Origin of the sequence: Actinoplanes octamycinicus (assembly GCF_014205225.1) — a bacterium.
Lineage (GTDB): Bacteria > Actinomycetota > Actinomycetes > Mycobacteriales > Micromonosporaceae > Actinoplanes > Actinoplanes octamycinicus.
Map to the genome: position 1 here is coordinate 8,703,576 of NZ_JACHNB010000001.1, position 228,292 is coordinate 8,931,867.

Here is a 228,292-nt window from a genome sequence, read left to right on the forward strand (position 1 = left end):
AGCTCCAGGTCCTCGCGCAGCTGTTTCGGGGTGACACCCAGGTCGGCGGCCGCCTCGGCGATCAGGATGCCGGGGCGGGCCAGCAGGTAGGGCACCAGGTTGAGCAGCCGGCCCAGGCGGTCGGCGGACGGCGTGCGCGGCCCGGTCACGACGCCACCGCCGGGGCGGCCGGCTCGTACCGGGTGACCAGCTCCTTGAGGTGCTGGATGACCGCGTCGCGCAGCTCCGGGGGACCGTCCGCGCGGGCGTCCGGCCCGTACCCGGCGATCCGCGCGGCGAGCCACTCCGGGTCGCCGTACGAAATGGTCAATCTGTCGCCCTCCGGACCCGAGACGATCTCGCTGGCCAGCCGCCGCAGGCCGGCGGCCCGGCCGGGCCGGACGGTGACGGTGGCGCGGCCGGTGCGGGCGATCGGCCCGGAGCTGACCGCCACGTGCTTGATCAGGTCGGCGTCCTCGGGCGGGGTGAACGCGTCCGGGCGGCCGGTCGCCTTGACGTCGCCGACGATCCGGGACAGCCGGAAGCAGCGCGCCGCGTTGCGGTCCCGGTCGTGGCCGACCACATACCACCGGCCGCGCCAGCAGACCACGCCCCACGGCTCCAGGCGGCGCACGCTCGGCTCGTCGAGCTCGGGCACCCGGTAGCGGAAGGTCACCGCGCGGCGGTCCCGGGCGGCCGAGGTGAGCGGGCCGAAGGCCGGGTCGACGGTGACCACCGGCTCCACGCCGAGGGTGGCCTGCGGGTCCACCTCGACGCCGGCGGCGCGCAGTTTGGCCAGCCCGGAGGACGCCGCGGCGGCCAGGCCGGCGTGCTGCCAGAGCCGGGCGGCGATGCCGACCGCGGCGGCCTCGTCCGGTTCGAGCAGGATGTCGGGCAGTGCGTACTCCCGCTGCGCGATCCGGTACCCCGGCTCCTGGTCGAAAATGCTGGCCGTCCCGGTCTCCAGCGGCACGCCGAGCTCTCGCAGCTCCGCCTTGTCCCGCTCAAACTTGCGCTGGAAGGCTTCGTGGTCCCGGGGATCCGAGGGGTCGTGCTCGTAACCGGGCACGGTCAGGGCGATCTGCGCGGCGGTCAGGAACCGTCGCGTGGACAGCAGGCAGATCACCAGGTTCACCAGGCGCTCGGTACGAGTGCGCGACACGACACGAAACCTAGCAGCCCGCGTGTCCGGACCGTTAAACGCGAGGACCCCGGGGAACGTTGACCGGTGTGACCGTCGTACCCGAGCCCCAGACCACCCCGGCCGGACTGCCCGACACCGGGCCGCGCGCCGAGACCGAGAGCGTCGGCACGGTGCTCCTGGCGCTGCTGGCCAACCTGGTGATCGCGGTGGCCAAGCTGATCGCCGGCCTGCTGTCCGGATCGGCGGCGATGCTCTCCGAGGCCGCCCACTCGGTCGCCGACACGGTGACCGAGGTCTTCCTCTACGTGGCGTTGCGCCGGGGGCGAAAACCGGCGGACGAAGAACACCCGTTCGGGTACGGCAAGGAGAGTTATGTTTGGGCGTTCATCGCCGCCCTGTTCACCTTCGTCGGCGGCGCCGGGTTCTCGATCTACCACGGCGTGACCACCATCCTCAGCGGTGCGGGCGCCGGCGAGTACCTGGTGTCCTACCTCGTGCTGGCCGTCTCGTTCGCCGCCGAGGGCGCGTCCTTCCTGAAGGCCCGCCGCCAGGTCCGCGACCAGTCCCGCCGGTGGAACGTCACCCCGCAACGGTTCCTGCGGCTCACCCCGGACACCACGGTCAAGGCGGTCTTCTTCGAGGACTCGGCGGCGCTGATCGGCCTGCTGCTGGCCGCCGCCGGGCTCGGCCTGGCCCAGCTCACCGGCCAGGAGCTGTGGGACGGGCTGGCCTCGATCCTGATCGGCGGCCTGCTGCTGGTGGTCGCGTCGGTGCTGGCCCGCAGCAACGTGTCGCTGCTGGTCGGCCGGGCGGTGCCGCGCCGGATCCACAACCAGATCGCCGCCGACCTGCGGGCCATCCCGGTGGTCACCGCGGTGCCGACGCTGCTGACCATGCAGATCGGGCCCGGCGACATCCTGGTCGCCGCCAAGGTCGACTTCGACGACACGGTGCCGGGCAAGGAGATCGAGGCCGCCTCGGACGAGGCCGAGCGCCGGCTGCGGGACCGCTTCCCGGAGATCCGGTACGTCTTCCTGGACCCGACCCGTGGCGAGCCGGGACGCGACCACATCGACGGCGGACTGGACCGATAGGGTCCGGCACATGGTGCGCTGGCGTTCGGGGACGGTTCTTTCGGTACGACGAAGCTGGCGTGGCGCCGTCGAACTGGACGTCACCACCGAGCAGGGGCCGCTCCGCGCCCTCGCCTACCCGCACCTGGTCGGTTCCCCGGAGCCCGGCGACCGCGTCCTGCTGAACGTCGGCGCCCTGGTCATGGGCCTGGGCACCGGCGGCTACGCCCTGGTCGTGGCGCTCCCCGACCGGCTGCCCGCGGACCCCGCCGACGCCGGCACCACCCGCGACTCGGGCCACCTGGTCAAGGCCCGCTACACGCCGCTGCAGCCGATCCTGCTCGGCGTCGACGAGGAGGCGTCGCCGCACCGCGCGGTGATGGAGGCCGCCGAGTCGCTCGACGGGATGCCGGTGGTCACCGCCGACCTGCACTCGGCGCTGCCGGCGATCCTGGCCGGGGTCCACGCCGACCGGCCGGACGCCACGGTCGCCTACGTGATGACCGACGGCGGGGCGCTGCCCGCCTGGTTCTCCCGCACCCTGGACGGGCTGGCCGGGCACCTGGCCGGCACGGTCACCACCGGCCAGGCGTTCGGCGGTGACCTGGAGGCGAGCACCGTGCACACCGGGCTGCTCGCCGCCCGGCACGTCCTGCGGGCCGACGTGGCCATCGTCGCGCAGGGCCCGGGCAACCTGGGGACCGGCACGGCGTGGGGCTTCTCCGGGGTGGCCCTGGGCGAGGCGGTCAACGCGGCCGGGGTGCTCGACGGCCGGCCGGTCGGCTCGCTGCGGATCTCCCACGAGGACGGGCGCGCCCGGCACCGCGGCGTGTCGCATCACAGCCTCACGGCGTACGGAAAAGTCGCCCTGACCCGAGCCGACCTGCCCGTCCCGGCCGGCCTGGAGGCGGCCCTGGCCGCCGACCTCGACTTCCTCAGCGACCGTCACCGCGTCGTCACGGTCCCGGTCGACGGCCTCGACGAGGCGCTGCGCGCGTCTGCGGTGCCGCTGTCGACGATGGGCCGCAAACTCGACCAGGACTACCACTACTTCCTGGCCGCCGCCGCCGCCGGCCGGCACGCCGCCGCCCTGCTCGGCCCCGCCGGGGCCTAGCGCCCGTCCGGCCACCTCAGGTCTGCGCCTCCCAGGTGGCGGTGAAGCTGAGGCTGCTGTTCTGCGCGTTGTCGTCGCTGGTCAGCAGGTATTCGAACTTCCACGCCCGGGTGGCCGGGCCGGTGACCGGCCAGGCGCCGTCGCCGGTGCTCCAGCCGGTGTGCGCGGCGAGATAGGTGGCCAGCAGGGGGCCGCCGGCCGCCGGCGCGGCGGCGTTGTAGAGCGTGGTGGGCGAGCCGAAGTCGGAGCAGTCGGTCTGCGTGCCGGTGCCGCTCTGCACCCGGGCGACCAGGTAGTTGCCGAGCGTCCCGGTCACCGTCGGGAAGTACATCTTCACGGTGGCCGGTGCCGTCCCGGTGTAGGACGTGATCACACAGGCCGCGCCGTAGCTGCCGGGGATGGCGTTGGACACCGCGAACACCTTCCCGGCCGGCGCCGAGGCGGAGATCGCCACGGTCCCGGCCGTGAAGGTGCTGGTGCCGGTTGACGTCGTGCCGGTGTAGCCCGCTCCGGCGACCGGCAGCGCGGCCCCGGCGGCCAGGACCAGGGCGACCGCGAACCAGCGTCCCCGGCCCCGCGAGCGGCGCCGGGGACGGCTGGACCTCCGCCGGCCCGCGGACATCAGTAGGCCTGAGCCTCCCACTGGAACTTGAAGTCGGCGCTGGCGCCCGAGGTGCCCGCCGCCGCGGTGGACGGCAGCAGCCAGGTGATCCGGTACCACAGCTGGCCGGCGCCCGAGGCCGTCCACTCGCCGGTGGTGCTACCCACCCAGGTCGTCGGGAAACCGCTGACCTTCGCGGTGCTGTTGCTCGCCGACCCGTACACGAAGGTGTTGTTGCTGGTGAAACCGGTGCACGCGGCGTCGCTCGCGCCGGTGCCCTGGTCGACCACGATCTCCAGAGCCGAGGACAGCGGGTCGGCGGCGTCGTCGATCCGCATCCGGATCTTGGCGGGCGCCGCGGTCTGGTAGTCGACCATGACGCACCGCTGGCCGCCGGTCCGCGCGCTGCTGGGCGAGAAGCCGGCCAGGGTGATCGAGCTCGCCGTGGCGTCCGGCACGGCGGCCGGCACGGTGAACACCGCCGCGCCCACCTGACTGTTGGTCAGTGCCACGCTGACCGACGTCCAGGTGTTGTCTAACGTCGAGGTGGTGGCCGAGTACGCCGACTCCGACGACTGCCAGACCAGCAGGGAGCCGAGCAGAATGCTCAGCGGGACGGCAAGCCCGGAGATCCGGCGACGTCGGCGGCGGCGACGCCCGGCGGCCGTCTCTGACATGTCATCTCCCTACCAAGGTCGGACACCAACGGCTCTCCCGATCGGTACCGCCACCGGGCAACTGAGGAACGGCGACCGGACGATTACCCGAAGCCGGCCACTCCCGTGTGGGATTTCGTTAGTGTTTATCCCTATTTTGCCGAGCTTTTCCCTGTACCCGGCCGGAAGGACTGGGCTCGAGATGACCGCGCCGGAAGCCCGCGAATGGGCCTGGTTCACCGCGAGCGTGCTGGCCCGGATCCTCCTGGGCACGTGCGTCGTGGCGGTGCTCTGGTCGATCCTCCCGATCGCCTTCGGCTGGACCAGCGCGGTGGTGATCTCCGGATCGATGCTGCCCAGGATCCGTCCCGGCGACGTGGCGATCGCCGGCCCGGTCCGCGCCGGCGATCTCAAACCCGGGATGCCGGTGCTGGTGGACAATCCGGCCCGGCCCGGCCGCCTGCTCCTGCACCGGGTGGTCCGGCGCAACCCGGACGGCACCCTGGTCACCAAGGGGGACGCCAACGCTGCCGAGGACTCCACACCGGTGCCACCCGGTGCGGTCCGCGGGCTGCCACGCCTGCTCATCCGCTGGATCGGCCTGCCGGTCTACTGGCACGGCCGCGGGGAGCACCGGAAAGTGCTGGCCACCCTGGTGGTGACCTTGGTGCTGCTGGTCGTGGCGATGCGCCGGGAGGACGATGACGCCGGGCCCCGGCACGCCCGTCACCCCCGGCACCGCCGCGAGCGATTCAGGTGTCAGCCCAGCGTGCCGAACCGGAGAGGGTGAGGTGGTTGGCCGCCGCGGCCCTCCTGGCAACGGTCCTGGCCTACGGATGCTGGCAGGCCGCCGGCGCCGGATACACGGCGAACGTCGGCGTGCCCGGCACGGTGGCCGCCTCGCCGGCCTTCCCCGGCGTGCCGGCCCTGATCAGCGGCGCCGGCCCGGCGTTCTACCACCGGATGGACGAGCCGCAGGCGGCGACGGCCGGCTCGGCGGCGGCCGACGCGACCGGCACCAGCCCCGGCGTGTACGAGACCGCGACCACCAACGCCACCCCGTGGTGGCGCTTCGACGACCCGGTGGGCTCGACCGTGTTCCGGGACAGCTCCGGGGCCGGCAACACCGCCTTCATCAACGGCACCGGTGTGACCGCCGGCATTCCCGGCCCGACCGGCGGCGCGGTCCAGCCGAACAGCGGCAGCTCGCTGTCCGCGCTGCTGTCGCCGTTCCGCTCGGACCGCGCGTTCACCGTCAGCGTCTGGTTCAACCCGGGCGGCATGGCGCCCACCTCGGCCAGCACCCGGGTCGGGGTGCTGCACATGACCGGCAACTCCTCCGGTACGCCCAGTGGCACCGGCACCTACCCCCGCAGCGACCTGATGATCTTCGGTGACTACGCCGGGCACTGTCCGAACACCGCCGCCACCTGCTGGGGGGCGGCCATGGCCGGTGATCCGCAGACCTCCGCGGTCGCCTTCGACTACGCGCTGGGCAGCACCCCGGTCCAGGCCAACACCTGGGTGCAGCTGACCGCGGTGTTCGACACCACCACCCTGTACCTCTGGGTCAACGGGGTGCAGGAGGGCCAGGTGCCGCACACCATCTTTCACCCGTCCACCAATGCCGGCATCGGCCTGGGCCGGTACCGCGACGCCGCGTGGAAGGGCATGAGTGACGGCACCGCCCAGATCGGCGAGGTGCGCGCCTGGCGGCGGGTGCTCAGCGCCACCGAACTGGCCCAGCTGCAGGTGCGGCCCACCGCCCGCTGGCCGTTCACCGAGGCCACCGGCACGAACCCGACCTACACCAGCACGTCCGCCAGCACCGGCGCGCCGGGCACCCCGGCCCGCTCGGCCGGGGTCGCCCTGAATCCGGCCGCCGGCCTCGCGGCCGGTCGGGACGGCAACGCGCTGACCCTGTCCTCCGCCGGCTACGTGCAGGGACCGGCCGCCCAGCTGAACACCACCAGCAGTTTCGTCGTGTCCGCCTGGCTGAAGCTGTCCGACGGCAGCGTCACCCGGACCGCCGTGTCGGAGAACACCGCCGGCGCCAACGCCGTCAGCCTCGGCTACGACCAACCCGCCGGGCAGTGGGTGATGCGGGTGCTGACCAGCGGCGGCACCACCGTGCCGGTCTACGGCGACGTCACCGCTCCGGTGATCAACCAGTGGGTGCACCTGGTCGGCGTGCACGACGACTACAACAACACGCTCCGCCTGTACGTCGACGGCGTCGCGCAGAGCAGCGTCGCCTTCAGCTCCATCCCGGCCGTCGCCGTCACCGCGCTGCAGATCGGCCGCCGCCTGTCCGGCGGCTCGACCGTGGAGCCCTGGCTGGGCCAGATCGACGACGTCCGGGTGTACAACGGCTATCCGCTCGCCACCGCGGCGACCACCGGAACCACCGTCAGCACCTTCGTCGGCCTCATGTACCCGGCCATCTCCGCCGAGCAGGCGGGCGGCCTGCTCGGCACCAAGACCGGCCACGCCGGCTCCACCTCGGTCGCGTTCGGCGGCACCGTGAACGCCTCCAACGCCAAGTACGCCGGCGCCGCCGCCACCGCCGCGTTCACCGTCGAATGCATGATCCGCGTCGGCGTCGACGACGTCGGCGTGATCGCCGGCTTCGCCAGCACCGCGACCCGGCTCGGCAGCGGCTTCAGCGACCGGCTGCTCTACGTCGATCCGACCGGCCGGGTGCAGTTCGGCGTGCTGCAGGGCGGCGCGGCGGTCACCGTGGCCGGCGCCGCCGCGGTCGACGACGCCAACTGGCACCACGTGATGGGCAGCGTCGGCGCCGCCGGGCTCAAGCTGTACGTCGACGGGGTCCTGACCGTCACCACCAGTGTGCTGGCGGCCACCGCAGCGACCGGCTACTGGCGCGTCGGCGGCGCCCCGATGCGGCCGGCGGACACCTGGCCGTCGCCACCGGAGAACCCGTACCTCACCGGCACGGTCGACGAGTTCGCCGTCTATCCGCGGCAGCTGTCCGACCAGGAGAACCGGTGGCGGGTCTACGGCAACTACTGACCGCGGCCGCCGGTCAGGCGACCGGCGTCTCGATCCGGTTCCGGCCCCGCGCCTTGGCCGCGTAGAGCGCCTGGTCGGCACGCTGCAGCAGCTCCTCCGAGGTTTCCTCGCCGTCCCAGACCGCCAGCCCGGCGGAGAACGTCTGGCCCTGCGGGGTGGCCGCCAGCATCCGGCTGAGGGCCTCGTACGCGCTCGCCGCGTCCGCGCCCGGCAGCAGCACCACGAACTCCTCGCCGCCGTAGCGTGCCAGCAGGTCCACCGAGCGCAGCGTGCCGTGCCAGGCCGCGCTCGCCGCCTTCAGCAGGCGGTCCCCGGCCGGGTGGCCGAACGTGTCGTTGAACCGCTTGAAGTGGTCCAGGTCGACGATCGCGGCGGCGACCGGCAGGTGGTCGCGGCGGGCCCGTTCCAGGGCGCGGGGCACCTCGTCGTTCCAGGCGCGCCGGTTCGGCAGGCCGGTCAGCTCGTCCGAGCGGGCCAGATCGCGGACCTGCCGGGCCTGCCGCTCCACCTCCCGCAGCAGGCCGGCCATCCGGGCCACCACCAGCAGGAACAGCACGGTCGAGCCGATCGCGATGCTCCAGCCGTTGACCACCTGCCCCTCGTGCACCTGCAGGGCGAGCAGGCCCGGGGCGATCAGCGAGGCGCCGGTGAGCAGCGCCAGCAGGCCGGGGCCGAGCCGGGTGGCGTCCTCCTGGGTGGCCTTGGCCAGCGTGCCCGCGGCCGGGTCGAGCGCGGCGATGCCGAACAGCGAGAACGCGACCAGGAACACCGACTCCAGGATCCGGACGAACCACGGGGTCTCCTGCAGGGCCAGGCCGGGGGCGCCCAGGTTGTCGAGGATCACCCAGGAGCTGTCGCCGAGCAGCAGCGTGCCGAGCGCGCCGGCCATCCACCAGAGGGCCGGGCCGCGGCTGCCGGCGCTGCGCAGCAGCCGGGTCATCATGGCCAGCAGCAGCAGGTCGCCGATCGGGTAGGCGGCCTGCACCGCGTGCGCCAGCCGGTCCATCTGGCTGACCAGGTTGATCGGGTCGATGATGTAGACCCAGGCGAGCAGCCCGAAACCGGTGGTGATGGTGGCCGCGTCGAGCAGCGCGGTCCCGTTGGCCCACCGGTCGCGGCGCCGGATCAGCAGCGCGATCCCGGCCGCGCAGGCCGGGTAGAGGCCGAGGAAGAACGGGTCGGCCGGGGTGGGCAGGTCGCTCAGGTTCCAGAGCAGCGCGCAGGCCTTGGCGACGCCGATCCCGGTGGCGTTGCTGAACACGCCGGCGGCCAGCAGGTACCACGGCAGCCGGTCGCCGGGCGCCTGCCGGCGGGCGCCGAGCACGATCGCGGCCGTGGCGAGCCAGCCGATGGTGACCTGCCAGGTGGCCAGCCACCAGGCCTGGTCCGGCAGGAACTGGTAGGCCAGGATCGCGACGGCCGCCACCATGGCGTACGTCACCTGGGTCTGCCTTCGCCCGATCGTCACCGACTCAGGAGACGGCCTCCCGGTTGCAGCGGAGGGGCAAACCGGCTTTCGATCAGTCGCAGCTTTGCCCGGTCCCGCCGCCGTCTTCTCAGTCCCGCCGCCGTCGTCCCAGTGCCGCCGCCGTCTTTCTCAGTCACGCCGCCGGACCAGGGTCACCCCGTCGCGGACCGGCAGCATCACCGAGTCGACCCGCTCGTCGCCCACGATCCGGTCGTTGAGCTGGGCGATCGCCCGGTCGGCCGGGTCGGTGGCGTGCAGCACCCGGCCGCCGCGCAGCACGTTGTCCAGCGCCAGCAGGCCGCCGGGGCGCAGCCGCGGGAGCAATTCCTCGTAGTACGCCGGGTAGCTGATCTTGTCGGCGTCGATGAAGCCGAAGTCGATCACCGGGTCGGCGGGCAGCGCCCGCAGCGTCTCGATGGCCGGCGCCAGCCGCAGCTCGATCCGGTCCGCGACGCCGGCCTTCACCCAGTACTCCTGGGCCACCTTGGTCCACTCCGCGGAGACGTCGCAGCACAGCAGCCGGCCGCCGGGCCGCAGGCCGCGGGCGATGCAGATGGACGAGAAGCCGGTGAACGTGCCGACCTCGACCGCGTTGCTCACCCCGGTCAGCCGGACCAGCATGGTGAGCAGGGCGCCCTCGTCCGGGGCGATCTGCATCTCGACGTACTCCGGGGGCAGCGAGGCCTCGGTCTCGGCGGCCAGCTCGCGCAGCACCGCGTCGGCGGGTGTGGAGTGTGCGAGCAGGTACTCGTTGATGCCCGGTCCCAGGATCTCGGCCATAACGCCTAGCCTGCCGCAAACCCGGCGCGTCCGCACCCCTCTTGCCGCCCCGTTCCCCGCCCGCCCGCAGATCCCCTGTCCCGCGGCCTGCGCGCAGCCGTGCGCGCTGGGCTCCCCAGTGAGCTCACCGACCCCGCGACCCGCAGACCCGGACCCTTCCGGCCCGCTCGACGCCCCAGGTCCGCTCGGCCGACACCCTTTTTCGGTACGCCGCCGGCGCCGAGGATCCGCGGCACTGGGCCGGCCCGCTTGCCGGTGCCGGAGGACGTGGTTTCCGGAACCGTCCACGGGCAGTGAAGGGTGGGCTGATCGCTCTGGACGCGCCAGCGGCCAGATCAGGCCGCCCGGCCCGCGCGGGAGCAAGCGATCCGCACCACAGCGGACCGGCGCACAAGAAGGTCGTGATCTATTTGGTGATGATCAAGTAGAGCCAGCCGGCCAGGAAGAGGCCGAGGACCAGCGCCATCAACCAGGTGGGGATCAGCTTGCGCCCGGTGCGAGCCGCCTGGATGTCGCGGCGGATCCGCTCACGGCGGCGCTCGGCGCGGCCTCTGGTGCCCTCGCCCTCCGGCCTCGGGCCGTGCGGATCGGCCGGCTGGCCGGGATGTGACGATGTCATAGCCCGGCCAGCCTACTACCGCCCGTTTCTCGTGCTCGCCGCACCCGAGAGGGCGGCTCGCTCGCGTCACATGCTGGCGATCAGCCGCTCCACCCGCTCGTCGTAGGCGCGGAACGGGTCCTTGCAGAGGACCGTCCGCTGCGCCTGGTCGTTCAGCTTGAGGTGCACCCAGTCCACGGTGAAGTCGCGCCGCTTCTCCTGGGCGTGCTTGATGAACTCGCCGCGCAGGCGGGCCCGGGTGGTCTGCGGCGGCGTCTCCTTGGCCTCGAAGATCTGCAGGTCGTTGGCGATCCGGTCGACCTGCTTGCGCTTCTCCATCAGCGCGTAGAGGCCGCGGCCACGACGGACGTCGTGATAGGCCAGATCCAGCTGGGCGATCCGCGGATGCGACATCGGAATGTCGTGCTTGGCCTGGTAGCGCTCGATCAGCTTGTATTTCGACACCCAGTCGATCTCACGGGAGACCGGGTCCAGGTCGCCGCTCTCGATCGCGGACAGCACCCGCCCCCACAGCTCGACGACCCGCTTGGCGACCGGGTCGCCGCCGCGGCGCTCGACGAACTCGGTCGCCTTCGCCAGGTACTCCTGCTGGATCTCCAGGGCGGAGACCTCTTTGTTGTTCGCCAAGCGGATCTTGCGGCGACCGGTGACGTCGTGGCTGACCTCGCGGATCGCGCGGATCGGGTTCTCCAGCGACAGGTCGCGCATCACCACGCCGGCCTCGATCATCCGCAGCACGATGTCCGCGCTGCCGACCTTGAGCAGGGTGGTGACCTCGTTCATGTTCGAGTCGCCGACGATGACGTGCAGGCGCCGGTAACGCTCGGCGTCGGCGTGCGGCTCGTCGCGGGTGTTGATGATCGGACGGCTGCGGGTGGTCGCGCTGGAGACACCCTCCCAGATGTGCTCGGCGCGCTGCGAGAGGCAGAAAACCGCGCCGCGCGGTGTCTGCAGCACCTTGCCGGCCCCGCAGATCAACTGACGGGTGACCAGGAACGGAATGAGCACATCGGCCAGGCGGCCGAACTCACCGTGGCGGCTGACCAGATAATTCTCGTGGCAGCCGTACGAGTTGCCGGCGGAATCGGTGTTGTTCTTGAAGAGGTAGATCTCCCCCGCGATGCCTTCGTCGTGCAGACGTTTCTCCGCGTCGACGAGCAGGCCCTCCAGGATCCGCTCGCCGGCCCGGTCGTGGGCGACCAGGTCGGTGACGGAGTCACATTCGGGGGTGGCGTACTCCGGGTGGGAACCGACATCGAGGTAGAGGCGGGCGCCGTTACGGAGGAAGACGTTGCTGCTGCGTCCCCACGACACCACTCGGCGGAACAGGTAGCGGGCCACCTCGTCCGGCGACAGCCGCCGCTGTCCCCGATAGGTGCACGTGACTCCGTACTCGGTCTCGAGGCCGAAAATTCGCCGTTCCATGACAAGACACTAGCCGCACTTCCGGCCTTTCGAAACGGGCGCGGCGGCAAAGCCACGCCCGTTTCGGCGATCAGTTCCCGGTGTCCTTGCCGGTCCCCTTCTCGGTGTCCTCCGAGGCCGCCGACTCGGTCGGCTTGGCGTCGGCCGGCGCCGGCGGGGCCGCGTCGGTCTCGCCCAGATCGGCGTCCGGCACCGACTCGTGCCCGAGCAGCGTGGTCAGCGCCGCGTCGGCGATCCGCCGGAACGTCCGGCCGACCCGGCGACGGTCCAGCACCGCGACCTCGAGCTGCTTCGCGGTGAGGGTGCGGGTCTGCCCGTTCTCCCCGCCGACGCTGCCCAGGGCCTCGGCGGCCAGCGACAGCGCGGTGGACAGATCGGCGTTCACGTCGTGCCGCTCGCGCAGCACGGTGGCGATCGCCTCGGCCTGCCCGCCCATCGCCATGAAACCGGGCTCGTCCAGGGCCGAGCCGTCATACATGATCCGGTAGAGCTCGTCCTGCTCCGGGGTGGCGCCGACCTGCGCGATGCAGATCTCCACCTCGTACGGCTTCTGCGTCTCGGAGAAGATCGCACCGAGCGTCTGGGTGTACGCGTTCGCCAGCGCGCGCCCCGTGACGTCCCGCCGGTCGTAGGTCAGGCCGGTCATGTCGGCCATCCGCACGCCGGCCCGGCGCAGGCTCTCGAACTCGTTGTACCGCCCGACGGCGGCGAACGCGATCCTGTCGTAGATCTCGCTGATCTTGCGCAGGGTGGTGATGTTCTCGGCGACCAGCAGGATGCCGCCTTCGTACGACAAAACCACGGCCGACCGGCCGCGGGCGATGCCCTTGCGGGCGTACTCCGAGCGGTCCCGCTGGACCTGCTCGGGCGATGCGTAGAACTGCATGGCCACGGGTGGCTACTCCTTCATCTCGCGCGTGCGGATCAACCGCCCGGGTTCTCCATGCGTCCGGAGACGACCTGCTCGGCCACCGTGGTGATCTCAGCGTCGCTGAGCCGGGTGGTGCCGTTCGCCGTAGCGGTCATCACCACCGGGTAGATCTTGCGGGTGAGGTCCGGTCCACCGGTCGCGGTGTCGTCGTCCGCGGCGTCGTAGAGCGCCTCCACCGCCAGCCGGATCGCGTCCTCGGTGCTGACGCCCTCCCGGTACTTCTTCTTCAGCGCGGCCTTGGCGAACAGCGAGCCGGAGCCGATCGCCTCGTACCCGGTCTCCTCGTAGAGGCCGCCGGCCACGTCGAAGCTGAAGATCCGCCCGGCCCGGGCCGGGTCGGCCGGCGACAGGTCGAAGCCGGCGAAGAGCGGGACCACGGCCAGGCCCTGCATCGCCGCGCCCAGGTTGCCGCGGACCATCGCGGCCAGCCGGTTCGCCTTACCGTCGAGCGAGAGCATCGCGCCCTCGGTCTTCTCGTAGTGCTCCAGCTCGACCTGGAACAGCCGGATCAGCTCGATGCCGATCCCGGCGGTGCCGGCGATGCCGATCAGCGAATAGGAGTCGGCGGGGTGCACCTTCTTGATGTCCCGGCTGGCGATCAGGTTGCCCATGGTCGCCCGGCGGTCGCCGGCCATCACGACACCCTCGGCGGTCGCGATCGCGACGATCGTGGTGCCGTGCGGGGCGACGTCGCCACCGTTCAGACCGGGTGGCAGCGGCCGCCGGCCCGGCAGCAACTCGGGAGCCGCCGCGCTCAGGAACTGCGTGAAGGAGGACGTCCCCGTGTTGAGAAAGATATCCGGTAGACGCCCGGATGGATCAAAACCCGTCGCCACGTGGTTCCTTTCAGGTACGTGATCGCATTGGCGAGGAACACCGGGTCGTCCCGGAACTGCCCCAAGCCGCCGTTGCAGTTGAAGCACAATATCCCGCGCACACGGCCGGTGCGATGATCGTGATCTACGTGTTGCGGGTCGGGCGCGCCACAGATGGCGCAGACCCCACCCTGGTCCGCCAGCAGCGCGTCGAACTCGGCCTGACCGATGCCGTAGCGGCGGCGCAGGTGATACTCCCGCGATCCGCCATACAGCCGCTGCCTGGTCTCCTTGCCGCGCATGTTATGGCAGGGCTTGCAGTAACGGCCGTAGCCACCCGTGTCGTTACGACTGCGGGGAAACTCAGCCAACGGCTTCGCTTCCCCGCAGTCCGGGCAATGACGATATCCATCCGGCACAGCCCGACGTTGCTGGACCTCTCGACCCGTCTTCTCCTGAAGACGCTTCGCATAGCTGGCTTTCGAGCGGGCGTTGAAGCATTCCTTGCAGTAGCTTCCATGTCCGGTCGGCCGCTTACTGTTCGCACAGAACAGGTTGAGCGGCTTCCATTGCCCGCAATCCCGACAGCGTCGCTGTCCGTCTACATCGTCATTCGGGCGAGGCATGTCCGTTTTGGGGGCTTATGCCCTACTCGCCCCCTTTTTGCACGTATCCGCGGACAAATTCCTCTGCATTTTCTTCGAGAACGGAGTCGATTTCGTCGAGCAGATCGTCCACGTCCTCGGTGATCTCCGCGTGCCGCTCGGCTACCTCGGGATTGGCCTCAACGGTGACGTCCTCGATCTCCTGGTCGCTGGAGCTGCGCCCGCTCTGCGACTGACCACCTGTGTCTCGGGTTGCCATGGATGTCCCCCTTCTCAGCCACCCGAAGTCCTGCAACATCGGGTACGGAAAACCTACCTCGCGCCGGTGACGAAACGCCCTGCCGCAACGGGTGTTTTATTACCGACTCGTGATCACTTCAAGGAGGTCCTTGGCGCTCTCACAGGTGTCGAAGAGGGCGCCGACGTGCTTCTTGGTGCCGCGCTCCGGCTCCATCATCGGCACCCGCACGAGCGACTCCCGCCCGACATCGAAGATCACCGAGTCCCAGCTGGCGGCGACCACTTCGGAGGCGTACTGCGCGAGGCAGCGGCCGCGGAAGTAGGCCCGGGTGTCCTCCGGCGGCTCGTACATGGCGCGCTGGGTCTCGTCCGGGTCGAGCAGGGTCTTCATCGACCCGCGGGCGACCAGGCGGTGGTAGAGGCCCTTCTCCGGGCGGACGTCCGAGTACTGCAGGTCGACCAGCTGGAGTTTGGGCGAGGACCAGCCGAGGCTCTCCCGCTCCCGGTAGCCCTCCAGCAGCCGCAGCTTGGCCACCCAGTCCAGGGTGTCGGAGCAGAGCATCGGGTCGCGGCCGAGCTTGTCCAGCACGTCCTCCCAGCGGTCCAGCACGTCGGTGGTCTGGTCGTCGACATCGGTGCCGTACCGCTCGTCGACGAACGCCTTGGCCCGCTCGAAGTACGCCCACTGCAGATCGAGGGCGGTGAGCCGGCGGCCGTCGCGCAGCCGCATCAGGTGCTTGAGGGTGGGGTCGTGGCTGACCGCCTTCAGCTCGCTGACCGGGTCGGCGATGCCCAGCTCGCCGGTGAACACCTTCTCCTCGATCATGTTGAGGACCAGCGCGGTGGTGCCCATCTTCAGGTACGACGCGATCTCGGACAGGTTCGCGTCGCCGATGATCACGTGGAGCCGGCGGTACTTGTCGGCGTCCGCGTGCGGCTCGTCCCGGGTGTTGATGATCGGCCGTTTCAGCGTGGTCTCCAGGCCGACCTCGACCTCGAAGAAGTCGGCGCGCGAGGAGATCTGGAAGCCGGAGCCGCTGCCGTCCTGGCCGAGCCCGACCCGGCCGACGCCGGTGAAGATCTGCCGGGTGACGAAGAACGGGGTGAGGTGGGCGACGATGTCGGCGAAGGCGGTCTGCCGGCGCATCAGGTAGTTCTCGTGCGAGCCGTAGGACGCGCCCTTGTTGTCGGTGTTGTTCTTGTACAGCTGGATGCGGTGCGCGCCGGGGATGGTGGCGGCCCGCCGGGACGCCTCGGCCATCACCCGCTCGCCGGCCTTGTCCCACTTGACCACGTCCAGCGGGTTGGTGCACTCGGGAGTGCTGTACTCCGGGTGCGCGTGGTCCACGTAGAGCCGGGCGCCGTTGGTCAGTATCACGTTGGCCAGGCCCAGGTCCTCGTCGGCCAGGGCCTCGGCCGGGTCGTAGGCGGCGCCGGAGTAGGTGAACCCGCGCGCGTCGCGCAGCGGGGACTCCTCCTCGTAATCCCATCGGGCGCGCTGTCCCCGGTTGAGCTCGGGGCGGGCGCCGTAGGCGTTGACCACCTGGGAGGACGTCACCATCGGGTTGGCGCCGGGCTGACCGGGCACTGAGATGCCGTACTCGACCTCGGTTCCCATAATCCGTCGAACGCTCATGCGACCACCCTGTCCGCCACGAAGCTACGCCTGCTCATGCATCGAGCCTAGACGCTCTCACGTTGCATACCGAAGCTGCCCGTACTCGGTGTGCCACCTTCCGTGGTCGCGGGGATCACCGGCGTGTCGGGGCCGAATCGGTCGTCGAGGTAGTGCTGGACCCGCCGGCCGAGCCGCTGTCCGGGACGTTCCACGAGGTGGTAGGCCATCCAGGCGGCCGCGAGCGTGCCCGCGACGAAGGCCGCGCCGATCGCCACCGGCCGTCCGGGCAGTAGTCGTGTGACCACCACGAGCACCGGCATGTGCAAGAGGTACACCGAGAAGCTGACCACGCCGAGCCAGGTGAGGAAGCTCGGCACGGCCCGGTGACGCAGCAGGAAGGCAACCGCGAAGCTGCCGGCGACGGCGGTCGCGACGGCGCTGCCGCGGACCAGGTCGGTGCCGTTGAGCAGCCACGAGTTGATCCCGGTGGCGACCAGGACCAGGGTGAGCGCGGCCACGGCGGCCCACCGGCCGATCTGCCGGTGCTGGGCGCGGTAGACCACGGTGCCGGCGAACATCACCGCGAGCATCAGGACCGCCCCGCTGGAGCTGCCCGCGCTCGCCCATCGGGTCGGCTGCCCGTTCAGCAACGGCAGGAGAATCATCGCCAGGCCGAGGACTCCGGCGACCCGCGCCGGGCCGCGCAGATACAGGATCAGACTGCTTCCCAGTACGACGGTGAGCACCACCGCCGTGACCGTCGAACCCGGGAACAACCCGTCCGGCAGCCCGCGCCCGGCCAGCAGGACGACCAGCGCCAGCCCCCCGGCCCACCAGGCGCTGGCCCGGTGCCACCGCCAGGCGAACAACCCGGCGACGATCAGGTAGAAGGTCATCTCGTAGGAGAGCGTCCAGAACGGACGGACCACACCGCGCAGCCCGAGCAGGTCCTGCAGCATGGTGGCGTGCCCGAGCACCGAGGCGGTGGTGTCGGTGTGGAGGGTGCGGTGCAGCCGCTGCCAGCCGACCGCGGCGAGCAGCAGGCCGGCGCCGATGGCCAGCAGGTAGGCCGGGTAGATCCGGAACACCCGGCCGATCCAGAACCGGCGCAGCGAGCCGTGCCGTTCCAGCGACATCGGGATGACGTATCCGCTGACCAGGAAGAAGAGCAGGACGCCGTACCGGCCGAAGTCGAAGTGCCGGAAGATCGCCATGTGCCGGTCCAGGCCGATCACCTGCGGGCTGAGGTGGAACAGGGCGACCACCGCGGCGGCGTAGCCGCGGAGCGCGTCGAGCCAGGTCAGACGGGATCGGATCACACCGGGTGCAACGAGCGCGAGGGTGACGGGGAAACCCCGTCACCCTCGCCTGCGGTGCCTTACAGGTACTGACCGGTGTTGCTGGCGGTCTCGATCGACCGGCCGGCCTCGGCGCCCTTGCCGCCGGAGACGAGCGTGCGGATGTACACGATCCGCTCGCCCTTCTTGCCGGAGATCCGGGCCCAGTCGTCCGGGTTGGTGGTGTTCGGCAGGTCCTCGTTCTCCCGGAACTCGTCGACGCAGCTGTCCAGCAGGTGCTGGAGTCGCAGGCCCTTGGTCCCGGAGGTGAGGAACTCCTTGATCGCCATCTTCTTGCCGCGGTCGACGATGTTCTGGATCATCGCGCCGGAGTTGAAGTCCTTGAAGTACAGGACTTCCTTGTCACCGTTGGCGTAGGTGACCTCGAGGAAGCGGTTCTCCTCGGACTCCGTGTACATCCGGAGCACGACCGCCTCGATCATCGCGGCGACCGTGGCGTCCCGGTTCCCGTCGTGCTCGCCGAGGTCGTCCTCGGAGAGCGGCAGGTCGGAGAGGATGTACTTGGCGAAGATGTCCTTCGCCGCCTCGGCGTCCGGACGCTCGATCTTGATCTTCACGTCGAGACGGCCGGGGCGCAGGATCGCCGGGTCGATCATGTCTTCCCGGTTCGACGCGCCGATGACGATCACGTTCTCCAGGCCCTCGACGCCGTCGATCTCGCTGAGCAGCTGGGGAACGATGGTGTTCTCCACGTCGGAGGAGACACCGGAGCCACGGGTCCGGAAGATCGAGTCCATCTCGTCGAAGAACACGATCACCGGGGTGCCCTCGCCGGCCTTCTCCCGGGCCCGCTGGAAGACCAGGCGGATGTGCCGCTCGGTCTCACCCACGTACTTGTTCAGCAGCTCCGGGCCCTTGATGTTGAGGAAGTAGCTGGTGTGCTTCTCCTCGCCCCGGCGCTCGGCGATCTTCTTGGCCAGCGAGTTGGCCACCGCCTTGGCGATCAGGGTCTTGCCACAGCCGGGCGGGCCGTAGAGCAGGATGCCCTTCGGCGGGCGCAGCTGGTGCTCCCGGAACAGGTCGGCGTGCAGGAAGGGCAGCTCCACCGCGTCGCGGATCTGCTCGATCTGCGAGTGCAGGCCGCCGATGTCGGTGTAGTCGACGTCGGGGACCTCCTCCAGGACGAGCTCCTCGACCTCGCTCTTCGGGATCCGCTCGTACGCGTACGCCGAGCGGGGCTCGATCATGAGCGAGTCACCGGCGCGCAGCTTGGTGATCTCCAGCGAATCGGCCAGGAAGACGATCCGCTCCTCGTCGGCGTGCGAGACCACCAGAGCTCGGTCGGCGGGACCGCCGGCCGGGTTGTCGAGGACCTCCTTGAGCAGGACGACCTCGCCGGTGCGCTCGTAGCCGAACGCGTCCACCACGTTCAGCGCGTCGTTGAGCAGGACCTCCTGGCCCCGCTTGAGCTCGTCGACGGCCAGTGACGGCGAGACCGCCACCCGCAGCTTGCGGCCGCCGGTGAAGACATCCACCGTGCCGTCCTCGTGGGCCGACAGGAAAACGCCGTAGCCGCTGGGCGGCTGGGCGAGCCGGTCAATCTCTTCCTTGAGAGTGACGATCTGGGCTCGGGCTTCCTTCAGGGTCGCCACGAGCCGTTCGTTGTTCTCGGTCACTCGGGCCAGCTGCGCCTGCGTTGCCGCGAGCCGTTCCTCAAGCTGCCGGACGTGTCGGGGGCTCTCGGTCAACTTCCGCCGAACCAGAGCGAGTTCCTCTTGCAGGAACGCGACCTGGCTGGAGAGATCGTTGGCCTCTTTCTCCCATCGTGCGGCGCGGGAGTCCGCTTCGTCGCTACGTGCCACGTCCCACCTCCCCGGGGGGCTCGAACGTCTTGAACCAACACTAGCTGTTGCGGAGCAGTTTTCATCCCATGCAACACCCTCGTCACTGACTCTTGATCGATTGGTGCCGCCGCCGATGAGCCGGTCGGTCAGGGTTCGGGTACCGTCGGGCCCAACCAGTTGTGGGAGGTAGGAGTGTCAGCAGACACTGATGAGCTGCAGGTCTGGATCGATCAGGACTTGTGCACCGGTGACGGACTCTGCGTCCAATACGCTCCGGAAGTCTTCGAACTGGACATCGACGGACTCGCGTACGTGAAGAACGATTCGGGCGAGTTGCTCCAAAATCCGGGCATACGCACCTTCGTACCGAAAAATTTGGTCCTCGAAGTCATCGACTCGGCGAAGGAGTGCCCGGGCGACTGCATCCACGTCGTCCGCAGCGCGGACGACGTGGAGGTCGCGGGACCCGAAGCCGCCTAGGCTCAGAAACGCAGCGCCTCAGAGCGTCGGCCGGCCGACCAGCGACGCGACGACCCGGGAGAACTCCTCCAGGCGGGCGATCTGCCCGGGTCCGCCGTCGTCGAGGGTCTTGCCGAACCGCAGCGCGTCGTGGCGCAGCGGCGCCCGGCCCTCCTCCTCGGCCAGCCCGGGCGGCGGCACCGCGTCGTCCACCGAGCTGAGCAGCAGGTAGACGTCGATGCTGTCGACCCGGGCCTGCCCGCTGGAGGTCCGGGTGAGCCGCCGCCGGCAGCCCACCTCGGTGATCGTGGAGAGCGGCACCACCCGCAGCGACGAGGTCATCGAGCCGGCCGGGCCGTCGCCCGGGGCCACGTCCTCGCCGTGCCAGAGCACCAGGCGGCTGCCGTCGCAGACGACGACCTCCTGCCAGACGCCGTTCACCTCGTTGACGAAACGCTCCAGGGTGAAACAGAGCACCGAGGCGCCGCGGAGCACGCCGAACAGCGCCTCCAGGGCGACCTCGGGGTCCCGCAGGTAGGCGCGGGCCGCCGAGTCCAGGTCCGGATAGGGCGACCAGTCCGGGAACACCGCCGGCATCTCGTTGCTGCCGCCGAACGGCGGAGAACTCATCGCGCCCACTCCTTGTCCTCCTATCGACGCCCTACCGGAAACTACCGGACTCGACGGTCCCGGTCACTCCCCGGTGGTGGCGTCCTGCTCCTCCTGCGCCGCGTGCAGCGCCTCCCGGGCGGCCTTGCGCAGCGCGTACGCCTCGGCGCCCTTGCTCGGCTTGCGGCGGCGCGCCGGAGCGGTCACCCCGGGCGCCAGCTTGCGCGACGACACCAGGAACGCGGTGTGCGCGATCATCCGGTGGTCCGGGCGGACCGCCAGGCCGTCCGCGTGCCAGTCGCGGATCAGCGACTCCCAGGCCCGCGGCTCGGTCCAGCCGCCCCGCTCGCGCAGCGCCTCGACCAGCTCGGACAGCTGCGGGGTGGTGGCCACGTAGCCGATGAACACGCCGCCCGGGATGAGCGACCGCTCGACCATGTCGAGCGCCTCCCACGGAGTCAGCATGTCCAGCACGATCCGGTCGAAACCACCGATGTCGTTGCCGGCGACGTCACCCTCGTGCAGGTGCCAGGCCGGGTGCGGGCCGCCGAAGAACGCCTCCACGTTCTTCCGGGCGATCGCCGCGAAGTCCGGCCGCAGCTCGTAGCTGTGCACCTCGCCGGTCTCGCCGACGGCACGCAGCAGCGAGCAGGTCAGCGCGCCGGAGCCGGCGCCCGCCTCGAGCACCTTGGCGCCCGGGAAGACGTCGCCCATCGCGACGATCTGCGCCGCGTCCTTCGGGTAGATCACCTGCGCGCCGCGCGGCATGGACAGCACGTAGTCGCTGAGCAGCGGCCGCAGCGCCAGGTACTGCGTGCCGCTGGAGGCGGTGATCACGCAGCCGTCCGGCTGGCCGATCAGCTGGTCGTGCTCCAGCGCGCCGCGGTGGGTGTGGAACGCCTTGCCGGGCTCCAGCACGATCGTGTGCATCCGCCCCTTCGGGTCGGTGAGCTGGACGCGATCACCGGAACGGAACGGGCCGCGATGGGCCGGCACCTGCTCGTCGACGGCGGCGGCGGGGGTCGTGGTCACTAACTCTTCTCTCAGTTCAAGGTCGCTCAGGTCCGTTGCGCCCGCCGCGGTTCGAGGACGGCCGCGACGTCGGCGACCCGCAGGACGCCGATCACATCCTCGCCTGCCGTCACCAGGTACTGCGCACCCGGGTGGGCCTGCAACGCCCGGACCACCTGCTCCCCGGTGAGTCCCACCGGCAGGCTGGTCAGCGCGTCACGGGACCGGGAGACGCTCTCCACGCTCACCCAGGGCCGCCGGTCGACCGGCACCCGCTCGGCGGCGACCGGATCGACCAGAGCGGTGAGGCTACCCGCCGAGTCGGTGACACCGAGCACCACGTCCGGCCGCGGATCCTCGGACCGGCGCCGCTGCGCCTCGCCGAGCGGAGTGCCGGCCGGCACCGACAGCAGCGGCCGGGCCAGCAGGCCCAGGTCGATCAGCGGGAACCGGCCGGTCATCCGGCCCAGCCGGATCGACTGGCCGGCGCCGTGCCACAGGGTCATCGTGACGAGCAACACGAAGAGCATCCCGAAGACGGTGAGCAGGCCGAACTGGAACAGCACCAGCACCGTCACCGCGGTCCCGAAGGCCAGCGCCCGCCCGGCGTAACCGGCCACCACGGTCGCCCGGTTCCGGTCCTTGAGCAGCGCCCACATCGCCGCGCGCAGCGCCCGGCCACCGTCCAGCGGCAGGCCGGGCAGCACGTTGAAGACCGCCACGAGCACGTTGCTGACCGCCAGCTGGAAGGCGATCTGCCCGGGCACGGTGTCCTCCGGCAGGGCGAACGCGGCGCCGGTCGCCACCGCGCCGAGCACCAGCGAGACGGCCGGCCCGGCCAGCGAGACCAGCGCGTCGACCCGCGGGGTGGGCGCCTCCCGATCCATCTCGGTCCAGCCGCTGAGCAGCTCCAGCGTGATCCGGCGCACACCGATCCCGTTGCGCCGGGCGGTCAGCGCGTGCCCCAGCTCGTGCAGCAGCACCGAGCCGAGCAGGCAGGCCACGAAACCGAGCCCGACCAGATAGGCCCACGGCTGCTCCAGGCCCAGCTCGGCGCGCGCGTAGTTGGCGTAGACGACGGTGACCAGGATCGCCAGCAGCGCCATCGAGGCGTTCGCATGCACCGGGATGCCCAGCACCTGGGCCACCGGCCGGCCACCGGGCGGGACCGGCGGATTGCGGGTCGCGCGCTCCTCCATTCGCTTGATGCTACGGACCAACCGGATTCCTTGCGGATCTCGAGCAGCCGTCGTGATCCACAGCAAGCGATGTCCGCGCCGCACCCCACGCGGCCCGTCGTGATCCACTCGGCAGGCGGTGTCCCGCAGCACACCGCACCCCCACGCGGCCCGTCGTGATCCACACGGCAGGTGGTGTCCCGCGCCGCACCCCACCCCCACGCGGCGCGTCGTGATCCACACGGCAGGCGGTGTCGCGCGGAATTCGTCGTACCCCTGCCCTAGCCTGGCTGGCATGACGGCACAGACGGCGCTCCCTCCCCCACAGCCCCGCCCCGGCGGTCCGGCCTCGCCCGCGACGTCCGCCGGGCGTCCGGGCCTGGCCGACCGGCCGACCGGGCCGTCGCTGTCACCGTCGCGCGCGGCCGACTTCAAGACCTGCCCGCTGCTGTTCCGCTTCCGCACCATCGACAAGCTGCCCGAGCAGCCCTCCGCCGACCAGGTCCGCGGCACCCTGGTGCACGCGGTCCTGGAGCGCCTGTTCGACCTGCCCGCCGCCGAGCGCACCCCGGAGGCGGCCGCCGCCCTGGTCACCCCGGAGTGGGAGCGCCTGGTCAGCCACGAGCCCGAGCTGGCCACCCTGTTCGCCGCCGACTCCGGGCCGCGCTCCCCCGTCACTTCCGGTCCGCTCGCCCCCAGCTCCACCCTTTCCGGTACGCATTCAGCACCCACCTCGCTCCCCGGGGCAATTCCCGCTTCCGCCGCGGCGGCTTCCGTCCCGCTCCCGGCCGACGCGCCTTCCGCCGCCCCACCCAGCGACGCCACCCCTGCCGCAGCACCGTCCACCGCGGTCCCCGGCGCAACGCTGCCCAGCGCGACCTCTGCCGTGACGCCTTCCACCGCCACGCCACCCAGCGACGCCTCCAGCGCGACCCCTGCCGTGACGCCCTCCACCCCCACGCCACCCAGCGACGGCTCGGACGCGGCGGTGCCCGGTGCCGGGTCGCCGGGCGCCACGGGTGTGGGACACGCCACTGAGTTCGTCCGGGATCCGGCGGCGGTGGCCGCGGAGGCCGACGCGATGGGCCAGATCGCTCTGATCGACGCCCCGGCCGGCGCCGCCGAGGCGGCCCGGCTGGCCGCGTTCCTGGGCAGCGCCCGCGACCTACTCACCGGCTATTTCGCGGTGGAGGACCCGCAGCGCCTGGAGCCCGCCGAGCGGGAGACCCTGATCTCCACGATGATCGACGACGAGCTGCTGATCCGCGGTTACATCGACCGCCTCGACGTCTCCCCGGCCGGCGACCTGCGCGTCGTCGACTACAAGACCGGCGGCGCCCCGCGCGAGGCCTTCGAGGGCCGCGCCCTGTTTCAGCTCAAGTTCTACGCCCTGGTCCTCTGGCGCACCCGGGGCGTCGTCCCCCGGGTGCTGCGCCTGCTCTACCTGAAGGACGCCGAGGTCCTCGACTACAGCCCGGAGGCCGCCGAGCTGGAGCGTTTCGAGCGCACCCTGGTGGCCCTCTCCCAGGCCGTCGAGCGAGCCCGCCGCGACCGGGACTTCCGCCCAAAGCCGAGCCGCCTCTGCGGCTGGTGCAACCACCAGGCCCTCTGCCCGGAGTTCGGCGGCACCCCACCCCCGTTCCCGGAGTCCCCCACCGCCGGCCTCCCCACCGACTCCGAGCCCGACCGCCTCACCACCCACCCGGGCGACGCCGTTGCCTGACCTCCCGCCCCCGGCCGCCCACCCCCGGCCCGCCGCCCGCACCCCACCGGACGCCCACACCCGGCCCGCCACCCCCACCCCATCGGCCGCTCACCACTCCGGACCCGCCGCCACCGCACCGCGCGCCCACCACTCCCGGCCCGCCGCCACCCCACCGCCCGACCACCACTCCCGGCCCGCCGCCACCGCACCGCGCGCCCACCACTCCCGGCCCGCCGCCACCGCACCGCGCGCCCACCACTCCCGGCCCGCCGCCACCGCACCGCCCGACCACCACTCCCGGCCCGCCGCCACCGCACCGCCCGACCACCACTCCCGGCCCGCCGCCACCGCACCGCCCGACCACCACTCCCGGCCCGCCGCCACCGCACCGCCCGACCACCACTCCCGGCCCGCCGCCACCCCACCGCCCGACCACCACTCCCGGCCCGCCGGCGATACCGCACCGGCCGAGCGCCGCTCCTCCTCCGCGGGGCGCGTCTTGCCAGTAGCTTCTTTCCGGCTGCACGTGGTCGCGGCGCATGGTCACTTCCGAGGTTCCACGCGGGCACCGGCTACCTTCGCCGTTTCCGGTTCTCGGCCGTGTCCGCCGGATCCGACAAATCGGGCTTGGCCCGGGGCTGCGCTGCGAGGAGGAGGATGCGGGGCGTGGTGAGACCGATTCGGTTGCTGCTGGCGGACGCTTCGGCGTTGCAGCGTGCCGGGCTGCGGGCGGTGCTCGGTGAGGCCGGCGTCCACGGCAGGCCCGGCCGCACGGGGGCCTCAGGGGTCACCGGCTCGTCGATGGAGGCCGGCTCCCCGACGCAGGCCAGCTTCTCTACGCAGGCCGGCTCTTCGACGCGCGCCGGCTCCCCGACGCAGGCCGGATCCTCGACACAGGCCGGCTCCCCGACACAGGCCGGATCCTCGACACAGGCCGGCTCCCCGACGCACGCCGGCTCCCCGACACAGGCCGGATCCTCGACACAGGCCGGATCCTCGACGCACGCCGGCTCCCCGACACAGGCCGGATCCTCGACACAGGCCGGCTCTCCGACGCACGCCGGCTCCCCAACGCAGGCCGGCTCCTCGACGGAGGTGGAGACCGGTGGGTTCTCCGAGCTGGTGATCGCCGGCGAGACCGGGGACGGCGGGGAGGCTGTCGCCCTGGCGCGGCGCTTGCTGCCCGATGTGCTGGTCACGGATGCGGCGCTGCCCAGGATGGACGGCGCCGAGGTGGCCCGGGCGGTTGTCGCGGCGCGGTTGCCGGTGCGGGTGCTGGTCCTCACCGCGCACGACAGCGACCAGCAGCTGATCGAGATGATCGGCGCGGGTGCGACCGGCTACCTGTGCAAGGACGCCCCGCCGGAGGAACTCGTCGCCGCGATCCGGGCCGTAGCGGCCGGCGGCGCCGTGATCAGCCCGCAGGTGCTGGCCCGGGCACTCCCCAGGTTCGCCGCGGCGCTCTCCACCCCGGACGACACCGCCGTCACCGCCGACCTGCGCGCCCTGACCGGCCGCGAACGCGAAGTGCTCCTCCACGTAGCCCGCGGCCACACCAACGCCGAGATCGCCGAGGCCCTCCAGGTCAGCGAGACCACCGTCAAAACCCACGTGGGTCACATGCTGGCCAAGCTCCGCCTCCGAGACCGCACCCAGGCGGTGGTTCTGGCCTACGAGATCGGCCTGGTCAAACCCGGCACCTGACACCGGAGCAGCCAGCCGCACAAGCGGTCGAACGTCACCCACGACAACGCCGCCGACCAGCCCGAGCACGCCACCTCAAAAGGCGCCCCGCTCACGGACGAAGACAATGCCGCAGACCAGCCCGAGCACGCCACCTCAAAGGCGCCCGGCTCACGGACGGATCGGCAGACCGCGGAAGCCAGGCGGCGACCTTGAAGTACCGGGCCTCCGGTGGGCAGCGACCAACGAACCGGGCCATCCCGAGCAGCGGCCAGCGAACCGAACCGGATCCCGTGGCAGTGGCAACGAAGCGGGCGGCATGCGGCTGCCCCGAACGCACCAGGCGGCACGGACGGCACGGACGGCACTGGTGGAACTGAGCTGCCTACGAGCAGCGCCGGACATATCGGCCGACAAAGAGCGGCGCTGGAGGTACCGAGCGAAGCACAGGGATGCCGGACTCGCCAGGCAGCACGCGGGGCGTGCCGAGTACATCGGGCGGCGGCGAGTGTGGCTGGGGACGGCCAGACGAGGGGAAGACGCCGAACGGGCGGAACGGCAAAAGCGTGCCGGATACAGCGGCGGCAGGCGGGGCGGGGACGGGCGGACGCGAGGAAGGCGCGGAACGAGCGGGGAAAGGGACGGCCGAGGCGTGCCGGATACGGCGGCGGTGGGCGCGGCTGGGGACGACAGACGAGGGGAGGCGCCGAACGGCCGGGACAGGGACGGCAAAAGCGTGCCGGATACAGCGGCGGCAGGCGGGGCGGGGACGGGCGGACGCGGGGAAGGCGCGGAACGAGCGGGGACCGGGACGGCAAAGGCATGCCGGATACGGCGGCGGTGGGCGGGCCTGGGGACGGCCAGGCGCGGGGAAGGCGCCGAACGGGCGGGACAGGGACGGGAAGAGGTGGCGGGCGGCGGGGATCGGGGACATCAGGCGGCGATTCGGTCGGTGGCTCGGTGGATGCGGATGTTGCCGCTGGCGCTGCGGACCTTGAGGTCGAGGCCGGGGCCGCCGGCGGGTGGGGTGGGTGCGCCCGAGGAGGCCAGGTCGGTGGTGGTGTGGCCGCCCACGGTGTTCAGGTCCAGCCAGACGCCGGTGCCCGGGGCCACGCCGACCGTGATGTCGCCGGAGGCGGTGCGGATCCGGGCCTTGCCCTGGCTCAGCGAACCGACCGCGATGCTGCCACTGGCGGTGCCGGCGGTCAGCGAGCCGCCGGCCGAGGCCAGCTCGATGTCGCCGCTCGCCGTACTGGCGGTGACGTCACCGGTGACGTCACCGATGCTGATCCGGCCGGAGGCGGTCTTCAACGAGGCGGAGCCGCCGACCCGGCCGACGGACAGGTTGCCGCTCGCGCCGTTCATCCGCAGGTCGCCGGAGAGGTCGGCGATGTGGCCGTCGGCGGAGGCCAGCCGCAGCTGCACGTCGCGGTAACCGCCGGTGGCCCGCACGTCGGCGGCGGCGCTCTCCCCGGTCAGGGTGCTGCCGGCCGGGACCTGGACGGTGATCCGCAGGGCCGGGGTGCGGCGCCAGCGCCAGCGCTCCCCGTGCGGGGCGGTGACCAGCAGGGTGTCGCCGTCCAGGACGACCCGGGTGTTCTCGGCGGCCTGCTGGGCGGCCGGACTGTCGGCGAACGGGACCACCTCGACCCGGATCGTCTCGTTGTGCCCGGCGTCGATCTCCACGCTGCCCGCCATGGCCCGCAGCGCGACGGTGACCGGGTGGCCATGTTCGAACTCGTAAATCATGACTTTCCTCCAAAACAACGACAACGGAGCGACGACAAGCGCGCCGGATCGGAAATGTCCGGAACCGGCCACGCCGCTGGAGGCAGAAACACCAGCAGAAACGGACGCCACGGAAACGCGCACGCGGAACGGAAACCAGCAGGCCGGTGAAGTGGGACGCGCGGAATCGGAGGCGGCGCGAGACGGAACCGGCAGGTAAATCGGGTGAAAGCCGAACCATCGACGGCGTGAAGCGGGAACCGGCAGGTGGATGGAGTAGCGGCAGGGCTCGCAGCGGCGCGGAAGGGGAAGTGCGGGAACCGGAAGCAAACGGAAGCGGCAACGGGGGCCGCGCGGCAGCCGATCAGGCCTGGAAATAGCCCGTGACGCGCTTCGCGGACACGGCGCCGCCGAATGACGGCGGTGGACCGACCGGGCGCGGAGTGATCGCCGTCGCGACGGCGCGCACCAGCCAGGCGTTCACCGAGATGCCCTCCACCGCGGCGGTCTGCTCGACCTGCGCCTTCAACCCTTCCGGCATCCGCAACGTCAGCCGGGCCAGGTCTCCCCCGTCCACCGCGGCGACCGGCGCCGGCGCCTCCACCGGCGGCTCCGCGGCGGCGAACTGGTTGACCACCAGCTCAGCGTCCCGCCCCCGCAACCGCACCTCGACGGTGGCGTCATGGAGCCGGGTGGTGATCTCCGCGGCGGCGTCGGACAACGCTTCGAGCAGCGCCAGCCGCGCGGACGGTTCCAGTGAGGTGCTCAGCAGCTCCGCGGCGCGGGCGGTCTCCGGACCGCCCGGCGCGGCCAGGGCCGCGAGATCGGAGCGCAACCCTTCGAGGTACGGCGTCAGGTCCATGCCTCCACTATGACGTCAAGAATGACGTCACGCAACCCCAGAGTGATGTCATGTCGCCGTCACCCGAAGAACCCGAAGGGGAAGAGTCCCGTTCCCGCAGCGCATCGGAGCAAGAGCACACCGGCCAACCAGGCCCCGGAGCAGAAGAAGGTGGCCCAGAGAAGGTAGGCCATGGCACGGCAGCGCCAGCGTCGTGACACGACAGGCTGCGGATTTACGAGGGAACGCGCCGCAGGCCCGAGGCGGGACGACGCCGTCAGGCCGACGCCGGAAGGGAGCGGCTCACGCCGTACCGAAAACTCCCAAAGCGGCCAGAAAGCCCAGATCAACCCCAGCCAGAGAAGACCGCAGGTGGATGCCGTCAGTTGACGGCAGAGTGACGTCAGACGGCACCGCGAGCACCACCGCCCCCGCCGCCACCGCGCTCGCCACCCCACTGGGCGAGTCCTCGATCGCCACGCACCCGCCGATCGGCACGCCGAGCAGCCCGGCCGCGGTCAGATAGGGCTCCGGGTCGGGTTTCGGCCGAGCCACCTCGTCGCCGCAGACGAGGACGTCGAAATTCTCCGCGCCGAGCGTTTTCAGCGCGACCTCGGCGAGCCGCCGCTCGGTGGAGGTGACCAGCGCGGTCGGCACGCCGGCCGCGCGCACCTCGTGCAGCAGCTCACGGGCGCCGGGACGCCAGGTCAGGCCGTCGGCGAACAGCTCGGCGACCCGGTCGGTGAGCCAGTCGACGTCGGCCTGGTAGGGCCGGTCGGGCTGGTCCAGGTCCGCCCGGAAGATCGCCATGCTGACCGGCATGCTGGTGCCGACCATGGCCAGCCGGGCCCGGGTGGACAGCTGCCCGCCGGCCAGGACGGCGAGGTCCTCCAGCGCGACGCCCCAGAGTTTCTCGCTGTCGACCAGCGTGCCGTCCATGTCGAAGAGCACCGCGGCGGGTGGTGTCGCGCTCAGCTGGATCTCCCCGGGTCAACGTCGGCCGAACGCCCATTCTGCGTCGCCGCCCCGGCCCGCGCCGACCCGATGTCTCACAGGTCACAGGACTTCAGCGAGTCCCGGTACCCGTTGGCGAACGCGTTGATCCGCATCTGCGGCGAGCCGTGCGACCCCTCGGCGAACCACGGCTGGCCGGGCGCGTCACCGACCGACTCCAGGCCCTGGGCCAGCTCGTCGGTGTCGCCCTTGTCCAGCCGCAGCTGCCGGTTGCGGGCCTGGTCGCCGATGAAGGCGCCGGCCATGCAGTCGGCCTGCAGCTCCTGCTGGATGGTGAACTCCTTCTGGATGCCGAGCCGCGCCTGGATGCCGTGCGCGTACTCGTGCCCGAGCAGGTAGTACAGGAACGCGTCGCCGATCTGCCGGAAGACCCCGAAGGCCCAGTTCACGTCGTACGCGATGAAGTCGCCGCGGGAGCAGTAGGCGGCGTTGTTCAGCGGCAGCGGGTCACCGCCGCAGGCCACCTCGCCCTCCTGCTCGTACGGGATCAGCTGGCGCACCGGCGAGAACTGGTTGCCGGCCCGGTCGAACACCTGCGCCCAGTACTCCTCGGCGACCTGCTGGGCCGACGTGATGTCCCGGGCGAACTCCTCCGGCGTGTCGGTGCCGTCCAGCTCCTCGGAGGTGGTGGCGCGCGGGGTGGCCCTCGTGGTGACCGGGTCGTCGTCGGCGGGAGGCAGCGCGCCGCAGCCGACGAGCAGCAGCAACACCAGGACTGCGGCGATCCGAGCGGACATGCGTCCTCCTGCGAGCCGGGTACTCCACCGTAGACGCGGTTCCCCTCCACGGCCGTCGGCAAAACGTCACGAAGTCCGTCGATCGGGTGCCGGTGGCCGTACCGAAAAGGGATCGAAAAAGGTCCTAGCACTCAGGGGCAACCCTGAGTCCGCCTAAGTGGCCTCCCCCAGCGAAATCTCAGCGTCGGGCTACTCCACGCGATGGACGCCCGGCGCCCGATCCGCCGGGAGACTGAGCGGGCCGGTCGGGGCAACCACGCCCCGGCCGGACCATGACTCAGGGGGAGAACGACGGTGACTGCGACGAATGCCGGCGGGCCGGTGGCGGCGCGCGCGGACGAGATCTGGAAGGTCTACGGCAGCGGCGAGGCGCGGGTGACCGCGTTGCGCGGGGTGACCGCCGAGTTCGGCCGGGCGCGGTTCACGGCGATCATGGGGCCGTCCGGCAGCGGCAAGTCGACGCTCATGCACTGCCTCGCCGGGCTGGACACGGTGGACAAGGGCACCGTGCACGTCGGCGGCACCGAGATCAGCAAGCTCGGCGACAAGGCGCTGACCCGGCTGCGCCGGGACCGGATCGGCTTCATCTTCCAGCAGTTCAACCTGCTGCCGACGCTGAGCGCCGCGGAGAACATCAAGCTGCCGCTGGACATCGCCGGCCGCAAGGCCGACCCGCAGTGGTGGGACACCGTGATCGACACGGTGGGCCTGCGGGACCGGCTCGGGCACCGGCCCAGCCAGCTCTCCGGCGGCCAGCAGCAGCGGGTGGCCTGCGCCCGGGCCCTGGTCGGCCGCCCGGACGTGATCTTCGCGGACGAGCCGACCGGCAACCTGGACTCCCGGTCCGGCGCCGAGGTGCTGGGCTTCCTGCGTTCCTCGGTCCGCGAGCACGGCCAGACCATCGTGATGGTGACCCACGACCCGGTCGCCGCCAGCTACGCCGACCGGGTGGTCTTCCTGGCCGACGGCAGCATCGTCGACGAGCTGCTCGAGCCGACCGCGGAGACCGTGCTGGACACCATGAAGCGCCTGGACAAGCACGGCGACCCGGTGATGCTCTGATGCTGCGCGCCACACTGAAGAGCCTGCTCGCCCGCAAGCTGCGGCTGATCCTCTCCGGACTGGCCGTGGTGCTGGGCGTGATGTTCGTGTCCGGTTCCTTCGTGGTCACCGACACGCTCAACCGCACCTTCGACTCGATCTTCGCGGACGCGTTCTCCGGGACCGACGTGTCGGTCAGCGCGAAACCCAAGGTCGCGGTCAGCGAGATGGACGGCGAGGAGGTCGCGACGCCGTTCCCGGCGGCGACCGTCGACAAGATCAAAAATCTTCCCGGGGTACGGTCGGCAACCGGCCGTGTCGACGCCGACGGCGCCCGGGTGATCGGCAGCGACGGCAAGGTGCTCACCTCGCAAGGCCCGCCGCGTCTCGGTGGCAACTGGACCGGCGCCGACGACCCGATGGAGCTGCGCGAGGGCCGCGGCCCGACCGCGGACAACGAGATCGCGGTCAACGCGAACACCGCGAAGCTCGCCGGGTACCGGATCGGCGACCAGGTGCCGGTGCTCACCCTGGCGCCGAAGAAGACGTTCACCCTGGTCGGCATCTGGGGCTACGACGGCGGCCGGGACAGCATCGGCGGCGTCCAGGAGGTGGCCTTCACCACCCCGGTGGCGCAGAAGCTGATGCTGAACTCGCCGGGCTCGTTCTCCTCGGTCGTGGTGCAGGCCGCCGACGGGATCAGCCCGGAGGCGCTGCGCGACCGGGTGGCCGCCGCGCTCGGCGCGGACTACCAGGTCAAGACCGGCAAGCAGCTGGCCGACGAGAGCTCGTCGAGCATCAAGGAGGGGCTGAGCTTCTTCAACCAGATCCTGCTCGGCTTCGCCGGGGTGGCGCTGTTCGTCGGGATCTTCCTGATCCTCAACACCTTCTCGATCATCGTGGCGCAGCGGACCAAGGAGCTGGCCCTGCTGCGCGCGATGGGCGCCAGCCGCCGCCAGGTGATCGGCTCGGTGCTGGTCGAGGCGGTGGCGATCGGCCTGGTCGCGGCGGTGCTCGGCCTGGCCGCCGGGGTCGGCGCGGGCGGCGGGCTGGCCGCCCTGTTCGGCTCGTTCGCCGACGTCGACCTGGCCCCGATCGGGGTGCCACCGGCCGCGATCATCAGCGCGTTCGTGGTCGGCCTGGTGGTCACTGTGGTGGCCGCGGTGCTGCCCGCGCTGCGCGCCTCGCGGATCGCCCCGATCGCCGCGATGCAGGAGGTGAGCATCCCGGACCGGCCGCTCACCAAGCTCAGCGTCTCCGGCGGCCTGGTCCTGTCGGCCGGCGCGGCCGCGCTCGGGGTGGGCCTGTTCGCCGACGCCGGCGACGCCACGCTGTGGCTGATCCTCGGCGGCGTGCTGGTCTCGTTCATCGGCGTCGCGCTGCTCACCCCGCTGATCAGCAAGCCGGTGATCGGCCTGCTCGGGCGGCTGTTCTCCTGGTCGCTGCCGGGCCGGCTGGGCCGGCTCAACTCGGGCCGCAACCCGCGCCGGACGGCGATCACCGCGGCCGCTCTGATGATCGGCATCGCCCTGGTCACCGGCGTCACGGTGATCATGGACTCGGCGAAGAGCAGCCTCAAGGCGGAGGCCAGCTCGATCCTCAAGGCCGAGATCATGATCAGCGGGGACCAGAACGGGCCGCGGCCGCCGACCTACGACCCGGCGGTGATCGAGAGGACCAAGGCGATCCCCGGGGTACGCGCGGCGGCCGGGTTCTACCAGGACCTGGTCATGGCCGACGGCAAGCGGGAGTACGCCAGCGCCACCGACGACTTCCAGGGGTTGACCGAGGCGTACCGGACCACCGGCTCGGCCGCGGCGCTGACCGGGCTCGGCCCGGACCAGATCGCCATCGGGCAGGCCAACGCCGACGAGCACGGCTGGACGACCGGTTCCCGGGTGACCATCCAGGCGTCACGCGGGGAGCCGCACACGTACACGATCGTGGCGGTCTACCCGGATGACGCGCTGCCCGGCAACCTGTTCCTGCCGTCGCAGGCGATCAAGGACTTCGGCATCTCGCAGCCGATCTTCGGCTTCGTCCGGCTCGACGACGGGGTCGCCGTCTCGGCCGTGCTGCCGCAGGTCAAGGCGCTGCTGGCGGACAGTCCCGAGGTGGCCGCGACCGACTCGGCGACCTTCGTGAACGACCAGGCCGCACAGTTCGACCAGATCATCACGATGATCCAGATCCTGCTCGGGCTGGCCATCCTGATCGCGGTCCTCGGCGTGGTCAACACCCTGGCCCTGTCGGTCCTGGAACGCACCCGCGAGCTGGGCCTGCTGCGCGCGGTCGGCCTGGGCCGGGCGCAGACCATGCGGATGATCACCGTGGAGGCGGTGGTGATCTCGGTGTTCGGCGCGCTGCTCGGCGTCGCGGTCGGCGCCGGGATGGGCGCCGCGGTGACCCGGGCGCTCAAGGACGACGGGATCACCCAGATCGTGCTGCCCTGGGACCGGATGGCCACCTACCTGGTGCTGGCCGCGATCGTCGGTGTGGTGGCGGCGGTGGTCCCGGCGATCCGGGCCGCGCGGCTCAACGTGCTGGGCGCGATCGCGCACGACTGAGAACAGCGGGGGCGGGCCGGCAGCATCGCCGGCCCGCCCCCGCGCGGTCAGGCCAGGATCTTGTCGAGCTTGGTGAAGCTGCTGCCCCAGCCCTCCCGGGCGCCGGTCTCCATCGCGGCCGGGAACGGGCTCTGGGTCAGCACCAGCCTGGTGCGCCCGCCGTCCTCGTCGTGGAACTCGATCCGCATCACCAGCTTGTCGGCGCCGAAGTCCGGGATGTGGCTGACGTCCTCCTCGCCGACCAGCAGCTCGTTCTCCACCACCTCGACGAACGTCGCGTTCACCGGCGAGCTCATCGACGGGTCGGCGTCGTTGACCATGGTGAGCTTCTGGCTGCCGCCCGGGCGCGGGTCGATGTCGATCGAGTCGCGGGGCACCGACCAGCCCACCGGGCCGAACCAGGCGGCCAGCTGATCCGGGTCGACGAAGGCGCGGTAGACCAGGTCACGGGGGGCGTCGAAGATCCGGGTGATGACGAGCTCGGTCATGACTTCTCCTCCTGCAGGCGCTTGAGATGGGCGTCCAGGCGCGAAAAATTGTCGTCCCAGAACCGGCGGTACCGCTCCATCCACGCGGTCGCCTCGCGCAGCGGCCCGGCCTCCAGCCGGCTGGAGCGCCACTGGGCGGAGCGGCTGCGCGAGATCAGGCCGGCGTTCTCCAGCACCTTCAGGTGCCGGGAGATCGCCGGGAGGCTGATGTCGAACGGCTCGGCGAGCTCGGTCACGGTCGCCTCGCCCTCGGCGAGCCGGGCCAGGATGGCGCGACGCGTCGGATCGGCCAGGGCCGCGAAGATCACGCTGAGCCGGTCGGTCATTTAACCCTCCCGTTAATTAACGGAGCGGTTAAGACCATAGCCGCACCCGGGGCGGGCGTCAAACCTTGGACGGGATGCGGCGGTGCAGCTCCGCGAGCAGGACTTCCGGACCCGGCGACATCAGGCCGACATCCACGACGTACGATGTCTCGCCGCCCCGCCGGCGCATCCGCGGCGCCAGCCCCGGCCCGTCCAGCACCCGCGCGTAGTCCTCGCCGACCGGCGTCACCACCAGCTCGGTGAACGGCCCCCACCCGTGCAGCGCCACCGAGGCGATCCCGGACCACGGCAGATGCACCGCCTTGCGTCCGGTCGCGGCGAAGTCGATGCCGTGCACCGAGGTGTGCAGCCAGCCCAGCCGCCGGTACAGCACCAGCAGCACCAGGGCCGCCACGATCACCGGCACGATCAGCGCCACCTCGGCGTAGACCACGATGTCGGCGGCGCCCGGCCGGGCCCCGAAGACCACCGCGAGCAGCAGATAGGCGCCGAGCAGCACGGTCCAGACCGCGGCCACCACCCAGAGCACGGTCACGTAGAACATGGCGCGCGGCTGCATGAAGCTGACGGTGTCATCGGCCGGCCCGAGCACCTGATCCACGTGACTGGTCATAGCCGGAATTATCCGAGCGACCGGTGGCGCGGTCCGGGAATCGGCGGATATGCCTGAGGTATCTATCCGGAATATGTGAATCTGACAGAAACGAGACGTTCGGCCGAGGCGGTTCCCCGCTCGGCGAATCTCCGGCGCGGCCCCCGAGTGGGTTCCGCAGGCCGCACGTAGGCTGTGTCTCATGACTGAGTTCGACGGCCTTCCGCTGCTCCGCTCCCCCGTGGCCATCGCCGCCTTCGAGGGCTGGAACGATGCTGCGGACGCTTCCACCGCGGCCGTGGAACACCTCGAGCAGGTCTGGGAAGCTCGCGAGGTCACCAGCATCGACCCCGAGGACTTCTACGACTTCCAGGTGAGCCGGCCCACCATCACGATGGCCGAGGGCGAGACCCGCAAGATCGAGTGGCCGACCACCCGGTTCACCGTGGCCAGCCCGCCCGGCAGCGACCGGGACGTGGTGCTGATCCGCGGCATCGAGCCGAGCATGCGCTGGCGCACCTTCTGCGAGTCGGTCCTGGAGATCTGCCACAGCCTCGAGGTCAACCGGATCGTGCTGCTCGGCGCGCTGCTGGCCGACGTGCCGTACACCCGGCCCCTGCCGATCAGCGGCAGCGCCTCGGACCGCGACATCGCCGAGAAGTACAACGTCGTCCCGACCCGCTACGACGGCCCCACCGGCATCGTCGGCGTGCTCCAGGAGGCCGCCACCCGGGCCGAGCTGGACGCCCTGTCGTTCTGGGTGCACGTCCCGCACTACGCCAACAACCCGCCCTGCCCGAAAGCGACGCTCGCCCTGCTCAGCCGGATCGAGGACGTGCTCGACCTGCCGGTGCCGATGGCCGACCTGGCCGAGCAGGCCGACGAGTGGGAGAAGCGGGTCCGGGTCGCCGCCGAGCAGGACTCCGAGCTCGGTGACTACGTGCGGGAGCTGGAGGAGCGGGTCGGCGACGCCGGCATCCAGCCGCTGACCGGCGACGAGATCGCCAGCGAGTTCGAGAAGTACCTGCGGCGCCGGGGCGGCTCGGCCGGCCCGACCGCCGGATCCTGGTAATCGACCGGGGCGCGGCGCCCTCCGCCGGCGCCGCGCGCTCCGCTCACCTGCTGTATGGCACGTAGCCGCCCCGAGGCCACCGACCGGCCGGTCTGACGTCGCCTTGACCTGCGGTCTTATCCTTTCCGCGGCACCCGGACGCGTTGCCGTCAGAAGTCGTCAGATTCCTTCGCGCAGATCGGCACGCCCGCGACGGCGTCAAAGTCCGGCAAAATCCGGGGTGTTCGACGATTCCGCGTCCGATAAGCGCGGAAAAGTAGCCATTTCCCAAGCCGGTCCTGAGTGCCGTTCCCCCGTCCACCCACCAGCCATCACCCCTTGCCGGACGTGGCATAAGTGCTGGTCGGCGCGCCCTCCACGACGATTTCGTAGCGACCGGCGTGAATGAATGGGCGCCTATCAGCTATAAGGCTGTCGGGGGTCTAGCGGTCAGATGACACCCGCCCCCATACTGAACGCAGGTTAGGCAGGGGGCCACACATACGAAAAGGCGACACCCAGTTACCGCTGGGTGCCGCCCAAGGCCTCTTGTCCTCGCGCGGAGGGAGGGACCGTTCAATGCCATCTTTCTGCACCTCCCCTCGGCGTGCAAGCCCCGGGAAGGGAGGGAGTGCGTTGCCGGTCTTCTATCGGGGGCCGCGGGCGGTGATCACCCACAGCGTCGTCGAGGTGCCACGCCCAGCCCTGCGCCGTTTCAACGTGTCCGAGCTGGTGGATGTCCACATCGTCCGGCACGACCCCGGCCCGGCCGAGGTCGGGCAGCGGGTGATCGGAGTGTCCGCGCTGGTGGCGGCCATGGTCGCGGTGCCGGTGATCGGTCCGGTGTCGGTGGTTCTGACCGCCGTGGTGCTCAGCGGGCTGGCCCTCTACGCCGTGGTCTGCCTGCGCGGGCAGGCCGGCCGGCGGTGGTGGCAGGTCCGGGCCGGCTACCGCGGCGAGGTGGTGGAGATCTTCGCATCCCGGAATCAGGGTGAGTTCGAGGGCTTTTGCCGCGGTCTGGTCCGCTCGCTGGAGTACCGCGGGCAGTGAGGTCCGAACGGAGCCGCATGCGAGGACATGCGGCTCCGTGTGACGTCTGACGAGAGTCCGCTGCGACCAGGGATTTCGCCCGGCCGGACCCGCTCGGTGTCCGAAATGTCCTAGCGAGTATTCTGTGGGGCGCTAGAAGCGACAGCGCTTTCTGCTGCATGGCAGGTGGATCCGATTTGCCCGGAGAGCAAGATTCGTTCCAGGCCGGGGCTTCCGACGGGATGGGAGCGGGCGCGGGCGAGATGGAGTCGGTGCGCGAGGAGTTGCCGGCCGTCGCCAGGCGGCGAGTCCGGCTTGCCCTGCGAGCCGCCCGGGACCACGCCGGGCTGAGCCAGGCCGAGGTGGCCCAGCGGCTCGGCTGGTCGCTCTCCAAGCTGCAGCGCATCGAGCTCGGCGAGGTCACCGTCACGCCGACCGACCTGCGCGCGGCCCTCACGCTCTACGGCGTCACCGACGAGCGACGCCTGGCGGCGCTGATCGACGACACCCGGGCCGCCCGCCGCGAGCGCTACTGGACCGCCCAGGAGCACCGGGAGCACCTCCCGCCCGGTTTGCTGCAGATGATGCAGTTCGAGCTGCGGGCCACCGTGATCCGGGAGTACCAGATCGCCCTGATGCCGGGCGTCCTGCAGACCCCGGCGCTGGCCGAGGCGCACCTCGGCTGGTTCGACGAGAGCCTCACCGACGATCAGCGGCGGGTCCGGCACGAGGTCCGGCTGCGGCGCCGGCACGCGGTGATCGAGCAGGAGAACTCCCCGGAGTACCGCGTGCTGCTCGACGAGTCCATCCTGTGGCGCGCGGTCGGCGGCCGGCTCACCGCGGCCGAGCAGTTCGACGACCTGGCGCACACCGCGCAACGCCCCAACGTGCAGGTGCGCATCCTGCCGATGGACGTCGGCACGATGATGAGCGCCTCCGGCGCGTTCGTGGTCCTGGACCTCAGCGACGACCCGCAGGACGCGGTGCTCTACCAGGAGGGCTACATCTGGGACCAGCTGGTGCAGGACCTCGACCAGGTCACCTACCGCCGGGCCATCTTCGAGCGCTTCTGGGGCAAGGCGCTCGACGAGGAGGCCAGCCAGGCCCTGATTCTGGCCCGCGCCTATGACCTGCGCGCGAGGATCGCAAGAGCAGCCTCCGCGCTTGATGAGGACAGTTGAACCTAGGAGAGGGAGAAATGGCCGAGACCACCATCAAGTGGGAGCGCAGCACGTTCTGCGCGGCCGGGTCGTGTGTGGAAGTGGCGGCGATCGGTTCCGACATCGCGGTGCGGGACAGCAAGAATCTCGATCAGCCGCATCTGACGTTCTCCCGCACGGATTGGAACACCTTCCTGGACCGGGTCGCCGCGGGTGCGGCGCTGCCCGCCTGATTCTTCGAGCATCACCGACAAGCCGGTCACCCTCGGTGGGTGACCGGCTTGTCGTGTCCGATTCGTCCCGCGTGTCGCGCGTGCGACGACACCACGTCTCCGCCATCCTAGGAACCTAGTAGTCAGCATGTCACCGCTGCCGCCCGCCGGCGCGGTGAGCCACACCGGCCACACCGGACGGGCCGCCGCCGCGAACGGCGCCCGTGCCGGAAACCGTCGCACCGCGAGCGACCGGCCGGCAGGGAACCGCCGCGCCGCGAGCGACGGTTCTTCGGAGGTGACCGCCGCACCGCGAGCGGCGGTCACCGGGCCGCCGCGCCGTGCCGCGGTGGCTGCTGAAGGGGGTCTGTGATGTCGATCAATCCGGGTGCTGCCGAGTTCCCGCACCGGCAGATCGCGGCTCAACTGCGCGACCGCGTCCGCCGCGGCGACTGGCAGCCGGGCGAGCGCCTGCCGTCCATCCCGGCCATCGCCGAGACGTTCGGGGTGGCCAAGCAGACGGTGCAACGCGCCGTCGACCAGCTGCGGGTGGAGGGCGTGCTGATCACCAAGCCCGGCTCCGGCACGTACGTCCGCGGCACCCGCCGCCGCCTCAACCGCCTGTCCCGCGGCCGCTACGGCGCCCACCGCGGCTACCACGCCGACCTGGCGGCCCGCTATCGCCAGCAGCTGGTGGGCGTCAGCCGGGAGGCCGCGCCGCCCGAGGTGGCCGACGCCTTCGGGGTCCGCGACGGCACCGAGTTGCTGGTCCGGCGGCATCTGGTGCGTACCGACGACGCCACCGTGGAGGTCGGCGCGTCCTGGTTCCGGGTCACCGACGCCAGCGGCACCACCCTGGAGCGCCCGGAGGCGTTCGGCCGGCCGCTCTACCAGGAGGCGGAGGAGGTGCTCGGCCGCCGCTACACCTCGGCGACCGACACGATCACCGCCCGCCAGCCGAGCCGCGAGGAGGCGGAGATCCTGCAGATCCGCCCGGACACCCCGGTGCTGCACCTGCTGCACGTCGCCTTCGACGAGACCCGCAAGCCGATCGAGGTCGCCCAGGCCACCTGGCCCGGCCCGATGACCACGCTGACCGAGGAGTACCGGATCCCGGCGCCCTCGCCCGACCCCGACCCGGATCCCGGCCTGGCGCTCGCCTGACCGATCGGCCGAACCCCTACTTTGGAGGGGTGCGGCGGCATCCCGGCCGCACCTAGGCTCGCGGCATGTTCTTCCTGCTGCTGGTGCCCGATCCCGGGAGCGCCCGGGCCGCCGCCCGGGACCGGCTCGCCGACGTCCTGATGATCACCGGGGCGCTGTTCTACGGATTGACCATGATGATGCTCGGCGACGCGCGCCGGCCGGGCGCGGCGATCCCCTGGCAGCTGGACGCGGCGATCGGCGTGGCCGGCGCCGGGGCGCTGCTGGTGCGGCGGCGCTGGCCGTTCGCGCTGGTGGTGACCCTGCTGCCGCTCGGGGCGATCTCGGTGACGGCGACCGGGGCGATCCTGATGGCGCTGTTCAGCGCGGCGATCCGGCTGCGCCCACCGGTGCTGCTGGCGCTCGGCGCGGTCAACGTGCTCACCGGCGGCGTCTACTACCTGCTCCATCAGCAGCCGGCCTTCGCGGTCTGGGTGGACTTCCTGGTCCGGTTCCTGGTCACCGCGGCGGCGCTGGGCTGGGGGCAGTTCGTGCAGGCCTACCGGCGGCTCACCACCTCGCTGCGGGAGCACGCCGCCCGGCTGGAGGCCGAGCAGCATCTGCGGGAGGAGCAGGCGAAGCTGTCCGAGCGGGCCCGGATCGCCCGGGAGATGCACGACGTGCTGGCCCACCGGATGTCGCTGATCAGCCTGCACGCGGGCGCGCTCGAGGTCCGGGCCACGCTGCGGCCGGAGGAGCTGAGCACGGCAGCCGGCGCGATCCGGACCAGCGCGCACGAGGCCCTGGAGGAGTTGCGCGCGGTGGTCGGGGTGCCGCGGGGGCGCCCCGAGCCGCCGCAGCCCGGCCTCGCCGACGTGGACGACCTGGTGGCGAGCGTGCGGGCGGCCGGGATGGTGGTCGGGTTCGACAGCGTGGTGCCGAGCGACGGCCCGCCGGTGGTGCTCGGCCGGACCGCCTACCGGATCGTCCAGGAGGGGCTCACCAACGCCCGCCGGCACGGTTCGGAGCCGAGGGCCGCGGTGCGCATGGAGGGCGGCGCCGGCCAGGGCCTGCGCATCACGATCAGCAACCCCATCTCCGGTACGACCGGAGCCCCCTCCCCCAGCGGCGGCCTCGGCCTGGTCGGCATCGGCGAGCGGGTGGCCCTGGCCGGCGGCGCCTTCCGGTACGGTCCCCGCAACGGCACGTTCGAACTGGAGGCGGAGCTGCCATGGCCGGCATGACCCCGGACCGGGACGACCCGGTCGCGCCGTCGCCGGCGGCCACGGACCCCGGTGAGGCGGACGGGGTGGAGTCGGGTGGGGTGGGCGTCGAACGGCCGATCCGGCTGGCGATCGTGGACGACGACGCGCTGGTGCGGGCCGGGTTGCGGATCCTGGTCGGCGGGTCGCCGGAGATCGAGGTGGTGGCCGAGGCGGGCGACGGGGACGAGGCGATCCGGGTGGCCGACGCGCACTGGCCGGACGTGATGCTGATGGACGTCCGGATGCCCCGGGTGGACGGGCTGGTCGCCACCCGGCGGATCCGGGAGCGGGCGAACGCGCCGCAGGTGATCGTGCTGACCACGTTCGACGCGGACGAGTACGTGCTGGAGGCGCTGCGCGGCGGGGCCAGCGGGTTCCTGCTCAAGGACACGCCGCCGCTGGAGATCCTGGCGGCGGTGCGGACGGTCGCCGCCGGCAAGGCGATCCTGTCCCCCTCCGCGGTCCGGCGGCTGATCGACCACGTCGCCGACCCGGCCGCCGGCACCCGCCGGGCCCGGGCCCGCACCCGGCTGGCCGCGTTGACCGAGCGGGAGACCGAGGTGGCGGTGCTGGTCGGGCGCGGCTGTTCGAACGCGGAGATCGCCACCGAGCTGCGCATGGGCGTCGCGACGGTGAAGGGCCACGTCTCCCGGCTGCTCACCAAGCTCGACCTGAACAACCGGGTCCAGATCGCCCTGCTGGTCCACGACGCGGAGTTGCTGGGGAGCGAGGTCGCCTGACCCGCCGGCCCCGCCGGAGTCGTGCGGTGCAGGCGTGGACTACGGGTGCAGGTACTGGTGGACGGCGGCGGTGGTGCGGGGCTCGTCACCGGTGGCCAGCAGGTCGATCAGGGCGCCTCGGAGGATGGCGAGCAGGGCGGTGCGGCGGGCCAGGGCCTCCGGGGTGTCCCGCTCCGCGGCCGGCTGCGCGGCGGCCAGCACGTCGAGCCAATCGGCGACGGTGTCGGCGGCGAAGCGGGACCATGGACCCTCGGGGTCGACCAGCGAGTGGGCGTAGGCCTCCAGCCACATGATCAGCAGCGGCCGGTGGGCCGGGTCGCTCAGCCAGGCCCAGACCCGGTCGCCGGCGGCGGTGAGGCCGCCGGCCGGCGGGGACTGCTCGCGGAGCTGGCGCAGGAGTGCGAGCTCGTCCTGGCGGGCGCGGGCCAGCAGGGCACGGACCAGGCCGTCCTTGCTGCCGAACAGGAACAGCAGCACCCGCGGACTGGACCCGATCTCGGCGGCGAGCGGGCGCAGCGACAGGTCGGTGAGGCCGTGGCGGCGGACGTAGCCGTAGGCGAGTTCGAGGAGTTCGGTCCGGCGTGCCGAGGGCGCTGTCGTGGTGTCGGCCATCGGGCTAGTATCCGACTGAAACGAGTGTTTCAGTGGTGGAGGTGGCGAGATGGATGTGACGATCAGGCGATTGGACCGGCCCGGCGACCTCGGCTGGGTGATCCAGGCGCACGGCGAGCTGTACGCGGCGGAGTACGGGTGGGACACCAGCTTCGAGGGGCTGGTCGCGCGGATCATGGCGGACTTCGCGGCCGGGCACGATCCGGAGCGGGAGGCCGGGTGGATCGCGGAGAGGGACGGGCGGCGGGTCGGCTGCGTGCTCTGCGTCGCGGGGGACGAGCCGGGGACGGCGGTGCTGCGGGTGCTGCTGGTGCACCCGGACGCCCGGGGGCTGCGGCTGGGCGGGCGACTGGTCGACACCTGCCTGGAGTTCGCGATGGCCTCCGGGTATGAGCGGATGCGCCTCTGGACGACGGATCCGCTGGTCGCGGCCCGGCACCTCTACCTGCGGCGCGGCTTCCGGCTGATCAAGGAGGAGCCGCTGCACACCTTCGGCGCGGACCTGGTCGGCCAGACCTACCTGCGCGAGCTCGCCCCGGCCGGCCTCGCCCCGGTCGCCTGCCTCTGACCCGCCTCCGGGGTCACGCGACCTCGACGGCCACCGCGGTCAGGCCCGGGGCGGAGCGGGTGGTGTGGGACTCGCCGGCTGCCCAGCGAACCGCGTCGCCGGCGATGACGTCGTGCCAGGGGCCGTCGCCGGAGCGGACCTGACCGGCCCCCTCGGTGATCAGCAGCGTCTGGTCACGCAGCGCGGGATGGTCGCCGATCTCGCCGCCCGGCGCCACGCGCAGCACGGTCATCGCGACGCTCCCGGTCCGGAGCAGCGCCTGGGCCGTGAGCCCGACACTGCCATGGTGGCTGATCTGCCGGAGCGTCTCCGGCTCGGGACGGACGATCTCCATGACCGGCATTCTCCACGACCCTGGAATCCGGGCCCGGCGAAGGCCCGGGGCGGGAGCCAAGGGCCCGGGAACGGCTCAGACCCGAGGAGCCGGGTAGGCGCCTCGGGTCTGGGGCGTTGCTGGATCAACGCGGGAAGCGTGATCCTGGGAGGGCTAACTCACCAGCCGAGGCCGCCGCCGGTGAACGGACCGACGTTCACGTTGAACAGGCCGAGCTGGCTGACCCGCGAGTTGGAGACGGTGTTGCCGATGCCGTCCCAGCCGTCGTCGTAGCCGCGGTCACGGACCACGATGACGTCGGGCTCGTCGTCATCGTAGGCGTAGGCGTGGCCGTGGCTGTAGGTGTGCACGGCCGCGGCCGAGCCGTGGTTCTTCTTGCAGTGGGTGCCGGCCGCCGAGGCGGGGGCGGCCAGCGCGAGGCTCGCGCCGGTAGCCAGGAACAGACCGGCGAGGTACAGAGCCGGACGACGCATGATGGTTCCTTTCGGACGTTGGTTTGACCTCCGAAAGCATGTCGCGGTGGGACCCGTAATGCACGTATTTCAGGCAAATAACAGCGCAACGTGCATTATTTCGGCAAATGGTCACGAAGGTCGGCTAACCGGGACTAGGGTCAGCGCGGGGTCGTGTTTTCCCGCGCGCAAAGAGTCCGACCGAAATCGCCCGCACCGACCCGAATAATTGCTGGTCAAAGCCCCGAAGCGGGAATTGCGCCGGAGAAAGCCGGGCGGTGCGGACCCGGCACGGCCAACGACTCGCCGAACATCCGGAACAGCGAACGGCCCGCCCGGGAAGCCGGGCGGGCCGTTCACCGGAAACGGCCGGACGAAAGCGCCTAGAGACGCACCCCGAGCAACGCGTCCACCGTCCGCGCCATCAGTTCCGGCGCCGCGGCGTCGTCACCGGCCCCGGACAGCGCCGCATCCGCCCACGCGTCCACCACCGCCAGGGCCGCCGGGGCGTCGAGGTCGGTGGTGAGCGCCTCGCGTACCGCGGCCAGCAACCCCGCGCCGGACGGACCGGACGGCGCGGCCGCCGCCTCCCGCCAGCGGGCCAGGCGCTGCTCCCCCGCCTTGCGCACCTCGTCGGTCCACTCCCGGTCGGCCCGGTAGTGCCCGGCGAGCAGACCGAGCCGGATCGCCATCGGGTCCACCCCGTCGGCGCGCAGCCGGGAGACGAAGACCAGGTTGCCCTTCGACTTCGACATCTTCTCGCCGTCCAGCCCGATCATGCCGGCGTGCACGTAGTGCGAGGCGAACGGCGCCGCGCCGGTGAGCACCTCGGCGTGCGCCGCGGAGCACTCGTGGTGCGGGTAGAGCAGGTCGTTGCCGCCGCCCTGCACGTCGATCGTGTCGCCGAGCAGGCCCAGCGCGATCGTCGCGCACTCGATGTGCCAGCCGGGCCGGCCGGGTCCGAGGTCGCCGCCGTCCCACGCCGGCTCGCCCTCCCGGGCGCCGCGCCAGAGCAGCGGGTCGAGCGGGTCCCGCTTGCCCGCCCGGTCCGGGTCGCCGCCGCGCTCGGCGGAGAGGACGGTCATCTCCTCGCGGCTCAGGTTCGACTCGTAGCCCCAGTCGGGAGCGGCGGTGATGTCGAAGTACACATCGCCGGTGCCGTCCTCCAGCCGGTACGCCGCGCCCTTGGCGACCAGGTCGCGGACGTGCCCGGCGATCGCCGGGATGGACTCCACCGCGCCGACGTAGTGCGCCGGCGGGATGATCCGCAGCGCCTCCATGTCCTCGCGGAACAGCGCGGTCTCGCGCATCGCCAGGACCACCCAGTCCTCGCCGTCGCGCTCGGCGCGCTCCAGCAGCGGGTCGTCGATGTCGGTCACGTTCTGCACATAGGCCACCGGGTGGCCGGCGTCCCGCCACAGCCGGTTGACCAGGTCGAAGGCGATCATCGTGGCGGCATGGCCGAGGTGGGTGGCGTCGTACGGCGTGATGCCGCACACGTACATCGACGCGGTCTCGCCGGGAGTGACCGGATGCGCCGACCGGCGCGCCGAGTCGAACAGCTTCAGCGTGGGGGCGTCCCCCGGCAGAGTCGGCACGTCATGCCCGGTCCAAGCGTCCATGAGCGGAGCCTATCCAGCCCCCGGTCAGCGACGCCGCAGGGCGTGACCTAAACCTCTAGATCGGCGGCCAGGGAATAGCCGGCCAGTCGGTCGGCGGTTTCGGGAACCGGCCGGCACGCAGCAACCGTTTCACCCGGAGGCCGAGGTGCTGCACCTCGGAGACGGTCAGATGCTCCTCCAGCGCCGCACCGAGCGACCCGGACAGCTCGGCGCCGAGCCGGGTGAGGACCGCGGTCGCCTCGTCGAAGAGCGGTTGCCCGGTCCAGCCCCAGAGGACCGTGCGCAATTTGTTCTCCACGTGGAAGCTGACGCCGTGGTCGACGCCGTGGACCGCGCCGGAGGACGGGTAGAGCACGTGGCCGCCCTTGCGGTCGGCATTGTTGATCACCGCGTCGAAGACCGCGAGCCGGGCCAGGCGCGGGTCGTCGGCGTGCGCCAGGGCGTAGGCGTCACCGTCGTCGTCGCGGGCCGCGGCCACCGGGAACCAGCCCTGCGGCACGTCGTAGGCCGGGACGAAGCCGATCAGCCCCTCGGCCGCCTCCGGCTCGTCGATCCACAGCTGCAGCGCGCCCGGCCCGAGCGGCCCGTCCCGCAGGATGGTCGGCGGGACCAGGCCCCAGCCGGTCGCCCGGGACACCAGGTAGGCGGAGACCTCGCGGCCGGCCAGCGTGCCGTCCGGGAAGTCCCAGAGCGGGCGCTCGCCGCGCACCGGCTTGTAGACACAGCGGCGGGTCACCCCGGCCAGGCTGATCTCGGCGCGCAGCGTGGTGTTCGAGGCGTCGACCAGGCGACCCTCGATCTCGATCCGGCCGCGCCCCAGCAGCTCGAGGGCGTCGGCCTCGGCGAGCACCTCGGTCGGCTCGGCTGTCACCGGTGATAACCGTTGTGCCGGGGACAGAGGTGGCCGGACGGGTCGAGCGGCTGGCCGCAGAGCGGGCACGGCGGCCGGCCGGCGGCCACCACCCGGCGGGCCCGGTCGATGAACGCGCGGGTCGCCTCCGGGGTCAGCCGGACCCGGAGCCGGTCCAGGTCGTCGTCCGGCTCCTCGTCGTCGTCCTCGTCGTCGGCGGGGTCGTCCTCGTCGTCGTCGGCGAGCGGGTCGCCGGTCAGCTCGACCTCGGGCTCACCGGCCTCGATCGCCTCGATCACCACGGTGGCGGTGTCCACGTCGAAGGCCAGGCCCAGCGTGCCGACCCGGAACTCCTCGTCGACCGGGGAGTCCAGCGGCTCGTTGTCGTGCACGGCCAGCAGCGGGGTCTCCGGCAGCGTGACCCCGAACCGCTTGTTCGCCTCCAGCAGCAGCTCTTCCAGCTTCTCGGCGAGCAGCGACACCTGGACCTTCTCCAGAGCGACGCTGATCACCCGGCCGCCACCGCGTGCCTGGAGGTAGAACGTCCGGTCCCCGGGCTCGCCCACCGTCCCGGCGACGAACCGCTCCGGCGGCTCGAAGGCATGCACTTGGTGGGTCATACCGCAACCCTATCCATCCCGCGCCGCAACCGCGCGGCCCGCGGACCCGGGTTCGCCGAGGGCGCAATAGGGCACACGCTGCGACTATGGCCCGATCACGGAGGGTCGTCAGACGCCGCCTCCGGCGCCTCCGCCGACGGCCGCGTCGCTCTGCTCGGCCGACCTTTCCCCATCGGATTTCTTCGGTACGAGCGACGCCAGCTCACCGGTGTCGTTGACCCGGACCAGGAACGGGCGGGTCGGCGTGTACCGGATCACGGTGATCGATGCCGGATCGGCCACGATCCGCTGGAACTGGTCGAGGTGCAGTCCCATCGCGTCGGCCACGATGGCCTTGATCACATCACCGTGGCTGCACGCCAGCCAGACCGCCTCCGGGCCGTGCTCGCTGGTCACCCGGTCGTCCCAGGCCCGGATGCTGGCGATGGCCCGCGCCGACATCCCGGCCATCGACTCGCCGGCAGGGAAGGTGACCGCGCTCGGGTGCTGCTGCACCACCGGCCAGAGCGGCTCCTTGGCCAGCTCCTTGAGCGGGCGGCCCTCCCAGTCGCCGTAGCCGCACTCGGTCAGGCCCTCGTCGACCACCGGCGTGACGCCGGGCAGGGCCAGCTCGACGGTCTGCCGGCAGCGGATCAGCGGGCTGGACACCACCGCGGCCAGGGGCAGGCCGAGCAGCCGCCCGGCGACCCGGGCGGCCTGGGCGCGCCCGGTCTCGTCGAGCTCCACCGGGCGCCGCCCGGCCAGCTCGCCGGTGGCGTTCGCGGTGGTCCGGCCGTGCCGCAGGAGCAGGACGGTGGCCACTAGCGGGCCACGCCGGCGTCTTCGTACGCCTCGGCCACCACGCGCAGCGTGTCGATGCCGGACTGCAGGTCGCCGACGTACGGGCTGATCGACAGGGTGCCGACGCCGGCCGCCGCGTACTCCCGGATCCGTTTGGTGATCTGCTTCTTGGTGCCGATGATCGAGGTGCGCTCGATGAACTCCTGCGGCACCGCCTCGGCCGCCTCGGCCACCTGCTTGTTCAGGTAGAGGTCCTGCACCTTGGCGGCTGCCTCGGCGTACCCCATCCGGACCGCGAGCTGGTTGTAGAAGTTCTGCTCGCGGCTGCCCATCCCGCCGATGTAGAGCGCCGCGTACCACCGGACCACGTCGGCGCAGGCGGCGACGTCGTCGCCGACCACCACCGGGACACTGGGCGCGATGTCGAACCCGGCCAGCCCCTGGCCGTGCTTGGCCCGGCCGGCCGCGATGTGCCGCAGCTGGTCGTCGGCGGCGTCCGGGGCGAAGAAGATGGCCAGCCAGCCGTCCGCGATCTCGCCGGCCAGCTCCAGGTTCTTCGGCCCGACCGCGGCCAGGTAGATCGGGATCTCGGTGCGCGGCGGGTGGAAGCCCAGCTTGATCGCCTTGCCGGCGCCGCCGGGCAGCGGCAGCTGGTAGTGCTCGCCGTCGTACTGCACCCGGTCGCGGCGCAGCGCCATCGTGACGATGTCGACGTACTCCCTGGTCCGGGCGAGCGGCTTGGCGAATTTCACGCCGTGCCAGCCCTCCGACACCTGCGGGCCGGAGACGCCCAGGCCGAGCCGGAACCGGCTGCCGGAGAGGGTGTCCAGGGTGGCCGCGGTCATCGCGGTCATCGCCGGGGTACGGGCCGGGATCTGCAGCACCGCCGAGCCGATGTCGATCCGCTCCGTCTGGCCGGCGATCCAGGCCAGCATGCTGACCGTGTCCGAGCCGTACGCCTCGGCGGCCCAGACCACCGAGTATCCGAGCCGGTCGGCCTCCTGTGCCATGGCGAGATGATCGGCGGGTGTGCTCCACGCCGTCTGGTACCCGAGGCTGAGTCCGAGCCGCATGCCTGCCCTTTCGACGACGGGATCATGGAGGTCCGCCCGCAAGCCTACTGACTGCAAGCCGTCAAGTTTCCGTCCGGTAACCGACGCACCGTGACGTGCTGGAGGATTTCTTTGCCGACGGATGCTGAATAAGGTTCACTCATGCATCAGCGACCGCTCGGCCGAAGCGGGCTAGCGGTCTCGCGGCTCGCGCTCGGCACCATGACCTGGGGACGGGACACCGACCCCGACGACGCGGCCGAGCAGATGAAGCTCTTCCTGGAGGCCGGCGGCACCCTGCTGGACACCGCCGACGTCTACGGCAACGGCGACGCCGAGGCGGTGATCGGCTCGCTGCTCGACCATCTGGTCCCGCGCGACGAGGTGGTGATCGCCACCAAGGCCGGGCTGACCCCGCACGGCTGGCGTCCCCGGGACGGGTCCCGGGGCAACCTGCTGCGCTCGCTGGACGCGTCGCTGCGCCGGCTCGGCACCGACTACGTCGACCTGTGGCAGGTGCACGGCTACGACGGGCACACCCCGTTCGAGGAGACGCTGTCCGCCCTGGACCACGCGGTGAGCAGCGGCCGGGTCCGCTACGTCGGGGTGTCGAACTTCGCCGCCTGGCAGACCACCCGGGCCGCCACCTGGCAGTCGGCCTACCCCACCCGGGCCCCGATCGTCGCCGCCCAGATGGAGTACTCGCTGGTCGAGCGCGGGATCGAGCGGGAGCTGCTGCCGGCCGCGGCGGCGCTCGGCTTCGGCGTGCTGGCCTGGTCGCCGCTCGGCCGCGGGGTGCTCACCGGCAAGTACCGCAACGGCCGCCCGCTCGACTCGCGGGCCGCCTCCGAGCACTACGCGCCGTTCGTCCAGACCTATCTGGAGCCGCGCAGCTCCAGCATCGTCGAGGCGGTGGTCACCGCGGCCGGCGGGCTCGGCGTGTCGCCGCTGGAGGTGGCGCTGGCCTGGATCCGGGACCGGCCCGGGGTGGCCGCCCCGATCCTCGGCGCCCGCACCGCCGGCCAGTTGCAGGGCGCCCTGCGCAGCGAGGACCTGACGCTGCCGGCCGAGATCGCCCGCGCGCTGGACGACGTCTCGGCGATCGACGTCGGCTATCCGGAGCGCGAGGGCACCGGCGACCCGCACGGGTTCAGCTAGCCGATGCTGCGCCCGCTGATCAGTGCCGCCACCTATCGGCGCGCGGTGTTCCTGCTGCTCGGCGCGGTGCTGGCGCTGCCCTACACGCTGGGCACCGGGCTGATCGTCCGGGCCGTCCTGGACGCCCCCGGGTCGCGGTTCGGCAACGTGCTGGTGGCGCTGGCCGCCGCGGTGATCGCGCTGATCCCGCCGTTCCTGGGCGGCACCCGGGAGCTGGAGATCGCGGCCGCCCGCTCGCTGCTCGACGTCGACCTGCCCGGCCACGACCGGGGCCACCGGATGGAGCGGGACACCCGGCTGCGGGCCGCGCTCTGGTTCGGGCTGCACCTGCTCACCGGGGTGGCGATCGGCGCGGTGCTGCTGGTCGTCGTGCCGGTCGGGGTTCTCGCCCTGGTCGGCGGCGAGTCGCTGACCCCGGGCAACGGCGGCTGGTGGTGGCTGCTCGCCGCGCCGCTGATCCTGGCCGGCGCGATCTACGCGATCGCCGGGCTGGGGTCGCTGGCCGCCACGATGGCCCCGGTGCTGCTCGGGCCGTCGCAGCGGGAACGGGAGCGGCTGCTGGCCGAGCGCAACCGGCTGGCCCGGGAGCTGCACGACTCGGTCGGGCACGCGCTGACCGCGATGACCCTGCAGGCCGGCGCGGCGCGGGCGGTGTTCGACAGCGACCCGGCGTTCGCGCTGCGGGCGCTGGCCGCGATCGAGGAGACCGGCCGGTCCGCGGCCGGCGAGCTGGACGCGGTGCTCGGCATCCTGCGCGACGAGGCCGCCGACCACCACGCCACGCCGACCCTGGCCGACCTGGACCGGCTGCTCACCGACCAGGTCGAGGCGGACCTGGCCGAGGTGGACGTGTCGCCGCGGGTGTCCCGGGAGGCGTACCGGATCGTGCAGGAGTCGCTCACCAACGCCGCCCGGCACGGAGCCGGGCCGGTCACCCTGCGGATCCGTCAGGAGGAGGACTTGTTGATCGAGGTGAGCAACCGGCGGGTCGCCGCGCCCCGGCGCCGCGCCGGCGGCGGGCACGGGATCGAGGGCATGCGGGAGCGCGTGCAGCTGCTCGGCGGGTCGCTGCGGGCCGGCCCGGACGGCGACGACTGGCGGCTCGTGGCAAGGCTCCCCCGATGATCAGCGTGCTGATCGTCGACGACGACGAACTGGTCCGGGCCGGGCTGCGCGCGATCCTCGGCGCCCAGCCCGACCTCACCGTCGCCGGCGAGGTCGGGGACGGCAGCGAGGTGGTCCAGGCCGCGCTCCGCCTGCGGCCCGACGTCATTCTCATGGACGTACGCATGCCGCGCCTCGACGGGATTCAGGCCACCCGGCTGGTGCTGGCGAAGTTCCCGGCGGACGCCCCGAAGGTGCTGGTGGTGACCACCTTCGCCAACGACGAGTACGTCTACGAGGCGCTCCAGGCCGGGGCCAGCGGCTTCCTGCTCAAACGGGCCCGCCCGGAGCAGATCGTGGAGGCCGTCCGGGTGGTCGCCCGGGGTGACTCGCTGCTGTTCCCGGCCGCGATCAAGAACCTGGCCGCCGCCTACGCCAAGCCGGACGGGCACCTGGACGGCGCCGGGCTGACCGCGCGGGAGGCCGAGGTGCTGGCCCTGATGGCGGACGGGCTGTCGAACGCGGAGATCGCCGAACGGCTCGTGCTCGGCGTCGAGACGATCAAGACGCATGTCGGGAACGTGCTGGGCAAACTCGGGGTGCGGGATCGTACGCAAGCGGTGGTCGTGGCCTACAAGTCCGGCTTCATCTCCCCCTGACGAGGGAGCCGGACCCCTCGCCGCGGGGATCCTTGCGCGGGTCGCGGCAGCGACCGTGGAGACATGACGAACACGGCACTGAAGGTGGCGGCCGGCTGGGCCGCCGGATCCGGCACGCTGGCGCTGAGCTGGGCGGTCAGCGGGCACGGGTTCCCGTTCGGGCCGGGCGACCCGCGCAACTCGTCCAGCCCGCTGCGCGCCCTGGACGCCGACGTGGGCGCGCCGCTGTTCGCCGGGGTGCTGATCCTCGCGGCTGTCGCCCTGCTCGCGATGGCCGGAACCGATCGGCCGAGCCGGTTCGCCCGGACCGCGCTGGCCGGCTACCTGTGGCTGGTCGTGGCGGCGCTGCTGTTCGTCGTGGTGGACGTGCGGGCGCTGACCTTCGCCGGGTACCTGCCGATGATGATCGGCGGGTTCCCGTTCGGGTGGCCACCGGTCGACTACAGCGTGATCTTCACGTGGGCGCTGGCCAACGAGGTGAACGCGATCGTCGGCGGGGTGCTCGTCACCCGGGCGGTGGTGCGCTGGCTGCGGCGTACCCGCAACGCTTGTGAATCCTGTGGCCGGACCGCCGTGAGCGGCGGCTGGACCGAGCCGGAAGCGGCCCGGCGGTGGGGCAGGGTGGCGGCCTATGTCGCGGCGGTCATCCCGGCCCTGTACGCCGCCGTCCGGATCGCCTGGGGCCTGGGCATCCCACTCGGCATCGACCCCGGCTTCCTCGCCGACATGCACCGCACCGGACTGGTCTGGGCGGGCGTCGGACTGGCGTCGTTCGCCCTGGTCGGCTCGGTGCTGACGATCGGCCTGACCCGGCCGTGGGGCGAGCGCCTCTTCGGCCGCCGGGTGCCGATCCGCCTCGCCACCATCCCGGCGAGCCTGGTCGCGATGGTCGTGATGTCCGCGTCGGTGTCACTGTTCACAGGGGACGGCTCGGAGAAGCTGTTCACCGGCGAGGACCGGGCCGCGGTGCTGCCGATGCTGCTCTGGCCGCTGTGGTCGGTCGCGCTCGGCCTCGCCGCCTACGGCTACCACCTGCGGCGGCGCCCGCCCTGCGAGGTTTGTGACCAGGGAGTCGATTCGGCCGCGGGGCTGGTGCCGGGCTCGCGGGCGGGAGCATATTAGATCGCATGGACTACGAATACGCGCCGCTGCGGTTGCCTTCGAATGTCGATCGTCTGACCGCGGCGGCGCAGCTCGCCATCCAGGCCGAGTTCTCCGGCTGGGAGCTGGCCAGGGTCCAGCTCTTCGCGGACGGCACCCGCAAGGTGATGCTCCGCCGCCGGCTCCAGCCCACCCCGCAGCCCGGCCTGAGTTACTGAGAAAGCCCGCCCGACCACAATCGGGCGGGCTTTCGGTGCCCTCGACAACGACTCACCGGGGCGCGATGCCGCCGAGCGGAGCGAGGCCATCAAGCATGGTTGTGCCCGGCGTGGTCTTCCTCGTCGTCGGGGAGGAACGGGTGCTCGTCGAGCCTGCCCACCAGCTGGTCGCTCTCCACCGGGGCGAACGGGCCGGACCCGTCCGCGTCGTCGAAGGCCTCCAGGTCCAGCGGCTCCTCCACCTCGGTGACCGTGAGCAGGCCGTCGAGCGGCTCCAGCTCCGGCACGTCGAGCGACGCGAGCGAGCCGTCGCCGGCCTGGAGCAGCTCCAGCACCGCCTCGCCGACCGACTCGACCGGGCCGACCTCCTCGTCGTCCGGCACCGAGCTGCGGCGCGCGGTCTCGGCGACCCGCAGCAGGGCGGAGACGCTCGGCACCCGGTAGTCACGACGCTGCCGGACCGAGATCACCTGCGGGTACGCGTCGCCCGCCGCCCCGCTGTCGCCCGCCTCACCGGCGAGGAAGCGCTGGTCCGCCTCGTCCGGGTCGATCGACTCGACGTCCCACGGGGTGACCTCGCCGTACGCGTCGAGAAGTTTCTCGTCGTAGGCGAACGACGCGTTGTTCAGGTCGACGTAGGCCTGCCAGACGTCGTCGTCGTCGATGCGCCCGGCCGCCGCCTTGACGGCCGCCAGGTGCGCCCGCGCCGCCTCCACGACCCGCTCCAGTGCGGCGTCGAGTTCAGCGTTCTGGTCGCTCATCTTGTTTGGGGGTCCTTCCGGAATCAGCTGTTTCGGAGCAATCGGTCGAGCACACGCACGCCGAACTTTAGCCCTTCCACCGGCACTCGCTCGTCGATGCCGTGGAACAGGGCGGCGAAGTTCAGGTCGGGCGGAAGTTGCAACGGGGCGAACCCGAAGCATCGGATGCCCAGGGTGCTGAACGCCTTGGCGTCCGTTCCCCCGGACATCAAGTAGGGCACGGTACGCGCACCCGGGTCCTCGGCACGCAGCGCCGCCCCCATCGCCTCCACCAGCGGCCCGCCGAACTCGGTCTCCACGGCCGGCTGCCGGTGCACGTGCTCGATCTCCACGTCCGGGCCGATCAGGTCGCGCAGCTCGGCCAGGAACGACTCGGCCTGCCCGGGCAGGGTCCGGCAGTCGATCGTGGCGGACGCCTTCCCCGGGATCACATTGTCCTTGTACCCGGCCTCGAGGCGGGTCGGGTTCGCGGTGTTCCGGATGGTCGCGCCGATCAGGTTGGCGATCGGGCCCAGCTTGGCGATGGCCAGCTCCGGGTCGTCCGGGTTCAGGTCGATCCCGAGCGCCTCGCTGACCTGCTCCAGGAACGCCCGCACGGTCGGCGTGACGACCACCGGGAAGCGGTGCCGGCCGACCGCCGAGACCGCCTCGGCCAGCGCGGTCACCGCGTTGTCGTCGTGGATGAACGAGCCGTGCCCGGGCCGCCCGTGCGCGTGCAGCCGCAGCCAGTCGAGCCCCTTCTCGGCGGTCTGCACCAGGTAGAGCCGCAGGTCGTCGTTGACCGTGTAGGAGTAGCCGCCGACCTCGCCGATCGCCTCGGTGCAGCCTTCGAACAGGTCCGCGTGGTTCTGCACCAGCCACTGCGAGCCGTACTCCATCCCGGCTTCCTCGTCGGCGGTGTACGCCAGCACGATGTCCCGGGGCGGGGTGTAGCCGGTCCGCTGCCACTCGCGCACCACGGCCAGCACCATGGCGTCGAAATCCTTCATGTCGACCGCGCCGCGGCCCCACAGGTAGCCGTCCTTGACCTCGCCGGAGAACGGGCCGACCGACCACTCGCTCGCGTCCGCGGGAACCACGTCGAGGTGGCCGTGGACCAGCAGGGCGCCGCGCGACCGGTCGGCGCCGGGGATCCGGGCGACCAGGTTGGCGCGCTTCGGGGCCGACTCCAGGAGGCGGGACTCGATGCCGGCGTCGGCGAGTTTCTCCGCGACGTACTCGGCGGCGGCCCGCTCGCCCACGGTGGTCCGCGGGTCCCCGGTGTTGGTGGTGTCGATGCGCAGCAGATCCTGGCAGAGGCCGGTGACCTCGTCCACGGCGGTGGTGTTCATCCGCCCTTCTTACCAGCAAGGTTTGCTGGGCGGGCCGCGGCGGGTAACCGCGGGCCCATGGCTGACGTGAATCTTCCCCCTCTACCGCCGGTGGGTGGCACCATCTCCGGGCGGAGCGTCGTCGATGTCCTGAACCAGCAGCACCGGGTGATCCTCGACCTGGCCTCCGGTGACATCTCGGATAAGTCGCATTCTGTGCTGATCGCCACCCTCTCCCGGCATCTCTCCGCTGAGGAGCAGTACCTCTACCCGGCGATCCGCGAAGCGGTCCCGGACGGCGACCGGATCGCCGACCGCGAGCTGGCCGAGGACCGCGCGCTGCTGGAGCTGATGCGGGACGACACCGCTCGGGACGAGCTGACCCGGGCCATCCACCGCCACGTCGAGGCCGACGAGACCGAGCTGTTCCCCCTGCTGGAGCAGATGGTCCCGGCCGATGACATGATCCGGCTGGGCAACCGGGTGGAGACCGCCGAGGAGGCCGCCCCGACCCGCCCGCACCCGCACACCCCGGCCACCCCGCCGTGGAACAAGGTGGTCGACCCGCTGCTCGGCGCGATCGACAAGCTGCGCGACGTGGCCACCGGCCGGACCACATATACGCGCGATCTGTAAACTGGCGTTTACTTAGTTACCGTTTGGTAGAAAACGTCCCGCTACTTAACCTTCTTGTCACAAACTGACGATCTTTCCACGGCCCACAGGTCTAGCCTTCGATCCCTTTCTAGTCCTAACGTCACGCTATGAACCTGGAGCTGCGGCATCTGAAGGTGGTCTGCGCCATCGCGGAGACCGGCAGCGTCACCAAGGCCGCGTCACAACTCGGCCTGGCCCAACCCGCGCTCACCGCCCAACTGCAGCGGATCGAGCGGACGCTGGGCGGACCGCTGTTCGACCGGGACCGGCGCGGCGCCCGCCCCACCGCGCTCGGCGAGCTGGTGCTGTCCCGGGCCCGGGTGCTGCTGCCGGCGATGAAGGGTCTGCAGGACGAGGCGGCCCGGCTCGCGGCCGGCGGCAGCCAGCAGCTCAGCCGCTACCGGATGGGCGCGATCGGCGGCCCGGTCTTCGCCCACCTGCTGCACCGGCTCTCCGCCGACCAGCCCGAGGCGCAGATCTCCACCTACGCGTCCTACTACGTCGACGAGCTGGCCACCATGGTGCTCAACGGCAAGCTGGACTTCGCCCAGGTCGGGGTCTGCGGCGACGCGCTGCCCTCGGCCGACTACGGCCTGGTCTGGGACACCATCGCGGTGGACGCGGTCTGCGTGCTGATGCGCGAGGACCATCCGCAGGCCAAGGGCACCGAGGTCGACCTGGCCGAGATGGCCTCCGAGCAGTGGTCCGCGGCGGCCGGCGACGGCTGCTTCGAGACCTGCTTCGCGGCCGCCTGCGCCCGGTCCGGCTTCACCCCGCGCCGCGTCCTCGAGACCGACGCCCGGGCCTGCATCGACATGGTCGAGCTGGGCGTGGCGATCGGGCTGTGCCAGCCGACCTTCCGCCCACCGGCGGGCCTCACCACCCGCCCGCTCAAGGGGGCGCCGCTGCGCTGGCGGCTGCTGCTCGGCTGGCACCCGGAGTCACCGGCCGCCCGGTTCGCGCCGAAGGTGCTGGAGCTGGCCCGCGAGGCGTACCAGGACGTCATCGCCCGCAACGAGGGCTATGTCGAATGGACCCGCGAGCAAGCAGCGGCGTGACCGTCGCACCCTCCGGAAAATCAAGATCAAGTTCATCATTGACGCAGGTCCGCTCGGGTGCGGATCGCATGCTCCCGCGCGGGACGGGCGGGCTGATCTGGCCGCTGCGCGTCCAGGGCGATCAGCCCGCCCTTCATTGCCCGTGGGTGGTCACGGAAAAGCAGAAGGGCACCGGACCGCGTCCGGTGCCCTTCTCGAACTCGCTCAGCCCGTGACTTGGTCAGCGCATGCTCGTCCAGCGCACGCTCGTCCAGCCCTCGGCTCGCGCCATGCTCAGCGGTTGCTCAGGGTCGGGGACTCCACGTCGAAGGTCAGCGCGCCGTCGCGGGCGTCCACCCGGACCGTCTGGCCGGGAGCCAGGTCGGCGGCGAGCAGCATCGTCGACAGCCGGTTGTCCAGCTCGCGCTGGATGGTCCGGCGCAGCGGCCGGGCCCCGAACTCGGGCTGGTAACCCTTGTCGGCCAGCCAGTCCACCGCGGCCGTGGTGATCTCCAGCCGCACGTCCTGGGCGTGCAGCCGGCGCCGGGTCGACTCCAGCAGCATCTCGGTGATCTTGCGCAGCTGATCGGTCTCCAGCTGCCGGAAGATGATGATCTCGTCGATCCGGTTGATGAACTCCGGCCGCAACTGCTCCTTGAGCCGCCGGTCCAGCCGGTCCCGCAGCTCGTCCTCGGGCGACCGGCCGTTCTCCGCCGCGCCGAACCCGACGCTGCGGGTGGTCCCGCTGATCAGGTCCGACCCCAGGTTGCTCGTCATGATCAGCACGACGTTCTTGAAGCTGACCGTGCGGCCCTGGCTGTCGGTCAGCCGGCCGTCGTCGAGCACCTGGAGCAGGATGTTGAACACGTCCGGGTGCGCCTTCTCGATCTCGTCGAGCAGCACCACGCTGTACGGCCGGCGCCGCACCGCCTCGGTCAGCTGCCCGGCCTCGTCGTACCCGACGTATCCGGGCGGCGCCCCGACCAGCCGGGACACCGTGTGCCGCTCCTGGAACTCGCTCATGTCCAGCCGGATCATCCGGTCCTGGTCGCCGAAGAGCGCCTCGGCCAGCGAGCGGGCCAGCTCGGTCTTGCCGACGCCGGTCGGGCCGAGGAACAGGAAGCTGCCCACCGGCCGGTCCGGGTCACCCAGCCCGGCGCGTGAGCGGCGGACCGCCTCGGCGACCGCGACCACCGCGTCCTCCTGCCCGATCACGTGCTCGTGCAGGTGCTGCTCCAGCCGGAGCAGACGGTCCCGCTCCGCCTCGGTGAGCTGCGCGACCGGGACCCCGGTCGCCCGGGAGACCACCTCGGCGATGTCCGCGTCGGTCACCCGCGGCACCCCGTCGGCGCCCGCGCCGGACCCGGCGATCAGTGCCTTCAGCTCGTTGATCTGGTCCCGCAGCTGCGACGCCACCTCGTAGTTCTCGGCGTGCACCGCCTGGTCCCGGTCCCGGGACAGCTGCTCCAGCTGCCGCTCCCGCTCGCGCAGGTCGGCGTCCGGCATCTTGGTGCGCAGCCGGACCCGGGCGCCGGCCTGGTCGATCAGGTCGATCGCCTTGTCCGGCAGGAACCGGTCGGTGATGTACCGGTCGGAGAGCACCGCCGCGGCGTCCAGCGCCTCGTCGGTGATCCGTACCTGGTGGTGCGCCTCGTAGTTGTCCCGCAGCCCGCGCAGGATCGCCACGGACTCCTCCACCGAGGGCTCGCCGACCAGCACCGGCTGGAACCGCCGGGCCAGCGCCGCGTCCTTCTCGATGTTCTTCCGGTACTCGTCCAGCGTGGTCGCGCCGATCACCCGCAGCTGGCCGCGGGCCAGGGCCGGCTTGAGCATGTTGCCGGCGTCCATCCCGCCGCCCTCACCACCGCCGCCGCCGGCGCCGACCAGGGTGTGGATCTCGTCCATGAAGACGATCAGCTCGTCCCCGGAGGACTGGATCTCGTCGATCACCTTGCGCAGCCGCTCCTCGAAGTCGCCGCGGTAGCGCGTGCCGGCCACCAGACCGGCCAGGTCCAGCTGGATCACCCGCTTGTCCTGCAGGGTGAGCGGCACCTCGCCGTCCACGATCCGCTGGGCCAGGCCCTCGACGATCGCGGTCTTGCCGACGCCGGCCTCACCGATCAGGACCGGGTTGTTCTTGGTGCGCCGGGACAGGATCTCCACGGCCTGCTCGATCTCCTCGGCCCGGCCGATCACCGGGTCGATCTCGCCGCGCCGGGCCACCTCGGTCAGGTCCACGCCGAACTGCTCCAGCGTCGGGGTCTGCCCGCCGCCGCGCGACCCGCCACGGGAGCCGCCCTGGCCGCCGCCGACCGGACCGGCCGGGGCCTCCTGGTTCGGGATGGCGCGGGGGTCGAGCCGGCCGGCCAGCAGCCGCCCGGCGACCGAGTCGGTGTTCAGGCCGAGCGCCATCAGGATGTGCTCCGGCCCGATGTAGGAGGCGCCCACCGCCCGGGAGATCTGCAGGCTGTCCAGCAGCGCCCGCTTGGCCGCCGGGGTCAGCGCGACCTGCTCCGGCCCATTGTCCCGGCCGGCCGCGCCCATCTCGGCGCGCCGGTTGGCCGCGGCGGTGCGGCTGGCGTCGTCACCCAGCTTGGCCTCCAGCTCCGTGAGCAGGGCCTGCGGGTCGGCGCCGGCCCGGCGCACGGTCTGCTTCATCGGCTCCTGCTGCAGAACGGCCCAGAGCAGGTGGTCGGTGTCCAGGTCGGCCAGGCCACCGTCGTGCGCGCCGAGGTCGGCGGCCCGCCGGGCGGCATCCGCCAGCACCTGCCGGGCGTCGTTGCTCATGTAGCGCGCGATGTCGATCCGCTGCGCCGCCCGGCGCGGCTCCGCCGCACCGAAGAAGCGCGCGAACAGGTCGTCCCACTGACCGGGTCCACCCGGCCCCAACGGTCCGATGCTCATCAGTCTCTCTTCTCCTGGTACTTCCACCAGCGGCGACATCCGGCCTACCCGGGGTCGGGAGCCGCAAACGCCCGCCGCCGCTTGTTAGAAGCGCGTGAGGCGGTGCGGCGATTCCCGATTTCCGCGAAAAGTTGATACGGGTAGGCTCAACTTATGTCCGCACCCCAGGAACCCGCCTCCGGCTCCCTGGCGCCGGTCTTCCGGGAACCCGCCTTCCCCGAACCCCCGCCCGTGTCTCCGGAGTCCCCGTTTCAGGGAGCCACATCACCCCTGCCCGTGTCCGGCGAACCGGAGTCTCCCCCGACATCCGCACCCTCCCCGGATCCGGAATCCGCCACTCCCGGCCCAGCAGCCGCCCCCGCTTCCCGACCCGCCTCTTCCCGCGCCTCCTCCTCGCAAGCGGCTTCCTCGCGCGCGGGCTCTTCCCCCACGCCCGCCCGCGCCGCTTCCTCGGGTGCGGACCCCTCCCCCACGCCTTCCCGCGCCGCTTCTTCCTGCGCAGACTCTCCCGCCACGTCCTCTCGCGCCGCTTCTTCCGGCGCAGACTCTCCCGCCACCTCTTCCCGCGCCGCTTCCTCTCCGGCAGACACTTCCCCCACGCCCTCCCGGGCAGGGTCCCCCGCCGCACGCCCCTCCTCGGCCGGCGGCTTTGACGCCCGCTCCTCCCGCGCCGGCTCGGAGGCTGCGTCCGAGCCGGAGGCGGCGCCCGCTCCGGAGCCGGTGTCCGGGGGCTCCCCGATCCCGCTGGTGATCGTCGACGGCGCGAACGTGGTCGGTTCCGTCCCGGACGGCTGGTGGCGCGACCGCGCCGGCGCCGCCATCCGGCTCCGGGACAGCCTCGCGCCGCTCCCCACCACCGGCCTGCCGGGGCTCCCCGCGCCGATCGAGGTGGTCCTGGTGGTCGAGGGCAAAGCCCGGGACATCCCGCAGGCGCCGTCCGGCATCCGGATCGAACGTGCCTCCGGCTCGGGCGACGACAAAATCATCGACCTGGTCCGCGCCGAAGCGGCCAGCCGCCCCATCGTGGTGGTGACCGCCGACCGTGGCCTGCGCTCCCGGGCGATCGACCTCGGCGCCGAGATCCGCGGCCCGTCCTCGGTCCCCCGCTAGCCACACGACGCCGCAACCAGCGCCGACCGCCACTGCCGAGCCCACGCCACCTCGCGCCGACGCCAGCGTCCCTTCCGCGCCCAGCCCCGCTCGGTCCACACCCCTCGTCCAGCGCCGCACGGCCAACAACCCTCGCGCCCATACGCCGCACCCAGCACCGCTCGCTGCGCCACGCGTCCAGCGCCGCTCGCTCAGCGCCCCTCGCTCAACATCCCTCGCCCATGCCGCTCGTCCAACACCCCCCGGCGCCGCACCACTCTGTCCGGTCCGGCGGCCAGGCAGCGCCCTGGGGCATTGGGGCCCCTGGGCAGCGCCGTGGCTCGGCGTCGGCGTCGCGCAAGGGTTGGCTACGGCGCGGGACGGGCCGGGACAGCACCCGTGCCCGAAGCCAGCGCCGCGGCCCGGCGTGGGTCGTCGGACCGGGGCGTGGCAGGCGCCGCGGCCCGAGGCAGCACCGTGACCGCCGGAAGCACCGTGGCCCGGCGTGGCTTGTCGCGCCAGGAAGCGGCAGGCGCCGTGGGCCGAGGCAGCGTGGCCAACGCAGCACCACGGCCGGCGTGGGGTTGGCGCGCGGGGACGGGACGGGCAGCCCCGGGCCGGCGTAGGCCAGCGCAGTGCCGCGGTAGAAGCAGTGCAGCGCCGCGGCCCAGGGCAGCGCCGCGGCCCAGGGCAGCGGCGTGGCCCGAAGGCAGCGGCGTGACCCGAGGGCAGCGGCGTGGCCAGAGGGGAGATTGTCGAGCGAGGCTGGGCGGCGTGAGGGGTGCGGCGCGGGGCTGCGGGGCAGGGTGGTCAGGCGTTCGGGTGGGGGTGGCGGCTGCCGGGAAGTCGGCATGATCCACAATGGACGGGGTAAGAAACAGGGTGTCACCAGGGCGATCATTGGTGTCGATCGTCGGACTGGTGGTGCGTCTTTTGTGTCAGTGATGGGCAAAAGGGCGCGGCCCGGGCGGGCGGGTCCCGAGCTGGGCGTTAGGCTGTGTCGCAAGTGGGTTGAGTTACAGGAGGCCGAACGGGTGGCCAGTGTCGCCGAGGTCAGAGCGGCTGTGGACGCCGCGCTCCAGCAGGTGAACGAGGGGCAGGCGGCGATACAGGCGGCTCGTGAGAAGCTCGGCGAGGCCCAGCAGAGCCTGGCCGCGGCGCTCGACGGCAGCGCGCACGACGCCGTGGACACGGCCAAGGCGTCGCTGTCGCAGGCCGATCAGCAGCTCGAGGAATGCCTGACCGCCACGCTGGTCGCGGTCGAGGCCGCCCAGACCTACACGGCGACGCTCTGACGCGATGTCGCTGCTGCAGGAACTCGGCGCCCGGCTCCGGGCCGCCTCCGACGAGCTACCCGACGGTCTGGTCGTCGCCGCGCTGGAGAAACTGCGCAGCGCCACCGAGATCCTGAACTGGGTGCGCGAGGCGTCGGAGCACAAGATGGGCGTGCCCGAGCTCGGCAATGCCACCGAGCACGCGGAGCGCGCCGCCGCCGCGCTGCGTCTCGCGGAGGACGCGATCGAGAGCTATCTGGCCGCGCTCGGGCTGGGCGGCGACCCGGGGCGCCCGCAGGGTCAGGACTGGCGCGCCGCGCTGCGACCGGACCCGGAGCCGGAGCGTCCCGCCGAGCCCGGCGGCCAGCCGCCGGTGGAGCGGCTCGGCCCGTGGTGGCAGGAGCGGGTCGCCCAGCTGACCGGCGAGCCCGTGCCCAAAGATCAGAAGGAGTCCGGGCCGGACCGGGCGACCACCGCCGAGCTGCTGCGCCGGGTCGCCGCCGGGGTGCGGGCCGGGGACCGCGCCCGGCTCGGCCGGGAGCTGCACGCGGTGACCGCGTCGACCGGGCTCGGCCTGTCCGCGGTCACCCCGCCGGTGCTGCACCGGCTAGCCGGCGACCTGCTCGGGCACGAGCCCCGGCCGGAGGACGTGCCCCGGTTGCGGACCGCCGCCGAGAGCCGGGTCCGGGCGCTGCTGCCGGGCACCTCACCGGCCGTGCTGGAGACGCTGATCGACCGGATCTGCCGGGTTCCGGCGCCGCAGCAGGGTCACCGGCCGGCCGGGCATCCGGCGGACAACGCGGTGACCGCGAGCGTGCTGACCGGGGTGTTGCTGGCCCGGCTGGGCCGGGACGCGGAGGCGCTCGACCCGGACGCGCCGGAGCCGGTCCGCCCGCCCCGCGCCGAGGCCGGTGAGCAGCGCCGATGATGCCACGGGGTTGGACAACTGCGACGATGCCGGCGGGTCATGGCTGATTCCACCAAACAGCAGGTCATGGAGATCCGGGCCGGGCTGTCACACGCGCTCGGGGCCGCGGAGACCGCTCTCGCCCGCGCCCAGCGGGAGGCGGACGCGGCGCTCGCGCGCCTCGACCGGATCACCGCGGCGGCCGGCAGCCGGCGGCGCAAGCTGGCCGAGGCGCGGGACAAGCGGCTGCGGTCGATCACCGAGTGGCACGACACCGAGCTGAGCGCGTTGTCCGGGGCGGCGGCCGGGGCCGCTGACCGGGCGGCGCCGGGCGCGGCCGGCGAGCCGTGGCACTCGTTCGAGGCGACGCCGTTGCCGCGGGCCGCGGAGCTGCGGGTCGGGCGGTTGCTGCTGCCCACCGCGCCGGGTCCGGCCGATCAGCCGGCCGAGCCGGGGCGGCCCTGGCAGTGGGACGCCTCGTCGGCCCCGCCGGAGTCGCCGGAGGTGCCGGCGCTGGTGGAGCTGCTCGACCACGGGCACGTCGTGGTGCACGGCGACCGGAGACTCGGCGACGACGTGGTGGCCGGGCTGCTGCTGCGCGCGCTGGGCACCAGCGCGCCGGGCACCGTGCAGGTGATCGGCTACGACCCGGAGCACCTGGGGGGCGGGCTGGCCGGGTTCGCCGCGCTGGCCCCGGTCCGGGTGCTCACCTTCGTCCCGCCGAACGGGCTGGGCAGTCTCCTCGACGAGCTGGTCGAGCACGTCCGGCGGATCAACGAGACGGTCCTGGCCGGGGAGTTCTCGTCGCTGCGGGAGCTGCACGCGGCCACCAAGCGGCGGCCCGAGCCGTGGCGGGTGGCGGTGCTGCTCGGCGCCGGCGAGCTGAACCGGCACGAGCGCGTCCAGCTGGACCGGCTGCTGCGTACCGGCGCGGCCTGCGGCGTGCACCTGATCGTGCACGGGCTGGCCGTGGAGCCGGGTCCGGGGATCGAGTTCGTCACCGCGGCGCCCGGGGAGGAGGCGCGGATCGGCAGTGCCGGGGACCTTCCGGTCCGGCTGGATCCGGGCCCGCCGCCGGCGATCCTGACCGCCACCTGCCGGCAGATCGCCGAGGCGGTGGCCGCCGGCCCGGCCCCGGTGGCGCTGGACAGCCTGCTGCCGGATCCGGCGCAGGAGTGGCGGGAGAGTTCGGCGACCGGGTTGACCGCGCCGCTCGGCGACAGCCCGCAGGGCACCCGGGTGCAGGTGACGCTCAGCGACTACCCGCCGCACGCGCTGATCGCCGGCCCGTCCGGCACCGGCAAGACCAACCTGATCTATGCCTGGATGGGCGCCCTGGCCGCCCGCTACTCCCCCGCCGAGCTGGCGTTCTACCTGCTCGACTTCAAGGAGGGGGTGTCCTTCGCCCGGTTCGCGCCGGGCCGCCGGGACCAGAGCTGGTTGCCGCACGTCCGGCTGGTCGGGGTGAACGTGAACACCGACCGGGAGTTCGGCCTGGCCCTGCTCCGGTTCCTCGGGGCCGAGCTGCGCCGCCGGGCGGACGCGGCGAAGCAGCACGAGGTGACCAACCTGGCCGAGCTGCGCGCCGAGGACCCGACCGGGGTGTGGCCGCGGATCGTCGCGGTGGTCGACGAGTTCCAGGTGCTGCTGGCCGGCCGGGACGCGGTCACCACCGAGGCCGTCGACCTGCTCGAGGACCTGGCCCGGCGGGGCCGGTCGCAGGGCATCCATCTGATCCTGGCCAGCCAGGACATCTCCGGCATCGAGGCGCTGTGGGGCCGGCCGGCGCTGGTCGCCCAGTTCACCCTGCGGATCGCGCTGCCCCGGGCCCGCCGGGTGCTGGCCGAGCAGAACTCGGCGGCCGACTCGCTGCAGCGCTACCACGCGGTGGTCAACTCGGATTCCGGCGCGGCCGAGGCCAACCAGATCGTCCGGGTGCCGGCTGCCGGTGACCGGGAGCAGTGGAGCGCGTTGCAGCATCGGCTGTGGCGCAAGTTGCCGCCCGGCGAGCTGCCGCCCCGGCTGTTCGACGGTGACGTGCAGCCCAAGCTGGAGAACAGCCCGGACTTCCGGGCGCTGGTGGCGGAGGACTCGCCGGCCCCGGTGGCGCTGCTCGGCGAGACGATCGACGTGATGTCCCGGTCGGCGCGGACCGTGCTGCGCCGCGCGCCGGGGCGCAACCTGGCGGTGCTCGGCACCCGGGTGGAGGAGGCGTGCGCGGTGCTGGCCACCGCCGGCCGGTCGCTCGCGGCGCAGTTCCAGCGGGACGGGGCGCGGTTCTCGATCGCCTGCTTCGATCAGGACGCCCAGTCGTACGCCGAAGCTCTGCACGCCCGGATCCCGGACTGCGGCTGGTACGACGCGTCGAACGTCGACTGGCTGCTGGAGGACGCCGCCGCCGAGTCGACCGCGGCCTGGCCCGCCGACCGCCCGCATTTCCTCCTGCTCTACGCGGCGGACGCGCTGCCCGGCGGCAAGGCGGCGCTGGACCAGCTGCGGACGGTGCTGCGCCAGGGCCCGGAGCGGCGGCTGCACGTGCTGGGCTGGTGGCGCGGGGCCGGGCTGCTGCGGGACACGCTCGGCGGGCAGGGTTCCCGGACCGACCCGATCGGCGCCTGGGTGGCGCTCGACGTGCACGGCAGCGAGCTGGCGCCGTACTATCCCGGGGCCGGCGCGCCGAACTGGTACCCGCGGCCGTGGCGGGCGCTGCATTTCGACCGCTCGGTGCACCGCGGCGCCGAGGTGATGATCCCCTACGGTGCCTCATGAGCGAACTGCAACCGGCCGACTTCGAGCGGGCCGACTACCGGACCGTCCTGCGCCGGCTGACCACGCTCGACCAGCGGGCCGCCGACCTGCGAGCCGAGGCGGTCGAGTGGCACGCCGAGCAGCGGGCGGCCGCCGACGAGCAGGTGGCGGCCGCCGAGGAGCAGGCCCGCGCGGCCCAGCGGGCGGTCCGCGCGGCGCAGCGTGACCTGGAGGAGGTCGACGCGCGGGCGGCCGGCCTGTGGGCGGAGTACGTGCACCGGGTCGGCCCGGTCGCCGAGCGGTTCGGCAAGCTGCCGCCGGCCAGCATCCCCCGGCAGCGGTCCGAGCTGGAGGCCGAGGACTACCTGGCCGAGGTGGAGAAAAAGGTGAAGTGGACGCCGCCGGCCCGGCCGATCACCTTCGGCGTCAAGGTGCTCTTCTGGATCTTCGGGCTGGCCGGGGGCATCGTCGGCGCCCTGCTGAACCAGGTGCTGCGGGACACCGGGGCGGTCTCCACCGGCGACTGGCACCAGGCGGCGCCGGTGGTGGCGCTGCTGGTGCTGCTGGCCTGCCCGGTGCTCGCCGTGGTCGGCGCGAAACTGGTGGCCGACCGGCGCAAGGTCGGCCTGGACACCGCGACCGTGGTCACCATCCTGGTGACCGGTCTGGTCACGGCGATGCTGCTGTTCACCGCCACGCAGTACGCGTCGGGCGGCCGCTAGCGGGGTTTGGCCAGGCTGCGGCGGCGCTCGGCCTCCTCGACCAGGCCGGGCGGCACGTCCAGGTGGTCACCGGCGCCGTGCGCCTCGTCGTACTCCAGGTCGCCGCCGGATTCCCACTCGGGGCCGGCCTGCTCGCCCGGCGGGGCCAGGCGGGTGTCCGGCTCGTCGTTCGCGTCGGTCATGTCTTCGTTCTACCCCTGCCCCGGGCACAAAACCAGCGTTCCTGGGTATCCGGACAGAGTGCTGTGGATAGGAACGTCCGGATGGCAGTACAAGGACTGGCGTGGTGGCCTCTACCCGGAGAAGCTGCCGCAGCGGCTCTGGCTGGAGCACTACGCGGGCCGGTACGCCACCGTCGAGGTGAACAACGCGTTCTACCGGTTGCCCGAACGCACGACCTTCGAGCAGTGGCGGCAGCGTACCCCGGAGGGTTTCGTCGTGGCGGTGAAGATGAGCCGCTACCTGACCCACATCAAGCGGCTGCGCGAGCCGGCCGAGCCGGTGGCCCGGTTCCTGGACCGGGCGGCCGGGCTGGGCGACAAGCTCGGCCCGGTGCTGCTGCAGCTGCCGCCGAACCTTCGGGCTGACCTGGGCGCGCTGGACGAGACGCTGAGCCTGTTCCCCGGCGAGGTGCGGGTGGCGGTGGAGCCGCGGCATCCCAGCTGGTTCACGGCGGACTGCGAGAAGCTGCTGCGCCGCCACGGTGCGGCGCTGTGCTGGGCGGACCGGAAGGGCCGGCCGGTCACCCCGCTGTGGCGGACCGCCGATTTCGGCTATCTGCGGTTCCACGAGGGCGCTGCCCAGCCGTGGCCGCGTTACGGGCGGTCGGCGCTGCGGTCCTGGCTGGACCGGCTGGGCCCGGACGGTTACGTCTACTTCAACAACGACCCGGGCGGGGCCGCGGTGATCGACGCGGACGCCTTCATCCGGCTGGCCGAACGCCGCGGGACGGCGGTCAGTCATCCCCCAGCAGTTCCATGAAGGTTGAAGCATTCCGCTGCGCATAATCGGAGTAGCAATTGTTCATCAACACATGTGTGGTCTTGGCCTCATCGGCGAGCGTGCGCAGTTTCGGCACCCACTCTGCAAGTTCCTCGGTGGAATAGCGATAGAGGAACTTCTCGTGGATGTCGTGACTCGTCCACTTGTCGCTATGCCCGTGGAAACGCACCACTGCCAGATCGGCGGTCGCGGTCACCACCGGCGGCACCGACGACTTGTGCCCCTGCGGCATGTCGACCGCGACGAACGGCAGCCGGTGGTTGCGCAGGAAGTCGAGCGTCTCGTCCTGGTTGCCACCGTCGAACCAGGAGGCGTTGCGGAACTCGAAGACCGGCCGCAGCGGCTTGCACCGGGCGGCCACCTCCAGCAGGTACTCCTTGTTGGACTTGCGGATGCCGAACCAGGGCGGGAACTGGAAGAGCAGCGCCCCGAGCTTACCGGCCTCGGCGAGCGGGTCCAGCGCGGTCAGGAACCGGCTCCAGACCTCCTCGTACGTCTGCGGCGGCAGATCCTGCGGGTAGACGTTCTTCTTCGTGGTCTCCGGCCGCAGGTCCTTGTAGAGCGCGGACACCTTGGTCGGATGCCCGGTCAACAGGCTGAACGCCTTGATGTTGAAGGTGAAGTCGTCCGGCGTGCGCTGCGCCCACAACCTCGTGGTCTGCTCGTTGGGCGGGCCGTAGTAGGTGGCGTCCACCTCGACCAGCGGGAACTGCCGGGCGTAGTACGCCAGGCGTTTCTCCGGGTTGTCCGCGGTCGACGGGTACCACCCCGACGCGATCAGCGTCTTGTCGGTCCAGCCACAGGTCCCGATCCGGATGTTCGCCATGGGTTACCGGTGCCCGCCACCGCCCGCACGGAAACGGGCACCGGAAACGGCTCAGCTCGCCCGGCGCTCCCGGACCTGCTTGCAGTTCACACACGTGGTGGCCGATGGGAACACCTCGAGCCGCTCCACCGGGATCGGGTTGGAGCACCCCTCACAGTTCCCGTACGTCCCGTCCTCGAGGCGCTGCATCGCGTACTCCGCCTGGGTGCGACGGTCGAGGAGGGTGCGCAGCAGCGACCCGGCGGCGTCCCGCTCCGCCGTCTTGGACCCGCTGTCGGCCTGGTCGTCGCCGGCCGAGTCGCCGATCTCGACCAGCCGCAGCCGGTGGCTCTGGGCGACCGCCTCTTCATACTCCGCGTCGAGCTCCTCGAACCTGGTCCGCAGGAGCACCCGGATCTGCTCGAGCTCCTCGGTCGAGCGTCCCTTCGCCGCGCTGGCGCCCTTACCGGCTACAACAGCACCGTTGACGAGCATGTAGTCCCCCTGCCCTTCCCTAAGCCCCAGCCGGTGGGCGACTGGCTCAGCCTGTGGAGCCGCCTGATACCCACCGCCGGGGGTCCCAAACCGGGGCCCCCGCGAAAAAGTAACCGGAGCATAACTGTCAGTGGTCAGTTCCGCCACGGACTCAGCGAGCGGTTCTTGTGCCGACGATCACCCGATCGCTGTGACCAGGGCCGGATGCCGGGGATCATCGACCCGGACGACCACGTCGGCGAAGGTTTGCGGGGCCACCTCGTCCGCATACCGGGCGAAGGCGGGCAGCGTCCAGCGGTCCGCCGGCGCGGTCCGCCGGTCCAGCGCGGCGGCCGAGACCGCAAGGTGGACGGTGAAGTCGAAGGGCAGCCCGGAGCCCAGCAGCAGCGGGCCGCTGACCAGCACGATCGCGGTGTCCGGCAGGTCGCGGTAGGGCTCCCGGGCGGCCCGGTCCACGGTCGCGTCCCAGAGACGGGTGACGATCCGGCCGGAGCCGCCCGGGCCGGCCGGGTCGAGCACCTCGCGGATCAGGCCGGCCTCGTCGAACCAGCCGGCGTAGAACGAGTCCGGATTGGTCCGCCCGAACTCCAGGCGCAGCGAGGCGGGCCGCAGGAAGTCCCTGGTGTCGATGCGGACCGCCGGGCGGCCGCGGACCCGCAGCGGGTCGATCAGGGCGTCCGCGAGCCGGGCCGGATCGGCCGCGTCGGCGCCGTCCACGGCCACCCGGACCCTACTGTCGGATTCCCGACCGACCAGCCGATCGGCGAGATCCTCGACGAGCACGGGGAACGAGACGGGGGTGGCGCGCATGCCTCAATCGTGCGGCATGACCGTGATCCGGGCCTCGTCGGCCAGCCGATAGCCCACTCCGTAGACGGTGGTCACCGCGGGCACGCTGGCGCCCAGCTTGAGCCGCAGCCGCCGGACGTGCACGTCGACCGTGCGCTCCCCAGCCCGCTCGTAACCCCACACCCCGGCCAGCAGCTGGGCCCGGCTGAACACCCGGCGCGGCCGCTCGGCCAGGTAGAGCAGCAGGTCGAACTCGAGCCGGGTGAGCGGCACCGGCTCGCCGTCCAGCAGCACCTGGCGGGAGCCGGTGAGCAGCCGCACCTCGGGACCACTGGGGATCGGCTCGGGATCCGGCTCGACCGGCGCCGCGGCCGACTCGACGGTCACCGTGCCGCGGCTGAGCTCGACCAGCTCACGGACGGCGGCCAGCAGCCGGTGCGCCTGTGGGGACACCGCGTCCCCGGTGAGCGGGATGGCGAGCGTCACGGTCAGCGCCGGCTCGGGACGCCGGCTGGTCGAGCCACGGCCCGGACCCGCTGAACGACGATCGGCACGCGGCGACAATGCGCTGACCGGCATTGATTGATCCCCCAAGAATTTGCAGCGGCAAGCGAATATGCTCGATCGCTGAGGAACTTCACGACCCCCCATGATCCCCATCGCCGTGAATACCTCACCGTAGGCAAAGCGGGCCTGATATTTCCGGTCGTCCGCTTTGCGGGTCAAGCCGCGATCCACAGTGTGAGAAAGATGTTCCATATTGTTCCCGGTAACACGAATGCATTCCGGGAACGTTTTCTGTCAGCCGCATTAAGCATTGCCGAACGCCATGCGGCTGACCTGGGCCGGAGCACAGCGAAGGGGCGCCGCGAAATCCGCGGCGCCCCTTAGTCGTACAAACTCAGGTGAAATCAGCCACCCGCGGTGAGCCGGCGGCCCACCGCGGCGATCAACCGGTCCAGCTCGGAGCCGAACGGGTTGTCGTGCACCAGATAGGTCCAGGTCGCACTCGGCCGGACGATCTCCGCCCGGTCCGGCTGCCAGCCGTCGCTGAGGTCGACCTCCTCGAACGTCTCGATGGTCCGCTCCTCGACCTTGGTCAGCAGGTCCTGGAAGGCCGGCACCGCGGACCGGTGGAACTCGTCCAGCGGGTCCAGCTTGCCCAGCGCCCGCAGGTGCACGCCCTCCCGCACCTCGGACAGGTACGCCAGGTGGTCGGCCCAGAGCCGGTCCAGGTGGTAGAGCGCGATCGCCCGGGCCGAGTCGGAGAGCACGTCCTCGTCGGTCTCCTTGGCCTTCTCCGACGACTTCTCCAGCAGCATGATCGCGGCCACCTCGGAGGTGAGCAGCCGCTCCCGGCGCTCGGCCAGCAGCAGCCGCTGCTGCTCGATCACCACGCTGTACCGCCAGGTGTTGCGGTGGATCTCGTGGTTGACGCCCTCGGCGACCCGCTGGGCGTGCTCGACCGCGTAGTCCACCTGCGGGTCGTGCACCACGCCGTCCATGTCCATCCGCGGCGAGGCCGGCAGGATGTCGCCGGCGTGCCGGGTGACCAGCTCGTCCTCCAGGCTGACGAAGAACACCGAGGCGCCCGGGTCGCCCTGCCGGCCGGCCCGGCCACGCAGCTGGTCGTCGACCCGGCGGCTGTCGTGCCGGCCGGCGCCGATCACGTAGAGCCCGCCCAGCTCGACCACCCGGTCCCGGTCGGCCTCGTCGCTGCCGCCCAGCCGGATGTCGACACCGCGGCCGGCCATCTGGGTGGAGACGGTGACCGCGCCGATCGCGCCGGCCTCCGCGATGATCGCCGCCTCCTCGGCGTCGTTCTTCGCGTTCAGCACGTTGCACGGCACGCCGGCCTTGGCCAGCTGCGCGGCGAGCGTCTCGGAGGCCTGCACGTCCAGGGTCCCGATCAGCACCGGGCGACCCTTGTCGTGCGCGATCTTGATCTCCTCGACCAGCGCCTCGTCGCGGGTCTCGTGCGCCGAGTAGATCCGGTCCGGGTCGTCCTCGCGGATGTTCGGCGTGTTCGAGGGCACCACCGCGACCTCGAGCTTGAAGTACTCCCGGAGCTGCTCGCCGACGTGCACCGCGGTCGCGGTCATCCCGCAGACGGTGGCGTAGAGCGCGATGTACGCCTGCACCGTGATGGTGTTCAGCACCTCGCCCTCGGCGGTCGCGGACAGCCCCTCCTTGGCCTCCACGGCCGCCTGCAGGCCGTCCGGCCAGCGACGGCGCTGGGCCACCCGGCCGCGCATCTCGTCGATCAGCTCGACGCCGCCGTTGCGGACGATGTAGTCCACGTCGCGGCGCAGCAGGGCGTGCGCGTGCAGCGCCACGTTCACCGCGGACAGGTGCTCGACCTGGTCGTCCGCGTACAGGTCGACGCCGCCGAGCTGCTCCTCGACGTTCTTCAGGCCGGCCTCGGTGAAGGCCACGCTGCGGCCGTCCTCGGCCACCTCGTAGTCCTTGCCCTTGCGCAGCGTCTTGACCAGCGCGGCGGCCTCGTGCACCGGGTCGCTCTCGGTCGACGTCGAACCGGCCAGCACCATCGGCACCCGGGCCTCGTCGATCAGGATCGAGTCGGCCTCGTCGACGATCGCGGTGGCCAGGTCGCGCTGCACCCGGTCGGCCACGTCGGTGACCAGCTGGTCGCGCAGGTAGTCGAAACCGGCCTCGGAGACCGACACGTAGGTGACGTCGGCGGCGTACGCCTCGCGCCGCTCCTCCGGGGTCATCGACTCGGTCACCGAGCCGACGGTCAGGCCGAGCAGCGTGTAGATCGGCTCCATCCACTCGGCGTCGCGCTTGGCCAGGTAGTCGTTGACGGTCAGCACGTGCACCGGGCCGTTGCCCAGGCGGGTGTGGCCGTACGCGGCGATCGTGGCGGTGAGCGTCTTGCCCTCACCGGTGGCCATCTCGGCGACCCGGCCGTCGAGCAGGGCCATCGCGCCGAGCAGCTGGACGTCGTACGGCCGCTGGCCGATCGCGCGGAACGCCGCCTCCCGGCCGATCGCGCAGATCTCGGTATAGTCGGAGGCCTCGCGGGCGGCGTCGGTCAGCGCCGCGTCGTCCAGCTCCTTCAGCGCCTCCTCGCGGGCCTCGATCGGCTCCAGGCGCTTCGACAGCGGGCCGAGGTCCACAGTCGTGCCCGGGCGCTGCAAAAACTTGCGGAATCGGTTCTTGAATCGCTGCGACACACCCATGGCGCGCAACGGTACTTTATTTCGCTGACGGCCATCGGCCGGACTCCCACGTGCCGCCCCCACGAGATTCCGCCCGGCCCGGTGGTTTGCCCCCCGGTGACGCCGGGCACCTGCTGTGACGACAGCCCACCGTCAGGGGAGGGGGACCGATGCCCAGCCAGCTGGTCTGCCGGCCGGAACGGGACCTCCCGGTGGCGGTGCTGACCGTCAGCGGCACCCTGGACCGGCTCACCGGCGACGCACTCGGCGTCGCGGTCCGCCGTAGCCTGGCCGGACAACCGGTGAAACTGCTGCTCGACGTGACCCGATTAAGGGTGGCCGACCCGATCGCCTTCGGCACGTTCGGCTCAGTGGTCTGCCAGACCGCCGAGTTCCCGAACGTGCCGATCGTCGTCTGCGGCGCCGACCCGGGCACGTCCGCCGCGCTCGCCGCCACCCCGGACTGCGCCGGCGTCGAGATGGCGGTGGACTGCGAGGCCGCCCTGGCCGAGGCGACCACCGAGCCGGCGCCGGACACCATCCGGGTCCGCCTGCGCCCGGTCCCGGAAGCCTGCCGCCAGGTCCGCAACCTGGTCGACCAGGCCTGCGCCCGCTGGCAGCGCACCGAGTTCGCCGCGACCGCCACGCTGATCGCCACCGAGCTGGTCGCCAACGTGGTCCGGCACGCCCACACCACCATGGAGTTCACCCTGGCCGTCCGCGACGGCCGCCTCACCATGGCGGTCCGCGACGGCAGCCGCACCATGCCCCGCCAGCTCGACCCGGGCCTCACCGACTCCGGCGGCCGCGGCCTCCGCCTGGTCCGCGAACTCTCCGCCGCCTGGGGCGTCCTCCCGATCACCGACGGCAAAATCGTCTGGACCCACCTGATCCCCGCCCTGACCTGACCCCCGGCCTGACCTGCCCCCCGGCCTGACCTGGCCGCCTGCCTGACCTGATCCCCGCGAAACTCAACCGCCGCCACCGGGGATCCGCCTGCACCCGCCGTTTCCCGCACGGCCGCCCCTCGCTGCCGCTTCGCTCAAAACCGCCAGCGCTGCCGCAACGTTCCTGGTCCACTCACGGCCGCCCCTCGCTGCCGCAACGATCCCTGGTCCGCTCACGGCCGCCCCTCGCTGCCGCAACGATCCCTTGTTCGCTCACGGCCGCCCCTCGCTGCCGCGATGTTGCCGGTTTGCTCACGGATGCCTTTTTTGTACGGCCTCGGGCCCGGACAGGCGCAGCTGCCCCTCCCGTGGCTGCCCGCGACCGCCGCCGGACACCGGACCGCCCGGCGACCGCCGGGCGGAGCAGGTGCGCACGGTCCCGAGTGACCCTCCACCGGCAGACTCCACCTCAGGTGACCACCGGCGCCATCACCCCCGATTACGCCGGGACCGGAACGCCCGAGGCACTACTGGCGACGCGGCAGGCCGCTCGGGGCGCTGGCCGGGTCTTCCGGACCGTCCTCGGACGGCAGGGACGCCGGGCGGGCGGCCAGCGAAGGCGCTCCCCGGCCCGGGAGGCCGGAGGGTGCGTTCGATTCGTCCATCGGCGCACCGGACGACTCCGCGACCGGAGCGGCCGGGCTGTGCTGGCCCATGTCCGGCGGCTGCAGCCCGGAACGCACGATGCCCGGCCCGGGCGTGGGCGGGTTGTGCTGCCCCATGTCCGGCGCTTGCAGCCCGGAACGAGGCGCAGCTGCCCCCGACGACGGCGGGTTGTGCTGCCCCATGTCGGGCGGCTGCAGCCCGGAACGCACGATGCCCGGCCCGGGCGTGGGCGGGTTGTGCTGCCCCATGTCCGGCGCCTGCAGCCCGGAACGAGGCGCCCCCGGACTCTGCTGCCCCATGTCCGGAGCCTGCAGTCCTGGCCGCGCCTGCCCCATGTCCGGAGCCTGCAGTCCCGACCCGGCCAGCCCGCTGCCCGGAGCCTGAAGTCCCGGCCCCGCCAGCCCGCTGCCCGGAGCCTGAAGTCCCGGCCCCGCCAGCCCGCTGCCCGCAGCCTGAAGTCCCGGCCCCGCCAGCCCGCTGCCCGCAGCCTGAAGTCCGGGCCGCGCCTGCCCCATGTCCGGAGCTTGCAGCCCCGGGCGCGCCTGGCCCATGTCCGGCGGCTGCAGGCCGGGATGGGCCGCCCCCGCCGGGACGGGAGCCAACGGCGGGTTCTGCTGCCCCGCAGCCGGCATCTGCCCGGTCATCACCGCCGCGGACGGCAGGAAGTCCCCACCGGCTCCACCCGGCCCCGCCGCAGCGCCTGGCGAGCCCGGATGGCCCATCGAGCCCGTTCCCTGGCCGCCGGCGACACCCGGCCCACCGGCCTGCCCGATCGGCATCGCCGGAGCACCCGGCTGCCCGGCCGGAGCGCCCTGTCCGCCCAGCTGCCCGGCCGACATCCCGGCGCCGGGCTGCCCCATCGGAGAACCTTGCCCGCTCGGCGTTCCTGAAGCACCAGGCTGCCCCAACGGCGCCACCTGACCACCGGCCGAACCCATCGGCGCGCCCGAAACGCCCGCCTGCCCCAACGGCGCGCCCGGGAGGCCCGCCTGCCCCAACGGCGCACCAGGGATACCCGGCTGGCCCATCGGCGCATTCGGAACGCCCGGCTGGCCCGTGGGGGTGCCTTGCGCACCCGGCTGGCCCATCGCAGCCATGTCCTGGGCGCCGGGCTGCGGCATCGGCGGCTGTCCCGCTCCCGGCGTCATCGGCTGACCGGGCGGCATCATCGGCGCTGGTCCACCGGCCATCGGCATACCGGCCGGACGTGCCGAGCGGGTGAACCGTGGCGCGTCCAGCGGACTGTTCTGCTGGCTGTAGCCGGACGCCGCGGCCGGCGCCCCGCCCCCGACAGGCTGCCCCATCGGAGCCGCCCACGGCGCCGGCGCCCCGTCACCCGGAGCCCCCTCAGCGGGAGCGCCCGCCATCAGCCCATCCGGCCCCCCGGGCATCAGCCCACCCGGAGCGCCCGCCGCCGATCCACCCGGAGAGCCTGACATCGATCCGCCCGGAACGCCCGGCATCGGTCCGCCCGGAGCACCGGCCATTGACCCACCCGGAGTCCCCGCCAACGCCCCACCCGGAACGCCGGGCATCGAGCCACCCGGAGCGTCGGACATCGGTGCCGGTCCCGGCGAGGGAACCGCGTCGGCTCCCGGAGCCGGCCAAGCGGGGTTCGCCGGAGATTCGGTCGGTGCAGAGGTAGCCCACGGCGGCACACCCGAGACCGGACCGACCGCCTGCGCCGGACTCGCCAGCTCAGCCGGCGGCCACGGAAGCGCCCCAGTCCCCGCACCGCCGGCAGGCCCGCCCTGCTCCTGCACCCCCGCGAGCCCACCGAGTCCGCCCAACCCGCCAGGACCGCCAGGCCCACCGGTCCCGATGGAACCGGTAGACCCAGTGGGACCGCCGAGCCCGGCGGCACCGGCCAGCCCGGAAGGACCGCCCAGCCCACCGGGACCGGCATCCTCCGACGCCGCGGCAAGCCCGCCCAGCATGCCCATCCCCAACCGGCCGAGCGACCCGGCATCACTGGAAGCGTCATCAGACCCGGCCGAGCCGCCGCCCAGCCGGGCGCCACCCAACCCCATCGGCGCCTCAGCGCCGCCGGACACGGCTGCTCCCGGACCTTCCTCCGCCGGAGGCCAGGGCCGCAGCCCACCGGAGGCCGTCTCGGTCCGCTCAGCCGGCGGCCACGATCGAACGGGAGCCGCACCGGCCTCCTCGGAAGCCGGCGGCCACGGCCGCAATCCCGCACCAGAACTGTCCCCGCCAGCCGCCCCGGAAGCCGAACCCACACCGCCCTGCGGCGCCGATCCGGACGGCCCAGCCTCGGCACCACCCTCAGCGGGCGGCCAAGCCTTCAGCCCACCCCCGGACCCCAGCCCGGAAAGCCCCGATCCCAGCCCTGCGGACAGCCCCGAACCGGACCCGGCCGACGGCCCGGAGCCCGGCCCGGCCGACGGCCCGGAGCCCGGCCCAGCCGACGGCCCCGAACTCAGCCCGGCCGACGGCCAGTCCCGCCCTTCGTCCGGCCGCCCGGAAGCATCGGGCGAGGCCGGCGCCGCATGCGCCCCCTCGCTCCGTTTCCCACTGCCCAGCCCGCCACCGGTGGCCACCGGCTCGTCCCCTGGCGGCCAGGCGCGCAGCTCACCGGCTTCCGTCCCCGACTCGCCGGAACTCCCGTGCCGCCCGGCCCGCGCCGTCAGCCCACCGGCTCCGGGCGCCCCGTTGACCCCGCCGCCGACCGGCGGAAAGCCCGGCCCAGCATTGTTCCCGGCGGCTGGGGCCGGCGCGGCGTTCGCCCGCGGCAACCCGCCCAGCCGGGACTCCGTCCACGACTCCCCCGCCACCCAGGGCCGCGTCCCGGTCGGCTCGGTGGCCCAGCTCGGCAACTCCGAGGAGAGCGGCCCCTTCTCCGGCTCGCTCTCTCGCGCCGCCCCACCGCCGCGAGCCTGCGAAGATCCGGGCGCGACGTGCGACAACCCCGGCCCCGGCCCGAGCGGATGATGTTCCGCCGCCGACCGCGCCGCCGCCCCCGGCAACGGACTGGTCAACGGGTCGCCGGCCCACGGCGGCGCGCCCCCGGTCGTACCCTCAATCGGTGATCCCGCGGGCGGACTGCCCGGACCTTCCCCCGGGCCCGGTGGCCAGGCGGATCCGATGCCGGGCGGCGCGAAAGCCGGTCGGGTCGCGGCGATCAGCCCGGAGGCTTCGGCGAGGCCGGCGGCGGCGAGCACCTCGGCGGCCGCCTGACCGGAGCGGCAGGGCAGTTCCTCGCCGCAGACCGGGCAGTGGCTGAGGCCTTCGCGCGGGCCCTCGCCCCCGGCGTGCGCCTCGAGCATCTCCCGTGCGGTGCGCGCCAGCACGCTTTCCGGTTTGACGTAGTTCGTCGGTGCCACTGGTCTCCGCCCCCTGTCCGCGCGAGATTTCGCACGACCCGTCGTCCAGTTCACCCCGCCGGGTACCCCTAAAGGGCGGGTTTCCGCAGATCGGTGGGTTGCCGGCGGGAATTGCCCGGTATCGGGCGCGGGCTGCGTCACCGGTTGGTAAGGAGAAGAAGATCAGGATTTCACGATTCACTCACGGTGCATGGCCGAGTTCTCTCCGTAACATTGAAGAACATCCAGGAGGTGATCCCCCATGGACGACACCGAGCTGCACCGCGAGCGGATCCTCCGGCACGTCAGTCCGATCATCACCGGCCGGTTCGTCGGCTACCAGGCGTCCTACACGCGGGAGGTGAGCGTCGGGAGACCCCTGGCGATCTTCGTCTTCCTCACCGCCGGGATCGCCCAGCTGGTCGCCTCGCTGCTCCGGATGAGACCGGCCCGGCGCAGCCTCAAGGATCTGCGCAAGGGCCCGGAGTTCCTGGTCACCCCGGTCCGGCTGCGCGACGATCTGGGGCAGACCTACGAGATCGAGATGCACGGCCAGCTGCCGCAGTCGGCGCTGCACCGCGGCGACCTGGTGCAGGTGCGCACCGAGCCGCAGCGGGACCGGACCCTGCCGGTCAGGCTGACCCAGGTGGTGAACCTGACCACCATGCAGCCGCTCACCCCGCGGATCCCGACCCGCTGGTCGCATCTGGGCCCGGCGATGCTGCTCCAGGCCGCGGCGGGCCTGGTGGTGGCCGGGGTGGTGCTGGCCGCACTGCTGCGCTGAGCCGGCGCGTAAAGATCGGGAGGAACGGGTACCGGGGCGTCCATGTTCGACGCACCGTTCGCCATCACCCGCCAATGCTGCCCCGTCGAGTCGAGAACAGGCATAGACAGCGGTAATCATGGGTCCGGGGGGACCGCTGCGACGATGCCCGTTCCCCCTCCGCGCTGACAGCTGGCGAAGGTGGTGCCTGGTGGGCGAGAAGGTCGAACAGACACAGTTTTCCCGGGAGGACCGGAGCCGGTACCGGCAGAAGGTCCGCCGCAGTCTCGACGTGTTCGCGACGATGTTGCGCGAGTCGCGCTTCGAGTTCGAGCGGCCGATGACCGGCATGGAGATCGAGCTCAACCTGATCGACGGCAATGCCGACCCGGCGATGTGCAACGCCGAGGTGCTCGGCGCGATCGCCGATCCGGACTTCCAGACCGAGCTCGGCCAGTTCAACATCGAGATCAACCTGCCGCCCCGGCGGCTGGCCGGTGACGACTACGCCGACCTGGAGAAAGGCCTGCGGGCCAGCCTGAACCACGCCGAGCACAAGGCCCGGACGGTCGGCGTGCACATGGTCACCGTGGGCATCCTGCCGACCCTGCGCCGCGAGCACCTGACCGGCGCGGCGCTCTCCGCGAACCCCCGGTACGCGCTGCTCAACGAGCAGATCTTCGCGGCCCGCGGTGAGGACCTCGACATCCGCATCGACGGCGTGGACCGGCTCGCGGTCACCACCGACAGCATCGCGCCCGAGGCGGCCTGCACCAGCACCCAGTTCCACCTGCAGGTCAGCCCGGCGCAGTTCGCGGCGTACTGGAACGCCTCCCAGGTGATCTCCGGGATCCAGGTGGCGCTGGGCGCGAACTCGCCGCTGCTGTTCGGCCGGGAGCTGTGGCGGGAGACCCGGATCCCGCTGTTCGAGCAGGCCACCGACACCCGCTCGGAGGAGATCCGGGCGCAGGGCGTGCGGCCCCGGGTGTGGTTCGGCGAGCGCTGGATCACCAGCGTCTTCGACCTGTTCGAGGAGAACGTCCGCTACTTCCCGGCGCTGCTGCCGATCTGCGAGGACGACGACCCGGCGGACATGCTGGAGCGCGGCGACATCCCGCCGCTCAGCGAGCTGCGCCTGCACAACGGGACGATCTACCGGTGGAACCGGCCGATCTACGCGGTGGTCAGCGGCCGCCCGCACCTGCGCGTGGAGAACCGCGTGATGCCGGCCGGCCCGACGGTCGCCGACACCATCGCGAACGCGGCGTTCTACTACGGCCTGGTCCGCAGCCTGGCCGAGGCGGACCGCCCGATCTGGACCCAGCTGAGCTTCCGCGCCGCCGAGGAGAACTTCCACACCTGCGCCCGGCACGGCATCGACGCCAGCGTCTTCTGGCCCGGCGTCGGCACGGTGCCGGTCACCGAGCTGGTGCTGCGCCGCCTGCTGCCCCAGGCGGCCGACGGCCTCGACCAGTGGGGCGTCTCACCGGCCCAGCGGGACCGCCTGCTCGGCATCATCGAGCAGCGCTGCCTGCGCCAGCAGAACGGCGCCTCCTGGCAGGTCGACACCCTGCACGAGCTGGAGAAGAAGGGGATGGACCGGCAGCGCGCGCTGCACGAGATGATGCGCCGCTACCTCCCGCTGATGCACGAGAACGTCCCGGTCCACGAATGGGAAGTTTCTTAAAAGACCCACATTTTGTACGCCTGGGCGGCCTCCCGTGGCTCCACGCGGGCGATGCGCGGCTCGAGACCGCCCGGCGACCGCCGGGCGGGCTCCGCTGCTCACCGTCACCCCCACCCCGGAGCAGGACCAAGGCCGTCCCGTGCTTCCCGGGGGCGGCCGGGCCCCTCGTTCCGAGGCGGCCCCGCTCACCCCCGCGCGATCGCCACCGTCACGCCGCCGTACACCCGCTTGGGCAGCACCAGCTCCCCGCCCGCACCCGCCGCGAGCAGCGCCGCCGCCTCCGCCACACTCGGCGTCCCGACCGCCGCGGCCACCACGTCGCTGGGCGCTCCGGGGACCGGCTGTGCCGCGAGTTCCGCCGCCGTGAAGGCGACCAGCCGCCACCCCCGCTCCCGCGCGAGCTCCTGCACCCCCGGCTCGGCCGCCCGCCGGTCCAGGGTCGCCAGCACGGTCCCGTCCAGCACCTCGACCCCGGCCTCGGCCAGCGCCCCCTGCACCGCCGTCGCCAGGTCACCCGCCGAGGTCCCGGCGCGGGCCCCGACCCCGACCGCAAGCACCCCGGCCACCATCACGCCGCCGCCGCGCGCACCAGCCGCTCCGCCATCCCCCGCCGCCCCGCCCAGTGCAGATGCAGGTAGGACGCGTGCACCCCGGGACCCGCGAACCCCTCCGGATCCGCGCCCCGCCACGCCCACGCCGCTCCCCCGGCCGGCGACAGCAGCAGCCCGGACCGGGGATGCACGGTGGTCCGGTGGAACTCGTGCCCGGTCACCCGGGTGCCGGCCGCCGCGAGCGGGCTGTCGGTCAGCGCGACCGCGTCCCGGTAGCCCAGGGTCAGCGACGGGGTCATCGCCGCCTCCGCGTCCAGCACCCCGCACATCGGGGCGCCGTCCAGGGTGCGGCACAGCCAGAGCAGGCCGGCGCACTCGGCGGCGATCGGGCGGCCGGCCACGGCCAGCTCCCGGACCGCCTCGCGCAGCGGCTCGTTGGCGGACAGCTCGGCGGCGTACACCTCGGGGAAGCCGCCACCCACCACCAGCGCACGGGCGCCGGCCGGCAGGGTGGTGTCGCGCAGCGGGTCCACCACGGCCACCTCGGCGCCGGCGCCGGTCAGCAGCTCGGCGGTTTCCGCGTACGCGAAGGAGAATGCCGGACCACCGGCGAGCGCGACGACCGGGCGGCCCGCAACCGGGGTCTCCGCCTCCGGGGTCCACGGCGTCGCCGCCAGCGGCGGCGCCGATCGGGCCACCGCCGCCACCGCGTCCAGGTCGACCGCGCCGGCGATCAGCGTGGCCAGCGCGTCCACCGAGGCGAGCGCCTCGGCCCGGCGTTCCGCGGCGGGCACCAGCCCGAGGTGCCGGGACGGCGCGGACACCGCGTCGGCCCGGCGCAGCGCGCCCAGCACCGGGGTGCCGACCTCCTCGCAGGCGTCCCGCAGGATCTGCTCGTGCCGGTCGGAGCCGACCCGGTTCAGGATCACCCCGGCCAGCCGCACCGTCCCGAAGCTGCGGAACCCGTGCACCACCGCGGCGATCGACCGGCCCTGCGCGGCGGCGTCGACGACCAGGATCACCGGTGCCTGCAGCAGCTCGGCGACCTGCGCGGTGGAGCCGGTCTCGCCGGCCCCGGTCCGCCCGTCGTAAAGGCCCATCACGCCCTCGACGATCGCCAGTTCGGCGCCTTGTGAGCCGTGTGCGAAGAGCGGCCCGATCAGCTGCTCGCCGACCAGCACCGGGTCCAGGTTGCGGCCCGGCCGGCCGGCGGCCAGCGCGTGATAGCCCGGGTCGATGTAGTCCGGGCCGACCTTGAACGGCGCCACCGGCAGCCCGCGCCGGGCGAACGCGGCCAGCAGCCCGGTGGCCACGGTGGTCTTGCCGTGCCCGGACGCCGGCGCGGCGATCACCACCCGGGGAATCGTCACCATTCGATGCCCTGCTGCCCCTTGCGCCCGGCGTCCATCGGGTGCTTGACCTTGGTCATCTCGGTGACCAGGTCGGCCGCCGCGATCAGGTCCGGGTGCGCGTCCCGCCCGGTGATCACCACGTGCTGGGTGCCCGGTCGCTCGGCGAGCGTCCCGATCACGTCCGCGACGTCCACCCAGCCCCACTTCATCGGGTAGGTGAACTCGTCCAGCACGTAGAACTTGTAGGTCTCGGCGGCCAGGTCCCGCTTGATCTGCGCCCACCCCTCGGCCGCCTCGGCGGCGTGGTCCCGCTCGGTCCCGGCGCGCTGGATCCAGGACCAGCCCTCACCCATCTTGTGCCAGGTGACCGGCGTCCCGTTGACCCCGTCCAGGGCTTTCAGCGCGGTCTCCTCGCCGACCTTCCACTTCTGCGACTTGACGAACTGGAACACCCCGATCGGCCACCCCGCGCTCCACGCCCGCAACGCCATCCCGAACGCGGCCGTCGACTTCCCCTTCCCCGGCCCGGTGTGCACGGCGAACACCGCCTGCCGCCGCCGCTGCCGCGTCGTCAGCCCGTCGTCGGGCACGGTGGTCACTTTCCCTTGCGGCATCTGGTCGCTCTCCCCTGCACATCAAAGATCCATTTTCGGTACGCGGTCCGCACCCGGCCGGCCGCGTCTCTCCGCGAGCACCGCCGTGCCCTCCCCGAGCCCTTGCCGTACCAAGCCCGGCCGCCCGTCCCCCTCCGCGAGCACCGCCGTGCCCGAGGCCCAGCCGCGGTCCCGCCCCCGGCTGGTTGTCATGGGTGTCTCCGGGGCCCGGAGACACCCATGACAACCAGCCGGACAACCGCGACGCGCGTCCCGGACCGTCCGGTCAGGCGGCTCGGCGGTAGGCGCGGTCGGCAGAGGCCGGGGCGGGCGCCGGACGCGCGTGGCCGGTGGCGGCTTCCAGCTGGTCCAGCGGCATCACGTCGGCCCGGAGGGCGGCGGCGAGCTTGCCGGCCAGGCCCAGGCGGATCGGGCCGGACTCGCAGTCGACGACGACCGTGGCCACGCCGGACAGGGCCGGGGCCAGCAGCAGCGGGTCCGGGCCGCTGGTGGCGCGGCCGTCGGTGACCACGATCAGCAGTGGGCGGCGCCGGGGGTCGCGGCGGCGTTCGGTGGCGATGGTGCGGGCGGCGGCGCGCAGGCCGGCGGCGAGCGGGGTCCGGCCACCGGTGCGCAGGGCGGCCAGCCGCATCACGCCGACCTCGTGGCTGGACGTCGGCGGCAGCACCACCTCGGCGTCCGCGCCCCGGAAGGTGATCATCCCGATCCGGTCGCGGCGCTGGTAGGCGTCCCGCAGCAGGGACAACACCGCGGTCTTGACCAGCGTCATCCGCTTGCGGGCGGCCATCGAGCCGGACGCGTCGACGACGAAGAGCACCAGGTTCGCCTCGCGGCCGACGTGGATCGCCTCGCGCAGGTCCCGCGGCTCGACCCGGAACGCTCCTCGCGCCGACACGAGCTCACGGCCCCGCGCCACCTCCCCGGTCCCCGGGACAGCACGGTCGCCACGGACAGTAGCTCGGCCGGCGTCCAGGGCGCCGCGGTGCAGGGCGGCTCGGAGGGTGGCGGGCAGGTGCGGGGCGCCGGCGAGTTTGCCGAGCGGCTTGCGGGCGCCGACGACCCGGCCGCGGCGGGCGTAGGCCGGGGAACGTTTGCCGGTGTGGCCGCCGTCGCCGCGCGCGGTGATCCGGAGCGTGCGCGGGCGGAAGGCGGCGCCGGCCTGGGCGGGCGCGGCGGCCTGGCCACCGCCGCGCGGCGCGTCACCCGCCGGCGGCGGGTCGGCGGGCGTGGACGGCGAGGTGTCGGCGGGCGTCGCGTCGGCCTGCGGACTGCCGCCCGGGCCACCGGGCGGAGGACCACCGGCCGGGCCACCGGGGCCGCCGTCGGGACCACCGTCCGGCCCGCGATCCGGGCCGCCGGGACCGCCGTCCGGGTCGTCGTCCGGGTGCCGGTCGTCCGGCCCCTCGCCCGCGGCGTCGTCCCGGGACTGACCGGCGAGGTCCTCCCGGGCCTGGCGCTCGGCCTCCTCGAGGGCCTGGTCCAGCTTCTCCTCGTCGGTGCCGGGCGGGTCGAGCGGATCGGTGCGGCGCCGGTGCGGCAGGGCCAGCCGGGCCGCGTCGCGGACGTCGTCGGCGGTGACCCGGTCGCGGCCGTGCCAGGCGGCCAGCGCGACCGCGCAGCGGGCCACCACGATGTCGGCGCGCATGCCGTCGACCCCGTAGGCCAGGCAGACCCGGGCGATCCGGTCCAGCTCGGCGTCCGGCAGCACGACCGTGGGCAGGATGGCGCGGGCGGCCGCGATCCGGGCGGCGTACTCGCGCTCGTCGGCGACGAACCGGGCGGCGAAAGCGGCCGGATCCAGCTCGTAGGCGAGCCGGCGGCGGACCACCTCGGCGCGCTGGGTGGCGTCGCGCGGGGCGGCCACCGTGACCACCAGGCCGAACCGGTCGACCAGCTGCGGGCGGGGCTCGCCCTCCTCCGGGTTCATCGTGCCGACCAGCAGGAACCGGGCCGCGTGCTTGACCGAGACACCGTCGCGCTCGACGTGGGCGCGGCCCATCGCGGCGGCGTCCAGGAGCAGGTCGACCAGGTGGTCCGGGAGCAGGTTGACCTCGTCGACGTAGAGCACGCCGCGGTGCGCGGCGGCGAGCAGGCCGGGCTCGTAGGCCTTGACGCCGTCGGCCAGGGCCCGCTGGATGTCGAGGGTCCCGACCACCCGGTCCTCGGTGGCGCCGACCGGCAGCTCGACCAGGGTGGCCGGGCGGTGCGCGGCGGGGGTGTCGGCGGCGTGCGGGCCGTCCGGGCAGTCCGGGTCCGGGGCGGCCGGGTCGCAGGCGAAGCGGCACCCGCGGACCACCGTGACCGGCGGGAGCAGGGCGGCCAGGGCGCGGACCACGGTGCTCTTGGCGGTGCCCTTCTCGCCGCGGACCAGCACCCCGCCCACGGCCGGCGAGACCGAGGTCAGCAGGAGCGCGAGGCGCAGGTCGTCCAGGCCGACCACGGCCGAGAACGGGTACGGAGTTGTCACAGGGTGTTCCCTCCCGGCGGGTGTCCACGCCCGCGCGTCGGTCGTCACGAGCGGCCGGAGTCTCCTGACTCCCGGATCGCCGTTCCCCGCTCGCCTTCCGGCCTGCCGGCCGTGGCGTGCTGTCTCGTCAGCGGGTCGCTCCCCGGTCACAGTGGCGGGACCGTCCCGGATTCACACCGGGTTCCTCCGCAACCGCTCGGGCCCCATCCTTCCGACCGACAAGCCGCCCCGTCAAACAACCCCCACGAGATCACACCCCGCGGCCGAGCAACGCCACGAGATCACACCCCGCGGTCAGATCGAGACCAGGCAGAACACGTGCCCGTCCGGATCGGTGAGCACCGCCTGCCGCTCGCCCCACGGCTGGTCCTCCGGCGCGTCGATCACGGCGGCTCCCGCCTTTTCGGCCGCCGCGGTCACCGCGTCGACGTCGTCCACCCGGAAACTGATCGCCACCCCGGCCAGCCCCGCGGTCGGCGGCCGCTGGTGCAACATGATCTCGGTGGTGGTGCCGGGAACGGTCAGCGTCGAGAAATCCCCGAACGCGGACTTCTCGGTGAGACCGAGCACATCCCGGTACAACGCCCGGCTCCGGTCCAGGTCCGCTACCGACACGATAAGGCGCTGAAGTCCGATTACGGTCATGCTCGCGACCCTACTACCGGGTTTTCGGTGACCACCCGCGGGCATTGAAGGGGGTCGGTGATCGCTCGGGACGCGCCAGCGTCCTGATCACCGACCTCCGCCCCGCGCGGGAGCATGCGATCCGCACCCCAGCGGACGCGCGAATACAAAGATCTTGATCTTCAGATTTTGTCCGTAGACGATGCGAAGACAGCCGCATAGTGGTCGCGCAAGTCTTTCCAGCCGTGGTCCATGGCGGCCTTGCCGCGGATCGCCGTCACCGGCTCGCCGGCCAGCAGCCGCCCGAGCACGTCGGCGCACAGGTGCCACCCGGCCGCGACCATCGCGTCCATGTCACGATCGGCCAGCGTGTGCCGCAGCGTCAGCCGCGTGCCGTCCCCGGCCGGCTCCAGCTCCCAGCGCAGCAGATCCTCGCCCCAGGTGTATTCGAGCAGCTGGGTCGCCTCCACCCGATGAACGAAGGCGGGCAGCGCGGTCCGCTCGTCGCCGTCCACCATGGTGAGGGTGGCCGGACCGGTTTCGGTCAGCGGCCGGGAGGCGGTGAAGGGCGCCCAGCGGTCCAGCCGCTCCGGGTCGACCAGGGCGGCCCAGACCCGCTCGGGCGGCTGGGGCAGCTCGCGGATGAAGATCAGGGTCCAGCGGTCGCCGTCGGCGACCACCGCGGCCTCGGTGTGCGGTCCGGTCACGGTTCCTCCTCCGATGAGGTCGACGCGAGATGTCTTCCCAGGGCGTCCAGGTGGCCGTCCCACAAGGTCCGGTACGGCCGGAGCCATGCGTCGAGGGCCCGGAACGGCCCCGCCTCGAGCCGGTAGATCCGCTGCTGGGCCTGGGCCCGCACGCTGACCACACCGGCCTCGCGCAGCACCCGCAGGTGCTTGGAGACCGCGGGCTGGCTCATCCCGAGCGCCTGGACCAGGTCACCCACGCTCGCCTCGCGGGTCAGCAGCGCGTCGACGATGCGCCGGCGGGCCGGTTCGGCGAGCACTTCCAGGACGTCCACCCCACCAACATGCCCCAGCAGGAATATAACTGTCAAGGCATACTGGGTGCCGAGAAACGCCCCACCGGAATTCCGGTGGGGCGCCGTTCGACGATCCGGTTCGGGCTCCGCCTCCGAGTCCGAGACGGATTTCTCAGCGCTGCGACATCGGGACGAAGTCGCGCACCGGGGAACCGGTGTAGATCTGCCGCGGGCGACCGATCTTGTTGGCCGGGTCGTTCATCATCTCGCGCCACTGGGCGATCCAGCCGGGCAGACGACCGATAGCGAACAGCACCGTGAACATCTTCGTCGGGAAACCCATGGCCTTGTAGATCAGGCCGGTGTAGAAGTCGACGTTCGGGTACAGCTTGCGGGAGACGAAGTAGTCGTCGTTGAGCGCGATCTCCTCGAGCTGGAAGGCGATGTCCAGCAGCGGGTCCGGCGTGTCCAGGGTGGAGAGCATCTCCTGGGCGGCCTTCTTGACGATGGCGGCGCGCGGGTCGTAATTCTTGTAGACCCGGTGGCCGAAGCCCATCAGCTTGACGCCCTTTTCCTTGTTCTTCACCCGGGTGACGAACGAGTTGACGTCTCCGCCGTCCTTGCGGATCTGCTCGAGCATCTCGAGCACCGCCGCGTTGGCGCCGCCGTGCAGCGGGCCGGACAGCGCGTTGATGCCGGCCGAGACCGAGGCGAACAGGTTCGCCTGGGCCGAGCCGACCAGCCGCACCGACGACGTGGAGCAGTTCTGCTCGTGGTCGGCGTGCAGGATGAAGAGCATGTCCAGGATCTTGGCGACCTTGGGGTCCACGTCGTAGTTGACGGTCGGCAGGCCGAACGTCAGACGCAGGAAGTTCTCCACGTAGTCGAGCGAGTTGTCCGGGTACGGCAGCGGGTGGCCGATCGACTTCTTGTACGCATACGCCGCGATGGTCGGAAGTTTCGCCATCAGCCGGATTGCGGAGATATCCACCTGCTCGTCGTCCAGCGGGTCGAGCGCGTCCTGGTAGAAGGTGGACAGCGCGGTCACCGCCGAGGAGAGCACCGCCATCGGGTGCGCGTCGCGGGGGAAGCCGGAGAAGAAGGTCCGCATCTCCTCCTGCAGCAGCGTGTGCACCCGGATCTTGTCGCCGAAGTCGCGCAGCTGCTGGGCGGTCGGCAGCTCGCCGTTCATCAGCAGGTACGAGACCTCGAGGAACGTCGACTTCTCGGCCAGCTGCTCGATCGGGTACCCGCGGTACCGCAGGATGCCGGCGTCACCGTCGATGTAAGTGATCGCCGACGTGGTCGACGCGGTGTTCACGAAACCCTGGTCCAGGGTGACGTAGCCGGTCTCCTTCAGCAGCGCACTGACGTCGATGCCGCCCGGCCCGTCGACGGCCTCGCGAACACCCATCGACAATTGGCCACCGGGGTGGTCGAGCTTGACATCCGTCATGTATTTCCCTCACTTCACCGGCAGATGTCCCAAAGATTTTGCCGTTCACCGTAAACCCTCAACCTGAATGGGTCATCAGGTGGCCACCCGGTGAGGCATTGGTCACCAGTCCGTATAGACCGTTGCGCCATAGATAATGATCGGTATATTGCGAGAACGTAACGGGAAGCGGAGGTCGGACCGATGCAGATCCCGAGTCGGCCCCCCGTCGTGGTCGGGGTGAACGGGACCGCGGCCGGCCTGGCCGCCGTGCGCCTGGCCGCCCGGGAGGCGGTCTCCCGCGGCACACTCCTGACGGTGCTGCACGCTTTCAGCTGGGACGAGGCGGAATCCCGCCGCACCGCCTCACGCGTCGTCGAGGAGGCGGTCACCACCGCCCAGCGTTCCACACCCGGCCTCGACGTGCGGGGTCAACTCGTGGATGGACCCGCCGCCCGGGTGCTGCGCAAGGCCAGCCGGACCGCCGGGCTGCTGGTCCTGGGCGCCGACGACCTGGCCGCGACCGGCCGGCTGCCGGCCACGTCGCCGCTGCTCGAGGCGGTCACCCAGGCCTGGTGCCCGGTGCTGGTGGCCCGCGGGCCACGCCCGCCGTCCGGCCGGGTGGTGGCCGCCGTGGACGGCTCCGCCCCGTCCGTCCTGGCCCTGCGCCACGCCGCCGAGGACGCCCGCCGCCGCCGGCTGCGGCTGGACGTGGCGCACGCCGGCGACGAGGAGACCGGGCAGCGGGTGCTGGACCGGGTGCTCGCCCTGGTGCCGGACCTGCCACCGCTGCGCCGCCGGCTGCTGACCGGCCCGCCGGCCGCCGCCCTGGTGCGGCTCTCCCGCGGCGCCGGGCTGATCGTGCTGGGCCCGCGCGGCTCCGGGGGCGCCGGCCGATTCGGATCGGTGGCCGACGAGTTGTTGCGGCACGGCGGCTGCCCGACCGTTTTCGTCCACGGCCGCCGGGAACCCGCCGGAAAGTCGAAACCGGGCCACTCAACTGACCAATTCCGGCCGGTGACGACGCGTCCGTTGCTACGGTGAGGAAACATTAGTCTTAGGGCAAAACGGGAGGAATGCCCGGTGCGCTCCGTGCTCCCGCCCGCCATCGCCCGCCGCCAATGGCAGTTCATGGCCGTCATCGGGGTCCTCGCGACCGCGTTGTACGCGGCCTACTCGTCCTCGAACCTCGCCGCGGTGAGCCTGGTGGTGCTCTGCGTGCTCACCGTGGCGGCCTGCTTCGTCGGGCCGCGCCGGTGGGGTGCCGAGCCGCCGGTGGCCTGGCTACTGATGGCGCTCGCGGCGCTGCTCTTCCTGGTCGGGCTGCTGATCCGGCCGACGGTCACCAACCAGCCGATGCCGCTGCCGCTGCTCGCCGACGTGGCCACCTTCAGCGGTTACCTGCTGCTCGGCACGTTCCTGTTCATGCTGCTGCGCCGCCGGCAGAGCCTGGAGCGGCACGCCGTGCTGGACGGCCTGATCGTCTGCCTGGCCGCCGGGCTGACCAGCACGCTGCTGCTGGCCGCGCCGGCCGCCGCGATCCCCGGCCGGCCCGCGCTGCTCTCCATCATCCAGGGCACCTACCCGCTCTTCGACATCGTGCTGGCGCTCCTGGTGATCAACCTGGCGTTCACCACCAAGACCTGGCCGGTCAGCATGATCGCGCTGCTGGTGATGATGGTCGGGCTGTTCGTCGGCGACACCGCGTACGCGATCGTCGGGGTGAACGGCCAGATCTACGCCTCGCCGCTGCTCAACGTCCCGTACGTGCCGGCCTTCGCGGCGCTCGGGGTGGCCGCCCTGCACCCGTCGGTGACCGAGATGAGCCGCGCCGACCGGCTGCCCGTACAGGCCTGGTCCTGGCAGCGGCTGGCGGTGCTGCTGCCCGCGCTGTTCCTGCCGTTCGCGCTGCTGCTGACCACCGGCACCAGCGCCGCCTCGCACCGGATGCTGATCGCGGTGGCCGGCGCCCTGATGATCCTGCTGCTGCTGGCCCGGGCGATCTCCGCGGTGCAGGCCCAGGTCGCCGCCCAGCTGCACTCCGAGCACCAGGCCACGCACGACCCGCTCACCTCGCTGCCCAACCGGCAGTCCATCTCCGGCGAGATCGAGCGGCTGGTCACCGCGGTCGACTCGCACGGCCCGCAGCGGGTCTGGGTCTACATGCTCGACCTGGACGGCTTCAAGTGGGTGAACGACTCGTGGGGTCACGACACCGGCGACCAGCTGGTGATCGAGGTCGGCCGCCGGTTGCGGGCCCAGGTCCCGGAGACGGTGCCGGTGGCCCGGGTCGGCGGCGACGAGTTCCTGCTCGCCTTCGTCGGCGACAAGGCCGGCGCGCTCCGGCTGGTGGACGACATCCGGGGCTGCTTCGCCCGCCCGTTCACGGTCCGCGACACCGAGGTGGTGATCAGCGCGTCGATCGGCATCGCGCACTCCAGCGGCGACGCGATGCGCTCCGCGGTCACCGCCGAGGCGCTGATGCGCGACGCGGACACCGCGATGTACCGGGCCAAGGCCGAGGGGCCGGGCCGGTCCACCATCTTCGACACCTCGATGCACGACCAGGCCCGGGAGCGCATCGAGCTGGAGGTGGCGCTCCGCCAGGCGCTCAGCGACGACCAGCTCTACGTGGTCTACCAGCCGATCGTGCGGCTGGAGACCGGGATGCCGGTGGGCGCCGAGGCGCTGGTCCGCTGGGAGCACCCGACCCGCGGCCAGATCCCGCCGATGCTGTTCATCCCGATCGCCGAGGACTCCGGCCTGATCTCGCAGATCGGCACGTTCGTCCGCAACGAGGCGCTGCGCCAGCTCGGCGTGTGGCGCTCGCAGGGCGTCGTCTCGGAGAGCTTCTACCTGTCGATCAACGTGTCGCCGCGCCAGCTCAGCGAGCCGGACCTGCCGCTGGTCTTCTCCGGCGAGCTGTTCAAGTACGGCGTCCCGGCGCAGTGCGTGGCACTGGAGATGACCGAGTCGGTGATGGTGGACGGCTCCAGCGTGACCGGCCGGGTCCTCCACGAGCTGCGCCAGCTCGGCGCGAAACTGCTGGTCGACGACTTCGGCACGGGCTTCTCCGCGCTCGGCTACCTGCGCCGGTTCCCGGTCACCGGGGTCAAGATCGACCGGTCCTTCGTGATCGGGCTGGGCAAGAACGTCGAGGACGACGAGATCGTCCGCGCGGTGGTCGCGATGAGCCACGCGCTGGGCCTGAGCGTGATCGCCGAGGGCGTCGAGACGGTGCTGCAGCGCGAGGCGCTCTACCACGTCGGCGTGGTGAACGGGCAGGGCTGGCTGTGGGGCAAGGCGGTGTCGGCGGTGGAGTTCGCCGAGCGCTGGCACCTGTCGGCGGCGCTGCCGGAGATCCCGCTGCCGGTCGCCGCGGTGACCAGCTCCGGGCGGCACCGCCGCCCGGAGGAGTAGGACTCGGGTCAGGGCTTCTCGTTGTTGGGGAACTCGTAGAGCCAGAACGACTGGGCGTCCATCCGGGTCGGCACCGCCTTGCCGGAGATCCGGGTGAGGATCACCCCGATCATCCGGGGCAGCCGCAGCTGCTCCTCGTTGTAGGTGCAGATGTCCACGAACACCTTGCCGTTGGCCGCGCCGATCGGCCGGTACAGCGCGGTGAGCAGTTCGACGAAGACACCGCTCCCGCTGCCGCCCTTCTTGGCGCCGACGAAGAGCACGTAGAAGATCCGCTTCTCGGCGTACAGCTCCGGCCAGTGGTGCCGGAAGTAGTCCGGCGAGATCAGCGAGACGGCCTCCAGGTTCGTGGTCATCGCGGCCATCCCGACCACCGTGCCGTCGTCGTCCAGGACGAGGTACTTCTCCGCCCGGTCGTCCTCCATCAGCTCGTCGAACTCGTGCCGGTAGAGCAGATGCCGGTTCACCGCGAGCACGGCCAGGTCGCCGAACGACTCCGTGTAGAAGTCCCAGGCCGGGTCGAGCAGTTCGGCCGGTACCACCGGCATGACTTCCACACGCATGTTCGCCCCCGTGAAGTTGCCTCGCTTCCTGACAAACCTCTCAGCCCCACTGGTGCGGCGCGGGCAATTCCGGCATCATTCGCTCACAGATTTGCCGACGTGAGCTGCCTCACGTCGGCCCGGGAGGGCGCGGAGGCGACATGGCGAACCACATCGGCACCGAGGTGTTGGTCGCTGTCCTGGTGATGCTGGCCGCCGGGCTGGGCCTGGCGCTGCTCGCCGCGACACGGGGCGGGTTGCCGCCCCGCCGCTGACGCCATGCGGCAGGCTGGACGGATGCGCTTCGCCACCTGGAACGTCAATTCGGTCAAGGCCCGCCTGCCCCGCCTGCTCGACTGGCTGGAGCACACCGCCCCGGACGTGGTCTGCCTGCAGGAGACCAAGGTCGGCGAGGACGCCTTCCCGGCCGCCGAGGTGGCCGAGCTGGGCTATGCGACGGCCGCCCACGGCCAGGGCCGGTGGAACGGGGTGGCGCTGCTGTCCCGGGTCGGCGTCGAGGAGGTCCGCCGCGGGTTCCCGGGCGAGCCCGGCTACCCCGATCCGGAGGCCCGGGCGATCAGCGCGGTCTGCGACGGCATCCGGTTCATGTCGGTCTACGTGCCGAACGGCCGCACCCCGGACGACCCGCACTACCTCTACAAGCTGGAGTGGCTGCGGGTGCTGCGCGACGTGCTCGCCGCCGACCTGGCCACCGGCCCGCTGGTGGTGGCCGGCGACTTCAACGTGGCGCCGACCGACGCGGACGTCTGGGACCCGGCCCTGTTCGCCGGCTCCACCCACGTCACGCCGCCGGAGCGGGCGGCGATCGCCGCGCTGCGCGATCTCGGGCTCACCGACGTGCCGGCCCGCGCCATGAAGGGCGACCACCCGTTCACCTATTGGGATTACCGCGCCGGGATGTTCCACCAGAACAAGGGGATGCGGATCGACCACGTCTACGCCAGCGCCGACGTGGCCGCCGCGGTCACGGACGCGGTGGTGGATCGCGAAGCGCGCAAGGGCAAAGGTCCGTCCGATCACGCCCCGGTGGTGGTCGACATCCGGCGCTGACCGTGCCGGTCCGGGACCGCGCGATGCCCGATTCCCGGCCAACCCCGTAGGCTGAGGTTGGTTCTGCACGACTCGGCGGGGAGACGGGAGGAACGATGGCTTCGCGAACGCCGGCCGCTCGCGGCGAGGCGGCGACGCCACCGGTCCAGGTGGCCACGCCGCAGTTACTCCGGGCGGCGCTCGACGCCGCCACCGAGGCGATGCTGCTGTGCGCCGCCGCGGACGACACCATCCTGCTGGCCAACGCGGCTGCCCAGGCCCTGGTGCCCGGCCTGCGGCCCGGCGAGACCCTGACCGCGGCGCCGCTCCCGGAGCTGGCCGCGGCCGCGGCGGACGGCGCCGACAGCTTCCGGTCCGAGCACCAGGACCATTTTCTGTACGGGTTGCGCCGCCGCCTCGACGACGACCACTACGCGTGGTACCTGCGGGACCGCACCGACGAGCACGAGCGCACCGCGGCGCTGGAGGCCGAGCGGGCCCGGGCCGCGTTCCTGGCCGACGCCGGCCGGCACCTGTCCGCCTCGCTGCACCTGCGCCGGGTCCGGCGCACCGTCGCCGAGCTGGCCGCCGCCCACCTGGCCGACGCCGCGGTGGTGATCCTGCCCCCGATCAAGCGGCAGAGCTCCTGGACCAGGCTGCTGCCCGGCCACCCGGTGGAGGAGGGCACCCTGCCCGAGCGCAGCCTCACCGAGGTGCCCGGCCTGCGCGAGGTGATCGACGGCTTCCCGCCGATCCCGAGCCGCTGGCTCGACCCGGGCCAGGCGCCCGGCTGGCTCTTCCCGGCCGCGCTCGGTCCGATCGGCGCGCTGCTGGTCACCCCGCTGCCCGGCAACGCCGAGCCGGCCGGCGCGCTGATCCTGGCCCGCACCGGCGCACGCGCCGCGTTCAGCGAGCAGGACGAGGCCCTGGTCCGGGTGTTCGCGATCCGGGCCGGCGCCGCCCTGGCCGCGGCCGGCCTCTACCGCGCCCAGGTGGACACCACCGCGGTGCTGCAGGCCGACCTGCTGCCCCCGGAGCTGCCCCCGACCGAGGGATTCGAGCTGGCCGGCTCCTACCAGGCGGCGTTCGAGGCGCTGCAGGTCGGCGGCGACTTCTACGAGGTGTTCGGCCCGTCCGCGGCCGGCTCGGACACGTTGGTCGCGCTCGGCGACGTGTGCGGCACCGGCCCGGAGGCGGCGGTGCTGACCGGCAAGGTGCGCCAGACGCTGCGCGCGCTGCGCCTGGTGCGGGCCGGGCCGGAGACCATGCTGCGGGTGCTCAACCAGGCCATGCTGGAGTCCAGCCGCAAGCAGCGCTTCGTCACCCTGGTGGTCGGCTCGATCACCCGGGCCGAGCACGGCCGGGTGCGGATCGAGCTGGTCAGCGGCGGCCACCCGCCGCCGATGGTGCTGCGCGCCGACGGCACGGTCGAGGAGGTGCCGGTCAGCGGGACGCTGATCGGCGTGATGCCGGAGACGGTCGTGCATCCGGCCACCGTCGAGCTGGCCCCCGGCGAGCTGTGCCTGCTCTACAGCGACGGCCTGACCGAGGCGCGCGGCGGGCCGACCGGCCACGACCAGTTCGGCGAGGCCCGGCTCCGGCAGTCGCTGTCCTCGTGTGCCGGGCTGCCCGGCGCGGTCACCCTGGAGAGGCTGCGTCAGCTGGTCTCCGACTGGGTACATGGAGGCACCACAGACGACATCGCGATGCTGACGGTCCGGGCGCCGGCGCGACCACCGCTCAGCTTGCGCGGCGGCGGGGCGCCGAACCAGTCTCCTTACCTGGCCGCCACCCGCCGCGCCGACCGGAGGGCCCGCCCGCGCGTATGATCACCAGCCACTCGTCCCGCGCCCTCGACGACCCCGGCCTCTACCAGGAATACCTCGACCTGGTCGGGGACGGCGACGAGTTCGGCGCCACCGAGATCGCCCGGTCACTGCTCGACGACGGCGTCCCGGCCCAGCGGATCATGGTCGATCTGATCGGCGGCACCCAGGCCCGGGTCGGCGAGCTGTGGGCGGCGAACGAGTGGTCGGTGGCCCGCGAGCACGCCGCGACGGCGGTCAACGAGCGGGTGCTGGCCGCGCTCACCGTCGGCCGGAACACCCCGCCCCGGCGCGGCCGGATCACCCTGGCCTGCGTGGACGGCGAGTGGCACGGGCTGCCCGCACGGATCCTGGCCGAGCTGCTGCGGATGGACGGCTGGCGGGTCGACTTCCTCGGCGCCAGCGTCCCCGGCCCGCACCTGATCACCCACCTGCACCAGACCGGCCCGGACGCGGTCGCGCTGAGCTGCATGATCCCGACCCGGCTGCCGCGCGCCCACGCCGCGATCACCGCCTGCCGGGCGGCCGGCGTCCCGGTCATCGCCGGTGGCCGGGGCATGGGTCCCGGCGGCCGCTACGCCGAGCGGCTCGGCGCCGACGCCTGGGCCGGCACCGCCGAGGAGGCGGTGATCCGGCTGGCCACCGACTGGCCGCCGCCGCTGCCCCCGGAGTTCCCCACCGAGTTCCTGGGCGACGAGGAGTACACCCACCTGGTCCGCTCCCGGCCCCAGCTGATCGAGACCGCGATGCAGCGGCTGGCCGCGGCCTACCCGGCGGTGCACCACTACAACGAGCAGCAGCGCGAGGCCACCCTGGAGGACTTCGGCCACATCGCCGACTTCCTGGCCGCCTCGCTCTACATCAACGAGCCCCAGGTCTTCCGCGACTTCACCACGTGGACCGCGGGCGTCCTGACCGCCCGCAAGGTCCCGGTCGCCGCCCTCCGCACCGGCCTGCGCCTGGTCCGCGACCAGCTGATCGACTTCCCCACCGCCATCGCCACCCTGGACCTGGCGATCGCCGACCTCCCCCAGTCCTGACCCGGTCACGTCCAGCGCCAGCCGCGACGCCCGTCACTGCCCACCGTCCCACCCGCGGCCCCCGTCCCCGGCTGGCCCTCCCGGGTGTCTCAACCTCCCTGAAACACCCATGAGAAGCAGCCGGCCCACGGTCCCGGCTGGCCCTCACGGGTGTCTCAACCTCCCTGAAACACCCGCGAGAGGCAGCCGGCCCACGGTCCCGGCTGGCCCTCACGGGTGTCTCAACCTCCCTGAAACACCCATGAGAAGCAGCCGGCCCCCGGTCCCGGCTGGCCCTCACGGGTGTCTCAACCTCCCTGAAACACCCATGAGAAGCAGCCGGCCCCCGGTCCCGGCTGGCCCTCACGGGTGTCTCAACCTCCCTGAAACACCCGTGAGAGGCAGCCGGGACCGTGGGCGGCGGCCGCGGCCGGGACCAGCCGCGGCGTGGGCTGGTTCGCCACCGTGGATCATCGCCATTCGGATGATCCAGGATGTGTCCCGCGGCCCCCTGTGCTGGGCGCGCTTGCCGGCGTACCGTGCTGAGGCCACGCGGCCACCGGGCGGGCCCCCGGTGGCCGCGTGTTCACCAGACGCACCTCACGGAATCCGCCGTGGACCCGCACGGTGCGGATCGCCGCGACGCGAGGCGGGCGGCGCGGGACCACCCGGCTCGCGGCCGCTTGTGCCGCGGCCGGGGCCGCGGCGGGGTCGGTCAGCTGCGGCGGAAGACGTAGCTGCGTCCGCCGGAGGCGCCGGCGGCGCGGCTGGCTCGGGCGCGGTCGGACCGCTCCCGGGCTGCCTGCCGGGTGTCACGGGCGCCGTGGTGGGCCACCTCGGCGCTGCCGCCCTGATCGTCGCTGGTGCCGGTCTTCGGCACGCGGCCGAGAGCCGCGGCGAGGTCCCGGCGGGCGAGGTCGTCCTGGTCGAGATGCACCGAGAAAGATTGCGCAGGCATATCGCTACCTCCTGGAAGGTCGAGTCCGGTGCCCGGTTCGGGGGCGGGCGGGAAGGCCGGCGATCGATGCCGCGGGGAGGTTGCCGGGATCGGAGACGCCACCGGAGCCATACCGGAGGAAGTCGCATCCGAGCGCGGAACCCGATCGGCGATCGAAGGTCAGCGCGGAAGGCGACCTGCGCGGGCTCGACCGAGCGCATTCACCATCGGACACGGAGACCGGGGATGCTAGGGAGCCGGTGGCGCGGGCGCCTGGGATGCGATCACAGCATGCGGCCAACCTATGCGGCATGCTCGGGTGACGCCACCGATTATTCGGCGACTCCGGTATGAGGTGGTCGCGGCGGTTCTGGGCGTACCGAAAATGGGAAACCGCGCCATAAAGCGGACCGCGACCGCGACAGCGGACCGACCGCGACAGCGGACCGTGACCGCAACAGCGAACCGACCGAAACAGCGGACCGCGACCGGGACGGAGCAGCGAACAGGGCCACGGGGACGGCGAAGCGGGCCGGCTGCACCGCCGGCCCGCTTCCAGGGACGAGAGACCTCAGCCGAGCTGGATGTAAACGTCGTCGAGCTGGCCGTGGTACATGTCGCTGGAGGCGCCGAAGTTCGGGCCGCCGATGCGCAGCGGCATGGCGTTGTCGACCGACAGGGTGGCCGGGATCGTGGCGCGGGTGCCGGGGACGCCGTCGACCGAGATCGACAGGTTGGTGCCGTTGCGCTCACAGACGATCTTGTGCCAGTTGCCGTCGGCGATCGGGCGGGCCGAGGTCGCGGCGAAGGACTCGGTGCTGCCCTTGCCGGTCATCGCGCACTGGGCGCGGCCGATCTTGCCGGTCAGCTGCAGCTTCCAGACGCTGTCCGCGCCGGCCAGGCCCTTCTGCATGATGTTGGCCTTGCCGCGCAGCTGGGCCGCGGTCACCCGGACGCTGGCCGCCCACCGGAAGGTGCGGGTTCCGGGGTTCAGGTCGACGTCGTTCGGGGCTTCCAGCAGGGCGCGCCCGCAGGTGCCGGTGGTCGGGCACACGGCCGGGAAGGCGGCGTAGCGGCCGGCGCCCTCCGTGTTGATCGCGACGGTGCCGTTGTCGGCGCCGCGGACGGTGAGGCTGGAGCCTCGGCCGGACAGGTCGGAGATCTTGCCGGCGGTCGCGCCGCCGTCGAAGTTGTAGCGTGCCACCAGGGTCGGCGGCGGGTCCACCACGGGCGCGGCGGCCGCGGGGGCGGCCATGGCCGGGACCGTCAGGAGAACCAGGGTGGAGAGCTTGAACATCTTCATGCCCCAGAAGATGCCCGATAATGCCGGTTTGGGGGGTAATAAACCCGACTATGTAGATCGTACGGGGTCAGAGAAGTCCCGCGGACTCCGCGATCAGGCAGACCCCGACCAGGCGCAGCAGCGGCCAGCCGGCGGTGGCCCAGCCCGCGACCGTGGTCGGCGCGAAGCCCGGCTCGGGCAGCGGGCGGCCGGTCCGGACCGCGGCGGCGGCGATGCTGCGCGCGTACGCCGCCAGCCCCTCCGCGTCGATCGCCCGGCCGGCGCCGAGCAGCGCCTCCCGGACGGCGGCGGCGTGCTGGTCGACGCGGGCCAGCAGACCCGGCTCGGCGAACGCGGCGGCCAGGCCGTCGACCCCCACGCGGGCCATCATCTCGTCGAGGTAGGAGTCGGCGGTAACGGCGGCGAAGGCGATGCTCTCGTTCGTCATGCAGGAGAATCTGCCAGGTGCCGCCCGGTCCCGACAGGGGCGTGACCGAACGGCACCAGAGCCGCACCAAGCTGCAACCGGGCTACAGCGGCAGCGCGTCCATCGCCTTGAATATCCGCTTGTCAGAGACCGGGTAGGCGGTGCCCAGGGTCTGCGCGAAGAAGTTGATCCGCAGCTCCTCGATCATCCAGCGGATCTCCCGCAGCCCGTCCGCGGCCGGGCTGTCCGGAGGCGCCTCCGCTGTCAGCTCGCGGTACTCCGCCTCGATCTCCTGAATCTGGGTGATCAGCTGGCGGTCCCGCCCGGCCGAGCCGCCCAGCCGGTCCAGCCGGTAGCTGATCCCGCGCAGGTAACGCGGCATGTGGTGCAGCTGCTTCCACCCGGTCTCGGTCACGAAACCCGGGTAGATCAGGCCCTTGAGCTGCTGCCGGATGTCGGTGAGCGCGGGCAGCAGCATCGGGTCCTTGAACTGGCGCACCCGCTGGTCCACGTCGTACGCCGTGGCCAGCACCGCCTGCACCTGGGTGACCACGTTGGCCACCGCGTCGACCAGGTCCTCGCGGACCGTGTCGCGCAGCGAGGCGAACTCCACCGACGACCAGACCGGCCCGCCCGCGTCGGCGACCAGCTTGTCCACCGCCGCGCCCGCGCAGTCGTCGAGCAGCTCGGCGACCGACCGGTACGGGTTGGCCCGGGACAGCTCCAGCTTCGCCCGGTTGTCCAGCCGCCCCTGCAGGAACCGGGCGGCCGGCGGCAGCGTGAGCAGCAGCAGCCGCCGGGTCCCGGCCCGCATCGCGATCCGCTGCTCGGCCTCGGTCTCGAACACCTTCACGCCGACGCTGGCGCCCTCGTCGACCAGGGCCGGCCAGACGTTGACCTGGTAGCCGCCGCGGACCTGGGCGACCCGGTGCGGGATCGCCCCGAAGTCGTTCGTGGTGATCCCGGTGCGCTCCAGGTCGCCGGCCGCCCGGGAGATGGTGGCCTGCACCTTGGGCTGCAACTCGCGGCGCAGCACCTCCAGGTCACGCCCCTCGGCGACCACCTCGCCGGCCTCGTTGACGATCCGGAAGTTCATCCGCAGGTGGTCCGGCACCTGGTCGGGCCGCCAGGCGTCGCGCGGCACGATGGTGCCGGTGAGCCGGCGCAGCTCGTTGCCGATCGCGTCGGGCAGCGGGCCGCGGCGGGCCGGGACCCGGTCGAGGACCGCCTCGGCCCAGTCCGGGACCGGGACGAAGCTGGTGCGCATCGCCTTGGGCAGGGCGCGGATCAGGGCGATCACCACGTCCTTGCGGAAGCCGGGCACCGACCAGCCGAAGTCCTCCGCGTCCACCTTGTTGATCAGGTCGAGCGGGAGCTGGACGGTGACGCCGTCGGCGTGCTTGCCGGGCTCGAATTCGTACCGCAGCGGAAGCTTCACCCCGGCCGCCAGCCAGGCGTCGGGGAAGGCGTTCGGATCGACGGAGTCCCGGCCGGCGTTGACCAGCTCATCCCGGGTAAACGTCAATAAATCCGGATTCGTCCGGCGCTCGTGCTTCCACCAGCCGTCGAAATGCCGCGACGAGACGACCTCCGCCGGAATCTTCGCGTCATAGAGCGAGAAGACCGTCTCGTCGTCAACCGCGATGTCCCGCCGTCGTGCCCGGTTCTCCAGATCGGTGATCTGGCGCAACAGCCGCCGGTTCGCCTCGAAGAACTTGTGGTGCGTCTCCCAGTCCCCCTCCACCAGGGCGTGCCTGATGAACAGCTCCCGGGACACCTCCGGATCGACCTTGCTGTAGCCCACCCGGCGCCGCGGCACGATCGGCAACCCGTAGAGGGTGACTTTCTCGAAGGCCATCACGGCGCCCAGCTTGCGATCCCAGTGCGGCTCGCTGTAGGAGCGTTTCACCAGGTGCGGAGCGAGTTTCTCGGCCCACTCGGGCTCGATCCGGGCGTTCACCCGGGCCCACAGCCGGCTCGTCTCGACCAGCTCGGCGGACATCACCCAGCGCGGCTGCCGCTTGAACAGCGCCGAGCCCGGGAAGATCGCGAACTTGGCGCCGCGCGCCCCCAGATATTCGCGCTTGTCGGTGTCCTTGAGCCCGATGTGGCTGAGCAGACCGGCCAGGAGGGCGGTGTGCACCGGTTGCGGCGCGACGCCGGCTTCCCAGTCCTCCTTCAAAGTCAGCTTGAGGGTACGGACGACCTGCTTCAGCTGCGTGTAGATGTCCTGCCACTCCCGCACCCGCAGGTAGTTCAGGAACTCCGAGCGGCACAGCCGACGGAACTGGTTGCCGGACAGCTCGTGCTGTTTCTCCCGCAGGTAGCGCCACAGGTTGAGGTAGGTGAAGAAGTCCGATTCCTTGTCGACGAACCGGGCGTGTTTCTCGTCGGCCTGCTGCTGCTTGTCGGCCGGCCGCTCGCGCGGGTCCTGGATCGACAGCGCGGCGGCGATCACCATCACCTCGGCGAGGCAGTCCTGCTTGTCCGCCTCGATCACCATCCGGGCCAGCCGCGGGTCGACCGGCAGCTGGGCGAGCTGGCGGCCGAGCGGGGTGAGCTTGCCCTGGTCCAGCGCGCCGAGCTCCTCGAGGAGCTTGATGCCGTCGGTGATGTTGCGCCGGTCCGGCGGGTCGATGAACGGGAACTTGGGCAGGTCGCCGAGCCCCAGGTTGGTCATCTGCAGGATGACCGAGGCGAGGTTGGTCCGCAGGATCTCCGGCTCGGTGAACTCCGGCCGGCCGTCGAAGTCCTCCTCCGAGTAGAGCCGGATGCAGATGCCGTCCGAGGTGCGGCCGCAGCGGCCCTTGCGCTGGTTCGCGCTGGCCTGGGAGACCGGCTCGATGGGCAGCCGCTGCACCTTGAGCCGATGCGAGTACCGGCTGATCCGGGCGGTGCCCGGGTCGATCACGTAGCGGATGCCGGGCACGGTCAGCGAGGTCTCGGCGACGTTGGTGGCCAGCACGATCCGCCGGCCGGCGTGCCGCTCGAAGACCTTGTGCTGCTCGGCGGCGCTCAGCCGGCCGTAGAGCGGGACCACCTCGGTGTTCCGCAGATCCTTCTTGACCAGCGCGTCGGCGGTGTCCCGGATCTCCCGCTCGCCGGACATGAAGACCAGGATGTCGCCGTCGGCCGGCAGCTCGTCGACCGCCGCCGCGATGCCCTCGATCTGGTCGATCGGCTCCTCGCGGACCGTGTCGTCGTCCTCCTCGTCGTCGAGGAGCGTGGTGGTCACCAGCGGGCGGTAGCGGACCTCGACCGGATAGGTCCGGCCGGACACCTCGATCACCGGGGCCGGCTTGCCGGCGGCGTCCGCGAAGTGCTCGGCGAACCGCTGCGTCTCGATCGTCGCGGAGGTGATCACCAGCTTCAGGTCGGGGCGTTTCGGCAGCAGGTCGCGCAGGTAGCCGAGGATGAAGTCGATGTTGAGGCTGCGCTCGTGCGCCTCGTCGATGATCAGCGTGTCGTACCGCCGGAGCATCCGGTCGGTCTGGATCTCGGCCAGCAGGATGCCGTCGGTCATCACCTTGACCAGGGTGTCCTCGCCGACGTGGTCGGTGAACCGGACCTTGTACCCGACCGTCGAGCCGAGCGGCCGGTCCAGCTCCTCGGCGATCCGCTCGGCGACGGTGCGGGCCGCGATCCGCCGCGGCTGGGTGTGCCCGATCTGCCCGCGCACGCCGCGGCCCAGCTCCAGGCAGATCTTCGGGATCTGGGTGGTCTTGCCGGAACCGGTCTCGCCGGCCACCACGACGACCTGGTGGTCGCGGATCGCCGCGGCGATGTCGTCCTTGCGGGCGCTGACCGGCAGCGCCTCCGGATAGGTGATCGGCGGGACCGCGGCGAGCCGGGTCTCCAGACGCAGGCGCGCCCGGTCGACCTCCTCGGCGATCTCGTCGAGGGCGGTGGACCGGGCGGCGTCGTCACGGATGCGCCGGGTGCCGTCGAGGCGGCGCCGCAGCCGGTGCTCGTCGCGGGGCAGGAGCTCGGAGATCCGGCTGCGTAGTTCAGATACAGACATGGCGGGCCAAGAATAGGCGCAAGCGCTCGAGAACGCCTGGTGATTAACGCCGCCCTGTCACTCCCCCTCCTCGTCCTCGTCCTCCACCGTGCCGTCCGGGTGCTCGGCCAGCCACTGGTCGATGGTGTCGTTCCGCACCGCGGCGAACATCTCGGCGGCGGCCTTCGTGTCGAGCTGGACCGCGCTGCCGGCCGGGGTCCTCAGGTCGGCCCGGGTGTACGGCACGGTGGCGAACGTGATCGCCGACGGCCGGATGTCGCGCACCGCGAAGACCAGGTCCCGCAGGTCGAGCTTCTGGTCCACGGTCAGCGAGTCGGCCGCGATGCCGAGCAGCTCGTCCATCTGCAGCGGCTTGAACAGCAGCTTGTCCTTGGCCACCTTGGCGATCACCGCCTTGACCACCAGCTGCTGGTTGCGGATCCGGCCGAAGTCGCCGCCGGGCACGTTGTAGCGCTGGCGCATGAACTCCTCGGCGACCGCGCCGTCCATGTCGTGGCAGCCCTGCTTCCACTCCCGGTCGGAGAAGGTGCTCTTCACGTCGTACGGGACGCAGACGTTCACCCCGTTCACCGCGTCGACCAGGTCGTGGATGCTGGTGAAGTTGGCGATCATGGCGCCGTCCAGCGGCACCCCGGTCAGCTGGCGCACGGTGGACGCGGTCAGCGCCGCCCCGCCGAACGCGAACGCCGCGTTGATCTTGTTCTTGCCGCCCTTCCAGCTGCCGCCGGCCGGCACCTCGACGTAGCTGTCCCGCGGGATCGAGATGATCGTGGCGCGGTTCCGCTCCTTGGCGATGTGCACCAGCATGATGGTGTCCGAGCGCTCGCCGATCGGGCTGGTCCCGCCCGGCTCGGCGGCCCGCGAGTCGGAGCCGAGCAGCAGCAGGTTGAGCGCCCCGGACTCCCAGTTCTCCCGGCTCTGCGCGGCCTCCTCGGCGGGCGCCGAGGGCAGCAACGACGCCCGGTCCACCTTGTCCTCGTAGCGGTTGACCAGCACGTAACCACCGGCGGTCACCCCGCCGATCAGGAACACCAGCAGCACCGAGAGCACGATCAGGGCCTTCTGCCAGCCCGCTCGCCGCCGGAACCACCCGCGTCGCTGCGGCGGCGCGGTGTCGGTCGCCGGCTCGGCCCCGGCATCCTGAAGATCTGCATTCACGCGCCTCACTGTGCGGACGGCACGCCCACCGGTCAAGGTGGAGAGATCGTCCGTTCAGCCTCTTTTCCCTGCCGGCCACTCCGATCAGCCGCTGATCGGCACCCCGGGGAGCAACGGGATCACCGCGGCCACCGGAACAGCGGCGGTGGCGGGGCCGGGCCGGGGTTGGCCCGCCGTGGGGGACGGCGGACCCGCATGAGACGCGCGGCGGTCGGGTGGTGAAGCGGGCCTCGCGTGCCGACTGCCACGGGAGTCGGCGTCGTACCGGAAAAGAGCAACCGCGACCGTGCGGGCGGCATCGCGGCAGCGGGGATGGTCCTGGAACGCCGGGCGGGATCCCGTGTCCCCGGACGGCCCTGGCTCGATATCCCGGATGACGGGATCGGACAATCGAATCGAGGCCGAGGGTGATCGTTGTCGCTGAGGACCACGAGGACATCCGCTACGTGCTGAAACGCTCGCTGGAGCGGGCCGGCCACCGGGTCGTGGTGGCCGAGGACGGGGCGGCCGCGCTGGCCGCGGTCCGCGAGCACCGGCCGGACCTGGTGGTGACCGACGTCGACATGCCGCGGATGACCGGGCTGGACCTGTGCCGGGCGATCCGCGCGGACGACGACCTGCGGCACATCCCGGTGGTGGTGGCCAGCGGGTCGCTGATGCCCGGGGACGCGCAGGCCAGCGATGCCGGGGCGTCCGCGACGCTGCTCAAGCCGTTCGTCCCGGCGCAGCTGCTGGCCCTGGTCGCGGCCCTGCTCCCGCAGACCACCCCGGACAACGCCTGACTCTCCTTTTCGGTACGGCCGGAGCGCCCGGTCAGTCCTGGTGCTGGTGGTCCGGCACCGGCGCGCGCAACCGGGCGGCCGCCGGGTCGTGCGCCGACGGGTCGGCCGCGGGCAGCGCCGACAGCCCGGGCAACCGGCTGTCCAGCATCGCCGCCCGCTCGGCCAGCGCCCGGTCCAGGGCGGCGCGCACCTGGGCGTCGTCCTCCTCGGCGGGCTCCTTCGGGATGTGCCTCATCGCTACCTCCTCGATACCGGCCAGCGGCAGGGTGAAGAAGAACCGCGTCCCCCCGCCGGCGTTGTCCTCGACCCCGATCACGCCGCCGTGCCGCTCCACGATCCGCCGGCAGATCGCCAGCCCGAGCCCGGTGCCGGCGTACCCGGTGGCCCCCTCGGCCCGGTGGAACGACTCGAAGACGCGGGGCTTCTCCTGCTCCGGGATGCCGATCCCGGCGTCGGTGACGACGATCCGGGTCCAGCCCGCGCCGGCCGGCTCGGCGGTCACCTCGGCGCGTGGCACGGCGCCCGGCCGGATGTACTTGAAGGCGTTGCCGACCAGGTTGTCCAGCACGTGCCGGAGCAGCGCCGGGTCGGCCCGGACCGCGGGCAGCTCGCCCACCGACCACTCCGGCGCCGGCCCGCCGGCCGACCGCAGGCTCCCGGCCCGCTCCTGCAGCACCTCCCGGACCAGCGGCGCCAGCTCCATGTCGGTGATCCGCAGCGGCGCGTCCCGCGCGGTGCTGTACGCCAGCAGCGTCTCGATCAGCGCGTCCATCCGGTCCACGGCCAGCATGATCCGCTGGAGGGAGCCGCGCACCGCGTCCTCGTCGCCGAGGTCGTCGACGGCCAGCTCGCAGTGCCCGCGGGCGATCGCGAGCGGCGCCTTCAGGTCGTGCGCCACCACACCCGCGAAGATCGCCAGGTCGGTCTCGTGCCGCCGCAGGTCGGTGATGTCCCGGAAGACCGCGACCGCGCCGCGCTGCCCGGCGCTCGGGTCCAGCGGCCGGGCGTCGATCCCGAGCAGCACCCCGTCCGGCCGGCCGGCGTTGCGGATGATCACCTCGGAGCCGTCGATCGGCTCCCCGCGCAGCGCCCGGATCAGCGGCATCTCGTCCAGCGGCAGCGGGGTGACCCCGTCCGGCCGGAACGCGCCGTAGTGCTCCTGCCAGTCCGCCGGGTTGTCGCTGGGCTCGGTGACGCCCATCAGCTGCTGGGCCGCCGGGTTCTCCAGCAGCACCCGGCCACGGTCGTCGACGACGCTGACCCCGTCCCCGATGGTCGTCATGATCGCGCCGAGCAGCCCGGCCTGCTTGCGGCTCTCCGCCTCGGCGGTGCGCAGGTCCGCGATCGCCTCCTCGACCCGGTCCCGGGCCCGGCTCCGGCCGGTGGCCAGCACGTGGACCAGCCAGGCGAGCAGCGCGGTGAGGCCCAGGCCGCAGGCCAGCACGGTGGCCGGCAGGTGGCCGCCGGCGCCGGGCAGCCGGGTCGAGTCGGCCCGCAGGCCGAGCACCCAGGTGTGGTCGCCGACCGGGACCGGCCGTTCCCGGTGCAGGTCCGGCTCGCCGCCCACCGCCAGCTCGGCGACCGGGACCCGGCTGCCGTCGCTGTTCACCGCGACCAGGCTGCCGTTGAGCTGGCCCTGGCTGACCGTGCTGAGCACGCCCTGCAGGAAGTCGCCGCCGCGCAGGCCGAGCACCACCCAGCCACGGAAGACCGGATCGTTGGCCCGGGTCCAGACCGGCGCGGCGAAGACGAACGACTGCTGCCGCTGCCCGGCCGGCAGGCCCCGGTCGCGCAGCAGCACGTAGGTGTCCGAGACGGTGCCGTGCATGGTCTGCCGGGCGGTGTCCAGGGCGGCGGCCGGCTGGGCCACCGCGCCCAGGTCGGCACCCTGGACCCGGGAGCCGGCCTCGTCCCCGGCCAGCGCCCGGGTGAAGATCGGGAAGTAGTGCTCGTCCCGGCCGGTGGCCGGGTGCAGGGTCAGCCCGCTCGCGCCGTGCGCCCGCCAGTACGCCTGGGCGGCCGGGACCTCGGCGGTGCGCACCGGCACGACGTAGGCGACCGCGGCCACCCCGAGCAGCCCGGCGGCGTCCAGCGGCGCGCTGGCCTGGTCGAAGTCCTCCCAGGTCAGGTTCTCGTCGGTGGCCAGGCCGGCGGCGACGGTCTCGAGCAGGGTGCGGTAGCGGTCGGTCTCGGCGCGGACCGCGGCGACCGCCATCTGGGCGCGCTGGTCCATCACCCGGCGGGTGTTCTCCCGCTGGGCGGCGCGCAGCCCGGCCACCGTCAGCAGCGTGACCAGGAGTCCGGCGAGCACGACCGCGGCGGCCAGCGCCGGGCCGGTATAGCGGCTCCGTCCCTCCACCATTCCGAGCGTAAGCCGCAAAACGCCCCCGTCGGCCGGAGTTCGGCCAACGGGGGCGCTGTCGGAGCGAATTACTTCCAGGTGTCGTACTGGTAGAGCCGGTAGGCCGCCATGATCCCGGTGACCTTGGTGTAGTAGTTCGGGTCGGTGGCGTAACCGGCCTTCCACACCTGCCAGATGAAGTTGTTGGCGTCCCTGGTGTAGGCGAACGCCGGCGTGTACCGCTGGTTGACCTTCAGGAAGTACCCGTGGTCCCGGAACGAGTGCGCCATCGTGGCGTAGGTCCGGAAGGCGTCCGAGGTGGCGAAGCACTTGCCGGCCTTGTCGCACTCGGTGGTCTGGTAGACGTGGCAGCCGCTGGCGATGGTGCCGAACTTGCCGCTCTGGCACTTGATCCCGAAGTAGTTCCTGTCCACCGCGGCCAGCCCGCTCTTGCCCCAGCCGGACTCCAGGATCGCCTGGGCGATGGTCACCGACGGCGGCACGCCGTACTGCCGCCAGCCCTGCTGGGCGCCGGACACCGCGGCCGCGATGAACTGGGCCTGGGTCATCGACGGGGTGGCCGGCGTGGCCGGTGACGACGGCGCGCAGGCGGCCAGCGTGGCGGCGACCACGTAGGCGTGCGACAGGTACCGCCCGTCGGTGGTCCGGTCCCACTGGGTGGTGGTGCGCACGGTGCCCCGGACGTTCGACCCGGGCACCGCGCAGACCAGCTGCACGGTGGCGCCGTTGGCCACCTTGCGTACCGAGGCGCCCTGGGTGGACGGCGCGGTCCGGACGTTCACCGCCCCGTCCGCGGTCCGCACCTTGGCGGTCACGTACGCCGTCTTCCCGCTCTGCGCCGGCTTCGCCTTCACCTTGTCGGCGGCCGGCGTCCCCCCGCACGCCGGCACCTTCGCGGTCGCCTTGACGTACGAGTGCGACACGTAGTACCCGCTGGTCAGCCGGTCCCACACGGCGGTGGTCCGGAGCTTGCCGCGCACGCTCTGCCCGGTCACCTGGCAGGCCACGGCGATCCGCTGCCCGTCGTGCAGGGTCCCCTTGATCGCGGCCGCCAGCGACGGCTGGGCGCGGACCTTGAGCTGGCTGTTCACGTCGACGACGGCGGTCACGCCGGCCGCGCTGGCGGCGGTCGGCGCCATCCCCAGCCCGGCCCCGGCGGCAAGCACCAGCGCGGCGCCGGTGAGCAGTCGTCGGGAGCTGTGCCTCATGAAAACGTCCCCTTCGTTCCGGTCGGCTCCGTACGAAGGTCCGTTGCGCCCGTTGCGCCCGGAGTGCGCATCCGGGTGCGGCCGGGTTGCTTGGAAATCAGTGAGACGGGGAAAGGCGTGACCACACTTCGGCGTCGACTTACCAGGAGAGGCGATGACGGCGGTCGCACAACCGGCACGCAGCGAGACCACCCCGGCCCCCAGTCGATGGCACGCCATATCGCCGCTGCTGGTCGCGGTGCTGGCGGCGGCCGGCGCCGTCCTGGTCTACGCGGTCTTCATCCGCACCGGGCTCGGCCAGACCGTGGACACCGCGTCGATGCGCGGCGGCGACGTGCGGCACGAGCAGGTCACCCAGGTGCTCAGCCGGACCCTGCAGGCCACCCAGCTGGCCGCGCTGGCGATCGTCTGCCTGGTCGCGGTCGGGGTCGGCATCCTGCGCCGGCGGCTCGACCTGTCGATCGGCGCGGCGCTGCTGGTGCTCGCCGCGAACGTCGCGGTCCAGCAGCTCAAGGCCCACCTGGACCGGCCCGACCTGGACGGCACCGGGATGCCGAACTCGTTCCCCAGCGGGCACACCGCGGCCGCCGCGTCGGTCGCCTTCGTGCTGATCCTGGTCTTCCCGCGGGCGCTGCGCGGCGCGATGGGCCTGCTCGGCGCGGCCTACGTCACGGTGGTCGCGGTGGCCACCGTGTGGGCCGAGTGGCACCGGCCCAGCGACACGGTCGCCGCCCTGCTGATCGTGCTGACCTGCGGCGCGCTGATCGCCTGGGTGATCCGGCTGCGCCGGGCCGGCGGCGAGCGCCCGTCGATCACCCCGGCCCGGGTGGCCACCCTGCCGCTCGGCCTGGTCGGCGCGATCTCCACCGCCGCGTGCCTGTTCGGCCTGGCCACCGTGGCCGTGTCCGAGCGGGTGCTGCCGGACCTGGTGTCCGGCCGGTTCGCGTTCCTCACCGGGGTCGCGGGCATCCTGTCCGCCGTCGCCGGGACGTTCTATTTCTGGGTCCGGCTCACCGCCGGTGATCCGCTGGCACCCGCTCAGGGAGGCACCAAATGACCACGCCCGACGACCACCACGCCAACCTCACCCCCGCCCCGGCGACGTCCCCGGTCACCGGCACTCCCCCAGCCGTCCCCACCGACCCCGCCCCGCCCGCGCCCACCGGTCCCGCGGCACCCGCTGCGAGCGACTCGGCGGCGGGCGGATCGGTGCCCGCCGACGATCCCGCTGCTGCCGCGCCGCAGGCCACCGGGCACATCCCACCCGGTCCGGCCGGCGTCCCGCAGCTGCCCGCGCAGAACCTCGGGCAGACCGCGGCCACCGGCCCGGCCGTGGTGGTCGGCAGCTATCCGGAATACGCCCAGGCGCAGAAGGCCGTCGACTACCTGTCCGACAACAAGTTCCCGGTCGAGCGCACCTCGATCGTCGGCACCGACCTGCGCCTCGTCGAGACCGTGCTGGGCCGCCTCACCACGGCCCGCGCGGCAGCCGCCGGAGCCGCCAGCGGCGCCTGGTTCGGTCTCTTCATCGGCGTGCTGTTCGGCCTGTTCAGCGACTCGAACTGGTTCTCGGTCATCCTCACCACGGTGATCATCGGCGCGATCTGGGGCGCGATCTTCGGCGCCATCGCCCACGCGGCCACCGGCGGCCGCCGCGACTTCACGTCCCGCAGCTCACTGCAGGCCGCCCAGTATGCCGTTCTCGCCGACGCCGAGGTCGCCGACGAAGCCCGCACCCTCCTGGTCCGCCTCAACTGGCAGGCGAGCGGCGCCCAATGACCCTCCGGAGATCCGCTCGCCCTCCGGCGATCAACTTCACGATCAAGAGCTTGCTGACTCGGGTCCGCGCTGATCACCGATCGTCGCTCCCGCCAGGGACCCTTCCGGTCTGAGCTGGCCGCTGGCGCGTCCAGAACGCTCAGCCCGCAAGGGCGACGTCCGCGGGTGGTCGCGACGCCACAAGAAAAGACCGAGCGGCACGGGACGGGTCCCGTGCCGCTCGGTCCTTGATCTCGATCGGGGTCCAGCGGATCGCGACCACCCGGCGGTGACGGCGATCAGTTGTCAGCGCGGACCCACGACATCTGCTCGACGAATTCGGCCTTGATCTCCTGTCGGCTACAGGTCGTTGGCGAGCTGGGTGCGAAGCTTGCCGAGGGCCTTGGTGAGCAGGCGGGAGACGTGCATCTGGCTGATCCCGATCTGGTCGGCGATCTGCGACTGGGTCAGGTTGCCGTAGAAGCGCAGCGTCAGGATCCGCTGCTCGCGCTCGTCCAGGGTGGCGAGCGCCGGCCCGAGGGCGACCCGGGTCTCGGCCAGCTCGTATTCATGATCCTCGCCGCCCAGGGTGTCGCCGAGCTCGGTGGTGCCGTCGGCGCTGATCGGGGTGGAGAGCGAGGTGGCGTTGTAGGCGCGGGCGCCCTCCAGGCCCTCCAGCACGTCCTCCTCGCTGATGCCGAGGTGGGCGGCGATGTCCGGGACCGTGGGCGAGCGGCCGAGGGAGTGGGTGAGCGTGCTGTTCGCCTCGGTGATCGCCAGGCGCAGCTCCTGCAGGCGGCGCGGGACGCGGACCGACCAGGTGCGGTCGCGGAAGTGCCGCTTGATCTCGCCGATGATGGTGGGGATCGCGTAGCCGGCGAAGTCGACGCCGCGCTCCGGATCGAACTTGTCGACCGCCTTGATCAGACCGACCGTCGCGGTCTGCACCAGGTCGTCGGTGGGCTCGCCACGCCCGGAATAGCGGTGGGCGAGGTGCCGGGCCAGCGGCAGCCAGGCCTCGATCGCCCGGTCCCGCAACCGGGAACGATCCCGCCCGGCCGGCGCGCCGGCCATCGCGTCCAGCAGCTCGGTGGCGGTCGCCTCGGGTGCGGCGTGTGCCCGGTCGCTGTGAACCTCTGTTGCCTGAACCTCGATCGTTGCCATGGGTGGTCCTCCATCAGACGGGCAGAGAGCCGTGCCCGCTCGCGGCGACCGTTCTGAGAAGCAACGCTAGCCGAGAAGACTAGCGGTGCCTAGCTGAAAGTATGAGTGACGTTACGTGAATGCGGGAACTACCCAACGGGTTCATCCTATGGAGTCCGGCGCGGTCCCGCAGGGGCGCGCGGGATTTGCTGTCGGACCCTCGTGATAGACAGCACGGCAGAGTGAGCAGCAGGAAGAAGACGGGAAGGCATCGGATGACCATCCTCGGCATCGACATCGGCGGCTCGGGCGTCAAGGGAGCGCCGGTCGACACCGCGCGCGGCGAGCTGCTCGACGAGCGGTTCCGCGTGCCCACCCCGCAGCCCGCCGACGTGGACAGCGTGGTGGACGCGGTCGCCGAGGTGGCGGCCAAGTTCGACGGGTTCGACAGCGTCGGCGTCACCTTCCCGGGCGTGGTCGTCGACGGCGTCACCCGCACCGCGGCGAATGTGCACAAGTCCTGGATCGACGCCCCGGCCGCCCGGCTGTTCAGCGAGCGGCTCGGCAAGCCGGTCACCGTGCTCAACGACGCGGACGCGGCCGGCGCGGCCGAGGTGGCCTTCGGCGCCGGGCACGACCAGTCCGGCCTGATCATGATGGTGACCCTGGGCACCGGCATCGGCACCGCGCTGTTCCTCGACGGCGTCCTCCTGCCGAACACGGAGCTGGGCCACCTGGAGATCGACGGCAAGGACGCCGAGCTGATCGCCTCCGACCGGGTCCGCGAGGCGAAGGACCTGAGCTGGGAGGAGTTCGCCAGCCGGGTCAGCAAGTACCTGCGGCACGTCGAGATGCTGCTCTCCCCGCGGCTGTTCATCATCGGCGGCGGCGTCAGCAAGAAATCCGACAAGTACTTCCCGCTGCTCGAGGTGAACACCCCGGTCGTCGCCGCCACCCTGCTGAACAACGCCGGCATCATCGGCGCCGCGGTCTCCGCGCAGCAGGCCACCACCGGGCACGGCCAGCACCCGGGCTCGATCCCGGTGGACGCCACCGCGCCCGGTTCGCCGGTCGCCGCCGCGGCGCACACCGTGAACTCCGGGGAGGCCCGCTGATGGCCCGCACCATCGCCACCACCACCAAGGTCAGCCGTGCCGAGCTGGTCGAGTTCCTCCGGCCGCGGCACCACGCGATCCTGATGACGGTGCGCAAGGACGGCCGCCCCCAGTCCTCACCGAACACGTGCGGCGTCGACACCGAGGGCCGGATCGTCATCTCCAGCTACCCGGAGCGGGCCAAGGTGGCCAACATCCGGCGCAACCCGCAGGTCACCCTCTGCGTGCTCTCCGACGAGTGGAACGGCCCGTGGGTCCAGGTCGACGGTACCGCCGAGGTGATCGACCTGCCCGACGCCGTCGAGCCCCTGGCGGAGTATTTCCGCTGCATCTCCGGCGAGCACCCGAACTGGGACGAGTACCGGCAGGCCATGCGCGACCAGGGCAAGTGCCTGATCCGGGTGACCATCGAGTCGTGGGGGCCGCTGGCCACCGGCGGCTTCCCGCCCCGCCTCGCCGACAGCTGACCCGACCCGCCGCGGTCTGAGCTTCCGACTCCCAGCCCGTAAGCCGAGCGGTCTTGCCGCCGTGCCCGCAAGCCGAGCGGTCTTCCGGCCGTGCCCGCAAGCCGAGCGGTCTTCCGGCCGTGCCCGCAAGCCGAGCGGTCTTGCGGCTCGGCCCATAAGCCGAGCGGTCTTGCGGCTCGGCCCATAAGCCGCGTCTTGCGGCTCGGCCCCTCAGGAACGGAAAGGCCGCACGGCCGGCACCCCCAGGAGGACAAATGGGGTGCCGGCCGTGCGGTTTCCGCCCTCTCCGCGAGGGGTCAGGCGTGCTGTCCGGCGGGCGCGAGGAACGCCCCAGCACGCCGAGCGGAGAGGGTTGGGTGAGAAGTCTTCGTTCCGCCGGCGCAAGGCGCGCAGCAGCCCAGGCCACGTCGCGCGTCACGGCCCGGCGGGCTGGGCCTCAAAGGTGCCTCAAGAGTGGTGAGACACCCCTGAGCGCCAGCCGGACCGGCGCAAGGCGCGCAGCGGTCCGGGCCACGTCGCGCGTCGCGGGTTGGCGGGCTGGGCCCCAAGGGTGCCTCAAGGGCGGTGAAACACCCTTGAGAGCCAGCCGGACCGGCGCGAGGCGCGCAGCGGTCCGGGCCACGACGCGCGTCGCGGGTTGGCGGGCTGGGCCCCAAAGGTGCCTCAACGGTGGTGAGACACCCCTGAGCGCCAGCCGGACCGGCGCAAGGCGCGCAGCGGTCCGGGCCACGACGCGCGTCGCGGGTTGACGGCTGGGTGCTACGCGTGGGCTGACGGTGAGATGCTCCTATGGATGTCAAGCGGCGAGTTCAAGATCGTTCATTCTGATGAGTTGGTAGAGCTCGCGGGCGACATATCGCTTAAGGCATCGAATGATTTCTTTCTTCGACATGCCTTCCTTGGTGCGTCGTTGCATGTAGTCGCGGGTGCGGGGATCCCAGCGCAGGCGGCAGAGCACGACGCGGTAGAGGGCGGCGTTGGCCTGTCGGTCGCCGCCACGGTTGAGCCGGTGCCGGGTCGTCTTGCCGGACGAGGCCGGGATCGGCGCAACGCCGCAGAGCATGGCGAACGCCGCCTCGGAGGCGAGCCGGTCGTGGTTCTCCCCGGCACTGACCAGCAACTGCCCGGCGATCTCGGCGCCGACACCGTTAGCGGCCAGCAAGCCAGGGTTGATCGCGGCGACGACCGGCTCGAGCAGCTCGTCGAGGTCGGTGATCTCGGCGGACAGCTGCTGATGGCGGCGGGCCAGACTGCGCAGGGCGAGCTTGACGGCGGTGAGCGGGGTCGCGGCGTCAGCCCGCTCGGGGCGCAGGTTCGCGCAGGTGACGACCAGCTGTTTGACGCTCAGGCCGCGTAGCCGGGCACGCAGCTCGTCGGGAGCGGTGACGATCAGGGTCTTCATCTGGCGCTGGGTGTCGGCGCGCTGTTCGACCGCGCTGCGCCGGGCCACGCGCAGGTTACGTAACGCTTCGACGCGCCCGTCGCGCTGTTTGGGGGTGCCGGTGCGTTCACCAGCCAGCGCGGCCCGGGCGGCTTGGATCGCGTCGATCGGGTCGGATTTTCCCTGGAAGCGGCGGGTCTTACGGTCTGGCCGGTCGACCTCGATCACGTCGGCGTGCTCGTCGCGGAGCAGGCGAGCCAGGCCCGCGCCGTAGGCGCCGGTGCCCTCGACCCCGACCCGGCTCAGCCGGCCGTGCCCGCGTATCCAGGCCAGCAGATCGGCGTAGCCGGCCGCGGTGGCGGGGAACTCATGCGTGCCGAGAACCCGGCCGACCTGGTCGATCACGGCGGCGGTGTGGGTGTCCTGGTGAGTGTCGACGCCACCGAAGACCTCGATCACAGTGTCATCAGGTGTAATGGAAGGCATCGTCGTCCTGTCGTTCGTGACTGGGTGCAGGGCGGCACGCACCAGCCGGGCAACGCGGACAAGACAGAGATGGGGCCTCTAGCCAGGCTCCTATGAAGTCACAACGCCACGCCTGATGAGTGCATGAGCACCTCCCGGCCAGGGTCGACAAATCCCGTTAAGGACCCGAAGTCAGTCAGGCGGAGGGTCAGACCCCGGCGGGAGGTGCTCACCAACATCATCTCTGTCAGGCGGCGAGGGGCTCGCGGGACTGCTCGGCGTCGAGCAAGTAGAGCAGGGTGTCGCGGTGCATGGCGGCGATCGGCTCGAGCAGGTCCGGGTGGCGGAGCAGGGTGGCGGCCTCGCGGTCGCGGGCGTCCGGCTGCAGCAGGCGGCGGAACTCGCTGGGCAGACCACTGGTGCGGCGGGTGTGCGGGCGCGGGCGGGGCTCCGGGATCGGCACGGCGGCGATCACCGCGTCGACGCCGCGGCGGGCCAGCATCGGGTCGGCGAGCAGGCAGGCGGCCCAGCTGACGACGACCTCGTCGACCCAGGTGCGCCAGCCTTCGCCCTCGGCGAACTCGTCCTCCGGCTCGCTGCCGGCCTTCCAGTCCAGGACCGCGGAGCCGCCCGGGCCGGCGATGGCGACCAGCGCTGCGTCGATCTCGGTCGGGTAGCGCAGCCAGGCGGCGACCGTGACGGCCTGCCGGGCCTGCAGCTCGGAGAGGGTGTGCGCGACCGTGTTCGACTCACCGCCGGGGTAGGCCCGGGCCAGCCAGTGGGTGCTGGCGGCGATCACCGGGGACAGTGCGGTCGACGGTCCGGCCACGACGTGCTCCTTACCTCAGGCGCTGCCGGGTTCGGCGGCGTCACGGGTATTGCTCGGTCGCGGCACCCCCGGTCTTGAGTAAGGTTCCTCGATGGCAACGCACGGCAACCGACGCACTCCCGAGCGCTCCGGGAAGGGGCGCCCGGGGCGAGGCAGCGGCGGGACCGCTCGCGACGAGGAAGCCGCCGGCAAGGGGCGAGACGCCACCGAGCGGCGAGCGGCGCCGACAAAAGACGGCGAGCGGCGTGCGGCGCCGACAAAAGACCGCGAGCGGCGAGCGGCGCCGACAAAAGACCGCGAGCAGCGAGCGGCGCCGACAAAAGACCGCGAGCAGCGAGCGGCGCCGACTAAAGACCGCGAGCAGCGAGCGGCGCCGGCAAAAGACCGCGAGCAGCGAGCGGCGCCGGTAAGAGGCGGCGAGCGGCGAGCGGTCGTGGCCGGGCGGGTGGAGCTGGTGCCGGACCCGGGGCGGGCGGACGGGTGGACGCTGCTGGCGGACGGGGTGCCGCAGTCGTATGTCGACCTGGCCGACCCGGAGCATCTGGAGTTCGGCTACGTCCGGCAGATCGCCCGGGTGCTGCGTTCGCACGCGCGCGGCGGCGTACCGGAAAGCGTCCTGCATCTCGGTGGGGGCGGGCTGACCGTGCCGCGCCTGGTGGCCCGGTGGTGGCCGGGCGCCGCGCAGGTCGTGGTGGAGCTGGACGCGGACCTGGTGGCGATGGTGCTGCGGGAGATCCCGCCGGAGCGGCCGGTGGAGATCGTGGTCGGCGACGCGCGGGAGGCGGTGGAGCGGGCCGCGACCGGCGGGTACGACGTGGTCGTGGCCGACGTGTTCGCCGGCGCGGCGACGCCGGCGCATCTGGGGACGGTGGAGTTCGCCCGCGAGGTGCGCCGCGTGCTGCGCCCGGACGGGTTACTGATCATGAACGTGACGGACGTCCCACCGATGGCGTTCACCCGGATCCGGGTGGCCACCGTGGCGGCCGCGTTCGCCGAGGTCGGTCTGCTCGGTGACCAGGCGGTGGTCCGCGGGCGGCGGGCCGGCAACGTGATCGTGCTGGCCGGCCGGGTTCCGCCGCTGCGGATGAGCCGGGATGAGCGCCTGTTGCGAGAAGGTGAACTTGTCGTGTTTTCCGGCGGCGCGCGGCCGTGGATGGATGCGAAACGGTAGGGGGACTCCGGTAGGTTTGGCGGCATCGGCGATCGGCCGTTTCGCGGAACCCTCCTGTTGTTTCAAAGTCTCCACTCCGGGGAGTCATAGGACGGCCGCGGTGGTTTTTCCGGTCGCCGGGTCCTGCTGAGCCCCTCTGACTACGGTGGAGATCATGACCGGTCGCTTCCCCATCGAAGACGTGACGCCGGCCGTTGCCGGTGGCCGCTACCCCGCGAAGGCGGTGGTCGGTGAACTGGTGCCGGTTTCCGCGGTGTCCTATCGCGAAGGACACCACGCGCTCGGAGTGAATGTGGTATGGCGTGGCCCGGACGGGCAGACCAAGCCGTTCACCCGGATGACCCCCGGCACGCCGGGGCTGGACCAGTGGCACGCGACGATCCGGCCGGACGAGGTCGGCCGGTGGACGTTCACGGTGGAGGCGTTCGACGATCCGTACCGGACGTGGCGGGACGCCGTGGTGAAGAAGATCGGCGCCGGGCAGGGCGCCGAGGATCTCGCCAACGACCTCGCCGAGGGCTCCGACATCCTGGACCTGGCCACCAAGGTCGTGCCGGCCGAGCACGAGGAGAAGGTGCGCGCCGCGGCCGCCGCGCTGCGTGACCACCAGCGGTCGCTGTTCGCCCGGGTCACCCCGGCGCTCGACCTGGAGGAGCTGCTCTGGCACAACCCGGTGCGGCACCTGGTCACCACGACCCGGTCGTTCGCCATCTGGGTGGACCGCAAGCGGGCGCTGTACTCGGCGTGGTACGAGTTCTTCCCGCGGTCCGAGGGCGCCGAGATCGGGCCGGAGGCGACGCCGATCAAGCACGGCACGTTCCGCACGGCCGCGGAGCGACTGCCGGCCATCGCGGAGATGGGCTTCAACGTCGTCTACCTGCCGCCGATCCACCCGATCGGCAAGATCAACCGCAAGGGGCGGAACAACACGCTGGTCGCCCGCCCGGAGGACGTCGGCTCGCCGTGGGCGATCGGCTCCGACGAGGGCGGGCACGACGCGATCCACCCGCAGCTCGGCACGATGGAGGACTTCATCGCGTTCCGGGAGCGGACCGAGGAGCTCGGCATGGAGGTGGCGCTCGACCTCGCGCTGCAAGCCGCGCCGGACCACCCGTGGGTCAAGGAGCACCCGGAGTTCTTCACCACCAAGCCGGACGGCACCATCGCGTACGCCGAGAACCCGCCCAAGAAGTACCAGGACATCTACCCGATCAACTGGGACAACGACTACCGCACGCTGCGCGACGAGGTCTACCGCGTGGTGATGCACTGGGTGAACGCCGGGGTGCGGATCTTCCGGGTCGACAACCCGCACACCAAGGCGGTCAACTTCTGGCAGTGGCTGATCCCCAAGGTCAAGGAGACCCACCCGGACGTGCTGTTCCTGGCCGAGGCGTTCACCCGCCCGGCGATGATGAACGGGCTCGGCAAGATCGGCTTCACCCAGTCGTACACGTACTTCACCTGGCGCACCAGCGCGCCGGAGATGCGCGAGTACATGGAGCAGCTGCTCACCTCGATCGACTGGATGCGGCCGAACTTCTGGCCCAACACCCCGGACATCCTGCACGAGTCGCTGCAGCACGGCGGCCCGCCGATGTTCAAGATCCGCGCGGTGCTGGCGTCGATGCTCACCCCGTCCTGGGGCATGTACTCCGGGTACGAGCTGTTCGAGCACGTGGCCCGGCCCGGCTCGGAGGAGTACATCGACAACGAGAAGTTCGAGCTGAAGCCGCGCGACTACGCCGCCGCCGAGCGGGCCGGCCGGTCGCTGGCGCCGTACCTGACCAAGCTGAACCGGATCCGGGAGCAGAACCCCGCCCTGCACTGGCTCCGCAACCTGCGCTTCCACGACATCGACAACGGCGCGCTGCTGTGCTTCTCCAAGCGCGACGCCGACACCGGCAACACGGTGCTGGTGATCGTCTCGTTCGACGCTGCCAACGTGCAGTGGGGCAACACCACTCTGGACATGCCCGCCCTGGGGCTGGACTGGCACGACACGTTCAAGGTCGTCGACCAGATCAGCGGCGCGGCGTACGAGTGGGGGCAGTACAACGCGGTCCGGATCGATCCGTACGTCGAACCGGCGCACATCTTCGTGGTGCAGGCGGGGTAGGGGGACACCTGATGGACTTGACGAGTGAGCGGGATCCGGCAGAGGGAAGTCACACCGAGGACGGGGTGGTCGAGCACCCGGACTCGGCGGACTTCGGCCATGCCCGGGTGCTCCCGGCGGACCGGACCTGGTTCCAGCGCGCGGTCTTCTACGAGGTGCTGGTCCGGGCGTTCTACGACTCCGGTTCGGACGGTGGCGGCGACCTGCGCGGCCTGATCGAGCGGCTCGACTATCTGCAGTGGCTCGGCGTGGACTGCCTGTGGCTGCCGCCGTTCTACGACTCGCCGCTGCGCGACGGCGGCTACGACATCCGCGACTTCTACAAGGTGCTGCCCGAGTTCGGCACGGTCGAGGACTTCGTGGCGCTGCTCGACGCGGCCCACAAGCGCGGCATCCGGGTGATCACCGACCTGGTCATGAACCACACGTCCGACTCGCACCCGTGGTTCCAGGCGTCCCGGCACGACCCGGACGGGCCGTACGGCGACTTCTACGTCTGGAACGACACCAGCGAGAAGTACCAGGACGCGCGGATCATCTTCGTCGACACCGAGGAGTCGAACTGGACGTTCGACCCGGTGCGGCGGCAGTTCTACTGGCACCGGTTCTTCTCCCACCAGCCGGATCTCAACTACGAGAACCCGAAGGTGCAGGAGGCCATGCTGGACGTGCTCCGGTTCTGGCTGGACCTGGGCATCGACGGGTTCCGGCTGGACGCGGTGCCGTACCTCTTCGAGGAGGAGGGCACCAACTGCGAGAACCTGCCGGCCACCCACGCGTTCCTGAAGCACTGCCGGAAGGTGATCGACGACGAGTTCCCCGGCCGGGTGCTGCTGGCCGAGGCGAACCAGTGGCCGGCCGACGTGGTGGAGTACTTCGGCGACCCGAAGTCCGGCGGCGACGAGTGCCACATGGCGTTCCACTTCCCGCTGATGCCGCGCATCTTCATGGCGGTCCGGCGCGAGTCGCGCTTCCCGATCTCGGAGATCCTGGCCCAGACGCCGGCCATCCCGGAGAACTGTCAGTGGGGCATCTTCCTGCGCAACCACGACGAGCTGACGCTCGAGATGGTCACCGACGAAGAGCGCGACTACATGTACACCGAGTACGCCAAGGATCCGCGGATGAAGGCGAACGTCGGCATCCGCCGCCGGCTCGCCCCGCTGCTGGAGAACGACCGGAACCAGATCGAGCTGTTCACCGCCCTGCTGCTGTCGCTGCCCGGCTCGCCGGTGCTCTACTACGGCGACGAGATCGGGATGGGCGACAACATCTGGCTCGGTGACCGGGACGGCGTGCGGACCCCGATGCAGTGGACACCGGACCGGAACGCCGGCTTCTCCACCGCCACCCCCGGGCGGCTCTACCTGCCGGTCAACCAGGATCCGGTGTACGGCTATCAAGCGGTCAACGTGGAAGCCCAGCGGGACAGTGCGACGTCCCTGCTGAACTGGACCCGGACGATGCTGGCGGTGCGCCGCCGGCACGAGGCGTTCGCCGTCGGGACGTTCCGCGAGCTGGGCGGCTCCAACCCCTCGGTGCTGGCGTACCTGCGGGAGTACGGCGACGACGTGGTGCTCTGCGTGAACAACCTGTCACGCTTCCCGCAGCCGATCGAACTCAACCTGCAGCACTGGAACGGGTACACCCCGGTGGAATTGACCGGCCACGTGAACTTCCCGCGGATCGGTCAGCTGCCGTACCTTCTGACCCTTCCGGGACACGGCTTCTACTGGTTCCAGTTGTGCGGGTCTGAGGAGAAGCAATGACGCTGCCTTATGCCGAGTGGTTACCGAAACAACGCTGGTACGCGGGGCGCAGCCGGGTGCTCGCCTCGATCAAGGAGGCCTCGGCCACGCCGCTGGGCGAGGACCTCGAGCTGGTCCTGATCGACGTCGAGTACACCGACGGCAGCTCCGAGCGCTACCAGGTGATCGTCGCCCGGGGCTCCGAGCTGCTGCCGGAGTACGCCGCGGTGGCCACCATCGGGGTCGACGAGCAGGGGCGGACGGCGTACGACGCCCTCTACTCCACCGAGGCGGCGCGCCACCTGCTCCGCCTCGTCGACCGCTCGGAGCCGGTGGGCGACCTCACCTTCGAGAAGGAACCCGGGGTCGAGCTGCCCCTGGAGTCCTGGCCGCGGGTGTTCGACGCGGAGCAGAGCAACACCAGCGTGATCTTCGAGCAGGACGCGATCCTCAAGGTGTTCCGCCGGGTCACCTGCGGGATCAACCCGGACATCGAGCTGAACCGGGTGCTCGGCCGGGCGGAGAACCCGCACGTGGCGCGGCTGCTCGGCTCGTTCGAGACGGCCGACGACGCGGGACAGTGCTCGCTCGGGATGGTCACCGCGTACGCGGCGAACTCGGCCGAGGGCTGGGCGATGGCGACCGCGTCGGCCCGGGACCTGTTCGCCGACGCGGAGTTCCACGCCGACGAGGCCGGCGGGGACTTCCAGGGCGAGTCGTACCGGCTCGGCGAGGCGGTCGCGTCGGTGCACCTGACCCTCGCGGAGGAGCTGGGCGCCGGCCCGTCGCCGTTCCCGGTCGACGCGGTGCTGGCCCGGTTGCGCACCAACGCCAACGCGGTCCCCGAGCTGCAGCAGTACGTGCCGGCGATCACCGAGCGGTTCGAGTCGCTGACCGGCGAGCAGGTGACCGTCCAGCGGGTGCACGGCGACCTGCACCTCGGGCAGGTGCTGCGGACCCCGGAGGCCTGGCTGCTGATCGACTTCGAGGGCGAGCCGGGCCAGCCGCTGGACGAGCGGCGGCTGCCCGACTCGCCGCTGCGCGACGTCGCCGGGGTGCTGCGCTCCTACGAGTACGCCGCCTACCAGCTGCTGGTGGACCAGGACGACGACGAGCACCTGGCGGCCCGCGCCCGGGAGTGGGTGGACCGCAACCGGGCCGCGTTCTGCGACGGGTACGCGCACGCCGCCGGGACCGACCCGCGGGCCCAGCAGGCGCTGCTGGCCGCGTACGAACTCGACAAGGCGGTCTACGAGGCCGCCTACGAAGCCCGACACCGTCCCGGATGGCTGCGGATCCCCCTGCGGTCCATCGCGCGGCTGGTCGGCTGACCCCTTTTCTCTCCAGAGGAAGCGAAGATGATCGGGCACACCACCTCCAGGCTCGCCGCCGACCAGCGGGCCATGCACGCCGTGATCTCCGGCGACACCCACGACCCGCACGCCGTCCTGGGGGCCCACCCCAGCGGCGGGCACACCGTGATCCGGACCCTGCGCAAGGGCGCTTCCGCGGTGGCCGTCCTGCACGAGGGCGAACGCTACGAGATGACGCAGGTCCACCCGGACGGGATCTTCGCGGCCGAGCTGCCCGGGACGGTGCTCGACTACCGGCTGGACGTGGACGGCACGCCGTGCGACGACCCGTACCGTCATCTGCCCACCCTGGGCGAGCTGGACCTGCACCTGATCGGCGAGGGCCGGCACGAGAAGCTCTGGAAGGTGCTCGGCGCGCAGCCGCGCGGCGCGGGCGTGGCCTTCGCGGTGTGGGCGCCCAGCGCCCGCGGTGTCCAGGTGATCGGCGACTTCGCCGGCTGGGGACCGTACGACGGGTGGCCGATGCGGTCGCTCGGCTCCAGCGGCGTCTGGGAGCTGTACGTGCCGGCCGCGCACGTCGGCACCAAGTACAAGTTCAAGATCCTCGGGCGGGACGGGGTCTGGCGGGAGCACGCCGACCCGCTCGCCCAGCACACCGAGGTGCCGCCGGCCACCGCGTCGGTGGTCTACCAGTCCTCCTACCAGTGGCACGACGAGCAGTGGATGCGCTCGCGGGCCGGCAAGGCCTGGCACCAGGAGCCGGTCAGCTGCTACGAGGTGCACCTGGGCTCGTGGCGGCCGGGGCTGAACTATCTCGAACTGGCGGAGCAACTCGTCGACTACGTCGTCGAGACGGGCTTCACCCACGTCGAGCTGATGCCGGTGATGGAGCACCCGTTCGGCGGCTCCTGGGGTTACCAGGTCACCGGGTACTTCGCGCCGACGTCTCGCTTCGGAAACCCGGACGAGTTCCGGCATCTGGTGGACAAACTGCACCAGGCCGGGATCGGCGTGATCCTGGACTGGGTGCCGGCCCACTTCCCCAAGGACGAGTGGGCGCTGGCCCGATTCGACGGCACCCCGCTCTACGAGCACGGCGACTGGCGGCGCGGCGAGCACCCGGACTGGGGCACCTACGTCTTCGACTTCGGGCGCAAGGAGGTCCGCAACTTCCTGGTCGCCAACGCGCTCTACTGGTGCGAGGAGTTCCACGCCGACGGGCTCCGGGTCGACGCCGTCGCGTCGATGCTCTACCTGGACTACTCCCGCAAGGACGGCGAGTGGACGCCGAACCAGTACGGCGGCCGGGAGAACCTGGACGCGATCAGCTTCCTGCAGGAGATGAACGCGACCGTCTACAAGAACCACCCCGGCGTGGTCACCATCGCCGAGGAGTCCACCGCGTGGCCCGGCGTCACCCGGCCCACCCATCTCGGCGGGCTCGGCTTCGGCTTCAAATGGAACATGGGCTGGATGAACGACACCCTGGCCTACATGGTCAAGGAGCCGATCCACCGGCAGTGGCACCACCACCAGATGACCTTCGCGACCGTCTACGCGTGGAGCGAGAACTACGTCCTGCCGATCAGCCACGACGAGGTGGTGCACGGCAAGGGCTCGCTGACCGGCAAGATGCCCGGCGACCTGTGGCAGAAACTCGCCAACACCCGGGCGCTGCTCGGCTTCATGTGGGCCTTCACCGGCAAGCAGCTGCTCTTCATGGGCGCCGAGATGGGCGACCTGCGGGAGTGGAGCGAGGAACGCGGGCTGGACTGGGCGCTGCTCGACGACCCGCAGTTCGGCGGGATCAAGAGCCTGGTCACCGACCTGAACCGGGTCTACAAGGAGACCCCGGCGATCTGGACGCAGGACACCAACGCGTCCGGCTTCCGCTGGATCACCAGTGACGACTCGCAGCACAACACGTTCTCGTTCGTCCGCTTCGCGCCGAACGGCGACACCCTCGCGTGCATCGTCAACTTCGCCGCGGTCCCGCACGAGAACTACCGGATCGGCCTGCCCAAACCGGGCCGCTGGTTGGAGGTCGTCAACACCGACAGCGAACTCTACGGCGGGTCCGGCGTCGGCAACATGGGCGCTGTCCAGGCCGAGGACCTGCCCTGGCACGGCTTCGACCACTCGGCCGCGCTCCGGGTGCCGCCGCTCGGCGCCCTCTGGCTCAAACTGGAGAGCTGAGCCCTCGCGGGGGACGGGCTGCCGCCCGTCCCCCATCATTGATCGGGTGCGATTGTCCCCGGTCCAGCGCCGCTTGCTGTCCTTCGGCGTACGCGAATGGGCCGCCACGCCCACTCACCCCGGCGCCCACCTCGTCGCCGCCCCGGCGCCGTCTCCCGGAGCCCCGACGCCCCCGGCGCTGTCTCCCGGGTCCGCGCCGGGCCCGGCACTGTCCCTCGGATCCACGGCGGGCCCGGCACCATCCCTCGGACCCGCGGCGGTCCCGCCACTGTCCCTCGACGAGCTCCCGGCCTGGTGCCGGCGGGTCGCCGACGCGCTCGACGCCGACGCCGCCCTGAGCCGGGCAGACCTGGAGCGCGCCCTGCTCGCCACGGAGCTGGCCTTCGCGAGCAGCACCCTCGGCCACGCCGCCCGGTGGCCACACACCACCGGATTCCCGGACCGCGACGCCATCACCGTCCTCCGCGCGATCCAGGAGCAGTTCCGGCACGACACTCCCCCGGCCGTCTACGAACCGGCCTGGACCCCGATGCTCGACGCTGAGGACCGAGCGATCTGGGACCGGCTCGACACCCGGTTCGGGGTGCGCCTCAGCACGAGCCCTCGCCGATGGCCCGGCAGCACCGAGCCGGACCCCTCGGTCACCTTCGACCTGTCCTCGATCATCGCCGCGCCGGCCTGGTCGCAGCAGCCGGGGCCGCCCCCGGCCGCCGTCCCGACCCCTGTCCCGCCCCCAGCCGCCACCACCGCCCGAACCGCCGCCACGGTGCCGGCCGCTGTCCCGCCCCCAGCCGCCGCCACGGCCCCGACCGCGGCCTCGCCCCCGACCGCTCTCCCGGCCCCGACCGCTGTCGCGGCCGCTGTCCCGGTCCCGGCCGCTGCGGCGCTGAGTGCGCGGATCGACGCGCTCAACGCGATGGCCCTGCTCGCCTTCGCCGAGGCGGTCCCGGACGGCGGCCGGCTGGCCGTCCTCGACTGGCAGCACCAGAGCTACTGGTTCCGGCCCGACCTGCAGGTGCGCCGAGGCGACCCGTGGCCGCTGAGCGTCTTCCCGGACGGCGACTACTACATCTTCCTCACCGAGGACCTCACCGCCGGCACCTTCGGCCACCCGTGGGAACAGACCCTCTGCGTTTTCGGCGAGCCGCTGATGACCACCCTGGTCCCGCTCCTGACCGGCTGGCTCCCGATCATCCGGGACCACCGCTGACCCGCCCGAACAACCCGGCCAGCCGTGGGTAGCTGCGTGGCCGGCTCCAGTCCGGCGTCCGCGGGTCGCACCGGATCCAGAAGCCCCGTCTCTCGAGCGCCTCGTCGAACACCTCGTCGTCGCCCGGATAGGCCGCCCGCGCGACGTAGGCGAGCGCCTCCCACCACGGCCACTCCTCGTCGGCCCAGTCGCGCCTCGGCCTGGTCAGGCGGTGCACCGAGGGCAGCGTGGCCAGCGCGTCCGGATCGGCGGCCACCCGCTCGAACGCCTCGCGGCCCTGACCGATCAGCCAACACTGGAAATACCAGAAGCCGTCGGTCGAGCAGCCGTCCAGGAGCACGTCGGCGGCGCCCCACACCGCGGCGTTGTCGATCCGGTCGCGGCACTCCTGCAGGCGCATCTCGAAGTCCTCGATGTGCGTGCGGTCGAGCCTGCTCAGCACGCTGACCAGCCAGTCCTCCCGCCCGGCGAGGGTGTCCCGGGCACGGCCGCTGCGCTCGACCAGCCGCCAGAATCCGTCGATGTCCACGCCGCAGATCCCACCACCGGGGTACGACACTTTCCCGCCCCCGCCGCCCGACCGCGGAAACTCGCGGGAGAATCGCCGGTCAGCCCGGGTCGCGGGCCAGCCACTCCGGGGCGAGGATGCCGAAGAGGAGGTCGTCGGTCCACTCGCCCTTGATGAAGGTCTGCTGCCGCAGCAGGCCCTCCCGGGTGAAGCCGAGCCGCTCCATCAGCGCCGCCGACGGGGCGTTGCGCGCGTCGCACTCGCCCATCACGCGGTGCAGCCCCTGCAGGCGGAACAAGCGGTCCAGCACGGCGCTCACGGCCTCGGTCGCCAGACCCATCTTCTGGTACGCCGGAGCGAGCGTGAACCCGATCTCGGCCTGCCGCAGATTGTCGTGCAGCCGCACCGCCACGTCTCCGATCAGGACGCGGTCGGCGGTGTGCTCGATCGCGTACTGGAACCAGCCCGGCTGGTCGGGTGAGCTGGCCGCGAAGTTGCGCACCGCGGTCTCCGCCTTGTCCAGCGGGAACGGCGCGTCCCACGACTGATAGCGCGCGACCTCCGGATCCGACCGGTACTCCGCCAGCGTCGCCGCGTCCGTCGCCCGGAACCTCCGCAGGATCAACCGCTCCGTCGCCATCAGCATCCGACGAGAATATGTCAGACGCCCGGAGCACAATCCCGGATATGAGCGAGCGGGTGCGCGAGGTCTGTCTGGCCCTGCCGGAGGTCGAGGAGCGGCTCAGTCATGGGGCGCCGGGCTTCTTCGTGCGGGGCCGGAGACAGTTCGTCATGCTGTGGCCGGAGGGTCACCACGACAACCAGTTCCCCCATCTCTGGTGCGCCGCGCCACCGGGCGCGCAGGAGGAGCTGGTCGCCGAGGACCCGGCCCGGTTCTTCCGACCACCCTATGTGGGCCACCGCGGCTGGCTCGGCGTCCGCCTCGACCGGGATCCGGACTGGTCGGAGGTCGCCGAGCTGTGCACCGACGCCTACCGCGTGATCGCGCCGAAGACGCTGGTCGCCCGCCTCGACTCCGGCGACGGGGAGGCGCCCGGCTGATCCGATGACTCCGGTGGGCCGAGCGTCAGGCGGCGCGGGCCGACGGTGCGCTGAGCCGCCCGCCGCTGGGCAGCGCGGGCCGTGCGATGGGCAGCGCGGGCCGTGCGATGGGCAGCGCGAGAGGGGGTGTTGGCCGCCGGCGGACCCGCACGACACGCGCAGCGGTCGTGAGCGGGCCGGGACATCGCGTGCCGGCTGCCACGGGGCTGCCAGTCGTACCGGAAAAGATCCGGAAGGCGCGGGAGGCATCGCGGCAGCGAGGATGGTTGTCGCCCGCCGGGCGGAAAGGCAACGGCGGGCGGTGATCGGTGAGGTTGAGGCGGACCGTCGCGGTCCGGCGCGAGGTGAGGCCGGGGCCGACAGCGCTTCCCGGTACGACGAGCCTCGCGACCCGTCGTGCCGAAAAGGCTCGTCGTGCCGAGAAGACTCGTCGTGCCGAGAAGACTCGTCGTGCCGAGAAGACTCGTCGTGCCGAGAAGACTCGTCGTGCCGAGAAGACTCGTCGTGCCGAGAAGACTCGTCGTGCCGAGAAGACTCGTCGTGCCGAGAAAGGGGCTAGATCTCGATCACGTCGGCGATGATGACCGTGACGTTGTCCGGGGCGCCGTTCTCCAGCGTCCGATTGACCAGCTCGGCGGCACACGTCCGGCGATCCGGGTTGTCGCGCAGGGTCTGGGCGATCACCGCGTCCTCCACGTAATCGGACAGGCCGTCGCTGCAGAGCAGGTAACGGTCGCCGACGCGGGCCGGGATCATCCGGCCGGCCGGGCGGAACGGGCCGCCCTGCACCGCCTGGGTGACCAGCGCCCGCTGCGGGTGCCGGCGGGCGTCGTCCGGGGTCAGCACACCCTGGTCGACCAGCGCCTGGACGTAGGTGTCATCCCGGGTGAGCTGCTGGAACTCGCCGTCGCGGAGCAGGTAGCAGCGGGAGTCGCCGACGTTGAGCGCGGCCAGCCGGTCGCCGGAGAGCAGCAGCGCGGTCACCGTGGTGCCCATGCCGTCGCGGGCGTCGTCGTCGGCGACGGCCTTCTCGATCTGCTTGTTCGCCAGCTGCAGCGCCTCGATCAGATCCTGCAGCGGCTCCCCCGTGTCGGGTTTGTGGTCCACCTCGCCGAGCGTCTGCACCAGAATGTCGCTCGCGAGCTCTCCGGCGGGCAACCCGCCCATGCCATCCGCGACCACGAAGAGGCGATTGCCGACGAAAACCGCGTCCTCGTTGTTGGACCGGACCAGGCCCTGATCAGTGGCGGCGACCGCCCGGACAGCAAGCGTCATGTAGCAAGAGTGCCAAAGGCCAGTTGGGTTGTCTCTAGTACCCCCATACCTACCTTTCGTGGCGCCCGACCGGTCCGACCTTTTCGCAGCTCAGCACGGCTGTCGCGGGCGTACCGCAGGCGGTGGCCGGGCGAGGCGGTTACTGGCCGGATTCGGCCAGCCAGGTGACACCTGGCGGTGGTACCGCTGGTGATCATGACGGCGTATCCCTGCGGGGCGACGCGACAAGCGCCGGTGGCCTCGGTAACAATCGTCGGCGTGACGACAGCGATCCATCAACGCATTGCCTCCGAGTTGGGGGTACGGGAAGGCCAGGTGTCGGCGGCCGTCGAGCTGCTCGACGGCGGCGCGACCGTGCCGTTCATCGCCCGCTACCGCAAGGAGGTGACCGGCACCCTCGACGACGCGCAGCTGCGCACCCTGGAGGAGCGCCTGGGCTACCTGCGGGAGCTGGAGGACCGGCGCACGGCGGTGCTGGAGTCGATCCGCTCCCAGGGCAAGCTGGACGAGGCGCTGGAGCAGCAGATCCTCGAGGCCGACACGAAGGCCCGGCTGGAGGACATCTACCTCCCGTTCAAGCCGAAGCGGCGGACGAAGGCGCAGATCGCCCGGGAGGCCGGCCTGGAGCCGCTGGCCGACGGCCTGCTCAACGATCCGTCCGTCGACCCGAAGGCAGCGGCCGCGGCCTTCGTCGACGCCGAGAAGGGCGTCGCCGACCCGCAGGCCGCGCTGGACGGCGCCCGGGCCATCCTGATCGAGCGGTTCGCCGAGGACGCCGACCTGATCGGTGACCTGCGCGAGCAGATGTGGACCCGGGGCCGGCTGGTCGCCAAGGTGCGGGACGGCAAGCAGACCGACGGGGCGAAGTTCTCCGACTACTTCGACTTCGCCGAGCCGTACTCGAAACTGCCCTCGCACCGGATCCTGGCCATGCTCCGCGGCGAGAAGGAGGAGGTCCTCGACCTCACCATGGAGCCGCACCCGGAGGAGGACGAGGGCTACTTCGAGGGCCGGATCGCCGGGCGCAACGGGATCGCCGACCACGGCCGGCCGGGCGACAAGTGGCTGATCGACACGGTGCGCTGGGCGTGGCGGACCCGGATCCTCATCCACCTCGGGGCCGATCTGCGGGTCCGGCTGCGCGAGGCGGCCGAGGACGAGGCCGTCCGGGTCTTCGCGGCGAACCTGCGGGACCTGCTGCTGGCCGCCCCGGCCGGCACCCGCGCCACGATGGGCCTGGACCCGGGTTTCCGGACCGGCGTCAAGGTGGCCGTGGTCGACGCGACCGGCAAGGTGGTCGCCACCGACACGATCTACCCGCACGTGCCGCAGAACAAGTGGGACGAGTCGATCCACCGGCTCGCCGCGCTGGCCAGCAAGCACAACGTCGAGCTGATCGCGATCGGCAACGGCACCGCGTCCCGGGAGACCGACAAGCTCGCCACCGAGCTGATCAAGAAGCACCCGGAGGCGAAGCTGACCAAGGTGGTGGTCTCCGAGGCGGGCGCGTCGGTCTACTCCGCCTCGGCGTACGCCTCGCAGGAGCTGCCCGGCCTGGACGTCTCGCTGCGCGGCGCGGTCTCCATCGCCCGCCGCCTGCAGGACCCGCTCGCCGAGCTCGTCAAGATCGACCCGAAGTCGATCGGCGTCGGCCAGTACCAGCACGACCTGTCCGAGGTGAAGCTGGCCCGTTCGCTGGACGCGGTGGTCGAGGACTGCGTGAACGGCGTCGGCGTGGACGTCAACACCGCCTCGGCGCCGCTGCTCACCCGGGTCTCCGGGATCACCGCCGGGCTGGCCGAGAACATCGTGCTGCACCGCGACCAGAACGGCCCGTTCAAGAACCGCAACGAGATCAAGAAGGTGGCCCGGCTCGGCCCGAAGGCGTTCGAGCAGTGCGCCGGCTTCCTGCGGATCCGCGACGGTGAGGACCCGCTGGACTTCTCCAGCGTGCACCCGGAGTCGTACCCGGTGGTCCGGACCATCGCGGCCGACGCGGGCGCCGACGTCAAGACGCTGATCGGCAACAGCCCGATCCTGAAGGCGATCCGGCCGGAGAAGTTCGTGACCGACACGGTCGGCCTGCCGACCATCACCGACATCCTCAAGGAGCTGGAGAAACCCGGCCGCGACCCGCGCCCGGCGTTCACCACCGCGACCTTCGCCGAGGGCGTCGAGAAGATCTCCGACCTGAAGCCGGGCATGGTGCTGGAGGGGCAGGTCACCAACGTGGCCGCGTTCGGCGCGTTCGTCGACATCGGCGTGCACCAGGACGGGCTGGTGCACGTGTCGGCGCTGTCCGAGAAGTTCGTCCAGGACCCGCGCGAGGTGGTCAAGTCCGGCGACGTGGTCAAGGTCCGCGTCCTGGAGGTCGACCCGGTCCGCAAGCGGATCTCGCTGACCATGCGGCTCTCCGACGAGCCGAACAAGGGCCGGCAGCCGCGCGAGGACCGCGGCGGTCAGGGTGGCCCGCGTGGTGGCCAGGGTGGTCAGGGCGGCCAGCGTGGTGGCCAGGGCGGCCAGCGTGGCGGCCAGGGTGGTCAGCGGGGCGGTCAGAGCGGTCAGCGGGGCGGTCAGCCGCGGCAGGGCGGCGGCCAGCGCGGCGGCGGCGGCAACAGCTTCGGCAACAGCGCGATGGCCGACGCGCTGCGCCGCGCCGGGCTGACCAAGGACTGACGGGTCAGAGCGATTTCCGGTACGGGGTGCGGCGCATCCCGTACCGGAAAGGGCTCGCCGCGGGCGTCAGGCCCAGATCCGGACGTCGCTGTAGGAGACCTGGAACGGGCCGGTCTTCGGCGCCGTCCGCTCGTTGAAGACACCGAGGAACATCCGGCCGGCGCCGTACCCCGCCTCGGTCAGCCTGGCCGAGCCGAGGTCGGTGCCGTCCCGGCTCACGGTGACCGTGTCGGCGGTGACACCCAGCCGGAACCGGTACGCCGTGCCCCGGTCGAGCGGCTCCTTCAGGACGAAGGTCCGGATCGTGCTGACGTCGCCTTTCCCGTCCCGGTTGTGCACCCCGATGTAGACGTTCCGCTCGCAGATCCGGGCCTGATAGCCGTGGCTGTCGTCGAACCGGAACCAGATCGCGGCGCAGCTGTCCGGCGTGTCCAGCCGCAGCGTGGTCTCGATGGTCAGGTTGGCCGGCAGCTCGTCGGCCGGGCCACGGCACTTGTAGAGGCCGTTGGTCTCCCGGCGGGCCACCAGCATCGCGTCGGCGAAGTCGCACCGCCCCTCACCGGGCTGGTCGCTGGCCGACCAGAAGCCCGGGCCGGTCAGCGCGTCGGAGATCCGCGGCTCGCCGAGCACCGGATCGGCGACCGTCCCCCCGGGGTCCCCGGACGGCTGCCCGGACCGGTCGGCGCGGTCGCGGACCATCACCGCGACGATCGCCGCGCCGGCCACCAGCACCGCGGTCAGCAGGACCAGCACCAGCGGCAGCAGCCACCGGCGGCGCGGCGCGGGCGGCGGGTCGCCGGTGATCACGGTGTCCGCCGGCGGGGACGAGATCGGGACCGTGACGATCGAGTTCTCGTCGTAGCCGACCAGGCCGGGCGGGATGTTCAGGGTGGGGGCCGTGGTGGTGGCGCCGGCCATCGCCTTGGCCGGGATCGCGAACCCGGTCACCGCCTGCGCCTCGGCCGCGGCGGCGCGCAGGTCCGGCTGGTCGGCCAGGGCGGCCGCGGTGGCCGCCGGCCGATCCCCGGAGATCAGCAGGTCGAGCAGCTCGCGGGCGCTGGGCCGGTTGGCCGGGTCCTTCTCCAGGGCGTGCGCGACCAGGCCGCGCAGCGGGCGGGCCAGCTCGTGCAGGCGGGGCGGCTGGGTCAGGATGCGGGCCGCGGTGGCGGCCGGCGAGTCGGCGTAGAACGGGGTCTTGCCGGTGCCGGCGTAGGTCACCACGCTGCCCCAGGCGAACACGTCGGCGGCCGGGGTGATCGGGGTGCCGGCGTCGGTGTCGAACCGCTCCGGCGCCATGTAGGCCACCGTGCCGACCATCTGGTCCGGCCGGGTGTTGCCGCTGGTCGCGGTCATCGCCCGGGCGATCCCGAAGTCGATCACCTTGGGGCTGCCCGGGGCGAGCAGCACGTTGCGCGGCTTGAGGTCGCGGTGGATCACGCCGGCGCCGTGGATCGCGGTCAGCGCGGTGGCCACGCCGATCGCCACACTGTGCAGGTTCGCCGAGGTCAGCGGGCCGCGCTGCTCGACCACCTCGGCCAGGGTGGGCCCGTCGACGAACTCCACCACCAGGTAGGGCTGGTCGTGCTCGGGGTCGGCGTCGAGCACCTCGGCGGTGCAGAACGGCGGCACCTGCCGGGCCCGCTCCACCTCGCTGCGGAACCGGCGGCGGAACTCGTCGTCGTCGGCCAGATCGAGCCGGACCACTTTGACGGCGACCAGCGCCGTGCCGTTTCTCGGCCGGGCCAGATAGACCGTGCCCATGCCGCCCTCGCCGAGCCGCCCGAGCAACTCGTAGTCGCCGAGCATGCGCGGATCGTGCGGACGCAACTGTTGCGTCCGATCGCCCGGCACCGTGCTGTCGACCATGTTTCTCGCGCCCCCCAGTGTTCGCTCGCACTGTATCGGGCGTGTCGGCGACCGGAGTAGACCCGGTGGCCCGGTTGCCGCCGAACCGACACACCGGGGGTCAACCCTGAGGACGGGTCTCCGGGACCGATCCGGGCATCGCCGGATGGAAAGTGTCGTACCCGGGTAGCACTCTTGAAGCATCACTTCCCCACCCGGGGAGGCCAACCAAGGAAAGAGAGCGATCCGCCATGAACGCCGTGCACGACACGATGGCCCGCCAGGGTCTGGTCCGCCCGCGTGACGGCCGCATGCTCGGTGGCGTCTGTGCCGGCCTGGGCCGCCGCTTCGGGATCGACCCGTGGATCGCCCGCCTGCTGTTCGTCCTGATCCTCTTCCTGATCCCAGGCAGCCAGATCCTGATCTACCCGGTGCTCTGGATCGTGATGCCGTCCGAGCAGACCTCCTACGAGCCGACCGTCCCGCCGGCCACCTGGTGATCGCATGACCATCGTCGGCACGCTCATCGTCGAGGGACCGCCCCGGTCCCTGCTGGCCTTCGCCCGGGCCGTCCCGATCCTGGTGGACGGGGTGGCCAAGGGCGAGGTCAAGGCCGGCAAGCGGCTCACCCTGGCGCTCGCCCCCGGGTCGCACTCGGTGCAGGCCCAGCGGCACGGGACGCCGCTGCCGGTCCGGCTCGGCCCCGGCCTGGTCACCCGGGTGCGGGTGGAGCGGGACGGCGCGGGCAAGGCGCACCTGGTCGAGGTTGACCACGCGTGACCGCACGGCCACGATGGGCAGTGGTGCTCACGACGGCGTGCGGAGGCGACGATGGCCAAGATCCTGCTCCTGACCGGTGACGCGGCCGAGGACCTGGAGGTGATGTATCCCTACCAGCGGCTGCTGGAGGAGGGCTACCAGGTCGACATCGCCGCCCCGACCGCCAAGAAGCTGCAGTTCGTGGTGCACGACTTCGTGGACGGCTTCGACACCTACACCGAGAAGCCGGGCCACACCTGGCCGGCCGATCTGAGCTTCGCCGAGGTGGACCCGTCGGGCTACGCCGCGCTGGTGCTGCCCGGCGGACGCGCCCCCGAGTACATCCGCAACGACCTGGACTGCCTGCGGATCGTCCGGCACTTCTTCGAGGCGGACAAGCCGGTCGCCGCGCTCTGCCACGGCCCGCTGGTGCTGGCCGCGGCCGGGGTGCTGGACGGGCGTACCAGCAGTGCGTACCCGGCCTGCGCGCCGGACGTCCGGGCCGGCGGCGGCACCTGGATCGACAGCGCCGCCCACGTCGACGGCGTGGTGGTCACCGGCCGTGCCTGGCCGGACCACCCGTCCTGGATGCGGGAGTTCCTGACCGTCCTGCGCGCCAAGGCGCCGGTCAGCTGACCGGGACCGGCCGGGCCGGCCCGGCGGTGGCCGGTCGCGCGGGTGCCGCCGCGCAACCGGCCGCCGCCAGGATCACCGGTAAGGTCCGCGGACGGCGCCGGGCCGGCGTCAGTGTGCCGACGTGGCCGGGTCGATCAGCCGCAGCGCCAGCGCCGGGCAGACGTTGACCGCCTTGCGGGCCCCGTCCTCCAGCCACGGCGGCAGCGGCGTCTGCGGGAAGGCCGGGAAGCCGTTGTGGTCCAGCCGGATGATCTCCGGGGCGACCGCCGAGCAGAGCCCGTGCCCGTCGCACCGCGACCAGTCCAGCGCCAGCTTCCGGGCACCCTTCTCGGCGGTGTACGGCAGCGGCAGGATGCCCCGCACCTGCTTCCCGCAGCCCTCCCCGTTGGCGTGCGCCTCGACGTCCTTGGCGAACACCTCCAGCGCGGAGAGCGCGAACCGCGACGTGCCGTCCGGGTGGCTGCACGCGCCCCGCCCCTTGACCAGACCGGCCGCCTGCCGCACCTGCTCCAGCGCGGAGCCGCCGAGCGACACCAGGGTGACCGCCCGGGCCAGGTCGGGCAGGCCCAGGCGGCACGGGCCGCACTGACCCGCCGACTCGCCGGCCAGGTACTGCACGACCTGGGCGACCTCGCCGAGCGCGCAGGTCTTCGAGCCGATCGGGATCAGCATGCCGGCGCCGAGCGTGCCGCCGACCTTGGCGAATCCCTTGCGCGAGATGGTCACCGTCTCGGCCTGCTCGGCGCTGATCCACTTGCCGTGGTAGCCGCCGACCAGCAGGCCCGGGCCGATGTCCGCGCCGCACATGGCGAGCACGTCCATCAGCGGGGTGCCGCTGGGCGCCTCGACGACGGCCGGGTTGGTGGCCGAGCCGCCGACGGTGAGCATCACCGTGCCCGGCTCCTCCGGGATGCCGACCGAGTTGTACTCCCACGGCCCGAGCCGGGCCGCGATCGCCAGCTGCGAGTACGTCTCGGCGTTGGAGAGCAGGGTGGGCAGCCCCATCACGCCGTTGTCGCTGGACCGGACCTTGCGGCCGGGCGGGATGTGCGCCTCGCCGTTGATCCCGCGGACCAGCGCGCCACCCTCGCCGGAGATGAACCGGTGCGGGACCGTGACGATCCGGGTCGGGCAGGGCATCTTGCGCTCGGCCAGCGCGGCGGTCAGCGAGTTCTGCCCGATGCCGTCGTCGGCGATGCCGATGACGATCTCCTCGGCGTCCAGGGCGGCGGCCGCCAGCGCGGCGCCGTCCAGGATCAGGTGCGGGCCACGGGTCAGGATCGCCTTGTCCTTCCAGGACGGGGGCTCACCCTCGGTGGCGTTCACCACGATCACCGGGGGCAGATCCTGACGCTTGCAGGAGTCGATCACGGCGCGCACCTTGCGGGCGAACGGGAAGCCGGCGCCACCACGTCCGCGCAGCTCGATGCGGTCGGCGAGACCGATCAGCTCACCCGACGAGAGGGCCGCGAACCCGCCGTGCACCTCCTGGTGCGCCTGCAGGTCGAGACGGCCGTACTCGTCGTAGCCCGCGGTGATCCGCGGGATGCCGATCGAGGTGACCGGGGGAACCTGTGCGGTGCTCAATTCACGTCACCGCGCAGCTGCGAGAAGTACGCCTCGTCGTCGTCACGGCCGCCGCGGGTGCGGCGGGCCGGGACGCCACCGCCGCGGACCACGTCGGCGGACGGGCGGCGGGACCGGCGGGACGTGGTGTCGACCAGGGTGTCGTCGTCGGCGAACCGGTCGTCGGCCAGGTCGACGAACTCGCTGCGGCTGTGCCGGCCGTCGTCGGCGCGGCGGCGGCCGCCACGGGACTCGTCCTCCTCCTCGTAGCGCGGGGCGCGCTGGCGGGGCACCTCCTCGTACCGGTCGTCGTCGGCGCGACGCCGGCCGCCGCGCGGGCGCTCCTCGTAGTAGTAGTCGTCGTCGGCGTAGCGGGGCAGCCGGGTGCCGGTGTCGGTCATCTCGTCCCGGCGCAGACGGGTGCCGGTGTCGTCCATGCGGAGCCGGGTGCCGGTGTCGTCCATCCGGAGTCGGGTCCCGGTGTCCTCCATCCGCAGGCGGGTGCCGGTGTCGTCCATCCGCAGGCGGGTGCCGGTGTCCTCGGCCGAGCGGCGGCCGCGGGGCTCGTCGTCCTCGTAACGGCGGCTGCGCGGGCGGGGGCCGTCGTCGTAGTAGTCGTCGTCGCGGCGGCGCGGGCGCGGGGCCGGCTCGTCGTACCGCTCCTCCTCGAAGTCACGGCGCGACATCGCCCGGGTCGGCTCGTCGTACCGCTCGTCGTCGACCGCGCGGCGCTGGCGCGGGGCCGGCTCCAGCTCGCGGCGGTCGGCGATCGGCGCCGGGCTGATCGGGGCCACGGCCGGGCTGACCGGGGCGACCGGGGGCGCCATCGGCGGGGCCGAGGGGGCGGCCGGCACCCAGCTGTTCACGCTCGGGGCGGCCTGGACCAGGTCGCCGGTCGGCTCGCGGTCCCGGGGGCCACTGCCCCAGCGGTTGCGCGGCGCGCTGGAGGTGGGCACCACGCCGCCGCCGGACGTCGGCCGGGCGGCGCCGACCCCGGCCGCGGACGAGAAGTCCTTGCGCCGGTTGAGGCTGACCGAGAGGCGGACGGCGAGCCCGATCAGCACCAGCAGGACGCAGATGACATAGCTGACGATCACCCAGGTCGCCGCGGCACGGCCGGCGCCGAGACCGTGCATCAGGGCGATCGGCCACATCAGGTAGGAGATCGAGTGGATCGCCCGCCACATCCACGGCTTGCCCCGGCCGATGAACTTGGCCCGGATCAGGCCGCTCCAGGTGACCAGCACCATGACGTACCCGGAGATCTGCCCCAGCCCGATCCAGAGCGTGTTGGTCGGGGTGAGGAACGGGACGAAGATGTCGATCACGCGGATGTGCGACTCGACGGTCTTGGTCCACAGGTGGAAGACCAGCGAGGAGATCGCCATCACGCCGGTGGTCCGGTGGGCGGACTGGAGGAGGACACGCTGCCTGATGGAGAGGACCAGGCGGTCGGTGGAGACCAGGCCGACCATGATGGTGATCGAGAGTGACACAAGGGTGAGGACACCCATGTAGTACTCCGCGTACGTGAAGAAGTAGACATATCCCACGCGGCCGGGCTTGGTCATCATCGCGACCGACCAGACCGCCGCCAGGACACACACCACCAGCAGGATGACCGCGCCCATGGGCACGGAGCGAGTACCGGTGGAGCCGATGTCGACCGCGACCCTACTCGCGGTGCCTTCTTTGTTCTTCGACCGGGCCATTGACTCCTCGTTTTCCGCAACGGTCACGTCCCGTGGGCGGTGGGACGCCGGCGTTCGTGGGGAACGCCCCGTGCTCAAGTTGTTCCGGACCCGTCCGTGGCGGTGCTTTCCCCTGCGAAGCCCCGGCCGTGTCCTCCCCGGATTACGTGCCGGGCGGGGCTTCGGATGAACGCGTGCGAAATTTCTGGGCGACTCTTTTCCGTGATCAGCCGGCTACGTCCCGCACATGGCCGCTGAGCTGCTTTAACGACCGTTTTACGGATCCGCTAAGGAGAATTTAAGGTGCGCCATGGAGTGACTCGGACCACCGGATGAACCAAACGGCCCCGCGCGGCGAACTTACTGATAACGCCAGACGTCAACGAAGGGGGATCGACGTGCGGCATTCCACCGCGCTGCTCTGGGCCGTCCTGGCCGGGTCCGCTCTGGGCGCGGCCGGCACCACGGCGCCGGCCGCCGCTGACGTGCCGGGCTTCGGCGTACGCCTGACCGCGCCCGCCACGTTCAAGTCCGGTGGCAACACCAAGACCCTCACCGCGGTGGTCACCTCCGACCAGCGCGCCTGCCGCAAGGTGCGGTTCTCGCTGGTCGTGCGCGCCGGATCGGTCCCGCTCGACCGGATCCGGGTGACCCGGTTCGAGGACTCCGGCGAGTTCCCCACCCAGCTCCGGGTGGACGGCGACACCGCCACCCTGGTCGACGAGCGGCTCGACCCGGGCACGCTGTGCCGCAACCGGACGGTCACCGGGCGCTGGCAGGTCGGGTTCAGCGGGCGGGACGGCGGCGAGGTGCGCTTCGAGGTGCAGGCCTTCGACGAGCGGGACACGCTGCTCTCGGCCGGCGGGGCGGGCACCGAGGTGACCGGGCAGGTGGCCACCTCCTCGCCGACCCCGTCGAAGACCAGCGCGTCGCCGGAGCCGACCGAGACCGGGGAGGAGACCGAGGCGCCGGCCGACAGCGAACCGACCGGTGACCCCACGCCGACCAGGACGGCGGGCGCGCTCGCGCCGGCCTCCGAGGACAGCAACCTGCTCGGGCCGGGGCTGATCGTCGGTGGGGTGTTCTTCTTCCTCGGGCTGTTGCTGCTGCTGCGGTTGCGGGCGCGGACCCGGGCGGCGCGGCAGCGGGCGGAGACTCTGCCGACCGGGTTCTACACCATGCCGTAATCAGTCCGGTTATTCCGGCTTGTACCGCGCGCTTCCACCCCTTCAATGGACATTTCGGTCTACGGTGCCACTACCGTGATCCACAGCGTCACCGTCCATCGGGGAGGACTCCGTGACCCGTACCGTCAAGATCGCGGGCGCCGTCGGCGCCCTCGCCCTGGCCTCCATCGCCGTGCCCGCCGGCGTGTCCTACGCCGGCACACCGTTCGCCGCGCCCGTCGCGCGCTCAGCCACCGGGGCGAACATTGGAGCGGACACCGGCTCGGCCGCTCGATCCGCCGGATTCGCCGGATCGGTCACCGGGCCGGCTTCGCGGTCGGCCGCCGGCTCAGCTCCCGGCGCGACCAGCGGCCTCGCCTCCGGACCGGGCGCCGAGTCAGCGTCCGGCGCCACCAGCGGCCTCGCCACCGGGCCGGGCGCCGAGTCAGCCTCCGGCGCAGCCAGCGGCCTCGCCACCGGACCGGGCGCCGGTTCAGCGAACGGCCCGGCTACCGGGCTGGCCGCGGGCTCAGCAAACGGCCTCGCCACCGGACTGGCCGCGGGCTCAGCCACCGGATCGGCCACCGGTTCCACAACCGGGTCGGCCGGCGGCTCGGCGACGACCCAGGAGGAGAGTTTCCTGGGCGGCGAGCCGCTGGTCCCGGACGCCGTCGAGCCGCCCGCCGGCAACGTCGTGCACGCCGTGCTCAAGGCCCGCGGCGTACAGATCTACGAGTGCAAACGCAGCATGTGGCAGCCGCTCGAACCGGCCGCCTCCCTGACCGGCGTGACCATGAGCCCGGTCAAGAAGGTGACCGCGGTCCACTTCCGCGGCCCCGCCTGGGTGTCCGACCAGGACGGCTCGATGGTCCAGGGCGCCGCCCCGGTCACCGCCCAGCCCGCGGAGCCCGGCAGCCTCCCGCCGATGCTGCTCAAGGCCACCGGCAACCGCGGCGGCGGCATCTTCGGCCCGGTCACCTACATCCAGCGCCTCGACGCTCACGGCGGCGCCGCCCCGTCCACCTCCTGCGGCGGCGACCAGCCGGTAGCCGTCCCCTACCGCGCCGTCTACCGCTTCTTCACCACAAAATAGGATCTGCCCGCTCCCAGCAGCCGCCGAACACCACCCCACCCTTGACGATCACAATCTTCATATACGCAGGTCCGCCGTGGTACGGACCGCATGCTCCCGGCACCCCTCTGTCAAGGGGTTGGTGTGGGGGATGTTTTAGGGTGGTGGTTGGCGGGTCCGGGTTGTGACTTTTCCGAAGTGTCGATCTTGGGGTTTGGGTCGGCCGCGCTGGAGTTTCGAGTCGCCCCCGTGTGTCCTCCCGGATCCGTCGCCGGGGTTGTTGCGGCTGCCGCGTCTTTGATCATTTGTCGGTAGACGGTGTCGGACAGGCGTCGTTTCAACGCTCGCATGGCTTCCATCGCGGTTTTGCCTTCGGCGCGTTTGTGCTGGTAATAGGCGCGTGCGGGGGTGTCGTAGCGGAGCTGGGTGATGACCATGATGTGCAGGACCCGGTTGATGCGCCGGTTCCCGGCCCGGTTGAGCCGGTGATGGTGATGGTCGCCGGAGGACACGTCGATGGGGGCGGTGCCGTTCCAGGTGGCGAAGTGTCCGCGGGTCGGGAAGCGGTGGATGTCGCCGATGTCGCCGAGCAGGCGGGCGGCGCCGGAGGGGCCGATGCCGTTGAGGCTGGTCAGCTGGGTGCCGGTGGCGGCCAGCACGGTCGTCAGCTGCCGGTTGGCTGCTTTGATCTTGGTGTCCAGGGTGGTGAGCTCGTCGACCAGGTCGCCGGCCAGCTGATAGCGGGTGGCGGTGACGATGTCGCCGGCCGGGACGCTGACGCGTTCGAGCAGGGTGCGGGCCTGGTCGGTGGTCAGGTTCTTCTTCGCGCCGCCGGGGATCAGTTCGAGCAGTAGCTGGTGCAGCCGGTTGATGGTCTCGGTGCGGGTGGCGCCGAGCTGGTCGCGGCGGTCGGCCAGCAGCCGCAGCGCGACGGTGGCGCCGTCGGCACGAACCTGGTGCAGGCCCGGGGTGCGTAGCGCTGTCACGGCGATGTGGTGGGCGTCGTGACCGTCGGTTTTGCGGCCGTGGCCGGTGTCGAAGTTGCGGGCTTTCGCGGCGAGTTTCGCCGGGACGTCCAGCACGGTTTCGCCGTCGGCGACCAGCCGCTGGGCCAGGTGCCGGCCGATGCCGTTACAGCCCTCGACCGCCCACACCCGGCCGGCGTGACGGCGGCCGGCAGCGAGCAGCTGCTGGTAGCCGCCGGTGTCGGTGCCGTACCTACCGCGGGCCAGTACCTGTTCACGCTCGTTGATGATCTCGATCGTCGCGGACCGCTTGTGCGGATCGACCCCAATGATCAGCTGACCCATCGTCGGTAACCTTCCCGTCGTCGCAGCACACAACGCCGGCGGGAGGGCATCGCTACTTACAGCTGGGCAAACCCCTCTCAAGCCACTCCGCGCCACGGTGACCGGCAGGGTTCAAGCCGGGAGAAAGCCACACCCCGCCATCTGAGTGGGCAGCGCGGGCCTGAGAATCCCTACCGATCACCTCGACCAAGCCTGGCCGGGCCGCGGTCGTACATCAATTCTCTTTAAGTAGCGCGGGCCGGGCCCGGCGATCTGGCCGCTGCGCGTCCATAACAATCGCCGCCCCCTTCAAGGCCCGTGGGTGGTCCCACAAACCCCCAACCCGCGACGCCCGCCCGTACCACGGCCCGAATCGCGCCCAACGGCCTCGGCTGGCTTCCAGGGGTGCCTCAAGACACTTGAGGCACCCCTGGAAGCCAGCCGACAACCGCACGACACGCCACCCCCGACCGCCTTGCGAGTCCAGCTGGTCGACACGGGTGTCTCAAGACGCTTGAAGCACCCCTGGAAGCCAGCCGACAACCGCGCGACGCGCCACCGCCACCACCCCCGACCGCCCTGCGAGTCCGGCTGGTCGACACGGGTGTCTCAAGACGCCTGAAGCACCCCTGGAAACCAGCCGACAATCGCACGACGCGCCACCGCCACCACCCCCGACCGCCTTGCGGGTTGAGCTGGTCGGCAGGGGTGTGTGCGAGGCCTCAAGGCACGTGGCACCGGGCCGGAACACGGTCTCCGTGGAGCAGGCCGCCCCTTGCTGACCAGCCGCGACCTGGTAGCGCGCTGCGGAGCGCGGGAGCGGCGTCATCGCGGGTGGGACGGTGAGCCCGGGTCAGCGCGGGAGCGGCGTCATCGCGGGTAGGACGGTGAGCCCGGGTCAGCGCGGGAGCGGCGCCATCGCGGGTGGGACGGTGAGCCCGGGTCAGCGCGGGAGCGACGTCATTACGGGTGGGACCGTGAGCCCGAGGTAGCGCGGTAGCGGGTCAGTCCGGGGCGAGCAGGACGGCGGGTCAGGTGACGGTCAGGGCGACGGCGGTGGCGTTGTCGTGGCCGCCGGCCTGGAGGGTGGCGTCCAGCAGGGACTGGACGACGGTGCGGGGTGGGACGGCGGCCATGACATGGGCGAGCTGCTGGTAGGAGAGCTGGCCGGAGACGCCGTCGGTGCAGAGCAGCAGGCGGTCGCCGGGGTGCAGGGGGACGTCGAGGATGTCCGGGTCCGGCTGGTCGGGGTGGCCCGTGTAGCGGGTCAGGCGGTACCCGTCGGCTTCGGCTCGGGGGTCGGTGGCGGCGTACCAGCCGTGGGTGAGGCCGAGCCAGGCGATCGTGTGGTCGACGGTGAGCAGTTCGAGCAGGCCGGCGCGGAGGCGGTAGGCGCGGGAGTCGCCGAGCTGCACGATCCGGGCGGCGGCGTCGTCGCCCGGGACGCCGGCCAGCGCGGTCAGCGTGCAACCGGTGAGGTCGCGGAGGGTGCGGGCCTTCTGCCGTACGCGGGAATGGGCCTCCTGGACAGCGGCCCGCAGCGCGGCCGGGTCCGGACCGGCGAACCGGGTCGCGAAGGTCTCCACCGCGATGCGGCCGGCGGCCGCGCTCCCCTCCCCCGCGCCCATCCCGTCGGCGACGATCGCCAGCGGCCGGTCGGCGTCCAGGTGCAGCACGTCGTAGTTGCGGTCGTAGCGATGCCCGGTCACGCTGCCGGCCGCCGCGGTCACGACCCGGCCGCCGAACCGCCACACCGCCTCGCCGATCACCTCAGCACCGCCGTGCCGACCAGGGACGCACCGGCGACAGACGGCGGGGCGGTAACGCCGGCCCGGACAGACTGCCCACCGGAAATGCCCGGAATGCCGCGCCGGGCAGACTGCGCAAGGGAAAGGGCCGGAACGCCGACCTCGGCAAACTGCGCAAGAGAAAGGGCTGGAACGCCGACCCCGGCAGACTGCGCAAGGGAAAGGGCCGGAACGCCGACCCCGGCAGACTGCGCGAGAGAAAGGGCGGGAAGGCTGGGCCGGGCAGGCTGCGCGAGGGTAGCGGCGGGAACGTAAGGCCGGGCAGGCGGCGGCGGGGTCACGGGACTGCGGGGCTGGGGAGGTGGGGGGCGGGCGGCGGCGACCAGGGCCTCCGGCTCGTCGGCGTGGAAGCGGATCTGGCTGACCGACTCGCCGCGGGTCTTGCGGACCGGGACGGTGAGCGGCTCGGTGAGGCGGATGTCGACGCTGGTCTGGCTGGCCATGCCGAGGGACAGCACCCCGTCCTCCAGCTGGGTCTGGCCGCCCGGCGGCATCGAGCGGCGGCGCACGTCGATCGCCGCGATCTGATCCCAGCGCAGCGGCAGGTCGAGGGTGAGGCTGTTGCGGATCCGCAGGCCGGACGGGCCGACCAGGTGCTGGTGCACGTGCATGGTGGCGAGCAGGCCGACCATCCAGACCAGGCCGTAGACGCCGATGGCGAGCGCGGCGAGCCGGACCGGCTCCCAGGGCACGATCAGGTGCAGGATCGGCACCTCGATGGCGGAGACAACGAGCAGGACGCCGAGGATCAGGTTGACCGCGCGATGGTAGGTGAAGCGCTGCGCGCCGGGCTCGATCGGGACCGGGCGCCGGAAGACCCAGCGGTAGAGCGCGGCCCACAGCCGCAGCTCGTAGACGACCACGAAGCGGATCAGCTTGATCATGAGGTCACCCCCGGTTGATGGGTCAGGCCGAGGCCGTGCAGCGTGTGCAGGACGTCGTCGAGGCCGGCGACCAGCCCGTCGAAGCGCTCGGCCGGCATGTGCGCGAACAGCTGCCTGCCGAACTCGCGCTGCTGGGCGGCCGTCTCGTCGAGCAGCGCGGCGCCCCGGTCGGTGCAGGTCACTAGTGCGGCGCGGCGGTCGGTGGGGTGCGGCTCGCGGGTGACCAGGCCGCCGGCGACCAGCCCGTCGACCAGCCCGGTGACCGCCCGCGGGGTCACCCGGAGCGCCTCGGCGAGGACGTGCTGCGGGCTGGGGCCGAGCGAGCGCAGCGTCCAGAGCAGCGTCATCCGGGAGACCGAGAGGCCCTGCGCGGCGAGGCTTTTCGTCATGTCCTCGTGGAGCAGCACGACCAGCTCCAGGATCCGGTCGAGCGCCCCGGCGTACCGCTGGTCCTGGTCCATGCCCTTACCCTACTTCATCGTGTAGGGCCTTCACAATCTAAGGAAAAAGGAACCCCCACCCCGGGCATGATCGGGGTGGGGGTCCGGTCTAGCTCAGCGGCGTCACAGCGCCGGGTAGGCGTTCGCCATCAGCTGCTGGAACTGGGCGGAGAACCAGGCGCCGGAGATCGGCGCGTTCGGCAGGGCACCGCTCATGCTGTTGCCGTTGCGGGCGTTACCGGTGTAGGTCGGGTCGCACATCCGGTCGAAGCCCTTGCCCTCGTCGTTCGGGATCAGCGAGGACGAGCCGTCCGACTCACCCGGGGGCTTCACCCAGACGTAGGCGTCGATACCGGAGGCCGGGGCGGCCTTCGGACGCTCACCGAGACCGGCACCGGCCTGGTTGCACCAGTTGCCGGCGTGGAGCCGGCGGTCGATGCGCGACTCGTTGACGTAGGTGTTGACGTCGGTCGAGCTGCTCGCCTTGGTGGGCCGGGCCGAGCCGCCCCAGCCGTTGCGCGAGGTGTCGATCAGCATGCCGATGTTGCTGTTGAAGCCGATCGAGACCAGCTTCTGCCGGAACGCCTGGGCGAACGTCAGCTCATCGGAGTACTGGTTCCAGTCGAGCCACTTGGACTGCCGGATGTTCTGGCCACCGACCGTGACGGTCGGCTGGATGTACGGCTCCTGCAGCGCCGAGTAGTTCGCCGTGTTGGTGATGAACCCGGTGACGTTGTTGACGCTGCCGGAGGCCTTGGCGGCCTGCAGCATGATGTCCGCGACCGGGCCGAAGTTCGAGTCCCAGCCGATCCAGCCGTGGTGAGCGGCGTCCACGTAGTTGTAGACGTTGCCGATCGCGCCCAGCTTGTTCAGGGCGTAACCGACACCCTGCACGTACCCGCCGTTGGCCTTCATCGTGTCGCACATCGCCGTGCCGCCGGCGTTGCCGGAGGTGTTGGTGACGATGTTCGGCAGCGAGTCGATCTCGACGACGTTGATGATGCGCAGGTTCTTGTACTTCGCGTCGCCCTCGATCGCCGCGATCGGGTCGATGTACTCCGACTTGTAACGCGGCAGGTCGTCCGGACCGAGCTCACCGTTGGAGGCGAGCGCGGAACAGTCCCGGCCGGGCAGGTTGTAGATCACGAACTGGATGTAGCCGGCACCCTGGGCGAGGGCCGCGTCCAGGTGGTCACGGACGCCCATCGAGCCGTTCGAGCTGCTGTTGTCGGTGCCCTCGATGGCGGCGATCCGGTCCAGCCAGACCGCGGTCGGGTTGCTCGACACCCGGCTGCCACCGGGCTCGGCGTCGGCCTTCGCCTTCCACTCCGGGTTGACGTAGCCCTTGACCCCCGCGTACGGGTTGTCCACCTTGACGCCCGGGTCGGTGGGGGTCGACACGCTGGCAGACGGGCTGGGCGGCGTCGACACCGAGGGCGAGCCGGGGTTCGACGGCGACGGCGAGTTCGGGACCGAGCCGGTGCAGGCGACGCCGTTGAGCTTGAACGTCGACGGCGCCGTGTTGGTGCCCGAGTAGTTCGCGTTGAAGCCGAAGTTCGCCGTGGCGTTGGTGCCGAGCGAGGCGGACCACGACGGGTTCACCGCGGTGACGTTCTGCCCGGACTGGGTGATCGTGGCGCTCCAGCCCTGGGTGATCGTCTGGTTCCCGGGGAAGGCCCAGGTGAGGTTCCAGCCGCCGGAGATCGGGTCACCGAGGTTGGTGACCGTCACGTTGCCGGTGAAACCAGTGCTCCACTGGTTCACCGAGTAGTCGACGCGACAACCGGCGGCGGCACTGGCGTCGGTCGCGACCGCGACCGCACCGGCGCCGGCCACGACACTCACGGCGGCGGCTGCCGTGAGGGCGCGGGCCCGGGGGGAAATGGGTCTCATCAGGACTCCTCGAGACGTACGGCGGACGCCAATGATCAGCGCCGATGGGAGCGACGGCCGACATATCGGTGGGGATCGTTGGCCGACGCGGACAGCATTACATGGGAGCGCTCCCAGCGCAATGATCCGGAAACACTTGGGCAACTGCCTGTTCACCGCGCCCGGACGTGGTGCAACAGCCGCCGTCCCGGCGGCCACAACCGGATGTGACGATGCGGAGCATGACCAGCGGACCGGGCGGCGACGAGGACGTCGGGGACCTCTTCGACCGGCACGCGCGGGCCGTCTACAACCACGCCTTCCGGCTCACCGGCTCCTGGTCGCTGGCCGAGGAGATCACCCAGCGGACCTTCCTCACCGCCTGGCAGCGGCGCGCCGACATCCGCCTGGTCGACGGCTCGCCGCTGCCCTGGCTGCTGGTCACCGCCGGCCACCACGCCCGCACCGAGCAGCGCACGCTGACCCGCTGGCGCAACCGGCTGCTGCGCTCCCCCACCGCCGGCACCGAGGCCGACCCGGCCGACGACGTGGCCGGGCGGCTCGACGACGAACGCCGGATGCGCGCCGTGCTGGCCGCGGTCGGCAGGCTGCCGCGGGCCGAGCGGGAGGCGGTCGCGCTCTGCCTCTGGTCCGGCGTCGGCTATCCGGAGGCGGCCGCGGTCCTCGGCGTCACCGAGACCGCCGTCCGCAGCCGGGTCAGCCGCGCCCGCGCCCGCCTCACCCGCCTGCTCACCGAGTCCCCCGAGCCCACCACCGGCCCTCCCGTCGCCGGCCCTTCCACCACCGGCCCCACCGAGCCCTCACCCGGCTCCGCCACCGCCGGTCCCGCCCGACCGCCGACCAGCCCTGCCGTCGCCGGCTCCGTCCCGCCCGCCGACGCCCGCACGGGCCCGCTGGCCCCTGGCCGGTCCCGAGCCGCCGGAACCGCCGGCCGGCCCCGACCCGCCCGGACCACGCTCACCGAGACCCCGGAGGCAAGCCGATGATCACCGACCTGGAACCGCCGGCCGAGCGTGACCTGCCGCCGGCCCGGGCCGCCCAGCTGCGCGCGTCGCTGCTACGTCGGACCCAGACCCGGACTCCGATCCGGCACCGGCGCGGGCTCCGGCTCGCGGTCGCCGCGACCCTCACGGTCGCTGCCGCCTTCGGCGTTCTTTGGGTACGCCCACAGCCCCTCCCCACCACCCTGGCGATGGGCCCCGGCGAGCTGAGCGGCTCCCTGCGCACCGTGGTCGACGGCTGCCTGGCCAGCCGGGCGACGTTCGGCCGGACCGCGGACGAGTACCGGGCGAGCGCCGGACTGCCGCCGGAACCGGACTTCCCGGTCGCCGCGCGGGACGTGGCGGTCGCCGCCGAGGCCGACGGTCGCGCGCTGGCCCTGTTCCTCACCGGCCGGGGCTACCTCGCGTGCGGTTCGGAACAGCACCGCAACCCGATCACCGGCCTGCGCAGCGAACCCAGCGGCGGCCTCGCCGGCGACGAGTGGGGCGCGTCGCGGGACTGGCTGCCCGGCCCGGTGCAGGTGCTCTTCCTCAGCTCCTCGGACGAGGAAGCCGGCCAGGTCACCGCGGCCGGCCGGGTGAGCCCGCGGGTGGCGCGGCTGATCGTCGACGACGGTTCCGGCCGCACCTTCCGGGCCCGGCTCGCCGACGGCGCCTTCGGCCTGCTGATCACCGAGCCGCTCGACCCCGGCGCCCGCCTGATCGGCTACGACGCGGCCGGCGAGGTCGTCTTCGAGGGCCCGCTCTTCGAAGGCGCCTTCGCCCGCGTCAAGACCTGCTACACCGACGACACCGGCCGGATCGTCTACCGCCCCGACGACCCCGGCGAGCCCACCGGCAAGTGCCTCCCCGCCGAACCCTGGCGGCACTGAGCGAGCCGGCACCCGCGTCGCCTCCGCGAGCGGCGACCTGTCGGCCCGGCCACGACGATGACCTCGGGGACGGTCACGGTGCCGCGGGACCGGGGTTCGATCTCCGGAACCACCCGCGGACAGTGCAGGGAGTGGCGATCGCTCTGGACGCGCCAGCGGCCAGATCGCCACTCCCGGCTCGCGCGGGAGCATGCGGTCCGCACCACGGCGGACGCGCGCCTATGAAATTTTGAGGGTGTTCTCAGCGATCCTGAAGTTGATCTTCGGAGCGATCCGGCGATCGGCTCGGGATGCGCTCGATCCGGGACAGGACCTCGCTCAGGATCGTCGTGGCGGCGCTGGGGAGCAGCACGTCCGCGTGCGCGTAGCGCCCCTCCGGCGTGAACGGGTTGGGGATCGCGACGCACCGCAGCCCGGCGGCCTGCGCGGCGTCCACCCCGTGCGGGCTGTCCTCGAACGCCACCGCCCGGTCCGCGGACAACCCCAGCCGGTCCAGCGCCAACCGGTAGACCGCCGGGTCCGGCTTGTGCCCGGGGACCTCGTCGCCGCAGGCCAGCACCTCGAAGCGGGCCAGGTCGCCGGTGCGCTGCAGGTGGCTGCGCACCCAGGAGCCGGGCGAGCTGCTCGCCACCGCCAGCCGCAACCCGCGCCGCTCGGCCTCGCCGAGCCAGGACGCGATCCCGGAGGACAGGCCGAGGGTGGCATGCACTTCTTCCCGGTACGCCATCCGGCGCGCGTGGCTGGCCGCGCGGTCGTAGCCGGCCCCGACCGCGCGGGCCAGCTCCGCGTAGCGCAGCTCGCTCACGTCCCCGCCGTGCTCGGCGAAGAACCCGGACTCGTCCAGCTCCAGGCCGTGCTGCCGCCACTCCCAGCGCCAGCTGTCCAGCAGCGTCCTCTCGGTGTCCATCAGCAGGCCGTCGAAGTCGAAGATGAGCGCCTCGATCGTCACCGCCGGATTATCCGTCACCGGGGCGGGGCGAGCCGGAGCGGGACGCAGTGCCCGGCGCGGGCGGCGGCGCACCAGGCGGTCACCGCGGCCCGGTCGGCGAAGTCACCGACCGCGAGCGTGAGCCAGGCGTCACCCGGGGCGCCGGCGCGGGCCAGGTCGGCGCCCCGGAGCAGGACCACCGGGTGCTCGTCGCCGGCCAGTTCGCGGCGGATCCGCTGGTGCTCGGCGAGGACCTCGGCCGGGCCGGGCCCGCCACGCGACGCACCCGAGGCGGTGGTCGCGGCGAGCTCGGCGGCGAACTGGCCGCGCAGGTCCAGGCCGGCCAGGTCGTCACGGCGGGTGAACTCCAGCTCGGCCAGCGGGCCGGCGTCGGAGGGGGGCCACGACTCCGGGCTCGGACCGAAACCGATCTGCGGCCGGGCCGCCACCGGCGCCAGCCGGACCGGCTCGGGACGGCCGGACCGGGCGAGCACGGCGGCGGCCACGGCGGCCGAGGCGACCGCCACCACCGCGGCGGCCAGGACGGCTTTCCGGAACGTCTGCACGGCACCTCCGGCTCGGCGGGGTTGCCCCGACGCTAACCGCCCACCGGGGCGAGTACCAGGGCATACCCGCCGTTCAGCCGTCCGGGTGGGCAACGAACCGCAACTGAACTGCGACCTGGCGGCGCGCCCGTGCCGCTCATCCCCGCCCGGCCGGTGCCGACCACTAAGACCATGAGCGTGGGCAGCGGATTGCAAACAGCCGGTCCTCTCCTGGAGACTCCCGGCGCCACGGCCGCACCGCCGGATCGGCAGGCGCTGTTGTTGGCGGAACTGATCAGCTTCATGACCAAGGACACCCCGTCCGTCCAGCACGTGCTGGACCTGATGACTCCGCACCTCACGGAGATCGCCGGGTTGACTGCGGCAACCGTCTTCGAGCTGGACTCGGAGTCCGGCATGATGGCCGGCACCGCGCAGTTCGGCGAGCCGGGCCGGCGGGACCAGATGGTCGCCGGCAAGGTCTTCCGGGCCGCGGCCGGCGGTCCGCCGGTGGTCAGCGGCCAGCAGATGGCGATCCGGCTGCGGATCGGCGGGCAGACCGTCGGCGTGCTGCTGCTCACCGGCGACCGGCTGGCCGAGCTGCGCCCGGAGACCATCTCGACGGTCGCGCTGCACTTCGCCACCACCCTGCAGGGCCTCTTCGCGGAGAAGGCCCGGCAGTTCGTGGCGCACACCAGCGCCACCATCCAGGAGCTGTTCGAGAAGGGGATGACGGCCGGCAGCGTGGAGGAGGCGGCCGAGCTGCTCACCCACTCGTGCGCCACCGCGTTCCGCACCGAGCACGCCGGGCTGCACCTGATCGACAACGACGGGCGGATCCGGTACGTCTACAGCGTCGGCTGCCCGGACGAGATCCGGCAGCAGCTGGAGGGCCACCTGGTCGGCAAGTCGGCGATCGAGTCGCCGGTCTGGCGCAGCACGGTCGAGTCCGGCGAGCCGGTGCTGGTCAACAACGCGGCCACCACCAAGACCCGGCCCGGTGGGATGGCGCAGACGCTCGGCCTGGGCTCGTTCATCGCGATGCCGCTGATGTCCGGGTTCGGCCCGGTCGGCATGGTGCTCTGCGGCGACTCGTCGGGCACCCGGGACTGGAGCGCCCGGGACCGGATCCTGGCCCAGCAGCTCGCCGCCGAAGGCGCGCTGATCATGGACAGCGCCCGGATGCGGCAGGCCAACCAGATGCACGTCGAGGAACTCACCCGGCAGGCCTTCCACGACTCGCTGACCGGCCTGCCCAACCGCAAGCACCTGCTGGACCGCGGCGAGCAGGCGGTCGAGGTCGCGATGGCCACCGGCACCCGGCTGGCCCTGCTGCTCCTCGACCTGAACGGCTTCAAGCAGGTCAACGACACCATCGGCCACCACGCCGGGGACATCCTGCTGCAGCTGGTCGGCAAGCGCCTGGACGGCCTGATCCGCAAACCGGACCTGGTCGCCCGGCTCGGCGGCGACGAGTTCTCGGTGCTGGTCACCGGCGACCCGAGCGACGAGGCCGCGGTCGAGGTCGGCGAGCGGATCTGCGCCCGCCTGCGCGAGCCGTTCGAGATCGACGGCCGCCCGGTCCAGATCGGCGCCAGCGTCGGCGTCGCCCTGTTCCCCCGCCACGCCACCGAGTTCGCCGCCCTGATGAAGGACGCCGACGCCTCGATGTACGAGGCCAAACGCAGCGGCGGCGGCGTCCACCTGACTCCCTGAGACCTCGTCCGCGCCGCCGGACGTGTCCGGGGACTCGCCGGATGTGCGTGTTTACCGTCTGTGGAAGGGCGGGTCCTAGACTTCGGCGCATGCTCACCATGCAGGAAGCTCTGGCCCGCCTGACGGCGTACTGGACGGAGCAGGGATGCCTGATCGTCCAGCCGATGAACACCGAGGTCGGAGCCGGCACCTTGAACCCGGCCACGTTCCTGCGGGTGCTCGGTCCCGAGCCGTGGCGGGTGGTCTACGTCGAGCCGTCGGTGCGGCCGGACGACTCACGGTACGGCGAGAACCCGAACCGGCTGCAGACGCACACCCAGCTGCAGGTGATCCTGAAGCCGGACCCGGGCAACCCGCAGGAGCTCTACCTGGGCAGCCTGGCCGCGCTCGGGATCGACGTGGCGGCGCACGACGTGCGGTTCGTCGAGGACAACTGGGCCTCCCCCGCGCTCGGCGCCTGGGGGCTGGGCTGGGAGGTCTGGCTGGACGGGCTGGAGATCACCCAGTTCACCTACTTCCAGCAGGCCGGCGGGCTGAACCTGGACCCGGTGTCGGTGGAGATCACCTACGGCATCGAGCGGATCATCATGGCGCTGCAGGACAAGCAGCACTTCAAGGAGATCGAGTACGCGCCGGGCGTCAGCTACGGCGAGGTCTTCGGCCAGGCCGAGTACGAGATGTCCCGCTACTACCTGGACGACGCCGACATCGAGGCGAACCGGCGGCTGCTGGAGCTGTACGCCGGCGAGGCGCAGCGGATGATCGACGCCGGGCTGCCGGTGCCCGCGCACAGCTACGTGCTCAAGTGCTCGCAGGCGTTCAACGTGCTGGACTCGCGCGGCGCGGTCTCCACCGCCGAGCGGGCCGCCGAGTTCGCCCGGATGCGCCGGCTCGCCGGTGAGGTCGCCAAGCTCTGGGTGGCCCGGCGCGGCGAGCTGGAGCACCCGCTCGGCCTGGTCAGCGCGCTGGAGCCGGCCCGTACCCCGGCCACCGCGCAGACCGGCGACCGGCCGCGCACGCTGGTCTTCGAGATCGGCGCCGAGGAGCTGCCGCCGGCCGAGCTGCGCAATGCCCGGGAGCAGCTGCTGCGCCTGGTCACCGAGGGGCTGGCCGGCACCCGGCTGGAGCACGGCGAGATCCGGGTGTTCGGCACGCCGCGGCGGCTGATCGCGGTGGTGCAGGCGGTGGCCGCCCGCGAAGAGGATCACGTGCGGACCGTGCGGGGCCCGAAGACGCAGGCGCCGGAGAAGGCGGTCGAGGGCTTCGCCCGCGGGCACGGGGTCACCCGGGACGAGCTGCAGGTCGAGGAGTTCAACGGCGTACCCCACCTGGTCCTGCGGCGCAACGAACCGGGACGCGCGGCACCGCAGGTCCTCGCCGACGTCCTGGCGAAGGTGGTCAGCGGCCTGCGGGCCGCCAAGAACATGCGGTGGAACGACCCGAAGCTGGCCTTCAGCCGTCCGCTGCGCTGGCTGACCGCGCTCTGGGGCGACGACGTGGTGCCGGTGGCGGTCTCCACCCTGGCGGCCGGCCGGGAGACCCGGCTGCTGCGCACCGCGGTCCCGCCGGTCGCCGGGATCGCCTCGGCCGAGACGTTCCTGGAGACGCTCGGGGTCAACGGCATCGTCGCCGACCACGAGGACCGGCGCGAGCTGATCGTGGTCGGCGCGCAGGACCTGGTCTACCCGGACGGCCGGATCGACGTGCGGGGCGAGGCCGCGCTGATCGACCAGATCACCGACCTGGTGGAGCAGCCGCTGCCGCTGCTCGGCACGTTCGACGAGGGTTACCTGACGCTGCCGGACGCGGTGCTCACCACGGTGATGCGCAAGCACCAGCGCTACCTGCCGGTCCGCGACGAGGACGGCAAGCTGCTGCCGATGTTCGTCACGGTGGCGAACGGGCCGGTCGACGTGGACCTGGTCCGCACCGGCAACGAGGCGGTGCTGCGCGCCCGCTACGAGGACGCCCGGTTCTTCTACCGCGCCGACCTGGACACCCCGCTCGCCGACATGAAGGCGAAGCTGGGCCGGCTCACCTTCACCGACAAGCTGGGCTCGATGGCCGACCGGGCGGGCCGGATCGGCGCGCTGGCCCGGCAGCTGGGCGACCGGCTCGGCCTCGGGTCGGCGGCCCTGGACCGGGCCGCCGAGCTGGTCAAGTTCGACCTGGGCTCGCAGCTGGTCACCGAGATGACCAGCCTGGCCGGGGTGATGGCGAAGGACTACGCGCTGCACGCCGGCGAGTCCCGGGCGGTCGCCGAGGCGGTCTTCGAGGCGGAGCTGCCGCGCAACACCGGCGACGCGCTGCCCCGGACCATCCCGGGCGCGCTGCTGTCCCTCGCCGACCGGCTCGACCTGGTGGCCGGGCTGGCCGCGACGGTGGGTCTGCCGACCGGCTCCAGCGACCCGTTCGCGGTGCGCCGCGCGGTGCTCGGCCTGCTCGCCGTGCACCGGTCCACCCCGGAGTTCGCCGCGCTGTCGCTGACCGAGGCGCTGGAGCTGGCCGCGGCCGCGCAGCCGGTGCCGGTCGCATCGGAGGTGCGCGCGGCGGTGGCCGACTTCCTGGCGAAGCGGCTGGAGCAGGCACTGACCGAGGAAGGGCAGCCGATCGACCGGGTGCGGGCGGTGCTGCCGCACTTCGCCCGGCCGTCGGTCGCCGACTCGCTGCTGGCGCAGCTCGCCGCCGCGGCCGGGGACGCGACGTTCGCCTCGGTCGCGGCCGCGATCCTGCGGGCGCGGCGGATCGTTCCGGAGGGCACCCCTTCGGCGTACGACGTCAGCGTCCTCAAGGAGCCCGCCGAGCTCGCCCTGCACGAGGCGGTCAGCGCCGTCTCCCTCCCGCCCGCCCCGGACCTGCCGCGCTTCGTGGCCGCCACCACCGGGCTGGTCGGCCCGGTCAGCACGTTCTTCGACGACGTGCTGGTGATGGCCGAGGACCCGGACATCCGGGCCGCCCGGCTGGGCCTGCTGGCCAGGGTCCGCGACCTCGGCGACGGCCTGCTGGACTGGCCGCAGCTGCGCCTCTGACCCGCTTTTCCCCGACCGGCCGCCGCTCTCGTCCGATGAGCGGCGGCCGGCTTTCTCCACCCTTTTTCCGGACCGGCGCATTGTCAAGGACGGCGTTCGCGAGGTGAATTTCAGGTTAACTGCGACTTTACAGAAGATGATGTGATGGTGAACGTAAGGGTTGTTCTGCCAGGTCAGAGCACTCTTCCCGGTTTGCCGAAAAGGGTCTAGCCTGACCGGACCGCATTCCCGGGAGGACCCTTCAATGAGCACAACAATCATCAGGGCAATTCTTGGATCGACCACCGCTACGGCATTGGTGGCCGCCGTTCTCGCCGCGCCGGCCACGGCAGCCGCACCGGACACCGCGGGCGCGACCGTGTTCTTCCCCAACCCCGTGCAGCAGCTCGGCGACCAGTCCCTGACCGACCGGAAGGACGCCGACTACCCGGCGCTGGCCCCGGCGTACCGGCGGGTGACCCTCGCTCACCTGGACGGTTCCGGCACGCTGACCGGAACCTACGTCGCCGTGAAGAGCAAGACCGGCAAGCCGGCCCGCGCGGTGAACGGCGCCTTCCCGGACTGGCACCGGGACGTGGACCAGTTCGAGCAGGTGATGGGCTACTACTGGGTGGACACCGCCCAGGCGTACCTGCAGTCGCTGGGCTTCGGCAGCACGCTGCGGCCGGTCAACCAGCGGCAGATCGAGCTGCGCATCGATCAGTACGGCGGGGACAACTCGTTCTTCCGCGACGACAAGGCGAACATCACCCTCGGCAAGGGCGGCGTGGACGACGCCGAGGACGCCGAGGTGATCGTCCACGAGTACGGTCACTCGGTCCAGGACGGCCAGGTGCCCGGCTTCGGCACCACCCTGGAGTCCGGCTCGATCGGCGAGGGCTTCTCCGACTACCTGGCCGTCGCCGTGACGAGTTGGGCCACCGGCCGACCCACCCGGACACCGGAGGCGTGCGTCGCCGACTGGGACGCGGTCGCCTACACCGGCACGGCGCCGCACTGCCTGCGCCGGCTGGACGGCGCCAAGGTCTACCCCGCCGACGTCGCCGGTGAGGTGCACGCGGACGGCGAGATCTGGTCGGCCGCGCTGTGGGACATCCGCACCGCTCTGGGCGACCGGACGGCCACCACGCTGATCGTCGACGCCCAGTTCGGCTTCGCCCCGGACACCTCGTTCCACGACGCCGCGCTGGCCACCGTGGCCGCGGCCGACCGGCTCCACGGCCCGGCCGTGGCGGCGACGACCCGCGCCGCCTTCACCCGCCGCGGCATCCTCTGACGGCCACCGAAGCTGCCGACCGGCCGCTGGTCAGGCCGGGCGGAGGGCGCGCGGGCGCGGGCGGCCCCGGATGATCCACTCGGCGACGGCGATGTTGATCGCCCAGCCGGCGACCATGGCGATCGCGCGGCCGGTCATGCCGGGGGTCACGCCGGCGAGGGCGAACGGCAGGTGGGTGAGGACCTGCGTGCCGGCGCCCAGGGCGAGGGCGTAGGCGCGGATCATCCAGGCCCGGTGCGCCGCGATGTCCCGGCGGCGGACGGTGACCACGGCCAGGACCAGGGCGGTCAGCATCGCGGCGCCGACGATCAGCCGGGCCGCCTCGACGACCAGGCCGTCGACCGGCGGGACGTCGTAGCCCACCGCCATCCACATGCCGCTGACCGCGACGACCAGGCCGGCCGCGGCCAGGACCCGGCCGGCCCAGCGGTGCCAGCGAAGGTGCCGCCGCCGGAACGCCGGCGCGAACTGGAACGCGCCGGCCAGGCTGTAGAGGACGGCGGCGACGATGTGCGCCACCACCGGCACCGGCATGTCGAAGAAGCGCGCGTTCTCCGCGGTGACCGGCGCGCCGGTGGCCAGCTGGCCGAGCCGGGCGGCGCCGGCGATCGAGGGCACCAGGCCGAGCGCGATCAGCGCCGCCGGGATCCGCCACCCACCCCGTCGTCGCCTCCGCGCGATGTCGCGTGCCGGGCCGCGTGCCACGTTCGTCGTCATGCCTCGATCGTCGCGGCCGGGACCCTCCCGGATCGCCCGTCCCGAGGCCGCCGGTAGCCGTTCTCCGGACCGATCCGGAAACCGTACTTTCGGCCGTTACCGGCGCCCGGTCTCGTATGCCCACATCGCGATCTCCACCCGGTTCCGCGCCCCCAGCTTGGTCATCAGGCTGGCCACGTGGGTCTTCACCGTGCTCAGGCTGATGTGGAGCGCGGCGGCGATCTCACCGTTCGTCCGGCCGGCGGCGACCGCGGCCAGCACCTCCTCCTCGCGCTCGGTGAGCGGGTCCGCCGGCTGCCGCAGCTCGCCGCCGGCGCCGCCCCGGGCGAAGGCGTGCAGCAGCCGCGCGGTGACCGCGGGCGCGATCAGCGCGTCCCCGGCGGCGGCCGCCCGGACCGCCTGGGCCAGCATCTCCGCCCCGGCCTCCTTGAGCAGGAAGCCGCGGGCGCCGGCCCGCAACGCCCCGTAGACGTGCTCGTCCAGGTCGAACGTGGTGATCACGACGACCGGCAGTGGATCGGCGACGCCGGGACCGGCCAGCTCCCGGGTGGCCGCGATGCCGTCCACCCCCGGCATCCGGATGTCGAGCAGGCAGACGTCCGGGCGCAGCCGCCGGGCCAGCTCCACCGCCTGGTGACCGTTGGCCGCCTCGGCGATCACCTGGATGCCCGGCTGGGCGTTCAGGATCATGGTCAGTCCGGTCCGGACGATCTCCTGGTCGTCGGCGACCAGCACCCGCACGGTCACGCCGGCAGCACCGCCTCGACGTGCCAGCCGCGCTCCGGCCCGGGACCCGCCGTGCAGGTGCCGCCGAGCAGCTCGGCGCGCTCCCGCATGCCGCTCACGCCGTACCCCAGAAAGGTCTGGAGCGGACCGTGCGCCGCGCCGTCATCCTCGACCCGCAACCGCACCTGCGCCCCGTCCGCCGCGACCCGGACCGTGATCCGGGTCGCGCCCCGCGCGTGCCGCCGGGCGTTGGTGATCGCCTCCTGGGCGATCCGGTAGAGCGCCGCGCCGACCGCCGGCGCGACCGCCCCGAGCCCAGCGCCGACCTCGATCTCCACCCGCGGCCCGGCGCCCTCGGCCAGAGCGGACAGATCGGCCAGCCGCGGTACGTCCGGCTCGTCCGCCCGCAGCGCGTGGACCACGGTCCGCAGCTCGGCCAGCGCCTCCTTGGCCTCGCTCTCGATCAGCCGCAGCGCGTCGGTGGCCGCCTCCGGCCGGGTGCCGGCGGTGGCCAGCCCGGCCTGGGCGCGGATCGCCATCGCGGAGACGTGGTGCGCCACCGTGTCGTGCAGGTCCCGGGCCAGCCGCTCCCGCTCGCGCAGCCGCACCTGGTCCAGCTCCCGGGCCCGCGCCCCGGCTCGGTACCGCGCGGCGGCGCCCAGCGCGAGCACCGCCACGGCCAGCGCCGTCCCGCCCAGCGTGTCACCGGCGTCGACCTGCCCGAACCCGAACGACACCAGCTGCTTGACGACGATCACCGCGAGTCCCAGCGCGGCCTCCCGCCCGGACCCCCAGCGGAACAGCGCGTAGAGCACCAGCAGCAGGTAGACCAGCGCGTACTGCTCCGGTGGGTCGCCGCCGGTGAGGATCGGCGCGACCAGTGTGACGCCGAACACGACGGTCACCGCGAGCAGCGGCCGGCTGCGCCGGATCAGCAGCACCGGGGTGAGCCCGACCGCGAGCAGCACCGCGACCAGCCGGTGCGGCATATCAGGGCGAAAGACGCTTTCCAGTACGGCCGCGGCCGCACAGACGACGACCAGCACGCCGTCCCGCCGGCCCAGCGGAGGGCAGCCGGGCGGACGCGGTTCGGCCAGCAGCGAGCGAAGAAGGCCGGGCACGCCCCGATCGTACGGTCGGCGCCGCTTTCTGTCGGACCCTCGGTCTACGTTGGCCCCCATGGCAAAGCTGACGTGGGCGGTCGTCGACCGGCTGGCGCACGCGCGGGACACCGGCACGCTGGCCGGTGTGGTGCTGCGCGCGTCCGAGGCGGAGCGGCTGGCGTTCGGCCCCGAGCTGGAGTCGCGGGTCCGGGCGATGCGCGAGGACGACTGGTGGCGGGACAAGCATCCGGCCGGCGGGCTGGCCCTGGTCGCGATCGGCTGCCTGCCCACCGCGGCCCGGGTCGCCGCCCTGCTCGGGCGCGGCGAGATGCGCCAGTGGGAGGACATCCCGGCAGCCCGGTTCCTGGCAATCGCCCGGGCCCGCGGCCTGACCTGGCTCGGCGACCTCGGGGTCCGGCTGGCCGGGCGGCTCCCGCGGCGCGATCCCTGGGCGGAGCACTGGGCGTTCGTGGACGCGCTGCTGGCCGAGAGCGGCGCGGTCCCACCGGTCACCGAGGGTTTCGTGCGCGGCTGGCTGCGGACCGTGCACGACGGCCGGTGGGCCGGGCGGCCGACGCCGCTCGCCGACTGCTTCCGGCGGAGCCGTTGGCTCGACCTGCTGCTGCCCGCGGTCTTCGCCCTCGACGCGGTGGCCGACGAGCTGTCCCCGCCGTGGTTCGACGGCACCCGGTGGATCAGCACCCCGGCGTTCCCCGGAGCCGTCGCGCTGCTGATCGCCGAGGGCCGGCTGGACCGGCAGCCGATCCTGGCCGCCACGGTCGACCGGCTGGTCCGTGGGGGCCGGGCGGCTCAGCTGCGCCCGTTCGCGATGCTGCACGACGAGCTGGCGCCGACGGCCGGCGAGATGGCCGGCCGGGCGGCGGACTACGCACGGCTGGCCGCCGAGGCGCCGGCCGCGGTGGCCGCGCTGGGCCAGCGGGCGCTGCGGATCCTCGCCGACGCCCGGCGGCTGGAGCCGGACATCCCGCTCGAGTGGAGTCCGGCGGTGCTGGCCCGGCCGGAGAGAGCGCTGGTCCGCGCCGAGCTGGCGGCCCTGACCCGGGTGGCGGAGCGCCTGCCGCCGGGGTCCGGCACACGCGGTGAGGTGCTGCTGGTGATGGCCGAGGCGTTCCGCCATCACCGGCTCGACCTGCAGGAGCTGGCGGTGACCTCGATCGGCCGGCTCTGCCCGGAGGTGGCCCCGGCGGACCGGGCGCGGCTCGCCACCGCCGCCGAGGTCCTCGTCGGCGAGCCGGGCAGGCGGGCGAAAGCGCTCTTCGCCGCCGGCGGCGAGCCGGGCACGCGGGCGCGGGCGCTCTCCGCCGCCGCGGTGCCCGCTGGCGAGCCGGACACTCAACCGCGGTTGCTCGCGGCCACCGAGGTCCCCGCCTGCGAGCCGGACACTCAACCGCTGTTGCTCTCGGCCACCGGGGACCCCGCCGGCGAGCCGGACACTCAACCACGGTTGCTCTCGGCCACCCAGGACCCCGCCGGCGAGCCGGACACTCAACCACGGTTGCTCTCGGCCACCCAGGACCCCGCCGGCGAGCCGCCTACCGGGGCGGGGGCGCTCTTCACCGCCCCGAGTTCCGCTGATCAGGTGCTTGACGAGCCGGGCGCCAGACGAGCGAGCGTCGCGGGGCCGGGCGCGTCTGCGGATGGCGCGGCGCCAGGCGCGTTTGCGGGTGGCGCGGGGCCGGGCGCGTTTGCGGGTGGCGCGGTCCAGCGGGCAGCGCCGATGCCGCCGCTGATCGGCAGCGCCGCCGAGCTGGCCGAGGAGGCCGCGGCGCTGTTCCACGCCGAGACGTCGATCGGCTGGGAGCGGGTGCTCGCCGGGCTCGTCGCACTGCACGCCTCGGGAGCCGCTCTCGGCGAGGCGCTGCCGCCGGTCCTGCGCCGGCACGCCGGTGAGCTGGCCGGTCGCCGGTGGGGGCGCCCGGCTCTGCTCGGCGCGGCGATCCGGGCGGCCGTCGGCGACGCTGCGGACCCGGCCGTGCAGCGGGCCATCCACGACGGCATGGATCCGGCTCGGGTCGCCTTTCCCGGTGAGGTGCTGACCCTGCGGGTCGCCGAGGTCGCGGCCCGGCTGGCGGCCGGTCCGATGCCGCTGCTGCTGGCCACCCCGACCCGGGTCGACGGCAGCATCGACCCGGGCACCCTGATCGACCGGATGATCCGGGCCGAGGCCGAGGGCTGGCAGCCCTGGCCGCTCGACTTCGAGCAGGCCCTGCTCCGCGTCGACGCCCGCGACCGGACCGTGGTGGTTCCGGAGTTCCGCACACCGCGCGGGCGGCAACTCGGGGCCTGGCTGCGGGCCGGCGGTCTGCCCGACCCGGTGAGCACCCGCTTCGAGCAGTGCAGCCGCGACCGCGACGGCCGGCCGGTCAGCCGGCACGTGGTCGCCACCCTCGACCCGGCTCGCGCCGACGACGCCGGCCTGGTCGTGGAGGGCGCGCTGGTCACCCTCACCCGGCGGTCCCTTCCCCGTTTCGAAATTCAGCACGATTACCGCCCGGACCTGCTCACCGCCGTGCTCCCGCAGCACCGCGAGGTGGTCGCCGCCTGGGCGCTGCCCGGCCTCACCGGCTCGATCCTGCCGCTGCTCGCCGAGTGCTCCGGACCGCTCGGCCCGGCCATGACCCTCGCCGTCGCCTACGGTCTGGCCGCCGGCGACCACGCGACCCGGGTCGCGGCGGTCGACGCGTTCCTGATGCTGGCCGACGCGACACCAGCCAGCCCGGCGACACCGACGGCGACACCAGCCAGCCCGGCGACACCGACGGCGACACCAGCCAGCCCGGCGACACCGACGGCGACACCAGCCGGCCCGGCGACACCGACGGCGCCGCCAGCTAGCTTGGCGACCGCCGACACCACGCCGGACAACGGCGGGCTGGCAGAAGAGCCGGCAAGCGGACCGGCAGAGGAGCCGGCAAGCGGACCGGCAGAAGGGCCGACAAGCGGACCGGCAGAGGAGCCGGCAAGAGAACCGGCAGGCAAGCCGGCAAGCGGACCGGCAGAAGGGCCGACAAGCGGACCGGCAGAGGAGCCGGCAAGAGAACCGGCAGGCAAGCCGGCAAGCGGACCGACGGGCCGACCGCCGCAGCCGGGCTCCTTCGCCCATGCGGTGGGCCTTGAGCTGGGTGATCTGGGCGCCGACGGCACGATCAAAATCGGGCGGGTCGCGGACGCGCTGGCCGACGTCCATCGGGCCGGCGCCTCGCGCGCCGCCTGGACGGTGCTGGCCGCTGCCCTGCCGCCGCTGCTGTCCGCCACCCCGTCGCCGCGCCACCTCCCGGATCTGCTGGAGCTGGCCACGCACGTCGCCGATGCGCTGGCCGTCCGCGCTGAGGTGCCGCAGCTGGCCGGCGTCGCCGCGCGGAGGAGCGGGCCCCGCCTGGTCCGGGAGGCTCGCCGCCTCCTGGAGGTGGTGGGCGGGGACGGGAAGACAGCATCGGCCGGGCGTTAGCGGGGACGGGAAGACAGCATCGGCCGGGCGTTAGCGGGGACGGGAAGACAGCATTGGCCGGGCGTTAGCGGACACGCCACGAGATCGTCGCCTGGGGGACGAATCCGTCACCTGGACTGCCTGTCGGTGCGTCCGGCCAGCGCGGCCGGACTCCGGATCCCGTGGAGGACAACGTGGCAGATCGCCGTCAGGTGCTGCGCTTCGGCGCGGTGGCCGCCGCCGCCCCGGCGCTGGGCGGGGCCGTCGCAACCCCGGCGTTCGCCGGCCGGGCCCAGGCCCAGGACGCCGCGAGCCAGGCCCACACCCAGACCCAGGCTCAGGACGCAGCGCGCCACCCCGGCGCCGGCAAGCCGAAGACCACGCTCGTCGTCGGGCACCGGGGCGCCTCCGGTTACCGGCCGGAGCACACCCTGGCCTCCTACGAGCTGGCCGCCCGGATGGGCGCCGACTACATGGAGCCGGACCTGGTCAGCACCAAGGACGGCGTGCTGGTCTGCCGCCACGAGCCGGAGATCGGCGGCACCACCGACGTCGCCTCGCGCCCGGAGTTCGCCGGCCGCAAGCGGACCGTCGTGCTGGACGGGGTCAGCGTCACCGGCTGGTGGACCCAGGACTTCACGCTGGCCGAGCTGAAGACGCTGCGCGCCGTGGAGCGGATCCCGGGCACCCGTCAGCACAACACGCTGTTCGACGGCCGGTTCGAGGTGCCGACCTTCCAGGAGCTGCTCGACCTGCGCAAGCGCCTGAATCGGGAGCTGGGCCGGGACATCGGCGTCTTCCCGGAGACCAAGCACCCGACCTTCTTCCGGAGCATCGGCCTGGAGCTGGAGACTCCGCTGGTCCGGATCCTGCGCCGCAACGGCCTGGACCGCCGCGGTGCGAAGGTGTTCATCCAGTCGTTCGAGGCGGCGAACCTGCGCACGCTGGCCGACCGGCACCGGGTGGAGGTGCCGCTGGTCTTCCTGAGCAGCGCGTCCGGGACCCCGTTCGGTGACCCGCGCAGCTACGCCGACTACCTGTCGCCGACCGGCCTCAAGGAGCTGTCCGAGTTCGTCGACGGGCTCGGCCCGGACAAGAGCCAGATCATCCCGCGCAACGCCGACGGCACCCTGGGCACGCCGACCGCGCTGGTGACCGACGCGCACCGGGCCGGCCTCAAGGTGATCCCGTACACGTTCCGCGCGGAGAACAGCTTCCTGCCCACCGAGCTCAAGGTGGGCACCGACCCGGCCGGGTACGGCAAGGCGATCGACGAGCAGATCACCTTCTTGCGTACCGGGATCGACGGTCTCTTCACCGACCAGGCGGACATCGGCGTGCTGGCCCGCAGCCTGGCCTGACCGGCGACCGGACCGCGCAGCGGATCCGGCGCACCGGACCGGCGCAGCGAACCCGGCGCAGCGAACCCGGCGCAGCGAACCCGGCGCAGCGAACCCGGCGCAGCGAACGGCCCGGCGGTGAACCGCCGGGCCGCTCGGTCACGTCGAACGCGGAGCCCTACTTCGGGACGATCGTCGGGTAGATGTGCTCGAAGCTGAGCTTGTTCCCGAAGCCGGTGGCCACGATGAAGGTCAGCCCGAGCAGCACGCCGGCCACCACCACGGCGAACAGCAGGTATCCGAGGGCGGTGCCGACCGGCCGACGGCGGCCCGGGGTGACCCCGGTGGCGTCGACCGAGGCCTCCCCCGCACCCCAGGCGAGGGAGCGGATGCCGAGCGCGAAGAGCACCGGGAGCCCGGCGCCGAGCAGCAGGCCGGCGACCAGCACCTGCCACGCGCCGGTGAGCGCGAATCCGAGGTTGTTCGTCATGTCCGCTCCGCTCAGTTCGCCGCGACCATGGGCACGGCCGGGGTGGCCGCCGGGTCCGCCGCCGGGGCGGCCTCCCAGTCGTCGTTGACGTTCTCGTGGTCGACGTGCTGGCTGCGGGACCGCAGCCACATCGCGACCGAGGCGGCGACCAGCAGCAGCGCGACCACGATCGCGCCGGCCATGCCGCCGATGGTGTGCCCGATCCACCACATCGCGGCGCCGATCAGGCCGGCCGCCGGCAGGGTGATCAGCCAGGCCGCGACCATCCGGCCGGCGACCGCCCAGCGGACCGTGGCGCCGGGCCGGCCGATGCCGGAGCCGAGCACCGAGCCGGTGGCGACGTGCGTGGTGGAGAGCGCGAAGCCGAGCTGGCTGGAGGCCAGGATGACGGCGGCCGCGCCGGACTGCGCGGCGGTGCCCTGCGCCGGGCTGATGTCGGTGAGGCCCTTGCCGAGGGTGCGGATGATCCGCCAGCCGCCCAGGTAGGTGCCGAGGGCGATGGCGACCGCGCAGGCCACCTTGACCCAGAGCGGGATGTTCTTGGTGTCGCTCCAGTCGCCGCTGGCGATCAGGGCGAGCGTGATCACACCCATGGTCTTCTGCGCGTCGTTGGTGCCGTGTGCGAGCGAGACCAGCGAGGCGGAGCCGATCTGGCCCCACTTGAAGCCCTTGTCGGTGAACCGGGCCGCGATCCCGTTGGTGATCTTGAAGATCACCCAGCTGCCGGCGATCGCGATCAGCGCGGCGATGACCGGGGAGAGCACCGCGGGCATCAGCACCTTGCCGACCACGCCGTCGAGCTTCGACCCGTCGCCGTTCCAGTTGACGCCGGCCCAGCCGAGGCCGGCCACGGTGGCGCCGATCAGGCCGCCGAAGAGCGCGTGGGAGGAGCTGGACGGGAGCCCGACCAGCCAGGTCAGCAGATTCCAGACGATGCCGCCGACCAGACCGGCCAGGATGATCAGCAGAAGACCGTTGCCGCCGTCGGCGAGCAACTCGGCCTTCGGCGCCCCGCTCTTGTCCTGGATCTTCACGACCGCGTTCGTGACCGTCAGCGCGACCTCGACGGAGAGGAACGCGCCGATCAGATTCAGCACACCGGAGAGGGCTACGGCGGTTTTGGGCCGCAGGGCCTTGGTCGCGATGGAGGTGGCCATCGCGTTCGCCGTGTCGTGGAACCCGTTGGTGAAGTCGAAGGCGAGTGCCGTCACGACCACCAGCGCGAGGATCACGGATGTTTCAGTCACGCCGTGATCGTGAATGGTCAACAGGGGTTGCTGCCAGGGGGCGAACACAACATGTACAAGATTCCGCTCTCGTTAACCTGTTGTTTCCCTAAATCTCACTCTTGGTGTTGATCATATTACTCTGGGTGTCTGTCAACAAAGGAATGGTGAACATTTGCCTACTAATGGACCCGCCTCGATCTACACATAACGGACTCTGTTGCGCGCGGGTAAACCGCCGCCACCCGCCCGGAACAGGGCGTTATGCCGGTTTCGGGCGGCTAGTCGCGGCGCAGGCGCCGGGCCACCGCGGCCACCGCCGTGGTGGCGAACAGCAGCCCCGCCATGATCAGGAAGTAGGCGAACCAGGCGGTCCAGCCGACCGGCAGGTAAGCCGACTGCTGACCGAGATCGATCACCGGCAGGAGCAGATCGGCGGCGAACGCCGGAGCGTGGAACTCCGGCGCCTTGGGCGCCTCCGCGGCCCGCGGCGGGACCGCGTCGAAGACCAGCGTGCCGACCGCCAGCAGACCGGCCAGCCAGGCTGCCGCCCGGCCCGGCCGATAACCGTAGCCGACCGTCACGTCCTGCAGCCAGCCCCAGATCACCCCGGCCCGGGGCAGTCCGGACCGGCGGCGCCGCTCCCCGGCCAGCAGCACCGTCCGGGCCTCGTCGTCCCGGTCGGCGGCCCGGTAGAGCGCGGCGAGCCGGCGGTAGGTGAGCGGGCGGAACCCGCCGACGTCCCGGCCCAGCCAGTCGAGGCGCTCGGCGACCGGCAGCGGGCCGTCGATCGCCTCGTAGGCGAAACCGTTGAGGTCCAGCTCGGCCGGCCAGGTCTCCGGGTCGTCGCGGAGCAGCCCGATCCGGGCATAGCCCAGGTCCACCCGGCCGGGCAGCGGCGCCGCGGGGCGCAGGATCAGCTCGCCGGCCTCCAGCCGGCGCAGGTCCAGGGCCCGCGGGCCGGCGTCGGTCATGGTCGCCCGGCTCAGCGACACCACGGTGCCGACCACCGCGTTGCGCAGCCGGATCGACCCGGCGATCCGGGCGCCGCCGCTGAGGTCGAGGACGGCGCCCACCCGCAGGCCGGAGCCGTAGATCGCCCATCGGCCCGGGTTCTGCAGGGTCGCGCCGTTGAGCCGGAGCGAGCCGTTGATCTCGGCCCCGTCCAGCCGCAGCTCGCCGCCGGCCTGGAAACCGGCCCGGGCCAGCACGTTGCCGGCCACCCGCAGCTCGGTGCCGTTCAGCGCGACCGGCGCGCCGGTCAGCCGGGCGCCGTCCATCACCAGCGCGCCACCGATCTGGGCACCGGCCAGGGACAGCTCACCGGTCAGCACCGCCCCGTTCAGGCGCACGCCGCCGTCGATCTGGGCCATCCCGAGCACCAGGCCGGGCATCTCGCTGCCGGCCAGGGTGAGCCGCCGCACCCGGAGGCCGTACAGGTCGGGGCGCTCCTGGAGCACGCTGTCCCGGAGGCTGATCGACGCCGGGACCTCCGCGTAGGAGAGCGACAGCGGGCCGGTGACCACCGCGCCGACCAGCCGGAGCGCCGCCTGCTCACCGGCCACCGGCGGCCGGGCGCCGAGCAGCAGGGCGCGGAGCACCGTGGCCCGGACCTCCCGGTCGGGCAGCCCGCGCAGGTCGACCCGCTCACCGAGCGGGAACGCGTCCCACACCAGGCGTTCGGTCTTGGTCAGATCAGCGTCGTCCACACCGGACAAGATATCGACCGGTGGCATCCGCCGGCCGGGCCTCGGCGGCCCGGCCGGCGGGTGTCCCGGCGCCGGCCGGATCAGGTGGCCGGGGTCAGCACCACGGTCGCGGTGCCGGTCTGCGGCGGGGTGCCGGTGTCGGTGTACGACGCCACGAACACCGCCGTCAGGTTGTCCGCCCCGGCATGCCCGGCATCGACGAACGTGGTGATCGACCCGGTGCATCCGGACGACGTGGAGAGCGGGTGCCCGTGCTGGTCATGACCGAGGATGTAGGTCACCGTGACCCGGGCGCAGTCCACCGGCGCGTCGTCCGTGACGGTCACCTGGTAGGTCACCGTCTGGCCGAACTCGAACGGCTGCCCGGTCACCGGAGCCACGAAGGTGACCTGCGGCGCGAGCGTCCCGACCGGCAGGATCACCTCGGCCGAGGCGGATCGGCCGGTGCTGTCGGTGACCTTGAGAACCGGGCGGTAGTTCCCGTTCGCCGTGTACGTGTGGGTAGCGTTCGCCGCGGTCGAGTCCACCGTCCCGTCCGCGTCGAAGTCCCAGGCGTAGGTCAGCGCGTCCCCGTCCGGATCGGCGGTCCCCGCGCTGGAGAACGACACGGTCAGCGGCGCCTGCCCGTTGCCCGGATTGGCCGAGACGCGCGGGATCGGCGTGCGGTTGCCCCGCACATAGTCGATCCGGGCCAGCTGCGCCTCCGGGTTCTCGCTGAAGTACCCGTCGCCGTACTCGAGCACGTAGAGCGCCCCGTCCGGGCCGAACTCCAGGTCCATCGGATTGTCGAAGACGATCTCCGGCAGCACCGGGTCGATCCGCGTGACCTGGTGGCGCCGGTCGAGGTGGAACGCCTTCACGTAGTCCCGCGTCCACTCGGCGAACAGCGGCAGCCCGTCGAACTCCCGCGGCCACTTGACCTGGGATCGCGACCGGCCGTCGAAGGAGTACGCCGGCCCGCCCATCGGTCCGATGCCGCCCGTGCCCAGCTCGGGCCAGGCGGCGCTGGCGCCGTACGAATAAATGATCTCGGCCTTCTCCACCGGCGGCAGCTTGCGGAGGCCGGTGTTGTGCGGCGACTCGTTCACCGGAGCGGCGCAGTCGAACGGCGCACCGGACACCCCGGTGGCGAAGTCGTAGTCGACGTAGGGCAGGTCCGGCGCCACGCAGTACGGCCAGCCGTAGTTGGCCGGCTTGTCGATCGCCATCCAGCGCCCCTGCCCGGCCGGCCCGCGCGCCGGGTCGGCGGCCTGCGCGTCCGGCGAGTAATCGGCCAGGAAGACGGTGTCCGACTCCGGGTCGAGAGTGAACCGGAACGGGTTGCGCAGCCCCATCGCGTAGATCTCCGGGCGGGTCTTCGGCGTGCCCGGCCGGAACAGGTTGCCGCGCGGGATGGTGTACCCGCCGCCCGGCCCCACCTTGATCCGCAGCAGCTTGCCGCGCAGGTCGTTGGTGTTCGCCGCGGTCCGCTGGGCGTCGAAGGCCGGGTTCCGGTTCGCCCGCTCGTCGAGCGGCGCGAAGCCGCTGGAGAAGAACGGGTTGGTGTCGTCACCGGTGGACAGGTACAGGTTGCCGTGCCGGTCGAAATCGATCTTGCCGCCGACGTGGCAGCACATCCCGCGGTCGGTGGCCACCTGGAGGATCTTCTGCTCGGTGTCCAGCCGCAGCGTGTTCCCGGCGAGCTTGAACCGGGACAGCTGCATGTGGCCCTGGAACCGGGCGAAGTCGGCGGCGGTGCCCTCCGACGGCGCGTCGCCCTCGTTGACGGTCGGCGTCGACGGGTCGTCGACCGGCGTGTTCAGCACCGGCGAGTAGTAGACGTAGACCCATTTGTTGCGGCTGAAGTCCGGGTCGATCGCGACCCCCTGCACGCCCTCCTCGTCGTGCAGGTAGACCGGGATCTTGGCGGCCAGCACGTTGCGGCCGGTGGCCGGCTCGTGGATGCGCACCTCGCCGGAGCGGGCGGTGTGCAGCACCCGCCGGTCGGGCAGCACGGCGAGCGCGATCGGCTCGCCCGGGAAGTCGTCGAGGGTGACCTTCTGGAAGTCCGAGGACGGCGGCAACTCGTGGTCCGGATGGGCCACGGCCACGGCCGGCGCGGCCAGCACGGCCACCCCGACAGCGCTGACCAATGCCAGTCGTTTCCTCATCAGAAGCGCAGATTCTTGAGGTACGTGTATCCGCGCTGCGCCGTGACCAGGGCGTCCGCCGGGGTCCGCGGTGGCGTCCCGGCGTCGTCCCGCTCCACGATGTACTCGACCAGACCGGCCTCGCGGGCGTGCCGGAAGATCCGTCCGAAGTCGATCAGCCCATCGCCCGGATCGGCGAAGCTGCCCGCCACGTTCAAGTCCTTCACGTGCACCTGGCGGATCCGGCCGCGGTGCTCGGCGATCAGGTCGACCGGGTCGTGCGCCCCGCGGAACGCCCAGAACAGGTCCACCTCGAGGTGCACCAGCCGCGGGTCGGTCTCCCGGGTGAGGATGTCAAAACCGGTCAGGTCGGTCCCGTCCTGGCGGAGGAACTCGGCCTGGTGGTTGTGGTAGCCGAAGCTGAGCCCGGCCCGGCGGGCCAGCTCACCGGCTTTGTTCAGGTCGCGGGCGAAGGCCCGGTAGACGGCGGCGTCCCGGATCGGGCCGGCCGGGCCCTGCCCGAAGAACGGGTGGACGATGAACTTGTTGCCGACCACGGCGGCGTCGTCCAGCGCGCGCTGCCAGGTGGCGGCGTCGAACGGCTGCGGGATGCCGACATGCCCGGAGGTGGCGCGGATGCCGGCGGCGTCCAGCGCGGCGCGGAACTGCGCGGCGGTGCGCCCGACGAACCCGGCGTGCTCCACCCGGGTGTAGCCGATCTCGGCGAGCTCGGCGAGGCTCGCCTCCAGATCGATGGCGAGCTGGTCGCGCAGCGTGTAGAGCTGCACGCTGATCTGGTCGGTGGGCACCCGGTGGCGGGATCCACCCCCGTGCGCGGCGGCGGCGCCCGGAACGGCGACGGCGCCGGCGGCGCCCACCGCGGCGGCGGCACCGAGGACTTGGCGGCGGCTGAGTGACGGCGACATGGCGGCCCCCTCTATCGATAAATCGACATGCCTAGGGGACGTTACCGAGAGGTTTCGTCTGCGGTGAAGCCAAGTTTCTTCAGAACAAGCGAAAGTTCGCGAGCCGGAGACAAAACGAAAGCGCCCGGCAGTGCGCCGGGCGCCAGGTGGCGGCTGGTCCTCATGGGTGTCTCACGCGACGTGAGACACCCATGAGGACCAGCCGGAACCGTGCGGGTCAGACCACCCGGGACTCCGCGTCGGCCGCGGCGATCGCGTCGGTCAGGATCGCCAGTCCCTCCCGGGCCTCCTCCTCGGTCAGCGTCAGCGGCGGCCCGATCCGCAGCACGTTGCCGTAGAGCCCGCCCTTGCCGACCAGCAGGCCGCGCTCCCGGCACAGGTCGAAGACTCGCAGCGTGGCCGCCGGATCCGGCTCGGTGGTGCCGGGCCGGACGAACTCCACGCCGATCATCAGGCCGCGGCCGCGGACCTCGCCGACGATCTCCGACGCCCCCTCGCGCAAGCCGCCGAGCAGGATCGCGCCCACCCGCCGCGCGTTGCCCTGCAGGTCGTGGGAGAGCACGTAGTCGAGCACCGCGTTGCCGGCCGCGGCGCTGACCGGGTTGCCGCCGAAGGTGGAGAAGCTGATCGCCGGCACCGCGTTCATGATCTCGGCCCGGCCGACCACCCCGCCGAGCGCGAAGCCGTTCCCGATGCCCTTGGCGAAGGTGATCAGATCCGGCGTTACCCCGTGCGCCTGGTAGCCCCAGAAGTGCTCGCCGGTGCGCCCCCAGCCGGTCTGCACCTCGTCCGCGATCAGCAGGATCCCGTGCTCGGCCAGCACCTTCCGGTACGCCCCGAGCAGCCCGTCCGGCCCGGCCACGAACCCGCCCACGCCCTGCACCGGCTCGGCGATCAGCCCGGCCACGTCGCCGGCGCTGACCGTGGCGAGCACCTCGCGCAGGTCGTCGACGGCCGCGTCGATCAGATCACTGTCGGACATCCCGGCCATCCGCCCACGGAGCCGGTCGGCCGAGGCGAGCCAGTGCACGGTGAGCGGGCTGAGCGAGCTGGACGACCAGCTGCGGTGCCCGGTGATCGCCATGGTGGCGAAGGTCCGGCCGTGGTAGCTGTTCTTGATCGCCAGGATCTGGTTCGACTTCCGCGCGTTGGTGGCGAACAGCAGCGCCGACTCGTTGGCCTCGGTGCCGGAGTTGGTGAAGAACACCCGGGCGTCCGGAATCCCGGACAACCGGGCGATCTTCTCGGCCAGCTCGACCTGCTGCCGGATCAGGTAGAGCGTCGAGGTGTGCGCCACCCCGGTGGCCAGCTGGGCGCGCACCGCGTCGCTGATCTCGGCGATGTCGTAGCCGACCATGGTGGTCAGCACCCCGCCGAAGAAGTCCAGATAGGACCGCCCGGCGGCGTCGGTGACCCGGCGACCGGAGCCGGCGACGATCTCCAACGCGTCGTCGCCGTAATAGAGCGGCATCCACCCGGGCATGACCGCCCGGTGCCGGTCGAGAAGCGTCATGTGAAATTACCTTCCCGAAACAATCGGTTACCCGTCAGCAATTGATCATCGGAATGGCCGTGATTAGTGTCCTACGGCATCTGAGGGCGCCAGGCAAGGTCTAGCGCTGCGGCTACTACCCGGAGTAGACAGACGATCACAGGCGCATGTCTTCCGAAAAGATCAATGACGGAGGGGCCGCAATGACCAACGGAGTCGTTCGTGCCGCCCTGGTCCAGACGAATTGGACGGGCGACAAGGAATCGATGATCAAAGCGCACGAGGATTACGCCCGGGACGCCGCCGCGCAGGGCGCGAAAGTGATCTGCTTCCAGGAGTTGTTCTACGGGCCGTACTTCTGCCAGGTCCAGGACGCCCAGTTCTACGAGTACGCCGAGTCGGTCCCGGGCCCGACCACCGAGCGCTTCCAGGCCCTCGCCGCCGAGCTGGGCATGGTGATGATCCTGCCGATGTACGAGCAGGAGCAGGAGGGCGTCCTCTACAACACCGCCGCCGTGGTGGACGCCGACGGCAGCTACCTCGGCAAGTACCGGAAGAACCACATCCCGCAGGTCAAGGGCTTCTGGGAGAAGTTCTACTTCCGGCCCGGCAACCTCGGCTACCCGGTCTTCGACACCGCGGTCGGCCGGATCGGCGTCTACATCTGCTACGACCGGCACTTCCCGGAGGGCTGGCGGGCGCTCGGCCTGAACGGCGCGCAGATCGTCTTCAACCCGTCGGCGACCAGCCGCGGCCTGTCCAGCTATCTCTGGCAGCTGGAGCAGCCGGCCAGCGCGGTGGCCAACGAGTACTTCATCGGCGCGATCAACCGGGTCGGCGTCGAGGAGCTGGGCGACAACGACTTCTACGGGCAGACCTACTTCGTCGACCCGGAGGGGAAGTTCGTCGGCGAGGTGGGCGACACCCACCACCCCGAGCTGATCGTCCGCGACCTGGACCTCAGCCTGCTCAAGACGGTCCGGGACCGCTGGCAGTTCTTCCGCGACCGCCGGCCGGACAGCTACGACGAGCTGGTGCGGCCATGAGCATCCTGATCAAGGGCGGGACCGTGGTCGGGCCGACCGGGGCCAACCCGGCCGACGTGCTGATCGACGGGGAGGCCATCGTGGCGCTCTTCGCCCCGGGCAGCGCGCCCGAGGGCCCCGAGGTCATCGACGCCACCGGCAAGTACGTGATCCCGGGCGCGGTCGACGCGCACACGCACATGGAGCTGCCGTTCGGCGGGACGCACGCGAGCGACACCTTCGACACCGGCACCCGGGCCGCGGCGATCGGCGGCACCACCACGATCGTCGACTTCGCGGTGCAGCGCACCGGCGAGGTGGTGCAGGACGGGCTGGCCGCCTGGCACGGCAAGGCGGACGGCAACTGCCACATCGACTACGCGTTCCACATGATCCTCGGCGGCGTCGACGACGAGTCGCTCAAGGCGATGGACCACCTGGTCACCGCCGAGGGGATCAGCAGCTTCAAGCTGTTCATGGCGTACCCCGGCGTGTTCTATTCGGACGACGGGCAGATCCTGCGGGCGATGCAGAAGGCGCGCGACAACGGCGCCCTGATCATGATGCACGCGGAGAACGGACCGGCCATCGACGTGCTGGTCAAGCAGGCGCTGGAGCGCGGCGAGACGGATCCGATCCACCACGGCCTGACCCGGCCGCAGGAGCTGGAGGCGGAGGCCACCAGCCGGGCGATCTGGCTGGCGAGCGTGGCCGCCGACTGCCCGCTCTACATCGTGCACCTGAGCGCGTCGAAGGCCCTGGAGCAGGTTCGCAACGCCCGCGACCTGGGTCGCAACGTGTTCGCCGAGACCTGCCCGCAATACCTCTACCTGACCCTGGAGGACCAGCTCGGCGCGCCCGGCTTCGAGGGCGCCAAGTGGGTCTGCTCGACACCTTTGCGCAGCAAGCACGAGAGCCACCGCGCCGACCTATGGCAGGGCCTGCGGACCAACGACCTGTCGGTGGTCTCCACCGACCACTGCCCGTTCTGCTTCAAGGACCAGAAGGAGCTCGGGCTCGGCGACTTCTCCAAGATCCCGAACGGGATCGGCAGCGTGGAGCACCGGGTCGACCTGCTCTACCAGGGCGTGGTGGACGGCAAGCTGTCGCTGAGCCGCTGGGTGGAGACGATCGCCACCACGCCGGCCCGGATGTTCGGCCTCTACCCGCGCAAGGGCGTGATCCAGCCCGGCTCGGACGCGGACATCGTGCTCTACGACCCGGCCGGCCGGACCCGGATCAGCGTCGAGACGCACCACATGAACATGGACCACTCCGCCTGGGAGGGCTGGGAGATCGCCGGCAAGGTCGACACCGTCCTCTCCCGCGGCGAGGTCATCTCGTCCGGCGGCGAGTACACCGGGCGGGCCGGCCGCGGCCGGTACGTCAAGCGCGGCCTCAGCGACTACCTGCTCTAAAGGGGGCCGGCCATGGACATCGGAGTGGTACTCCAGAACGACCCACCCGCCCTGCGCGTGGTGGAGCTCGCCAAGCGGGCGGAGGCGGCCGGGTTCAGCCACGTCTGGACGTTCGACTCGCACGTGCTCTGGCAGGAGCCGTTCGTCATCTACTCGAAGATCCTCGACGAGACCGAGCGGGTGATCGTCGGCCCGATGGTGACCAACCCGGGCACCCGGGACTGGACGGTCACCGCGTCGCTGTTCGCCACCCTCAACGAGATGTACGGCAACCGGACGATCTGCGGGATCGGCCGCGGCGACTCGGCGCTGCGGGTGCTCGGCGCTCCCCCGCAGAGCCTGGCCCAGCTGCGCGAGTGCGTCCAGGTGATCCAGGCGCTCGGCAACGGCCGGTCCGCCACGCTGCGCGGCCAGCAGATCCGGTTCGCCTGGGCGCCGGACAGCCGCCTCGACGTCTGGGTCGCCGCCTACGGGCCGAAGGCGTTGCAACTGACCGGCGAGGTCGGCGACGGCTACATCCTGCAGCTCGCCGACCCGGACATCGCCGAGTGGATGATCACCGCGGTGCGGCGGGCGGCGGAGCGAGCCGGCCGCGACCCGACCCAGCTCAAATTCTGCGTGGCGGCGCCCGCCTACGTCGGTGACGACCTGGCCCACCAGCGGGACCAGACCCGCTGGTTCGGCGGCATGGTGGGCAACCACGTGGCGGACATCGTGGCCCGGTACGGCGGGGGCGGCGCGGTGCCGCAGGCGCTGACCGACTACATCAAGGCGCGGCAGGGCTACGACTACGCGGAGCACGGGCGGGCCGGCAACACGCACACCGCCTTCGTCCCGGACGAGGTGATCGACCGGTTCTGCGTGCTCGGCCCGGTCGCCGACCACGTCAAACGGCTGCAGCAGCTGCGCGAGCTGGGCGTCGACCAGTTCGCCGTCTACCTGCAGCACGACAACAAGGAGCAGACCCTCGCCGCGTACGGCGAGCACATCATCCCGGCGTTCGGATGAGACGGGTGCTCGCGGTGCCGGCCGGGCTGCTCGCCGTGGCGGTGCTCTGGGAGGGCTACAAGGCGGTCGGCAGTCCGGACGGGACGGTGCTGTTCGGCGTACGCGTGCTGCCCCGTGCCGACGACCTGTCCATGCCGCACCTGTGGACGGTCGGACAGCGCCTGGCCCGCCCGGAGCTGGCCGGCGGCGACCCGGTGTGGCAGGTGGTGCTGCGCGCCTGCCTGTTCACCCTCGGCATCACCGCGGCCGGCTTCCTGATCGGCGCCCTGGTCGGCCTGCTGCTCGCGGTGGCGATGCAGCGGTTCCGGATCGTCGAGCGCGGCCTGCTGCCCTACGTGATCCTCTCCCAGACCGTGCCGCTGGTGGCGCTCGCGCCGCTGGTGGCCGGCTGGGGCGGCACCCTGATGCCGGCCTGGGCGACGGTCGCGGTGATCGCCGCCTACCTGGCCTTCTTCCCGGTCGCGGTGGGCATGCTGCGCGGCCTGCAGTCGCCGTCCGAGAGCGGCGTCGAGCTGATGCACAGCTACGCGGCCGGCTGGTGGCGCACCCTGGTCACATTGCGCTTCCCGGCGGCGCTGCCCTACCTGTTCCCGGCGCTGCGGCTGGCCGGCGCGGCCGCGGTGGTCGGCGCGGTGGTCGGCGAGATCTCCACCGGCACCCGGGGCGGGATCGGCCGGCTGATCATCGAGTACTCCCGGGAGGCCACCTCGGATCCCGCCAAGGTCTACACGGCCATGCTCGGGGCGGCGCTGCTCGGCCTGCTCGTCGCGGGCGCGGTCAGCCTGCTGGAGGTGCCGCTGATGCGCCACCGCCGCCACGTGGAGGTGGTGACCCTGTGACCGCCGTCGAGATCGCCCAGGTGTCGAAGACCTTCGCCGACGGCACGCAAGCGCTGTCCGAGGTGGACCTCACCGTCGGCGACGGCGAGTTCGTCTCGCTGATCGGGCCGTCCGGCTGCGGCAAGAGCACCCTGCTCCGGCTGATCGCCGACCTGATCCCGCCGACCACCGGCACGGTCACGGTGGCCGGCAAGCCGGCCGGGCAGGCCCGGCGCGAGCAGGCGTACGGCCTCGCCTTCCAGCAGGCCGGTCTCTTCGAGTGGCGCACCGTGCGGCGCAACGTGGAACTTCCGCTGGAGCTGCGCGGCGCCGGCAAGGCCGAACGGCAGGCCCGCGCCGAGGAGATGCTCGCCCTGGTCGGGCTGGCCGAGTTCGGCGGGCACTATCCCGGGCAGCTCTCCGGCGGCATGCAGCAGCGGGTGGCGATCGCCCGGGCGCTCGCCGTGCAGCCGCCGCTGCTGCTGATGGACGAGCCGTTCGGCGCGCTCGACGAGATGACCCGGGAACGCCTGCAGGCCGAGCTGCTGTCGATCTGCGCCACCACCGGGACCAGCACGGTCTTCGTCACCCACTCGATCTCCGAGGCGGTGTTCCTCTCCGACCGCGTGGTGGTGATGTCCGCCCGGCCCGGCCGGATCACCGCGTCGATCGAGGTCGACCTGCCGTCCCGGGACGACGCCGGCCGGCAGTCCCCGGTCTACTTCGACAAGGTCACCGAGGTGCGGAAGGCGCTGCGCGGATGAGGCGCCTGCTGCCACCGCTGATCACCGGGCTGCTCGCCCTGGTCCTCTGGGAGCTGTTCGTCAGGCTCGGCCGGGTCGCCCCGTTCATCCTGCCGGCCCCGTCGGCGATCGGGACCGAGCTGACCGCGCAGCGCGCCAACGTCTGGGACGCCGCCCTGGCCAGCGGCGCCAACGCGCTGATCGGCCTGATCGGCGGCACCGTCGTCGCAGTGCTGGCCGCCCTCGCGGCCAGCCGGTTCCGCCCGCTCGGCGACCTCTCGGTGCCGATCGCCGCGCTGGTCAACGCGCTGCCGATCATCGCCCTGGCGCCGATTCTCAACAACATGTTCGAGTCGACCAGCAGCGTCCCGCGCCGGCTGGTCACCGGCATCGTGGTGTTCTTCCCGGTCTTCCTGAACACGCTGCGCGGGCTGCGCGAGGTGGACCCGGTGCACCAGGAGCTGATGCGGACGTACGCGGCGAGCGGCTGGACCTTCGCGACCAAGGTGCGGCTGCCCGGCGCCCTCGGCCATCTGTTCACCGGGCTGCGCCAGGCCTCCGCCCTCGCCGTGATCGCCGCGGTGGTCGCCGAGTACTTCGGCGGGCTGCAGGACGGGCTCGGCGCGCGGATCACCTCGGCGGCGGCCTTCACGGCGTACCCGAGGGCTTGGGCCTTCGTGGTCGGGGCCTGTCTGTTGGGTTTGACCTTTTACCTGGCCACGCTCCTGCTGGAGCGGCTGGCCATGCCTTGGAAGAGGGTTTCGTCGTGAAGTTCTCCCGGATGGTTATCGCCTCGGTCCTCGCCCTCGCCGCCTGCGGCACCGCCGACACGCCGACCACCCCGGCGCCCGGCGGCAGCGGCGCGCTCACCCCGATCAAGCTGCAGCTGCAGTGGTTCTACCAGGCCCAGTTCGGCGGCTACCTGGCCGCCGTCGACCAGGGCTTCTACCGGGAGCAGGGACTGGACGTGACGCTGCTCGAAGGCGGCGTCGACATCGTCCCGCAGACCGTGCTGGCCCAGGGCAAGGCGGACTACGCGGTCGCCTGGGTGCCCAAGGCGCTCGCCTCCCGGGAGCAGGGCGCCGGGATCACCGACGTCGGGCAGATCTTCGCCCGGTCCGGCACCTACCAGGTGGCCTGGGCGGACAGCGGGATCAGGACCGCCGCCGACCTCAAGGGCAAGAAGGTCGGCAACTGGGGCTTCGGCAACGAGTTCGAGCTGTTCGCCGGGATCACCAAGGCCGGGCTGAACCCGGGCAGTGACGTCACCCTGGTGCAGCAGCAGTTCGACATGCAGGCACTGCTGAAGAAGGAGATCGACGCCGCCCAGGCGATGAGCTACAACGAGTACGCCCAGCTGCTGGAGGCGAAGAACCCGGCGACCGGGAAGCTCTACACGCCGGCCGACTTCTCGATCATCGACTGGAAGACCGAGGGGACGTCGATGCTGCAGGACGCGGTGTGGGCGAACACGGCGAAACTGAGCGATCCGGCGTACCAGCAGCAGACCGTCAAGTTCCTGACCGCGACGATCAAGGGCTGGGCGTTCTGCCGGGACAACGCCGAGAAGTGTCGCGATCTGGTCGTCGCCAAGGGTTCCAAGCTCGGCAAGAGCCACCAGCTGTGGCAGATGAACGAGGTCAACAAGCTGATCTGGCCGTCGCCCGGCGGGATCGGGCTGGTCGACGAGACGGCTTGGAAGCAGACCGTGGACATCTCGATGACCACGAAGAACCAGACCGGCGACACCGTGCTGACCAAGGCGCCGGAGGGCCTGGCCTACACGAACGACTACATCAAGCAGGCGATCGAGCAGGCCAAGGCCGCCGGCGTGGACGTCAACGGCAGCGCCTTCCAACCGGCCACGGTCACCCTGACCGAGGGCGGCGCCTAGCAACCCGCAACACCCGCCGCATCCGGACCGCTGCGCCGCGCGGTCGCCGGCTGGGCGTCAGGGGTGTCTCGGAGTGGTTGAGGCACCCCTGAGAACCAGCCGGACCACCGCAACGCGCGCCGCCACCCGGACCGCTGCGCGCCTCGCGGACGTGGGCCGGGCGGCGCTAGATCGGAATCAGCCGGGCGGCGAGGGCGACCGTGGTCAGGTCGCCCTTGCGCAGTTTCTCGGCGGCGTGGGCCTCGCCGAGGCCCTCCAGCCGCACCGCGGAGGCGTCGATCAGGGCCTCCTCACCGTCGAGCAGGCGGCGGGCGATCCGGGCCTGGGCCGGGCTCAGCTCGGCGTAGGCGCAGCGGTCCAGGGCGGCGATCGTCTCGTCCTCCAGGGTGCCGGCCATCGCCCGCTCGGTGACCACCTTGAGCAGCCAGCTCGGCCACCAGGCGTATTTCCCGACGACCTGGCCGGAGTGCAGGGCGACGGCCGGGTCCTGGCCGTGGTCGAGCAGCTTGACCGCGAGGTCGGAGTCGAACCGCTCCAGCCGCAGCGCGCCGACGAACGCCTTCAGCACCAGCTGCGTCTTCACGAACTCCTGCGCCTCGTAGGCCGCCTCGCCGAACTTGCCCTCCAGCAGGTGGATCAGGGCGTGCACCTCGCGCAGCTCGAAGCCGTCGCCGGACCGCTCGCGCAGGCGCGCCACGGTGGCGATCAGGCGCTCCACGCTCTTGGCCGCCCGGTCGGCGAGCTCCTCGCTGACCGGCTTGTTCAGATGCCGGACCATCACCTCCAGCGCGATCTCGGCCTCCCGGCGCAGCAGCGGCGACGAGATCTTCGGCGTGATCTCGTCACCCAGATGCTCGGTGAGGTAGGCGAGGTCGAACTTCTCGGAGGCCTGCTGGAACTGATCCCACCACGATGCCGGGTGCCGCTGCTGTCGAATCACGTGACCAAGCGTGACGTGCCGATTACTGTCCGGCAAGTGATTCAACCATCAGGACCTAGGGGTTGCGCTCCGCCGCCGCCGCGGTCAGACCTTTCAGATCGAGCAGGCCAGCTGTGACCACGGCACGGCTCAGCGGGCGGGTCAACTCGGCCAGCCGCAGGCAGCCCCGGTCGCCCAGCACGCGGTAGGCCGGCTCGGCCAGCGCGTCGGTCTGCTCCTCGAGCCCGGCACGCAGCCGCCGGCCCTCGTCGGAGAGCTCCCCGGGCTCGCCGGGGTCGCCGGCGGTGAGCAGGCCGCGCTCGCGCAGGACCGCGGTGGCGGCCGCCCACTGGTCGCGGCTCCAGCCCCGGGTGATCCGCAGGAACCGGTCGTCGGCCTGGCCGCTGGCCACGTGCAGGACCACCGCCTCCAGGCCGCTGAGCCCGGCCGCGACCAGCAGCGCGATGTGCCCGTCGCCGCGGAACTCGCGGAGCAGCGTCTGGGCGTGGAAGAGCACCCGGTGCGGGGCCGTCGGCCAGGACAGCCCGGCGTGCGCGGCGAACAGCGGGCGGCCCTCCGGCCGGGACGCCGCGGCCAGCGCCGCGGCGCGGGCCAGCTCGGCGGCCTCGGCGATCTCCGGGCCGGCCAGGGTTTCGGCGCCCAGGGCCCGGGTAAGCGCGGCGTCGGCGATCTCCAGGCGGGCCTCGACCATCTGAGCGGGGGTGACCGTGTCCCAGGCGGCCGGCAGCGCCCGGGCCACCAGGTCCGGGTTGAAGTTGTAGAACGTCGCGGTCACCAGGCCCGGCCCGGTGGCGCCGAACGCGGCGCCGCGGCTGGCGAAGTAGCCGGTCATCGGGTCCAGGCCGAGCCGGGCGTGCACCTCGGCCGCCTCCGGCACCAGGTAGACCATGGCGTGCAGCGGCTCGGTGACCCGCCAGGCCAGGCGGGACGGGCGCTCGGTCACTGTTCCCACGGCAGCTCCTCGGCTTCGGCGACGACGGGCGCGGCCGTGGAGTGATCCGGGGCGGGCCGCTCGGACACCGTATGCCACTTGCCGCTGCGCCGGGCCGCGTGCCGGGTCACCAGGTGCACCGGGAGCGGCGGGGGCGGGAACGGGCCGGGTCCCCAGCGGACCCAGACCGCCAGCCGGCCGGCCGCCGCCTCGGCGAGCAGCTTGTCGACCGTGCGCTGCCGGTCGGTGCGGTCCACCTCGATCGCGATCGGGGCGGCGCCGCCGGGACGGGCGCAGGCCACGTCGAGCACCGAGTTGCCGCGCAGCGGTGGCGGCAGCGGCACCACGCTGGGCGCCCGCCGGTAGACCCGCCAGCCCTGCCAGTCGGCCCACTCGGCGATCGTGTCGATGATCCGGGCGGTGGCCTCGCCCTCGGTCAGGTCGGCGAAGGTCAGCCGGTCGAGCCAGGTGCTCAACGACTGTGCCGTGCTGGTGCCGTCGTCCGCCGTCTCCATCCCCGCCACCCTATCGACCCGCCGGGCGGGCGCGGCTCAGGCGGCGACCCGCTGTTCGGCGGCGAGCCGGGCGGTCAGCGCGGCGGCGCTCACCGGGCGGCCCAGGTGGTATCCCTGGCCGACCGTGTAACCGAGCCGGCGCAGGCGGTCGGCCTGCTCCTGGTTCTCGATGCCCTCCGCCACGGTGGCCAGGCCGAGCGCGTCGGCGAGCTGGACCACCGCCCGGGCCACCGCCTGCCGGGCGCCGGCCGCGGCGCTGCCCTCCTCGTCCAGCTCGATGTTGTCGACGAACGACTTGTCCAGCTTGACGACCGCGGCCGGGAAGGCGCGCAGCAGGCTGAGCGACGACTCGCCGGTGCCGAAGTCGTCCAGGGCCAGCCGCACCCCCATGTCGTGCAGTTCGTGCAGCACCTTGAGCACCTGGTGGCCGCGCAGCACCGCGGACTCGGTCAGCTCCAGGACCAGCCGGTCGGCGGGCAGGCCGCTGTCGGCGAGCGCGCCCCGTACGTCGGCGACGAAGTCCGGGTCGTGCAGCTGGCGGACCGAGACGTTGGGCCCCACCTTCTCCAGCACGTCCGGGCCGAACTCGGCGGTCCAGGCGGCCGCCTGCCGGCAGGTCTCGCGCAGCACCCAGCGGCCGAGCGGCACGATCAGGCCGGTGCGCTCGGCGGCCGGGATGAACTCGGCCGGCGACACCGTGCCGCGCTCCGGGTGGATCCACCGGACCAGCGCCTCCACGCCGATCGTCCGGCCGTCGACCAGGCTCACGATCGGCTGGTAGACCAGGGCGAACTCGCCGGCGTCCAGCGCCCGGCGCAGCTCGCCGCCGAGCTGGGCGTCCGCCTGGGCGGGCTTCTCCATGCCGGCCGCGTAACGCACCCAGTTGGCCTTGCCGCGCTGCTTGGCGGCGTACATCGCGGCGTCCGCGTCGCGCAGCAGGTGGCTGGCCGGGGTGCCGGCCGGCGCCGAGGCGATGCCGGCGCTGGCGTGCACCAGCAGCCGGTGCGCGCTGATCGGCGCACTGATCGCCGTCATGATCCGGTCGGCCACCGCGGTGTCCCGGCCGGGCGTGGTGACCAGCACGGCGAACTCGTCGCCGGCCAGCCGGGCCGGCACGCCGTCGTCGCCGGTCGCGGCCCGCAGCGCGTCCGCGAAGGCGACCAGCAGCTCGTCGCCGACGTCGTGGCCGAGCGAGTCGTTGACCGTGTTGAAGTCGTCCAGGTCGACCAGCAGCACGGTGGCGCCGGCGTCGGCCAGGGCGGCGTCCAGCCGCTCCCGGAGCAGGACCCGGTTGCCGAGGCCGGTCAGCGCGTCGTGGGTGGCCTCGTACTGGAAGCGGGCCTCCGAGGCGGCACGTTCGCGCAGCAGCCGGGCGTTGTCCCGGTTGACCACCCACTGGCGGACCGAGACCAGCGCGGTGACGGCGGCGGCCGCGCCGACCACCAGGCGGACCTCCCCGATCCCGTCGCCCAGGGCCGGCGCGCGGAACAGCACGTCGGCGAGCGGGATGTCGACCGCCGCCACGGCCAGGTAGGGCAGCCAGACGTTGCCGCGCCGCGGCTGCCGGCCGTCCGCGACCCGCTGCCGGTACGCCGCGACGGTGATCAGCAGCGGGATCAGCGGCAGGCAGATGGTCTGACCGGGCAGGATCCCGTCGTACCCGAACATGCCGTCGAGCAACGCCACCGCGCCGACCGCCAGGCCGGTCATCGCGACGACGCGGACCGCCAGCCGGTCGACCGGGCCGCCGACGATGTAGGACACCTTGGTGATCGCCCCGGCCGCGAACGCGAACGTCAGGATCAGGATCGCCAGCCCGGCGCCGGACCACTGCTGCTCCGCGGTGAACAACGGGAGCAGGCCGAAGTGCCAGAGGATCACGGCACAGCCGAGGAACGCGATGCTGCGGTCGAGCCACTGCCGGAACCGTCCGTAGCGGCTGGTCACGCCGACCGGGACCCGGCCCATCCCCCAGATCGAGACGAGCAGGCCGGCGCCGGCGAACACGGCGCCCAGCACCGGCATGGACGGCAGCTCCGGCGCCGAGACGAAGGCCTGCGCCGCGAGCACCCCGAATCCCACCGCCACCAGCAGGCAGCCGATCTCCAGCGCGGTCCAGAACCGCCGGCCGACCGGGGCCGGTGACGTCTCCCGGCGCAGGGCGCGCACGGCCAGGGCGGCGACGACCGAGCTGACCGGCATGGCCAGGTAGCCGAGGGCGACCGTGCCCCGGCCGGTCGCCATCCACCAGCCGTACCAGCCCGTGCTGAGCAGGGCGAGGGCGACGGTCACCCGAACATAGCGGGCCGGCCCGGTCATCGGGTGAACTCCCGGGAGCGCTGCTTGTCGGCGTACATCCGCAGGTCGGCGAGGTGCAGCAGGTTGTCCGGCTGGTCCGCCGGGCCGGCCGCGACGCCGACGCTGGCGCCCACCGTCAGGTTCTGCCCGCCGATCTCGGCGGGCACGGCGAGCGCGGCCCGCAGCCGGCCGGCGATCCGGTCGGCCTCGGCGGCGCCCGCCCCGACCAGCACGGCGAACTCGTCGCCGCCGAGCCGGGCGGCCAGGTCCCCGGCGCCGGTGCAGGCCAGCAGCAGCCCGGCCACGTGGCGCAGCACCGCGTCGCCGGTGGCGTGGCCGTACGTATCGTTGATCTGCTTGAAGCCGTTGAGGTCGACGAGCAGCACCGCGACCTCGGCGGTCCCGGCCGCGACCACCCGGTCGGTGAACAGCCGGCGGTTGGCCAGCCCGGTCAGCGCGTCGTGCCCGGCCTGGAAGCGCAGCCGCTCGCGCAGCTCCCGCTCCTCGGTGACGTCCCGGGCGTTGATCACGATGCCGCCGATCCCGGGCTCCTCGACCAGGTTGACCGCGACCGCGGAGAGCCAGCGCCAGCTGTCGTCCTCGTGCTGCACCCGCATCTCGATGTGCCGCTTCGCGCCCGGGGTGGCGAACACCTCGGCGAGCTCGGCCTCGATCCGCGGCGCGTCGCCGGGGTGCATCAGGTTCAGCAGGTGCTGCCCCACGTAGTCGTGCAGCGAGCCGCCGATGATCCGCTCCACCGCCGGATTGAGGTACTTGACCACGCCGTCGGTCCGGACGATCGCGGTGATCTCGGAGGCGTGCCGGAGCAGCGCCTCCTGCCGGCGCCCCCGGCGGCGGATCTCGGCCAGGCTCTCGTCGAGCCGGTCGAGCAGGCCGTTGTTCTCGGACAGCGCGAGCATCTGCCGGACCACGACCAGGGCGACGTTGACCAGCAGGCCGGCCAGCGCGCCCCAGGCGGACAGCCCGAGCCCCTGGGTGAGCAGCGCGACCACCAGACCGGCCGCGCAGAGCACGGTGCCGAGGTACGGCAGCGCGCTGTACCGCCGCCCGGTGCGCTCGTCCCGCCGGAGCCGGTCGCCCAGCCCGGCCCGGACGTGCAACACCTGGATGCGCGGTGCCACCACGGTCAGCAGGCACGGCACGAGCACCAGCAGCGACGGGTAGACGAGGCCGTCGATCCCGTCGGTGGGCAGCAGCGCGTTGCCGATCGCCTGGATCCCGGTGGAGACGATGATCGGTATCGCGGCCGGCATGCTGATCGGGCTGGACCCGCTCAGGCCGAGCTTGACCGCCAGGAAGCCGCCGCAGAGCAGCACGCCGCAGCCGAAGAACGCGGAGAGGTAGCCGGCCGGGCCGGCGTGCGCCATCCCGGACCGGGTCAGCAGGCACCAGATCAGCACGCCGACCGCGGTGTTCACGATCCCCGCGTCGAGCAGCAGCCGGATCCGGGTGCCGCGCGACCACATCTGGCTCGGATGGAACAGCGCGACCACGCCGACCAGGACCACTCCGAGCACGCCGAGCAGGCTCTGCAGCGGGAAGAAGACGAACTTGTCCTGCTCCGGGTGGGCCAGCACGTACACCAGCTGGCTGGTGTCACCGATCGCGAAGAACAGCCCGGCGGCGCCCAGCGCGATCCAGAACCGGCGGGCCGGCCGGGTCAGTCCGGGCAACCGCCACGCCTGCCGGGACAGCGCGATCAGCATCAGGTCGCTGAGCGGCGCGACCACCCAGCAGAGCACCATCTTCTGCCACGCGGTGCCCAGGTCGAGCGCGAAGAAGCTGAGCACGGCGGCGCAGACCATCGCGTACGGGACCAGCACCCGGTCACGCATGAGCATCCGCACCTCCCCGTGTCCGGCTCCGGATCCGTCCCTGCATCGATCGGCGGAGTGACCCACGCGATTAGTCTTTCCGCCCTCCGGTGTTCGCCCGGCGGACATTCATCACCACTGTGATTCACAGTCATGAATCTGATGACCAGGGGTGCGGTGGCCGGGCTGGTGCTGGCCGGGATGATGGTGACGCCGGCCCGGGCCGCGGTGAGCGACGCCGACCTGGCGCTGCGCTGGGCGCCGATCCACTACCAGGACGTGGACGCGACCGGGACGCACGCGCTCGCCGGCAAGGCCGACTACCTCGCCCGGTACGACTTCGACGGCGACCTGGACGGCCGGAACAACTGGGACCACGCCGGGCAGGACGTCACCGCGCACGTCTACTACTCGGTGGTCGAGACCTCGACGCACTGGTACCTGACGTACTTCTTCTTCCACCCGCGGGACTGGGTGGACCACCCGTTCTTCGAGACCGAGCACGAGAACGACGGGGAAGGGCTGCTGGAGGTGGTGGAGAAGGACGGTTCGGCGTACGGCAGACTGCGCGCCGCGGTGACCGTCGCGCACACCGACTTCTTCTCCTACACGCCGTCCGGCAGCACCTGGACCGGTGGCGGCGAGTCGGTGGACGGGACGCTGCAGCTGCAGACGTCGCCGCACGACGCGTTCCAGCACCCGGTGACCGCGCAGGAGGCGCAGGGGCACGGGCTGAAGGCGTATCCGCAGTACACGATCAACGGGGACGGGATCGTCTACTACCCGTCGACGGTGGCCGAGGCGCCGTCCTCGACCGACGACCGGGACGTCCGGTACCGACTGGTCGACATCTTCGCGTCCGGCGGATTGTGGGCGCAACGGAACAACGCCGAGTTGTTCGCCTCGCTCGGCACGTTCGCCGGGGACACCACCGGCGGGTGCGGGACCGGGACGTACAGCTGCGGCACCAACTCGGCGAACGCGCCGTGGGGCTGGGACGACGGCAACGACGTGCCGGCCCGCGGGGAGCTGGCCACCGACCCGGCGAAGCTGGCCGCGGCCTACTTCACCGTGCCGGGGTCACTGTCCCGGACGTACACCCGGAACGGATACGCGGTAGCGGCGGCCGCGCTGCGCGCGGCCGCCGCTGACCTTCCGCGGACGGTCGACTGATCAGGCCTCCGGCGCCGACGTCTCCTCCGGCGCGGACGGGGCCTCCGGCGCGGACGGGGCCTCCGGGGCCGAGGTCTCCTCCGGCGCGGAGGAGGCCTCCGGCGCCGGCGTCTCCGACGGGTCGCTCACCGACGGCGACGGCGACGCCGTGGGCGACGACGCCGACGGGGTGGGCGTGGGCGACACCGAGGTCGACGGGGCCGGGGCGGGCTTGACCGCCTTGCCCCGCGCCTCGACCTTGGTCGCGGTGTAGACCGCGTCTACCCGGGTGCCGGTCAGCGTGATCGAGTGGCCGGCGGCCAGCGCGGCGACCGTGACCTTCTTGCCGTTGAGCAGGACCCGGGCGGTGGCCGGCACCGCGATGGTGACGGTCTTGCCCTTGACGTCCTTGGTGCCGCCCTTGACGGCGACGGTGACCGACGTGGCGTCGGCCTTGGTGACCTTGCCGGAGGCCGTGAAGGCCACCTTGACCTTCTTGACCGGGGTCTTCTTGACCGGCGCCGGGCTCGGGGTCGGCTTGACCGGGGCCGGGCTGGGGGCCGGTCCCTTCGGGTCCGAGCCCTTCTTGTCCGAGTCGTCCTTGTCGGATCCGTGCTTGTCCGAGCCACCCTTGTCCGAGCCGTGCTTGTCCGAGGCGGGCGACGAGCCCGGCTTGGCGGCGTTCGCGGCCACGCCGGTGGACACGACGGGAAGCGTGACGGCCGCGGACATGGCGACGGCGACGGCGATACGGCGCATGCGCATTTCGGGGAGCTCCTCACCGGTGTTTCTTGGGGAGCTCTAGATTCGGCCGCCACGGTTACCGTCCGGGGTCGTCACCGGGTGCAGATGGGTTGCCGGTTGACACGCGGGCCCGGACTGGGCGAATGTTCCGGCATGCACGAAGTTTGGCCGGCGCCGGGTGCCCTGCTGGTCTCGCGGTACCGGCTTGTCTCCCTGCTGGAGACCGGCGGGATGGCGCAGGTCTGGCGGGCCACCGACGAGCTGCTCGATCGCCCGGTCGCGGTCAAATTGCCGGCCGGTGACATCCGCGCCGCGCACCTGGCCTGGCGGGAGGCCCGGCTGGCGGCGCGCCTGTCGCATCCCGGCATCGCCGCCGTGCACGACTACCGGGAGGCGGTCCGGCCGGACGGCTCGGTGGTGCCGTTCGTGGTGATGGAGCTGCTCGCCGGCGAGACCGTGGCGGCCCGGCTCTGCGACGGCCCGGTGCCGTGGCCGGCCGCCGCCGCGGTGGGCGCCGCGGTCGCCGGGGCGCTCGCCGCCGCGCACGCCGCCGGCGTGGTGCACCGGGACATCAAGCCGGGCAACGTGATGCTCTGCGAGGGCGGGGTGAAGCTGCTCGACTTCGGGATCAGCGCGACCGCCGGCGAGCCGGACGACGACGACACCGGGGCCACCTTCGGCACCCCGGCGTACGCCGCTCCGGAGCGGCTGGACGGCAAGCCCGCCGAGCCGGCCACCGACCTGTACGGGCTCGGCGTGCTGCTCTTCGAGATGGTCGCCGGCGAGCCGCCGTACAGTGTGGACACCTGGGAGGAGCTGGCGGTCGCCCGGCAGTCCGGCCCGGCCCGGCTGCCCGAGGGCCTGCCCGAGCCGCTGGTCGACCTGATCCGCCGCTGCCTGGACGACGACCCGGACCGCCGGCCGTCCGCCGCCGAGGCGTGGAAGGTGCTCGCCGAGCTGGCCCCGACCCAGGACAAGAAGGCGCCGACCATCCCGCTGCCCGGCGCCCGCCCCACCGGGCACGCCCGGGTGCCGACCGTCGGCCTGCACGGCCGGGTCACCCGGGGCCGCAAGATCGCCGTGGGCGCCGCGCTGGGCGCCACCGCGGTCGCCTTCCTGGCCCTGGTCCACGTGGTCTCCCAGTCCGGCGAGGACCTCGCCGAGCCGCCCGCGCCGATCCCGCCGTCGGTCGCCCCGTCGTCCACCGCGCCGGCCGCGCGCCCCTCCACGGCGCCGACGACCGAGCCGACGGAGGAACCCACCACCGAGGCCACCACGCTGACCGTGGACGACGCGCTGGGCCGGGTGACCGCCGCGGTCGAGCGGGGCGAGCGGGCCGGCGACATCCGGCCGGACGTGGCGCAGGACTTCCGGAACATCCTCGGGCAGCTGGCCACCCAGGACGACCCGGACATCCAGGGACAGGTGTCGCTGCTGCGCAAGAAGGTGCGGCAGCGGCTCGGCGAGGGCGGCCTCACCGCCGGCCAGGCCGCGGTGCTCCAGGACCGCCTGACCGATCTCGGCCGGGCGGGGGCCTAGGGCTGACTCAGGCGGAGCCGCGCAGGATCAGCCGGGTCGGCATCACCGTCTCGTGCTCGGTCGGCTCGTCGCCGTCCAGTTTCGCCAGCAGCAGCCGGACCATCTCCTGGCCCATCTGCTCGACCGGCTGGAAGACGCTGGTCAGCGGCGGGTCGGTGTGCCGGGCGATGACCGAGTCGTCGAAGCCGACCACCGCCACGTCCTCGGGCACCCGGCGACCGGCCCGGCGCAGCACCCGCAGCGCCCCGGCCGCCATCATGTCCGACGCCGCGAACACCGCGTCCAGCTGCGGATAGTTGGTGAGCAGCCACTCCATCGCCATCGCGCCGCTGATCTCGCCGAAGTCGCCGGCCGCGGCCGGGCCGTCCCCGACCACGTCGCGGTAGCCCTGGTACCGCGCCACGCCGGGCGCGGTGTCCATCGGGCCGGTGATCGTCGCGATGCAGCGCCGGCCCTGCTCCTGCAGGTAGCTGACCGCGGACCGGGCGCCGCCGCGGTTGTCCGCGTCGACGAAGCTGACCGGGCCCGGGTGCGCCGGCCGGCCGGCCCGGACCGTGGGCAGGCCGCGCTCCTCCAGGACCGCCGGCAGCGGGTCGTCGCCGTGCACCGAGAGCAGCAGCGCGCCGTCCACGTGCTGGCGGGTCAGGTAGCCCTCCAGCTGGCGGCGCTCCTCCGGGGCCTGCGCGATCATCAGCACCATCTGCAGGTTGCGCGCGACCAGCACGGACGACACCGACTGGACGATCCGGCCGAAGAACGGCTCGGCGAAGAAACGCTCCCCGGACTCGAAGACCACGAGCGCGATCGAATCGGTTCGCTGGGTGACCAGAGCCCGCGCGGCGCGGTTCGGCACGTACCCCAGCTCGTCGATCGCGTCCTGGACCGCTTTGCGGGCCTTCGGACTGACCTGTGCCGAACCGTTCACCACCCGGGACACCGTCCCCCGGCCGACACCGGCGCGGGACGCGACCTCCTCCAAGGTCGGCCGCCCGGCCGAGCGGTTGCTGTGATCCCTCATCGCCAGCCGTCCTTTCCACGAAACCGGCTGGAGACAAGGTACAACCGCTACACCGCCGGGCCGATGATTCTAGTGGTCGACTTTCGGACCACGGGAGCGCTCTCGGTCTCCGGTGGCGGAATCCTTGCGGTCGCGGTCGCGACCGCCACTTCCGGGTACGCCCCCGCGACCGGCACAGTGGTGGTCATGCGGGGACATACAGTGGCAATGCTTCTCCTTCCGCGGACCGCGCCCCTGGACGTCGGGATCCCGGCGCAGGTCTTCGCGCCCCGGCACGGGCTTAACTACCGCGCGGTCCCGTGCGCGGTGCAACCCGGCGTCCAGCCCGGGCGGGACGGCCTCAGCTTCCACGTCGAAGCCGGGCTGGAAGCCGTCGAGCAGGCGGACACCGTCATCGTGCCCGGCTTCACCGACCCGACCGGCCCGATCGACCCCCGGGTGCTCGAGGCGCTGCGCGACGCGGCCTTCCGCGGCGCCCGGGTGGTCTCCATCTGCACCGGCGCGTTCGCGCTGGCCGCGGCCGGTCTGCTGGACGGCAGACGGGCCACCACGCACTGGCTGCAGGCGGCCACCCTGGCCCGGATGTACCCGAAGGTGACCGTCGACGGGCGGGTGCTCTTCGTCGACGAGGGACAGATCCTGACCTCCGCCGGGGTGGCCGCCGGCATCGACGTCTGCCTGCACCTGATCCGGCGCGACCACGGCGTGCAGGCCTCCAACGCGATCGCCCGGGTGATGGTGGCCGCGCCGTACCGCAGCGGCGGCCAGTCGCAGTACGTGCCGCGCAGCATCCCGGAACCGCTCAGCGACGTCTTCGCGGCGACCCGGGAGTGGGCCTTGGCCCATCTGGAGGAGCCGCTCACCGTCGCCTCGATGGCCCGGCACGCCGGGGTGTCGGCGCGCACCTTCGGCCGCCGGTTCGTCGAGGACACCGGGTACACGCCGATGCAGTGGGTGCTGCGGGCCCGCGTCGACCTGGCCCGGGAGCTGCTGGAACGGACCGATCTCGGGGTCGACCAGATCGCCGCCCGGGTCGGGGTGGGCACCGGCGCCAACCTGCGCATGCACTTCCAGCGGATCCTCGGCACGTCGCCCAGCGAGTACCGGAAGACCTTTGGCGGCAACCTTGCGTAGCGTGGCGTTCCGCCACCTGATCATTCCCCGCTGAGAACGCGACGCTGGGGACATGACAACTCCAGTCGGTACCACACGAGTCGGCATCAACGGTTTCGGACGCATCGGCCGCAACGTCCTGCGGGCGGCCGCCGGGAGCGACGTGGAGATCGTCGCGATCAACGACCTCACCGACCCGGGCACGCTCGCCCACCTGCTGCGCTACGACAGCTCGCTGGGCCGCTTCGACGGCGTCGTCGAGGCGCACGCGGACCACCTGATCGTGGACGGCCGGCGGATCGAGGTGACCGGCGTGCGCACCCCGGCCGACCTGCCGTGGAAGGACCTCGGCGTGGACGTCGCGCTGGAGTCGACCGGTCGCTTCACCGCCGCCGCCGACGCCCGCGCGCACCTCGCCGCCGGCGCCCGCAAGGTGCTGGTCAGCGCCCCGTCCAAGGGGGCCGACCTGACCCTGGCGTACGGGCTCAACCACGGCGACTACGACCCGGCCGCGCACGACGTGGTCTCGAACGCCTCGTGCACCACCAACGGCCTGGCCCCGATCGCCTCGGTCCTGGACGACCTGGCCACCATCGAGACCGGCTCGATGACCACCATCCACGCCTACACCCAGGAGCAGAACCTCCAGGACGGCCCGCACCGCGACCTGCGCCGGGCCCGCGCCGCCGCGCTGAACATCGCGCCGACCACCACCGGCGCCGCCACCGCGATCGGCCTGGTGCTGCCCCGCCTGGCCGGCAAGCTCACCGGATACTCGGTCCGGGTCCCGGTCCCGGTCGGCTCGCTGGTCGAACTGAACGCCGTGGTCGAACGCCCGGTCACCGCCGAGGAGATCAACAGCGCGTTCGAGGCGGCCGCGGCCGGCCCGCTGCGCGGCGTCCTGGAGTACTCGACGGACCCGCTGGTCTCCACCGACATCACCGGCAACCCGGCGTCGTCGATCTTCGACTCGCTGCTGACCACGGCGAACGGGCGTCTGGTCAAGGTGGTCGCCTGGTACGACAACGAGTGGGGCTTCGCCAACCGCGTGGTCGACACGCTCACCCTGCTGGGCCGCTGACCGGTTCCGGCCGCGGCCGGCGCGTGTCCTGCGTCTCCCCGAGCGGACCCGCACGACACGCGCCACGGTCGTGCGCGGGCCGCGACCTCGCGGGCCGGCTCGCACAGCGCCCCCGGTCGTACCGGAAAAGGATCCGCACCGGTCTCAGCGGCATCGCGGCAGCGAGCGGGTCCTCGACGAGGGCAGCTGGGACCGGGGCGTGACGCGGGGCGGGTTTTCTCTATGCTGTGCGGATGGCGGTCACCCTGGCAGATGTCGCCCGGCTGGCCCGGGTCTCCCCCGCCACCGTGTCGCGCGTGATCAACGACAGCGCCAAGAAGGTCGCTCCCGAGCTGCGCGAGCGGGTCCTGGCCGCGGTCGCCGAGCTGCACTACGTGCCGAACGCGCATGCGCAGAACGTCGCCCGCCCCCGCAAGTCCGCGGTCGGAGTGATCGTGCACGACGTGTCCGACCCGTACTTCGCCGAGATCACCCGGGGGCTGCAGCGGCAGGCCGCGGCGCACGACCGGCTGCTGGTGATCTGCAACAGCTACCGGGAGCCGGAGCGCGAGCTGGCGTACGTCGCGCTGCTGCGCGCCCAGCAGGTGCACGCGCTGATCCTGGCCGGGTCGGGCTACCACGACGACGAGTTCACCGCCCGGCTCAACGGCGAGCTGAACGCGTACCAGCAGGCCGGCGGCCGGGTCGCGGTGATCGGCCGGCACGAGCTGGTCGGCAGCGCGGTGCTGCCGGCCAACGAGTCCGGCGCCTACCAGCTGGCCTGCCGGGTGCTGAGCCTCGGCCACCGGCGGGTCGGGGTGATCGCCGGGCCGCGCACCCTGACCACCACCACCGACCGGCTCTCCGGGGTCCGCCGGGCCGCCGCCGAGCTGGGCGTGCCGCTGCCCGCCGAGCAGATCGTCCACGCCGACTTCACCCGGGACGGCGGCGCCGCGGCGGCCGCCGAGCTGCTCGACGCCAACCCTGGCCTGACCGCCGTCCTGGCGCTGAACGACTCGATGGCGGTGGGCACCCTGGCCACCCTGCGCGAGCGCGGCGTCGCGGTGCCGGAGCAGATCTCGGTGACCGGTTTCGACGACATGCCGATCGCCCGGGACGTGACCCCGGCGCTGACCACGGTCAAGCTGCCGCTGGTCGACATGGGCGACCGGGCGATGGCGCTGGCCCTCGGCGACGACCCCGGCCCGGTCTCCGAGCCCGCCCACGCCGAGGTCGTCTGGCGCTCCAGCTGCGCCGCCCCGTCCTAGGCCGGGCTGGGCCCCACGGGTGTCTCGACGCCCGTGAGACACCCGTGACGCCCAGCCGGGCAAGCTGTCAGTCGAGGAGCCAGCTGGTCAGCGCCTGGCCGTACGACGTGGCCGCCAGCAGGAGCAGCCCCAGCCAGATCGCGCTGAGCAGCGCGAGACCCACCGTGCTCCGCCGATCCCCGGAGCGGACCGCGGGCACCAGCGTCGCCAGACCGAAAAGGAGCATCGCGATCCCGAGCGGATAGATCAGCCAGGCGATCAGCCGGCACGCCCCGACGATCCAGACCAGCGGATTCCACAGCGAGTCCGGCCCGATCGCCATCGAGGCCTTCGGGTCGTCGAGCCGCTCCAGGCCGGGGTCCAGGACCGCCCCGAGGTCGTCCGCGCGCACGGCCGCCATGATCAAGATCCCGAAACTACCGATCAGGTACGCCACCAGCAGCCCCAGCTGCACCCCGACAACCGCCCGCCCGGTGGTGGAGACCCGGCGCTCCCGATCGACATCAGTCACCCCGGCAATCTACCCGCCGTCCGGCAACCTGGCTGGCTCCGCCAGCGGCACCCCGGGCAGCCCCGGCGCCCCGCCGAGACAGTCCAGCAGCTGATCCCGCCGCCGGGCCGCACCGGCGAAGTCGGCGAGAGCGGCGGCCGCGTCCGCCCGGTCCAGGAAGAGTGACCACTTCTCCGGGTCCCCGGCGATCGCCCGGGCCAGGTGACCCACCACAGTGGGACAGCACTCGGGCCAGGGCCAGATCGGCGGAGGCCGGCACGGCAGTCAGGCTGGTCGAGGGGCGATGGCCGTACCGCAAACGCCGAAGCGGCCCGGAGGGTGCCGGACCGCTTCGGTGGGGCGTGCCTCAGGCCGGGGTGGTCTCCGCGGCCTGGTCCTCGATGATCGCCTTGATCCGGTCGGCGCGGGCCGGGCTCTTGACACCGGTCACCGCGGTCACCCGGTAGCGGGTCAGCTTGCCGGTGGTGCGCAGGTGCTCGTGCAGCTGGGCGCCGAACTGCTCGACGATCTCCTCGTCGCTCGGGCCGCGGCCGCCCTGCGGGCGGGGCAGCAGGTGCTGCCACGGCTGGTCGCCGCCGGTCGGCTGGCCGCCGAGCGCGGAGAGGTAGTCGTTGACGAACTCGCGGATCGTCTCGTCGTCGAGCCGCGGCACACTCGGCGCGAGCAGCACGGCCAGCTCGCGCGGGTCGGTGACGTCGCTGCTCTCCATCTCCTCGATCAGCGCGGCGCGCAGCTCCTCGATCGCCGCCATCCAGGCCGGCGAGCCGACCGGCGCGGTGACCGGCTCGGGGAGCAGGTCACGCCACGGGTAGGCGGCGTCGCCGGGCTCGCCGTTCATCTCCCGGACGTAGTCGTTGACGAACGAGCGGACCACGCCCTCGCCCAGGTCCGGCACCCGCGGCGCGAGCGAGCGGACCAGCTCGGCGACCCGGGTGTAGGTCATCTCGGACAGGTTGTCGGCGGTGATCTCGGCGGCGACCAGGCGGCTCAGGCGCTCGACGGCGAGCCGCCACCACGGGGAGCCGACGATGTTGACGGCGCGCTGGGCGCCGGTCGGGGTGGCCGCCCACGACGGCAGGTTGCCGCCACCGTTGGTGCCCGTGCCGTTGGTGCCGTTGGCCCCGTTGCCGTTGGTGCCGTTGCCGTTGGCTCCGGTGCCGTTCGTGGCCGTGGCCTGCGGGACCGGGGTCGTGGCGAGGAACGGACGCGGCGCGGCGACGGCCGGGATCGAGCCGAGCACCGCGGGCACCGCCCCGGGCACGGTGTCCTCGTCCGCCCGGCGCGGCGCCGGGACCGGAGCGGCCGCGACCGGGCCGCTCGCCGGGACTTCCGCCCGGTCGGACCCGGCCCGCTCGGCGGCCCGGGCCGGCGCCGGCATGCCGAGCATCTCCTCCGGGGTCACCGCCGCGGCCAGCCGCTCCCCCAGCGTCGCCGTCTCCGCGGTCGAGTTCACCAGCGCGGCCAGTTTCGCCACCGTGGGGCGGACCGGCGCGTCCTCGACGGCCTGCGACGGCGGCACGAACTGCACCGGCGGCGCGGTCCGGACCGGCGCCGTCACCGGCTCCTCGGCGGGAGCCGGCAGGACGGCCGTCACCGGCGCCGCGACCACCGGGGCCGCCGGGCGCGCGTCCGCCGGGATCAGCAGGTCCATCACCCGCTGGATCCGGGCCAGCTGCCCGATCACGTCGTCGACCACCGGCTCGCCGGCGGTCCGGGCGTCCTTGAGCAGCCGGTTGCGCCACCACGACTTCGGCCAGCGCGCCGAGCTGACCCGGTGGTGGTTCACCACCATCCGGCGCACCTGCCGCTCGGAGGCCATCCGGGCCAGGTCCGGGTCGTCGTCCGGGATCAGCCAGCCCCAGCGCTCGGCGAGCCGCCGCGGGCTGTAGGCGAACCGGCCGCGCCGGACCCGCTGCCCGGCCGCGGTCAGCGCCGCCCACCACATCAGGAAGATCACGCAGGGCACCGCGAGCCGGAGCAGTTTCTCGGTGCCGGTGACCGCGTTGCTGGCCACGATGATGCCGGAGACGGCCGCGATGAGCGCCGCGATCCACAGCATCGGACCGGGGTGACCGGGCGTCTCGATCTTGCCGTCCGGGCCGTAGACCGTGGTGTTCCGGTACTGCTCGGCTGCCAGGGAGGTGGCGGTCAGGAAGCAGATCTCGAAGACCGCGAAGACCAGGACGGCGAACACCTTGGGCAGGCGCAGCTGCTCGGTGGCGATCACCCACATGCCCTCGGCGTTGAGCAGCAGCGCCAGGTTCATGCTGAACGACAGCGCGATCGGGCGCAGCGGCTTGCCGGACCGTTTCGCCCAGATCGCGAAGCTGATCAGCAGGACCACGCCGAGCAGGCCGGCGACCAGGGAGACCAGGGCGGCGTAGTCCTGCCAGAGGTTGGCTAACTGATCGTTGAACTGCTTCATGCGGGGAGGCCCTTCATAGGTGCCGGAAGGTACGCGTCGAGTGCGGCCGCGATCAGCGCGGACCGGTTGCCGCCAGTGTGCCGGCCGGCCAGCCCGTCGATCACGGCGAGGTTCTCCGGGTTCGGCCGGATCGAGACCTGCACCTGGTCCTCGAGGTGCTGGCGGCGGCCGGAACGCTGGGCCACGAAAAGACCGTCCACAGGCGTCGGGGCGCCGGTGAGCTCGGCCAGGCGGGGGTGCGTGTCGTTCAACGCGTCGAACACGATCTGGGTGTGTGACCGCCCGGTCGCCGCCGCGTGCGCCCGCAGCCGCGACCGCAGGCTGACCGCGAGATAGACGACCACACTGCTGCCGCTGATCGTGCGCGCACTGCCCGGCACGGCGGTCCTCCTCGTCGTCGCGGCATTCTTACTGGCGCGGATTTCTACCACGTAACCGCCCCGCACACGAAAACGCTCGCGATCACGAGTGCTATCCGACAGCTACCGGTGAGCACCCGCCCGCGCTCCGTATCCCACAGCCAAGATCAACCCCATCTTCGCGTACGACCGGAGCGCGCCGGTCACCGCACAGCGCAGCCCCCGCCGTCCCGAGCCCCGCCGTCCCGAGCCCGCCATCCCCGCCATCCCCGCCATCCCAGCCATCCCAGCCCAGCGCCCACCCTCCCTTGGGGGTAGGCCCCCGCTGCCAGTGTGGCGAAAAAGCCCGCCCTAACGCCGACTGCCTGTGGACAGCCCTCGAATGTGGACAACTCAATCCGACGACGGCCTCCACTGACACCGGCTGCTGGGCGCCGTGCCCGCGGTCCGAGTGCACGCGAGCGGCGCGCGACCCGACGAAGGGCGAGCGACCGCCCGCGACCCCACGAAGGGCGAGCGACGCGCCCGCGACCCCAAGAAGGGCGAGCGACGCGCCGGATTCGAGGCCAAGGCGAGCGGCGAGCCCCCGGCCCGAGGGAAGCGAGCGGCGCGCCGCAGTCTGAAGAAGGACCGGGCGGCGCGGCAAAACCGACAGCAGGCCGCGAGCCGAAGAAGAACTAGACAGCAGGCCACGGCCCGAGGAGAAACCAGACGGCGCGCCACGGCCCGAGGAGAAACCAGACAGCACGCCACGGCCCGAGCAAGAACCAGACAGCACGCCACGGCCCGAGCAAGAACCAGACAGCACGCCACGGCCCGAGCAAGAACCAGACAGCACGCCACGGCCCGAGGAAGAGCCAGACCGCGCGCCGCAGTCCGACATAGAGCCGAGCGGCAAGCCACGACCCGAGCCGAACCAGGCGGCGCGCCGCCACCCCAGAGAAGCAACAGCCTCGCGCGGGGACCCGCACGCCAGCCAACGGAGGCGTACCGAAAACGGTCGAGCACAGCGGACCGCCAACAGTGACCCACCGCCCGCGAGGCGCGCACACCCGGCCGGCCGCACGAAGCCGAGCCAATCCCAGCACACCGAAAAGGGGCCCCGAAGGGCCCCTTCCGCACCTAGGTCGTCACTTGTTGAGCGAGCAGGGAGAAAGGCCCTCGGCGTTCAGATTCGGCTTCGCGGCGGCACGGCCGATCGCGGTCTCCATCCGGTTGATCGTCGCGAAGCGCTTGTCCTGCAGCGGGCCGAGGATCGCGTTCTGGATGAAGTTCGGGCCGCCCTGGCCGACGGTGCTGGCCAGCCGCTTGTTCGCCTCCTGGATCTGGGTCTGCAGCAGCGCCAGGTTCCGATCGATCTCGGCCTGCGCGGACGCCGGGATCGCGACGTTGATCTTCACGTCCGGGCAGTTCACGGTCGGCGCGTTGGCGGCCGCCTCGGCCGGGTCCTGGGCCTGCACCGAGGTCTGCTCGGGCGCCGGGTTGCCGCCGCCGTTCTGGTTGAGCGTGCACGGCGACAGACCTTCGGCGTTCAGGTCCGGCTTGGCCGCGGCCCGGCCGATCGCGGTCTCCATCCGGTTGATGGCCGCGAACCGCTTGCCCTGCAGCGGGCCGAGAATCGCATTCTGAATGAAGTTCGCGCCGCCCTGGCCGACCGTGTCGACGAGCCGCTTGTTGGCTTCCTGGATCTGCGTGTTGAGCAGCGCCAGATTGCGCTCGATCTCGGCCTTGGCGGAGGCCGGAACGGCCGGGAGTTTGTCACCGACAGTCGGGCAGTTCACCGTCGGAACCCCGTTCGCCGCGCCATTGCCATTTCCTGCCGGGGCGCCCGTCGCGGCGGCCACCGCGGTCGGTTCCGGCGCCGCGTTTCCGCCGCCGTTCTGGTTCAGCGCGCACGTGGCGAGCGAGTCGACCGGCAGATTCGGCTTGGCCGCGACGCGTCCGATGGAAATGGCGATCCGGTCGATCGTCGAGGCGCGTTTGTCCTTCAGCGGGCCGAGGATCGCGTTCTGGATGAAGTTGGGGCCGCCCTGCCCGACGCTGCTGGCGAGCCGCTTGTTGGCTTCCTGGATCTGCGTGTTGAGCAGCGCCAGGTTCCGCTCGACCTCGGCCTTGGCCTTGGCCGGGATGGCCGGCAGCTGCGGCGCGACCTGCGGGCAGTTGACCGTGGGCACGGCGTCCGAGGTGGCCGCGTTCGCCACACCGAGGCCCACACCGGCCAGGACCACCGCGACGCCCGCGATGCCGGCGACCCGCCAGCGCCGGACGTTGGATCCTCCCGCGTTACCCCGGTAGCTCCGGTATCGCTTCATCTGTGTTGCCCCTCCGCTCGGACCGTGTTTCTCAATCCGTCCTTACGGGAACGCTCCCAGCGCGGATCGAACTAAAGGAAAACTTAAGGAATCGACCGCTGCGTTCTTAAGGTGCCGCTTATCAAGATCGCCGTTGACCAGCAGCAATTCTCGCGCTTGCAGGACTCTTTCCAGAAAAACCCTTTCCGGTACGACCGGAAGCCGCCACAACCGCACGCGATGGCCCCGTCACTGCCGGTGTTCCCACCGTTTTTCCGGGCCTCGTTGTCCCGATGGTCGTGTGTCAGACTCGGCCACCATGAATCTGCCTCCCGAGGTCCGCGCGCTCACCCGCACCCGTCTCGACGCGAACTCCGCGGACTGGTATCTGGGTCAGGCCCGCCCGTCGATCGGCTACGAGGTGGCCGACGAGGGCTGGAGCGCGGTCGGCGGCGATCCGGCGGTGGCCGCCTTCGAGTGGCCCGCCTATCAGGGCGAGCCGATGCTGATGCTGGCCCAGATCGACTGCGAGGAGGCGGCCGACCTGCTCGGCGCCGACTGGCCGTTCCCGGACAGCGGCCGGCTGCTGTTCTTCCACGACGACGACTTCCGCGCTCCGTGGGGCGGCCCGGACGGCGACGACGGTTGCCGCGTCCTGCACGTCGCCGACACCCCGGTCGCGCCGCTCCCTGCCGGCCGCCGCACCATCGAGGTGCTGCCGCTCGATCCCGTCCCGCAGGCCACCCTGCCGAGCTGGGAGGACGGTATCAACCTGACGGCGCACGTGGCCGATCTCTCGGCGCTGCTCGACCTGCGGGAGGAACTGCGTCCGCTGCTCCCCACGCCGAGCCACCGCCTGCTCGGCCACCACGACAAGCTCGCCACCCCGGTCGACGGCCACCGCCCGCTGCTCCAGATCGAAGCCGTGGAGGGCACCGCCTGGGGCGAGGTGGTGGCCATCACCTTCTGGATCACCGACCCGGACCTGGCGAGCGGCAACCTCGCCAACGTCCGCCGCAGCTACGAGGTCGCCTGACCCGGGCCGGTCAGCGGCGCGCTGATGACGAAGTGGCGGTCGATCGCCGCGGCCAGGGCATCCGCGTGCCCGCCCTGGCCGTTGGCGCGAGCCCAGGCCCGTAGCACGTCCAGGAAGGCGACCAGGTCCCGCTGCAGGCCGAGCAGCAGACGGCGCAGCTCGGCGCCGGTGACGTCGACGTGGTCGCCACGTCCCGGGGCGTCCTGCCAGACCCGTAGGTGCCGGTCGAGGACCTGGACCCGGGGTTCCGGGGAGTGGCCGAGCCACGGGGACTCACCGGCCGCGACCTCTGCCCAGCAACGCCAGTCCTCCAGGCCGGCGCAGCAGCCCGGATGGACCGACATCCCGGTCACCGTGTCGTGCAGGGCGAGACCACCCTGAGCGATCAGCGTCTCGTCGGTCAGGATGGCATCGACTCGTTCGGCGATCGGGTCGTCCGGGTTGATCCCGGCCAGCGCGCCGACGAAGAGTCCGGCGCGGTCGGCCGGGCAGTCGCCGTCCAGGTGGAGCCAGGTGAGGTCGTCCAGCTCGACGACGGCCCGCAGGGTGATCACGCCATCAATCTAGGTCTGCCCCGCCGATCGAACGAGTGCGCGGCTGAGTCCGGGTGGTGGCCGGCGTCGGCGGGACAGAACCTGGGGCGGCCGTCAGTGGGAGTGGTGGGCGAGGGCGCCGAGAAGCAGGGCGGCCGCGGCGAAGGGCAGCGGGAGCAGCCACTCCACGGCGCCGGAGCCGCCGTCCGGGTCGAGCGAGGTGACCCCCTCGATCCAGGTGGGGAACAGGGCGGCCAGGAACATCAGGGCGGCGCCGGCCGCGGCGAGGATCAGCCGCAGGCGGGCCGGGTGCGGCCGGCCCGGCGGGGATGGCGGGGCCGGCCGGGCTGGCGGGTCGCCGGTCATGGGCGGTCGGTGAGCTTGACGACGCGGGCGGCCAGCTGGGGCCAGCGGCGCACCAGTTCCCGGACGGAGTCCCGGGGCGAGACGGGCGGGCGGAGCGGCGGCTGGTCGTCGGCGGTCGAGGTGACGTACGCGAGCGGCAGCGCGAACCGGCCGGCCGGGGCGGCGGACAGGTCCACGTCGATGGACGTGCCGCGCGGCAGGTGACCGCCGAGCGGCACCGCGAGCCGCCGGCTCACCGCCCGCCAGCCGCCGGGGACGGCCGGGGACGCCCCGGTCAGGTAGTCGGCGATGCCGGTGACCGGCAGCTCCATCAGCTCGTCCGGCGACCGGCCGCCGGCGCGCCAGAGCAGGGTGACCGCGGCCTCCCCGGCCGGCACCTCCCGGGCGTCGCGGTGGTGCGCCAGCACGTCGACGGTGCAGGGTTCCCGGTAGACCACCCAGATCCGGTCCGCGGTGATCGCGGGCGGGACGACCAACTCGGTCAGGTCGGGTTCGCACGGGGCGGCGTCCGGCGCCAGGGGTGTCTGCCACGGCGCGCGGAAGACCGCCGGGGTACCGGACGGGTCGGTGGTCGGGTCCCCGGCGGCGGTCAGCCGGGTCCGGACGACCGCGTCCCACAACCGCTTGTCGATGACCGGCTCGGCGGGCGAGCCCAGCGAGGCCCGGTGCAGCGCGACCATGGTGTCCATCGTGTACGTCCAGAGGCCGTTCGCCACCACCCCCGGGTAGAGCCAGCGGAAGGCGGTCTGGAAGGTCCAGAGCCGGTGGTCGGGGGTCCGGCGGAACCAGTCGTCGAAGTCGGCGTAGCCGTCGGTGTCGCTGGGGATCTCGCCGGCGAACCGCGGGGGCCGCCCGGTGGCCGTCCAGCGGGGCCGGACCACGATGTCCGGGCTGCCGGTGAACTCGTCGTCCGGGGCGGGCGACCGGTACTCGGCCAGGTCGGACGCGGGCCAGGGGTCGGCGGCGGCGGCCGTCGCCCGGCGCCGGTCGTCGTGCGCGGTGGCCCGGATCCAGGTGTGCCGGCGGGCCGGGTGGGCGAGGTCGATCTCCCAGACGCCGCGGGACTGGAGGGCGGCCCGCAGCAGCCGCGGCGCGTCGGCGGTGTCCTCTTCCTCCTCGTCCTCCGGCGCGGTCCAGACGCTCAGGTCCTGGACGACCGCCCGGGGCAGCCCGGCGGTGTACTCGGTCCAGACGTGGCCGTTGTCGTCTCCCCGGACGCCGCGCCACACGCCGGTGGCCGTGCCGGCGAAGACGACCGCCGGGTCGGCCGGGTCCAGGACCACCGCGAACACCGGGTCGCGCGGCAGCAGCTGGTCGCGCAGCCCGGTGGGGCGGAACTCCCCGTCCCGGTGGTGCCAGAGCGTCTCCACCCCGGTCCCGGCGACGCCGGTGGTCGCCAGGTAGAAGTCCCGGGTGCCGGGCACCGCGCCGACGTCGGTCAGGATCGCGTCGCTGGGCAGCGGCGGCACGCCCGCCCGGAGCACCTGCCCGGACCAGATGTCGTTCTCCGGATCCTCCTCGGTGTAGCGCACCAGCCCGCGCTCGTAGACCACCAGCAGCTCGGTCGTCGACGCCCACGACATGGTGACGACTCCGCGCAGCCCGGGGACCCCGAAGTCCGGGTCGTAGTGATGGCGGCCCTTCGGCGTCCAGCCGGCTCGCGGGTCCGCGGGCCGGCCGCGCTCCAGCGGCAGCACCCGCCAGGTGTTCGCACGCTCCTCGTCGAGGCCGATGTCGTCGGTCAGCCAGACCCGGTTGGTGCCGATCGCCAGCCGGGTGCGTAGCGGGCGGAAACCGGGGTCGGTGACGACGGCGGCGCTGGAGTAGAAGGCCGAGGCCTGGCACTCGGCGTCCTCGAACTCACCGTCCCGCTCCGGGAACGAGGGCCGGCGCGGGGCTCGCTGCAACGGGTCGACGACCTTCGCCAGCGCCGACGCCCAGACGGCGTTGTACACCTGCCGGATCAACACCTGCGGCGCGGTCGGTACGAAGACCACCCCGCCGCCGTCCCCCTCCTGGATCAGCTCCCAGGTCGTGTCCCCGGACCGGACCGGCGTCCCGTTGTCCTGCACGCCCATCGCCACGAGCTGGCTGGACCGCGGATGCCCGCGGACGAAGTTCGGTTCCAGCACGGCGATCCCGTTGTTCGCCGAGCGGAACGAGTACACCTGCCCGGCCCGGTCCGACACGAACACCCCGCCGTCGCAGCCGGTCCACACCTGCCGTCGCGCCGGCGGGCCGGCCAGCCGGATCACGTGCACGTCCGGGTGCAGCGTGTTGCCGATCAGCCCCTGATGGACGGCGCCCGCCCCGCCACCGGTCAGGCCGGTCCGGGAGATCCCGGCGACCGGCGCCAGCCTGCGGCCGGTCCGCGCGGGGACCTCGAAGCAGTACAGCGCCGCGCAGTGGTCGCCGTGCCGCAGCCCCGGATCCAGCCCCGAGCCGCCGAGGTAGACCCGGTCCAGGTCGCCGCGGCTCTCCACCACCAGAGCCTGGTCGAAGTCGCGCTGCCCGCCCCACAGCATCTTCGGCACCCCGGCGATCCGGGTCGCCCGCGGCTGCTGTCCGGGCCGGGCGTCGATCCGCCACAGCGCCGGCTTCTTGTCCTCCTCCCGGACGATCTCGCCCAGCAGGTAGAACCGGTCGGGTCCGGCCACCGCGAGGCTGCCGATCCCCTCGCGCCGGGCGTCCGCCGGCATCGGCAGCGTGATCTCCCCCGACTGGCCCGGCTCGATCAGCGCGCCGTCGACCAGGAGCACGAAGAGCCGGCCGTCCGGGAGCCACACCGCGTCGCAGGCGGGCCGGCCGACCAGGGGCCGCCAGGCGTAGCCGCCGTCGCGCTCGCCGAGGAACGCCCCGGCGGTGCTGCAGGCGAGCACCGTGTCGCCGTCCCCGCCGGGCGTCGCCGACGGGTCGCGGACCAGCCGGTACAGCGCCTGGCCAGCGAACACACCGCGGCCGCTGCGCGCCCAGGGCCGCCCGGTGACCGGGCCGGTCGCGGCGAGCACGCCGACGCCGCCCATGCTGCTGGCGAACGCGTTGTCGACCGGTATCTCCTCGCCGGTGCCGACCAGGACCACATCCGACTCGGCGCTCTCCCCGAACGCGACGAGCAGGCAGCCGCACACCTGGGCGTTGGTCGGGCCACCGGGCGCGCGGACGACGCCGCCGTCGACCGAGGCCCAGGTCGCTCCGCCGTCGCCGGTGTACCAGACGCCGCCCTTGGCGCTGGCCGCGTAGGCCCGACGGCCGGTCGGAGCGACGGCCAGGTCCCGGATCCGGCCGGTGACCCGGGGATGGTCGACGGCCTGGCCCTTGCGGACGACCGACGGGCCGATCGGGACCCAGCGGGCGCCGTCGTCGGCGGGTGGCTGGCGGGTGGCCATCGCCTCGTCCAGGGCAGCCTGATCGAGACCGGACTGCTGGCGGCCGACGTAGGCGGCGCGGCGCAGGGCTCGGCCCCGCTTCCCTCGCCGGCGCTGCTCACGGTCCATAACGGAACGGTTCGCGCCGGGCCGGGGGCGTGTCAATGGCCCGGCTGGGACGCGACACGAGGATCCCCCGCCCGCGCCGGAGACTTCGTGGTGCGGGCGGGTGCTCACCGCGTACGAAAAACGGGTGTTGATCTATGCGAGGGAGAGGCGGCCCGCGCCGGAGCGGGCGTTGACCACCGCGGGCACCTGCGCGGTCGGGGTGAGCGGGCCGGGCCGCAGAGCCGGCGTCCAGCCGGCGTCGGTGGCCAGGTCCGGGTCGTGGGTGGCGTTGTACTCGGCCAGCAGGTTCACCTCGGTGATCCCGCCGGTGCCGACCCGGGTGAGGGTGCCCTTCTCGGTCATCCCGGTGCCGCCCCAGTGGTAGACCACCGTGTCGAGCGGGATGTCGGCGCTGCGCAGGAAGAAGTTGTTCTCCGCGTAGATCGCCGAGTAGACGCCGACACCCCAGGAGTACTGGTAGGTGTCCTCGTCGGTGGCGTAGTAGTAGTTGTCGTAGACGTCGACCTGTCCGAACCGGACACGCGGGACCCGCTGGCCGGTGTTGGCGAACTTGTTGTGGTGGATCGTGACGCGGAGCTTGCCGACGTCCGCGCCGACCGTGTTGGTGGACCCGATCAGCATCGTCTTGTCGTGTTCCTGGAACACGTTGTAGGAGACGGTCACCAGGTCCGAGGCCCGGATCACGTCGAATGCGCCGTCGTGCACCTGGTAGGGCCGGCCGTAGTACAGCGGCTGGGCGGCGTCCACGTTGTCGCCGTCGCTGAACGTGTTGTGGTCCGCCCAGACATGGGTGGAACCGGTCAGCGTGACCAGGTCGTAGGCGGAGTTCCAGTTGCCGGCCGAGCCGTCGGTCGGATCCCAGAGCGGGAAGCAGTCGGCCGCGTCCTCCAGCCGCAGATTGCGGATGATCACGTTGTCCGCGCCGGACACCAGCAGGTTGAGCCCGACCAGCCGGGCGTTGGCCAGGCCGAAGATGGTGGTGTTGGACGGCACCTTGAGCTGGACGTCGGCCGCCTGGTTCTTGGCGGACCGGACCCGGGCGTCCTCGAGCGGACCGGCCGGCTTCGTGGTGACGCCCTGGTAGGCGGCCAGGAACGCGTCCAGCGAATAGTCCGGGTCGGCGTAGGAGGCGCAGTCGCCGTTCGGCCGGAGGGTGCCGGCGACCAGCACGATCCGGGGAGCGGTGTCGGCCGGGTTCAACGCGGCGGCGAGTTCGTCGCGGGTGCGCACCACGTGGACGTGGTCGTCCGCGGCGGCCGAGCCGCCGGTGGTGCCCGATCCCCAGCCGTCGTTCGCGGGGAGGACTTCCCGGGCGGCGGCGGGGACGGTGACGGCGGTGGCGGAGGCGGGGACGGTGGCGACGCCGGCGAGGAGGAGACCGGACGTCACCGCGAGAGCGGTTCTTCGCAGCATGAGCTCTCCGATTCAGGGAACGGGTTCCAGATGCATCCAGGTGAAGACCAGCGGATCGGCGCCCCGGCTGATCAGGTGATGGTCCTCGCCCGGTTCGAACACCACGACGTCACCGGCGGAGAACTGATCGACCTCGGCGCCCTCGATCTCGATGGCGCCGCTGCCCTGCACGATGACGAAGACCTCGGGAACGGTGTGCACGTGCCGGCCGGGCTCGTCGTGGGTGCGGAAGCCGGGCTGGGCATAGACCCGGAAACCGCCTTTCTGTACGACGTGACCGGGCAGGACGCTGGTGAAGGTGGCTCCCCGGTGGTGGTCCTCCAGGTCAGCCACGGTCAGCTTGCGCATGGGCGAGGGTTCCTTTCTGCGGCGGGACCGCCCAGGGGAGGTCCATCTCGGACGGCAGGAGGCCGGTGGCGGCGACCTGCCGGACGAGTGCGTCGGCGCCGGGCAGGATCCGGCCGCCGCCGTCGGGATGGGGTTCTGTCGCGCCGATCAGCGCCGGCGGCGGGGACGCCACGATCGCCTCGGCGACCGCGGTGAAGGTCCGGGTCCGGTCCAGCGGGACGATCAGCGGATCGCCGCTGAGCAGGTTGCCCAGGAGCCCGGCTCGTCCCGGTATTTCGCGAAATGCTGGGTCGTCGGCGAGCCGCACGCGATCCGTCGGGTATTCCAGGACGTTCTCGCCGGCCCGGATCTCGCCCGCGACGAACATCGCCGACGCGAGCGTCACCGCGATGGTGATCGTCCGGCCGTCGACCCCGCTCAGCCGCAGGAACGTGGTGTCGTCGGTCTGGATGTCCCGGGTCCGGTACCGCTCCAGCTCCATCGTCACCGGCTCGAACCCGTCCGCCACCGCCAGCGCCTGCATCAGCGCGTGCGCGAACGGGTTGACCAGCGCCCCGTCGAAGGCCGCCTGCCGGCCGGCCCACGGCGCCCGCCGGTAGTAGCTGTCCGGCCGCCACCAGGCGCCGGCCGCCGACACGTGTTCCGCATCGGACACCGCCGCCTGGAAGGTGGCGAGCGCCGCCGAACCCAGCGCCTGGAACCCCACCTGGCAGCGCCGCCCGCTGTCCCGGACCGCCGCCGCGAGGGTCTCGTGCTCGGCCAGGGAGACCACCGGCGGCTTCTCCAGGAGCAGGTCGGCCCCGGCGGCCAGGCAGTCCAGCGCGAGCGGGAGATGGGTGTGCGGCGGCGTACAGATGATCACCGCGTCCGGACCGGCCGCGGTGAGCATCGCCCGGTGGTCGTCGAAGAACGGCACCCCCGGTTCGGGTTCGACCGCGTTGCGGTCGCAGAGCGCCGCGATCTCCAGGAGGCCACGACCAGCAAGATCTTTCAGCGTACGACGGTGCGAGTGCCCGTGGCCGCCCGCGCCGATCAGCGCCACCCGGGGGGTCATCGGCCGGCCGCCGCGATGGTCGCCGCCGCCCCGTGCCGGTCCAGCTCGCCGACCCAGCGGATCAGCTCGGCCCGCAGGCCGGCGTCATGGGCCAACGCCGCCGGGAACACCTCGGTGACCCCGAGGAGCGCCTCGACCAGCCCCTCCGCCGTGTCCGGTCGCTCGGAGACAACCTGCCTCAGCCGGGCGGCGAGCGGGTCGTCGAGCGGCAGCGCGGACCCGTCGTCGGCACACCCGCGGGCGAAGCGCATCCAGCCGGCCAGCACCAGTGCCGCCCACACCGGCATCGCCCCGGCCCGGCGCCGGTCGGCGATGGTGCCGAGCAGCCGGTGCGGCAGCTTCTGCGTCCCGTCCATCGCCACCTGATGCGTCCGGTGGCCCAGCTCCCGGTTCGCGAAGCGCTCCAGCGCCGTCTCGCCGTACTGCAGAACGGTCACGCCGGGCGGCGGATCGATCGTCGGCGAGATGTCCTCGTCCAGGAAACGCCGCAGGAAGGTTCCCATCCCGGGCAGCTCCAGCGCGTCGGAGATCATCTCGCGGCCGGCGAGCGCCCCGAGGTACGCGCAGGCCGAGTGCACCGAGTTCAGCGCCCGCAGTTTGAGCAGCTCCCAGGACCCCACCTCGGTGGTCATGATCGCGCCGGCCGCGCCCCAGTCCGGCCGCCCGCCGGGGAACCGGTCCTCGATCACCCACTGGTGGAACGGCTCGGCCACGACCGGGACGCTGTCCTCGACGCCGAGCGCGGCGGCCGCCCGCCGGATGTGGTCCGCGCTGGTCGCCGGCACGATCCGGTCCACCATGGTGGCCGGGAACTCCACCCCGGCGGGCAGCTCCGCGCCGGCCACCTCGAGGGCCTGCTCCACCATCCCGCGGATCCGCGGCCCGTTGCCCTGCAGGTTGTCGCAGCACAGCACGGTCAGCGGGGCCTCGCGGACGAGCAGCGCCCGGGCCAGCAGCGCGGGCACGCTGACCGGCGGCCGCGCCCCGGTCAGCTCGGCCCGCAGCTCGTCGTCGAGCAGCAGTCTCCCGTCCGGTCCGAGCCGGTACGCCTTCTCCGTCACGGTCAGCGACACGATCCGGATCCCCGGGTCGGCGATCGCCGCGAGCACCCCGTGCGGGTCCCCGGCGACGTGCCCGAGCCCGGCCATGATCCCGACCGCGCGGGCGTGGTCCGGCCCGCCGCCGACGGTCAGCACGCTGTAGAGCCGGTCCTGCGCGCGCAGCTTGTCGAGGATTTCCCGGGAGCGCGGCGCGACGCCGACGATCCCCCAGTCGCCGCCGCTGGCCGCGACCGCCGCCTCGGTGTAGACGGCCTGGTGGGCCCGGTGGAACGCGCCGAGCCCGAGGTGCAGGATGCCGGCCCGGACGTCGCCGGGACGCACCGCGGGGCGGCACTCGGGCGCGAGCCCGGGCAGCGCGGCGGCGCCGAGTGTGGTGGTCACCGTCATGCCGCCGGCCCGTCCAGCCGGAAGACCTTCTTCGGCAGGTGGTAGGCCAGGTCGGCGATGGTCTCGGCGGCCTCGTCGAGCGGCAGCCGGCCCTCGGCGACCAGCCGGGCGAGGAACCCGGCGTCGACCCGGCGGGCCACGTCGTGCCGGGCCGGGATGGAGCAGAAGGCGCGGGTGTCGTCGACGAAGCCGGCGGTGTTGTAGAAGCCGGCCGTCTCGGTGACCGTCTCCCGGAACCGGCGCAGCCCCTCCGGGCTGTCCAGGAACCACCAGGGCGCGCCCAGGTAGAGGGCGGCGTAACCGCCGGCCAGCGGGGCGAGCTCCCGGGTGAACGCGGTCTCGTCCAGGGTGTAGAGCACGATCCGCAGGCGGGGGTCGTCGCCGTACCGGTCGAGCAGCGGGCGGAGCGCCTGGACGTACTCGGTCGCCGACGGGATGTCGCCGCCGACGTCCCGGCCGTGCCGGGCGTACAGGGCCGTGTTGTGGTTGCGCACCGAGCCCGGGTGCAGCTGCATGACCAAGCCGTCGTCCAGGGACATCCTGGCGAACTCGACCAGCATGTGCGCCCGGAACGTCTCGGCGTCCCGGGCGTCGGTCGCGCCGCCGAGGCCCTTGCGGTAGAGCACGGCCGCCTCGGCGTCGGTGAGATCGGCGGTGGCGGCGGTCGGGTGGCCGTGGTCGGAGCTGGTCGCGCCGGCCGCGATGAACAGCTCGCGGCGGGACCGCAGCGCGGCCAGGAAGCCGGGGTACGTCCCGACGTCCTGCCCGGTCAGCTCGCCGAGCGCCGCGACGCGTTCCGCCCAGCCGGCCCACTCCATGTCGACCAGGTTGTCCGGGCGGAACGTGGTGATCACCCGGCCGCCCGGCCCGCCCCAGCCGTCGGCGGCGAGCTTGGCGTGCGCGGAGAGGTCGTCGATCGGGCTCTCGGTGGTGGCCAGCACCTCGATGTTGAACCGGGTGAACAGCGCCCGGGGGCGGAACTCCGGCTCGGCGAGACGGTCGGACAACTCGTCGTAGATCTCGTCGGCGGTGGCCGTACCGAAAGCCTTCTTGATCGAGAAGACCTCGGCGAACACCTTCTCGATCCAGAGCCGGGACGGGGTGCCGCGGAAGAGGTGCCAGTTCGCGGCCAGCAGCCGCCAGATGGCTCGGCCGTCGGTCTCCACCTCGCTGCCGTCGATGCTCGGCACGCCCAGCCGGGCCGGTGGGATGCCCTGGCTAGCCAGCATCCGGGTGACGTAGTGGTCGGGCACCACGAACAGCCGGGCCGGGTCGGGGAACGGCTCGTCGTCGGCCAGCAGCGCCGGGTCGACGTGGCCGTGCGGGCTGATCAGCGGCAGGTCGCGGGCGTGGGCGTACAGCTCACGGGCGATCTCTCGCTGGGTTGCCTCGGCGGGGAACAGAGTCACCTGATCTCCTCAAGATCTAGGAGGTCGTGCACGTTGACGGCCTGTCCGGTTGCCAGGCTTTCGTTGGCGGCCAGGCCGGTGAGCAGGGCTCGGGCGCCGTCCACGGCGTTCGCGGTGCGCCCGAGCGGGTCGGGGGGCGCGTCCGGCCGGATCAGGTCGGCGAGCATGCGCACATCAGCCCCACCGTGCCCCTGCCGGGAGTACCCGTCCACAGTGATCTCACGCGGCGGCGCCCAGAACGGCCGGAGCAGCAGCCTGCGGCTTCCCTGCTCGGCGTCGGACAGCGAGCCGGGCTCGCCCTTGACCCCGGCGGCCGCGGCCGGCGCGACGTGGTCGGTCTCGACCACCTCCAGCTCCAGGCGGCCCCGGCTGCCGTTGAACATCACCCGGTAGCCCTCCCACGGGGCGTACGCGGTGAGGTGGTAGCTCATCGAGGCGCCCCGGGCGTAGCGGACCAGGACGGCCATGTCGTCCTCGATGGTCACGCCGGGCCCGAAGACGTTCCGGTCGCGGTGGTACCCGTCGTGCTGCTCGGCCTCCAGATACAGCTCGCGCATCGCCGGCTCGTCGGCCATCCGCAGGGCGAACGGGTCACCCTCCGCGGCGGCGGCGCCGTGCGCGCGGTCGTAGTCGCGGGCGTAACCGTGCCGGCGGCCCTGCTGGCCGTAGAAGAACAGCCGTCCCGCCGCGAAGACCTGCGAGGGGGCGTCGTCCAGCCACCAGTTGACCAGGTCGAAGTGGTGGCCAGCCTTGTGCACCAGCAGGCCGCCGGAGTTCGCCTTGTCGCGGTGCCAGCGGCGGAAGTAGTCGGCGCCGTGCCGGATGTCGAGCAGCCACTCGAAGTGCACCGAGCCGATCTCCCCGATCTGGTGGAGCTCCTTCTTGACCGCCTCGTGCAAAGGGTTGTAGCGGTAGTTGAAGGTGACCCGGACGTCGCGGCCGGTTCTTCGCTGGGTCTGCAGGATCCGGCGGCAGGACGCGGCGTCCACCGTCATCGGCTTCTCGGTGATCGCATCGCAGCCCGCCTCCATGGCCGCCACCAGATAGCGCTCGTGAAATCGATCGACGGTGGTGACTATCACCACGTCGACGCGTTCCCGCTTGAGCATCTCGGTGAAGTCCTCGACGGGATAAGTCGGTATGTCGAGGTCATGTCGCTTCTTGTACACGGCCGGCCGGGCCGGGTTGGTGTCGGCCAGGGCGACCAACTCCGCGACGTCGGCGTGGTCGGTGGTGAGCGCCCGGATGAACATCCCGGCCCGGGCGCCGGCCCCCACGAGGGCGTAGCGAGTCAAGGCGCCTCCATTCGGCAAACGTTTGCAACAGATTAGGGATCAGATGACGATCCAAGTCAATGGACGTACCATAAATGTCCGGTTTTATCACGCTTGAAGTGACTGACGGCAACACGATCGACATCGAAGGGCGTTGACACCGCCGCAACCGTTTGCATTAATGGCTGCACCAGAGAGAGCCGGATCACATTCCGCCGGGGAGGGCATCGTGGCCGTGACCATCCGGGACGTCGCCAAGGCGTCCGGAGTGCACATCTCCACGGTGTCGCGCACCTTCTCGGCGCCGCACCTGGTCAACCCCGAGACACGGACGCGGGTGCTGGCCACCGCGGAGGAACTGGGCTACCGCCCGAACCGGGCCGCCCGGGCGCTCATCACCGGACGGACCCACAACATCGGCCTGATCGTGGCCGACATCGCCAACCCCTTCTTCCCGCCCATGATCAAGGCGGCCGAGACCCACGCCCGGCGGCGCGACTACCACGTCTTCGTCGCCGACACCGACGAGGACCCGGTCGTCGAGACCGACCTCGTCCGGGCCTTGGCCAAGCAGGTCGACGGGATCCTGCTCTGCAGTCCCCGGATGAGCGACGACCAGATAGAGCTGATGCGCCGCGAGGTGCCGCTGGTCGTCGTGAACCGCTTGATCGACGGGCTTCCGGCGGTGGTGATGGACGTCGGCACGGGCGCACGCTCGGCCGTACGCCATCTCGTCGACCTGGGCCACCGCCACCTCGTCTACCTGTCCGGTCCGCGCGGGTCGTGGACCAACCGGGAGATCCGCCGAGCCGCCGGGGTCGCCGCCCGGGCCGGCGGAGCGGAACTCACCGTTCTCGGCCCGCACCAGCCGGTCTCCGCGGCCGGCGCGGACGCGGCCGAGGCGGTGCTCGCCACCGGCGCCACCGCAGTGCTCGCCTACAACGACCTGATGGCCATCGGCCTGCTCCAGTCGTTGCAGGACCGCGGCGTCGCCGTTCCCGACCGGATCAGCGTCGTCGGTTTCGACGACATCGCGACCAGCGCGCTGGTCCGGCCCACGCTCACCACCGTGGCGAACCCGACCGCGGCCGCCGGGCGCGCCGCCGTCGACATGCTGCTTCAACAGGGCGACGACGGCGCCACCGGACAGGTCACCCTCCGGACCGATCTGGTCATCCGCAACTCCACCGGGCCCGGGCCGTACGCCCCGGCCGGCGCGACCACCGCTCAGGTCGCCGCATACGCCAAGGAGTGACCCACCCCCATGACCGCACCCCGTTTGATGCGTGGCCTGATGGCCGCCGTGATCGCGCTCCCGCTCGCGCTGCTCGGCGCCTGTGGCGGCGACGACAATTCCAGCAGCGACGGCAAGACCGAACTCACCTTCTTCTGGTGGGGCGGCGAGGCCCGGGCCAAGCTCACCGAGCAGGCCCTGGCGCTGTACACGCAGAAGCACCCGGATGTCACGTTCAAGACGACCTGGCAGGCGAACCAGGGCTACTTCGACAAGCTGGCCACGCTGACCGCCGGCTCGGACGCCCCGGACATCTTCCAGATCGACGACAACTACCTGGCCGAGTACGCGACCCGCAACGTCACCTTGGACCTGACCTCGTACAAGGACTCCGGCAAGGTCGACGTGTCGAAGTTCCCCGAGGGCCTGTGGAAGTACGGGGTGGTCGACAACAAGCTGGCCGGCCTGGCGATGGGCGAGAACACCCAGGGCCTGGTCTTCAACAAGACCAAGCTGGAGGCGGCCAAGCAGGAGCTGCCGAAGACCGGCATCAGCTGGGCCGACTTCATCACCTGGGCGCAGAAGGCCGGCGCGGCCACCAAGATCCCCGGCACCCAGGACCCGAGCGCCGACTACAAGGCGTTCTGGGTGTGGCTGCGGCAGAACGGCAAGGACCTCTACAACGGCAACCAGCTCGCGTTCACCAAGGACGACGTGCAGAAGTGGTTCGAGCTGTGGAAGGGCGCCCGCGACACCAAGGCCACCCCGACCGCGGACGTGATCCACGAGGGCAACGCCACCGACATCACCAAGCAGCTGGTGGTGACCAACAAGGCGCTCACCTCGTGGGTGTGGGCCAACCAGATGCCGGACATCCAGAAGAACACCAAGGACGAGCTCGCCGTGGTGGCGTACCCGGGTGACCCGTCCGCGCAGTGGGCCCGCGCCTCGATGTACTTCTCCGTCTACCGCGGCAGCAAGGACAAGGACAAGGCGGTCGACGTGATCAACTTCCTGGCCAACGACCCGGAGGCCGCCAAGATCCTCGGCACCGACCGCGGCCTGCCGTCCAACCTGGACAACCGCACCGCGGTCGCCGCGACCGTCACCGACCCGGCGATGAAGGCCTCGATCGCCCTCGAGGACGAGCTGGTCAAGAAGTTCGGCCCGGCGCCGAGCGTGCCGCCGAAGGGCCACAGCACGGTCAAGAGCGAGCTGATCAAGGCCGCCGAGGCCGCCCAGTTCGGCACCGCCACCCCGGACAAGGCCGCCGAGCAGTTCTTCGCCGCCGCCCAGGCCGCGGTGGCCGGGTGAGCAACGTGGCAGTCAGCACCCGGCCGCCCGCCCACCGGCCGCAGTCCGGTCCCGCCGCTTCCCAGCGGCGGGGCCGGCCCGCCCGGCACCAGGACGACGGGCGCGCCGGATACGTCTTCCTCTCCCCCTGGCTGCTTGGGCTGGCCGCGGTCACCGCGATCCCGATGCTGCTGTCGCTCTACCTGAGCTTCACCAACTACGACGTGCTCAGCTCGTTCTCCGAGGCGGACTGGGTCGGCCTGGACAACTACCGGAAGATGTTCACCGACGACCCGGCCTTCTGGCACGCGGTCCGGGTGACGCTGGTCTTCGCGCTGATCGGCACCCCGCTCAAGCTGGGCGCGGCGCTCGGCGTGGCGATGCTGCTGAACCGGTCGTTCCGCGGCGCCGGGCTGTTCCGCGGCCTGTTCTACCTGCCGTCGCTGCTCGGCGGCAGCGTCGCGGTGGCGATGATCTGGCGCAGCATCTTCGACCGGTCCGGCGCCTTCAACGCGTTCCTGAGCTGGTTCGGCATCGAGGGCAAGGCCTGGGTGAACGACCCGTCCACCGCCCTCGGCACGCTGATCCTGCTGGCCGTCTGGCAGTTCGGCGCCCCGATGGTGATCTTCCTGGCCGGCCTGAAGCAGGTGCCGAACGAGCTCTACGAGGCCGCCGAGGTGGACGGCGCGAGCTCGGTGCGCAAGTTCCTCAGCGTCACCCTGCCGATGCTCTCCCCGGTGATCTTCTTCAACCTGGTGCTCGAGACGATCCACGGGTTCCAGGGCTTCACCTCGGCGTTCGTGCTCTCCGGCGGGACCGGCGGCCCGGTCGACTCGACCCTGATGTACACGCTCCAGCTGTACCTGAAGGGCTTCGCGAACTTCGAGATGGGCTACGCCTCGGCGATGGCCTGGGTCTTCCTCATCACCATCGGCCTGGTCACCGTGGTGCTGTTCCGCACCGGCCGGTTCTGGGTCCACTACTCGGACGGAGACGACTGATGGTCGCCGTGACTGCCGCCCGCCGGCCGTTCAACCCCCGCTCGCTGATCCGGCCGGCCGTCCTGCTCGTGCTCACCGCGATCGTGCTCTACCCGCTGGTGTGGATGCTCGGCACCTCGTTCAAGGCGCCGGAGGAGGTGCTGAACAACGTCTCGGTGCTGCCGGACGACCCGACGCCGGCCAACTATCCGGACGGGTGGACGCACTTTGACATCGGGTTCGGCCGGTTCTTCCTGAACAGCTTCATGGTGGCCACGCTGACCGTGGTGGCGAACTGCGTCTCCTGCCTGCTGGCCGCGTATGCCTTCGCCCGGCTGCGGTTCCGGCTGCGCGGCATGTGGTTCGCCGTCATGATCGGCACGCTGCTGCTGCCCAGCCACGTGCTGATCGTGCCGCAGTTCGTGATGTTCAAGTCGTTCGGCTGGGTGGGCGGGCCGTGGCCGTACCTGCCGCTGATCGTGCCGCACCTGCTGGCCACCGACGCGTTCTTCGTCTTCCTGATGGTGCAGTTCATGCGCGGCATTCCCCGCGAACTCGACGACGCCGCGAAAATCGACGGCTGCAGCGCGTACAGCGTCTTCCGCCACGTGATCCTGCCGCTGTCCCGCCCCGCTCTGGTATCGACCGCGATCTTCTCCTTCATCTGGACCTGGAACGACTTCTTCCGCCAGCTGGTCTACCTCTCCGACCTGGAGAAATACACCGCCCCGGTGGCGTTGACGCTGTTCATCGACTCGACCGGCCAGTCCGCGGTCGGCCCGATGTTCGCCATGTCGGTGCTGTCGCTCGCCCCGGTCTTCCTGTTCTTCGTCGCCTTCCAGCGCCTGCTCGTGGAAGGCATCAACACGACAGGCCTGAAGGGATGACCATCCCGCACCGGGAGCTTCCGCTCCCCACCACCGTCATCCCGGGCGGGCGGGCCACTTCCGGCCCGCCCGCCCCCGGGCCACACTCCTTTTCCGGTACGCCCGCCGCGTGCCTTTCTTCTCTTTCCAGCACGCCCAGCGCGGACGATCCGCCCCTTTCCGGAACGCCCAGCCCGGAGCCCTCGTCCCTTTCCCGGACGCCCAGCCCGGAGCCCTCATCCCTTTCCCGGACGCCCAGCCCGGAGCCCTCATCCCTTTCCCGGACGCCCAGCCCGGAGCCGTCGTCCCCTTCCGGCGTGCAGGAAGCTCGGCTGAACTGGCCGGTGGAGGAGTCGCCGCCGGCTCGGATCGACTGGCGGGACCGGCTGGCCCTGGCAACCGACCTGGCCCTGATCGGCCTCGCCGTGACCGCCCTGGCCCTGCCCGTGGTCACCGCCCCGGCCGCCCTGGCCACCGGCTCGGCGGCCGTGCACGGCCGCTGCCGCGACGGCCGGTTGCCGAGCTGGCGCCCGCTGCTTCGCCAGTACGTCCACGGCATCCTGCCCGGCCTCCCGGCCCTGCTCGCCGCCGTCGCACTGCTGATCGACCTGACCGCGATCCGCAACGGCTGGGTCCCCGGCGGCCCCGCGCTGCTCGCGGTCACCGTCCTAGCCGCGGTCTACCTGTCCGGCGTGGCCGCCCTCACCGTGGTCGCCCTCGGCCGCTCCCCGGAACTCCCCTGGCGCACCGCCGCCCGCTGGTCCTGGGAACGCCCGACATGCGCCACCGCCCTGGCCGCCACCGGCGTGATCGCGCTGGTCCTCACCCTGGCGGTCCCGGTCACCCTGCCCTTGGTGATCGGCTTCCACCTGTTCGCCCTGCACATGATCGCCAACCGTTTGGCCCGCTGACCGCCCCGGCCCCGCCCGACCTGAGGGATGAACCTGCTGGTCACCGCGGGTGTTGCCCGGGGCGGTGCCGCCACTATCCAGACCCCGCCCGCCCCGGCCCCCGCCCGACCTCAGAGATGAACCTGCTGGTCAACGCGGGTGTTGCCCCGGGCGGTCCCGCCACTCTCCAGACCCCGCCCGCCCAGGGGGAGCCGCCCGAAGACAGTGTGGCGCGGAAGCGGCACCTCACGCGGCGGGATTGTGGACAGCTGGCCAATGTGGATAGCGCTGAAGGAACTGTGCGCTCACAGAACTGTGCGCTCACAGAACTGCGCGCTGAAGCAGACGGCGCTGAACGGATATCTACCGCTGTGCCGACGGTGGCCGACCTAGGTGTGATGGCGGTCACCAGCGGCAACCTTGGAGGTGGGTCCGGCCACTTAGCGGATGACCCAACTCCGCCGAGCAACAGCGAAGACCGGTGCGCATTCCCTCAGCTCCCCGCCCACAACGGCCCTATCCACCCCGCCCGCCACGGCGGCCGTCTCCGTCCCGGCCCGCCGGCACCCGCTCCGCGCGGCGCGACGTGACGCGACGTGACGTGACGTGACGCGACGCGACGCGAGGCGACGAGACACGACGCGACGCGACGCGACGGGACACGACGCGACACGACGCGACACGACGGGACACGACACGACGCGACGCGACACGACACGACACGACACGACGCGACGCGACGCGAGGCGACGCGACGGGACACGACGCGACACGAGGTGACGGGACACGACGGAACGTGAGGCGACGTGATGTCGTACCGGAGGATCGCGGAGCGACGGACAGCCGTGAGCCGCCGGCGGACCGCGCGCGTCAGGCGCCGCGGCGGTGTTCGAAGATCAGGTAGGTTTCGGTGCCGGCTATCAGGCGGGTGCCGCTGAGGCGTTCGGTGATGACCGCGCGGAGGTCCTCGACATCGGCCGCGGCGACGTGCAGCAGGAAGTCGTAGTTGCCGGAGACGAAGTAGACGTCCCGGACGGCGGGGATGCCGGCCAGCGACTCGGCGAACTTGCCGATCGCGTCGCGGGCGTCGGAGCGGATCCGGACCGCGATCATCGCCTGGATCGGGCGGCCGATCCAGGCCGGGTCGACGTCGGCGTGGAAACCGCGGATGGCGCCGATCTCGCGCAGCCGGCGGATCCGGGTCAGGCAGGTGGACGGGGCGATGCCGACCCGGTCGGCGAGAGCGTTGTTCGGCATCCGGCCGTCGGCGCGCAGCAGGCTCAGCAGCTCCAGATCGATGTGATCCAGACCTCGAACATCCTTCGGCAGGTCGGTCACCACGCGCCGCCGAATCGAAGGAATTCCCCTCGGCTGCGGCGAACAGAATCTTCTTCGCTGCACTTGCCGTCTCACTGCACATCGTTCCACTCTAGCGGCATCGCGCGTCACCCCGGACGCCGAGCGAGAGGAAATACCCATGCACATCGGTGTGCCGAAAGAGGTCAAGAACCACGAGTACCGGGTGGCGATCACGCCCGCGGGTGTGGTGGAGGCCGTGCGTCACGGGCACGAGGTCGTCGTGCAGACCGGCGCCGGGGTGGGCTCGGCCATCAGTGACGACGACTACGTGGCGGCCGGCGCCCGGATCCTGCCGGACGCGGACGCGGTCTGGGACGCCGCCGACATGATCCTCAAGGTCAAGGAGCCGATCGCCGAGGAGTACCACCGGCTGCGCGCCGGCCAGGTGGTTTTCACCTACCTGCACCTCGCCGCCGACGCCGAGGGCACCAAGGCGCTGCTGAACAGCGGCACCACCGCGATCGCGTACGAGACCGTGCAGCTGGCCGACGGCTCGCTGCCGCTGCTCGCCCCGATGTCCGAGGTGGCCGGGCGGCTCGCCCCGCAGGTCGGCGCGTACAGCTTGATGCGCAACAGCGGCGGCCGCGGCGTGCTGCCGGGCGGCGTGCCGGGGGTCGCCCCGGCGAAGATCACGGTGATCGGCGGCGGCGTCTCCGGCGCGAACGCGGCGACCATCGCGCTCGGCCTGGGCGCCGAGGTGACCGTGCTGGACCTGAGCATCCCGCGCCTGCGGCAGTTGGACGCGCAGTTCGGCGGCCGGGTCAAGACGCTGGTCTCCAGCACCTACGCGATCGAGCAGTCGGTGCTCGAGGCGGACATGGTGATCGGCGCGGTGCTGGTCCCCGGCGCGAAGGCCCCGACGCTGGTCAGCAACGACCTGGTGAAGCGGATGAAGCCCGGCTCGGTGCTCGTCGACATCGCGATCGACCAGGGCGGCTGCTTCGAGGACTCGCGCCCGACCACTCACCAGGACCCGGTCTACCAGGTGCACGGCTCGGTCTTCTACTGCGTGGCGAACATGCCCGGCGCGGTCCCGAACACCTCGACCTACGCCCTGACCAACGCCACCCTTCCGTACGTGCTGCGCCTCGCCGACCTGGGCTGGCAGGAGGCGCTCCGCACCGACCCGGCTCTCGCGCAGGGCCTGAACACGCACGCCGGAATCCTCACCAACGACTCCGTCGGCTCAGCGCTCGGCCTCCCCACCGAGTCCGTCAGCTCGGTTCTCGCGGCCTGACCCGACGCACCCGCGCGCCCTCCGTCCTCGCCTTCAGCGACGGAGGGCGCGCTTCATCTCGCCGTGCGAAGTCCGGCGATCAGAACGCCGCGAGAACACTTCCCTGGTACTTGTCGGTGATGAACTTCTTCACCTCGGCGGAGTGGAGCAGCGTCTCCAGCTTGACGATGCGCGCGTCACTCTCGTCACCGGCGCGGACCACCACCAGGTTGGCGTAGGGGTTGTTGTCGCCGCTCTCCAGCGCCAGCGCGTCCGTCGACGGCTTCAGACCGGTCTCGATCGCGTAGTTGCCGTTGATCACCGAGAGCGCGGTGTCGTCCAGGCTGCGCGGCAGCTGGGCCGCCTCGAGGGTCTTGAACTGCAGGTTCTTCGGGTTGGTGGCGATGTCCTTCTGGGTCGCCTTGACGCCGGCGCCGTCCTTGAGGGTGATCAGGCCGTTCTTGGCGAGCAGGTTCAGCGCGCGGCCCGAGTTCGACGGGTCGTTCGGGATCGCGACCAGGCCGCCGCTGGGCACGTCGGCCAGGTTCTTCACCTTCTTGGAGTAGACGCCGAGCGGCTCGATGTGCACCGGCTTGAGCGCGGTGAACTTGTAGCCCTTCGACGCCTTCTCCTCGTCCAGGTACGGGATGTGCTGGAAGTAGTTGGCGTCGAGCTGCTTCTCCTGGAGGGCGACGTTCGGCTGGACGTAGTCGTTGAACGTGACGATCTCCAGCTTCAGGCCCTCCTTGGCGGCCAGGTTGTCCTTGACGTACTGGAGGATCTCCGCGTGCGGGACCGGGCTGACCCCGACCTTGAGGGTGTCCGACTTGGCATCGCTCGAGTCGTCGGAGCCGCACGCGGCCAGCCCGAGGGCGAGGGAGGCGGCGGCCAGGACGGCGGCGAGGGAACGGCGGCGCATCGAGTAATGCCTTTCTATCGGTGGGAGAGCCGGCGGGCGAGCAGATCGCCCGCCATCTGGATGAGCTGAACGAAGATCAGGAGGATGACGACCGCGGCGAGCATCGCCTTGCCCTCGAAGCGGTTGTAGCCGTAGTCGATGGCGAACGCGCCGATGCCGCCGCCGCCGACCGTGCCGGCCATCGCGGTGTACCCGGTGAGCGCGATGATCGTGATGGTGAAGCCGGAGATCAGCGCGGGCAGCGCCTCGCGGAGCAGCACCTTGCCGACGATCGCGCCGCGGCCGGCGCCGATCGCGGTGGCCGCGGCCACCACATCGCCGGGCACCTCGTGCAGCGCCGTCTCGACGATCCGGGCGAAGAACGGGATGGCGCCGACCACGAGCGGGACGATCGCCGCGTCGGTGCCGATGCTGACGCCCGCGACCAGCCGGGTGAACGGGGTGATCGAGACCATCAGGATCAGGAACGGGATCGAGCGGCCGAGGTTGACGATCAGGCCGAGCAGCGCGTTCACCGGGCGGGCCGGCAGCAGGCCGCCCGGCTCGGTGAGCACGAACAGCACGCCGATCAGCAGGCCGCCGATCGCGGTGAACAGCGCGGAGACCCCGACCATGTAGAGGGTCTCGGTGGTCGCCGGGCCGAGCAGCTCGAACACTTCGGACCAGGTCACGACGCCACCCCCACCTCTGCGCCGCGGCTGCGCAGGAATTCCAGGGCCGCGCTGTTCTGCTCCGGGCCGCCGGGCAGGGCGAGCCGCCAGCGACCCGCGCGGGTCGCGGCGAGCGTCTCCACCGAGCCGCTCAGGATGCGTACGTCGGTGTCGAACCGCCGGGCCAGCTCGGCGATGATCGGCGCGTCCGCGTCGGCGCCGCTGACCGTGACGTCGACGACCGTGACGCCGGGCAGCTCGGCCGGGGCGTCCAGCGGGAACAGGTCCCGGGCCAGCTCGGAGCCGGGCCGCTGGAGCAGCTCGGCGACCGTCCCGGACTCGACGAACCGGCCGTCCCGCATGATCGCGGCGGACGTGCAGATCCGTTTCACCACGGTCATCTCGTGGGTGATCAGCAGGATGGTCAGGCCGAGCCGCCGGTTCAGGTCGAGCAGCAGGCGCAGGATCGACTCGGTGGTCTCCGGGTCGAGCGCCGAGGTGGCCTCGTCGGAGAGCAGCACCTTGGGCCGGGCGGCGAGCGCGCGGGCGATGCCGACGCGCTGTTTCTGACCGCCGGAGAGCTGCGCCGGGTACGCCTCGGCGCGCTCGCTCAGCCCGACCAGGTCGAGCAGCTCGGCGACCCGGGCCCGGCGCTCGGCGCGCGGCGTCCCGGTCACCTCCAGCGCGAACGCCACGTTGCCGGCCACCGTGCGCGAGGAGAGCAGCGCGAAGTGCTGGTGGATCATCCCGATCCGGTGCCGGGCCAGGCGCAGGTCTCGGCGGCGCAGCGTGGTCAGCTCGACGCCGTCCACGGTGACCGTGCCGGCGTCCGGGCGCTCCAGCATGTTGACGCAGCGCAGCAGGGTGCTCTTGCCGGCCCCGCTGCGGCCCAGCACGCCGTAGACCTCGCCGGCGCCGACGGTCAGGTCGACCCCGTCGACCGCCGTCACGGACCCCGATCGGGAGCGGTACGTCTTTCGGAGTCCGCTGATTTCAATCACGTAAACACCCTGGTGAAGCAATGTGATCCGGATCGCAAAACCTATCGGAGCGATGGGTTTTGCCGTGCGGCCCACGTTAGCCGTGAAGATCCGGTGAGGCCACCAGGTGTAACGACCCTCACGGATCTTGTAACTTTCCTAGCCGGCGGCGTAGCGGAGCGCCTGCTCGTCCTCGTTCAGCGCCGGGGCCGGGCGGCCCTGGGCGCTGCGGGTCTCGGTCAGCTCGACCATCTCGTCCGGCCGGACGCGCGGCGGCAGCGCCCGGAAACGGGCAATCCGCTCCTGCTCGGCGTCGCTGGCGGTGAGCAGCGGGTCCGGCTCCATCCACCGATCCTCTCACTGCCGGGACTCGTGCACCAGGATCGCGACCTGCACCCGGTTGGCGCAGCCCAGCTTCTCCAGCAGCCGGGAGACGTAGGCCTTCACGGTCGGCACGCTCATGTGCAGCTCGGCGCCGATCTCCGCGTTCGAGCTGCCGGTGGCCACCGCCTCGGCCACCTCGCGCTCCCGCTCGCTGAGCCGGTCGAGCGCGGCCCGCGCCCGAGCGGCGCCCTCCCCCGGCCCGGCCTGCTCCGGCCGGCCCACCGCGTGGGTGATCAGGCGGGGCAGCACCGCGGGCGCGAGGATCGGCTCCCCGGCCGCCGCCCGGCGGACCGCGTCCAGGATCGCCTCCGGGGCGATGTCCTTGAGCAGGAACCCGTTCGCCCCGAGCCGGAGCGCACCGAGCAGGTGCTCGTCGGTGTCGAAGGTGGTCAGCACGATCACCGCGGGCTCCGGGCCGGCCCGGCGGATCTCCCCGGTCGCGGTCAGCCCGTCCATCCGCGGCATCCGGATGTCCATCAGCACCACGTCCGGCCGCAGCCGCCGGGCCAGCTCGACGGCCTCCGCGCCGTCCGCGGCCTCGCCGACGAGCTGCAGGTCCGGCCCGGCGCCGAGGACCATCGACAGACCCACCCGGACCAGCGGATCGTCGTCCGCGATCAACACCCGAATCACACCGGCCACGGTAGCCAGGCCTCCAGCCGGAAGGTCAGCGCCCCGTCCGGGTCGTGGTGGATGCCGTGCCGGAGGCGGCCGCCGAGCAGGTCGACCCGCTCGGCGAGGCCGATCAGCCCGGCTCCGGCACCCGGCGGCGCCGGCGCACGCCGTACCGGGATCGGGTTCTCGATCCGGACGTGCAGTTCCCCGGAGCGGCTGCCGGACAGCTCGACCCGGACGACCGCGTCCGGCGCGTGCTTGCCGGCGTTGGTCAGCCCCTCCTGGACCAGCCGGTAGACGGTCCGCCCGAGCGCCGGCCCGGCCGGACCGTCGTCCCGCCGATCGACGAGGTCGATCTTCATCCCGGCGGTCCGGGCGTCCGCGAGCAGCTCGTCCAGCTGGGCCAGCCCGGGCTGCGGCCGCAGCCCGTCCCCCGGCCCGGCGCGCAGCACCCCGAGGATCTCGCGCAGGTCCTCGAGGGCCTGGTGGGCGCTGTCCCGGATGGTCGTCGCCGCCTTCGCCACCTCGTCCGGGGTGAGGTCCGGCCGGATCTGCAGCGCCCCGGCGTGCAGGCTGACCATCGAGATCCGGTGCGCGAGCGCGTCGTGCATCTCCCGGGCGATCCGCTCCCGCTCCCGCGCGCGCAGCCGCTCGGCCCGTACCCGGGCCCCCTCCTCGGCCCGCGACGCCCGCTCGCGCAGCACCTCGATCAGGTCACGGCGGGCGCGCATGGCGACGCCGACCGCCAGGGTCGCGACCGAGAAGACCAGGGTGAAGACGAACTCGCCGGCCATCGACATGTCCGGGTCCGGCCGGAACCGGCTGTAGACCAGCGCGCCCGCCAGGGTGCCCGCCAGCACCACCCCGATCACCCGGCCACGCCGCAGGGTGACCAGCGTGTAGAAGGAGATCAGCCCGGCCACCCCGGCGAAGTCGGTGACCGCGCCGACCGGCACGAACAGAAGGGCGACCGCGACCGGGCAGCGGCGCCGCCACCACAGCGCCAGCGACGCCGCCATCGCCAGCAGCAGGCTGAAGAAGGTCGCCTCGCCGCTGATCCGCCCGCTGGCCTCCGCGGTCCCGGCGATCACCAGCGCGCCGAACCAGGAGGCCACGATCGCCGCCAGGTCGAAGACCCGCTCGGCGGCCCGCTCCGACACCCTCACGAGCGCACCAGCGGACGCCAGAACTGCTTGTCGCCCTCGTCGCGCACCGAGAAGCCGAGCTTCTCCAGGGTGGTCCGCAACTCGCCGGCCTCCTTGCCGGCCTTCTTCCGGACCGCGACCGCGCGGGCCGACAGCACCGCGTCCACCTCCGGCGGCAGGTCGTCGCCGGTCTGCCACGGGCGGTAGAGATCGGCGTACGGATCGGCGTCCCGCCACGGGTAGCCGAACTCCGGAAACGTCGCGGCCAGCGCCGAGCGCCGGGCCCGCGGCGTGCAGCGCACCGCCTGCCGCGACTCCCGGTCCAGCACGACCAGCGTGTCGCGGTCCAGGAAGAGCGCGGTGATCTCGGACCGGGACAGCGTCCGCTCGCCGAACCGCGCCTGGTCGAAGGTGACCGTGACCGGCGTCAGGTGCTCGACCAGCGCCGCGGTCACGAACAACCCGGCCACGACCAGGACGGCGCCCTGCACCGCCAGCTCCCACGGCGAGTCAATCTTGCCGATCAGCACCACGGCCGGCCGGAACGGCAGCGGCAGGTGCAAGCCGAGCGCCCACCGGGCGACGGCCGGCAGCGCCGCGGTGAGCAGCAGCCCGAGCGCCGCCGGGCCGCAGAGGATCAGCAGGCGGTCCAGCGGCGCGAAGCCGAGCTCGGCGGAGGTCCGGGTCATGCCCTGACGCTAGGCGGGCCGCCGGTCGTGAGCCAGTCGCCGAAAGTCGGCGGGCGCCGACTTTGGTCTATGCAGGCCGAGGCTGACCGGCAGCAGCAGCACCGCGCCGGCGACCGCCAGCATCCCGACCACGGTCAGCAGGTCCTGCCCCGCGGCGTGCAGGGCGTCCCCGACGGCCAGCGCCACCGAACCGCCGACCTGACGGAAGAACCCGAGGTTGCCGGTCGCCGCGCCGAGGAACTCGCGCGGCACCGCGCCCTGGATCACCACGGTCAGCCCGGACATGGTCGGCCCGAGCCCCAGCCCGATCAGCGCCAGCCCCACGAGCAGCACCCCGCCGAACCCGGCCAGCAGCGCACCGGCCGCGATCAGCACCGCGCCGGCGGCCAGGCAGACCCGGACATGCCGGATCAGCGCGCCGGTGAGCGCGCTGCCGGCCACCATGCCGAGCATCAGCGGGTACATCCGGACGCCCGAGCCGGTGGCGCTGACCTGCTCCACCTCCTGGAGGAACCGCGGCACCAGGACCAGCGAGGCGTAGAGCGCCCAGGCCCCGCCGAACGCCCCGGCACAGGCCAGCGCGTAGGACCGCACCCGGAACAGCCGCAGCGGCATGACCGGCTCCGGCGCCCATGTCTCGACCAGCAGGAACACCACGCCGAGCAGCACCGCCAGGCCGATCGAGCGCCAGTCCCGCTGGTTCAGCCCGATCAGCAGCGCGGCGACCGCCGCGGTGAAGACCGCGACGCCGGTGTAGTCCGGCCGGCCGGCCGCGGCCGGGTTGCCCGGCCGCCGGGGCAGCCGGGTGGCGATCAGCAGGATCACCACCAGCCCGATCGGCAGGTTGACCAGGAACACCCAGCGCCACCCGGCGTGATCGGTGAGGAACCCGCCGGCCAGCGGCCCGGCCACGTAGCTGAGCCCCATCACGCCGCCGAGCATGCCCTGCACCCGGCCGCTCTTCCCGGGCGGGAACATCTCCGCGGCGAGCGCCAGGCAGAGCGGCAGCAGCGCACCCGCGCCCAGGCCCTGGACCGCGCGGAACGCGATGAGCTGGCCCATCGAGCCTGCCGCGGCACACAGCGCCGAGCCGAGCAGGAAGATCCCGACGCCGGTGAGCAGCAGGGGCTTGCGCCCGTACCGGTCGGAGAGCCGGCCGTAGAGCGGACCGGACGCGGTGATGCTCACCAGGTACGCGGTCACCACCCAGCTGTAGTGCGCGGACCCGCCCAGCTCCGCGGTGATCCCGGGCAGCGCGGTGCTGACGATGGTCTGGTCGAGGAGGGCGAGCAGCATGCCGCCGACCACGGCGGCGAGCACGATCAGATCTTTCACATGTCAAAAACTACATGTCGTCTTTGACATGTCAAGATGGGGTCATGTCGCTTCGGATCGCGCTCCTCGGGATGCTCGCCGCCGGCGGCCCGACCTCCGGCTACGACCTGGCGAAGAAATTCGACGGCTCGCTCAGCCACGTCTGGCCGGCCCGGCACAGTCAGATCTACCCGGAGCTGGCCAAACTCGCCGCCGACGGGCACGCCACGGTGCGCGACGAGGGCAGCCGGGGCCGCAAGCTCTACGAGCTGACCCCGGCCGGCCGGGACTTCCTCGACGAGTGGCTGCGCAGCGCGGATCCGGCGCCCAAGGTCCGCAGCGAGTCGAGCCTGCGGCTCTTCCTGCTGCCGCTGCTCCCGCCGGAGGTCGCGGTGCCGCTGTTGCGCGCGGAGGCTTCCCGGTACGCCGAGCAGGCCCGCGTGCTGGCCGCCGAGCGCGACGCCCGGCAGCCGCCCGACACCCCCGGCCGCAACGGCTGGTACGCCGCCGACCTGGGCGTCCGCAACTTCACCGCGATCCGCGACTGGGCCACCGCGACGGCCGATCACATCGAAGCGCTCCCCCGGTCCGGAATGGACGGAAAAGTTTGATCAATGTCGCTATGGTGATCACCGATCGATCGCCGGACGCACCTGTCCGGATCACGGGGTATCGATGTAAGGAGATCACCATGCGCACACTCACGCGCGCGGGCGTCATCGCCCTCGCCACCGGCACGGTCGTGCTGGGCGGCACCGCCGCCGTCCAGGCCGCGCCGGCCGGCGTCGTGTCGGTCAGCGTCAACCGGCTGGTGCTGGAGCCGGGCACGTCCGGCCACACCGGCACCGTCCGGGTCGTCATCAAGAACCGGACCAGCGAGCCGTGGAGCGGCGCGGTCGCGGTGACCGAGCCGATCGCCGGCACGTTCGTGGAGGCCGCCGGCACGTCCGGCTGCACCGGGGACGTGACCGCGGACAACCGTCAGATCGCCTACTGCTACCTGGACCACGACATCGCGCCCGGCGCGAAGGACGTGGTCACGGTGAGCTTCCGCTCGCCGGCCGAGCCGCAGGCGTACCCGCAGGTGGCGCCGGCCGCCGGCCGGGTCGAGGTGGCCGGGGCCGCCGCCGACTTCCCGGCGCTGTTCCGCTCCACCACCGGCTCGCTGCGCAACCCGCGGCCGTACGCGCAGGACACCGCCTCCGCGCTCACCGTGACCGCGGGCACGGTGACCCTGACCCGGCAGGCGGACGGCAGCTTCGCCGGGCAGGTGCCGGTCACCGTCCGCAACGACGGCGACGCCCCGCACAGCGGCCTGCTGGCCGAACTGGTCGCCCCGGCCGGCGTCGACGGCGCCTACCTGGCCGACTCCGGCCCGTGCATCGGGGCGAACGTGCTGCCCGTCCCGCAGGGCGGCTACGGCGTCGGCTGCTCGCAGAGCGGCCAGCTCGACGAGGGCCAGTCGCGCACCTTCGACTGGACGCTGACCGCGCCCGCCGGGACCCCGGCCGGCCCGCTCGGCGACGCCGCCACGCTGGTCCAGCTGGAGGGCGGCCCGGCGCAGACCGGTGGCGCCAACATCGCCGGTTTCGCGGTCACCGTCGCCGGCTGACCCACCGGTCGGTGCACCATCCCGGCGGCTCCGATCCTCGGATCGGGGCCGCCGGCCCGTTGCCGGGTCAGCCCTCGGCGAGTGGCACCGCCAGGGCGATGGTCAGCGCCAGTACCCACTGCGGGTCCTTGAGCTTCTCGCCGTAGAGCTCGCGCAGCCGGGCCATCCGGTAGCGGACCGTCTGCGGGTGCACGAAGAGCTCGGCCGCCACGTCCTCCCGCCGGCCGTGGTGCAGCAACCAGCTGCGCAGCGTCTCGACGAGTTTGGCGGCGGCCGCCCCGCGCTCCCCGGCGAGCGGCGCCAGCGCCCAGTCCCGCAGGTCGGCGAGGGCGCTCCGGTCGGCGGAGACGACCAGCTCGGCCAGGTGCTCCTCGGTGTCGACGACCTCGCCGCGGGCCGGGGTGTGCAGCTGGTGGACCCGGACCGCGCGCTCCACCGAGCACTGCGCGCGCTGCCACGGCCGGGCCGGGCCGATCACCGCGTTGTGCCCGGTGAGCAGCCGGGTCAGGTGCGGGCGGGTGGCCCCCTGCGGGTCCGGGACCAGCAGGATCGCGGTGCCCGGCAGGTCCGGCAGGGCGCCGGCGAGCGGCAGTGTGCGCGGGTCGAGCAGGTCGATCAGCGAGCGGGAGGACCGCTCCGGCAGCAGGATCGCGGTGAGCGTCTGCGGCGGGGCCCACTCGGCGCGCTCGGCGGCCGCCTGCAGCACGTGCGCCGGCTCCCCGGCGACCAGGGCCTGGGCCAGCTGCTGCAGGTGCCGCAGCCGGATCCGGCCGGAGGCGGCCAGTTCGTCGGCGTGCCCGGCGACGCTGGCCGCGGAGAGCTCGTCGATGTAGGCGAAGACCAGCTCGGCGAAGTCGGCGATGGTGCCGGCCGGCTGCCCGGAGCGGACGCTGATCGCGGCCAGCTCGCGCCAGGCCACCCGGGCGCCGACCCGGTAGGCGGAGAGCAGCGCGTCCAGGCTGCGGCCGTTGCGGGCCTCGCCGCGACCGAGCGCGTAGGCCGCCTCCAGGGCCGAGGCGAGCGGCGTCCCGGGGTCGGTGCCGGGCCGGGAGACCAGGTTGAGGAAGGTACCCAGGGCCGCCTGCACGGCCCGCTCGATCTTGTGGCCGAGCTCGCCGGCGAACGGTTCCGCGTACGCCGGGACCTCCATCACGATCGCCGCGATGGTCTGCACGGCGACCTCGGGCAGCCCGCGCCGGAGCGGCTCGACGACCTCGACGGGCAAGCGGTACGACCGAACGTCCCGCAACGGCTCGATCACCCAGACTCCCTATGTTTCATGTCCGAACCTTGTCCCCGCCGAACAATTATGCTGCCCCGGATTCACTTCCCCTGGTCATGACTTCGCCCGTCCGACCCACCAGGCTTGGTCACGTGCCGGTTACCCAGACATTGCGCAACGGAGCGTGGCGAGTCGTCGAGCTGGTCACCACTCCGGTGGTGCCCTCCGATTATCTCGACGTGATCGCTCCCCTGCGCAACCCGAACGTTCTGCGCGCCCGGGTCGAGGCGGTGCACCGGGAGACCGCCAACGCGGTCACCCTGGAGCTGCGGCCGGGCCGCGGCTGGCGCCCGCACCAGCCCGGGCAGTACGTCCGGCTCGGTGTCGACGTCGACGGCATCCGCCTGTGGCGCTCCTACTCGGTGAGCAGCGCCGCCGGTCAGCCGTCCGGCCGGATCAGCGTGACGGTCAACGCGGTCCGCGACGGCGTGGTCAGCTCCTACCTGCTGGCCCACGCGCGCCGTGGCATGGTGCTCAACCTCGACCTCCCGGCCGGCGACTTCGTGCTGCCGCCGGCCCGCCCGGCGAAAAGCCTGTTCGTCACGGCCGGCAGCGGGATCACCCCGGTGATGGGCATCCTGCGCAGCGCCCTGCACGAGCTGCCCGACGTGGTCGTGGTGCACTCCGCCCGCACGCCGGAGGACGCGGTCTTCGGCGCCGAGCTGCGCGCCCTCGCCGCGGCCGGCAAGCTCACCCTGATCGAGCGGCACACCGGCGCCGACGGCCGGCTGAAGCCCGCCGACCTGGCCGAGCTGGTCCCCGACCTGTTCGAGCGGGAGACCTGGGCCTGCGGCCCGGGCGAGATGCTGGACGCGCTGGCCGACCACTGGAGCGAGGCGGGCGCCGCGGAGCGGCTGCACGTCGAGCGGTTCCGGCCGACCGTGCTGGTCGCCGGCGACGGCGGCTCGGTGACCTTCGAGCGCTCCGGCGCCGAGGTGGAGGCGCCGGCCGGGGTCTCCATCCTGGACGCCGGCGAGGCGGCCGGGCAGCTGATGCCGTCCGGCTGCCGGATGGGCATCTGCTTCAAGTGCGTGCTGCCGATGCGCCAGGGCATCGTCCGGGACATGCGCGACGGGCAGATCACCACCGCCGTGGAAGGCGACAACGTCTTGATCCAGACGTGCATCTCGGCCGCGGCCGGGCCCTGCCACCTGGATGCCTGAGTTCCCCCCAGCAAGAGATCGCCGAGAGAAATCGAGGAACCCGTGACGACGCTGCAACGTCTGGAAGACAACCCGATCGCCCACCTCACCGCCGAGGACATCGAGGCGATCGGCCGGGAGCTGGACGCGATCCGGGACGAGGTGATCGCCGCCCGGGGGGAGCGCGATGCCGCCTACATCCGCCGCGTCATCAAGGTGCAGCGCAGCCTGGAGATGGGCAGCCGCGCGGTGCTGCTCTTCTCGCTCT

The 228,292-nt window shown here is 72.3% G+C and carries 201 protein-coding genes, 1 pseudogene and 1 riboswitch (2 of these 203 only partly in view); of the genes and pseudogenes, 87 read left to right on the top strand and 115 right to left on the bottom strand.

The features are described 5' to 3' along the window. Positions 1-149: the start of a helix-turn-helix transcriptional regulator gene (locus BJY16_RS39420; RefSeq protein WP_185044618.1), read on the bottom strand. It extends 808 nt beyond the left edge of the window; 149 of the gene's 957 nt are visible here — the first part of the coding sequence; the start codon lies at positions 147-149; the stop codon falls past the left edge of the window. Beyond that, entirely contained in the window at positions 146-1,141 is a 996-nt protein-coding gene (locus tag BJY16_RS39425; protein WP_185044619.1) for a helix-turn-helix transcriptional regulator, read from the bottom strand. Before BJY16_RS39425 ends, BJY16_RS39420 begins: the two co-directional genes overlap by 4 nt. Before the next feature lie 68 nt (positions 1,142-1,209). Here BJY16_RS39425 and BJY16_RS39430 point away from each other — a divergent pair, with 68 nt between their 5' ends. Both BJY16_RS39430 and BJY16_RS39435 read left to right on the top strand, forming a co-directional pair. Next, the gene (locus BJY16_RS39430) at positions 1,210-2,217 is read left to right on the top strand and encodes a cation diffusion facilitator family transporter (RefSeq protein ID WP_185044620.1); all 1,008 of its coding nucleotides are present in this window, start codon (positions 1,210-1,212) and stop codon (positions 2,215-2,217) included. Positions 2,218-2,227: 10 nt separating this feature from the next. Continuing rightward, positions 2,228-3,310: a DUF3866 family protein gene (locus BJY16_RS39435; protein ID WP_185044621.1), complete on the top strand. Its 1,083-nt coding sequence runs from the start codon at positions 2,228-2,230 to the stop codon at positions 3,308-3,310. Positions 3,311-3,326: 16 nt separating this feature from the next. On the opposite strand, the gene BJY16_RS39440 is transcribed toward BJY16_RS39435, so the two are convergent. Beyond that, on the bottom strand, positions 3,327-3,722 hold the full coding sequence (locus tag BJY16_RS39440; RefSeq protein WP_203759180.1) for a hypothetical protein: 396 nt from the start codon (positions 3,720-3,722) through the stop codon (positions 3,327-3,329). 209 nt (positions 3,723-3,931) lie between these two features. Then, the gene (locus BJY16_RS39445; RefSeq protein ID WP_185044623.1) at positions 3,932-4,588 is read right to left on the bottom strand and encodes a helicase; all 657 of its coding nucleotides are present in this window, start codon (positions 4,586-4,588) and stop codon (positions 3,932-3,934) included. Between the two features lie 181 nt (positions 4,589-4,769). Here BJY16_RS39445 and BJY16_RS39450 point away from each other — a divergent pair, with 181 nt between their 5' ends. Together BJY16_RS39450 and BJY16_RS39455 are read left to right on the top strand one after the other, a co-directional pair. After that, entirely contained in the window at positions 4,770-5,357 is a 588-nt protein-coding gene (locus BJY16_RS39450) for a signal peptidase I (protein WP_185044624.1), read from the top strand. A 5-nt stretch (positions 5,358-5,362) separates the two neighbouring features. Next, positions 5,363-7,600, top strand: a complete 2,238-nt coding sequence (locus BJY16_RS39455; RefSeq protein ID WP_185044625.1) for a LamG-like jellyroll fold domain-containing protein — start codon at positions 5,363-5,365, stop codon at positions 7,598-7,600. A gap of 13 nt (positions 7,601-7,613) precedes the next feature. On the opposite strand, the gene BJY16_RS39460 is transcribed toward BJY16_RS39455, so the two are convergent. From BJY16_RS39460 to arc, 11 genes are all read right to left on the bottom strand, one after another. Continuing rightward, complete coding sequence (locus BJY16_RS39460; RefSeq protein ID WP_239177855.1) at positions 7,614-9,068, bottom strand: GGDEF domain-containing protein; 1,455 nt, start codon at positions 9,066-9,068, stop codon at positions 7,614-7,616. Between the two features lie 129 nt (positions 9,069-9,197). Beyond that, positions 9,198-9,848, bottom strand: coding sequence for an O-methyltransferase (locus tag BJY16_RS39465; protein ID WP_185044626.1), 651 nt, complete (start codon positions 9,846-9,848; stop codon positions 9,198-9,200). Between the two features lie 406 nt (positions 9,849-10,254). Then, a complete protein-coding gene (locus BJY16_RS39470; protein WP_185047000.1) occupies positions 10,255-10,467 on the bottom strand; it encodes a hypothetical protein in 213 nt (70 codons plus the stop codon). A 66-nt stretch (positions 10,468-10,533) separates the two neighbouring features. Continuing rightward, positions 10,534-11,892: a Pup--protein ligase gene (gene pafA, locus BJY16_RS39475; RefSeq protein WP_185044627.1), complete on the bottom strand. Its 1,359-nt coding sequence runs from the start codon at positions 11,890-11,892 to the stop codon at positions 10,534-10,536. Positions 11,893-11,962: 70 nt separating this feature from the next. Continuing rightward, positions 11,963-12,784: a proteasome subunit alpha gene (prcA, locus tag BJY16_RS39480; protein ID WP_185044628.1), complete on the bottom strand. Its 822-nt coding sequence runs from the start codon at positions 12,782-12,784 to the stop codon at positions 11,963-11,965. 32 nt (positions 12,785-12,816) lie between these two features. After that, positions 12,817-13,659 carry a proteasome subunit beta gene (gene prcB / locus BJY16_RS39485; protein WP_185044629.1) on the bottom strand — a complete coding sequence of 281 codons (843 nt, stop codon included), beginning with the start codon at positions 13,657-13,659 and terminating at the stop codon, positions 12,817-12,819. After that, a complete protein-coding gene (locus BJY16_RS47995) occupies positions 13,578-14,057 on the bottom strand; it encodes an endonuclease VII domain-containing protein (protein ID WP_239177852.1) in 480 nt (159 codons plus the stop codon). The genes prcB and BJY16_RS47995 overlap by 82 nt, the downstream gene beginning before the upstream one ends. Before the next feature lie 229 nt (positions 14,058-14,286). After that, positions 14,287-14,502: a ubiquitin-like protein Pup gene (locus BJY16_RS39495; RefSeq protein ID WP_185044631.1), complete on the bottom strand. Its 216-nt coding sequence runs from the start codon at positions 14,500-14,502 to the stop codon at positions 14,287-14,289. Between the two features lie 99 nt (positions 14,503-14,601). Further along, complete coding sequence (gene dop / locus BJY16_RS39500) at positions 14,602-16,119, bottom strand: depupylase/deamidase Dop (protein ID WP_345485416.1); 1,518 nt, start codon at positions 16,117-16,119, stop codon at positions 14,602-14,604. A gap of 47 nt (positions 16,120-16,166) precedes the next feature. Next, the gene (locus BJY16_RS39505) at positions 16,167-17,420 is read right to left on the bottom strand and encodes an acyltransferase family protein (protein ID WP_185044632.1); all 1,254 of its coding nucleotides are present in this window, start codon (positions 17,418-17,420) and stop codon (positions 16,167-16,169) included. A gap of 59 nt (positions 17,421-17,479) precedes the next feature. Further along, a complete protein-coding gene (gene arc / locus BJY16_RS39510) occupies positions 17,480-19,261 on the bottom strand; it encodes a proteasome ATPase (RefSeq protein WP_185044633.1) in 1,782 nt (593 codons plus the stop codon). A gap of 174 nt (positions 19,262-19,435) precedes the next feature. Between arc and BJY16_RS39515 the strand changes: the two genes are divergently transcribed. After that, positions 19,436-19,723, top strand: a complete 288-nt coding sequence (locus BJY16_RS39515; RefSeq protein ID WP_185044634.1) for a ferredoxin — start codon at positions 19,436-19,438, stop codon at positions 19,721-19,723. Positions 19,724-19,741: 18 nt separating this feature from the next. On the opposite strand, the gene BJY16_RS39520 is transcribed toward BJY16_RS39515, so the two are convergent. The 3 genes from BJY16_RS39520 to BJY16_RS39530 all read right to left on the bottom strand — a co-directional run bounded on the left by BJY16_RS39520 (position 19,742) and on the right by BJY16_RS39530 (position 22,521). Then, a complete protein-coding gene (locus BJY16_RS39520) occupies positions 19,742-20,332 on the bottom strand; it encodes a hypothetical protein (protein WP_185044635.1) in 591 nt (196 codons plus the stop codon). Positions 20,333-20,395: 63 nt separating this feature from the next. Continuing rightward, a complete protein-coding gene (locus BJY16_RS39525) occupies positions 20,396-21,343 on the bottom strand; it encodes a tRNA (adenine-N1)-methyltransferase (RefSeq protein WP_185044636.1) in 948 nt (315 codons plus the stop codon). A 26-nt stretch (positions 21,344-21,369) separates the two neighbouring features. Next, positions 21,370-22,521: a site-2 protease family protein gene (locus BJY16_RS39530; protein WP_185044637.1), complete on the bottom strand. Its 1,152-nt coding sequence runs from the start codon at positions 22,519-22,521 to the stop codon at positions 21,370-21,372. A gap of 274 nt (positions 22,522-22,795) precedes the next feature. Here BJY16_RS39530 and BJY16_RS48000 point away from each other — a divergent pair. From BJY16_RS48000 to BJY16_RS39540, 3 genes and pseudogenes are all read left to right on the top strand, one after another. Then, a pseudogene (locus tag BJY16_RS48000) lies at positions 22,796-23,170 on the top strand (RecB family exonuclease); the annotation flags it as partial. A gap of 78 nt (positions 23,171-23,248) precedes the next feature. After that, positions 23,249-24,223 (top strand): RecB family exonuclease, encoded by a 975-nt coding sequence (locus tag BJY16_RS48005; protein WP_425551360.1) that lies wholly within the window; start codon positions 23,249-23,251, stop codon positions 24,221-24,223. Positions 24,224-25,300: 1,077 nt separating this feature from the next. After that, positions 25,301-25,909 (top strand): LuxR C-terminal-related transcriptional regulator, encoded by a 609-nt coding sequence (locus BJY16_RS39540; protein WP_185044639.1) that lies wholly within the window; start codon positions 25,301-25,303, stop codon positions 25,907-25,909. A gap of 912 nt (positions 25,910-26,821) precedes the next feature. Here the strand turns inward: BJY16_RS39540 and BJY16_RS39545 are convergent. From BJY16_RS39545 to BJY16_RS39560, 4 genes are all read right to left on the bottom strand, one after another. After that, positions 26,822-27,637 carry a DUF4097 family beta strand repeat-containing protein gene (locus BJY16_RS39545; protein WP_185044640.1) on the bottom strand — a complete coding sequence of 272 codons (816 nt, stop codon included), beginning with the start codon at positions 27,635-27,637 and terminating at the stop codon, positions 26,822-26,824. Between the two features lie 343 nt (positions 27,638-27,980). Beyond that, positions 27,981-28,478, bottom strand: coding sequence for a hypothetical protein (locus BJY16_RS39550; protein WP_185044641.1), 498 nt, complete (start codon positions 28,476-28,478; stop codon positions 27,981-27,983). Between the two features lie 282 nt (positions 28,479-28,760). Beyond that, positions 28,761-29,408 carry an HAD family hydrolase gene (locus BJY16_RS39555; RefSeq protein WP_185044642.1) on the bottom strand — a complete coding sequence of 216 codons (648 nt, stop codon included), beginning with the start codon at positions 29,406-29,408 and terminating at the stop codon, positions 28,761-28,763. Between the two features lie 98 nt (positions 29,409-29,506). Beyond that, on the bottom strand, positions 29,507-30,208 hold the full coding sequence (locus BJY16_RS39560; protein WP_185044643.1) for a neutral zinc metallopeptidase: 702 nt from the start codon (positions 30,206-30,208) through the stop codon (positions 29,507-29,509). A 294-nt stretch (positions 30,209-30,502) separates the two neighbouring features. Between BJY16_RS39560 and BJY16_RS39565 the strand changes: the two genes are divergently transcribed. Both BJY16_RS39565 and BJY16_RS39570 read left to right on the top strand, forming a co-directional pair. Next, entirely contained in the window at positions 30,503-31,270 is a 768-nt protein-coding gene (locus BJY16_RS39565; RefSeq protein WP_185044644.1) for an ABC transporter ATP-binding protein, read from the top strand. Further along, positions 31,270-33,816 (top strand): ABC transporter permease, encoded by a 2,547-nt coding sequence (locus BJY16_RS39570; protein ID WP_185044645.1) that lies wholly within the window; start codon positions 31,270-31,272, stop codon positions 33,814-33,816. The genes BJY16_RS39565 and BJY16_RS39570 overlap by 1 nt, the downstream gene beginning before the upstream one ends. 47 nt (positions 33,817-33,863) lie before the next feature. On the opposite strand, the gene BJY16_RS39575 is transcribed toward BJY16_RS39570, so the two are convergent. From BJY16_RS39575 to BJY16_RS39585, 3 genes are read right to left on the bottom strand one after another with little or no spacing between them, the layout of a single operon-like run. Further along, positions 33,864-34,304 carry an SRPBCC family protein gene (locus BJY16_RS39575; RefSeq protein WP_185044646.1) on the bottom strand — a complete coding sequence of 147 codons (441 nt, stop codon included), beginning with the start codon at positions 34,302-34,304 and terminating at the stop codon, positions 33,864-33,866. Further along, a complete protein-coding gene (locus tag BJY16_RS39580) occupies positions 34,301-34,630 on the bottom strand; it encodes an ArsR/SmtB family transcription factor (protein ID WP_185044647.1) in 330 nt (109 codons plus the stop codon). The genes BJY16_RS39575 and BJY16_RS39580 overlap by 4 nt, the downstream gene beginning before the upstream one ends. Before the next feature lie 58 nt (positions 34,631-34,688). Next, positions 34,689-35,243 (bottom strand): hypothetical protein, encoded by a 555-nt coding sequence (locus BJY16_RS39585; RefSeq protein WP_185044648.1) that lies wholly within the window; start codon positions 35,241-35,243, stop codon positions 34,689-34,691. A gap of 181 nt (positions 35,244-35,424) precedes the next feature. Between BJY16_RS39585 and BJY16_RS39590 the strand changes: the two genes are divergently transcribed. The 7 genes from BJY16_RS39590 to BJY16_RS39620 all read left to right on the top strand — a co-directional run bounded on the left by BJY16_RS39590 (position 35,425) and on the right by BJY16_RS39620 (position 41,822). Next, positions 35,425-36,294, top strand: coding sequence for a PAC2 family protein (locus BJY16_RS39590; RefSeq protein WP_185044649.1), 870 nt, complete (start codon positions 35,425-35,427; stop codon positions 36,292-36,294). A gap of 615 nt (positions 36,295-36,909) precedes the next feature. Next, on the top strand, positions 36,910-37,323 hold the full coding sequence (locus BJY16_RS39595) for a DUF6232 family protein (protein ID WP_185044650.1): 414 nt from the start codon (positions 36,910-36,912) through the stop codon (positions 37,321-37,323). Between the two features lie 251 nt (positions 37,324-37,574). Beyond that, a complete protein-coding gene (locus BJY16_RS39600; RefSeq protein WP_185044651.1) occupies positions 37,575-38,483 on the top strand; it encodes a helix-turn-helix domain-containing protein in 909 nt (302 codons plus the stop codon). A gap of 17 nt (positions 38,484-38,500) precedes the next feature. After that, complete coding sequence (locus BJY16_RS39605) at positions 38,501-38,695, top strand: DUF397 domain-containing protein (protein WP_185044652.1); 195 nt, start codon at positions 38,501-38,503, stop codon at positions 38,693-38,695. 351 nt (positions 38,696-39,046) lie between these two features. Continuing rightward, entirely contained in the window at positions 39,047-39,838 is a 792-nt protein-coding gene (locus tag BJY16_RS39610; RefSeq protein WP_185044653.1) for a GntR family transcriptional regulator, read from the top strand. A 65-nt stretch (positions 39,839-39,903) separates the two neighbouring features. After that, positions 39,904-41,061: a sensor histidine kinase gene (locus BJY16_RS39615; RefSeq protein WP_185044654.1), complete on the top strand. Its 1,158-nt coding sequence runs from the start codon at positions 39,904-39,906 to the stop codon at positions 41,059-41,061. After that, a complete protein-coding gene (locus tag BJY16_RS39620; RefSeq protein ID WP_185044655.1) occupies positions 41,049-41,822 on the top strand; it encodes a response regulator transcription factor in 774 nt (257 codons plus the stop codon). The genes BJY16_RS39615 and BJY16_RS39620 overlap by 13 nt, the downstream gene beginning before the upstream one ends. 39 nt (positions 41,823-41,861) lie before the next feature. Here BJY16_RS39620 and BJY16_RS39625 read toward each other — a convergent pair whose 3' ends face one another. Then, positions 41,862-42,434: a TetR/AcrR family transcriptional regulator gene (locus BJY16_RS39625; RefSeq protein ID WP_185044656.1), complete on the bottom strand. Its 573-nt coding sequence runs from the start codon at positions 42,432-42,434 to the stop codon at positions 41,862-41,864. A gap of 49 nt (positions 42,435-42,483) precedes the next feature. Here BJY16_RS39625 and BJY16_RS39630 point away from each other — a divergent pair, with 49 nt between their 5' ends. Then, positions 42,484-43,002: a GNAT family N-acetyltransferase gene (locus tag BJY16_RS39630; RefSeq protein ID WP_185044657.1), complete on the top strand. Its 519-nt coding sequence runs from the start codon at positions 42,484-42,486 to the stop codon at positions 43,000-43,002. A 13-nt stretch (positions 43,003-43,015) separates the two neighbouring features. On the opposite strand, the gene BJY16_RS39635 is transcribed toward BJY16_RS39630, so the two are convergent. The 7 genes from BJY16_RS39635 to BJY16_RS39665 all read right to left on the bottom strand — a co-directional run bounded on the left by BJY16_RS39635 (position 43,016) and on the right by BJY16_RS39665 (position 48,733). Next, positions 43,016-43,336, bottom strand: coding sequence for a cupin domain-containing protein (locus tag BJY16_RS39635; RefSeq protein WP_185044658.1), 321 nt, complete (start codon positions 43,334-43,336; stop codon positions 43,016-43,018). A gap of 158 nt (positions 43,337-43,494) precedes the next feature. Further along, positions 43,495-43,809, bottom strand: coding sequence for a hypothetical protein (locus BJY16_RS39640; protein WP_185044659.1), 315 nt, complete (start codon positions 43,807-43,809; stop codon positions 43,495-43,497). A gap of 362 nt (positions 43,810-44,171) precedes the next feature. After that, positions 44,172-45,410 (bottom strand): cysteine--1-D-myo-inosityl 2-amino-2-deoxy-alpha-D-glucopyranoside ligase, encoded by a 1,239-nt coding sequence (gene mshC / locus BJY16_RS39645; protein ID WP_185044660.1) that lies wholly within the window; start codon positions 45,408-45,410, stop codon positions 44,172-44,174. Positions 45,411-45,465: 55 nt separating this feature from the next. After that, the gene (locus BJY16_RS39650) at positions 45,466-46,281 is read right to left on the bottom strand and encodes an Rv2133c family protein (RefSeq protein WP_185044661.1); all 816 of its coding nucleotides are present in this window, start codon (positions 46,279-46,281) and stop codon (positions 45,466-45,468) included. Then, on the bottom strand, positions 46,278-46,880 hold the full coding sequence (locus BJY16_RS39655) for an Rv2134c family protein (protein WP_185044662.1): 603 nt from the start codon (positions 46,878-46,880) through the stop codon (positions 46,278-46,280). The genes BJY16_RS39650 and BJY16_RS39655 overlap by 4 nt, the downstream gene beginning before the upstream one ends. Positions 46,881-46,988: 108 nt before the next feature. Continuing rightward, positions 46,989-47,681, bottom strand: coding sequence for a histidine phosphatase family protein (locus BJY16_RS39660; protein WP_185044663.1), 693 nt, complete (start codon positions 47,679-47,681; stop codon positions 46,989-46,991). Beyond that, positions 47,681-48,733: an LLM class F420-dependent oxidoreductase gene (locus BJY16_RS39665; protein ID WP_185044664.1), complete on the bottom strand. Its 1,053-nt coding sequence runs from the start codon at positions 48,731-48,733 to the stop codon at positions 47,681-47,683. Before BJY16_RS39665 ends, BJY16_RS39660 begins: the two co-directional genes overlap by 1 nt. A 141-nt stretch (positions 48,734-48,874) precedes the next feature. Between BJY16_RS39665 and BJY16_RS39670 the strand changes: the two genes are divergently transcribed. The 5 genes from BJY16_RS39670 to BJY16_RS39690 all read left to right on the top strand — a co-directional run bounded on the left by BJY16_RS39670 (position 48,875) and on the right by BJY16_RS39690 (position 52,952). After that, positions 48,875-49,870 carry an aldo/keto reductase gene (locus tag BJY16_RS39670; protein ID WP_185044665.1) on the top strand — a complete coding sequence of 332 codons (996 nt, stop codon included), beginning with the start codon at positions 48,875-48,877 and terminating at the stop codon, positions 49,868-49,870. Between the two features lie 3 nt (positions 49,871-49,873). Then, entirely contained in the window at positions 49,874-50,995 is a 1,122-nt protein-coding gene (locus BJY16_RS39675; RefSeq protein WP_185044666.1) for a sensor histidine kinase, read from the top strand. Further along, positions 50,992-51,633: a response regulator transcription factor gene (locus tag BJY16_RS39680; RefSeq protein ID WP_185044667.1), complete on the top strand. Its 642-nt coding sequence runs from the start codon at positions 50,992-50,994 to the stop codon at positions 51,631-51,633. The genes BJY16_RS39675 and BJY16_RS39680 overlap by 4 nt, the downstream gene beginning before the upstream one ends. Before the next feature lie 63 nt (positions 51,634-51,696). Next, positions 51,697-52,755, top strand: coding sequence for a hypothetical protein (locus BJY16_RS39685; protein ID WP_185044668.1), 1,059 nt, complete (start codon positions 51,697-51,699; stop codon positions 52,753-52,755). A 5-nt stretch (positions 52,756-52,760) separates the two neighbouring features. After that, a complete protein-coding gene (locus BJY16_RS39690; protein WP_183219252.1) occupies positions 52,761-52,952 on the top strand; it encodes a DUF5703 family protein in 192 nt (63 codons plus the stop codon). 89 nt (positions 52,953-53,041) lie between these two features. Here the strand turns inward: BJY16_RS39690 and BJY16_RS39695 are convergent, their stop codons facing one another. After that, positions 53,042-53,713, bottom strand: coding sequence for a hypothetical protein (locus BJY16_RS39695; protein WP_185044669.1), 672 nt, complete (start codon positions 53,711-53,713; stop codon positions 53,042-53,044). Between the two features lie 23 nt (positions 53,714-53,736). Beyond that, positions 53,737-55,044 carry a M20/M25/M40 family metallo-hydrolase gene (locus tag BJY16_RS39700; RefSeq protein ID WP_185044670.1) on the bottom strand — a complete coding sequence of 436 codons (1,308 nt, stop codon included), beginning with the start codon at positions 55,042-55,044 and terminating at the stop codon, positions 53,737-53,739. Between the two features lie 57 nt (positions 55,045-55,101). Here BJY16_RS39700 and BJY16_RS39705 point away from each other — a divergent pair, with 57 nt between their 5' ends. Both BJY16_RS39705 and BJY16_RS39710 read left to right on the top strand, forming a co-directional pair. Then, the gene (locus BJY16_RS39705; protein ID WP_185044671.1) at positions 55,102-55,659 is read left to right on the top strand and encodes a hemerythrin domain-containing protein; all 558 of its coding nucleotides are present in this window, start codon (positions 55,102-55,104) and stop codon (positions 55,657-55,659) included. 128 nt (positions 55,660-55,787) lie between these two features. Beyond that, positions 55,788-56,738: a LysR family transcriptional regulator gene (locus BJY16_RS39710; protein WP_185044672.1), complete on the top strand. Its 951-nt coding sequence runs from the start codon at positions 55,788-55,790 to the stop codon at positions 56,736-56,738. A gap of 273 nt (positions 56,739-57,011) precedes the next feature. On the opposite strand, the gene BJY16_RS39715 is transcribed toward BJY16_RS39710, so the two are convergent. Beyond that, the gene (locus tag BJY16_RS39715) at positions 57,012-59,606 is read right to left on the bottom strand and encodes an ATP-dependent Clp protease ATP-binding subunit (RefSeq protein WP_185046894.1); all 2,595 of its coding nucleotides are present in this window, start codon (positions 59,604-59,606) and stop codon (positions 57,012-57,014) included. Positions 59,607-60,359: 753 nt separating this feature from the next. Here BJY16_RS39715 and BJY16_RS39720 point away from each other — a divergent pair. From BJY16_RS39720 to BJY16_RS39740, 5 genes are all read left to right on the top strand, one after another. Continuing rightward, on the top strand, positions 60,360-60,731 hold the full coding sequence (locus BJY16_RS39720; protein ID WP_203759179.1) for a PIN domain-containing protein: 372 nt from the start codon (positions 60,360-60,362) through the stop codon (positions 60,729-60,731). Positions 60,732-61,744: 1,013 nt separating this feature from the next. After that, positions 61,745-62,005, top strand: a complete 261-nt coding sequence (locus BJY16_RS39725) for a hypothetical protein (protein ID WP_185044674.1) — start codon at positions 61,745-61,747, stop codon at positions 62,003-62,005. A 4-nt stretch (positions 62,006-62,009) separates the two neighbouring features. Further along, complete coding sequence (locus BJY16_RS39730; protein ID WP_185044675.1) at positions 62,010-62,912, top strand: hypothetical protein; 903 nt, start codon at positions 62,010-62,012, stop codon at positions 62,910-62,912. Positions 62,913-62,951: 39 nt separating this feature from the next. Beyond that, positions 62,952-65,660: an FtsK/SpoIIIE domain-containing protein gene (locus tag BJY16_RS39735; RefSeq protein ID WP_185044676.1), complete on the top strand. Its 2,709-nt coding sequence runs from the start codon at positions 62,952-62,954 to the stop codon at positions 65,658-65,660. After that, positions 65,657-66,361, top strand: a complete 705-nt coding sequence (locus tag BJY16_RS39740) for a hypothetical protein (RefSeq protein ID WP_185044677.1) — start codon at positions 65,657-65,659, stop codon at positions 66,359-66,361. The genes BJY16_RS39735 and BJY16_RS39740 overlap by 4 nt, the downstream gene beginning before the upstream one ends. Here BJY16_RS39740 and BJY16_RS39745 read toward each other — a convergent pair. Continuing rightward, positions 66,358-66,543, bottom strand: coding sequence for a hypothetical protein (locus BJY16_RS39745; RefSeq protein WP_185044678.1), 186 nt, complete (start codon positions 66,541-66,543; stop codon positions 66,358-66,360). The genes BJY16_RS39740 and BJY16_RS39745 overlap by 4 nt on opposite strands. Before the next feature lie 58 nt (positions 66,544-66,601). Here BJY16_RS39745 and BJY16_RS39750 point away from each other — a divergent pair, with 58 nt between their 5' ends. Next, positions 66,602-67,342 (top strand): DUF72 domain-containing protein, encoded by a 741-nt coding sequence (locus BJY16_RS39750; protein WP_203759178.1) that lies wholly within the window; start codon positions 66,602-66,604, stop codon positions 67,340-67,342. Here the strand turns inward: BJY16_RS39750 and BJY16_RS39755 are convergent. From BJY16_RS39755 to secA2, 5 genes are all read right to left on the bottom strand, one after another. Next, positions 67,317-68,189 (bottom strand): DUF72 domain-containing protein, encoded by an 873-nt coding sequence (locus BJY16_RS39755; RefSeq protein WP_185044680.1) that lies wholly within the window; start codon positions 68,187-68,189, stop codon positions 67,317-67,319. The two genes, BJY16_RS39750 and BJY16_RS39755, sit on opposite strands and share 26 nt — an antisense overlap. Before the next feature lie 51 nt (positions 68,190-68,240). Then, positions 68,241-68,663: a TraR/DksA family transcriptional regulator gene (locus BJY16_RS39760; protein WP_185044681.1), complete on the bottom strand. Its 423-nt coding sequence runs from the start codon at positions 68,661-68,663 to the stop codon at positions 68,241-68,243. Positions 68,664-68,840: 177 nt separating this feature from the next. After that, positions 68,841-69,473, bottom strand: coding sequence for a nucleoside/nucleotide kinase family protein (locus tag BJY16_RS39765; RefSeq protein WP_185044682.1), 633 nt, complete (start codon positions 69,471-69,473; stop codon positions 68,841-68,843). A gap of 3 nt (positions 69,474-69,476) precedes the next feature. After that, positions 69,477-69,938 carry a winged helix-turn-helix domain-containing protein gene (locus BJY16_RS39770; protein ID WP_185044683.1) on the bottom strand — a complete coding sequence of 154 codons (462 nt, stop codon included), beginning with the start codon at positions 69,936-69,938 and terminating at the stop codon, positions 69,477-69,479. Between the two features lie 425 nt (positions 69,939-70,363). Beyond that, positions 70,364-72,655 carry an accessory Sec system translocase SecA2 gene (secA2, locus tag BJY16_RS39775; protein WP_185044684.1) on the bottom strand — a complete coding sequence of 764 codons (2,292 nt, stop codon included), beginning with the start codon at positions 72,653-72,655 and terminating at the stop codon, positions 70,364-70,366. A 149-nt stretch (positions 72,656-72,804) separates the two neighbouring features. Between secA2 and BJY16_RS39780 the strand changes: the two genes are divergently transcribed. Then, positions 72,805-73,542, top strand: coding sequence for an ATP-binding protein (locus BJY16_RS39780; protein ID WP_185044685.1), 738 nt, complete (start codon positions 72,805-72,807; stop codon positions 73,540-73,542). 506 nt (positions 73,543-74,048) lie between these two features. Here BJY16_RS39780 and BJY16_RS39785 read toward each other — a convergent pair. Then, positions 74,049-75,047 carry a hypothetical protein gene (locus BJY16_RS39785; RefSeq protein WP_185044686.1) on the bottom strand — a complete coding sequence of 333 codons (999 nt, stop codon included), beginning with the start codon at positions 75,045-75,047 and terminating at the stop codon, positions 74,049-74,051. 2,722 nt (positions 75,048-77,769) lie between these two features. On the opposite strand from BJY16_RS39785, the gene BJY16_RS39790 reads away from it, so the two are divergent. Both BJY16_RS39790 and BJY16_RS39795 read left to right on the top strand, forming a co-directional pair. Next, positions 77,770-78,291, top strand: coding sequence for a hypothetical protein (locus BJY16_RS39790; protein ID WP_185044687.1), 522 nt, complete (start codon positions 77,770-77,772; stop codon positions 78,289-78,291). Positions 78,292-78,481: 190 nt separating this feature from the next. Beyond that, the gene (locus tag BJY16_RS39795) at positions 78,482-79,957 is read left to right on the top strand and encodes a glutamate-cysteine ligase family protein (protein ID WP_185044688.1); all 1,476 of its coding nucleotides are present in this window, start codon (positions 78,482-78,484) and stop codon (positions 79,955-79,957) included. A 185-nt stretch (positions 79,958-80,142) separates the two neighbouring features. Here BJY16_RS39795 and BJY16_RS39800 read toward each other — a convergent pair whose 3' ends face one another. The 8 genes from BJY16_RS39800 to BJY16_RS39835 all read right to left on the bottom strand — a co-directional run bounded on the left by BJY16_RS39800 (position 80,143) and on the right by BJY16_RS39835 (position 88,003). Then, positions 80,143-80,514, bottom strand: coding sequence for a cobalamin biosynthesis protein (locus tag BJY16_RS39800; RefSeq protein ID WP_185044689.1), 372 nt, complete (start codon positions 80,512-80,514; stop codon positions 80,143-80,145). A gap of 11 nt (positions 80,515-80,525) precedes the next feature. Continuing rightward, positions 80,526-81,881, bottom strand: a complete 1,356-nt coding sequence (locus BJY16_RS39805; RefSeq protein WP_185044690.1) for a cobyrinic acid a,c-diamide synthase CobB — start codon at positions 81,879-81,881, stop codon at positions 80,526-80,528. Beyond that, positions 81,875-82,474, bottom strand: coding sequence for a cob(I)yrinic acid a,c-diamide adenosyltransferase (gene cobO / locus BJY16_RS39810; protein ID WP_185044691.1), 600 nt, complete (start codon positions 82,472-82,474; stop codon positions 81,875-81,877). The genes BJY16_RS39805 and cobO overlap by 7 nt, the downstream gene beginning before the upstream one ends. A 265-nt stretch (positions 82,475-82,739) precedes the next feature. Next, entirely contained in the window at positions 82,740-84,989 is a 2,250-nt protein-coding gene (locus BJY16_RS39815) for a VWA domain-containing protein (RefSeq protein ID WP_373873476.1), read from the bottom strand. A gap of 9 nt (positions 84,990-84,998) precedes the next feature. Continuing rightward, positions 84,999-85,128, bottom strand: a riboswitch (cobalamin riboswitch). A gap of 107 nt (positions 85,129-85,235) precedes the next feature. Beyond that, positions 85,236-85,586, bottom strand: a complete 351-nt coding sequence (locus BJY16_RS39820; protein WP_185044693.1) for a VOC family protein — start codon at positions 85,584-85,586, stop codon at positions 85,236-85,238. A 161-nt stretch (positions 85,587-85,747) separates the two neighbouring features. Beyond that, a complete protein-coding gene (locus BJY16_RS39825) occupies positions 85,748-86,272 on the bottom strand; it encodes an SRPBCC family protein (RefSeq protein WP_239177850.1) in 525 nt (174 codons plus the stop codon). Further along, positions 86,269-86,586 (bottom strand): ArsR/SmtB family transcription factor, encoded by a 318-nt coding sequence (locus BJY16_RS39830; protein WP_185044695.1) that lies wholly within the window; start codon positions 86,584-86,586, stop codon positions 86,269-86,271. The genes BJY16_RS39825 and BJY16_RS39830 overlap by 4 nt, the downstream gene beginning before the upstream one ends. A 133-nt stretch (positions 86,587-86,719) precedes the next feature. Continuing rightward, positions 86,720-88,003: a citrate synthase gene (locus tag BJY16_RS39835; RefSeq protein WP_185044696.1), complete on the bottom strand. Its 1,284-nt coding sequence runs from the start codon at positions 88,001-88,003 to the stop codon at positions 86,720-86,722. Positions 88,004-88,186: 183 nt separating this feature from the next. On the opposite strand from BJY16_RS39835, the gene BJY16_RS39840 reads away from it, so the two are divergent. Together BJY16_RS39840 and BJY16_RS39845 are read left to right on the top strand one after the other, a co-directional pair. Further along, positions 88,187-89,026 (top strand): universal stress protein, encoded by an 840-nt coding sequence (locus tag BJY16_RS39840; protein ID WP_185044697.1) that lies wholly within the window; start codon positions 88,187-88,189, stop codon positions 89,024-89,026. Between the two features lie 39 nt (positions 89,027-89,065). After that, positions 89,066-91,402 carry a putative bifunctional diguanylate cyclase/phosphodiesterase gene (locus BJY16_RS39845; RefSeq protein WP_185044698.1) on the top strand — a complete coding sequence of 779 codons (2,337 nt, stop codon included), beginning with the start codon at positions 89,066-89,068 and terminating at the stop codon, positions 91,400-91,402. Positions 91,403-91,410: 8 nt separating this feature from the next. Here the strand turns inward: BJY16_RS39845 and BJY16_RS39850 are convergent, their stop codons facing one another. Then, positions 91,411-91,965 carry a hypothetical protein gene (locus tag BJY16_RS39850; protein WP_185044699.1) on the bottom strand — a complete coding sequence of 185 codons (555 nt, stop codon included), beginning with the start codon at positions 91,963-91,965 and terminating at the stop codon, positions 91,411-91,413. A gap of 276 nt (positions 91,966-92,241) precedes the next feature. On the opposite strand from BJY16_RS39850, the gene BJY16_RS39855 reads away from it, so the two are divergent. The 3 genes from BJY16_RS39855 to BJY16_RS39865 all read left to right on the top strand — a co-directional run bounded on the left by BJY16_RS39855 (position 92,242) and on the right by BJY16_RS39865 (position 95,860). After that, positions 92,242-93,015 carry an exodeoxyribonuclease III gene (locus tag BJY16_RS39855; RefSeq protein ID WP_185044700.1) on the top strand — a complete coding sequence of 258 codons (774 nt, stop codon included), beginning with the start codon at positions 92,242-92,244 and terminating at the stop codon, positions 93,013-93,015. A gap of 95 nt (positions 93,016-93,110) precedes the next feature. Next, positions 93,111-94,823, top strand: coding sequence for a PP2C family protein-serine/threonine phosphatase (locus BJY16_RS39860; RefSeq protein WP_185044701.1), 1,713 nt, complete (start codon positions 93,111-93,113; stop codon positions 94,821-94,823). Continuing rightward, on the top strand, positions 94,820-95,860 hold the full coding sequence (locus BJY16_RS39865; RefSeq protein WP_185044702.1) for a cobalamin B12-binding domain-containing protein: 1,041 nt from the start codon (positions 94,820-94,822) through the stop codon (positions 95,858-95,860). The genes BJY16_RS39860 and BJY16_RS39865 overlap by 4 nt, the downstream gene beginning before the upstream one ends. 694 nt (positions 95,861-96,554) lie before the next feature. On the opposite strand, the gene BJY16_RS39870 is transcribed toward BJY16_RS39865, so the two are convergent. The 5 genes from BJY16_RS39870 to BJY16_RS39890 form a co-directional block, all read right to left on the bottom strand. Next, the gene (locus BJY16_RS39870) at positions 96,555-96,797 is read right to left on the bottom strand and encodes a hypothetical protein (protein ID WP_185044703.1); all 243 of its coding nucleotides are present in this window, start codon (positions 96,795-96,797) and stop codon (positions 96,555-96,557) included. Positions 96,798-97,347: 550 nt separating this feature from the next. After that, positions 97,348-98,079, bottom strand: a complete 732-nt coding sequence (locus BJY16_RS48805; RefSeq protein ID WP_185044704.1) for a LamG-like jellyroll fold domain-containing protein — start codon at positions 98,077-98,079, stop codon at positions 97,348-97,350. A 67-nt stretch (positions 98,080-98,146) separates the two neighbouring features. Beyond that, positions 98,147-98,506, bottom strand: coding sequence for a DUF6401 family natural product biosynthesis protein (locus tag BJY16_RS39880; RefSeq protein ID WP_185044705.1), 360 nt, complete (start codon positions 98,504-98,506; stop codon positions 98,147-98,149). Positions 98,507-98,588: 82 nt separating this feature from the next. Further along, a complete protein-coding gene (gene hrpA / locus BJY16_RS39885) occupies positions 98,589-102,506 on the bottom strand; it encodes an ATP-dependent RNA helicase HrpA (RefSeq protein WP_185044706.1) in 3,918 nt (1,305 codons plus the stop codon). 57 nt (positions 102,507-102,563) lie between these two features. Then, the gene (locus BJY16_RS39890; RefSeq protein ID WP_185044707.1) at positions 102,564-103,664 is read right to left on the bottom strand and encodes an LCP family protein; all 1,101 of its coding nucleotides are present in this window, start codon (positions 103,662-103,664) and stop codon (positions 102,564-102,566) included. 407 nt (positions 103,665-104,071) lie between these two features. Here BJY16_RS39890 and BJY16_RS39895 point away from each other — a divergent pair, with 407 nt between their 5' ends. Continuing rightward, on the top strand, positions 104,072-104,446 hold the full coding sequence (locus BJY16_RS39895; protein ID WP_185044708.1) for a response regulator: 375 nt from the start codon (positions 104,072-104,074) through the stop codon (positions 104,444-104,446). 31 nt (positions 104,447-104,477) lie between these two features. On the opposite strand, the gene BJY16_RS39900 is transcribed toward BJY16_RS39895, so the two are convergent. Further along, a complete protein-coding gene (locus BJY16_RS39900; RefSeq protein WP_185044709.1) occupies positions 104,478-106,808 on the bottom strand; it encodes an ATP-binding protein in 2,331 nt (776 codons plus the stop codon). Between the two features lie 68 nt (positions 106,809-106,876). Next, positions 106,877-108,016, bottom strand: a complete 1,140-nt coding sequence (gene gsmA / locus BJY16_RS39905) for a sporangiospore maturation cell wall hydrolase GsmA (protein ID WP_185044710.1) — start codon at positions 108,014-108,016, stop codon at positions 106,877-106,879. Between the two features lie 154 nt (positions 108,017-108,170). Between gsmA and BJY16_RS39910 the strand changes: the two genes are divergently transcribed. Both BJY16_RS39910 and BJY16_RS39915 read left to right on the top strand, forming a co-directional pair. Next, positions 108,171-109,073 carry a phosphatase PAP2 family protein gene (locus BJY16_RS39910; protein WP_185044711.1) on the top strand — a complete coding sequence of 301 codons (903 nt, stop codon included), beginning with the start codon at positions 108,171-108,173 and terminating at the stop codon, positions 109,071-109,073. A gap of 152 nt (positions 109,074-109,225) precedes the next feature. Further along, positions 109,226-109,795: a YflT domain-containing protein gene (locus tag BJY16_RS39915; RefSeq protein WP_185046895.1), complete on the top strand. Its 570-nt coding sequence runs from the start codon at positions 109,226-109,228 to the stop codon at positions 109,793-109,795. 339 nt (positions 109,796-110,134) lie between these two features. Here the strand turns inward: BJY16_RS39915 and BJY16_RS39920 are convergent, their stop codons facing one another. Beyond that, positions 110,135-110,938, bottom strand: a complete 804-nt coding sequence (locus tag BJY16_RS39920) for an RNA polymerase sigma factor SigF (protein WP_185044712.1) — start codon at positions 110,936-110,938, stop codon at positions 110,135-110,137. 254 nt (positions 110,939-111,192) lie between these two features. Here BJY16_RS39920 and ppgK point away from each other — a divergent pair, with 254 nt between their 5' ends. Together ppgK and BJY16_RS39930 are read left to right on the top strand one after the other, a co-directional pair. Continuing rightward, a complete protein-coding gene (gene ppgK / locus BJY16_RS39925; RefSeq protein WP_185044713.1) occupies positions 111,193-112,032 on the top strand; it encodes a polyphosphate--glucose phosphotransferase in 840 nt (279 codons plus the stop codon). Beyond that, positions 112,032-112,499 carry a PPOX class F420-dependent oxidoreductase gene (locus tag BJY16_RS39930; RefSeq protein WP_185044714.1) on the top strand — a complete coding sequence of 156 codons (468 nt, stop codon included), beginning with the start codon at positions 112,032-112,034 and terminating at the stop codon, positions 112,497-112,499. The genes ppgK and BJY16_RS39930 overlap by 1 nt, the downstream gene beginning before the upstream one ends. Positions 112,500-113,295: 796 nt before the next feature. On the opposite strand, the gene BJY16_RS39935 is transcribed toward BJY16_RS39930, so the two are convergent. Both BJY16_RS39935 and BJY16_RS39940 read right to left on the bottom strand, forming a co-directional pair. Next, positions 113,296-114,366: an IS110 family RNA-guided transposase gene (locus BJY16_RS39935; RefSeq protein WP_185046419.1), complete on the bottom strand. Its 1,071-nt coding sequence runs from the start codon at positions 114,364-114,366 to the stop codon at positions 113,296-113,298. 226 nt (positions 114,367-114,592) lie between these two features. After that, positions 114,593-115,174: a hypothetical protein gene (locus tag BJY16_RS39940; protein WP_185044715.1), complete on the bottom strand. Its 582-nt coding sequence runs from the start codon at positions 115,172-115,174 to the stop codon at positions 114,593-114,595. A gap of 433 nt (positions 115,175-115,607) precedes the next feature. Between BJY16_RS39940 and BJY16_RS48020 the strand changes: the two genes are divergently transcribed. The 6 genes from BJY16_RS48020 to BJY16_RS39970 all read left to right on the top strand — a co-directional run bounded on the left by BJY16_RS48020 (position 115,608) and on the right by BJY16_RS39970 (position 124,931). After that, positions 115,608-116,345, top strand: coding sequence for a spermidine synthase (locus BJY16_RS48020; protein WP_185044716.1), 738 nt, complete (start codon positions 115,608-115,610; stop codon positions 116,343-116,345). Between the two features lie 154 nt (positions 116,346-116,499). After that, positions 116,500-118,464: an alpha-1,4-glucan--maltose-1-phosphate maltosyltransferase gene (locus BJY16_RS39950; RefSeq protein WP_185044717.1), complete on the top strand. Its 1,965-nt coding sequence runs from the start codon at positions 116,500-116,502 to the stop codon at positions 118,462-118,464. Between the two features lie 11 nt (positions 118,465-118,475). Then, on the top strand, positions 118,476-120,233 hold the full coding sequence (gene treS, locus BJY16_RS39955; RefSeq protein ID WP_185044718.1) for a maltose alpha-D-glucosyltransferase: 1,758 nt from the start codon (positions 118,476-118,478) through the stop codon (positions 120,231-120,233). Then, on the top strand, positions 120,230-121,543 hold the full coding sequence (locus BJY16_RS39960) for a maltokinase N-terminal cap-like domain-containing protein (RefSeq protein WP_185044719.1): 1,314 nt from the start codon (positions 120,230-120,232) through the stop codon (positions 121,541-121,543). The genes treS and BJY16_RS39960 overlap by 4 nt, the downstream gene beginning before the upstream one ends. Before the next feature lie 27 nt (positions 121,544-121,570). Then, positions 121,571-123,721: a 1,4-alpha-glucan branching protein GlgB gene (glgB, locus tag BJY16_RS39965; RefSeq protein WP_239178051.1), complete on the top strand. Its 2,151-nt coding sequence runs from the start codon at positions 121,571-121,573 to the stop codon at positions 123,719-123,721. A gap of 46 nt (positions 123,722-123,767) precedes the next feature. Beyond that, positions 123,768-124,931: a DUF2716 domain-containing protein gene (locus BJY16_RS39970; protein ID WP_185044720.1), complete on the top strand. Its 1,164-nt coding sequence runs from the start codon at positions 123,768-123,770 to the stop codon at positions 124,929-124,931. On the opposite strand, the gene BJY16_RS39975 is transcribed toward BJY16_RS39970, so the two are convergent. Then, positions 124,912-125,460 carry a DUF4240 domain-containing protein gene (locus BJY16_RS39975; protein ID WP_185044721.1) on the bottom strand — a complete coding sequence of 183 codons (549 nt, stop codon included), beginning with the start codon at positions 125,458-125,460 and terminating at the stop codon, positions 124,912-124,914. The two genes, BJY16_RS39970 and BJY16_RS39975, sit on opposite strands and share 20 nt — an antisense overlap. A 79-nt stretch (positions 125,461-125,539) precedes the next feature. After that, positions 125,540-126,085 (bottom strand): GNAT family N-acetyltransferase, encoded by a 546-nt coding sequence (locus BJY16_RS39980; RefSeq protein WP_185044722.1) that lies wholly within the window; start codon positions 126,083-126,085, stop codon positions 125,540-125,542. 41 nt (positions 126,086-126,126) lie between these two features. On the opposite strand from BJY16_RS39980, the gene BJY16_RS39985 reads away from it, so the two are divergent. Next, positions 126,127-126,501, top strand: coding sequence for an MmcQ/YjbR family DNA-binding protein (locus BJY16_RS39985; RefSeq protein ID WP_203759411.1), 375 nt, complete (start codon positions 126,127-126,129; stop codon positions 126,499-126,501). Between the two features lie 555 nt (positions 126,502-127,056). Here BJY16_RS39985 and BJY16_RS39990 read toward each other — a convergent pair. Further along, positions 127,057-127,776 (bottom strand): PP2C family protein-serine/threonine phosphatase, encoded by a 720-nt coding sequence (locus BJY16_RS39990; protein WP_185044724.1) that lies wholly within the window; start codon positions 127,774-127,776, stop codon positions 127,057-127,059. 258 nt (positions 127,777-128,034) lie between these two features. On the opposite strand from BJY16_RS39990, the gene BJY16_RS39995 reads away from it, so the two are divergent. After that, positions 128,035-130,452: a Tex family protein gene (locus tag BJY16_RS39995; RefSeq protein WP_185044725.1), complete on the top strand. Its 2,418-nt coding sequence runs from the start codon at positions 128,035-128,037 to the stop codon at positions 130,450-130,452. Between the two features lie 66 nt (positions 130,453-130,518). Here BJY16_RS39995 and BJY16_RS40000 read toward each other — a convergent pair whose 3' ends face one another. After that, positions 130,519-132,258, bottom strand: a complete 1,740-nt coding sequence (locus BJY16_RS40000; RefSeq protein WP_239178052.1) for a serine/threonine protein kinase — start codon at positions 132,256-132,258, stop codon at positions 130,519-130,521. A gap of 290 nt (positions 132,259-132,548) precedes the next feature. Between BJY16_RS40000 and BJY16_RS40005 the strand changes: the two genes are divergently transcribed. From BJY16_RS40005 to BJY16_RS40015, 3 genes are read left to right on the top strand one after another with little or no spacing between them, the layout of a single operon-like run. Continuing rightward, positions 132,549-132,797 (top strand): PspC domain-containing protein, encoded by a 249-nt coding sequence (locus tag BJY16_RS40005; RefSeq protein ID WP_185044727.1) that lies wholly within the window; start codon positions 132,549-132,551, stop codon positions 132,795-132,797. Between the two features lie 4 nt (positions 132,798-132,801). Further along, positions 132,802-133,077: a hypothetical protein gene (locus tag BJY16_RS40010; RefSeq protein WP_185044728.1), complete on the top strand. Its 276-nt coding sequence runs from the start codon at positions 132,802-132,804 to the stop codon at positions 133,075-133,077. Positions 133,078-133,128: 51 nt separating this feature from the next. Further along, entirely contained in the window at positions 133,129-133,692 is a 564-nt protein-coding gene (locus BJY16_RS40015; RefSeq protein WP_185044729.1) for a DJ-1/PfpI family protein, read from the top strand. Between the two features lie 108 nt (positions 133,693-133,800). Here the strand turns inward: BJY16_RS40015 and BJY16_RS40020 are convergent, their stop codons facing one another. Both BJY16_RS40020 and BJY16_RS40025 read right to left on the bottom strand, forming a co-directional pair. Beyond that, on the bottom strand, positions 133,801-135,279 hold the full coding sequence (locus BJY16_RS40020; protein ID WP_185044730.1) for an NADH-quinone oxidoreductase subunit NuoF family protein: 1,479 nt from the start codon (positions 135,277-135,279) through the stop codon (positions 133,801-133,803). Beyond that, on the bottom strand, positions 135,276-136,889 hold the full coding sequence (locus BJY16_RS40025) for a translation initiation factor III (RefSeq protein WP_239178053.1): 1,614 nt from the start codon (positions 136,887-136,889) through the stop codon (positions 135,276-135,278). Before BJY16_RS40025 ends, BJY16_RS40020 begins: the two co-directional genes overlap by 4 nt. A gap of 458 nt (positions 136,890-137,347) precedes the next feature. Here BJY16_RS40025 and BJY16_RS40030 point away from each other — a divergent pair, with 458 nt between their 5' ends. Continuing rightward, positions 137,348-138,136: a hypothetical protein gene (locus BJY16_RS40030; protein ID WP_185044732.1), complete on the top strand. Its 789-nt coding sequence runs from the start codon at positions 137,348-137,350 to the stop codon at positions 138,134-138,136. Positions 138,137-138,248: 112 nt separating this feature from the next. Further along, positions 138,249-139,208 carry a DUF3455 domain-containing protein gene (locus tag BJY16_RS48810; RefSeq protein WP_185044733.1) on the top strand — a complete coding sequence of 320 codons (960 nt, stop codon included), beginning with the start codon at positions 138,249-138,251 and terminating at the stop codon, positions 139,206-139,208. 110 nt (positions 139,209-139,318) lie between these two features. Here BJY16_RS48810 and BJY16_RS40040 read toward each other — a convergent pair whose 3' ends face one another. The 5 genes from BJY16_RS40040 to BJY16_RS40060 all read right to left on the bottom strand — a co-directional run bounded on the left by BJY16_RS40040 (position 139,319) and on the right by BJY16_RS40060 (position 145,501). Continuing rightward, positions 139,319-140,497, bottom strand: coding sequence for an IS110 family RNA-guided transposase (locus tag BJY16_RS40040; RefSeq protein ID WP_185038372.1), 1,179 nt, complete (start codon positions 140,495-140,497; stop codon positions 139,319-139,321). Positions 140,498-141,507: 1,010 nt separating this feature from the next. After that, positions 141,508-142,245 (bottom strand): PP2C family protein-serine/threonine phosphatase, encoded by a 738-nt coding sequence (locus BJY16_RS40045; protein ID WP_203759444.1) that lies wholly within the window; start codon positions 142,243-142,245, stop codon positions 141,508-141,510. After that, complete coding sequence (locus tag BJY16_RS40050) at positions 142,242-143,168, bottom strand: hypothetical protein (RefSeq protein ID WP_185044734.1); 927 nt, start codon at positions 143,166-143,168, stop codon at positions 142,242-142,244. Before BJY16_RS40050 ends, BJY16_RS40045 begins: the two co-directional genes overlap by 4 nt. Beyond that, a complete protein-coding gene (locus BJY16_RS40055; RefSeq protein ID WP_185044735.1) occupies positions 143,165-143,629 on the bottom strand; it encodes a MarR family winged helix-turn-helix transcriptional regulator in 465 nt (154 codons plus the stop codon). The genes BJY16_RS40050 and BJY16_RS40055 overlap by 4 nt, the downstream gene beginning before the upstream one ends. 102 nt (positions 143,630-143,731) lie before the next feature. After that, entirely contained in the window at positions 143,732-145,501 is a 1,770-nt protein-coding gene (locus tag BJY16_RS40060; protein ID WP_185044736.1) for a glycoside hydrolase family 6 protein, read from the bottom strand. A 221-nt stretch (positions 145,502-145,722) separates the two neighbouring features. Between BJY16_RS40060 and BJY16_RS40065 the strand changes: the two genes are divergently transcribed. Together BJY16_RS40065 and BJY16_RS40070 are read left to right on the top strand one after the other, a co-directional pair. After that, entirely contained in the window at positions 145,723-146,487 is a 765-nt protein-coding gene (locus tag BJY16_RS40065) for an RNA polymerase sigma factor (RefSeq protein ID WP_260418365.1), read from the top strand. Next, positions 146,484-147,374, top strand: a complete 891-nt coding sequence (locus BJY16_RS40070) for a hypothetical protein (protein ID WP_185044738.1) — start codon at positions 146,484-146,486, stop codon at positions 147,372-147,374. The genes BJY16_RS40065 and BJY16_RS40070 overlap by 4 nt, the downstream gene beginning before the upstream one ends. Positions 147,375-147,615: 241 nt before the next feature. Here the strand turns inward: BJY16_RS40070 and BJY16_RS40075 are convergent, their stop codons facing one another. Together BJY16_RS40075 and BJY16_RS40080 are read right to left on the bottom strand one after the other, a co-directional pair. Beyond that, a complete protein-coding gene (locus BJY16_RS40075; protein WP_185044739.1) occupies positions 147,616-148,323 on the bottom strand; it encodes an HAD family hydrolase in 708 nt (235 codons plus the stop codon). Positions 148,324-148,337: 14 nt separating this feature from the next. Continuing rightward, positions 148,338-148,868, bottom strand: a complete 531-nt coding sequence (locus tag BJY16_RS40080) for a hypothetical protein (RefSeq protein WP_185044740.1) — start codon at positions 148,866-148,868, stop codon at positions 148,338-148,340. A gap of 282 nt (positions 148,869-149,150) precedes the next feature. Here BJY16_RS40080 and BJY16_RS40085 point away from each other — a divergent pair, with 282 nt between their 5' ends. From BJY16_RS40085 to BJY16_RS40095, 3 genes are all read left to right on the top strand, one after another. After that, positions 149,151-150,563 carry a sensor domain-containing diguanylate cyclase gene (locus BJY16_RS40085; protein ID WP_239178058.1) on the top strand — a complete coding sequence of 471 codons (1,413 nt, stop codon included), beginning with the start codon at positions 149,151-149,153 and terminating at the stop codon, positions 150,561-150,563. Positions 150,564-150,652: 89 nt separating this feature from the next. Continuing rightward, on the top strand, positions 150,653-153,592 hold the full coding sequence (locus tag BJY16_RS40090; RefSeq protein WP_185044741.1) for a glycine--tRNA ligase: 2,940 nt from the start codon (positions 150,653-150,655) through the stop codon (positions 153,590-153,592). A gap of 244 nt (positions 153,593-153,836) precedes the next feature. Next, the gene (locus BJY16_RS40095; RefSeq protein ID WP_185044742.1) at positions 153,837-154,868 is read left to right on the top strand and encodes a M36 family metallopeptidase; all 1,032 of its coding nucleotides are present in this window, start codon (positions 153,837-153,839) and stop codon (positions 154,866-154,868) included. A 30-nt stretch (positions 154,869-154,898) separates the two neighbouring features. Here BJY16_RS40095 and BJY16_RS40100 read toward each other — a convergent pair whose 3' ends face one another. From BJY16_RS40100 to BJY16_RS40110, 3 genes are all read right to left on the bottom strand, one after another. Continuing rightward, positions 154,899-155,585, bottom strand: a complete 687-nt coding sequence (locus tag BJY16_RS40100) for a DUF2306 domain-containing protein (RefSeq protein ID WP_185044743.1) — start codon at positions 155,583-155,585, stop codon at positions 154,899-154,901. Positions 155,586-155,681: 96 nt separating this feature from the next. Continuing rightward, on the bottom strand, positions 155,682-156,332 hold the full coding sequence (locus BJY16_RS40105; RefSeq protein ID WP_185044744.1) for a response regulator transcription factor: 651 nt from the start codon (positions 156,330-156,332) through the stop codon (positions 155,682-155,684). Then, complete coding sequence (locus tag BJY16_RS40110) at positions 156,329-157,432, bottom strand: sensor histidine kinase (protein WP_185044745.1); 1,104 nt, start codon at positions 157,430-157,432, stop codon at positions 156,329-156,331. The genes BJY16_RS40105 and BJY16_RS40110 overlap by 4 nt, the downstream gene beginning before the upstream one ends. 58 nt (positions 157,433-157,490) lie before the next feature. On the opposite strand from BJY16_RS40110, the gene BJY16_RS40115 reads away from it, so the two are divergent. Then, entirely contained in the window at positions 157,491-160,883 is a 3,393-nt protein-coding gene (locus BJY16_RS40115) for a hypothetical protein (RefSeq protein WP_185044746.1), read from the top strand. 173 nt (positions 160,884-161,056) lie between these two features. After that, positions 161,057-162,223 (top strand): glycerophosphodiester phosphodiesterase, encoded by a 1,167-nt coding sequence (locus tag BJY16_RS40120; RefSeq protein WP_239176583.1) that lies wholly within the window; start codon positions 161,057-161,059, stop codon positions 162,221-162,223. Between the two features lie 157 nt (positions 162,224-162,380). On the opposite strand, the gene BJY16_RS40125 is transcribed toward BJY16_RS40120, so the two are convergent. The 6 genes from BJY16_RS40125 to BJY16_RS40150 all read right to left on the bottom strand — a co-directional run bounded on the left by BJY16_RS40125 (position 162,381) and on the right by BJY16_RS40150 (position 170,195). Continuing rightward, positions 162,381-162,692, bottom strand: coding sequence for a hypothetical protein (locus BJY16_RS40125; protein ID WP_185044747.1), 312 nt, complete (start codon positions 162,690-162,692; stop codon positions 162,381-162,383). 11 nt (positions 162,693-162,703) lie between these two features. Then, the gene (locus tag BJY16_RS40130) at positions 162,704-163,939 is read right to left on the bottom strand and encodes an inorganic phosphate transporter (protein ID WP_185044748.1); all 1,236 of its coding nucleotides are present in this window, start codon (positions 163,937-163,939) and stop codon (positions 162,704-162,706) included. 260 nt (positions 163,940-164,199) lie between these two features. Beyond that, entirely contained in the window at positions 164,200-165,627 is a 1,428-nt protein-coding gene (locus BJY16_RS40135; protein WP_185044749.1) for a translocation/assembly module TamB domain-containing protein, read from the bottom strand. Positions 165,628-165,707: 80 nt separating this feature from the next. Then, entirely contained in the window at positions 165,708-167,777 is a 2,070-nt protein-coding gene (locus BJY16_RS40140) for a PQQ-dependent sugar dehydrogenase (RefSeq protein ID WP_185044750.1), read from the bottom strand. Further along, a complete protein-coding gene (locus BJY16_RS40145) occupies positions 167,777-168,682 on the bottom strand; it encodes a sugar phosphate isomerase/epimerase family protein (protein WP_185044751.1) in 906 nt (301 codons plus the stop codon). The genes BJY16_RS40140 and BJY16_RS40145 overlap by 1 nt, the downstream gene beginning before the upstream one ends. A gap of 217 nt (positions 168,683-168,899) precedes the next feature. Next, positions 168,900-170,195, bottom strand: coding sequence for an aspartate aminotransferase family protein (locus BJY16_RS40150; RefSeq protein WP_185044752.1), 1,296 nt, complete (start codon positions 170,193-170,195; stop codon positions 168,900-168,902). A 182-nt stretch (positions 170,196-170,377) separates the two neighbouring features. Between BJY16_RS40150 and BJY16_RS40155 the strand changes: the two genes are divergently transcribed. From BJY16_RS40155 to BJY16_RS40185, 7 genes are read left to right on the top strand one after another with little or no spacing between them, the layout of a single operon-like run. Then, the gene (locus tag BJY16_RS40155) at positions 170,378-171,220 is read left to right on the top strand and encodes a nitrilase-related carbon-nitrogen hydrolase (protein WP_185044753.1); all 843 of its coding nucleotides are present in this window, start codon (positions 170,378-170,380) and stop codon (positions 171,218-171,220) included. Next, positions 171,217-172,617 carry a dihydropyrimidinase gene (hydA, locus tag BJY16_RS40160; RefSeq protein WP_185044754.1) on the top strand — a complete coding sequence of 467 codons (1,401 nt, stop codon included), beginning with the start codon at positions 171,217-171,219 and terminating at the stop codon, positions 172,615-172,617. Before BJY16_RS40155 ends, hydA begins: the two co-directional genes overlap by 4 nt. A 12-nt stretch (positions 172,618-172,629) precedes the next feature. After that, positions 172,630-173,625 carry a TIGR03842 family LLM class F420-dependent oxidoreductase gene (locus tag BJY16_RS40165; RefSeq protein WP_185044755.1) on the top strand — a complete coding sequence of 332 codons (996 nt, stop codon included), beginning with the start codon at positions 172,630-172,632 and terminating at the stop codon, positions 173,623-173,625. Next, the gene (locus tag BJY16_RS40170; protein ID WP_185044756.1) at positions 173,622-174,464 is read left to right on the top strand and encodes an ABC transporter permease; all 843 of its coding nucleotides are present in this window, start codon (positions 173,622-173,624) and stop codon (positions 174,462-174,464) included. Before BJY16_RS40165 ends, BJY16_RS40170 begins: the two co-directional genes overlap by 4 nt. Then, positions 174,461-175,207: an ABC transporter ATP-binding protein gene (locus tag BJY16_RS40175; protein WP_185044757.1), complete on the top strand. Its 747-nt coding sequence runs from the start codon at positions 174,461-174,463 to the stop codon at positions 175,205-175,207. Before BJY16_RS40170 ends, BJY16_RS40175 begins: the two co-directional genes overlap by 4 nt. Then, a complete protein-coding gene (locus BJY16_RS40180; protein ID WP_185044758.1) occupies positions 175,204-175,956 on the top strand; it encodes an ABC transporter permease in 753 nt (250 codons plus the stop codon). The genes BJY16_RS40175 and BJY16_RS40180 overlap by 4 nt, the downstream gene beginning before the upstream one ends. Further along, complete coding sequence (locus BJY16_RS40185; protein ID WP_239176584.1) at positions 175,953-177,080, top strand: ABC transporter substrate-binding protein; 1,128 nt, start codon at positions 175,953-175,955, stop codon at positions 177,078-177,080. Before BJY16_RS40180 ends, BJY16_RS40185 begins: the two co-directional genes overlap by 4 nt. A gap of 166 nt (positions 177,081-177,246) precedes the next feature. On the opposite strand, the gene BJY16_RS40190 is transcribed toward BJY16_RS40185, so the two are convergent. The 5 genes from BJY16_RS40190 to BJY16_RS40210 are packed head-to-tail and all read right to left on the bottom strand — an operon-like array spanning position 177,247 to position 183,626. Continuing rightward, positions 177,247-178,020, bottom strand: a complete 774-nt coding sequence (locus BJY16_RS40190) for a hypothetical protein (RefSeq protein WP_185044759.1) — start codon at positions 178,018-178,020, stop codon at positions 177,247-177,249. Between the two features lie 55 nt (positions 178,021-178,075). After that, positions 178,076-178,972 (bottom strand): SCO6745 family protein, encoded by an 897-nt coding sequence (locus tag BJY16_RS40195; RefSeq protein ID WP_239176585.1) that lies wholly within the window; start codon positions 178,970-178,972, stop codon positions 178,076-178,078. Next, positions 178,960-179,466, bottom strand: coding sequence for a hypothetical protein (locus BJY16_RS40200; protein ID WP_185044760.1), 507 nt, complete (start codon positions 179,464-179,466; stop codon positions 178,960-178,962). Before BJY16_RS40200 ends, BJY16_RS40195 begins: the two co-directional genes overlap by 13 nt. A 36-nt stretch (positions 179,467-179,502) precedes the next feature. After that, the gene (locus tag BJY16_RS40205) at positions 179,503-181,785 is read right to left on the bottom strand and encodes a putative bifunctional diguanylate cyclase/phosphodiesterase (protein WP_185044761.1); all 2,283 of its coding nucleotides are present in this window, start codon (positions 181,783-181,785) and stop codon (positions 179,503-179,505) included. After that, the gene (locus tag BJY16_RS40210) at positions 181,782-183,626 is read right to left on the bottom strand and encodes a GGDEF domain-containing protein (RefSeq protein ID WP_185044762.1); all 1,845 of its coding nucleotides are present in this window, start codon (positions 183,624-183,626) and stop codon (positions 181,782-181,784) included. The genes BJY16_RS40205 and BJY16_RS40210 overlap by 4 nt, the downstream gene beginning before the upstream one ends. A gap of 135 nt (positions 183,627-183,761) precedes the next feature. Between BJY16_RS40210 and BJY16_RS40215 the strand changes: the two genes are divergently transcribed. Further along, positions 183,762-184,772, top strand: coding sequence for a hypothetical protein (locus BJY16_RS40215; RefSeq protein ID WP_239176587.1), 1,011 nt, complete (start codon positions 183,762-183,764; stop codon positions 184,770-184,772). Here BJY16_RS40215 and BJY16_RS40220 read toward each other — a convergent pair whose 3' ends face one another. Next, positions 184,773-185,516, bottom strand: coding sequence for a hypothetical protein (locus BJY16_RS40220; protein ID WP_185044764.1), 744 nt, complete (start codon positions 185,514-185,516; stop codon positions 184,773-184,775). Between the two features lie 132 nt (positions 185,517-185,648). Between BJY16_RS40220 and BJY16_RS40225 the strand changes: the two genes are divergently transcribed. Then, the gene (locus tag BJY16_RS40225) at positions 185,649-187,034 is read left to right on the top strand and encodes a serine/threonine-protein kinase (RefSeq protein ID WP_185044765.1); all 1,386 of its coding nucleotides are present in this window, start codon (positions 185,649-185,651) and stop codon (positions 187,032-187,034) included. A gap of 7 nt (positions 187,035-187,041) precedes the next feature. On the opposite strand, the gene BJY16_RS40230 is transcribed toward BJY16_RS40225, so the two are convergent. Next, on the bottom strand, positions 187,042-188,052 hold the full coding sequence (locus BJY16_RS40230; RefSeq protein ID WP_185044766.1) for a LacI family DNA-binding transcriptional regulator: 1,011 nt from the start codon (positions 188,050-188,052) through the stop codon (positions 187,042-187,044). Between the two features lie 207 nt (positions 188,053-188,259). On the opposite strand from BJY16_RS40230, the gene BJY16_RS40235 reads away from it, so the two are divergent. The 3 genes from BJY16_RS40235 (at position 188,260) to BJY16_RS40245 (ending at position 191,493) form a co-directional block, all read left to right on the top strand. Next, positions 188,260-189,186 carry a GlxA family transcriptional regulator gene (locus BJY16_RS40235; protein ID WP_239176589.1) on the top strand — a complete coding sequence of 309 codons (927 nt, stop codon included), beginning with the start codon at positions 188,260-188,262 and terminating at the stop codon, positions 189,184-189,186. Between the two features lie 52 nt (positions 189,187-189,238). Then, a complete protein-coding gene (gene gap, locus BJY16_RS40240; protein ID WP_185044768.1) occupies positions 189,239-190,246 on the top strand; it encodes a type I glyceraldehyde-3-phosphate dehydrogenase in 1,008 nt (335 codons plus the stop codon). 233 nt (positions 190,247-190,479) lie between these two features. Further along, the gene (locus tag BJY16_RS40245) at positions 190,480-191,493 is read left to right on the top strand and encodes a LacI family DNA-binding transcriptional regulator (RefSeq protein ID WP_185044769.1); all 1,014 of its coding nucleotides are present in this window, start codon (positions 190,480-190,482) and stop codon (positions 191,491-191,493) included. 67 nt (positions 191,494-191,560) lie between these two features. On the opposite strand, the gene BJY16_RS40250 is transcribed toward BJY16_RS40245, so the two are convergent. From BJY16_RS40250 to BJY16_RS40270, 5 genes are all read right to left on the bottom strand, one after another. After that, entirely contained in the window at positions 191,561-192,004 is a 444-nt protein-coding gene (locus BJY16_RS40250; protein WP_185044770.1) for a hypothetical protein, read from the bottom strand. A gap of 9 nt (positions 192,005-192,013) precedes the next feature. Then, on the bottom strand, positions 192,014-192,217 hold the full coding sequence (locus tag BJY16_RS40255; RefSeq protein WP_185044771.1) for a hypothetical protein: 204 nt from the start codon (positions 192,215-192,217) through the stop codon (positions 192,014-192,016). A 133-nt stretch (positions 192,218-192,350) separates the two neighbouring features. Then, a complete protein-coding gene (locus BJY16_RS40260) occupies positions 192,351-194,429 on the bottom strand; it encodes an MFS transporter (RefSeq protein WP_185044772.1) in 2,079 nt (692 codons plus the stop codon). After that, positions 194,426-194,809 carry a hypothetical protein gene (locus BJY16_RS40265; protein WP_185044773.1) on the bottom strand — a complete coding sequence of 128 codons (384 nt, stop codon included), beginning with the start codon at positions 194,807-194,809 and terminating at the stop codon, positions 194,426-194,428. The genes BJY16_RS40260 and BJY16_RS40265 overlap by 4 nt, the downstream gene beginning before the upstream one ends. 1,109 nt (positions 194,810-195,918) lie before the next feature. After that, entirely contained in the window at positions 195,919-197,001 is a 1,083-nt protein-coding gene (locus tag BJY16_RS40270) for a hypothetical protein (RefSeq protein ID WP_311775348.1), read from the bottom strand. A gap of 397 nt (positions 197,002-197,398) precedes the next feature. Between BJY16_RS40270 and BJY16_RS40275 the strand changes: the two genes are divergently transcribed. Next, positions 197,399-198,115 carry a DUF1963 domain-containing protein gene (locus tag BJY16_RS40275; protein WP_185044775.1) on the top strand — a complete coding sequence of 239 codons (717 nt, stop codon included), beginning with the start codon at positions 197,399-197,401 and terminating at the stop codon, positions 198,113-198,115. Here the strand turns inward: BJY16_RS40275 and BJY16_RS40280 are convergent. The 9 genes from BJY16_RS40280 to BJY16_RS40320 all read right to left on the bottom strand — a co-directional run bounded on the left by BJY16_RS40280 (position 198,100) and on the right by BJY16_RS40320 (position 209,475). Next, complete coding sequence (locus BJY16_RS40280) at positions 198,100-198,669, bottom strand: hypothetical protein (protein ID WP_185044776.1); 570 nt, start codon at positions 198,667-198,669, stop codon at positions 198,100-198,102. The genes BJY16_RS40275 and BJY16_RS40280 overlap by 16 nt on opposite strands. Before the next feature lie 93 nt (positions 198,670-198,762). Beyond that, positions 198,763-199,014 (bottom strand): hypothetical protein, encoded by a 252-nt coding sequence (locus BJY16_RS40285; RefSeq protein ID WP_185044777.1) that lies wholly within the window; start codon positions 199,012-199,014, stop codon positions 198,763-198,765. After that, the gene (locus BJY16_RS48815) at positions 199,011-202,508 is read right to left on the bottom strand and encodes a beta propeller repeat protein (RefSeq protein WP_185044778.1); all 3,498 of its coding nucleotides are present in this window, start codon (positions 202,506-202,508) and stop codon (positions 199,011-199,013) included. The genes BJY16_RS40285 and BJY16_RS48815 overlap by 4 nt, the downstream gene beginning before the upstream one ends. A 132-nt stretch (positions 202,509-202,640) precedes the next feature. Continuing rightward, entirely contained in the window at positions 202,641-203,921 is a 1,281-nt protein-coding gene (locus BJY16_RS40295; RefSeq protein ID WP_185044779.1) for a pectate lyase family protein, read from the bottom strand. 12 nt (positions 203,922-203,933) lie between these two features. Continuing rightward, entirely contained in the window at positions 203,934-204,269 is a 336-nt protein-coding gene (locus BJY16_RS40300; RefSeq protein WP_185044780.1) for a cupin domain-containing protein, read from the bottom strand. Beyond that, positions 204,247-205,323 (bottom strand): Gfo/Idh/MocA family protein, encoded by a 1,077-nt coding sequence (locus tag BJY16_RS40305; RefSeq protein ID WP_185044781.1) that lies wholly within the window; start codon positions 205,321-205,323, stop codon positions 204,247-204,249. The genes BJY16_RS40300 and BJY16_RS40305 overlap by 23 nt, the downstream gene beginning before the upstream one ends. Beyond that, positions 205,320-206,771: a mannitol dehydrogenase family protein gene (locus BJY16_RS40310; RefSeq protein ID WP_185044782.1), complete on the bottom strand. Its 1,452-nt coding sequence runs from the start codon at positions 206,769-206,771 to the stop codon at positions 205,320-205,322. The genes BJY16_RS40305 and BJY16_RS40310 overlap by 4 nt, the downstream gene beginning before the upstream one ends. After that, complete coding sequence (gene uxaC / locus BJY16_RS40315) at positions 206,768-208,180, bottom strand: glucuronate isomerase (RefSeq protein ID WP_185044783.1); 1,413 nt, start codon at positions 208,178-208,180, stop codon at positions 206,768-206,770. The genes BJY16_RS40310 and uxaC overlap by 4 nt, the downstream gene beginning before the upstream one ends. Further along, positions 208,177-209,475 (bottom strand): Gfo/Idh/MocA family protein, encoded by a 1,299-nt coding sequence (locus BJY16_RS40320; protein ID WP_185044784.1) that lies wholly within the window; start codon positions 209,473-209,475, stop codon positions 208,177-208,179. Before BJY16_RS40320 ends, uxaC begins: the two co-directional genes overlap by 4 nt. 208 nt (positions 209,476-209,683) lie before the next feature. Here BJY16_RS40320 and BJY16_RS40325 point away from each other — a divergent pair, with 208 nt between their 5' ends. The 5 genes from BJY16_RS40325 (at position 209,684) to BJY16_RS40345 (ending at position 214,738) form a co-directional block, all read left to right on the top strand. Then, entirely contained in the window at positions 209,684-210,709 is a 1,026-nt protein-coding gene (locus BJY16_RS40325) for a LacI family DNA-binding transcriptional regulator (RefSeq protein ID WP_185044785.1), read from the top strand. Between the two features lie 9 nt (positions 210,710-210,718). Continuing rightward, complete coding sequence (locus BJY16_RS40330) at positions 210,719-212,002, top strand: ABC transporter substrate-binding protein (RefSeq protein WP_185044786.1); 1,284 nt, start codon at positions 210,719-210,721, stop codon at positions 212,000-212,002. A gap of 5 nt (positions 212,003-212,007) precedes the next feature. Beyond that, complete coding sequence (locus BJY16_RS40335; RefSeq protein ID WP_185046902.1) at positions 212,008-212,982, top strand: carbohydrate ABC transporter permease; 975 nt, start codon at positions 212,008-212,010, stop codon at positions 212,980-212,982. Next, entirely contained in the window at positions 212,982-213,848 is an 867-nt protein-coding gene (locus BJY16_RS40340) for a carbohydrate ABC transporter permease (RefSeq protein ID WP_185044787.1), read from the top strand. The genes BJY16_RS40335 and BJY16_RS40340 overlap by 1 nt, the downstream gene beginning before the upstream one ends. 296 nt (positions 213,849-214,144) lie before the next feature. After that, positions 214,145-214,738, top strand: coding sequence for a hypothetical protein (locus BJY16_RS40345; protein WP_311775349.1), 594 nt, complete (start codon positions 214,145-214,147; stop codon positions 214,736-214,738). Between the two features lie 849 nt (positions 214,739-215,587). Here BJY16_RS40345 and BJY16_RS40350 read toward each other — a convergent pair. After that, entirely contained in the window at positions 215,588-216,055 is a 468-nt protein-coding gene (locus tag BJY16_RS40350; protein WP_185044788.1) for an Lrp/AsnC family transcriptional regulator, read from the bottom strand. Between the two features lie 139 nt (positions 216,056-216,194). On the opposite strand from BJY16_RS40350, the gene ald reads away from it, so the two are divergent. Next, positions 216,195-217,313: an alanine dehydrogenase gene (gene ald, locus BJY16_RS40355; RefSeq protein WP_185044789.1), complete on the top strand. Its 1,119-nt coding sequence runs from the start codon at positions 216,195-216,197 to the stop codon at positions 217,311-217,313. A gap of 79 nt (positions 217,314-217,392) precedes the next feature. Here ald and BJY16_RS40360 read toward each other — a convergent pair whose 3' ends face one another. The 8 genes from BJY16_RS40360 to BJY16_RS40395 form a co-directional block, all read right to left on the bottom strand. Then, entirely contained in the window at positions 217,393-218,211 is an 819-nt protein-coding gene (locus tag BJY16_RS40360) for a MetQ/NlpA family ABC transporter substrate-binding protein (protein ID WP_185044790.1), read from the bottom strand. Between the two features lie 14 nt (positions 218,212-218,225). Next, positions 218,226-218,882 (bottom strand): methionine ABC transporter permease, encoded by a 657-nt coding sequence (locus BJY16_RS40365; RefSeq protein WP_185044791.1) that lies wholly within the window; start codon positions 218,880-218,882, stop codon positions 218,226-218,228. Continuing rightward, entirely contained in the window at positions 218,879-219,811 is a 933-nt protein-coding gene (locus tag BJY16_RS40370) for a methionine ABC transporter ATP-binding protein (RefSeq protein WP_203758796.1), read from the bottom strand. The genes BJY16_RS40365 and BJY16_RS40370 overlap by 4 nt, the downstream gene beginning before the upstream one ends. A gap of 189 nt (positions 219,812-220,000) precedes the next feature. Next, positions 220,001-220,186, bottom strand: coding sequence for a hypothetical protein (locus BJY16_RS40375; RefSeq protein WP_185044793.1), 186 nt, complete (start codon positions 220,184-220,186; stop codon positions 220,001-220,003). Between the two features lie 12 nt (positions 220,187-220,198). Then, the gene (locus BJY16_RS40380) at positions 220,199-220,867 is read right to left on the bottom strand and encodes a response regulator (protein WP_185044794.1); all 669 of its coding nucleotides are present in this window, start codon (positions 220,865-220,867) and stop codon (positions 220,199-220,201) included. After that, complete coding sequence (locus BJY16_RS40385) at positions 220,855-222,006, bottom strand: sensor histidine kinase (RefSeq protein WP_185044795.1); 1,152 nt, start codon at positions 222,004-222,006, stop codon at positions 220,855-220,857. Before BJY16_RS40385 ends, BJY16_RS40380 begins: the two co-directional genes overlap by 13 nt. Continuing rightward, entirely contained in the window at positions 222,003-222,674 is a 672-nt protein-coding gene (locus tag BJY16_RS40390) for a YqeB family protein (RefSeq protein ID WP_185044796.1), read from the bottom strand. Before BJY16_RS40390 ends, BJY16_RS40385 begins: the two co-directional genes overlap by 4 nt. A gap of 9 nt (positions 222,675-222,683) precedes the next feature. After that, positions 222,684-224,009: an MFS transporter gene (locus BJY16_RS40395; protein WP_185044797.1), complete on the bottom strand. Its 1,326-nt coding sequence runs from the start codon at positions 224,007-224,009 to the stop codon at positions 222,684-222,686. A gap of 44 nt (positions 224,010-224,053) precedes the next feature. On the opposite strand from BJY16_RS40395, the gene BJY16_RS40400 reads away from it, so the two are divergent. Then, a complete protein-coding gene (locus BJY16_RS40400; protein ID WP_185044798.1) occupies positions 224,054-224,599 on the top strand; it encodes a PadR family transcriptional regulator in 546 nt (181 codons plus the stop codon). Between the two features lie 80 nt (positions 224,600-224,679). Next, positions 224,680-225,600, top strand: a complete 921-nt coding sequence (locus BJY16_RS40405; RefSeq protein ID WP_185044799.1) for a hypothetical protein — start codon at positions 224,680-224,682, stop codon at positions 225,598-225,600. Positions 225,601-225,667: 67 nt separating this feature from the next. Here BJY16_RS40405 and BJY16_RS40410 read toward each other — a convergent pair whose 3' ends face one another. After that, the gene (locus BJY16_RS40410) at positions 225,668-226,861 is read right to left on the bottom strand and encodes a PucR family transcriptional regulator (RefSeq protein ID WP_185044800.1); all 1,194 of its coding nucleotides are present in this window, start codon (positions 226,859-226,861) and stop codon (positions 225,668-225,670) included. 77 nt (positions 226,862-226,938) lie between these two features. On the opposite strand from BJY16_RS40410, the gene BJY16_RS40415 reads away from it, so the two are divergent. Both BJY16_RS40415 and BJY16_RS40420 read left to right on the top strand, forming a co-directional pair. Continuing rightward, positions 226,939-228,045, top strand: coding sequence for a ferredoxin reductase (locus tag BJY16_RS40415; RefSeq protein ID WP_185044801.1), 1,107 nt, complete (start codon positions 226,939-226,941; stop codon positions 228,043-228,045). Positions 228,046-228,087: 42 nt separating this feature from the next. After that, on the top strand, positions 228,088-228,292 hold the 5' portion of the coding sequence (locus tag BJY16_RS40420; protein ID WP_185044802.1) for a fatty acid desaturase family protein. It continues 950 nt past the right edge of the window; the window shows 205 of its 1,155 coding nt (coding positions 1-205); it begins with the start codon at positions 228,088-228,090; its stop codon lies off the right edge, out of view.

Excerpts from the sequence above, each read along its gene's own strand:
- BJY16_RS39435 (WP_185044621.1), top strand. The coding sequence starts at position 2,228 with ATGGTGCGCTGGCGTTCGGGGACGGTTCTTTCGGTACGACGAAGCTGG.
- BJY16_RS39445 (WP_185044623.1), bottom strand. The coding sequence starts at position 4,588 with ATGTCAGAGACGGCCGCCGGGCGTCGCCGCCGCCGACGTCGCCGGATC.
- BJY16_RS39450 (WP_185044624.1), top strand. The coding sequence starts at position 4,770 with ATGACCGCGCCGGAAGCCCGCGAATGGGCCTGGTTCACCGCGAGCGTG.
- BJY16_RS39465 (WP_185044626.1), bottom strand. The coding sequence starts at position 9,848 with ATGGCCGAGATCCTGGGACCGGGCATCAACGAGTACCTGCTCGCACAC.
- BJY16_RS39470 (WP_185047000.1), bottom strand. The coding sequence starts at position 10,467 with ATGACATCGTCACATCCCGGCCAGCCGGCCGATCCGCACGGCCCGAGG.
- pafA (WP_185044627.1), bottom strand. The coding sequence starts at position 11,892 with ATGGAACGGCGAATTTTCGGCCTCGAGACCGAGTACGGAGTCACGTGC.
- BJY16_RS39495 (WP_185044631.1), bottom strand. The coding sequence starts at position 14,502 with ATGGCAACCCGAGACACAGGTGGTCAGTCGCAGAGCGGGCGCAGCTCC.
- dop (WP_345485416.1), bottom strand. The coding sequence starts at position 16,119 with ATGAGCGTTCGACGGATTATGGGAACCGAGGTCGAGTACGGCATCTCA.
- BJY16_RS39520 (WP_185044635.1), bottom strand. The coding sequence starts at position 20,332 with ATGAGTTCTCCGCCGTTCGGCGGCAGCAACGAGATGCCGGCGGTGTTC.
- BJY16_RS39530 (WP_185044637.1), bottom strand. The coding sequence starts at position 22,521 with ATGGAGGAGCGCGCGACCCGCAATCCGCCGGTCCCGCCCGGTGGCCGG.
- BJY16_RS39545 (WP_185044640.1), bottom strand. The coding sequence starts at position 27,637 with ATGATTTACGAGTTCGAACATGGCCACCCGGTCACCGTCGCGCTGCGG.
- BJY16_RS39550 (WP_185044641.1), bottom strand. The coding sequence starts at position 28,478 with ATGGACCTGACGCCGTACCTCGAAGGGTTGCGCTCCGATCTCGCGGCC.
- BJY16_RS39560 (WP_185044643.1), bottom strand. The coding sequence starts at position 30,208 with ATGTCCGCTCGGATCGCCGCAGTCCTGGTGTTGCTGCTGCTCGTCGGC.
- BJY16_RS39570 (WP_185044645.1), top strand. The coding sequence starts at position 31,270 with ATGCTGCGCGCCACACTGAAGAGCCTGCTCGCCCGCAAGCTGCGGCTG.
- BJY16_RS39575 (WP_185044646.1), bottom strand. The coding sequence starts at position 34,304 with ATGACCGAGCTCGTCATCACCCGGATCTTCGACGCCCCCCGTGACCTG.
- BJY16_RS39580 (WP_185044647.1), bottom strand. The coding sequence starts at position 34,630 with ATGACCGACCGGCTCAGCGTGATCTTCGCGGCCCTGGCCGATCCGACG.
- BJY16_RS39585 (WP_185044648.1), bottom strand. The coding sequence starts at position 35,243 with ATGACCAGTCACGTGGATCAGGTGCTCGGGCCGGCCGATGACACCGTC.
- BJY16_RS39590 (WP_185044649.1), top strand. The coding sequence starts at position 35,425 with ATGACTGAGTTCGACGGCCTTCCGCTGCTCCGCTCCCCCGTGGCCATC.
- BJY16_RS39605 (WP_185044652.1), top strand. The coding sequence starts at position 38,501 with ATGGCCGAGACCACCATCAAGTGGGAGCGCAGCACGTTCTGCGCGGCC.
- BJY16_RS39610 (WP_185044653.1), top strand. The coding sequence starts at position 39,047 with ATGTCGATCAATCCGGGTGCTGCCGAGTTCCCGCACCGGCAGATCGCG.
- BJY16_RS39615 (WP_185044654.1), top strand. The coding sequence starts at position 39,904 with ATGTTCTTCCTGCTGCTGGTGCCCGATCCCGGGAGCGCCCGGGCCGCC.
- BJY16_RS39620 (WP_185044655.1), top strand. The coding sequence starts at position 41,049 with ATGGCCGGCATGACCCCGGACCGGGACGACCCGGTCGCGCCGTCGCCG.
- BJY16_RS39625 (WP_185044656.1), bottom strand. The coding sequence starts at position 42,434 with ATGGCCGACACCACGACAGCGCCCTCGGCACGCCGGACCGAACTCCTC.
- BJY16_RS39630 (WP_185044657.1), top strand. The coding sequence starts at position 42,484 with ATGGATGTGACGATCAGGCGATTGGACCGGCCCGGCGACCTCGGCTGG.
- BJY16_RS39635 (WP_185044658.1), bottom strand. The coding sequence starts at position 43,336 with ATGGAGATCGTCCGTCCCGAGCCGGAGACGCTCCGGCAGATCAGCCAC.
- BJY16_RS39640 (WP_185044659.1), bottom strand. The coding sequence starts at position 43,809 with ATGCGTCGTCCGGCTCTGTACCTCGCCGGTCTGTTCCTGGCTACCGGC.
- mshC (WP_185044660.1), bottom strand. The coding sequence starts at position 45,410 with ATGGACGCTTGGACCGGGCATGACGTGCCGACTCTGCCGGGGGACGCC.
- BJY16_RS39655 (WP_185044662.1), bottom strand. The coding sequence starts at position 46,880 with ATGACCCACCAAGTGCATGCCTTCGAGCCGCCGGAGCGGTTCGTCGCC.
- BJY16_RS39665 (WP_185044664.1), bottom strand. The coding sequence starts at position 48,733 with ATGCGGCTCGGACTCAGCCTCGGGTACCAGACGGCGTGGAGCACACCC.
- BJY16_RS39670 (WP_185044665.1), top strand. The coding sequence starts at position 48,875 with ATGCATCAGCGACCGCTCGGCCGAAGCGGGCTAGCGGTCTCGCGGCTC.
- BJY16_RS39675 (WP_185044666.1), top strand. The coding sequence starts at position 49,874 with ATGCTGCGCCCGCTGATCAGTGCCGCCACCTATCGGCGCGCGGTGTTC.
- BJY16_RS39680 (WP_185044667.1), top strand. The coding sequence starts at position 50,992 with ATGATCAGCGTGCTGATCGTCGACGACGACGAACTGGTCCGGGCCGGG.
- BJY16_RS39685 (WP_185044668.1), top strand. The coding sequence starts at position 51,697 with ATGACGAACACGGCACTGAAGGTGGCGGCCGGCTGGGCCGCCGGATCC.
- BJY16_RS39690 (WP_183219252.1), top strand. The coding sequence starts at position 52,761 with ATGGACTACGAATACGCGCCGCTGCGGTTGCCTTCGAATGTCGATCGT.
- BJY16_RS39695 (WP_185044669.1), bottom strand. The coding sequence starts at position 53,713 with ATGAGCGACCAGAACGCTGAACTCGACGCCGCACTGGAGCGGGTCGTG.
- BJY16_RS39700 (WP_185044670.1), bottom strand. The coding sequence starts at position 55,044 with ATGAACACCACCGCCGTGGACGAGGTCACCGGCCTCTGCCAGGATCTG.
- BJY16_RS39705 (WP_185044671.1), top strand. The coding sequence starts at position 55,102 with ATGGCTGACGTGAATCTTCCCCCTCTACCGCCGGTGGGTGGCACCATC.
- BJY16_RS39710 (WP_185044672.1), top strand. The coding sequence starts at position 55,788 with ATGAACCTGGAGCTGCGGCATCTGAAGGTGGTCTGCGCCATCGCGGAG.
- BJY16_RS39730 (WP_185044675.1), top strand. The coding sequence starts at position 62,010 with ATGTCGCTGCTGCAGGAACTCGGCGCCCGGCTCCGGGCCGCCTCCGAC.
- BJY16_RS39735 (WP_185044676.1), top strand. The coding sequence starts at position 62,952 with ATGGCTGATTCCACCAAACAGCAGGTCATGGAGATCCGGGCCGGGCTG.
- BJY16_RS39740 (WP_185044677.1), top strand. The coding sequence starts at position 65,657 with ATGAGCGAACTGCAACCGGCCGACTTCGAGCGGGCCGACTACCGGACC.
- BJY16_RS39745 (WP_185044678.1), bottom strand. The coding sequence starts at position 66,543 with ATGACCGACGCGAACGACGAGCCGGACACCCGCCTGGCCCCGCCGGGC.
- BJY16_RS39755 (WP_185044680.1), bottom strand. The coding sequence starts at position 68,189 with ATGGCGAACATCCGGATCGGGACCTGTGGCTGGACCGACAAGACGCTG.
- BJY16_RS39760 (WP_185044681.1), bottom strand. The coding sequence starts at position 68,663 with ATGCTCGTCAACGGTGCTGTTGTAGCCGGTAAGGGCGCCAGCGCGGCG.
- BJY16_RS39765 (WP_185044682.1), bottom strand. The coding sequence starts at position 69,473 with ATGCGCGCCACCCCCGTCTCGTTCCCCGTGCTCGTCGAGGATCTCGCC.
- secA2 (WP_185044684.1), bottom strand. The coding sequence starts at position 72,655 with ATGGGTGTGTCGCAGCGATTCAAGAACCGATTCCGCAAGTTTTTGCAG.
- BJY16_RS39780 (WP_185044685.1), top strand. The coding sequence starts at position 72,805 with ATGCCCAGCCAGCTGGTCTGCCGGCCGGAACGGGACCTCCCGGTGGCG.
- BJY16_RS39785 (WP_185044686.1), bottom strand. The coding sequence starts at position 75,047 with ATGGGGCAGCCCGGCGCCGGGATGTCGGCCGGGCAGCTGGGCGGACAG.
- BJY16_RS39790 (WP_185044687.1), top strand. The coding sequence starts at position 77,770 with ATGGACGACACCGAGCTGCACCGCGAGCGGATCCTCCGGCACGTCAGT.
- BJY16_RS39805 (WP_185044690.1), bottom strand. The coding sequence starts at position 81,881 with ATGGTGACGATTCCCCGGGTGGTGATCGCCGCGCCGGCGTCCGGGCAC.
- cobO (WP_185044691.1), bottom strand. The coding sequence starts at position 82,474 with ATGCCGCAAGGGAAAGTGACCACCGTGCCCGACGACGGGCTGACGACG.
- BJY16_RS39820 (WP_185044693.1), bottom strand. The coding sequence starts at position 85,586 with ATGACCGTAATCGGACTTCAGCGCCTTATCGTGTCGGTAGCGGACCTG.
- BJY16_RS39835 (WP_185044696.1), bottom strand. The coding sequence starts at position 88,003 with ATGACGGATGTCAAGCTCGACCACCCCGGTGGCCAATTGTCGATGGGT.
- BJY16_RS39840 (WP_185044697.1), top strand. The coding sequence starts at position 88,187 with ATGCAGATCCCGAGTCGGCCCCCCGTCGTGGTCGGGGTGAACGGGACC.
- BJY16_RS39850 (WP_185044699.1), bottom strand. The coding sequence starts at position 91,965 with ATGCGTGTGGAAGTCATGCCGGTGGTACCGGCCGAACTGCTCGACCCG.
- BJY16_RS39855 (WP_185044700.1), top strand. The coding sequence starts at position 92,242 with ATGCGCTTCGCCACCTGGAACGTCAATTCGGTCAAGGCCCGCCTGCCC.
- BJY16_RS39860 (WP_185044701.1), top strand. The coding sequence starts at position 93,111 with ATGGCTTCGCGAACGCCGGCCGCTCGCGGCGAGGCGGCGACGCCACCG.
- BJY16_RS39865 (WP_185044702.1), top strand. The coding sequence starts at position 94,820 with ATGATCACCAGCCACTCGTCCCGCGCCCTCGACGACCCCGGCCTCTAC.
- BJY16_RS39870 (WP_185044703.1), bottom strand. The coding sequence starts at position 96,797 with ATGCCTGCGCAATCTTTCTCGGTGCATCTCGACCAGGACGACCTCGCC.
- BJY16_RS48805 (WP_185044704.1), bottom strand. The coding sequence starts at position 98,079 with ATGAAGATGTTCAAGCTCTCCACCCTGGTTCTCCTGACGGTCCCGGCC.
- BJY16_RS39880 (WP_185044705.1), bottom strand. The coding sequence starts at position 98,506 with ATGACGAACGAGAGCATCGCCTTCGCCGCCGTTACCGCCGACTCCTAC.
- hrpA (WP_185044706.1), bottom strand. The coding sequence starts at position 102,506 with ATGTCTGTATCTGAACTACGCAGCCGGATCTCCGAGCTCCTGCCCCGC.
- BJY16_RS39900 (WP_185044709.1), bottom strand. The coding sequence starts at position 106,808 with ATGGTGGAGGGACGGAGCCGCTATACCGGCCCGGCGCTGGCCGCCGCG.
- gsmA (WP_185044710.1), bottom strand. The coding sequence starts at position 108,016 with ATGAGGCACAGCTCCCGACGACTGCTCACCGGCGCCGCGCTGGTGCTT.
- BJY16_RS39910 (WP_185044711.1), top strand. The coding sequence starts at position 108,171 with ATGACGGCGGTCGCACAACCGGCACGCAGCGAGACCACCCCGGCCCCC.
- BJY16_RS39920 (WP_185044712.1), bottom strand. The coding sequence starts at position 110,938 with ATGGCAACGATCGAGGTTCAGGCAACAGAGGTTCACAGCGACCGGGCA.
- ppgK (WP_185044713.1), top strand. The coding sequence starts at position 111,193 with ATGACCATCCTCGGCATCGACATCGGCGGCTCGGGCGTCAAGGGAGCG.
- BJY16_RS39930 (WP_185044714.1), top strand. The coding sequence starts at position 112,032 with ATGGCCCGCACCATCGCCACCACCACCAAGGTCAGCCGTGCCGAGCTG.
- BJY16_RS39935 (WP_185046419.1), bottom strand. The coding sequence starts at position 114,366 with ATGCCTTCCATTACACCTGATGACACTGTGATCGAGGTCTTCGGTGGC.
- BJY16_RS39950 (WP_185044717.1), top strand. The coding sequence starts at position 116,500 with ATGACCGGTCGCTTCCCCATCGAAGACGTGACGCCGGCCGTTGCCGGT.
- treS (WP_185044718.1), top strand. The coding sequence starts at position 118,476 with ATGGACTTGACGAGTGAGCGGGATCCGGCAGAGGGAAGTCACACCGAG.
- BJY16_RS39960 (WP_185044719.1), top strand. The coding sequence starts at position 120,230 with ATGACGCTGCCTTATGCCGAGTGGTTACCGAAACAACGCTGGTACGCG.
- glgB (WP_239178051.1), top strand. The coding sequence starts at position 121,571 with ATGATCGGGCACACCACCTCCAGGCTCGCCGCCGACCAGCGGGCCATG.
- BJY16_RS39980 (WP_185044722.1), bottom strand. The coding sequence starts at position 126,085 with ATGCTGATGGCGACGGAGCGGTTGATCCTGCGGAGGTTCCGGGCGACG.
- BJY16_RS39985 (WP_203759411.1), top strand. The coding sequence starts at position 126,127 with ATGAGCGAGCGGGTGCGCGAGGTCTGTCTGGCCCTGCCGGAGGTCGAG.
- BJY16_RS39990 (WP_185044724.1), bottom strand. The coding sequence starts at position 127,776 with ATGACGCTTGCTGTCCGGGCGGTCGCCGCCACTGATCAGGGCCTGGTC.
- BJY16_RS40000 (WP_239178052.1), bottom strand. The coding sequence starts at position 132,258 with ATGCTCGGCGACTACGAGTTGCTCGGGCGGCTCGGCGAGGGCGGCATG.
- BJY16_RS40005 (WP_185044727.1), top strand. The coding sequence starts at position 132,549 with ATGAACGCCGTGCACGACACGATGGCCCGCCAGGGTCTGGTCCGCCCG.
- BJY16_RS40010 (WP_185044728.1), top strand. The coding sequence starts at position 132,802 with ATGACCATCGTCGGCACGCTCATCGTCGAGGGACCGCCCCGGTCCCTG.
- BJY16_RS40015 (WP_185044729.1), top strand. The coding sequence starts at position 133,129 with ATGGCCAAGATCCTGCTCCTGACCGGTGACGCGGCCGAGGACCTGGAG.
- BJY16_RS40025 (WP_239178053.1), bottom strand. The coding sequence starts at position 136,889 with ATGGGCGCGGTCATCCTGCTGGTGGTGTGTGTCCTGGCGGCGGTCTGG.
- BJY16_RS40040 (WP_185038372.1), bottom strand. The coding sequence starts at position 140,497 with ATGGGTCAGCTGATCATTGGGGTCGATCCGCACAAGCGGTCCGCGACG.
- BJY16_RS40050 (WP_185044734.1), bottom strand. The coding sequence starts at position 143,168 with ATGATCAAGCTGATCCGCTTCGTGGTCGTCTACGAGCTGCGGCTGTGG.
- BJY16_RS40055 (WP_185044735.1), bottom strand. The coding sequence starts at position 143,629 with ATGGACCAGGACCAGCGGTACGCCGGGGCGCTCGACCGGATCCTGGAG.
- BJY16_RS40060 (WP_185044736.1), bottom strand. The coding sequence starts at position 145,501 with ATGAGACCCATTTCCCCCCGGGCCCGCGCCCTCACGGCAGCCGCCGCC.
- BJY16_RS40065 (WP_260418365.1), top strand. The coding sequence starts at position 145,723 with ATGACCAGCGGACCGGGCGGCGACGAGGACGTCGGGGACCTCTTCGAC.
- BJY16_RS40070 (WP_185044738.1), top strand. The coding sequence starts at position 146,484 with ATGATCACCGACCTGGAACCGCCGGCCGAGCGTGACCTGCCGCCGGCC.
- BJY16_RS40085 (WP_239178058.1), top strand. The coding sequence starts at position 149,151 with ATGACCAAGGACACCCCGTCCGTCCAGCACGTGCTGGACCTGATGACT.
- BJY16_RS40090 (WP_185044741.1), top strand. The coding sequence starts at position 150,653 with ATGCTCACCATGCAGGAAGCTCTGGCCCGCCTGACGGCGTACTGGACG.
- BJY16_RS40095 (WP_185044742.1), top strand. The coding sequence starts at position 153,837 with ATGAGCACAACAATCATCAGGGCAATTCTTGGATCGACCACCGCTACG.
- BJY16_RS40100 (WP_185044743.1), bottom strand. The coding sequence starts at position 155,585 with ATGACGACGAACGTGGCACGCGGCCCGGCACGCGACATCGCGCGGAGG.
- BJY16_RS40115 (WP_185044746.1), top strand. The coding sequence starts at position 157,491 with ATGGCAAAGCTGACGTGGGCGGTCGTCGACCGGCTGGCGCACGCGCGG.
- BJY16_RS40125 (WP_185044747.1), bottom strand. The coding sequence starts at position 162,692 with ATGACGAACAACCTCGGATTCGCGCTCACCGGCGCGTGGCAGGTGCTG.
- BJY16_RS40140 (WP_185044750.1), bottom strand. The coding sequence starts at position 167,777 with ATGAGGAAACGACTGGCATTGGTCAGCGCTGTCGGGGTGGCCGTGCTG.
- BJY16_RS40145 (WP_185044751.1), bottom strand. The coding sequence starts at position 168,682 with ATGTCGCCGTCACTCAGCCGCCGCCAAGTCCTCGGTGCCGCCGCCGCG.
- BJY16_RS40150 (WP_185044752.1), bottom strand. The coding sequence starts at position 170,195 with ATGACGCTTCTCGACCGGCACCGGGCGGTCATGCCCGGGTGGATGCCG.
- BJY16_RS40155 (WP_185044753.1), top strand. The coding sequence starts at position 170,378 with ATGACCAACGGAGTCGTTCGTGCCGCCCTGGTCCAGACGAATTGGACG.
- hydA (WP_185044754.1), top strand. The coding sequence starts at position 171,217 with ATGAGCATCCTGATCAAGGGCGGGACCGTGGTCGGGCCGACCGGGGCC.
- BJY16_RS40165 (WP_185044755.1), top strand. The coding sequence starts at position 172,630 with ATGGACATCGGAGTGGTACTCCAGAACGACCCACCCGCCCTGCGCGTG.
- BJY16_RS40170 (WP_185044756.1), top strand. The coding sequence starts at position 173,622 with ATGAGACGGGTGCTCGCGGTGCCGGCCGGGCTGCTCGCCGTGGCGGTG.
- BJY16_RS40180 (WP_185044758.1), top strand. The coding sequence starts at position 175,204 with ATGAGGCGCCTGCTGCCACCGCTGATCACCGGGCTGCTCGCCCTGGTC.
- BJY16_RS40200 (WP_185044760.1), bottom strand. The coding sequence starts at position 179,466 with ATGGAGACGGCGGACGACGGCACCAGCACGGCACAGTCGTTGAGCACC.
- BJY16_RS40205 (WP_185044761.1), bottom strand. The coding sequence starts at position 181,785 with ATGACCGGGCCGGCCCGCTATGTTCGGGTGACCGTCGCCCTCGCCCTG.
- BJY16_RS40210 (WP_185044762.1), bottom strand. The coding sequence starts at position 183,626 with ATGCTCATGCGTGACCGGGTGCTGGTCCCGTACGCGATGGTCTGCGCC.
- BJY16_RS40215 (WP_239176587.1), top strand. The coding sequence starts at position 183,762 with ATGACCAGGGGTGCGGTGGCCGGGCTGGTGCTGGCCGGGATGATGGTG.
- BJY16_RS40220 (WP_185044764.1), bottom strand. The coding sequence starts at position 185,516 with ATGCGCATGCGCCGTATCGCCGTCGCCGTCGCCATGTCCGCGGCCGTC.
- BJY16_RS40225 (WP_185044765.1), top strand. The coding sequence starts at position 185,649 with ATGCACGAAGTTTGGCCGGCGCCGGGTGCCCTGCTGGTCTCGCGGTAC.
- BJY16_RS40230 (WP_185044766.1), bottom strand. The coding sequence starts at position 188,052 with ATGAGGGATCACAGCAACCGCTCGGCCGGGCGGCCGACCTTGGAGGAG.
- BJY16_RS40235 (WP_239176589.1), top strand. The coding sequence starts at position 188,260 with ATGCTTCTCCTTCCGCGGACCGCGCCCCTGGACGTCGGGATCCCGGCG.
- gap (WP_185044768.1), top strand. The coding sequence starts at position 189,239 with ATGACAACTCCAGTCGGTACCACACGAGTCGGCATCAACGGTTTCGGA.
- BJY16_RS40245 (WP_185044769.1), top strand. The coding sequence starts at position 190,480 with ATGGCGGTCACCCTGGCAGATGTCGCCCGGCTGGCCCGGGTCTCCCCC.
- BJY16_RS40260 (WP_185044772.1), bottom strand. The coding sequence starts at position 194,429 with ATGAAGCAGTTCAACGATCAGTTAGCCAACCTCTGGCAGGACTACGCC.
- BJY16_RS40275 (WP_185044775.1), top strand. The coding sequence starts at position 197,399 with ATGAATCTGCCTCCCGAGGTCCGCGCGCTCACCCGCACCCGTCTCGAC.
- BJY16_RS40285 (WP_185044777.1), bottom strand. The coding sequence starts at position 199,014 with ATGACCGGCGACCCGCCAGCCCGGCCGGCCCCGCCATCCCCGCCGGGC.
- BJY16_RS48815 (WP_185044778.1), bottom strand. The coding sequence starts at position 202,508 with ATGGACCGTGAGCAGCGCCGGCGAGGGAAGCGGGGCCGAGCCCTGCGC.
- BJY16_RS40295 (WP_185044779.1), bottom strand. The coding sequence starts at position 203,921 with ATGCTGCGAAGAACCGCTCTCGCGGTGACGTCCGGTCTCCTCCTCGCC.
- BJY16_RS40300 (WP_185044780.1), bottom strand. The coding sequence starts at position 204,269 with ATGCGCAAGCTGACCGTGGCTGACCTGGAGGACCACCACCGGGGAGCC.
- BJY16_RS40305 (WP_185044781.1), bottom strand. The coding sequence starts at position 205,323 with ATGACCCCCCGGGTGGCGCTGATCGGCGCGGGCGGCCACGGGCACTCG.
- BJY16_RS40310 (WP_185044782.1), bottom strand. The coding sequence starts at position 206,771 with ATGACGGTGACCACCACACTCGGCGCCGCCGCGCTGCCCGGGCTCGCG.
- BJY16_RS40330 (WP_185044786.1), top strand. The coding sequence starts at position 210,719 with ATGACCGCACCCCGTTTGATGCGTGGCCTGATGGCCGCCGTGATCGCG.
- BJY16_RS40340 (WP_185044787.1), top strand. The coding sequence starts at position 212,982 with ATGGTCGCCGTGACTGCCGCCCGCCGGCCGTTCAACCCCCGCTCGCTG.
- ald (WP_185044789.1), top strand. The coding sequence starts at position 216,195 with ATGCACATCGGTGTGCCGAAAGAGGTCAAGAACCACGAGTACCGGGTG.
- BJY16_RS40360 (WP_185044790.1), bottom strand. The coding sequence starts at position 218,211 with ATGCGCCGCCGTTCCCTCGCCGCCGTCCTGGCCGCCGCCTCCCTCGCC.
- BJY16_RS40375 (WP_185044793.1), bottom strand. The coding sequence starts at position 220,186 with ATGGAGCCGGACCCGCTGCTCACCGCCAGCGACGCCGAGCAGGAGCGG.
- BJY16_RS40390 (WP_185044796.1), bottom strand. The coding sequence starts at position 222,674 with ATGACCCGGACCTCCGCCGAGCTCGGCTTCGCGCCGCTGGACCGCCTG.
- BJY16_RS40400 (WP_185044798.1), top strand. The coding sequence starts at position 224,054 with ATGTCGCTTCGGATCGCGCTCCTCGGGATGCTCGCCGCCGGCGGCCCG.
- BJY16_RS40405 (WP_185044799.1), top strand. The coding sequence starts at position 224,680 with ATGCGCACACTCACGCGCGCGGGCGTCATCGCCCTCGCCACCGGCACG.
- BJY16_RS40415 (WP_185044801.1), top strand. The coding sequence starts at position 226,939 with ATGACTTCGCCCGTCCGACCCACCAGGCTTGGTCACGTGCCGGTTACC.